Genomic DNA, 230,686 nt, shown 5'->3' with positions numbered 1-230,686 from the left:
GGTCAGTCGATAAGTGAATAGCCAATGACAGTAATCATATTAATATGGCCTCTGGTCTACAGGGGCTAAACTTAAAGTATTACTTAAAGACCTTAGAGTTATATTACTTGTTTACACAAGATAATAATAAGAACTTAAAGAAGAACATTAAGAGAACTTAGCGTTATCTACTTCATTAGTTGCTTCAATTTGAAAAAACGTTCAGTGTCTCCACATGAAACCATTCCTATTAATCTCAAAGACATTCTAAGTGTGTATCCTTTGTCCTGCTGGTCTCCCTTCGCTTGGGGACTTTGAGTGGGTCCGTAGGGTTCGGTTTAGGGTGCATATTTAAAAGGTAACCAAGCAATGAATAATAAACATAAACATGCAGGTCATATTATTACTATTGAAGGCCACAGCTTTAAGTCTAATGAGTCTGGCATGTGGAACCTTACAGAAATATGGAAAATCCTCGGATTACCAAACAATAAGCTACCCTCTCAGTGGCGCGGCAAGGTAACAAAGAGGCTCGCCGACATGCAAAAAATGCACGTCGAGAAGATTGGTATTGAAAGCATAACCTACGCAGACAAACAGGCAACCCTCAAGTATGCCGGATGGGTCTCTGAAGATTTCGAGGACATGGTCTATGCGGCCTTTGAGGCTATCCTTGAGATGCCTGAAGTTGCCACGGTCGTTGCTAATAAGATGGTCGAACTTGGCTATCACGCTGAAGCTGAGCTATTGGAACGTCATAAGGACGACTACAGGGAAGCTATGCAGACCCTTAACAAGATTGGTAAATGTGTTGACGGTAGGAAACCTGAGCGCATCTACAGGGCCGTGCTTAACGGTCACCTGACGAAATCCCAAGGGTTATCCATGATTTCTCGCAGCAGCGTCTGGTATGCCCGAACACTGAATCTATGATAGCTATCGATCTCCATAGATATGAGCGATCAATTTCATGTTACCGATCGAGACAAACGATCAACACAAAGGCTGCAATCAGGCTATCCTACCCTCAGTCTCTGAATGGATTACTTTAGGAAAATCATTATGGTAAGAGGTATGGGGTCGTTCATTGTTATGGCTGCGCTACTATTGGCTATGGGATGTATGGCTGGTTATATATACGGTGGTATCTCGTGGTCTACCTATTACGCAGTTGGTCGGGCTGTTAAGGCGTTTTGGTGGGCCGCCGGAATATTGTTCATTGCCGGCATAGTGTATCGCATTGTTTTCAATAGGCTGTCAGGTATGTGCGGTATCCTTTTATTTGTAGCCATTGCTGTAGCTCTGGTGCTGACAGGTTTTCATTATGCGGTTGGCGGCAGTGCTTGGTGGCGGTGAGTGATGCTTACAGCCTTTTTCTAAAATCTCCCACAAAAATCTGAGCGTCTATCTAATAGTTTACTCTCTCGTATTGTCCCCGTAGCCTTCCTTGATTTTGCCCTGAAACGAGGGAGGCTACCCCTTGAAGTTGAAACATTGAGACCCTTCCAGATGTTCTAACCTTTGTTCTATTCTTTTTGTGGGAATATTACATGTATCCGGCCTTGACCAAAGATCACTCAACGTGTAACCATAACTGTAACCATAAGGATTCATCATCTTTTAAGAAACAAATGGTTAACGGTGAGTTGTCTTCGATACTTCGATTCCCTTCGCCCGCTCCATGACACTTCATACTTAAAACTCTCCAGTTTACTGAATCCAAAGGGAAATAGCTTAAAGCCTCCTTGCTGAGTTCCTTACTGTAACCGACGGTATAACCCTCATAGGGTTAGTGAGAAGTCTTGCTTTATTCATATATGGAAATTCAAATATAATTTGACACTGTACGGTTACAGCGAGATATTGCGAAACAATAGCCGGGGGGACTTATGCCACAATTATCATCTCTACAACTCTTCAAAAACCTCTCCGATGAAACCCGCTTGGGCATTGTGTTGCTGCTCAGAGAGATGGGAGAGCTGTGCGTGTGCGATCTCTGTACGGCGCTGGAACAGTCACAGCCCAAGATCTCCCGCCATCTGGCAATGCTCCGGGAAAGTGGACTATTGCTGGATCGCAAACAGGGCAAGTGGGTTCACTACCGTTTATCCCCGCATATTCCTTCCTGGGCCGCTCAGGTGATTGAGCAGGCCTGGTTAAGCCAACAGGACGACGTACAGGCCATCGCCCGTAAGCTGGCATCAGCAAACTGCTCTGGCAGTGGTAAGGCTGTTTGTATCTAAAAAATTTGCCTGTACATATATGTTTTTACGGATGTGAGGTGTTAAAGATGAAAACGTTAACCGTGTTTGATCCTGCGATGTGCTGCAGTACCGGCGTTTGTGGTTCAGATGTTGATCAAGTTCTGGTTGATTTCTCTGCGGATGTGCAGTGGCTGAAAGGACGTGGCGTACAGGTTGAACGTTACAACCTGGCGCAGCAGCCCATGAGCTTTGTTCAGAACGAGAAAGCGAAAGCATTCCTCGAAGCATCTGGAGCAGAAGGGCTTCCGCTGCTGCTGTTGGACGGCGAAACGGTGATGGCAGGGCGATACCCAAAACGCGCTGAGCTGGCTCGCTGGTTCGGCATTCCGCTGGAGAAGGTTGGGTTAGCGCCCACCAGCTGCTGTGGTGGTAATACTTCCTGTTGCTGAGTATGTCAGGAGGACATATGAAATTCTTACAGAACATCCCGCCTTACCTGTTTTATACCGGTAAGGGAGGTGTAGGAAAAACGTCCATTTCCTGCGCGACGGCTATCCGCCTTGCCGAACAGGGGAAGCGGGTTTTGCTGGTCAGTACCGATCCGGCTTCCAATGTCGGCCAGGTATTCGATCAGGCTATCGGTAATACCATTCGCCCAGTGACAGCAGTTCCTGGACTTTCCGCTCTGGAGATCGACCCGCAGGAAGCCGCCCAACAATACCGCGCCAGAATCGTTGATCCTATCAAAGGTCTTCTGCCTGATGACGTTGTTAACAGTATCAGCGAGCAGCTTTCAGGAGCCTGTACCACTGAGATTGCGGCGTTCGATGAGTTTACTGGCTTACTGACCGACGCTTCTCTGCTGACCCGCTTTGATCACATCATTTTTGATACAGCGCCGACGGGCCACACGATTCGCCTTCTCCAGCTTCCCGGTGCCTGGAGTAGCTTCATTGAAAGTAATCCAGATGGTGCTTCCTGTCTTGGCCCAATGGCCGGTCTGGAAAAGCAGCGTGAGCAGTATGCTCATGCAGTAGAGGCGTTATCCGATCCTGAACGTACCCGCCTGGTTCTGGTTGCACGACTGCAAAAATCTACGCTGCAGGAAGTCGCCCGCACCCATGAAGAACTGGCTGCAATTGGCCTGAAAAACCAGTATCTGGTGATTAATGGTGTGCTGCCTAAAGCCGAAGCTGAACATGACGCCCTTGCCGCTGCGATATGGCAACGTGAGCAGGAGGCACTGGCAAATCTTCCTGCCGGTTTATCTGAGCTACCGACAGATACCCTATTACTACAGCCAGTCAATATGGTTGGTGTTTCAGCATTGAAGGGACTGCTGGATACCCGTTCTGAGGCATTACCGCTCCCGGTAACGAACGTCCTGTACACGCCTGAAAACTTATCGCTCTCTGGCCTGGTCGATGATATCGCTCGCAGTGAACACGGCCTGATTATGCTGATGGGCAAAGGTGGCGTAGGGAAAACCACGATGGCTGCTGCCATCGCCGTCAGGCTGGCAGACATGGGATTTGACGTGCATCTCACGACCTCTGATCCTGCTGCGCACCTGAGTACAACGCTGAACGGCAGCCTCAAAAACCTGCAGGTCAGCCGCATCAACCCTCACGATGAAACCGAACGCTATCGCCAGCATGTTCTTGAGACGAAGGGAAGAGATCTGGACGAAGCAGGGAAACGGCTACTGGAAGAGGATTTACGCTCTCCCTGTACTGAAGAAATTGCCGTGTTTCAGGCCTTCTCCCGCGTGATTCGTGAAGCGGGTAAGCGCTTTGTTGTTATGGATACCGCCCCTACCGGACACACGCTGTTACTGCTGGATGCGACCGGGGCTTACCACCGAGAGATTGCCAAAAAAATGGGGAGTAAAGGTCATTTTACTACCCCCATGATGCAGCTTCAGGACCCGGATAGAACCAAAGTTCTGCTGGTTACGCTTCCTGAAACCACACCGGTGCTGGAAGCGGCAAACCTGCAGTCTGACCTTGAAAGAGCGGGGATTCATCCGTGGGGCTGGATTATCAATAACAGCCTTTCCATTGCGGATACGCGTTCTCCGTTGCTTTGCCAGCGCGCCCGGCAGGAACTGCCTCAGATTGAGGCTGTTAAGAATCAGCACGCTGACCGTATAGCGCTCGTTCCGGTATTGGCGTCAGAGCCCGCCGGTATTGAAAAGCTCAGAAAGCTGATGAGTTAATTTTTTTGCATATACAGGGCGGCAAAGTCGCCCTGTCAGGAGGATGTATGTTACTGGCAGGCGTTATTTTTGTCCTGACCATTGTTTTGGTTATCTGGCAGCCTAAGGGTTTAGGGATCGGCTGGAGCGCGACGCTGGGCGCAGGACTGGCTTTGATTTCTGGCGTTGTGCATGTAAGCGATATTCCGGTGGTGTGGAATATCGTCTGGAACGCGACGGCAACCTTTATTGCCGTAATTATTATCAGCCTGCTGCTCGATGAATCTGGTTTTTTCGAATGGGCGGCACTGCATGTTTCACGTTGGGGTAATGGTCATGGCCGTTTGCTCTTTACTTATATCGTCCTGCTCGGCGCAGCGGTGGCGGCACTGTTTGCCAACGATGGCGCGGCACTGATTCTGACGCCGATAGTCATTGCCATGCTGCTTGCATTAGGGTTCAGTAAAGGTACGACACTGGCATTCGTCATGGCTGCCGGGTTTATTGCCGATACTGCCAGCCTGCCGCTTATCGTGTCGAACCTGGTGAATATCGTCTCGGCGGACTTCTTTGGTCTGGGCTTCACTGAATATGCATCGGTGATGGTGTCGGTGGATATTGCCGCCATTGTTGCCACGTTGGTGATGCTGCATCTGTTCTTCCGCAAAGATATTCCACCGACTTATGACCTGGCTCTTCTGAAAGCACCGGCAAAGGCGATTAAAGATCTGGCAACCTTCAGAACCGGCTGGATAGTTTTAATTCTTCTGCTGGTTGGGTTCTTTGTCCTCGAGCCACTCGGGATTCCCGTTAGCGCAATTGCTGCAGTTGGGGCGGTAATACTGTTTACTGTGGCGAAACGAGGCCATGCCATTAACACCGGCAAAGTGCTGCGCGGTGCGCCATGGCAGATCGTCATCTTCTCACTGGGGATGTACCTGGTGGTCTACGGTCTGCGCAACGCCGGACTAACCGAATACCTTTCAGGTGTGCTGAACGTACTGGCGGATAAAGGACTCTGGGTCGCGACGCTGGGGACTGGCTTCCTGACAGCAATCCTGTCTTCCATTATGAACAACATGCCTACGGTGCTGGTTGGCGCGCTCTCTATCGAGGGAAGCACTGCCACCGGCGTTATTAAAGAGGCGATGATCTACGCTAACGTGATTGGCTGCGATCTGGGGCCGAAAATTACACCTATTGGTAGCCTTGCAACGCTGCTCTGGCTGCATGTACTTTCACAGAAGAATATGACCATCACGTGGGGATACTATTTCCGCACCGGGATTATTATGACTCTGCCTGTGCTGTTTGTAACGCTGGCGGCGCTGGCGCTACGTCTCTCTTTCACTTTGTAATGAGATACTGATATGAGCAACATCACCATATATCACAACCCGGCCTGCGGTACGTCGCGTAACACGCTTGAGATGATCCGCAACAGCGGTAATGAACCGACCGTTATTCATTACCTTGAAACTCCACCGTCTCGCGATGAGCTGGTCAAACTCATTGCGGATATGGGCATTTCCGTCCGGGCTTTGCTGCGTAAAAACGTCGAGCCTTATGAAGAACTGGGGCTTGCCGAAGATAAGTTTACTGACAACCAGATAATAGACTTTATGTTGCAGCATCCGATCCTGATTAACCGTCCGATTGTGGTGACGCCACTGGGAACTAAACTGTGTCGTCCTTCCGAGGTGGTTCTGGATATCCTTCCAGATGCTCAGAAAGCGGCTTTCGCTAAGGAAGATGGTGAGAAAGTCGTTGATGAAACAGGTAAGCGATTGAAATAAAGATGAAGGGGGGCAGATGCTCCCTTATTCCTGCCTCAGAGCATAAGACCCGAATCTTCTGGCAGAGCACTATTCCTTCACCAAGTTTCATTTGCAGCAAAACAGTGTCAAGCCTGTGGCCATGTTTGAAACCATCCGGAGGTTCGGTTTCGAAGCGACCTGTACCATGCAGGACATGGGGCCGTAGCCCCATCTATTAGCCTGCCAATTTTGCTGGCAGAGCCGTAACTCATATTCTCAGACGGTCTGATTCAGATGTTGCTGGCGTAGTTTTAACAAACGAAAAACCAGTATCATGACGATAATTCCTGCCACCATCGCCAGAAAATGGAAAGCTATCCTGCCACCAGCCTGAAAATAGAACCAGCGGGCCAGCTCTACTGAGGTCGCCATAAAACTTAATGCAATAATGTTAATGGTTGCTGATACGGTGCCTTTAGGCAGGGAATGAGAAAAAAGTGCAAAACGGAACAGGACGGGATACAGCATTCCTGTCCCGAGGGCATAAATACTGGTTCCCATCACCGACCATAACCAGACATGCGGCCAACCCAGATTACCAAGCAGAAGGATACACAGCCCGCTTAGCTGAACTGGAACGGTACGCCAGATAAAGCGCGGTGAAGTGGGGTCTTTGATAAAATTCGCGACGATGATGCTGGCAATAATCACCCCGCCAAATACAGGTACCTGAGTCCAGGCATACATACCGGGTGACATCCCGCCATCCTCAATCAGGATCACCGGAGAGAGCGCGACCCAGGTAATCATCGGCAGGTTACCGAATGACAGGGCCAGGGCACCCGTCAGTACCACCGGATGTCTGAAGGCGCTGATAAAATCGGATAATACATCTCCAGGATGAAACCCCTGGCCCTGACGTTTGACTGTCTCCGGCATTTTAATCATCAACATGACCCAGGCCATCAGACTCATCCCTCCGATGATCGCAAATAACAGCTTCCAGTGCATAAAGGACATCAGAGCTGCTCCAGCCAGTGGGCCGATGACAGGCGCAAGCAATACGATTGAGGTCAGCGCCGCCATGATACGGATGGAGTCCTTTTCATCAAAGGCCTCCTGTATTGACACATAACCAACGGTGGAGATGAAGCAAATACTGGTTCCCTGTATAAAACGGGCAATAAAATATTGCTCGATCGTGGTGACAAACATCATGCCCAGACAGGCCAGGGCAAAGATCATTGCACCAGTGAGCAGGACGGGACGGCGACCAATCCGGTCAGAGAGAGGACCGAGGAGCCACTGGAGCGCCAGACCTCCGGCCATATAAAGACTGACAGAGGCAGGCGCGAGAGTGATATCAGCCTGAAGCTCACGGATGATGTGGATGATGCCCGGCTGGATGAGATCCGTGGTCAGATAGGCTGAAAAATCGTAGATGACCATCGCCAGTGGAAATAATAGAACGCTGCCATACCTGTTAAGGCGTCCCGTAAATGGCTTCATAAACGGGTTCTCCGTTTTTTATAATCCCTTGATTTTAATCAACTCAGATCGTGCAGTTCTTTATCCATCGCAGGAGTCAGTCTGAGATCAAGAAATTCTACCTCCAACCCCTGGCGCTGAGGTGTACAACACATGACGCCCGTTCTTACTGGGCCCATGGGAAAATAACATAAGCGAAGTAATGGCCAGTGTTGTCCATCTGACGAGTACTGCAATCGTAACGCATCTTTCTTACGGGTCAGACGCAGCCAGAATTCCTTCGGATCCCCGGGAAAGAGTCCTGTAGCCCAGTCGGAATATCCCTGCGTGAGTACACTCCCGATTGCAGGTGCTCCATCGTTAAATTCGATGCCAGCTTTGAGCCAGTGCTGTTCGTCAGAGAGAATCATAATTCCGGCCTGGTCATAGAGTGTGGTGAAGTCTGCGCGGATCCTGACCTGAAAAGTAAAATCATCTGTTACGTCAGTGGCGTAGATATGACCTGAAAAACGCTCAAACCCGTACCAGGTATGACGCCAGAAATCGGTGTGATCATCAGTGATTACCGACAGGGTATTATTCCCGTAGTGCCATTTAGCGGGCTCATTGATCCATTCAAACTTGCAACTCATCATTATTCTCCTGTCATCCGGAATGCAGCATAACGATAGTTTAAAATGTCAGTTCCATCTCAAACTGGCATAACGGTTCAGCCTGATAACCCGCCGCAGTAAATAATGGTGCCAGCATTTCTGGCATAGATACATCAGCATTGTTTTGCCAGTCCCTGGCTCCGGTACTCGGGCAGCACACCAAATTCGGTCAGACGCGCTTTGTCCATTCTGTGGGTTACGATGGCTATTGCCACCGGGTTATCATTGATCAGCCAGACAAACGAGTCTTTAGCTGATACCGGAATAACGGTCATAGATAAAGCTCTACATTGCGGTTTTCGGGAGCTACAGGGGGAAAATATGCTCCCTGTTTTCTCAGACAGTGAAGCTGATTTCTACAGAGCGGGCACTGCGATCGCCCTCACCATGGTAAACAGCTTCAATATTGTTACCGTCCGGATCCAGAACAAAAGCGGCATAGTATCCGGGATGGTAGGTTCGTTCGGCGGGGGCGCCGTTATCACGTCCGCCATGATTTAGCGCTGCGCGGTAAAATGCGTCCACCGATTCACGGTCTGTGGCCTGAAAGGCCAGATGGTGCCGTCCTGTAGGCACCCCTCCAGGCCCCGAACTTTTTACCGATGAAATGACCAGTTCGTCAGCCCAGATATAATCGTCATCTGTGATAACCAGGGGGATCTTAAGTTCCGCCAGCACAGCAGTGTAAAATGCTTTGCTTGCGTCAAAGTTGTTTACCACGAGCTGGATATGGTCGATAAGTCTGCCACGATGAAGCGTATAGTTTTCCACGGCTCATTTCCTTATTCACACTCTGTCAGTCAGGCCTGTATCTGTGAAATTGAACAAAGGTACAACCCTACGTATAACTTATATTGCTGAAAAAATACGTTAATATTTGTGCTCTGTACCCGACAGGTATCAGAAAATCATTCCAGATTGAGTCTTTGGACAGGAATTACTATTCTGCTATTCGCTTAAGAGCAGGCTCTCAATTGCCAGTTGTAAAATAAATAGCAGAGATGAGATGAGAGCAAGCCATTTTAGGGGGCGCAGTTTACGTTCAGGTATAGAGAGCGTATGGAGTATGGCATGACGCTTCATTTTATTGAGTGGCATGCCACCTCCTTGAAAAAGAGCCGCCTGCGCAGGCGGCTAAGCAATGAAAACAAGAGTTATTCCACAAACCAGGTCACTGTGAGCAAGGCCAGTTGTCATGGGGCTAACATAACGGTTGGGACGGTAGGAAAAAAGGCCACGGGTGGCCAAAAGTTTTCCATTTCGAGTCGACAGCTTCCTCCAGGAGTGCTGTTCGTTTGTTAGCCAGAACAGCTTAACGGATAAAAGCAGTATCTCCATGTTAAATGAGTGGTTGTTTAGCGTTTATTTAAACAATGCCGATCAAATAATACGTACTCAAATAATAAACCGAGCAGGACTATCCAGTCCTGCTAATTGACATGCGTTCATGAGAACTGGAGAAATAATTCCTTCTGATGTGCCACAATGCAATCACACCCCGGTCAGGGGATTCCCGGGTTTAAGTAGCGTGATTAACCGGCACTGTATCTGAAAGTTATCACTTAACGAATAACGGCGTTCTTTTTTCAGCGTACTGAAGAACGATTTGACCACCGCATTATCCCAGCAGTTACTACGTCGGCTCATACTGGAGGCCAGGTTATTGGCCCAACAGAACCGCCGCCAGTCGCCACTGTCGTACTGGCTGCCCTGGTCTGAGTGCACGATACCTCGTCGTCAGGTTTATGTCGCCAGACTGCAATCAGCAGCGCATCCAGTGCCAGCGAGTGGTTCACTTGCTTAATTATGCCTGATACATTGCATTGACAGCTCCGTCTGTAACGTTACACTAAACCGTTGTAGTTGATAATTCCTGAGAAGATGGCGATGCCGGGTATGAGTGTCTTCCGCCATTCATCGATTGCCGCAAAGGAGATGTATGGCGAATATTCGTGATGTCGCAAAGCATGCTGGCGTTTCCGTCAGTACGGTATCCAATGTGCTCAACGGTCGGACCGATCAAATGCGGGCTGAAACCCTGGCGCGTATCCAGCAGAGCATGCAGACGCTGAATTACTTTCCAAACCGGGTGGCTCAACAGCTCAAGACCGGACAGGCCAAAATGATTGGTCTGCTGGTGCCGTCCATTGTGAATCCCAGCTTTGCTGCCCTGGCCCGTGAAGTCGATCTGGCCGCCAAAAAGCGCCAACTGCGGGTGCTGATTGGAAATACCTACCGACAAATTGAAGAAGAAGAAGCCTTTCTGGACGACATGTTTTCCCACGGCGTCCGCGGGATTATCGTTGCCGCCTGCGATATTGAAAAAGCGCATTTTGCGCAAGCGGCAGAGCAGGGCATGGTGATGGTGAACTATGATGGCCGTATGCCTGTGCGTGCTCAGTCGGGTCATTTTGCGCTGGACAGTGTATCAATGGATAACATTGAGGCCGGGCGAATGGCAACAGAACACCTGATTGCACAGGGGTGCCGTCGCCTCGCGTTTGCCACGGTGGAAGGGATGACCCCCAGCCGTGCGCACAAAATTGAGGGCTTTCTCCGCGCGGTGCAAGACCACGGGCTTTATCGGGAAGGGATGATCGTTGAAGGCCAGGCCATGGCGGCCTATGGCGACACAGAAATGACAGAACTCGGGCGGGCGCTGGCGTTAAAAATCAGCCAGCAGCCGGTGTTCCCGGATGGTATTGTCGCGATCAACGATGCGTTGGGCATTGGGCTGATGGCTGGTCTGCATCAGGCCGGGATCCATGTGCCGGAACAGATCTCTATTGTGGGCATCGACAATATTCCGCTCTCCGGACTGGTTTTCCCTGGCCTGACGTCCATCATGCCGCCGCTTCGGGAGATGGCAGAAGTGATGGTGGAGCGGTTGATCGAGCGGACTGAAAATCCGGCCATTCCGCCAGCGGAGTTTCTGTTCCCTCCGTTGCTGGTTTCCCGACAATCGGTACAGTAGCGGCGAGGCACGAGAAGAACGATACGTTCTTCTCGCTCTGTCATACCAGCGTTGGGGCTACGGTCAGCAGAATATTGGCGAAGCGGCGGGTTTCGCCGGAGGCGATGACCAGGAGCGTGTCAGACGATTTGGCCAGCGAATAAAACGCGTTACGTTCAACATGTTCAACCTCGATCGCCTCAGAAAGCATGCCACGGTATTCACGCTCGACCGTATTATCAAAATCCGCCGGGCTTGCCATTAACGTGGCTTTTTCCACATTAATATAGCCAAGGATTTTCTCCAGAATGACGACACTCCCGATCATCCCTGGAGTGAAATTAAGCCAGATAATCCGTGCCTGCGCAGAAGTATTGGTTAGAAAAGAGTAATTGGCATCGGTGATTAAAATATTCGCCTTGTGTCCGCACTGTGCCAGCGCCTGTAATAAATCAGGATGAATAATATCTGACTTGATCATATGTCATACCTTTTAAAACTGGCGGGCATTATCGCCCGCCGCATTTTTATGCCCGGTAAATACCGCCGTTAATATCGATGGTGGCACCGGAAACGAAGCCATCATATTCAGAAGCGAGGAAACAGATGACCCTTGCCACATCTTCCGGGGTGCCCGCGCGTCCCAGAGGAATGGCCTGGATTGTCTGGTCGGCAGAGGCCTGTGTGGTATGCTGATTATGAAAACGCGTGCCGAGAATCAGTCCCGGCGCAACGGCATTGACGCGGATGCCGTGTTCACCGAGCTCCGCGGCAAGCGAGCGAGTCCAGGTTAGCACCGCGCCTTTGGTGGTGGAGTAGACCAGAGAACCCGCATGGCCGCCAGAGCGCCCGGCCAGGGAGGCCAGGTTAACAATACTGGCGCCGTCTGGCGCGGCCTTCAACCACGGTAATGCCTGCTGAGTGACATTCAGCATCGTCGTCATATTGACGTCGATCACCGTGCGCCAGAAATGTGGCTCAATCTCACCCAGCCATTTGCGGGCAATAATGCCGCCAACGTTATTGATCAGAATATCGATACCGCCGAGGAATTCCGCTGCCTGTGCCACACAGCGGGCTGCGTCTTCTTCATCGGTTAAATCGGCGAAACCACAGGCCGCGCGACAGCCTTGCTGTTCGGCGAGCGCCATTAATTCCCGTGGGCCTTCTTCGCCACTGAAATAATGAATATAAATATCGCATCCCGCCTCAATCAGTTTTTTCGCGCTCTCTTTACCAATGCCTTGTTCTGCACCTGTAATAAACGCTTTTTTACCCGTTAATAATCCCATTTCATACTCCCATTATTCATATTTAAACGGCATCAGGTAATGACGTGACATCGTTTTACCGTTTTTTGTGCGTGGATATCCCTGCCACCTGAGCGTGGCAAATACAGGACTTCATTATCAGTAGCCGGCCAGTCCGGGCAGCCAGGTGGTTAATGGTGGCGCCATGGCGACAATAATGATGCCGACAAAAACCACCGCCAGATATTTCGCCATCGGTTTGATGACGTGCTTCATCTCCACGCCACAAATGGCGCAGGTGGTATACAGACCCAGGCCGATCGGCGGTGAGAACAGACCAAAGCCCATCGCCATGATCATCACAATGCCAAAGTGCAGCGGGTTAAAGCCAAGCTGAATGGCTATTGGCACCAGAATCGGGGCGAAAATGATCAGCGCAGGCGCACCTTCGAGAACCGCGCCAAAGATGATCAGAATAACAATGGTCAATATCAGGAACAGCCAGGCCCCTTGCTCCATGCCAATGCCAACCAGCAGTTCCGCGATCTGTTGTGGGATCATTTGAATGGTCAGGGCATAAGAAAGGCTGGTCGCACAGGCCACGATGAACAGCAGGACGCCGGACATTGCCGCAATATCAACGAACATTTTCACTGTGGCTTTCAGCGTCAGCTCACCAAACGCCAGGCGACCCACCACAATGGCGTAGATCACTGCGAAGGCGGAAATTTCCGTGGAGGTGGCGATCCCCATCATGACCCCGCGGCCAATCATGAAGATCATGACCAGGCCGACAGCGGCACCGAGGTAAAGCTGAGTCCGCGGGCGTAATACCGGATAGGCTTCGCTGACGTTAATTTTCCCGCCGAAACGGTTGGCGGCGACCATTAACAGCACCAACAGGCAAGCTGCAGGGATGAGGCCTGCGATAAACAATGCGCCGATGGAAATATTGGCGACAAAGCCCATCACGATCAGGTTCACGCAGGGTGGAATGGTTTCCGCCATTACCGCGGAGGCGGCAAATACCCCGGCGGCTTCTTCGCTGTCCTGCTTCGCGCGACGTACCGCAGGCATTAACACTCCGCCGACGGCGGCCACATCCGCCAGTTTGGAACCGGAGATGCCTGAGAAAAAGGCCATCGACAGTACGGTGGTCATGTTCAGACCGCCGCGAAAGCGTCCCATACCACGCACAATCAGTTCGACCAGACGCGTGGACATGCCGTTGATTTCCATTGCCGCTCCGGCGAGCAAGAAGAACGGAATCGCCAACAGAACAAAGTGGTCAACGCCCGCCGCTACCTGCTGTGAGAAAAAGACAAACGGCAGGGAAGGGTCGCAGATAAAAAAGACCATTGCCGACATGCCGAGCGTGAAGGCGATTGGCACACCGGCCAGAATGCCAAGCACGAAGCAAATCAGCATCAGGCCCGCCGCCGCGCTGGCTGGATCGGCCATCAGCGACAGTTTCAGATAACCCAGCGCCGCCAGCACAATGATCCCTGCGCCGCTAAGCAACACCACTTTTGTGCGTTCATGCAGCGCATGTTCCAGCGCAGCCACCATCATCACCACGGAACCGATTAATACCGGAATCACGTAAATGGTCTGCGGCAGGCCCGTCTCGGTGGTTTGCAGTCGCGCGGCCTGCACCAGATCATAACTGGAAACGACCAGTCCAACGGAGACCAGAAACAGGATCCAGCGGCTGGCATGAACAACGTAAGGGCGAACGCTTTCAGGCAGGAAGCGTAAGAACAGATCGACGCCAATGTGTCCGCCTCGGCCGGTTGAGGTGGCGACGCCAAAAAAGACCAGCGCAATCATCAACGCTCGCGCCACTTCTTCCGCCCAGTGGATCGGTGAATGCAGGGCGTAGCGCCAGATCACCGAAGCAAATACCACCAGCACGTTGATAAACAGCACCAGCGCTCCGGCCCAGGACGTTAACGTGGTCAGAAATCGACTCAGCCGCCCCAACAGCGTCAACAAAGACTTTTCATCCTTTGTTTTCATCGGGATATCAGCCATGATGAACTCCTTTCATGGTTTGTGTGGGCAACATCGCCGACCCGCTAAACGCCACAGGCCGACGATGCTCGGCTTATGGTTTGTCGCTCGGCGCGGCGGCGCTGATCTCGTCCACCATCGGTTTCAGATCCGGGTATTTATCCAGGAAGGCTTTCCAGACAGGCTGTACGGCCTGTGCGAAGAACGCGCGATCGGTTTCCCGGAAAGTGACGCCTTTCGCCTCCAGGTTTTTAATCGCTTCCAGTTCTTTCTGGCTGGCCTGCTGGCGTTCGTATTCCGTGGCCTCTTTCGCTGCGGCCAGCACGTCGGCACGTAATGACTCTGGGATCTGCTCGAAGCTCTTCTTGTTCATGGCAATCATCAGCGGGTTATAGCTATGGCGGGTCAGCGTGCCATTTTTGATGATTTCATAATATTTGCTGGCATAGATGGTGGGCGCATCATGCTCGACGCCATCGATCACGCCCATTTGCAGGCTGGAATAGACTTCTCCGCCCGGCATGGGAATGGCCACCGCCCCCATGTGATTCAGCGTGGCGATAAAGTTAGGCACCGGCAGTACGCGGATTTTCAGATTCTTTAAATCCTCCGGCTTTTCAATTGCCTTTTTGGTGTACACGTTGCGCGCGCCAAGGTTATAGCCATAGCCCAGCACCATTACGTTTGCTTTATCCATCATCAGTTTAGAAAGCTGCTCACCGGCTTTGCCGTCCAGCGCTTTCCCGACCTGGTCATAGTCTTTAAACAGATACCCCAGATCCAGCACACCGACTTCCGGCACCAGCGTGGCCCAGATTGAGGTCCCTGAAATCATCATGTTAATGGCGCCGATACGGACCTGCTGTGTTGCATCGGCTTCTTTTCCCAGCATGGCGTTGGCAAAGTAATTAAGCTTAATCTGTCCTTTTAACTTCTCGTTTTTATTAAGGTTTTCCTGGAAGCGGTTGAACCAAATATAGTGCGCAGAGGAGTCATCTCCTGGCAGAGACGAGTAAACACGAAAATTGATGGCTGCCTGTGCTGAAGTGCTCAGCACACTGCCTGCAATCAGGGCGCTACTGAGGCAAGCGAGTGCCAGAAAACGTCTGGCTGAACGAAACGGGGTTGTTTTCATCATGATTATCCTTTCTCACAGTGTAGAGGTCGTGATAACGCCATCTGGCAAGGTGGACGCAGCCAGCTGGTTTAACGAAAAAGTCGCTGATTCTGTTTTCTGTAACGTTTTAGTGTAACGTTACAGACGCTATCCGACTCACTGTGCAAATGCAATATGCTTCCTTTCATCAAGATGAGTGATATGTGAATTTTGTGGCGGGTATCGCTAATTTCCGGGCGCGTGTTACAAAACCGAAACGGGGTGTTCGCTGTTTAGTCACTGTTTAGTGAGGCAGGCTACAGAAACCGGTACGTCGTTGGTGCCCGGGAGCGCAGACAGCAGTCTGTGTAAACCGATTCGCGTCTGTCAGGTGATAACTTTTACGCATAGCTGCTTAGAAAATGGCATTTTTTACATAAGCATCAAGGTGATAGTGTCAATTGAAATGACAGAGAAAGCACGGTGCAGATGATGAAACATACCATTGGGATTCTGGGCGGCATGGGGCCCGCAGCAACGGCGGACATGCTGGAAAAATTTGTTGAATTGCGCAGCGCCAACTGCGATCAGCAACATATCCCGCTCATCGTTAGCTCAATCCCGGACATTCCCGATCGTACAGCCTGTCTGCTTTCTGGCGGCCCCTCTCCCTTGCACTATCTGGAGCGTTATCTGCATATGCTGGAAGATGCAGGGGCTGAGTGTATCGTCATACCCTGTAACACCGCACACTACTGGTTTGATGATTTACGGGCAGTGGCAAAGGCGGAAATGATCAGCATTCTGGATGCCACGCTGAGTGAAATTCCTCCCGGCGTGACTCGCGTCGGCCTGCTGGCAACAAACGCCACGCTTGCGACAGGGTTATACCAGAAAAAAATGACTGCGCAGGGGCTCTCACTGATTCAGCCGGAAGAGGCGGGGCAGGCGCAGGTGATGCAGGCAATTTACGCATTGAAAAGCGGAGATAAAGCCACCGCGCAAAGGTTGCTGTTTCCACAAATTGAGCGACTGATTTCCCATGGCGCGCAGATCATTATTATGGGCTGCACTGAGATCCCGTTAATTGTGGCCGGGCATGAGAGCAATTTTGGGTGCCGGTTTATTGACTCAACCGCGTCTCTGGTACACGCCGCCATTCGCTGGTATGAGTCATGGCCAGATACGCAGATGGATGAGCCTGTGCAGCAGGTTGCCTGCGTTTAAATTGCGCTCAGGGGACAGTATGCAGATGGTGCAGTTCTTTCCAGAACCGCTCCGCCAGGGGCGTCATCCGCGTATCCATCCGGTAAGCATAAGCCTGAATAGGAATAATCAGCTCGTCCTGGTTCAGCACAATGAGCTGTCGATTACGAATCTCCTGACGAATCGCATACTCCGGGAGCCAGGCGATTCCACAACCGTCCAGCGCAACCTGCTTAAGCAATTCACTCATCGAAGAGACAAAAAATGTACTGAAACTCAGCTCGGTATAGCGGGTTAACGTTCGGTTGATAAGCCGCCCCATATAGGAGTTCTGGCTATAGTTGAGCAACGGGAACGCGGGTTGGTCGAGTGTGTATCGCGGTTTTCCGTTTTCATCGCTTGCACAGACGGGAAACAGTTGTGACTCAAACAAGTGAATATTGGCAAACGGTGGCTGGAGCAGGTTTTCGTCATAATAAGAGAAGATAAAGTCGCTTTGCCCCTCCCGCAACATATCGACCGCCTGATCGACATCGATCGCCTCAACCGACCAGGTAAACTGGGTTGGCATCTGGCTGACGATACCGGGTAACAGCCCCAGTGAAAGGGAGTGCGCAGCGGCAATCTTAATTTTACGCAGTGTGAAATCGCTGCCGCCACGGAGTTCAGCCAGGTTACTTTCCAGCTGTTGTAGCAGATGACGTATCTGAGAGTGAAAGATTTTGCCCTGTTCGGAGAGTTGCAGCGGCGAGACCTGACGATTGAACAATTCAACCCCGACCGCGTTTTCCAGGGCGCGAATACGACGGCTGAAGGCGGGTTGCGAGACATTACGAATAATCGCGGCCTGGGAGAAGTTTCGACACTTTTCCAGCGTCAGAAAGTCATAAAGCCATTTCGTTTCAATGTTATACAAACCTGCACCACTCACATCCATTTATCATCACCTGTCAGCCGTCTGTCTGCGCCATTTTACGGGCATTCACACGGCTGACAACCGATTGCGCTTACTCGAAAGTACCCTTCACGCAGGCTTTCCCGTCAACCACCATGCGTTTGCCGTGAGCATAAACCTGCTCAATACACAATTCCGGCGTCATCACCAGCAGGTCGGCATCCTTACCGGGGGCGATTTCGCCTTTAGTGGACAGGTTAAGAAAGGTAGCCACACTGGTCGTCAACGGACGCAGTGCGTCGGTCAGGGTAAATCCGTAATCGTTGATTAGCGATTGCACGGTTTCAAGCAAGCTCTCGAAGCCCGCCACGCCAATTCCGGTGAGTTTTCCGGCATCATCAAACAACGGCTGACTACCATTACCATCAGAACTGACCGTTATCCGGGCAAGCGGTACACCGGCTTTGACTGCGCGAGCAACCCCCTCAGCCGGTGCAACCGGATCGGGGATACCGCTGGTGATGTCGATGGTGCCGCCCTTGAGCGCAAAGGCCAGTGCTTCTTCGAACAACGCCTCATTGCGGTTTACGTGGGTGGGAAGCAGCTTACTCATCGGCACATCGCTATTTTCGAGAATGTCGTACAGCGGTTTGAGCCCCTTTTTACTGTCGCCCATATGGAACACGCTGACACCCGGTTTGCCGCCCAGCAGGCCACCCACACGAGATTCTGCTGCCATGTTTGCCAGTTGATAATCGCCAGGCGCGGCAGAGCGGTGGTCAGAGACGGCGCATTTTACGCCGATAACGCGATCGATCAGCGCCACATCTTTTTCGACGGAACCGGTGATCGTCGGTGAAGGGACATGATAAGCGCCGGTTAGCATCCAGGCGGTGATCCCTTCTTCATTCAGCGCTCGGGTTTTCGCCAGCAGTGATTCCGGATGACGGGTTACGGAGTCGGTGCCGAGCAAACCAATGACGGTTGTGACCCCGGCTTCGGTCAGTCTGCTCAGTCTGACTTCTGGTGTTCGGGTCGTGGGGCCCGCTTCACCACCGCCGCCAATCAGGTGTACATGCTGATCGATAAAGCCAGGACACAGGATCCGTCCCTGGAGATTGATAACCTTACAATCCGGCACAATGTGAGGCGATATATCGCGTGCAACGGCAATAATCTTGCCGTTGGCGAGAAACACGTCGCAAATCCCCTGATCTTCAGGGGTATAAAGGTGCGCACCTTGCAGTAACGTAAATTCTGCGAAGGATAAATCAGGCATGATAATTCCCTTTTTAAACAATAAGCTGCATAACCCAGATCGACAGTAATGCGTTGATGGCACATACCGCAATGATGTGGGGGTAATATTTGGCGTTCACTTCGGCGGTACCGAGGCAGCGACCCACGTTTTGTACCGGGTTACCCATCAGGTATATCGCCGGGAGCAGAACCGTGACGTCGTGACCATTTAATGCTCCTGCAGTGAGCAAACTGGCGGAAACGCCTACCGCGCCGCCCATACTCATCAGCGACGCTAACAGCACGGTGGCGGCTTCACCAGGAAGTCCCCAAAGTGCCATGACGGGCTGACAAATGTGTCCAACCCAGTCAAGTAAACCGGTGATTTTCAGCGCCTGAATAATGACGAACGCCATCACCACGTTTGGCAGCAGGTTAGTGGTGGCAATTGTAAAGCCGCGGCGGGCACCGTCGATAAACATGTCCATGACATTTTTGCGAACCTGAGTGGTCATGCTTGTGCTCCTTGCGTTGGGTTACGGCGTTCTTCAAAGTTGATCCAGATACGTAGCAGGTTGGCGCCGACAAATTTAAACACCAGAATCACGGCCAGCGGGACGATAACAGACGTTCCCAGAAACGCGAAGACGGCAACGCCAGAGGAAAAATAGTTGGTAATAATCGCGCTGCCGCTGGTCTGGTATGCGGCAAAAATGACTTTATCGCGCTCGGTGATTTCACCATCCTGCGCCAGTTCTTTCGTCATACCTGCAGCCGCATCGGTATTTTGTAAGTTAGCGATAAGCGCCAGCGAGCAGATGCCCGGAATGCCCAACAGCGGCTTCAGGATCGGCGTCATCAGTTGTTGCGCCGCACGCAATCCGCCAAGACCGTCGGTGATAGAAATAATGCCCAGTGACAAAATGACTGACGGCGCAAGTTCGAGCGCGAAAAGAAAACCATCTTTTGCGCCCGTACCGCCCGCGCCCCGGAAGGTGACGGTCGTTTGTGCCGCGCCATTCGCGATCTGGCCAAACGAACCGTTCAGCACGCTAAAATCAAAAACACGCCACCAACCTTCCGTTCCGGAAAATACGCCGGAAAAGAAAATGATGGTCAGAAAAAATGCCAGATATCCCTTAAGTCCGACCTTTTCTGTTGCAAGCGGCAGCGCCGCCTGTTCCCCTTGTTGCGCCATAGCGAACCCCGTTATTTTTTTGATAATGTGTGTTTGTTGCGACAGGCCAGAAGTGGCCCGAACTCAATGACCTTACCAGCCATAGGGATATGGGGAAAATGCCAGAATGTTTCGCGCTATGCGTTTCTTGCATAGGGTGACAGAAATATCAGGATTAAAACGACCCGCCAATTTCTGCCTCGTTTTAACATTGCCAGATAATTTCTTTTCCATTTTTGTAAGGATAGTGGATTCAACGGCATGGTTTTAAACATTCAGAACATCGCTTCATGATGTGCAATAGCCTCAGTCATCACGATCGCATATGAGTGAGTATCCAGTGAAATATATACAGCCAGGGTGGGGGAAGTGATGAGAACAGTGAAGTACTCCGCACGACAAAGGTTAATGTAGAGGGTAATCTACCGTATCGTTTACGCTATTATTAATGACATAGCGTGTTTAGAACATCACGATCTTTGGGGGAATTATGAGTGGAATGCGTTCCCGCACGGCAATTATCGTGGACGACCATCCTCTGGCGCGTATGGCTATTCGTGGTGTACTGGAGAAAGATCGCGTTACGGTTCTCGGAGAGTATGAGGACGGGGCGATTGCGCTGAAGAGTTTGCTAAAAACGACTGCGGATATTGTGGTTATTGACGTTGAGATCCCCGGCGTCAATGGGGTAGAGCTGGTGGAGAAACTCAGAGCGAATCACTATCACGGCGTGTTAGTGGTCGTCTCAGCGAAAAACGATCGTTACTTCAGCAAGCGCTGTGCACAGGCGGGAGCGAACGCGTTTATCAGTAAAAAGCAGAACATGGATAATATCCTGGCGGCCATTAATGCCGCACAGAATGGGTATACCTATTTTCCATTTTTCTCCGAAGAAGCCTCCGAAATCCTCACCGATGCGCAGCGTCTGGAATCCCTTTCGACACAAGAGATGAAAGTTATGGGGCATGTGCTTAACGGTCTGGACAATTCGCAAATTGGTGAGGCGATGCATATTAGTGGTAAAACCGTCAGTACTTATAAAACGCGGCTCATGGAAAAACTCGGCTGTAAATCATTAATCGAACTGCTCTCGTTTGCTCATCAGAATAAGCTGACATGATGATAAATAAATGGCTGATGGCGGTGCTCATTATTTTATCCATCGGCGGGCGTGCTGTTTACGCACAACTAAGACTTCCCGTTGAGCTGGAACTATCAGGATTCAATTATATATCGCCTGTACCGGTTTATTTGAGTGAGGATGACAAACGCTGGTTGCAGCAAAAAAAAAGTCTCAGAGTCGCCGTTTATGAGCCCGTTCAGCCGCCGCTTGTTATGACAACGCTGACTGGACGTTATCGGGGAATGAATGCTGATTATCTGGCATTGATTCAACATTCCCTTAATACACGAATAAGTGTGATGGCGTATCCGGATCAGGCTGACGCTGTTGAGGCGTTAAAAAAGGGAGAGGTCGATATGGTATTGACCGGGCTGGAGAGTCAATCCTGGCGTGAAGCAAGTGTTCAGGTTTCTCTGCCACTGATTCATTCCTGGCCCAATTTAGTCACCTCTCTTGGCAACGTTATGGCGCCATTGCAGAGCGCACAACGTACGGGGGTAGCGATTGTTAATCACTATCCAGATGTCGATTTTATCCGCCAGTCCTTTCCCGATGCCGAGATCGATAACTATGGCAGTTACCAGGAAGCGCTGAATTCTGTTAATAATGGGCGCAATGCCTGGTTTTTCGGCGATTCACTCACGACCAGCACCTGGCTTTCCCAGGAGTTCAGTCTTGCGCTGACAACGGTGAAGTATTGGCCTGCGCCACAGAGAAAGAGCTACTTTTTATTTTTGCCCGCACAGCAACGGCTGCGGGAAATTGTGAACAATACCCTTAGCGCAATTGATGAAAACATCCATGGGCAAATTGCCCAGTCGATGATTGATAAAGGCAATCTCTCCTTCCTGATTGAACCTCTGGACCTGACGCCACGCGAAAAGCAGTGGTTAAATAATCACAAAACACTCCGTGTGATTATCAATCCCTGGTTTGCTCCTTACACGATGGTTGATGGAAGCCAGCAAACGCGGGGTATTGTTGGCGATGTCCTTAATTTGATTGGCTTACAAACGGGGATTCAGTTTGAGACGGTGGTCGTCAAATCGAATAAAGAGATGGTCGCAGAGATGAAGAAAGGTAACTGGCATATTGTGCAGGCAGCTACCTATGATCTCAGCCGAGAAGATTATCTCTCTTTTACGCATCCATTTATCACTACACAGTTCGTGGCCGTGATCAGAAAAGAGGAAAGTAAAGAGCATGCGCTGCGGCCCGGTAACCATGTTGCAATCAGCGCCGATCACACTTTACTGGCCACACTGAAGGCGAAATATTCAGGCATTGTGTGGGAAGAGGTGGAAAATTCCAGCGTGGCATTGAATCTGGTCGCAACAGGAAAAGTGGATGCCGCCATTTCGAATCAGCTGACCGCGCGTTATCTGAGCGAGCATTACTATCCCGATCAGCTTTCCTGGATACCGCTTACCGGAGAAGAACCCGCGGCAATCAGTTTCGCGGTGCCCCGCTCTGAGCCGGAGTTACGGCAAATTCTGGATAAAGCGTTAGATGATATTCCGCAAAAAGAGGTCCTGCAGATCGTCAGTAAATGGATTCGTCTGCCGGATGTCAAAATAGATACCTGGGAATTATATAACAGGCCTTTTTATCTGGTGGCTACCTTAGCGTCGTTACTGGTACTCAGCACCTTGTTATGGGCAGTCTATCTGGTGCGGGAAGTTCGTATCAGAAAACGTTCTCAACGCTTACTGCAAGAGGAACGAAACCGGGCTCTCAGGGCCAATGAAGAGAAGCGGGAATTTCTTTCTCACATGAGCCATGAGATACGAACCCCGGTAAGTGCCATTATGGGATTTCTTGAACTCCTGCAATTTTCTCCTGCGAAGTTTAGCCCGGAAGATAAAGCATCAGTGGACCAGGCGGCCCAGGCCTCACGTTCGTTATTAAAACTTATTGGCGTGATCCTCGATCTGGAGAAGATCGAATCGGGCTTATTAGAGACCGTTCCCCAGTGGAAATATCCGGACAGCCTGATACAAGACAACATTGCATTATTCAGCGCGCTGGCGGCGCAAAAAGGGATCGCGCTACGTTACGATTCTCGTTTAGAGGCACGCGAGGCGATGCGACTGGATCCCCAATTACTGGGGCAGGTTCTCACCAATATTATCGGTAACGCGGTGAAATTTACCGAACGTGGTGATGTGCGAATTTTTGCGGTCAAGCATGAGCAAACGCTGGTGATCTCGGTGCGTGATTCTGGGCCGGGAATGAGCGAAGAAGAACAACGTCGTTTATTCACCGCCTTTAGCCAGGGAATAGCGGGAGAACATCACCGCGGTTCGGGGCTCGGATTAGCCATTAGTCGGGGATTAATGAGGCAAATGGGAGGGACAATCGAACTGCAAAGTGAGGTGAATCGGGGGACGACCGTTACGTTGAGCCTGCCAGTCCAGACGTCGTTTGATATCACGCCTACCGTTGCGGACGTTGACGCGCCTCTGCCAGTATTGCAAGGAACAACACTCCGGGTATTAATCGCGGATGACCTTCCTTTCAGCCGATTACTTTTGAAACGTCAGCTTATGACGCTGGGTATCATCGCTGATGAAGCCGACAATGGCGAGATTGCATTGCATTATCTTCAGCAAGGAAATTATGACTTGTTGATTACCGATCTCAATATGCCGGTTATGGATGGTATTGAGCTTGCCCGCCAGGTCAGAAAAAGTAATACGACGCTTGTCATCTGGGGGCTCACGGCAACGGCGCAGGAGCACGAGCGCGAACGTTGTCTGTCGGCGGGCATGAATGCTTGTCTTTTCAAACCCATCACGTTGTCACAACTCTCTCATTTACTCTCCGGCGTCAGTGATACCCACGACACGGCATTTGATCTCGAAAGACTGGCGATGCTGGCGCAAGGGAATCGGGCATTGATGCTTCGCGCATTAAAAGATGCGCAGGAAGAAAATCGCTGTGATTTAACGGCGGCTTATAACGCCAGTGAGTCTGGTGATTATCGTCTGGTTAAACATCATATTCATCGCATTAACGGGACTGCTCAGTTATTGGGGGTTGAGACTTTAATGAAGGCTTCACAGTCTCTGGAGGATAAACTCCCGGACGCAATGACTGTCACCGAACTGCCTGCTGAGCTTGAGTATATCCAGACATTACTGGACGAGCTGGAGCAGGCAATCGAGAAATTCACACCTTAATTTCCCTTCCTACACGTGTAGGTGGTGCCTGACAGAATAATAAGGCACCGCTGATGTTGCTCCTGTGTTAACCAGGTAAAATAAGCCCTGTTCCGACAGAATAAAATTAGTTAATTAAACCTGGTATATTTCCTAAGAAAAATCCATGTTTTGGTTTATTACAAGTTTCAACTATCAAACCTGCCTGAATCATTAAACTAAACCTATCCATATAGCTAGTGTTTAATTCTGTTTTTTGTTGCATATTCTGGGTTTTTGTTTTGATAAAAATAGCCACGTGTGGATCGTTGTTCTTTTGAAAGTAAAAAGTTAGTAGAAACGATCGTTTTTATGTTTTCTTACGAAATCCACGACTTTTGTGATGTCATGCTGAATTATTTTCTGTAAATTTTACAGCGAAACATGTGGCGACTTACAGACGTTAAAACAGCAAGCAGGAAGTGTCGAAAAGGGAAGTTCTATGAAATTGTCAGACTCCGTTTTTTCTGATGATTATTTTTTTATTGTCGGCATAAGTGCGTTGTTAACGCCGGAGTTAATTGATGAAAATTACACTATAGTCGATGTCGATGAGTCGCTCCTTCAACGGAGTACAGAGTATTTGTTTCCTGGCAGGAAGATCATTGCATTTATCACCAATGATCTCGACTACTACGCGTTATGCCATTTGAGAGATATAACTTTCATTGATAAGAGACGCCGGATAAATGAAATCCTCTCATGTCTGTTTGTCAATGACTCCAGGTATGCTTATCGGGTGAAATACACGCTTTCATTCCGGGAAAGTGAAGTTCTTGATTGTATACAAAAAGGAATGGAGGCGAATGAGATTGGTGAGTTATTGGGCATGTCGATGAAGACATTCTATGCACACCGTCGCAGTCTGATATTTAAACTTCAACTCGGTAATCGTGTATCTCTGTATCGAAATATCGCGCGAATAAGAATGTGCAAACCCTGTGTTCATGAGCCTGACCTTACATAAATTGTTGCGTTAATGTCGGGAAACGAGAATATGCAGAGGAGGTGAGTGCAGAAATAATTGTTTTTAACATCAACGCTTTTAATTAAATATTAACTTAACTATCAGGATTTTACGATATGAAAAAATTAGCACTGATTTCTGCGATTTTATCGCTGTCTGCTCTACAGGCGACATATGCAGCCGATGGCGTAATTAACTTTAACGGAACCATTACGGGAACGGCGTGTGTGGTGGATCCTTCCGCGATTTCACAACCCGTTGAGCTTGGAACCGTTTCAACGGCGGCATTTTCTGGTGGAAGTGGTGCAACAGCAGCCGCTAAGCGCTTCAACATTGTGCTGAAATCCTGTCCGGCAAGTGTAACCAGCGCCAGTGTTCGATTTGACGGTACCACCAATACGACTAACCCTTCGATTCTGGCGTTGACCACAGGTCAGACTGCGACAAATGTTGGCGTCGCTATTTATGAACAGGACAGCGCGACATTGATCCCGGTCGGTACTTCTTCGGCTAGCGTGGCATTGCAGGAAGACATCGACAATACGTTGACCTATTTCGCGAAATATATGGCCACAGGCGTTGTCGGAGCAGGGTCGGCCAAGTCGTCAACCTCTTTCACCGTAACTTATCAGTAAAAGCAGGGCCACTCGTGGCCCTGAGTAATTAAGCAGGAATTCTCATGTTTCAGCAATTATATAACACGGTTGCTATAGGGATGATATTTATCTCAACAGCGGCAATTAGTGGTGTTGAAATAGGCGGTACTCGTCTTATTTATAATGGTAATGCCAGTCAGGCTGCAATCAGTGTTAAAAATCCGGACAATAAACCGTATTTAATTCAGTCATGGGTGAGTAAAAGTGAAAATGGTGATGAGAGTGGTAGCGAATTCACTACTACACCACCTTTGTTTAAATTAAATCCAAATGCGCAGAACTCTGTTCGCGTCATGTTGGCTGAAAATAACTTACCAACCGACAGAGAAAGCGTTTACTGGCTGAATATCAAAGCGATTCCCTCATCCTCACCGGATGCGAAAAATGAATTGTTGATCGCGGTAAAAAGCAAAATGAAGCTGTTTTATCGTCCTACCGGGTTAAAAGGCGATCCGTCATTGGCATACCAGCAGTTAATTTTTTCACGTGAGGGTGGGAAATTAACTGTAAATAATCCAACGCCTTATAGCGTGTCGCTCAATGAAATAAAGGTGAACGGCAAGACGATCACTAAGCCTCCAATGGTATTACCATTTCAAACCGTCACGCTACCGCTATCGGGGATAAACGGCGGTGACGTATCGTGGCGTGCGATTAATGATTTTGGAGGCGTCACGACTGAACAAAAAGTTAAAATGTAGGTTAAATGCTTATGCTCCAGCTCAATACGGTTTCAGGTTTTGCAACGTTAACGAAATTATCAGTCATGGTCTATCTGTTTACACAAGCATCAACCGTGTTGGCTGAGGATTATTTTTCACCCGATCTCATTGAAACCCGAGGGAATATTCCACGTGATATTGATATCTCCCGTTTCAGCAAAACTGACGGACAGGTTCCCGGTATTTATCACATTGATGTCTATCTGAACGGAAGTTATATCGAATCTCGTGATATCAGCTTTCTGGGTAAAGAGAGTGAATTGGCACCATCCTTAACCTACGCCGATTTCGTGAAATGGGGTGTGAAGCGTAACGCACAGCCTGACTGGATGAGTATGGAGGATTCCGCGACCATCGATAATATTGGTGCGTTACTCCCCGGGAGCCAACTCAATTTTCAGTTTGATGGGATGCGTCTGGATATTTCGGTGCCGCAAGAATATATGCAGCGCGATCCACGCGGCTCCGTTGCACCGGAACAGTGGGACGATGGACTGAATATGCTGTTCCTGAATTATAACTTCTCTGCTGCCAACAGCCATGGCAAGGGAGATTCGCGTAATGACAGCTATCTAAACCTGCGTAGTGGGATTAACGTCGGTCCCTGGCGGTTGCGTAATTACTCGACATATAACAATAACGAAGGGGACGGGCGCTGGAATACCCTCAGCACGTCACTGGAGCGTGATATTAAAGTGCTGAAAAGCCAGTTCAGTATGGGGGATGGTTATACGCAGTCTGGTGTATTCGACAGTGTTCACTTCCGTGGCGCGCAAATTTATTCGGATGACACCATGTTGCCGGAAAGCGTTCGGGGGTTTGCGCCTGTAGTCCGTGGCATTGCGCAAAGTAACGCACAAGTCACCATTCGTCAGGGCGGGAATATTATCTGGCAGTCTTATGTTCCGCCAGGCCCGTTTGTGATTGATGATCTCTATCCTACTGCTGCCAGCGGTGATCTTACCGTGGTTGTGCGTGAGGCAGATGGTTCGGTGCATCAGTTTATTCAGCCATTTTCGGCTGTGCCGATCATGCAGCGTGAGGGCCAGTTTAAATATGCTCTGGCAGTGGGAAAATATCGTGCATCAAACAGTACAGATAAAGAACCGGATTTTCTTCAGACCACAATGAGCTACGGGTTGCCGTGGGACACCACAATATATGGCGGCACGCTGGCGTCGAGAGATTACCAGGCCGGGGCTATTGGTATCGGCAAAGGATTGGGCGATTTCGGTTCGTTCTCTTTTGACACTACCTTTGCTCATACGCAGATGCCAGGCAAAACGGAAAGTGGTATCTCGCTTCGCGCGCAGTATGCCAAAGATTTTTCATCAACGGGCACCTCGCTGAGTCTGATGGGATATCGGTATTCCTCTTCCGGCTTTCATGATTTTCAGGAAGCGAATGGTGATGTCAATAAATACCGGATGGCGAGCGATAACGTTCTGGAAGGCAATGACTGGCGTTATCAGCGTAACAAACGCAGTAAGGCACAGGTGACATTGAACCAGCAGCTTGGCGATTTCGGGAATATCAACCTTTCGGCCTGGCACCAGGACTATTGGGGCGGTGATACCGAGCGTAACGTCAGTCTGGGTTACAACACCAGTATTAACAATATTAATTATGGCCTGAACTATAGCTATTCCCGTGGTCCCTGGCACAACGACAACGATCATATCGTCTCTTTTACGATGCAGATTCCGTTCTCACGTTTCTTGCCAAACAGTTGGATGACGCTATCGGCAAACGCGAATAAAAAAGGCGACGCCACTTCACAGGTTGGGCTGTCCGGTACCGCGCTGGAAGACAACAATCTGAACTGGAACGTACAGCAGGGATACAACAGTAAGGGTGCAGATGTGACGGGCAGTGCGTCGGCGAATTATAAGGGCCGGCATGGTGAATATCAGCTTGGTTATAACTATTCTCGCGATAATCGTCAGGTCTCGGTTGGCGCAATGGGGGGACTGGTGGTTCATCCGTATGGCGTCTCCGCGACTCAACCTCTTGGCGAGACAATGGCGTTGGTGAAGGCCGAGAATGCCGCTGATGTGAAAGTGGCGAATAACAGCGGCATTTACACAGACAGTAAAGGTTTTGCCGTTGTGCCGTACGTTGCGCCATATCGACAGAACAGTCTGACGCTAAATACCGACAGGTTGAACAACAATACGGATGTGTTGAATGACACGCAGACCGTCGTACCAACAAAAGGCGCGCTGACGCTGGCCGATTTCCCGACCGTTACCGGCTACCGAATCCTGCTGCAATTGACGGGCAAAACGATTCCGTTTGGGGCGACGGCCACAATTAACCATCGCGACAATACACCAGAAGGGATTGTTGACGATCGTCAGCGAGTCTGGTTTAGCGGCGCACCGGAAAAAGGCTCCGTGGTGGTGAACTGGGCTGGGGAAAGTTGTCTGGCACATTATCAGATTGCGCAGGCTTCTGACAAAACGCATAACGTCACCGCAGAGTGCAGGTAAGTGGAGAGTAAGATGAATCGAATTATAGTGAGTTTATTGTGGGTAGCTCTGGGACTGTTTTCACGGACTACGCTGGCGTGGGATTGTTCGACGGTCACGCCATCAACAACCTTATCGCCGCAGAATATCACTATCTCCAGGGATCTGCCGGTGGGGGCCGTTATTGGTACGCAGATGATGACGCCGACAGTGAATGCGTTCAGTTGTTTTGATTCAGCGGACGGGGTTATTTCCAATCAAACATTTGGCGTAAAGGCGATAGGTACCTTCGATTCGATGGTCAATGGGGTACGGGTCTATAAAACCAACGTTGACGGTATTGGCTATGCGATTTCCGGCTCGACGGCAAAGTGTGCCGGAGGGAATGCCGCCGTAACGGGGGCGAATACGATTCGGGGCGATATTAACACCGCCAGGCTTTGTCAAAATACCACGGGAATGATAAGTCCCGGATTGAATGGTTCGGTCACGGTGACATTTTATAAAACGGCGACGGAGACCGGTTCTGGTACGATATCGGCAAGAATGGTGGGGTCGTTGATATTGCTGAATAACTCGCTGCTCTGGCAATCCCCAGAAGCCGCAGTCAATATCAATGCGTTCACGGTGACCACGCCAGCCTGCAAACTGACCACGGCATCCATCCCTGTCGATATGAAAGAGGTTGATAAAAACGCCTTTAATGGCAAAGGAACGACGCCGGGAGAGACATATACCCAGTCATTCAATTTGCCGATGACCTGCAATGCCGGAACCGCCGTCAGCGTCAGGATGGAAGGCGATATTAATGACGCAACGAAAGGCGTCATCAATACGACCAGCGGGAGTAACGCCGCCACAGGGGTCGGGATCCAACTGCTTTATAACAACCAGCCAATGAGGTTGGGCTCCGATGTGGCGGCTGGGACATCGAGCACAGGGGGCGGTTTCACGGTCCCGCTTAAGGCGCGTTACTACCAGACGGGCGATCACATCACCACAGGGACGGCTAATGGCGTACTGTCTTTTACGATGACATACCAGTAGTTGCCGAATAACTAACATATGGATGAATAGCAGAACAGATTAACCTCAACCTGTTCTGCTGTTCATCACGACATATTTAATACGGTTACGTTGGTGATGTCGTGGGGGATAGAGAAAGCCGCCAACGGCAGGTCTGTTCTGTCTGCGCCATTACAAAATCATCTGTGCCAGTAAAAAGCCAAATGGTACCGAGAAGATAATCGATAAACATCCCGGCAGGAAGAAGGGGTGATTAACGATCTTTGAGCCATTCCAGCGCGAACTGAGAAATGAACCCGTATCATCAGTGGCTATCGCAAACGCGGTTGTCGGGTAAATATTCGTGATATAAAGTGCGCTGACCGCGACAAAACTGGCTAATATTGCCTCCGGGCTAATTCCGATGGAGGCGGCGATAGGCATCAGCAATGCGCTGGTTGCCCCCTGGCTAAACAGCATGGCGCTGGTACAGAAAAATACCGCCGCCAGTAAGAACGGCCAGGCGCGTAATATGTCGCTGGCTTCCATTTTAATCTCATCGATATGGGCACCGATCAGCGTGCTGCTCAGCCAGACAATCCCTAATACCACCACCAGTGATTCCGCGCCGGATTTAAATATCGGTGAGTTCTTCAGCTCTTTCATGTCCAGCTTGCAGGTGAAAATAATGATCGTGGACACGACAAACATCGTAATAATGATTAAGTCGCGGGAATTAATGGTATGCCCAATCAGGGATTTAAACAGCAGCATACAGACCACGAAGACCACTCCCACCAGGAATATGGCGACTGAGGATTTTGCTCCGGCGGGAATAGGGCGGCTGGCCTGTTTATTCAGCACAATTTTATTTTCCTGCATGATTTTTTGACACACAGGATCGTCGGCCAGTTTGGCACCTTGTCTGCTGGCAATGAACGCCGCGATCAGCATGGCAAATAACGCGGTGGGCAGGATAATCAGCATTGCATCGCCGAAGCTCACGCCCATCACCTCAACGGTGCCGTACATAATCGCCGTGGCGGCAGAGATCGGGGAGGCGGTAATCCCGAGTTGCGAAGCCACAACCGCAGAGCTTAACGGCTGGCTGGGTCGGATACCGTTGTCTTTCGCCACTTCCTGAATCACGTTCATCACCGACATGGCGGTATAACCTGTACCGGACAGTACCGTCAGAATAAACGTTACGGTGGGGGCAAGAATATTAAGATAGCCGGGATTATGGCGCAGTAATTTTTCGGTCAGGGTGACGAGATAATCCATTCCGCCGGCCTGTTGCATGGCTGAGAGCGCCACAATGGTAGACAGAATAATCAGCATCACGTCGACAGGTGGAGAACCTGCCGGAACGCCAAAAATAAATACCGAAATCGCTAATCCGATCCCGCCGGCAAACCCGACGCCAATTCCGCCCCAGCGGGCGGCAAGCATGATGGTTCCCAGTAATAAAACGACATGTAATATCACCAATTAATTAACCTGCTCTTTGTTATATTTTATTTATCGGCAACGAGAGGGCGAGGTAATGAATAGGGAATATTCATTACCTGCAGTTAACGCTTATTTCTCGATAACAGATGATTACGACATATTCATTTCTGTTTGATAACGTTTAATCGCTGCCGTACTCTTTTGCGGATCGGTCATATTCATCGGATCAAGCAGATAATCCGCCTGTTCCGGTGTCAGCAGTTTTTCTGCCAGCACGACCTGCTTTACGCTGCACTGCTGTTGATACGCGGTTTTTGCAATTCGCGATCCTACCTGATAGCCAAACAGGGTTGCCACGACGGTGGCCAGCGCCGTACTTTCCTCTGCGTAGCGAGCACTCACTTCTTCATTTATCGCGATATCTTTCAGACATTTATCGATGAACAGCGGTATCCCCCGACTCAGTAACGAGCAGGATTCGAAGAGCGCCTTTAGCAACACCGGTTCCCACACGTTCAGGTCAAGCTCGCCGCCCTCAACCGCCATGGTTACCGTGACGTCATTACCGATAACCTGATACGCAATTTGATTCATCAGTTCGGGCATGACCGGGTTAATTTTGCCCGGCATGATGGACGAACCCGGTTGCACGGCAGGGACAATAATTTCATTAAAACCGGCGCGCGGCCCTGAACCCTGAATACGAAAATCGGTCGCCATTTTAGAGAGAAAGGCGGCGATTTTCTTGAGCTGTGCGGAGAATTCAATATAGAAGTCACCGTGTTGCAGACCATCGAAAAAATCCGCTTCCGGGCGATATGGCTCGCCAGTGAGGGTCTCCAGCCATTGATACACCGCCGGAAGATATCCCTCATGGGTGGACAACCCCGTACCAATCGCCGTCGCTCCCAGGGGTAAATACAGCGCCTCCTCGTTGACCTCGGCCAGTTTTTCCCTAAGCCGGTTGACCTGTGTGCGATAGGCGCCAAACTGTTGGCCAAACGTCATTGGCACCGCATCCTGTAAGCAGGTGCGGCCTAATTTCACTTTGTCGGCAAACTCACGGCTTTTATCCGCCAGTACGGCTTCCAGTTTTTCCAGTTGCACCAGCAAATGCTTGATATTCATGCGACTGGTCATTTTCATCGCCGCAGGAATGACGTCGTTGGTCGACTGTCCCATATTAACGTGCGTATTTGGGTGAATCGCATCATATCCCCGTACGCCGGTGAGCAGTTCATTCGCGCGGTTAGCCACCACTTCATTCATGTTCATATTGGTCGAGGTGCCGCCGCCGCCCTGAAAAATATCAATCGGGAAATGGGCGTCAAAATCGCCGTTCATCACCTCCTGCGACGCCGTCACGATGACGGCGGCTTTCTGCTGATCCAACGCGCCAATTTGCGCGTTGGCCTGAGCAGCCGCCTGTTTTATCGCGGCGATTGACCACAGGAAATGCGGAATGTCCCCGGCCGTTTTCCCCGAAACTGAAAAATTCAGTACCGCCCGTTGCGTTTGAATACCGTAGTAGGCTTCCTCCGGCACCATTAACGTTCCTAATAGATCCTTTTCTTCACGCATCGTTATGTCTCTTCCTGTATTAAGGTGTATCGCTACCTTAATTGGCTGGCAGTACAGATAATTTGAAGTGGCTCAAAGAAAAAAAAGCATTGAAAAGATAAATACTCATTATTAAAAAATGTAATAGTAGAGGCGGTAATGAAGGATATTAACTTCGATTTTAAGCAGTTACAGGCGTTTTTAGCAGTCATTGAGACGGGGTCATTTACCGCTGCGGCAAAGAAACTCAACCTGACTCAATCCTCGATTTCTCAGCAGATCGCGAATCTGGAAAATGGCTTAAAGACTGAAGTGATTAACCGTTCACAGCGACCCATTCAGATGACGATAGCCGGGCAGGCGCTGTACCCGCTGGGAAAAAAGATTATCGATAGCGGTGTTTATCTGCAGGAACATATAAACGCGATCAGTCACGGGCATATTTCACATTTGAAAATCGGCTTTGTGGATTCGATCGGTAAATCTATCGGCCTGGATATCCTGACCTTTCTACAACCGCAGGTGAAACATATTTTTCAGGTTACCGGTACAGCATCGGGGCTGCTTTCCGCGCTGAATAAGGGCAGCATTAACCTGGCCATCACGATGCTGCATACCGAGATGCCGCCTAATGTCAGAATGTACCCGCTGATTGAAGAGGAGTTTCTGTGCGTTTGTCCCAAAGCCTGGCCGGAAACGCGGCTGGAAGAGTTGTGTAAAAACAGGGACTACATCGCCTATACCCGCAATACGCCGACCGGCATCCAGACGCTCAACTGGCTGAAATGGAATAACCTGTCTCCGTCTATCCAGTTTGAAATGGATAATGCTGATGACATTCTGAAATTAATTTCCTGCGGCTACGGATGGACGCTGACCACGCCGCTGTTTATTACCACACTTCCCGCCTTTACTGACTCGCTGAAGATCATCCGGATCAACAATCGCAAAGAACGCCGCAAAATTGTCCTGCTCTGTAAGGATGATGAACTGTCTGAGTTCTATAAAAACCTGGCGATTGAGGTCCAGTCAATACTGGAAACGAAACTGGAACAGGGGTTCTACAGTAAGCTCAATGCGGATGTGCCGTCATGATCCCTAACCAGGCATGATTCGGTCTTCAGCGAAGTATTGCCCGGTACTTACCGCTAAAGTAGCGGAAATGCTAACCCAGGAGATTGTTATGATAGCGGTGATTTTTGAAGCGGATGCAGTACCGACTCAGCAGGAGCGATATTTACAGCTTGCCGCTGAACTCAGGAACGAACTTGTTAATATTGAGGGCTTCATTTCGATTGAGCGTTTCAAAAGCCTGAGTACGGAAGGGAAGATTTTATCGCTTTCCTGGTGGGAGAGTGAAGACGCCGTCGCGGTGTGGAAGAGCAACATGAAACACCGGGCAGCGCAAAGGGAAGGCCGGGAGTCGATATTCTCTTTTTACCGCATCCGCGTTGCGCACGTTCTGCGAGATTATTCATCGGAATGATAAAATTCGACCATCTTACGGAAGTGTAACTTCCGCTGATCTCACGCAATCTTTGCAAACAGGACTATTTTCTTACAAGAGAGAAATAAGGATGGAGGTAGAGGGACAGAAAGAGAAAATGGCGCGTGATGTAAAAGGATGTGATCGAGCGAGGAACAGCATTGAGCTTAATAGTTAACTCAACCTTAAATATTACCCCTTGAAAATACAAGGGGCAATATAATAAGGTAAAATATTTGATATTTGTCGTGTTTTAATAGTTTTTTATTGATTAAGTGCTTATTGCATTCTGTACCCGGGAGTCTAAATGTTAGATAATCTCGGGTGGATTTATCCCTGGTGTTACGTTGGTCTTTGACCGCCTGACTAGTATGTGCCGCGAGCGCTATTAGTCAGGTATTTTTTAAGTATAAGGAAGACCCGACCTGAAAAAAAGCTGTCCTAAAAGACAGGGGATAATAATTTCGGAATGTTATTATCAGGAATGAATAAATGAACTCTTTTGTTGAGTTTTTTTTGCTTGATCGCGATGAGTTGCCGTCAGGTTTTGCCACTGAACTCTACCGCCTGAGAAACCGAACATTTCGTGAGCGGCTCAACTGGAAAGTAGAATGTACTGATGGCCTGGAAAAGGATCAATTTGATAACGAAAACACGACTTACCTGTTAGGGATGCATGAGGGAGAAATCCTGTGCGGCGCCCGATTTATCGATGCCACGCAACCGACGATGATCAGCGAAATATTCCATGAGTACTTCGATAATATTACGCTCCCTACGGATATTCCCTGCTGTGAAGTGAGCCGCCTGTTTTTAGATAAAGAGAGACGTGATTGCGGAAACCTTCGTGGGATGCCCGCCAGTAAGGCACTGTTTCTGGCAATGATTGTCTATTGCATGAAGAAACAGTATCGGGGCATGTTCGCCGTTGCCAGTCGCGGTATGTATGCCATTTTCCGTCATGCGAACTGGAAAATTGACGTGATTCAGAAAGGACTTTCTGAGAAAGGTGAAACTATCTACTATATTTTTATGCCGGCAAGTGAAAGCGCAATTGAGAGCATCATCAGCAAAGATAAGGCCAGCCACTGGCTCCGCGAGATACTTCAACAACTTCGCCGTCTGTAATCCCGCACGGAGTTCAGTTATCCAGTAATCTGAGCTCCATTCCAAGTTTTACCGCATGCCTGGCGTTGTTTACGCCCAGCTTTTTCATTGCATTGCTCATATGAAATTTCACGGTTCGCTCTGCAATTGACAATATAACCGAGACTTCGGCATAGGTTTTACCCGCACTGACCCACTTCAAAATTTGTCGTTCGCGCGGTGACAAAAAAACGTTCTTTTTCTGATGCACTTTACTGTAAAGATTAAGGGTCTTTTGATGTAACTGAATGAGAAAATGCATGAAGTGCGCGCGGCAGGCTTCCATCTCTATCCCCGAATCCTTCTGGCTGATGATGGATAATACGACAAGATTATTCAGATAGTCATGCAGGGGAAACGTCTGACCCTGATAAATATTGTGTTCAGAACTTTCACTGAAAATGCGCGTCAGGTTATAACCGTTCGCCAGCAGCACCTTGTTCTCCCAGAAAAAATCTTCAACACTGCTTAAAGCCCTAATAATAACAGGGTCAATAAACTGGTATTTTCTTTCAAGATAGATGTTAAACCACTCAGGATTATTATTGATAATCTGCATTTGCGAGGGATCTTTCTTGTTCATAATCGCATATGCGTAGATCGTATTTTTGTAGTCCTTAATGAACGCATTCAGTTCATTCTGGATTAACGCATTGATCCCTTCATCGTTGTAATACATATCCTTCACGCCAGTTGCTGCCTCTGAGATGAGTGTTTGAAAGAGTATAGCCTGCCTCGTTACCTGACAAAATGGACTTACCCCACAACAGTCGATATTTCCTGTCCTTATGTCAAATTGTGTATAAAAACGCCAGGACTGAGGTTCATGGCATGACCGTCAAGTTGGCCCCGAAGGTTTGTTGAGCCGGGCGGCACAATCGGATGCCAGACATCACGAACAGAGGAGCGTAAAGACAGAGTGTGGGCCAATGTCAGGCCATTGCGCCACCCGTACTGTCGGTGGCGGAAATTGAACCAGGGTCACAAATATGAATATTGTCCAGCGGCGCGTTTAATCAATGCCGGTTACGGCTGCGGAATAAAAACTGAATAATTACAAAATATTATTTACCCACGCGATGCGCAGGCGCGGGGGATTATAGGTTTTTACTATAGGTTCAGGATGCAAACAATTGTCGTCCCGAGTCTCTCTTTTTTAACAATAAGGAGGCCATACAAAATACAAGGACAATAAAATGGAACGTCTGATGGTCTCTGACAAACTCTGCTACGCGATGGGGGGCGGATTTGCCTCCAACCTCAGTTTTTACGCGATGCTGGTTTTCTTTATTACCTATGCTTCTGATGTCTATGGTGTGAATCCGGCCACGGTGGGCGCCATCACGCTTGCCGCACGGGGGATTGATGCGTTTATCGATCCGGTGATGGGCGCGATGGGTGACAGAACCCGGACGCGACTGGGTAAATACCGCTTCTGGATAATCACATCAGCACCGGTACTGGGTTTTACAACCTGGATGGTTTTTGCCTCTCCGGATTTCTCCGCGACGGGCAGGGTGGTTTATATCGCCTGCGTTTATATGCTCTACTCCCTTGTCTCTACTGTGTCGAATATCCCGTACCACTCATTAACGGCCTACATTACAGACAAGGTCAATGAACGCAGTAATATTGTGTTATTCAAGCAATTTACCGGGATTATCGCCCAGTTTATCGTCAGCGCGGGCGGCATTTATATTTTATCTGCATTCAGCCAGTCCCGGGATGCGACGGGCAATGTGGTGGTTGATTTTCATAGCTATCACTACCTCGGCATTTTATTTGGGGTCGTGACCACGCTGGGATTCTGGATTTGCGCTTACGGCGCCCGTAGACAGGATAACTGGCAACGTATTGTGCACGATGAAAAGGGATTACAGACCGACCCGGCGGGTGAACAGCAGAATATTGTGGTGGCCGTTTTCAAACAGCTGTCGCTGGCTTTTCGTAGTCGTTCACTGGGATGCCTGGCGTTGGCCTCTTCGGCGAACACGCTGTCCTTAGCGATTACCGCCGGGGTGACCGTTCAGTTTTATACGTGGGTTCTCCACAATACAAAGCTGGTTGCGACGGGAGCATTACTGAATATGCTGTTTGGCGCATCAATATATCTGCTGGTTAAGTGGTTAGTATCTCGCTATGGAAATAAAACGGCATTTGTGATCATCTGTTTTATTGCCATGGTTCCCTCGCTGATACTCTGGCTCACCTTCTCGCCTGAAAATGTCACCTTTACTTTGATACTTCTCGCCTGCGTGATGGCGTTTTGTCAGGGCGGGTCGCTGATTACCTGGATGATGGTCACTGATTGCGCGGATGAATTACGTTGGAAAACGAAAAAGAATGCCGCCGGAATTGCCTCCTCCACATTAACGTTCTCCAACAAATTTGGTTCTGCGCTGGGTGCCTTTGTGCTGGGCGGCGTCCTTGATCTTATTGGTTATCTACCCGGCGCGCAGGCGCAAACGGCGGGAACATTACATGGATTGCTTATTTTGATGGTCCTGACGCCGGTTTGCGGGCAACTCCTGTCACTGTTTTCGATGATTTTTTATACCCTGAACAAAAAAAATCATCAGGCGATCTGCATGAAACTGCTCGGGGATGGAGAGTAATATGAAAGTTGTTATGCTGATGTTTGATACCCTGCGTCGTAATAAGCTCCCGGCTTATCAGGCCGACGCATTTCCTCTGCCTAATTTTAAACGACTGGAGGGGAAAACCGTTCGTTTTGATAATTTCTATGTTGGCTCAATGCCCTGCATGCCAGCCCGACGCGATTTGCATACCGGACGGCTGAATTTCCTGCATCGCAGTTGGGGGCCGCTGGAACCCTTTGATGACTCTATTTTTGAAATCATTAAAAAGCACGGCGTCTATTGCCATTTAATTACCGACCATCAGCACTACTGGGAAGATGGCGGGGCGACCTACCATAATCGCTACAGCAGTTATGAGTTTATGCGCGGGCAGGAGGGGGATCTCTGGAAAGCGAAGATTGGCTTCGACGGCGCCCGTGAACTGGATTCATGGAAAAACGCCGAACCGCTGCGCCGTAATATGATCGAGCACGATCAGATTAACCGCAGTTATATTCGTGAAGAGAAAGATTTCCCGCAGGCGCGCTGTTATCAGGCCGGGCTGGCTTTCCTGGCGGAAAACTATCAGCAGGATAACTGGTTATTGCAAATAGAGAGTTTTGATCCGCATGAGCCCTTTTATGTGCCGGATCGCTTCAAGCGCATGGTCGATCCTGAACTGGTCAATAACCCTGACGACTGGCCGGAATACAGTTCGACAGAGAGGATCAATAATCCGCAGAAAGTGGTGAACGGTGAAAAGCATTATCAGGCGCTGATGTTGATGTGCGATGAATATCTTGGCCAGGTGCTGGACTTTTTCGACGCACATCATCTGTGGCAGGACACAATGCTTATTGTGAATACCGACCACGGTTTTATGTTTGGTGAAAAAGAGTGGTCGGGGAAAAGCGTTATGCCGGTGTATAACGAGATTGCGCATGTCCCCTTCTTTATTTGGGATCCCAGAAGTCGACGGGCTGGCGAGTCGCGAACCCAACTGGCGCAGATGCACGATCTGGCGGTGACGTTGCTGGAGGCGTTTGGCATTGAGAAAACGCACAACATGACAGGCAAGGCATTGTCTCCGGTCATAGCGCGACAAATGCCGATTAAATCAGAGGCTATTTTTGGCTATTTCGGCGCGCATGTGTCGATCACCGATGGTCGCTATGTCTATATGAGAGGGAGCCAGTCGCCGGAAAATACCCCGCTATACGAGTACACGCTGATGCCGATGCGCATGCGCAGGATGTTTAATCTCGCTGAATTGCAGGAAGCCACTCTGCATCCTGGTTTTGTCTTCACCCGTGAGACACCGGTGCTGAAAATCCCGGGTTCCGCCGGTTTTTACAGTTCTTATGCGCACGGCAATTTGCTGTTCGATTTAGCTCACGATGCGAAGCAGGAGCATCCGCTCTGCGATCCTGAACGTGAAGCGCTGTTTATCCGCAAACTGTCGCAGGCAATGCGTGAGGCGCAGGCTCCGGAAGATGAATGGCGGCGTCTGGGGATCCCCGTCGACGACGCGCGTATTGACGCGGAGTTCGTGCGACAGGAACATGAAATGCGCAAACGGGTGATGCAGCAGTATTTAGGCTCTCTTGCCTGCCTTGATATGCATCCGGATACCCGGGCATTGCTCCTTGAGATAGCGGCCTGCCCCGGAGGGGATAAATTCCTTCAGGATCTGGCAACGATCTCCGGGCAGCGCAGCATCACCAAGCAGGCGGTGAAAGCGCTGTATGACAGCGGTGATTATGAGTCGGCACTATACGGACTGTTCAATAAACCCTACTGAGTCTGCATGCCTCACTCATCCGGGAGCCCGATTTTGCCGGGGCTCCCGTCTATTTTCATCGCTACGCATCAGGCAGGCATTATCAATCCCGGAAACCGTGGTGAGGCGAATGTATTTACACAAATTAATTTTTCAGTTCAAAGTGCTGGTGGATAAAAAGACCTTTACCTCGGCGGCGGAAAGTCTGTTTATCTCTCAACCGACCCTAACCCAAAATATGCAACGACTCGAGTCGGAGCTTGGGATCCCTTTGTTGTTCCGTGAGGGGAAAAAGATTTCCTTAACGGTTTATGGCGAAAGCCTGTATCAGCATGCCTGCCTGCTGGATCGCAATTACCAGCAGGCTTTACTCAGTATTGATGCGATAAAGCATAGCCACAGACAGCAACTGGTGATCGAGTGCGGGCACGCGTGGAGTCATGGCGTCTTATTTCATCTGATGAAGGACTATGTGAGGCTGTATCCGCAAATCCGGATGGTGATCAAAAACAGTAATACAGCACTGGGGCAACAGCATTTACTGAAAGGCGAATGCGATCTTGCGTTAGGGGCGATACCCGCTGCGGAAAACAGAATTGCGGCAATAAATTACCTTCCCATCTTCACGACCCGGTTTGTCCTGTATTGCGCGAGCGATCATCCGCTTGCGTATGTGCCGCAGATTAGCGAAGCGCAGCTTAATCACTGTGAGTGGGTCATTCTTAAGCATGAATCGGAAAACGAAGAGTTTAACGATCCTTTGCTTTGTCCTATTTCGCCAGAAAAGGTCAGATTTGAAGTCTGTTCGGTATCGAATGCTATTGCGCTGGCGAAACAGACGCAATGCATTCTGGCGCTTTCCATACATCTGGAAGCCGAAGCGCGTCACCGTGGTCTGCGTCGCCTCAATCTGGCGAAGAACATTCCCTCTTTTGATACCGGCATCATGTACATAGACGATGTGCTGAAGTATGACCATAAGAAAAAATTTATTGAGACCATCATTTCGTCAAAAAGCATGTTTGATCAGAATGATATGTAGCGGTCCACAAACCGTTCAAGCATATTCCCGCCTACCGGCGGGGAGATGAGATATCCCTGAAAGCGATCGATACCTAATGCTTTCAATATCGTAAATTTCTCTTCACTGTCGACCCCTTCGGCAACGCAGCGACTACCGGTCAGCATACAGTAATAGTTCAGGCTTTTTATCAGCGCCAGCGCGTGTGGATCGCGTTGCATCTCATTGATAATACACATATCCAGCTTATATTCGTTAAACTGGATCTGCCTGACCGGAAACATCACGCTACCTTGTGAGAAACAGTCATCGAGCATAATCCGAAAGCCGAGCCGTTTTAATTTGTCGATGTTCGCGGCGGTTTTTCCCCTTTGACTGAACTCGATGGTCTCAGCAAATTCCAGCACCAGTCTGTCCGTTTGCTGTGGCGACACCAGTTGCTGTTTCGCCGCTTCCAGCATTCGTGGAAGGCATTCATGGCTGGCGAGGGCGGCAGGGATATTAAGTGAGAAATAAAACTCCCCGGGATGCTGGTTGATTTTCTGTATCGCTTCCTGCAAAACAAATGCGGTCAGCACCTGCCAGGCGTATTCAGCACGTATTTGTGGCAAAAATGCGCCGGGTTGCAGGACCGTACCCTCGCGCCGCCAGCGTGAGAGTATTTCCATCCCTTGTAAACGGTGGTGGCTATCCACAATCGGTTGAAACACCGGAAAGAGTTGCCGGCAACGGATGGCATGGACGAATTCACGTTCGAAGGCGGATAACGCATCGCTACCGCTTCTGTTCAGCCGCGTTTCTGGGTTGCCGGGAAAGTGTGTCGCCAGTTGCGGGAAATGTTCCGCCATCTTTTTAAGTCCTGAAGTTCTCTGATTATAAAGGGTTTTTTGGCTTATGCCTCGCTGTTGCGCCCGTTCAGGGATGTTGTATCCGTGCAGCAAATCCACAATGGCGTTGAGCTCTGGTTTGCTGAGGCCGATTGTCGGCTTGCCATAAATCAACGTCTGGTTATCTGCGCATTGGCCCAAAGGAGGGACATCCTGCAACCCGTGCCCGCGCAATAGCGCGGCAATGCAGCGTGTCGGTAAATCCGAGGCGACGGCCCGGATTTCCGTCAGTAGACGGCGACGCGTCACAAGATGCTCCAGCGTGTGCCACAACCAACGGTCAGGACAGCGGCTGAGGATAAGCATCGGCAGGGGGACAGCGGCCTGTTCCAGCAGAAGCGCCGCCTGCTGCAACGTGGTGAGCAGCCAAAGGGGATCGTCAGGAAGAAACACCACGATCCGGCGTGCTGACGCCAGTGCAGGAAGCGTTGAGATATCCAGCGACGGTGAGTTAAACAGCACCAGACGCTGGCGGTCTGGCGTCATCATCCTCGCGAGACCTTCGGCGGCACAGGGGCAGGGGGACAAAATGTAGTCCATCCCCGGCTTTCCCACATCACTGATAAACAAACGTCACCCCAATGATTGACTGAACATTGCCTGCCGTCACTTGTCCGCTGGTTCGTGCGTAGTTGGCCGTTAAGCCGAGGCTCACGGCAGAGGTGCCGACCGTGCCTAATGACACGGTGCTGTTGGCGGGGACGATGGTACCGTTGCGCGTGAGCTGAACACCGATGCCCTTCGCGGGCGAAGACGACGCGGTATTGGTAAAGATCGAATTGGCGGAATCTGCGGTGGTGCCGGAGAGGTAATACGTCAGATTTTGGCTCTGCGCGCAGTAGACCGTCAGCGGAACGGGGGCGGAGCCCGGATAGTCCGGCAGCGTAACCGTGACGTTGCGGGAGGAGACATCGCAGCCGCCAGTCGGAATGACCACACTATTGTTCGCATAAATGCTCCAGACGAACTGAAAGTCATCGCTGTTTTTGTTGTTGGTCTGGCGGAGAATGAGTTTAGCAATAAGCGTTCCTGCACTGATTGCGACGCCGCCCGCAGAGCTGATTGGCGTCAGATACAGGACGGTCGGCCACGGCTTATCGACTCTCGAGTCATAGATCATCCGTGCGGTTTCGCTGGTGGTCGGAAACGGGTAGCTGGAGCCGTTGTATCTTACGGAGCCGGAAAAACTCGATAACACGCCGCCGTAAGCGGACCCCTGCTGAAGGGTGACATAGTCAGTGATGGTTTCGGGATAATCGTTATGACAAAAAATATGCGTTGAGAGGTCGACCACCAGGTTTTGCCCGACGTTAACCGCAGGCGAGAGATCAACGTAGACGTTCGCGCTACCACCGCCAATGGGAATGGTCGCGCCGCTGGCGGTTTTGCACGCAAAGGACCAGGCATTGATTGACCAGCCCATCAGCAACAGTGTCGTCAACAGGGTTACGACTCTTTTCATCAACATACTCTCCTGGTCATGCATAGGTATAGGTCACGTTAATCACCGCCTGGATCGTGCCCTGGGTTGCGCCGCCGTTGACCGATAACGCCCTGACCTGCAAAGGAAAACGGGCGGATTGCGAGGCGTCATCCACCACCACTGATTTTGTCGCGCCGGTGTTCAGTCTGTTACCGCTGTCATCCTGGAGTTCAAGCTGGATATTTCCGGCAGTCCCCTGGTTTTTGTAGTAGCCCGTGCTGTCGGCGGTACCGCTGAAGCTGGCGGTGACGCGCGAGGTGCCCACCGGACAATTGCTTAGCTCAAGCGCCACGCTGTGCCACGCGGAGGAGGAACCGGCATTGACCAGACTGAAGGTGTAGAGATCGCCCAGTTCGACGGTGGCAGTGGTGGTCGACACCGTGCACGGTTTGGCGACCACTTTCCCGTTCACGGTAATGGTCACGTCAGCCGCCTGCACAACAGCAGAAGCGGCAAGGATGACTGTCAGTAGCCACCGGGGTTGAAACCATTTCATCAAAGCCTCCGCTTACTGAAATTCAAGAGTGAACGTCGCTGTTGCATTGACGTGTCCCGGCGTGACGGGGAGCTGCGTTGCCATCAGGCGGGCATAAAAGTTAAGCGTATTGGTCTGACCGGGCGTCAGGGTCGTCCACGGAAGGGTGGCGGACCCGGCATTCAGCGGCAGTGTCGTTTGCTGGCCGTTGAGGATCTCGATTCCCATCCCTGCCGCCGCCGATGTTCCGCTGTCGAGTTTCAATAAGCGGGTGTTATCGTTGTCGGCAATACCGATAAAACCGACTTTTACCGCCGTGACCGACGTGCCGCAGGGAGAAAGCACAATACGAAACGGGACGACAGGCGTGGTGGCGCCGATATGGCTGAACTGTTTAGCGGCGTTATCCAGCAAATCGACGGTAAAATCTTTCGATTCGCCCGCCACGGCGCAGGCGTTATCCCTGACATATCCGCTGATCGTGATTGTGCTGTCGGCGGCGAACGCACTGGCGCTGACCAGCGAGAAGATGGCACCCAGCAGATAAAGACGTTTGTTCATCATCTTGTCCTTAGCGGCATTGCGCCGTGAGCTGGCTGAGCAACTGTTGTTGGTTTTCTGCGGATAAGCGGTACTCCGCCACACAGCTGGCGTTTGCGCCGTCACCCCATTTCACCCGAACCTTGCCTGCCAGCGGCATACCGCTCAGATAAACCTGACCGTTATCGGCGACGATGCTGCTGCTTTGGCTGCTGTCGGCGGTTACCATTGCGCCGAATGGCACCGGCTTGCCGTTATGGATGAGCGTCATCAGCAGTTTCATCCCGACGTGGGCGTTAAATTCCGCCCGGACGATCGCGCCGTGCGTGGGGACGACGTTGACCACTGCCTCATCCAGATCAACGTTATCGGCGAGCGTATTGGTATCCAGCGCCACCCGGTTTTCCCGGTACTCGGTGGCGTAAGGCAGCACCGCATAGCCACGCCAGTCAGTGCGTACTCCGGTCTGGTTTTCCACTTTCGCGCCCTCAGCGCCGGGAGCCTTAATCAGCACAACCGTGTCATTGAGTGGTTGACTCAGCGTGACGCCATTAGCATGTGCCAGCACGCCGCCGCTCATCCCGTAATAGAACTGTTTGAGTCCGTCGCTACGGCTGTAACCGACGTTGGCATTGCCAGAACCGCCGCGATAGTTCAGCGTGGCATAGCCAGTGCTGCTGCTGTTACCTTCACCACCGCCCGCATAGCCGGTTTGCACGCTGTAGCTGAGGTTATTGTCTTCCAGCACGGTGCCATACAGCCCCGCCAGGTTGGTCATTCGACCGTTGAGGTCATTCGACATGCTGTAGCTGGCGCTGGCGTGTCGCCAGACGGACTGACTGTCCGAGCGCAGCCAGTGGCTGAAAGGAATATTGACGTTAATAGCCAGCATCTGGTCGCGACCATCCTGCCAGGCGTTTTTGGTCAGGCTGTAGCTCAGCGTCCAGTTGATATCGCCGATGGCGGTATTCAGACCGGCCTGCAATTGTTCATCAGCGCTGTCGGTGCCCCAGTAAGTCTGGTGGCTTCCGCTCAGATAGAGCGTGGCGGTGCGGCCTAACTGCTGGGTCAGGCTCACCTGCACTTTGCCGCGCTTGTTATAGGCGAGGTTGTAGTAGTCCGTGAATTTCGGCTGAACCTGTATCACGCCATCCTGCGTTTCGACGTCATGGCCGCTCATCCGACGGTAAGTGGTATCGGCAAAGCTAAAATATCCGCGTGTGGAGTAGCGATAGCCCACCAGTTGGATATTCGTGCCAACGTCGCTGAGTGATTTGTTATAGAGGAAACGCACCGATTGTCCCTGATGTTTGCTGTCATCGGGCAGAGTGGCATTGGCCTGAGTGATGTCCACCGACAGCGCCCCCAGCACCCCCATGTTTTTCCCCACCCCCAGATTGAAGGCGCGGTAGCGGTCTGCCAGTTGTGTACCGCCGTACAAGGTCCAGCCAGCCGGGAGGCCGTGGAGTATGGTGCTCTGAAAAAAGGTCGGTTCTTCCTGCTGATCGTTACCGCTACGGTACTCTCCGGCGGTGACGGCATAGCGGGTATGGCCTTCACGTTGCAATACCGGGACTGAGGAGTAAGGAACGGTGAAGTTCTGGCTGCTCCCGTCGGCTTCCTTGATGGTAACCTGCAGATCGCCGCCGTTACCCGCGGCATACAGGTCGCTAATGCTGAAGGGGCCAGGCGGTACCGTGCTGTGATAGATCTCATAGCCATTCTGTTTGATGGAGACCTGTGCCGTCCCGCGCGCAATCCCATGGATCACCGGGGCAAAGCCTTTCTGGCTGTCCGGCAGCATATTGTCATCAGATGCGAGTTGCGCGCCGCGGAAGTTAATGCCGTCAAAGACATCGCCGTTGGTATAGCTGTCGCCGAGTGTCAGGCGTGAGCGCAACGGCGTGATGTCTCTTTCCAGCCAGGTATTAACGTGCTGCCATTTGTTTTCATTGCTCGAGGCACTCCCGCCGCTGCTGTAGCTCCAGGTGGTATTGTCGCGCAGACGCCACGCGCCCAGATTAAGGCCACTTTGCAGGTTTAAGTAGGCGTAGTTGCTGCTGCCACCGACGTCGTTCTGGACATTGTTGCCGGTGAAGTTGTAATTCAGTAACCCGGCGGTAATCCCATGATCCCAGCGTTCCGGCGGGATATAACCGCGAGCCTGATTTCCCATAAAGGCCTGAGGAATCGTCAAATGCAACCGCTGCTGACCCACATCTAAACGGGTGGTAGCGTCAGGGATCATTTCCGTTAACGGGACACAGGCATCCGCTGCCAACACGTTCATTCCACTGACGGCAGCGGTGTTCAGCCCCATTGCGGCGAGCTGTTCACGCGTCAGGCACGGGGTCAGTTCGCGGTGGTTGTCGCTGGCATGAAAAGTGACGTCGCGGGTGGTCATAAACCCCTCGTTCAGATAAATATCGACGCGATACGTGCCGGGGGGGAGCTCATGTCCCTTTTCAAAACCGGAAAGATCCGCGACGGCAGCCGGATCGTCCGCCAGAAAGCGCGGGTTAAAATAGAGTTCTGCCTGCGCGGAAAATGTGTGTGAGGCAAGCAAAAAGGCAAAGGGGATCTGCGCCATTGCGCCTGACAAAAGTGGTGCATAACGCCGCCTGTGGACGAGTCCAGGTTTCAGATATGACATAGTCCCTCCGGTTCAAAATCGCCCGGCTGTCAGTTCTTTTTTTATTCAGGGATCACGCGGATTCCCTGTTCGTTATCGCAGTGCGCCTTTCATGCGCGGCGTGAGTGCGCCATAGTCATTAATGGTTTTATAAGTAATCTCGCTGCCCGCATCGGCTGGCAACTTCACGCGGGCTTCGCCCAGGGGAGGCACAAGGGCATTTTCCAGTACCCGGGTGCCGGCATTGAGTTCGGTCACCGTCAGGTAGTACGGCGTTGGGTTGATCAATGTGAGCGTGCCTGCGCTGCGGCGGAAAGTGAGTTTTTCTGCGGCCTGATCTGGCGGCAGCGCGAGACCGGCTGGACGGTAATACAGCTTGATACGGCTGATAATGGCCAGTTGCAGGGTGTTATCGCTGAGCCTGGATTTGTCCATCGACGGAATGGCTTTGACGTTCATCCAGAACAGACTCTCGCGGTCCTGTGGTAACTGATTGTTGGTTGCATCAAGGATGCGTAAGGTGTTCTCCTTTTTTCCCTGCATGGCAAACAGCGGTGGTGTGACCACAAAACGTCCGTCTTTGACGCCCTCGGCGTTTTCTACCCAGGACTGGATCAGATACGTGCTGCTGTCATCATTATTGGTGACCGCCAGTTGCACCTGTTTTTGACCCGCCGGATAAATCACCCGCGTTGCCCCCAGCGCAACGCCAGCTTCAGCCGGTGTGAATAATCCCATGACGGCTATCATCAGCATCCCGCCCAGCAGGTTGCGCATCATGGTGCGTGTTTTTTTCATGTTTATCCTTGCTGTATTCACCGTCGTTTCCTGTATTTGCTATCTCTGCGGGGTTGTTACTGGTAGGTCAAAGAGAACCAGGCTTGTGCATTCGCGACCCCACCGGTGACCTGACGTCCGGTAGAACGGTATTTCGCAACGAAATGCAGTGTGGTTGGCCCGGAGTAAAGCCGTGCCCAGCTCGTCGGTGGGCCGTTAAGTGGGAGTTGGCTACCCTCTTTATCAAATAACGCTATCCCAATACCGCTGGCGATCCCCGGACCTTCTCCTACGGAGAGAACGTCAGGGTTTTTACCATCCGCGACGCCATGAAATGCCACGCCGACGCGTTGACTTACGGCGGTACTGCACTCCTGAAGGTGAATATCGAAAGAAACAGGGTTGATATCCTCCCCTGGCGCATGAAATCGATTGCTGCTGATCTGCCCCATTTGCACGGTCATCTGGCGATCGCCAGCTTCAACGCGGCAAGATTCGGCAATAATGACCCCCTGGAAACGCATGTTTCCGCCAGGTAACGTCACGTTCCACTTGTTGCCGGCCAGCGCGCAGGCGGGAAGTAAAAGCATCAGCAGACCTGATTTCATCCTTTGCATCGTTATCACCTCAGTCCCATTGCGGATAACAGGCCTTCCTGGCCCCAGGTGCATCCTTGCGTGATGAATTACTCGTATTGAACTTTGAAGGTGGCGTCTGCGTTAGCGGTACCGGCAGTTGCGGCGCCCGTGGCGTAGTAACGTGCCTGGAACGGGATGATATTCGTGCCATCGTTCAGGGTTGTTGCTGCGCTAAAGGTTGCGCCGTCCAGCGCCAGTGGGGTGCCTTTGTTGTCGAGGATCTGGACGCCAACGTTAGTGGCGCTACCGGCAGCAGAGCCCTGCAGTGCCAGTACGGTGTTGTTGGTGGTATCAACGGCCGTGCCAGAAAACGCGACAGAGGCTTTGGTTGACACGCTGGTATCACAATCATCAAGCTGAATGTTGAAACCGACCGCAGAACTGGTGCTGCCCGCAGTAGCCAGTTTTGCCGAACGAACCTGACCAAGCTGAACGGTTTGTTCGACTGAACCGGCGTCGACGGCGCAGGCTGCGTTAACGACTTCTCCTTTAAAATGCACTGTACCGCCGTTTACCGTGGTGGTATCGGCCAGAGCCGCCGCGGAGGTCAGGGACAGGGCTGACATAGCAACGATAGCCAGTGTTTTAATTTTCATGCTGTTTTCCTTTAAACAATGTCGATATCACGAACCGAAATGGCCAGTCGTTGTGCCTTCCAGGCATTCCATATTTCAGCCGAATGGGGCGACTGCCGGTTCTGCACAGTTTTTACCCAATGAATGAGTCAATTGGGGCCATTTTGACTCGTTGGTATAAACGGCTTTAAATGGCATATTATTTCTTTCTTATTGGTTTTTTGTTTCTTATGGTTGCAATTTTTTGACATAAAAAACTGAAAAATAGTTTTATGTAGATGACTGAAATGGTGCAGGAGTCAGGTGGAGAAATGGTGAAAGCGCGTAAACGGCGGTGGTAAATGTGAAAAAATGTTGGAGGTAATACTATTCTAATCAATGAGATAAAGAGTGTTTATCGATAATTCCTAACTTGTTAGTTGCAAAGCTTTACTAATTCTTTTTATGATATAAACAGTTTGGCCCCAATTGACCTGTTCAGGTAAAGACTTTCCTTTTTATATCAATCCGTTAGCTTATTTCTTTTTCTCCTGCGAAATGACCTCTAACAGGCTGCTTCTCTCCCATAATCCGGCGAAACGTGCGGCGTTGCTGGCGGTATAACGGACGGTATGGCGAATATTTCGATGGCCAAGATAATCCTGAATCAGTCGCGTATCGGCCCCCCGTTCGGCAAGTTCATAACCGCAGGCGTGACGGAGCATATGGGGGTGAGTATGGGTAACGGTTCCAGCATCAACCCCCGCAGCCCGAATAATGCGATATGCCTGCTGGCGAGAAAGCGGTGTCCCCCGGCGGGAGATAAACACGGCGTCAGTGCGGCCTGCGCCTCTCCAGCCTGCGCGTTCCTGACTCCAGCGTTCAACGGCCTCACGCTCATCAAAACGCAGTGGATGAATGGTGGAAAACCCGTTTTTCAGTCGACGGACATTGATTCGTCCCTCGTTGAGATCGAGGTCGCGATAATGCAAATCGAGGAGTTCACTGATGCGCATGCCGTGACGGAACGCCAGCAAAATAAGACAATAATCTCGCTCTCCGGTTGCGCCATGTCGGGCAGCCTGCATCATGGCTTGTACTTCTTTGCCAGTAAGATAACGACGTCGATTCACAATGCATTACTCCTGAAATATGTTTCTGTTAATGAACACCTGTAGAAAACATCATGCGATTAAAAAATAATCCACGATGTTAAAGGCATATTATATTTGAGGGATTAATCACCGTTGGTGATTACATCACTTTTACATACGTAGCTATTATTACCACGTGATAAGTCTTATTTTTATTGATTTTATCAGGTGCGACAATAGCGGCTGTTGTAGACAAAGTCAGGTGTATAAATTTAAACGAAAAATAGTTACAGAGGGTGAGAAGGTGGCGAAGGTTTGTTTGACGAAAAGGTCATGTTGAAAAAAGTATCCTGATTCATTACATGGATATAATAAAACTGTTTAATTCTGCTGCAAATAAGGATGGAAGTGAACAATAAGCATAATAAATATATGGTTAAATATTATTAATGCTTTGTTTATCGTGGTTTTAACACCATCCATGGTGTTGTATCTGTCACAGTGAAATAGCATTATGCTGTTTGAGTTTAGCGTCATCCCAGATACCGTAAAATCGACCAGCGTTACTGGCGGTGTACCAGACGGTATGGCGAATGTTACGGTGTCCCAGGTAATCCTGGATGAGACGGGTGTCGATCCCCATATTGGCTAATGCAAAACCGCATGAGTGACGAAGCATATGCGGATGAATTTCAAGCGGGAGCCCAGCGTGATCGCCCGAGGCTGAAATGATTTGATAAAACTGTTGGCGAGAAAGAGGGTTTCCTTTTCTTGATAAAAATAACCACTCACTGTTGGCATGAGGATAGTCAGTTCGTATAGTCAGCCAGTTTTTTAACGCCTGAATTTCTTCTCTTAATAATGGATGTGTTGTCGAAAACCCTTTTTTCAGGCGGTGAATGTAAATACATCGAGATTTAATATCAATATCTGATATTTGCAGGCGACAGATTTCACTGGCACGAAATCCATGAATAAAACACAATAAGGTCAGACAGTAATTGCGGGCAGCGTGTGGTCCCGTGTTTGCTGCTTTGAGAAGTGACTCTATTTCATTTTGAGTCAGGAAATTCCTCTTCTTATTATCGGCGTTATTTTTCATTAGGTTCCCTTTTGATTGCAGGTGCGCAAGCGTTCTGCTGATTTCCATTAATCCAATGGTCTTATCCGGTTTTAACTCATGATTTATTTGTACTGCACGGTAGGCGCTAATCGTATGCAACGTTGCTTCGCTACAGAAGGACGTGAGCGGATAATGAAAATGGCTGTATGTTGTTTCGTCATAACGTCGTGACATTATCGACTGGGTGCCTCCTCTGGTCTTGTGTTTTTGCTTATCTTACTGAATCAATAAACGTTATTGCTGTTCTACGATCGAGCCCATTCCGGAATACCCCGAATGATGAGCAAAAGGCTTTGCTAAGGACGAAAAACGACATGGCAACCTCGCTAGCATTCACTGTAGAACTACAACAATGAGTAAACAATACTGCAAAAAACACGGTGAGAATAGCAATAATAAGTCATATAACCGCTTTAGAGGCGGGGGCTGGTATTTAGCCGTGAGCAGATTGATTCCCGTTAACCCGCAGAAATTGCATTAGTACGGGTATATTTGGCGGATGAGGGCGTGTGGCTGAAATTAGCCTGTCTTTAAGTGATGAAATGTTTTGCGACAAATAAAATGCGAGCGAGGGAATAATAACGCCTGAAACTACTCTTATTCATCTAAGGCGTTTATGCGTATCGTTCTGGTAATTACTGGAAATCACCTGGTCAGTACTTTCATCTGGCCGATCTCACATAGTGTATTGAGCCCCTTTGCATTATGCTGTTTCGACATTGAGTGAATGAAGATTTACGGATTAAGTAATTCCCAAAGGAAATTATATGAAGTCTATCGGTATTTTTTGCGGTTCATCTGAAGGCCATTCTTCGGTTTATATGCAGGCCGCGCGCGAAGCCGGAACCTATCTGGCTCAGGCCGGGCTGGGCATTGTTTATGGCGGTGGCCGGGTCGGATTGATGGGGGCCGTGGCGGATTCCGCCCTGCAACACGGCGGGCACGTGACGGGGGTGATGCCCGTGTCTTTGGTTGAACGTGAAATTGCGCATACCGGGCTGACTGATTTGCAGGTCGTTGAGAACATGCACCAGCGTAAAGATCGCATGGCGGCATTGTCTTCTGCTTTCATCGCCTTACCCGGCGGGGCAGGCACGTTGGAAGAGATTTTTGAGCAGTGGACGTGGGGACAATTAGGCATCCACCACAAGCCCTGTGCGTTTTATAACATGAACAATTTTTATCAACCGCTGCAGGTCATGGTACAGAAAATGGCCGATGAAGGTTTTATGAAGCAGAGCTACGTGGATATGCTGTTTTTCTCCGATTCGTTGCCGGAAATTGTTGAATATTTTTCGACATATACGCCGCCGACCTCCAAGTGGACCGTGACCCAGAAATAAGACGACTCATTGTGCTCCTGAAGAGCAGAGGATGACACCTGTCACTAACATGCCCCCGCCCAGGCTATGGCCTTCCGGGGGCATTTTTACGCCGGATTCATATCGATGGTTAAAAGGGCACCTTCCCCCCCCCCAGGAATATTCTTAATTTCACTTAGGCCAGATGCCCGTCGGGCAAAAAAAAAGCCCAGAAAATGATCTCTTTTCTCTCTATATGTTGCCATTATGTTTATTTTAACCGTTGCCCCAGGGGATGTTGATACAGTTAATAAAAAAATGGTCGCGAATATTAATGTAGACTTTTATCTTACGGTGTTGCAGAAAATTCAGTGGTATTGCAATTGGTAACATAGAAAAATATTATTTTAATCACGGCTAACATGGCAACGATGCAAGTTTTTATTAAAAGGCCATGTTTTGTCTTTGCCGCATTACCACAGCAAGTAAAGCCTCGTATTATCACGACGGGATTGTGAATATTATCAGCAGGAGCATGCGAAGGGAGAAACGCCAGAACAATTTTTGTATTGGCGAAAGTAAACATTAATAATACGTTTAAATGAGCGAAATAATGAAGAGTCAAATTCGTATAGCCGCGTTTCTGGTCAGCGCAATGGCGTCTGGTGTCGCGCTGTCAGCGGTTTCTGGGGTGCAGGGGACCGGTGGTACAGTGGAATTTTCCGGTGAGATTGTCGACAGTTCCTGTAATGTCACTACGGGGTCAAAACATCCCACCGTGGATTTAGGTCGATGGGCAAAAACCTTTTTTACCGGTACAGGGGTGGAAACCACGAAAACGCCTTTTACCATCAGCGTAGATAATTGTCCGGCGTCGGTGAAAACGGTGGCCGTGTTATTTACGGGGGTGACAGATGCGAATAATCCCGCACTGCTGGCATTGAATTCCAACTCCATCGCAACAGGTGTCGGTATCAAATTATATAACGCCGGTAGCGCGCCTACGCCAATTACGCTGGGCTCAGTGTCTGCCGCTGCGAATGTGGTATCAAATAAAGCCGACCTGAAATTTATGGCCGATTATGTTTCCACGACCACGAATGTGACAGCGGGCAGCGCTAACGGCACTGCTGACTTCCTGATGGTATACAACTGATCGACACTCTGAGCAGGCTTCCGGTCTGCTCAACGCTTTTTTCTTCTTTTCCTGATGGTCACACTTCATGAAACAGTTTATCGCCGCAATGACGGCATCGTTAATTCTGCTGAGCGCTACTGCGCAGGCAGGCATTGTCATGGGTGGAACCCGTGTTGTTTATCAGGAAGGGAAGCGCGAAGCCACCATGACGGTGACGAATGCCGACACGCAGACGCCGTATCTGGTGCAATCATGGGTGGAAAACGCGAACGCAGAGGATAAGCGGGCAGTGCCGTTCGTGGTCACGCCGCCGCTGTTTCGTCTTGAGCCGGAACAGCAAAACGTCCTGCGTATTACGTTTACGGGGGGCGCATTGCCTGCCGATCGGGAGTCCATGTTCTGGCTGAACATTAAAAGTATCGCCCCGACGCAAAAAGAGGACGCCAATAAACTGCAGATTAACGTGAAGTCTCGCTTCAAACTTTTTTATCGCCCGCAGGGGCTGAAAGGCGAGGCAAAAGACGCCTGGACGCAGTTGACCTTTACCGTGCAGGGAAACCAACTGGTGGCGAACAACCCGACGCCGTATCACATCTCCTTGTTCTCCCTGACCGTGGGCGGCAAAGCGCTTGCCGAGCCGGGGATGATCGCCCCGCTGAGCACGCGTCGCTGGACGATCAACGGCAGCGGCCCGGTGACATGGCGGGCAATCAATGATTTTGGCGGCGTGACCGACTCCGCGCAACAGTGATGTCAGGCAACCTTCCCGTGAAAAAGAGAACCGTCCTGTTATCGGCGGACAGCGCGACGCTGCTGCTGACGATCATCCCTGGCGTTTTACTGCTGTTTTGCGATCAGCGTCAGGCGTGGGCGGATGACTATTTTGATCCTGCCGCGCTGGAATTACGCGATCCGCAACAGAAACTGGCGGACCTGCGCTATTTTGCCAAAGCGGGCGGACAGCAGCCCGGAACGTACCCGGTCAGTGTCTGGCTCAACGAACAGGAGGTCGCACAGCAGAATGTGACGTTTGTCGAGGAGAATGGGCAACTGAAACCGGTGCTCACCCCTTCGCAACTGGCGGAATACGGGGTTAACGTTAGCGCGTTTACCGCCTTCAGTCAGTTGCCTGATGGAGGCACTTTCACCGATATCGAACGCTACATTCACGATGCCCGCAGCCAGTTTGATTTCTCCACTCAGCGTCTGAACCTGAGCATTCCACAGGCGGCGATGAACGTGCAAAGCCACGGTTATGTCGATCCCGCGCGTTGGGATGACGGCATTCCGGCCGCCTTCGTCGATTACACTTTTTCCGGCTCGCAGACCCGGCAGTCAACGGATGACGGGCGTTCCAGTTATCTGAACCTGCGCAGTGGCGTTAACCTCGGCGCATGGCGCCTGCGTAACATCTCGTCGATGCAGTACGATAAAACCCGACGCTGGGACTCGCAAAGTACTTACCTGCAGCGCGATATTGTCTCACTGAAAAGTCAGCTGCGGATGGGGGATACTTACACCCGTGGCGACGTCTTTGACAGCGTGCAATTTCGCGGTGTGCAGCTGATGTCTGATGACGAAATGCAACCGGACAGCATGAACGGCTTTGCTCCGATTGTGCGCGGCGTGGCGCACAGTAATGCGAAAGTAACCATCGCGCAGCACGGCTATGTGATTTATGAAACCTACGTGTCGCCGGGGGCATTTGCCATTCAGGATCTCTATCCCACCGCCCAGAGCGGCGACCTGGAGGTCACTGTTAAAGAGAGCGATGGTTCTGAGCGGCGCTGGACACAGCCGTTTGCTGCGGTTCCATTTATGCTGCGTGAAGGACGCGCCAGATTCAGCCTAAGCGCCGGGCGCTACCACTCGACCTCGCAACGCAGTCGTTCGCCGACGTTTATGCAGGGAACGCTTTTTTATGGTCTGCCCGCTGAGTTCACCTTCTATGGCGGTTCGCAGCTGGCTGAAGATTATCATGCCGTCGCGGCAGGGCTGGGGCGTGGTTTTGGCCTGCTGGGCGCGCTGGGGTTGGATACGACCTGGGCGGCGACCACGACGCCTTCAGGTAAGCGTTATACCGGTCATTCGCTGCGCGCGCAGTACCAGAAAAGCGTTGCGCAAACGGGGACCTCGTTCAGTCTGGCCAGCTATCGTTACTCTTCCAGCGGATATTACGATTTTAGCGAAGCCGCGATGCTGGAAAGCCGCTACGGTCAGACATGGAGCAAACGCAGTCGCGAAGAGATTTCCGTTAATCAGGCGCTGGGAGGGGTGGGTACGCTTTCGCTGTCAGCGTATTCGCAGGACTACTGGCATAACGCGGATCGCGATCAAACCCTGCACGCCGGATTTTACAGTACCTGGAAGCGTGTTGCCTGGAGCGTCGGCTATTTCTACACCAAAACGACAGGACACAGCGCGCCGGATCGCTCATGGTCATTGAACGTCACGCTGCCGCTGGGCGGCGCGTGGTCAGACAGCACCGTAAGCTACAACACCTCTTCCGATAATCACGGCTACACCTCGCAACAGGTGGGGATATACGGTGCGCTGCCGCAGAACCAAAACCTCTACTATTCGGTACAGCAGGGGATTGCAAATCAGGGGCAGGGTAGCAACAGCAGCGCATCGCTGGACTATCACGGTGGATATGGGACGACGCAACTGGGGTATCGCCGCGATCGCGACAGTAGCCAGATGACCTGGGGGGCGTCTGGCGCTCTGGTGGTACATCCGCACGGCATCACGCTCGGACAGAACGTCGGTGACAGCTTCGCCATTGTTCGCGCGCCGGGCGCGGCGAACGTCGCGATTCAGAACGCAAACAATGTTCATACCGACTGGCGTGGTTATGCCGTGGTGCCCACGCTTACGCCCTATCACAAAAACGTGATCGCGCTGGATGCCCAAACGTTACCGGATGATGCGGATGTCGAGTTGCAGGGGGCGACGGTGATCCCTGGCGGCGGCGCAGTGGTGGAAGCACATTACCAGACGCATATCGGCAACCGCGTACTGTTCACGCTTCGCCGCAATCAGGATGTGGTGCCTTTTGGTGCCAGCGCCCGGCTGGTCGGTGATGGCGGTACCGCCAGCGCGATGGTGGCCGAACGCGGGCAGGTCTACCTGAGCGGGGTGCCGACGGCAGGCACTCTTGCGGTGAAATGGGACGACGCGGGCGTGAGCCGCCAGTGCGTACTGCATTTCCGGATAGCGGATGCACAGGACCGGAACCCGGTGAAAGAGGTGGCGGGACAATGTTTATGAATCATGAGGAACTGACGATGTCAGGGGTTTTTCGTCTTATTTGCGGGTTAATGCTGCTGGTAGCGAGCCTGTTTAGCCAGTACGTTCAGGCCGAAACCTGTCAGGGTAATACCGGACAAATGACCCTGAACTTTCAAAACATCAAATATCTGCCGACGCTGCGGGTCAATACTCAGATGAGCAGTATTATGCCGGTGAACGGTGGGGGGATTCGCTTTACCTGCGATCGGCAAGGGACGACATCGTCGTGGAAAAAAATCGTCTATCAGCAGATGAATACCCAGGGTGGGCAGATAATTGACGGACATGCGGTGTTCAATTCGGCCTTGCCCGGGATCGGCTACTCACTCAGTTTCCAGTGCGACGGGGGGCCGATCCATTTCCTGGAGTCAGTGGGCAGTCGGTCGGTTACGGTTTGCGACAGCACAGAGAGCCCGTCAATGCTGACGCAACGGGAAGTGGAGGTGAAAGCGTGGGTGACCTTCTATAAAACCGCTGATATTCAACTGGTAAGTAATAATCATGCTTTCGCCAACACGCTGGCAAATGTCGGGAACCTGTCGATGACGTACCCGAATGCGGGGGGAAATGGCGATCAGGTCAGCAGGCCGGTGATTCTCGATCTTGCGGCGATGAACGTGGACATCGGCAGTCGCGGTAGCTGTAGCGTCACCCGCGCCAGTATTTTTGTCGATCTGGGCAAAGCGAACCGGAGCGATTTCAAAGGCCCGGGTACCTCTGGCGGTTCGGCGGTGCCGTTTAGCATCCCTGTGTATTGCGCTACGCCCACGGATATCCGTATTGGTTTCTTCGCGACCCCGGCGACGACCGGGGCGACGGATACGCTGGATATTACGCACTTTCCCGGTGGTGCGGACGGCGTCGGGATCCGGATCCGCTATGGCGATAATGGCGGTAACGGGCCGGTAAAGGGAACATCGGTGACGCTGAATGAGCCCGCAAATCTGCCAGTGGTACAGAAAGTTCCCGCTTCCAGCGCCGCAACGGCAGTGCCGGTCAATTTTATGGCACAGATGGTGCAGACAGGATCGACGGTCACCGCGGGACGGGCAAATGGCACTGCCACCTTTGTGCTGGAATATAACTAAGAAGCCATAAAAGCGTGCGGTAAGGGGTGAAAAATATTTACGTAGTGAATATAAAAACGTAGTTTCTTTATGGCTACCCAGGCGCCCGACGTGGGCAAGAACGGCAAGGAAGCAGGAGAACGGATGAAATTTATCGCCACCATTACCGGGCAACACATCGATTACGGTGATATTCGACCGGAGCATATTGTGATTGAAGATATTGCGGTCGCCCTTTCGCACCTCTGTCGCTTTGCCGGACATGTGCCTGAATTTTACAGTGTCGCCCAACACGGGGTTCTGTGCAGCCAGTTAACGCCACCTGAGTTCGCGCTTGAAGCGCTGCTGCACGATGCCGCTGAGGCCTATTGTCTGGATCTTCCCTCACCGTTAAAGCGCTTGCTTCCCGCGTACAAAGAGATTGAAGCGCGGCTGGATAACGCTATTCGTCAGCGTTTCGATCTTCCTCTCACCCCGAGCAAGGTGATTAAACAGGTGGACCTGATGATGCTGGCAACCGAGCGGCGCGATCTCAATCTGGATCCCGGTAATGACTGGCCGATGCTGGCAGGGGTCTCGCCCACGACGCGGTTGACCGTCACCCCACTGATGCCACGAGAGGCGCGCGCGCTTTTTTTATCCCGCTTTCAGGAACTGACAACCGGTTAAAGATGGTATGCCGTCACGGTTCGGCGCGTGCCGGTCAGTGAATCGAACACCTCGACATCTGACGCCAGAATCGGCATGCCTGACGCGCGGAGTCGCTGAATATCGGCGGCAATACGCTGGATCCCCAGCCAGAACAGCCCATCCAGGGCGTTAACCTGCAAACCACTCTCCAGTGCCAGGCGAAGCCGTTCCTCGGGATGCTTTGTCTGACTGGCAACCTGCTGATAGGGCGCCGTGGTAATGGTTTCCTCATCCATACGGCGGATACGCGACGACAGACGATAGCGAAAGGCATCGGGGACGCGACTGAGATCGGCATTGATGCTGTAAACCTGGCCACGGCGTTTATCATTAATCAGCACATTTTTCTGGGTGAGGGCAAATTCTTTCCGCAGCTTGTCGATCAGTTGCGGAGTACGGGTGAGGAGCAAACGGAAGGGCAGTTCAAAGCTGGTTACGTAATCGACATTAAGCAGCGCAATACGCAGTCGTTCTTCAACACCGGCATTCTCTTGTTGGCACTCCGCCAGAACCTCTTTCCATTGGCTGGCAATGCGCGGCGACTCGTTGATTTCAGTGAAATGATATTTTTCAATCAGGTAATCGATACGCCTGGTCATTTTTTTCCATCCCATCCGCCCGTTCGCTAATGGCACAACATAACATAGAGAAAGAGACAGAATACAGAGACAAACGAATAATTGTCTACTTAAGAATGTTTAAGAAATTTAATTAAAATGCACATTATCAATAAGTTATAAATGTCACACCAGTTAAGACTATTTAATTGTATTATTCGTAAGCTTATCAATATAATTTTTTACATGTCTCGCTAAAGCTGGATATAGAAGAACGGAAACGACCTGTGAGTTAAATTATTAATACGGAAATAAAGCGATGGCGATATATATTATAAGTAATGATAACTATTTGCAGGAGGGTATTGTCTTATTGGCAAAAGAGGCCAACCTGGAAATCGTGAAAGAAACCATGCCTCATTTACCTGTTGAAAGACTCACATTCGACGATACCGTGATTTTGCATCTTAATTTGTTCAACAAATGTTGTGCTAAAGAAATCTCCAGACTCAACAAAAAATGTAAGTTGCTGGTTATACTGGACTCAGAGCGGAGTGCATTGGTCCTGGATGCCGATGTGATTGTCAGCGCACAGCAGTCTCTGCTATCGCTGATGATGATCATTACGCGTCTGGTCGGTATGGAAAAACGCCAGGCTATCAGGAATCATGTTCTCAATCGTGTTGAAAAAAGGATTATTTGTGAATCGCTGTTGGGTAAAGATATTAACCTGATTGCCGAATCATTGGCGCTACCGCCGAAACGGGTATACACCTATCGCAACCTTGCGTGTAAGAAATTAGGTGGGCACCGGGTTCACGATCTACTGCTGATCAAAGAGAATTTACTCGAAGAGAGTATGTTTCTTTAAAACGCGTCAGCCCTGTTGAGCACAGAGCTGACGGTTTTCTCCCGTTTATCGGGCGCAATAGAGCAGGGGACGTTTCCCGATGGTGAACAGGAACCCGTGAACGCCCTGATTGAGAATGGAGTAACTCACATCTTTATCGGGGTAGACGTAAAAATCAGGCAGAATATCGGCTAACAGATCATCCGGCAACGTTTCGATAATTTCGAACTTGTTGATTCTGCTTGAGTGTAAGTGATACGAATCCTGATTTTCTGTCCAGTTATAGGCCACATCTCGTCTGATGCGCCCTTTCAGTTTGTTATCTTCAATATAGGTTCCGCTGACGGCCACGATGCCGTTCTGGTTTTTCAGCGAATACATGTAGTTCAGCGTGATATTTGCGCGGGCGTTTTTATGAAACACCACCAGCGACATCGAACATTCCTGTTTATCGTAATGTTTTGACATTAAAAAATTGTATAACGCGCTGATGAGCACACCCGCGAGTAAAAATATGGCACTCATCGTTATGACTGTTCTTTTACTCACTTCCTACTCCACGAAAAGAGAGTGTAATACAACCTGGAATGGCTGATTTCAGGTAGTTCTGGCGGCAGACAAGAACCGCTAAGCCTGGCGACGTTTGTGATAGCGGGAAGTACACCCAGGGGTACTTTTCGCAATCGAGTCCAGAACCCAGAATCAGCGCCTTAAAGTGTGCAAAGCTGTTTTTGTTATCGTGGCTGTCATCTTTGGTGTAGAAGCGACAGCCTTTGTCCTGCTCGACGAAGGTGTAATCAGCGAAGAATGGCTTCGTATCGCTAAAGTGCCAGAAATAGTTCATGCCGATAGCGCCAATAAAAAATGCCGCTACCATGGCGAGAATGCCAACGAAGAGCGGCAATCTGCTGCTCTTACTTACCGTCATCGCACGGGCAGGAGGGGCGATTTCTTCTGGCGTAAGCGCGGGATCCGCCTCAGTGCGGTACTCCACATCCAGTTCATCTTCACCCTGCAGAGAATCAGGGGCCACTTCAGCCTCCTGAACCGCAGCAACGCGAGTAATTTTAACGCTTTTGTCGATTTGGAAACCTTTGCGCGGGACTGTGGCGACGAGGATCCGGTCAGTCTCGCCAACGGCGCGTAAGCCTCGACGGACAATAGAAATATTTTGGTAAAGGGTGTTGGCAGGCACCAGCATGCCTTCATCTTCCCATACCTTTTTAAAAAATTCCTGCTGAGTGACGACGTCCGGTGAAGCGTCAAGCAGCAAAAGCAGACAACGACTGGCAGGCGTTGTCAAAACCACGTTAATTTCTGGGTTAGTGACAGAAATTAACTTTTTACTGTCTGGTCTGAATTCAATATTATCGTTAATAATCCAGTACATATGGGTTCACGGTGTTCGAAAGTTATAAACAGTAGAGACTTAATTGTAGAAAATTCTGAACATACTATTACGTATAGTATAAATGAGTTCAGTAAGTCGTTTAATTTATGAAACTAATGTTTTTGTTCTGAAGTTTCACATAAGTGCATATAAAACAAAGCAATTTATTAACAAGGTCGGTGGATTCTGCCGCAATGAATAATCAGCTACTGTAATCATTTAAACATCCCAATGCCGCATTCCGGAGAAATTATGGCCTGATTATCAACAAAGTGGCGTTGAAATCTGTTTCAACGTCGTGATTTAAGATTCGGTATCAGACAGGTATACTTTTCTGTAACTCACTATTTTTAATGAGTATTCTTGAATAAAAACAGATTTTTTTAATGAGTCATTTGAAAGATTTATTATGCCGACCTGATGTTAAATAGTCAATTAGAGCGAATAACCTTAAATATCATTAAATGCATAATATAAAATCTTAAATGCCACTATAATTGGTTTTTTATGCTTAAACATAAGGAACAGATGAGTATTTACTCATCTAACATTAAAGTGGTGGCGGGTGATATTCACGCGCTATGCTTAAGGGATAAACAAAAAATGAGGCAATGTCATGGATAAGCAACTTGAGGATGCGGGTTATCGCGTCTATACCGGTGAGAAAATCGATGTCTACTTCAATACAGCAATTTGTCAGCACTCTGGGAATTGTGTACGCGGTAGCGCCAGACTTTTCAATCTGAAACGTAAGCCGTGGATTATGCCTGATGAAGTGGATGTCTCAACGGTGATCAACGTTATCGATACTTGCCCAAGCGGGGCGCTACAATATCGTCGTAAATAAGCGAGGGGAAAATGGAAATACTGGAAGGTCACAATAAATTCTATGTCAATAATGATCAGGGGAATCAGGTCGCTGAAATTGTTTTTGTTCCAACCGGTGAGCATTTAAGCATTATTGAGCATACCGATGTCGATGCCAGCCTGAAAGGTCAGGGGGTGGGAAAACAGCTGGTGGCGAAAGTCGTGGAGAAAATGCGCCGCGAAAAACGCAAAGTTATTCCTCTTTGCCCGTTTGCCAAACACGAGTTTGATAAAACTCGCGAGTATGACGATATTCGGGCCTGAAATATGCCGGGCAAGGCGCGTAAGCCGTCCGCTACGGGAGACGCGAGACGGCTTTATTGTAATGCCACAGGGTACCCTGGTCGTTAATGATGTCATAGCGGACCGATGAACATGGTGCTCCTTGTCCCTGTAGCGGGACCGATACCGTCGTCAGCGGCGCAATCATGATGCCGCTTGCACTGCCGGACTCACAGCTTATTCCGGCCAGCGTGATATGCCACGGGGTGGGGTTGGTTAACTGCAACTGATTTTGCGCCCCGGCGTATATCACGTGCAACTTCTCCGCATCGCTTTCCTTAAGCGCACCGACGCCTTTCGGGCGAATGAACACCTTCATACGGATGCGTAACGGCAGAACCACTTTCTGCGCCACCTGGGCGTCGGTCTGCGTCATGGGCGGGATCTGATACACGTTCAGCCAGTAAAGCGCTTCGCGATCGCGCGGCAGTACCGAGGTGTCGGTCAGTTGCAGCGTAATGCTGCGCAGTTCGCCGGGCTGCATTTTAAATACCGGCGGTAGTACGATGACGGGCGTCGTCTCCTCATTGGGCTGGCTCGAGGGATTACCCGTATCGGTCCAGACCTGAACCAGGGCTGGCTGCTGCGGGGAATTGATCAGCGCCAGCGAAGCGCTTTTGTCACCAGCATTAAAAATTACCCGGGTCACTTCGCTATTCACCACCGCATGAGCGGAGAACGGCAGAACGTTCAACAGCAACGCGCTACTGAAAACTAACCACCACCTGAAGTTGTGCATAAACCGATCCTGCTGTTATGGCTTCGCCTGGAATGGCTTCCAGCGAGGCGGTGAATTCCCCGTTATACAATTCGGTCGAACCGCTTGTTGAAGTTTTACTGGTTAAATCGGCATAGCCGTACCATCCTCCAGCGTTGCCCGTGGCGGTTGACGTCAGATTTGGCAGCAGGTTGATAGCGCTACCGCCCAGTTTTTCGCTGTAGATGCGAATGCCCACGCCGGACGCCACGCCGCTGACGCCATAGTGGTTATCGAGCAGCCAGGTCCAGGCTCCCGATCCGGTCTTAAGCCCTAACTGATTTGCCGCATTCGCCGCCGTCTGATTATTCACCAGAAAACCCATCGCCACGTTCGCTTTGCTGGTTGTCGAGACCGCGGTGCCGGAAATCGCGCCGGTTTCGCATTCGACGGTAATATTAAACGGGGTCTGCGCTGTGCCGCCGCCGCTCAGCTCACCGACGCTGATCGGCGGCAGACGAACAATAGCGGGATAGTCATCGATTCGACAGGCGGCGCCGCGCACAAAGTAACTCTGGCTGGTGAGCGTCCAGCCGCCAGGCCACTGCATGGCGCCCCAGCCGTCGTAGTTGGTTCTGCTGTCAGCACCGTCAAACAGCCCGGAGCTCATGCCGCCGCCGTGGAAGGCGATATAGCCAGCCGGCCCGGCGTAGGTATAACCATAGCGGTTTGAACCGTTCACCCCTTTTGATGCGTCATCAACCCGAAACAGCTCAACGAAAACATCGCTGAAGGCGCTGCCCGGGATGTAAATGTAGGTCCCGTCATTGAACATCTCGCTTTCAGGGATGAGGCGTGTTTGCCAGTAGCGCGAATAGTATTGCCCGGTTTTCAGGTTCGTCAGTCTGAGCGCCACGTTTTTGACGTAGGTGTAGTAAGCGCCTTCAATCCCGGCAACCGCTTCTCTGCCGCCCCAGGCATCATCGCCGTTGGTGGCGTAATACTCATACACCTTGCCGATTTCGGCGACGTCGCAGCGAAAATAGATCTGATTGGCGTTGACGCCCTGGGTGCGACCATTAGGCACAAAGCTGGCCGTCGAACTGGCGAGCAGTGTGCCTTCCGTTTGAAATCCGGTGCCGCTGCTTAAGGTGATAACGCCAGGCAACCCCAGTTTGCCTTTTACTTCGCTATCGCCAACGCCTCCCCAGCTGGCGCCGATGTAACCGGCATCTTTCGCTGTCTGAGACAGATCGTTGGCAGAGGTTACCCTTTTACAGGCAGACCATGCCGGCTGTGCCAGTACGACGCCAACTAACAGCAGCGGGAAAAAAGAGGATAATTTCATCAGCCATCACTCCTGGCGGCAAGGTAGCGTAAGTTGGTACAGCGGCGCGTCGCGCGTCGTTGGCAATTGATACCAGACCTGGCACTGCTGGGCGGCGGTTTTACCCCACTTAACGAACAGCACGCCGGACTGAGCGGCGAGTCGGGCGTAGATTTGCCCACCCTGGCCCATGATGCCCACGGCTTCGCCATTGCTGTCCGTGACGTCCGCGCCCATCGGTGGCTGGCTGCTATCGGGCAGAGTGGTGTTAATCAACGTTGCTTTCCCGTGAGTGGTCTTGAACGTTACGCGAGAAATTGCGCCCGCATAGGGGACCAGCCGCTTGCTGCCGCCCTGAAGTTCGACGTCATCGGCCATATTCTGGCTGTCGAGACTAATGGTGTTATAGCGGTAGGGCGTTAATGACGGGAGGATCGCGTAGCCGAAACGGTCCACCGTCGCGCCCTGCCCATTACGAATCTCGGCTCCGCGTGCACCGGGAGCCTCCACCAGTGCGAAGGTGTCGCTGGTATACGGACCGGCGGTAATCCCACCGCGATGGGCGACCAGCGTACCGGACATCCCCAGTCCATACTGCTGATAACTGTCGCCCCGGGAGGCATAAGCGCGGAAGGCGCCGACGGAAGTGCGATGTTCAACATTTCCGCCCCAGGTCGAGCTGTCGCCACTGTCGTTGTTGTGCTCAATGCCGCTGTAGAGCGCCCACGAGGTAGAACTCTTTTCACCCGTCGTCCCGCTCATCCCGACCGTGGCCGTCCGGCTGTCGCGACTGCGGTTCATGTCGAGGTTGATTTGCGAGCGACTGGAACCAAAGTCGAATGGAATCGAAATCCCCAGCGATACGGTGTTTTCCGTATATTTGCGCTAATTTTCGTTATCAAAATCGCGATCGTTGACGCTGCTGAAGTAGCGGCTGGAGTAGGTACTCCGCTGGCGTGCGGCGCTGATATTGAAGCTGATGTCACGCCAGCTATTACTGTAACCGAGCTGCAACTGGGTGATGCGTGAGGCGTTGTTATAGTAATCCGAGGTGCTGCCGGTAAAGCTCAGCATGCCCCAGTCGCCCATCGGCTGGCTGACGGTCGCCGAGAAGTTGTTCCGCTGATTGAGCGTATCAGAGTAGTAGAGGGTGCCGTTTTTCTCCTGGCGACGTACGCCGAGTACGTCCTGCAGATCGCGATAGCCGCTGGTGGAATAGCGATAGGCCGCGAGGACCAGGTTGGTGCCGGTGGTGAAGGTTTTACTGTAGCTTGCCTCGATGCGCCAGCCTTGTTGTTTTTCGTTATTTTCTACATGAGCGCTGGAAAAAACCGTGTTCAAACCGAATGCGCCGACGGAGGTTGCCAGCACGCCGCCGGCGAGGAAGGCCTGATAATTATCTGCCAGTCGTGAACCCATGTTGGCCGTCAGCACGTTGCTCATCCCGCGCTGCAGTACACCTTCAATAAACTTATTTTCTACGCTGTAGTACTGACGAACGTAGCCCATCGCCAGTTCATAATTCCAGTTACCGGGACGAATCGAGTCCGGTACGGCGGAATAGGGGACGGTGAAGCGCGAAACTTGTCCGTTTGCTTCAACGACATCCACCGTCAGATCGCCCTGGCCGCGGGTGTTGTACAGATCGTTAATCACGAAGGCGCCGGGCGCGACGGTAGTTTCGTAAATCACTTTTCCCTGCTGGCGTACAACCACACGGGCCGTCGTGGTGGCGACGCCGCGCACTTCCGGGGCATAGCCTCGTTTACCCTGTGGCCACATGCGTTGGTCAGTGCTGAGCTTGACGCCATTGAATGAGAGATTGCCAAACAGACTGCTGTTGGTGTAGTTGTCGCCGAAGGCAATGATGCTGTCCAGTTGCGGCAAAGGCCGTTGTACCGAGGTGGCAACCGCATTGTATTTATAGTGTCTTCCCGTCTGATTGTCATCGGCGTAGCGCAGGTTGCCCTGATGGCGAACCTGCCACAGGCCAAGGTTGAAGCCAGCATTGATGTTGCTCCACAGATAGTCATAGCGCAGATGGCTGTCTGTGTTTTCGGTGTGGTAAAAGTTGGTATTGTGGCGCAGAAACAGCGCGGTTTCCCCGGCGTCCCATTCGGAGACCGGGATGAATCCTCGTGGCGAATGTAACAGCCCCGCCTGGGGAACCACCATGTTCAGGCGCAGCGAGCTTAAATCCACCTCCCAGTTGATTTTCGGGCCCAGAGCGTCGATCGGCAGACAGATGTTAGGGGTTACATTTTGCGTCGTACGTATGGCGCTGAGGGCAATCAGTTCCGGTGACAGGCAGGGTTGCACATCAGTTTTGTCGCCTTTGGGTTTGACCAGGGCGATCGATGCCTGGCGACGAATCAACTGGTTGTTAAGATATACGTCGAGCACATAGTCGCCTGTCGGAAGGGCGTTGTCCCGCTGATTAAAACGATCCAGATCCAGTGACTTACCAAAATCAGAACCCTGCAAAAGCGCCGGGTCAAAGTAGTATTCTGCGCAGGCCGTCGCCGGAACTAACGCAAGGCCGATCAGGGGCGCGACGACGGTGTTACAGCGGATAGTCGGCACTGATGCGTGCTCCCTGATCGTTGATCAAGGTAATGCGTACGCGCTGCGCGTCAGCGGTTCGCGGAAAGTGAAACGTTTCGCTGGCAAAAGGCGAGATCATGTCATTTTTGGGGTGCTGGATTTGCGACGACCCGCCAGGTTGCAGGGCCGCGACCGTAACGAAATAAGGCTGATTGTTCTTAATACTTATCGCCAGTTCTTTATTTCCGTTAATCCGTTTGACCTGCAGATTCTCCAGCATTTTTTGCGGATCGCCGACCAGTCCTGCCGGGCGATAAAAAAGTTTGACCCGATTGCGCAACATAATCAGCAGGCTATTTTGTTTTTCGGTTTGGCTCGCTGATTGTCCTGCATTGGCGGGAGGAATTTGCATGAAATTAAAATAGACCAGTGACTCCCGGTCCTGTGGTAATTTTTTTCCTTGAGTGTAAACAATACGAATGATTTGTCCTTCGCCTGGCTGAATGCGAAATGCCGGAGGCGTGGCAATAAACGGAACCTGCGCAGACTTTTCCGGGCCATCGGCCATATTACCGTTATCGAACCAGCTCTGGACAACATAAGGAATGGCATCTTTATTTTTTAGATGCACATCAGTCGATTTCACCGCACCATTATAAATGATACGCGTTCCTGTCATCGTAATACTGGCATTGGCATGGCTACAGCATGCGACTAAAAAAAGAAACAGGCAGCCTGAAATAAGCGTGCGATGACGATGAGAGGTTCGCATAGTATTTTCCCTGAATGTGGATGGCGGGAGTACATTCCCGCCAGAACGACGTTTACTGATAAGAAACGGCGTATTGCAGTGAAGCCAGTACTGTACCGGTCGTGGCCGCGCCGGCGCTGTAATACTGGGCTTTATAGGTCGCGCTCGCTGAGGTCTGGTTAGCCGCGAGAGAGAGGTCGCCGGTGCCGGTAAAGGCGCTGCGGAAATCAATTTCGGCATCACTGGTATCGAGAATTTGGATCTCTACATTCGTCGCAGAACCTGTGCTGCCAAGGTTTCCGGTAGCAGAACTGATGTTGTTACCCACGAAGACCGTCGAGATCTGCACGCCAGAAGACGAGCCGGTACAGTTGCTCACACCGACATCAAATGTCGTTGCGCCAGCCACCTGATTGGCATTCAGTTCGGTAGCCGTCACGGTCGGCAGTAATACCACCGGAGAAGCATCAGAGCCGTTTACCGATATTGAACAGGTCTCATCACTCACTTCGCCCATAAACGTAATGGTATTGTCAGAGGCCAGTGCATTCGTGGAAAAAAGCGCAGAAGCCATCAGCGCCGAAAGGAAGGCACGATTTAAGGTCATAATATAAAACTCCATTTTTTATCAGTCGTGTTGATTTACCCTGTGAGTCAGGGTTCTTCCATGCGCAGGGACATTTATCGTGATGGCTCTGTGCGGGAATGAAGACAAAATAAAATTATTGGTAATTTTCTTAAGGGTGAGTTTTTTTGTGCTGAGAATATCTTCAACACCATGATTTTATTCTCGTAGCGAGATTCATTTCACCCGAATGAATAAATTAATTTGTCTGTGAGAATATTAGCCGGAAAATTCCTGGAGAGGAAAATCGTTTAAAACGAACAGATGGAATACCGGTGATAGGTTGGGGCTATTGAAATCTGGAAATAGATCGGCGGTAACTTCTTTAGGAATTTTAGATTATTAGATGATTAATATTGAAGTGTTGAGCCGGACGTAAAGCGTATTACGACTTAATTGATTGCCAGGTTAAGATAATTCACATTTAATGTATAAGGAAAAATGAATGATTAACCGTGCTAACCATTTTTATGATGCTATGCTGGGATAAGAATTTTATGTGATTACCTGTCTTCTTTTGGAAGCTAAGTAAGATGGGTTCCAATAATTGCGGGTTGTTTGACATCAAAAAATGGGGAAAAAATTTTTGCTCTGTAATTGATATTGAGATGCTTTCCTCATTTTCATCGCAATAAACAGGAAGAACCAGCCCTGAAAATGGTCACTGACAAGGGATTTTCAGCCCAACGTGGTGTGCCTTATGGTGATGCAAGGAAATATTTATCGAGCAAATAGTTGTAACTCGCAACTAAATGGATGGTTTTTTGGAAAGGGAAGTGAGCACAGCGGCAGGCGCTGTGCGTCAGAAATATGTGTTCAGGAGGTGTGAACAATCCCCATGTAGCCATGAATTCCCATATACAGACCGACCAGACCGATCAGCAGGCTGGAAAAATAAGGCGCTTTTCTTGCCAGTGCATTGAATCCACTCCAGCGTTTAGCGACCTGATGGACGCTGACTGCTGCGCCCACGCCGACGGCCACCAGCGTAATCGCCAGCCCCAGGCTAAAGCAGAGCACCATTGTTGCGCCGAGCGTGAAGGCCTTTAACTGGATACAAATCAGCAGTACGGTAATCGCGGCTGGACAGGGGATCAGTCCGCCGGTCAGACCGAACAATAAGATTTGCCCATTGGTCACCTCTTTGTCGTGAAAGCGGCGTTGAATATCGCTGGCATGCGCGCGTTCATGGGCATCCTGATATGCTTTCGCCCCCTCAGTCAGTCCCGCCAGATCGCAGTGGTCATGATGATGGTCGTGATCGTGGTGTTCGTGGTGGTCATGATGATCGTGATGCGCATGATCATGGTGGTCATGGTGGTCATGGTGGTCATGGTGGTCATGGTGGTGATCATGCTGCGTGGCGGTGAGCCAGTTTCGCTCACCCTGCCATGTCCGCCAGAACATCCAGGTTGCGGTGCCCAGAATAATAAACGCGGAAATCAGTTGCAGCCAGGGCTCCACAGATTCTGCGGTAAACGCCCGACTGATGTACATGCCACCGAGGGCGATCAGCCAGACCACGGCGGTATGGGAGAGCGTTGCCGCCAGTCCCAGCATCACCGCCTGCTTAATGGTTCCATTAATGGCGATGATAAATGCTGCCATCATCGTTTTCGAGTGACCGGGTTCCAGTCCATGCAGCACGCCGAGAAGAATCGCGCTGGGAATGAAAAACCACGCGTTACCTTGCTGAAAAAGTGTTGAAAATTCACCCATGATAATGATTCTTAGTTGCTTGTCTTTGCCCGATTCTACTCCCCCCCAGTACTAAATACTACCCCCCAGTAGAGACGTAATGCTATAATTCACCACGTTTTATGTTAAGGAGGTGTTGCGATGTCACACACAATCCGGGATAAACAGAAGCTTAAAGCCCGAACCAGCAAAATTCAGGGGCAGGTGGTTGCGCTGAAAAAAATGCTCGATGAACCCCATGAGTGCGCCGCTGTGTTGCAACAGATCGCCGCAATACGCGGAGCCGTGAATGGTTTAATGCGAGAAGTGATTAAAGGGCATCTGACCGAGCATATCGTCCATCAGAGTGATGAAGAGAAGCGGGAAGAAGATCTGGACGTGGTACTGAAAGTTCTGGACTCCTATATAAAATAGTCGGGAACGCTGTCCCGACTCGGTGTCTTAGCAATACACGACCGCCTGATTCCGTTGGGCAATATAGCGCTCAACGTGCTTATAGCCACTGATCGATTCCAGTGCATGCAGCAGGCAGCAAACCGCCCGGGCATTCGTCCGATCGGCTTCGTCTTCACTATGACTTTGCAACGCCTCTTCACACAACCTGCGAACAGCAGGCGGGAAGGCGAGTTTTTGCAGAGAGCACTCCAGCTCACCGAAAGCTATCTCAGCACGGGCCGTAAACAGTGATAACAGTACTGCACTCAGCGCGCGCGTTTCTTCTTCGTAGTATCCCACTTTATAATCCTTGTCCATTTCGTTCCCTGTTGTCGGACTCATCTGCGTCTTTGCAAATGCACTGCTGTACCATCCATCTCTTTGAGCAACAGCGGATAAGACGACTTATCGCCAGAAACCGCATGAGAGTGAATAAACAACGAATTGATTCGTCCACCCATTCTTTTTTCAATTCGTTGCTTGTAGGCGTAGATGCTGCGGATATCCATGTTCAACAGTTGAGCGATCTGGTGCGGATTACTGCCTGCAACCATGTGGCCCAGAATGGTGAACTCCATCTGCGTCAACGTATTCCCCTTGGTGAACGACAAATGCCGTCCGATAAACACCTGCCTGATCTTCTCATTGGCGACATCCAGTCCGTCATCATGGTAAATGATAGCGGAAACAGCAGGATGATTTTTGCGCCAGTAGTTGGCGAGCGACTGCATGTTGCGATCGCTGATCAAAATAATGCCCATGCGGGTGCTTGCGAGATATTCTATCCACTCTTTATCCAAAAACAGGCGTAAAAAGCTAATAGAGAAATCCACAAAAATATAACCACTAAGTCTGGCGTTGTGATTGTGATTTAAAATACCTTCAATGACCCCTTTATTAAAATAAATGCTTTCTTCTGGCCACATGCAAAAACAGGCATTGGCGCAATACTGTAAGCGGGGTGATTTTTCGGGCATTATTTTACAATGCAAGGTACAACTGCTGCATGTCAAATTCTTTAATTTAACGTCCAGCCCCATATTGAGAGCCTCCCTATCCGTAGATGATTTCATAATTTCATCCGTTTTAAAACATGTCAATACTCTACAAAATGCAACTTTGATAGAGAGGAAATCCGAAATTTTATTTATTGCTATTATTCTTAATCACGAATTTTTTAAGGGGTTTACCTCTGTATCAATTCAGGTTTCTGGCGGGGTCATTGTTCCGTTGAGGAAGCATGAAAAAAAGCCTCCAGGAATTTTGTAACAACCACCAGGAAAATCTATATTGCAAAAATGTTTAAGTTTTATCGCTAAATGGCATTAATGGCAAAAAGTTGATCTTATGTTAAATTCTCTGAAAAAATTGTAACAATGCTATTGTCTTTTATTAAGTAATGCTATTTATCTGTTTGTCCGCTTTTTAAACGTGAAACTATAATAATGAGTGCTGAGTGATAACGCACCTAAAATGGTCTTAATTAAGAACACCTGATCTTTTTCAGATTGAAATGTATTGATTTATAAGAATTTTTGTTTGTAGGTTATGAGCGCCCAGACATATCTATTATATATTTAGTGATCTCTGTATAAGATTTTTGTAGCATGACATTCATCATGTAAATGCGAGAACGCACACAGTGTTTGAGAAGTACACACACACTACAGTATACACAATTAATAACCTGGTTGACTTTCACCCGGGTGACAGAAGTCTGACGAATAAAAATACCCAAAAAACTGTCATTCTTCAAAACCCTGCGAGTTTCATCCTTTTATATCTCCTTACAAATTGTGGGGTTGTTATTCCGCAAGCCCAGCTCGTAAAGATTGGTTGGGGTGATAAAAACACTATCACCTCTGTCAATACGTTATATCAGACGGTGCTCATGCTCAGAAATGCATTATCGGAGGTTGGGTTGCCGCGCGACCTGATTAGAACCGTTGCCCGGCGGGGTATGATGATCACCGCAGAGATTCAACGTACGGAGACGGAATCGGTTGAAAATGTGGAAGAGAGCGAGAGCACGGAGGAGCCTGTATGGCCTGCTCTGACAGCGGTAGCGCTTAAATTACGGCCTTCAAGAACAACGCTAAAGATGGGGGCTATTTTACTGTCGGCATTGCTGATCGGTGTCAGCGTTTCTTTTGGCTTTTTATATCCGACGGCCGAATCGCTGTTCTCTTCCTATGCCATTGTTGACTCTGTCTCCTTTTCATCCTGTACCCTGTTAATGAAAAGCAAAAGTACCTTTAATACTCGCTATACGGTATTCCTGACGAGACACCCGGATATCTGTCAGAATCATAACTATGTCTATCTCTCAGGAATGAGCAGCGCGAAAAATATTGCGGCAATTGCTTGTCAGTTGGATATAAGGGAACATCCTCTAACAAAATGTACGACCTGGTATTCAATTAATGATAAAAACTAAAATAGTTATCTTCATTGTATTAGTGGTAATAGTAACCCTGGCCGGTGTGGGGTTCTGGTATGCACATAAAAGCAAAAATAATATTGATTGCGAGGGGCGTGTGGTATGGGAAATTAATAATGAGGAGTTTCGGGGGGATGTAGCCTATCAAATGCAAAATAATCAGGGGATCGTCACCATTACCGGTGATTTGCATACGCCGCAAAATAAAAAGTTTAAAATTAGCCGGATTGTGTATTTCACCTATTATAAGGTTCGTGACAACTATATTATCAGCACCAATAACCTCGTGCGGTTTCCGAGCGACAATTTAGAGGTGAACAAAGGATACCGTTCGTTGCCTGCGCTTTATCTCACTGAGCGCGCTTCTTTCTCGCTATCGATTAAACGCTATCGGGAAGGGTGGGCCTTTACGACGGTTGGCGCCCCCTCGTTATTATGCCGTAGTAGTGAGTAAACGGCCCGGACGAGCCGTTTACGCCAGTATTAGCCAAGGAACATCACGGACACGCACAGCAGGCCGACAATCAGGGTGACCAGATTGCCGAACGAGCGGTGCGGTTTTAACGCCGGGATCAGGTATGTCGACAGGGTCGGCATAATGAACAAAATCATGGCAATGAGCGGCCCGCTGATGGCGTAAATCATCGAGATCGCATTCGGATTGATGCAGCAGATAATAAAGGTGATGGTCGATACCATCATGATCGACAGGGCGCGGTTAAAGGCCCGGCTTTTCTTCACCCCAACCTGTTGCAGACCGGTTTTGACCACCTCGGTTGCCCCTTCGATGACGCCAAAGTAGGTGCCGAGAAAGGATTTCGACATCGCCACCACGGCGACGATGATACCTGAAATCGAGAGCCACGCCGGGGCGGCAGGCATCATGGATAAGGCCGAAAGAATGGTGACACCTTCATTTTTAGCGGCTTCGATGTACGATGTCGGAATCGACAGCAGGCAGCTAAAGACGAAGAACAGCACGCTTAAGCAGATGATAAGATACGCTACCTTCATGATTTTTTTGCATTTACCCATGGCCAGCTCACCATATTTCTCACGTCTGTCGATGGCAAACGTAGAGATAATAGGCGTATGGCTAAAAGCAAAAACCATCACCGGAATTGATATCCATACCTGATGCAGCGTGTGCTGATCGAACGCCATTTGTCCGGTAAGCAAAGAGGGTTGCCAACTGCCGGTCAGATATAGCGAGAGAAACAGGAAGTAAGCGATCAGCGGGAACACCAAAAAGCCCATCACTCGTATGGTGGCATGGCGGCCCATCAGGAAAATCAGGTTCAGGATCAATACCACGCCAAGGCTGACTCCCATGCGGATGCCGAGGCTAATCTCAAGATAGCGGGCGAGCTGTTCTGTCAGGGAGTTGGTGATGGCGACGGCATAAATCAGAACCACCACGAAAAAGGCAATAAAGTACAGCGTGGTAATCAGGCTGCCGATCTTCTTACCGTAATAGTGCGTCACTGCACCGGTGATCCCTTCTCCCGCAGAGGTTTTCGACGAGAGAATGAACTGACATAACGCTTTATGCGGCCAGTATGTGAGAGGCCAGGCGACCAGAGCGGTGACAAACAGGACAATCGCGCCCGCGGAGCCAAGCTGGATGGGGAGAAACAGGGTTCCTGCGCCCACGGCAGTTCCATATAACGCAAAGCTCCAGAGCGTCTCTTCTTTTGACCAAATTTTCGACATTTCTTGAACGTATCAACTATAAAATAAACAAAAAGAAGCGCAATTTACCATAAATGAGCGGGTGGGCGTGAGGACTGAACGGGAGAAGGGGGGCAACAGGTCTTGCCGGAACCGCGTGGATTCCGGCAAAAGTGTGAGTTATCAGGCAGTCACGCGCGGTTCGCGACGCTTCACGACGCGTACGCGCAACGTGTCATAAGCCCAGTTATAGAACATGGTGTAGGGCAGGAAGAACAGGAAGAAGCCGATCTCCAGCGTAAAGGCCTGTATCAGGCTAACGTTCAGTACATACGCCACGATACTCACGCCGATGACGATAAAGCCGCTTTCAAACCCCAGCGCGTGAAACGCGCGCACTTTCGCTGTTCGTTTCACCAGATGTGAAGGCCAGAAACGGTCAAACAGCGCGTTGTAGATGATGTTCCAGATCATCGCCGTGGTCGCCAGCAGGATCGTCAGTCCGCCCATTTCCAGCACCGATCGTTGCATCAACCAGGCCGTGGTGGGAGCCAGGATCGCCGTAGCGATCCCTTCAAAACAGACGGCGTGAAAGACACGCTCCAGTAATGAACGACGTTGAACTGCATTGTGTTGCATAACTTACCTTTCTTGAAAACGCCCGGATAACGGAATAGGGGGAATTTTATCGTTTTATGTGATATCTAAAAGATAGTATCCATCGATAAAGTAGATAGTTCATGCGTTACTCACCTGAAGCCTTAACCGCATTTGTCGAGACCGTTTCCTGTGGCTCTTTCTCGGCGGCGGCACGCAGACTGCGGAAAAGTCAGTCCACCATTAGCACGGCGATCGCTCACCTTGAAGCCGATCTTGGCGTTTCGCTTTTTGACCGCTCTTCGCGTCAGCCGGTGCTAACGGAAGAAGGCAAGAAAGTACTTGGTTACGTTCAGGCGATTCTGTCGGCCAGCGAACGTCTCGATGAGGTGGCGCTTTCGCTGGCTGGCGAAACCGAAGCGCGTCTGACGTTTGTGCTCTCCGACACGTTACACCCCGACGTGCTGGAGGAACTGATGGTGCAGTTTGATCGCCAGTTTCCACATACCGAATTTGAATGTCTGATTGGTGAGGATGTGGACGTTATCGATCTGCTGCAAAAAGAGCGGGCGCAGGTTGGTTTGATTGAAGCCAGAGACCACTATCCCACCGATATCGGTGCGACGCGCTTGCCGATGCAAACGTGGATGGGACTTTACGTTGCCGCGTCCCATCCGCTGGCGAAAGAGAAGAAACTGCAATGGGATCAACTGCATACCTGGCGTGAATTGCGCCTTAACACCTATATCGACCATGGTGCCCAGCTTGCCCGCGGCCCGGTCTGGTCTGCGCCGAACTATTTGTTGTTGTTGAGTATGGCGGTACAGGGGTTTGGCTGGTGCGCGCTTCCGTGTGCACTGGTGGAGGAGTTCGCGGCGGAAAAACCGCTGGTGCAACTGGCTGTCCCGGGATGGCCGAAAGCGATCGCCATCGATCTGCTCTGGAACAAAAAATCCCCGCCCGGTGTGGCAGGGAGTTGGCTGAGATACCATTTACAGCAAGGCAGTGTCCCGGGCTGAGAGGCGTGATAACGATTTCCTTTGTGATAAAACTCACCTTTCTTAAACAATCAGGATAACTATTTTTAACAATCCTCTACTATTGCGGTGTTATTTTGCGCTGAGGTCGTAATGAAAGAGGTGGTGATCGTCGGGGCGTTGCGTACGCCAATTGGTTGTTTTCAGGGGACGCTGGCGCGTCATTCTGCCGTTGAACTGGGCAGTATGGTGGTCAAAGCGTTGATTGAAGGCAGCGGCGTGAATGCGCATGCCGTTGATGAAGTGATCCTCGGACAGGTGTTGACGGCGGGGGCGGGACAAAACCCGGCGCGTCAGTCAGCGATCAAAGGGGGATTACCGAACACGGTTTCTGCGATCACCATTAACGACGTCTGCGGCTCGGGGCTGAAAGCGCTGCATCTTGCCACGCAGGCGATCCAGTGCGGTGAAGCGGATATTGTGATTGCCGGTGGGCAAGAGAACATGAGCCGTGCGCCACATGTACTCACCGACAGCCGAACCGGCGCGCAACTGGGCAACAGCCAGCTCGTCGACAGCCTGGTACACGACGGCCTGTGGGATGCCTTCAATGATTACCATATGGGTGTGACCGCAGAGAATCTGGCGCGTGAATATGGCATCAGCCGGGAACTGCAGGATGCGTATGCGCTCAGTTCACAGCAAAAGGCACGCGCGGCCATCGATGCTGGTCGCTTTAAAGCGGAAATCGTCCCGGTCACCACCCAGCGTAATGGGCAAACCGTGATCATTGATACCGATGAGCAGCCGCGTACGGATGCCAGCGCAGAAGGCCTGGCGCGTCTGGATCCGGCGTTTGAACTGCAGGGGTCGGTAACCGCCGGCAATGCCTCTTCTATAAATGATGGCGCGGCAGCGGTAATGATGATGAGCGAGTCCAAAGCGCTGGAGTTGAACCTGCCTGTGCTGGCGCGCATCCGCGCCTTTGCCAGCGTCGGCGTGGATCCTGCGTTGATGGGGATCGCCCCTGTGTATGCCACTCGCCGTTGTCTGGAGCGGGTCGGCTGGCAACTGGCCGATGTGGATCTCATTGAAGCAAATGAGGCGTTTGCCGCCCAGGCGCTTTCGGTTGGCAAAATGCTGGAATGGGACGAGCGACGGGTGAACGTCAACGGCGGCGCGATTGCCCTTGGCCACCCGATTGGCGCTTCCGGCTGTCGTATTCTGGTTTCTCTGGTTCACGAAATGGTCAAACGTAATGCCCGCAAAGGTCTGGCAACGCTGTGCATTGGCGGCGGGCAAGGCGTGGCGTTAGCCATTGAGCGCGATTAACGACTCTTTTTTCTCCTCTTCACTCCCCCCGTTATGCCGCACGATAATCGTGGCGGCATGGCTGCGTTTTGTTTCTCCTTCCTTCTGATTTTCGCGTTAAGCGAATGAACTGACAGCCGTTTACCCGCAAGTCAGGGCGTCGAAAACTCAGGGGTAACGCCTATTTCCTTGTTTTTCTATACCATTTTCCTCCTGCTCTTAATCACGGAATGAATCGATCGTGATCGGAATTACACTTTTGATAATAAGATGCAGAAAAAGTGAAACGATGTTTTATTTGTAATTGAAAACGGATCCCCGGAAGACTATCATGGGTGCATAACGTAAAACGGAACAGCGTTTCGCTCTCCGTTGAGGGATTCCCGCTCAGTACATCACTGGAGGTAAATGTGGACGTAAGACAAAGTATTCACAGCGCGCACGCCAAAACACTGGATACCCAGGGGCTACGCAAGGAGTTTTTGGTTGAGAAAGTGTTCGTGGCTGACGAATACACGATGGTTTACAGCCACATTGACCGCATCATCGTCGGTGGCATTATGCCGGTGGCAAAAACGGTCTCCGTTGGCGGTGAAGTCGGTAAACAGCTTGGCGTAACCTATTTTCTGGAACGTCGAGAACTGGGTGTGATCAACATCGGCGGCGCGGGCACTATCACCGTCGATGGTCAATGCTATGAGATCGGCCACCGCGATGCGCTGTATGTTGGCAAAGGGGCGAAAGAAGTGGTTTTCGCCAGCGTCGATAGCGCAACGCCAGCCAAGTTCTATTATAACTGCGCACCGGCGCATACCACGTATCCCACCAAAAAAGTGACGCCTGCTGATGTCGCGCCTGTGACATTAGGTGACAATCTCACCAGCAACCGTCGCACCATCAATAAATATTTCGTGCCGGATGTACTGGAAACCTGCCAACTGAGTATGGGCCTTACCGAACTGGCACCGGGCAACCTGTGGAACACCATGCCGTGCCACACCCATGAACGCCGTATGGAAGTGTACTTCTATTTCAATATGGAAGAAGACACCTGTGTCTTCCATATGATGGGGCAGCCTCAGGAAACGCGTCATATCGTTATGCATAACGAGCAGGCCGTCATTTCGCCAAGCTGGTCGATCCATTCCGGGGTGGGCACCAAAGCCTATACCTTCATCTGGGGCATGGTCGGTGAAAACCAGGTCTTTGATGATATGGACCACGTTGCGGTGAAAGATCTGCGTTAGTCGCGGGCGCTCATAACGCCTGTCCGTGACAGGTATGAAAAACTAAGGATTTACAATGATTTTGAATGCATTCTCTCTCGAAGGTAAAGTCGCTGTCGTGACCGGTTGTGATACCGGTCTGGGCCAGGGCATGGCGCTCGGTCTGGCGGAAGCGGGCTGCGATATCGTCGGGATTAACATCGTTGAACCGACCGAAACCATTGAGCGTGTGACCGCTCTGGGCCGTCGTTTTTTGAGTCTGACCGCCGATCTGCGACAGATCGACGCGATCCCGGCACTGCTGGAGCGTGCGGTTGCTGAGTTCGGCCATATCGATATTCTGGTCAACAACGCGGGTCTGATCCGCCGCGAAGACGCGATCAATTTCAGCGAAAAAGACTGGGATGACGTGATGAACCTGAACATCAAGAGCGTGTTCTTTATGTCTCAGGCGGCGGCCAAACACTTCATCGCACAGGGTAACGGCGGCAAAATCATCAATATCGCCTCCATGCTCTCCTTCCAGGGCGGTATCCGCGTCCCGTCTTACACGGCTTCCAAAAGTGGCGTAATGGGGGTGACCCGTCTGATGGCGAACGAGTGGGCGAAGCACAACATCAACGTCAACGCGATCGCACCGGGTTACATGGCGACCAACAATACCCAGCAACTGCGCGCCGATGAGCAGCGTAGCGCTGAAATCCTCGACCGTATCCCGGCAGGACGTTGGGGTCTGCCGAGCGATCTGATGGGGCCGGTGGTCTTCCTGGCCTCCAGCGCATCTGATTACATCAACGGCTATACCGTGGCGGTTGACGGTGGCTGGCTGGCACGTTAATTCGCGCCCGCTTGCTGACAAAACCCTGCCTTCGCGCAGGGTTTTTTTATTGATGAAATCAGGCGTTGAGAAAATCTTCGCGAACCGGCGTAAAGGTATCCAGCAGTGTTCCCGGCTTCAGGCAGACACAGCCGTGAACAATATTTGGCTGCTTATACAACGTATCCCCCGCGCGTACCACCTGCTTCTCGTCACCGATAGTAAATTCAAATTCACCGGATAACACGTAGGTCAGTTGTTCATGTGGATGGTGATGCAGCGGGCCAATCGCCCCTTGCTCAAAGTTAACCTCGACAGCCATCAGTTTGCCGTTATGCGCGAGGATACGGCGAGTGACGCCATTACCCAGATCGTCAAGCGTCGTCTCGTTATGGAAAACAAACATGTGGGATCCTATTGTTTGAAACAATGTTTCATTAAAGCTAACTCAGGTGCGTGGCAAAGAAAATGGGAGATCAAATGAACTGGAAACTTGATCACAAGTTTGCTTCACTGCTGTAAATCACTGATGAAGGAGCAGGTAATGAAGACGATCGGCTTGTTGGGCGGGATGAGTTGGGAATCGACCATCCCGTACTACCGGTTAATTAACGAAGGGATCAAACAACAACTGGGTGGGCTTCATTCTGCGAGTCTGCTGTTGCACAGCGTTGACTTCCACGAGATCGAAGCGTGCCAGAGTCGCGGTGAGTGGGATAAAGCCGGAGACATTCTTGCGCAGGCCGCGATCGGGCTGCAGCAGGCGGGGGCGGAAGGGATCGTCTTATGTACCAACACGATGCACAAAGTGGCGGAGGCCATTGAATCGCGCTGCTCGCTGCCTTTTTTACACATTGCTGATGCGACCGGGCGCGTCATCTCCGCGCAGGGAATGCGCCGGGTTGCGCTGTTGGGAACGCGTTACACGATGGAGCAGGATTTTTATCGCGGCCGCCTGGAACAACAGTTTGCCATTGAGTGCCTGATACCCGATGCGGATGCGCGGGCGACGATCAACCAGGTCATCTTTGATGAGCTTTGCCTCGGACAGTTTACCGAAGCGTCACGTCAGTACTATGTGGAAGTGATTGAAGCCCTGGCGGCACAGGGGGCTGAGGGCGTCATTTTTGGCTGCACGGAGATTGGTCTGTTGGTGCCGGTGGAGCGTAGCCCGATCCCGGTGTTTGACACCGCCGCGATTCATGCCGCAGACGCCGTGACGTTTATGCTGTCGTAACCGGCCCGAGGATCTGCTCCAGCGCTGTCACCAGGAGGTGATGGCGGGTTTGCAGATGATGGCTGAAGGCCTCGACCAGCGCGGAGGCGGGTCGGTGGATGGGACGCACAAGGCTGACGGTAAACGGCACGGAAATACTGAAACGGCGCACCACCACGCCACTCGCCGCATAATCCAGAGCGGTGAACGGGTTTACCACCGAAAGACCGGCTCCGGCGCGCACCATGGCGCACACTGACGCCGCGCTGTGAGTCTCCACCACCATCCGCCGTTTAACGTCGTGCTCATTAAACAGGGTGTCCAGTAGTTGCCGATAACTGTCCGTGCGCGACAGGCTGATGTAGTTCTCCCCCTGAAAATCCTGCGGCGTTAATACTGACTTTTCCGCCAGCGGATGCCCCGGCGGCAGCACGCAGACTTCATCAAGCGAGAAGAGCTCCGTACGTTCAGTACCGGCAGGCGTGTGCAGTGTTTCCGTCAACCCCAGATCGTGGCGCTGGGCAGAAAGCCACTCTTCAAGCAGGGGTGACTCCTGCGGGACAATATTCAGGCTGACGTCCGGATAGCGGGCGAGAAACGGCTGAATCAACGTGGGCAGCAGCGACTGCGAAAAGACCGGCAGGCAGACTATCGACAGTTCCCCCTGGCGAAACTCCCGCAGGCTTTCCGCTGCGCTGACGATCCTGTCCAGCCCGTACCAGGATCGCTGGACTTCTTCGAACAGACGCAACCCCTGAACCGTCGGATGCAGGCGACCGCGCGTACGTTCGAACAACGTTAATCCCAGCACTTTTTCAAAGCGCGCCAGTTCACGGCTGACGGTGGGCTGTGACGTATGCAGCAACCGCGCGGCTTCGGTCAGGTTTCCGGCGGTCATGACCGCATGAAAGATTTCAATATGACGTAAGTTAACGGCAGCCATCATCACCTCGCAGGATTAAAGCCATATCATTTTTGCATAGAGTCGGTATAAAACGATATTTTTTATTCTCTTCGTACTGTGGCGTAATCATAAAAAACGTCATGTCCGGAGCCTGTTATGCCTCATTCACTGTATTGCACCGATACCGATCTCACCGCAGAAAACCTGCTCAGGTTGCCAGCCGAATTTGGTTGCCCGGTCTGGGTTTACGACGCGCAGATCATCCGTCGTCAGATTGCGGCACTGCAACAGTTTGATGTGGTGCGCTTCGCGCAGAAGGCCTGTTCCAATATTCATATTCTGCGCTTAATGCGTGAACAGGGCGTTAAAGTGGATTCCGTATCGTTAGGCGAAATTGAGCGTGCGCTGGCGGCGGGATATGATCCGCAAACGCATCCGGATGACATCGTATTTACTGCCGATGTGATTGATAACGCCACCCTGGCCCGCGTCAGCGAATTACGCATTCCGGTCAACGCCGGTTCCGTTGATATGCTCGATCAGCTTGGACAGGTCTCTCCGGGCCATCGCGTCTGGCTGCGCATTAATCCGGGCTTTGGTCACGGCCACAGCCAGAAAACCAATACCGGCGGCGAAAACAGCAAACACGGTATCTGGCATACCGATTTGCCGCAGGCGCTGGCGGTGATGCAGCGCCATCAACTGAATCTGGTGGGTATCCACATGCATATAGGTTCAGGTGTTGACTATGGTCATCTGGAGCAAGTGTGCGGCGCGATGGTGCGTCAGGTGGTGGATTTCGGCCAGGATTTGGAGGCGATCTCCGCCGGCGGCGGTCTGTCGATCCCTTATCACGACGACGAAGAGGCGGTGGATACCCGGCATTACTTTGGTCTTTGGAATGCCGCGCGCGAGCAGATCGCCCGTCATCTGGGGCATCACGTAAAGCTGGAAATTGAGCCAGGACGTTTTCTCGTCGCTCAGTCAGGCGTGCTGGTCACTCAGGTACGCAGCGTGAAGCAGATGGGCAGTCGTCATTTTGTGCTGGTGGATGCGGGCTTTAACGATCTGATGCGCCCGGCAATGTATGGCAGTTATCACCATATTACCGCGCTGGCGGCGGATGGTCGTTCACTGGAGAACGCGCCGCGGGTCGACACGGTCGTCGCAGGACCGCTGTGTGAATCCGGCGACGTCTTTACCCAGCAGGAGGGCGGCAAGGTGGAAACCCGCGCGCTGCCAGCGGTGGTGCCGGGCGATTATCTGGTGTTGCATGATACCGGTGCCTACGGCGCCTCAATGTCGTCGAACTACAATAGCCGTCCGCTGCTGCCGGAAGTGTTATTTGACAACGGTCAGGCGCGACTGATTCGCCGTCGCCAGACCATTGAAGAGCTGTTGGCGCTGGAAGTGTTTTGATTTCTTGTCGGGCGGCGGCTTATCCGATCTGCGGAGTTACCGTCGTCTGCAGGCCTGATAAGCGAAGCGCCATCAGGCCTTGCATCGCGCAGATAGCGTTACGATTTATGCCTTAAAATACGGCCCGGTGGTGACCGAATCACGCAACACCAGTGTGCCGGTAAAGGGCGGGATCGGTTCAATTTCTTCGCCATTGACCATGCGGATCGCCTGATCGATGGCTGTGGTGATCATCGTGTCGATGGGGAGATAAACCGTCGACAATCCCGGTTCAAGCCATTTTGCACTCGGCGCATCGTCAAACCCAAACAGCGACACATCCTGCGGAATGTTAAGCCCGGCCTGGTGCAGGGCTTTCGACGCACCCAGCGCCATGTCGTCGTTACAGGCAAACAGGGCGCTGAACGTTACCCCTTCCTGCAACAGTTCATTACAGGCGTCATAGCCGCGCGTCATGCTGGAATCACCATATTTCACCTTCGCCGGATCCCAGTCGATACCGTTTTTTTCCAGTGCCTTGCGATAGCCCATCAGACGCGACTTCCCGGTCGGGGTGTGTCCCGGTACGGTAATACAGGCTATCTCGCGATGTCCTTGCGAAATCAGGTAATCCACCGCCTGAAATGCCGCGTCTTCCTGTTCAAAAAAGATGGCGCGTTCGCGGGCCAGGCTGACATCGCGGTTAATGATAATCAACGGCATCGTGATCGAATCCGCCAGCGCGAGGATCGCTTTTTCGCTCATGTAACGGGTGTAGAGAATGATGGCGTCGCACTGTCGATCGGCCAGCATCTGCACCGCTTCTTGTTCGCGCTCCGGCGTATCGTGACCATCGGTCACAATCAACTGCTTGCCGTGAGATTCAGTCTGCCGCGAGGCCTGCTGTAGCAGGCGGCCAAAGTAGAAGCCATCAAAGGTCGACACAACCAGCCCAATGCTGTTGCTGGTTCGGTTCGCCAGCGAGCGGGCCAGAAAGTTCGGACGATAATCCAGCGCCTGCATCGCCTTAAACACTTTCTGACGCGTACTTTCTTTGACCTGACCGGTGCCGTTCAGCACACGAGAAACGGTGGCTTTCGAGACACCGGCACGACGGGAAACATCCAGCATTGTTATCATGACGCGATCCTGATTACTCGTTTGATGACGCATTGCCCGGCTCCGCTGGCGTCGTCACGGAATGGCGACGGACCAGGGTAGGGCTGAAAACATGGGTGACATCCGGTAGCGGGCGCTTTTCCGCCAGCGCGAGCGCCAGTTCTGCGGCCTGTGTCGCCATTGTCACGACAGGATAACGCACGGTGGTCAGGCGCGGACGAACGTAGCGCGAAACCAGCACGTCATCAAAGCCTATCAGCGAGATCTCTGCCGGGACGTCCACACCATTATCATTTAGCACGCCCATCGCGCCAGCGGCCATGGAGTCGTTATAACAGGCCACCGCGGTGAAGTTTCTGCCGCGGCCTAACAGTTCGGTCATCGCCTGCTCACCGCCGCTTTCGTCCGGTTCGCCAAACGTCACAAGGCGATCGTTGACCGGGAGATGGCTCTCTTCCAGAGCATCGTAATAGCCTTTGAGACGATCTTCCGCATCCGAAATAGAGTGATTCGAGCAAAGGTAGCCAATGCGCGTGTGGCCCTGTTGGATCAGATGACGGGTCGCCAGCCAGGCGCCGTAGCGGTCATCCAGCGCCACACAGCGCTGTTCAAAACCGGGCAGGATCCGGTTGATTAGCACCATGCCGGGCATTTGCTTCATTAATGATGCCAGGTCGGCATCCGGGATCATCTTGGCGTGAACGACGAGCGCCGCGCAGCGGTGACGAATAAGCTGCTCGATTGCCTGACGCTCTTTTTTTTCATTATGGTAGCCGTTGCCAATCAGTAAAAAATTGCCGGTGTTATAGGAGACCTGCTCGACGGCTTTCACCATCGCGCCGAAAAAAGGGTCAGAAACATCGCCAACCACCAGACCAATCGTTTCGGTGGACTGCTGCGCGAGCGCGCGCGCATTCGCATTGGGATGGTAGCTGAGCGACTCCATCGCACTGGCCACCGCCAGGCGCGACGCCTCGCTGGCTTTGGGGGAATCATTGATGACGCGGGAAACGGTGGCGACTGATACACCAGCCAGTCGGGCTACATCCTTTATGGTCGCCATGACAGTACCTATTGTGGGTAAACGCTTACATTCTGTCAGTGTTACGGAAAACGGCTGCTGGTTCAAGCAGATTGCCTGTTGCGACGCGGCAAATGTGAGCAAAATCCTTGGAATTACGCCAAAAATCGAATGATGCAAACCATTAGTTACACTTTGCGAAGGGCTGTTGCGATTGTTCGCTGGCGACGCTTCCTGGCAGCTTGATAAAGTTGAGATCCCAGAGGTATTGATAGGTGAAGTCAACTTTCGGGTTGAGCACACGAATTACACCAACCTGCGCAGTCGCGCAGGTTTTTTTTTACTGTTTCGGCAATCTGTAACAGTAAGCGAGAATTTACACAACTGGTTGCATTTCCCTTCATTCCTTTGCGTTTTCTCGCTGGCGAAGCGGTCATGCACAGACCACAATCAAGATCCCAGAGGTATTGATTGGTGAGATTATTCGGTACGCTCTTCGTACCTTGTCTCTTGCACCAACCTGCGCGGATGCGCAGGTTTTTTTTCGCCCCGAGTTTACTGTCGCTCCTGTTGCCTTGTTCGTGTAATCTGCCACCATTATTTTACCGAATCGTGCGCAAAGGGAGTTGAAATGTTATTTAGCTTTTTCCGTAACCTGTGCCGCGTGCTCTATCGGGTACGCGTGACGGGGGATATGCAGGCGTTGCGGGGAGAACGCGTCTTAATCACCCCCAACCATGTCTCGTTTATCGACGGCATTCTGCTGGCGCTATTTCTACCGGTACGTCCGGTGTTTGCGGTTTACACCTCGATTAGTCAACAGTGGTACATGCGCTGGTTAACCTCGCTGATCGATTTTGTGCCGCTCGACCCAACGAAGCCGATGGCGATTAAACATCTGGTTCGACTGATTGAGCAGGGTCGCCCGGTGGTGATTTTCCCGGAGGGGCGCATTTCGGTGAGCGGCTCGCTGATGAAAATCTACGACGGCGCCGGGTTTGTCGCCGCGAAATCTGGCGCGACGCTGGTACCGGTACGGATTGAAGGTGCAGAACTCACCCATTTCAGCCGCCTGAAAGGGCTGGTGAAACGCCGCTTCTTCCCGCGGATCCACCTGCATGTTTTACCACCCACTCATCTGCCTATGCCCGATGCGCCGCGCGCGCGCGATCGCCGTAAAATCGCCGGTGAAATGCTGCATCAGAAAATGATGGAAGCACGGATGGCGGTGCGTCCGCGCGAAACGCTGTATGAATCGCTGCTGGCGGCGATGTACCGTTATGGCGCGGGCAAGCACTGTATCGAAGACATCAACTTCAAGCCGGACAGCTACCGACAGTTGCTCACTAAGACGCTTTTTGTCGGGCGTATTCTGGAAAAATACAGCGCGGAAGGCGAAAAAATTGGCCTGATGCTGCCCAATGCCGCGATCAGCGCGGCGGTGATTTTCGGCGCGGTGTCTCGCCGTCGTATCCCGGCAATGATGAACTACACGGCGGGCGTCAAAGGGCTGACTAGCGCTATCACCGCTGCGGAAATCAAAACCATTTTTACCTCCCGCCAGTTCCTGGATAAAGGCAAACTCTGGCACCTGCCGGAGCAACTGACGCAGGTTCGCTGGGTCTATCTGGAAGATCTCAAAGCTGATGTGACCACGGCGGACAAACTGTGGATCTTTGCGCACCTGCTGATGCCGCATCGGGCGCAGGTCAAGCAGCAGCCGGAAGAGGCGGCGGTGATCCTCTTTACCTCGGGTTCCGAAGGTCATCCCAAGGGGGGGGTGCATAGCCACAAGAGCCTGCTGGCTAACGTCGAGCAGATTAAAACCATTGCTGACTTCACCGCCAATGACCGTTTTATGTCGGCACTGCCGCTGTTTCACTCGTTCGGTCTGACGGTAGGGCTTTTTACGCCGCTGCTCACCGGCGCTGACGTGTTCCTCTATCCCAGCCCGCTGCATTACCGCATTGTGCCGGAACTGGTTTATGACCGGAACTGCACGGTGCTGTTCGGTACCTCCACGTTCCTCGGCAACTATGCGCGTTTTGCCAATCCGTATGATTTCTATCGTCTGCGCTATGTGGTGGCGGGAGCGGAGAAACTCCAGGAGAGTACAAAACAGCTCTGGCAGGATAAGTTTGGTCTGCGGATTCTCGAAGGCTATGGCGTAACGGAGTGTGCGCCCGTGGTTTCGATTAACGTCCCGATGGCGGCGAAGCCTGGTACCGTTGGGCGGATCCTGCCCGGCATGGACGCGCGTCTGCTGGCGATCCCGGGTATTGAAGAGGGCGGTCGTTTGCAGTTGAAAGGGCCAAACATCATGAACGGTTATCTGCGCGTGGAAAAACCGGGCGTACTGGAGGTGCCGGTGGCGGAAAACGCCGCCGGGGAACTGGAGCGCGGCTGGTATGACACCGGCGATATCGTGCGCTTTGATGAGCAAGGATTCGTGCAAATTCAGGGACGCGCCAAACGCTTTGCGAAAATTGCCGGTGAAATGGTCTCTCTGGAGATGGTTGAGCAACTGGCGCTCGGCGTGTCGCCGGAAAAAATGCACGCGACGGCGATCAAGAGCGATGTCAGCAAAGGCGAAGCGCTGGTGCTCTTTACCACCGATAGCGAGCTGACGCGTGATGTATTACAGCAGTATGCCCGTGCGCACGGCGTGCCAGAACTGGCGGTGCCGCGCGATATCCGTTACCTGAAGCAACTCCCGTTACTCGGCAGCGGTAAGCCGGATTTCGTGATGCTGAAAAGTTGGGTTGATGATCCGGAAAAACAAAATGCCTGAGTCAGTACATACCAATACCTCTGTCTGGTCGAAAGGAATGATGTCGGTTATCGCGGCGCAGTTTCTCTCTGCGTTTGGCGATAACGCCCTGTTGTTTGCCACGCTGGCGCTGCTGAAGGAACAGTTCTATCCGGACTGGAGTCAGCCGATTCTGCAAATGGTGTTTGTGGGCGCGTACATCCTGTTTGCGCCGTTTGTGGGGCAGATCGCTGACAGCTTTGCCAAAGGCCGGGTGATGATGTTCGCCAACGGCCTGAAACTGCTGGGGGCGGCAACGATCTGTTTTGGCTTCAATCCGTTTATCGGCTATACGCTGGTGGGGATTGGCGCGGCGGCTTACTCGCCGGCCAAATTCGGCATTCTGGGGGAACTGACGACCGGCGATAAGCTGGTGAAAGCGAACGGCCTGATGGAAGCATCCACGATTGCGGCGATCCTGCTTGGCTCGGTGGCGGGCGGCGTGCTGGCCGACTGGCATGTTATTGCCGCGCTGGTTGTCTGTGCGCTGGCCTACGCCGGTGCGGTAGTGGCGAACCTGTCTATTCCCAAACTGGCTGCCGCTCGTCCTGGGCAGTCCTGGCATCTGATGAAAATGACTCGCAGTTTCTTCTGCGCCTGCGTTTCACTGTGGCGCAACGGCGAAACGCGTTTCTCGCTGGTGGGCACCAGTCTGTTCTGGGGGGCGGGAGTCACGCTGCGTTTTCTGCTGGTCCTGTGGGTACCGGTGGCGTTAGGCATTACCGATAACGCCACGCCAACCTACCTGAACGCGATGGTCGCGATCGGTATTGTGGCCGGGGCCGGAGCTGCTGCCAGACTGGTCACGCTGGATACCGTGGTGCGTTGTATGCCTGCAGGGATCCTGATTGGCGTCGTGGTGCTGATTTTCTCTCTGCAACACGCGCTGTTGCCTGCCTATGCGCTACTGATGCTGATCGGTGTGCTGGGCGGTTTCTTTGTCGTGCCGCTGAATGCATTGTTGCAGGAGCGCGGTAAAAAGAGCGTCGGGGCGGGTAATGCGATCGCGGTACAGAACCTCGGTGAGAACAGCGCGATGCTGTTGATGCTGGGGCTCTACTCGCTGGCGGTGTGGGTAGGAATTCCGGTTGTCGCCGTGGGTATCGGTTTTGGCGGTCTGTTTGCGCTGGCAATAGCGGCGCTGTGGATCTGGCAGCGCCGCCAGGCATAATCAACGCGCCGGAATTCCTCCGGCGCGCTTCTGTTACGGTGCAGGATAGGTGTAAACCTGATGCACCGCTTCAATCTCTGCCAACACCTCTTCGCTTAATTCGAGATGCAGACTCTCGACGTTGGTTTTCAGCTGTTCCATGGTGGTGGCGCCCAGCAGTGTACTGGCAACAAACGGTTGACGACGAACGAATGCCAGCGCCATCTGCGCCGGATCAAGGTTATGCCGTCTGGCGATATCGACATACGCCGCCACGGCTTTTTGCGTCTGCTCGCCGCTGTAGCGGGTAAAGCGGCTAAACAGTGTATTGCGCGCACCGGCAGGTTTCGCGCCATTCAGGTATTTACCGGTCAGCGTGCCAAATCCCAGGCAGGAATAGGCCAGCAGTTCGACGCCTTCATACTGGCTCACTTCCGCCAGCCCCACTTCAAAGCTGCGGTTGACCAGGCTGTAAGGGTTCTGGATGGTGACAATGCGCGGCAGATCATGCTTATCCGCCAGATGCAGATAACGCATCACGCCAAAGGCCGTTTCATTCGAGACGCCAATGTAGCGGATTTTGCCCGCCCGCTGGAACTCGGCCAGCGCATCCAGCGTATCCAGTAGCGACACCACCGGTGCGGCGTCGCTCCAGCTATAGCCGAGTTTGCCAAAACAGTTGGTAGGGCGCTGCGGCCAGTGAACCTGGTAAAGGTCCAGATAATCGGTTTGCAGACGTTTCAGGCTGTCGTGCAGCGCTTCACGAATGTTTTTACGATCCAGTGCCTGATTCGGGCGAATACTGTTGTCATTATTGCGCGACGGGCCGCTCACTTTGGAGGCGACAATCAGCTTTTCTCGATTGCCATATTTGGCCAGCCAGTTTCCGACGTAAGTTTCGGTAAGCCCCTGGGTTTCCGGGCGTGGCGGGACCGGGTACATTTCGGCCACGTCGATCAGGTTAATGCCGTTGGCGACGGCATAGTTGAGCTGTGCATGTGCGTCGGCTTCGCTATTTTGTTCACCAAACGTCATTGTGCCCAGCCCCAGTGTACTGACTTCAAGCGAGCTGTGGGGTATACGGTGATATTGCATAGCCGTTTCCTTTTTATAATCACGACATAAGGATTATAAAAATGGCTGAGGGAAGGGAAAAAGGGAAGAAAAATTGTTAAGGCCAGCAACGCGGCTGACCTCAATCTTCAACGTTCAATGATTTGAGAAACGTCGTCGCGGTTAATTTGCATGGCGTTGCCCTGCTGGTCGTGGTAGCTCACCAGACCGGTATCGTCATCAATTTCGGGTTTCCCGTCGGTCAGGATCATCCGACCATCTTTGGTCGCCATGACATAATTGCTGCTACAACCGGAAACAGCAAAAGCCAGTCCTACTGCGGAAATTATCACTGCCCATTTTTTCATCCATTTATCCTCACGTGGCCTGCGTCTGATAACAGTCTAGTAATAACCTGAAGTTGTGGGCAGGAAAAGCAGGAAAATCTTAATCTGAGAGGAGAAAAGGGGAGAGGTTCGCTCCCCGCAGGGAGCGAAAAGGACAATTACAGCGGGTTCTTTTTGTTTCGCAACAAGTTCAGGCTCTCAACCGCAATCGAGAAGAACATGGCGAAATAGATGTAACCCTTCGGCACGTGAACGTCGAAGCTTTCCAGGATCAGGGTGAAGCCCACCAGTATCAGAAACGACAGCGCCAGCATCTTCACGGACGGGTGCCTGTCGACAAACTCGCCTATAGGACGCGCCGCAAACATCATTACGCCAACGGCAATTACCACCGCCGCCATCATGATGAACAGATGATCGGACAAGCCAACCGCCGTGATCACCGAGTCCAGACTGAAGATAATGTCGAGCAGCATGATCTGCACGATGGCCCCCAGAAAGGAGCTGACGCGCATGTTCACCCCTTCTTCTTCACCTTCAATGGATTCGTGGATCTCCTTACTCGCTTTCCAGATCAGGAACAATCCGCCGAGCAGAAGGATCAGGTCGCGGGCGGAAATGGCTTCACCAAACACCTCGAACAGCGGATTGGTCAGCCGGGTCACCCAGGCGATGGAGGCCAGCAGCGCCAGTCGCATGATCATCGCCGCTGCGAGACCGAGACGACGGGCGTGCGCACGTTGCGCAGTCGGGAGTTTTGCAACCACCAGTGAGAGGAAAATAATATTATCGATCCCAAGCACGATCTCCAGCAGCGTCAGCGTACCGAGCGCAAGCCAGGCGTTAGGATCGGTTATCCATGCAAATAACATTGAACAAAGTCCTGCCAAAAAAAGAAACGCTAATTATATGCTTCCCGGACACAAGGCGAAAGTCTAACGCTGCTGTAACAAAAAGTGGCGTTCCAGCAGGGCGCGCGTGAAGTTCTTTTTCAGGTAAAAACCACGCGGCAACGTCAGTATTGGCTCGCCCTGGGCGCCGATCGCCTCGGTGAGCGCTTTGGCGTTTGCCGCCTTCGGTCGTAGTTGTAAAAATTCGCCATGGCGGGCAGTGATACGTTCAACCTGACCGAGCACAATCATGTCCATTAATTCTTCCCAGTCGAGCCGTAACTGACGGTCTTCTTCTTCATCAGGGCTCCACAGTACTGGCGATCCCACCCGCCGCTGCGCGAGGGGAATGCTGCGTTCGCCTTCTACCGGGATCCACAGTACCCGCTTCAGTTTGTGTCGTACGTGACTGGTTTCCCACGTCACGCCGCTGTTTCCGGTCAGCGGTGCAACGCAGACAAAGGTGGTTTCAAGCGGCCGGCCGAGGCTATCCACAGGAATGGTTTTCAATTCGACGCCTAATGCGGCGAAATCCTGTTCAGGCTTACTTCCGGCGCTGGCCCCCAACCAGAGTTCCAGTAATACGCCGATCCAGCCTTTGTCCCGCTTGAGATCTTTCGGCGCAACAATACCTGCCATCGCCGCCAGTTCGCCCAGCGAATAGCCCGAAAGCTGCTGCGCTTGCTGGAGCAGAAGGGCTTCAGATTCCGGTGGAAAGCGTAAAGGATGGAGTCCGGACATGGCGTTACACCTTAGGTGAAAAAATGAACAAGGATTTTATACCGTGAGAAAGAAGTTTATCGTTTTCCACATGTCATATTCAATGTCATGATTTATATTGGTTTTTAGTTTCTGACGTCACGTATTGCGCAACATAAGAATAGGTTTTCCATTTCTGGTCACTGAATTTAAACAGGATCTTACACCATGTTATCCACAGAAAGATGGGATAACTGTGAAAAACCCCGACTACTGTTTCCATTTACAGCCTTGACGTGCGACAAAAATCGAATTTTCACACAATTTGTGTTTAACTTATTGGCACAATCTGTGGATAAAGTCGGCGCTGTTCGATCTTTCATCAGCCTGAGGATCGTCAGTGTGATGGCTATCACCTTTTTGCCTGGTTATCGCTAAAACGAGCCAGTAACCCCATGAATAAAAGAAAATATTTTTTTCACCCTCTTGTCCGTTTATTCAGACTGTTCCGGGTTTTCCCGGAGTAATTCCGTACTTCTTCACAACTCTATCCACAGAAAAGGTGAATAAAATCGCCCGAATGGGTGAGTGTCTGTTTATAACTTTGTCATTAACTGTGAGTTATTCAATTGTTATTAGATGCACACCGCCGTAACTCAGTGGTTTACCGTCTGTCAGGAGTGTGAAACAATCATTCTCATATAAGGTTTATGTTGAGGTAGTCCGGTGATTGATGACGATGGCTACCGCCCAAATGTAGGTATCGTAATTTGTAATCGTCAGGGGCAAGTGATGTGGGCCCGGCGGTTTGGTCAGCACTCCTGGCAGTTCCCACAGGGTGGGATAAATCCAGGAGAATCAGCAGAACAGGCGATGTACCGGGAACTGTTTGAAGAAGTAGGGTTAAGCCGTAAAGATGTGCGAATCCTTGCCTCTACTCGCAACTGGTTGCGTTACAAGTTACCGAAACGTTTGGTGCGTTGGGATACAAAGCCGGTGTGTATCGGCCAGAAACAAAAGTGGTTTCTTTTGCAGTTGATGAGCGGGGACGCGGAAATCAATATGCAAACCAGCAGCACTCCTGAGTTTGACGGCTGGCGTTGGGTAAGTTACTGGTATCCGGTCCGGCAAGTGGTTTCATTTAAACGCGATGTCTACCGCAGGGTGATGAAAGAGTTCGCAAGTGTTGTGATGGCGCTTCAGGAAGCGACGCCAAAACCGCAAAATACACCTGCTTATCGACGTAAAAGAGGTTAAGCCACGCAAATTATGCTCACCCGCCTGCGCGAAATAGTCGAAAAGGTGGCCAGTGCTCCGCGTCTTAATGAAGCGCTGAATATTCTGGTTACTGACATCTGTCTTGCGATGGATACAGAGGTCTGCTCGGTTTATCTGGCCGATCATGACCGGCGTTGTTATTACCTCATGGCGACGCGGGGGCTTAAAAAACCGCGCGGTCGTACTGTCGCACTCGCATTTGATGAAGGTATCGTCGGCCTGGTTGGCAGGCTGGCGGAACCTATTAACCTCGCTGATGCGCAAAAACACCCCAGTTTTAAATACATCCCCTCGGTAAAAGAAGAACGCTTCCGTGCCTTCCTCGGGGTGCCGATCATTCAGCGTCGTCAACTGCTGGGCGTCCTCGTTGTACAGCAGCGCGAACTGCGCCAGTACGATGAAAGCGAAGAATCTTTCCTGGTGACACTTGCCACGCAGATGGCAGCGATTCTGTCACAATCTCAGCTTACTGCCCTGTTCGGCCAGTATCGCCAGACGCGAATTCGTGCGCTACCGGCGGCGCCGGGCGTGGCGATTGCCGAAGGCTGGCAGGATGCGACGCTACCGCTGATGGAGCAGGTGTATCAGGCCTCGACGCTGGATCCCGCTCTGGAGCGTGAGCGCCTGACCGGCGCGCTGGAAGAGGCGGCAAATGAGTTTCGCCGTTACAGCAAGCGGTTTGCCGCTGGGGCGCAGAAAGAGACCGCCGCGATATTCGATCTCTATTCGCACCTGCTTTCCGATGCCCGCCTGCGACGCGAGCTGTTTGCCGAAGTGGATAAAGGGTCTGTGGCCGAATGGGCGGTCAAAACGATCATCGAAAAGTTTGCCGAACAGTTTGCCGCGCTGAGCGACAACTATCTCAAAGAGCGTGCAGGCGACCTGCGTGCGCTGGGCCAACGCCTGCTGTTCCATCTCGATGATTCCATACAAGGGCCAAATGCCTGGCCAGAACGCTTCGTGCTGGTGGCTGATGAACTCTCGGCCACCACGCTGGCGGAACTGCCGCAGGACCGGCTGGCGGGCGTTGTTGTCCGCGACGGGGCGGCCAACTCCCATGCTGCGATCATGGTCCGTGCCATGGGGATTCCCACCGTGATGGGCGCCGATATTCAGCCATCGGTGCTGCACCGGCGTACGTTGGTGGTGGATGGCTACCGCGGTGAGCTGCTGGTCGATCCTGAACCGGTATTGATCCAGGAATATCAGCGGCTTATCAGCGAAGAGAACGAGCTCAGCCGACTGGCGGAAGATGACGTCAATTTACCCGCACAGCTGAAAAGCGGTGAGCGGATCAAAGTAATGCTGAACGCGGGACTCAGCCCGGAACATGAAGAAAAGCTGGGCAGTCGTATCGACGGCATTGGCCTGTATCGCACCGAAATTCCCTTCATGCTGCAAAGCGGTTTCCCTTCGGAAGAAGAGCAGGTGGCGCAGTACCAGGGCATGTTGCAGATGTTTAATGACAAGCCGGTGACGTTACGAACGCTGGACGTTGGCGCGGACAAACAGCTGCCGTACATGCCAATCAGCGAGGAGAATCCCTGCCTGGGCTGGCGAGGCATTCGCATTACGCTCGATCAGCCGGAAATCTTCCTTGTCCAGGTGCGGGCGATGCTGCGCGCCAATGCGGCGACGGGCAACCTGAGTATTCTGCTGCCGATGGTAACCAGTATCGATGAGGTGGATGAAGCGCGCCGCCTGATTGAACGTGCGGGCCGCGAAGTGGAAGAGATGATTGGGTACGCGATCCCGAAACCGCGTATCGGCATCATGCTGGAAGTACCGTCGATGGTCTTTATGCTGCCGAATCTGGCGAGTCGTATCGATTTTGTCTCCGTCGGGACTAACGATCTGACCCAGTACGTGCTGGCGGTGGATCGTAACAATACGCGCGTTGCCAGCATTTATGACAGTTTGCATCCAGGAATGCTACGCGCGCTGTCGATGATTGCGCAGGAAGCTGAGCGTAGCGATATCGACCTGCGCGTGTGTGGCGAAATGGCGGGCGATCCGATGTGTGTCACCATCCTGATTGGACTGGGTTTTCGCCATCTTTCAATGAACGGTCGTTCTGTGGCGCGCGTAAAATACCTGCTGCGTCGCATTGATTACGAAGAGGCAAAAATCCTTGCCCAACGCAGCCTTGAGGCACAACTGGCAACGGAAGTGCGCCATCAGGTGGCAGCGTTTATGGAGCGTCGCGGCATGGGCGGCCTGATTCGAGGGGGGTTGTAAAAGCGCTATACAGATCTTTTACATCTTCCCGACAGCCTCACAGAACCTCGTATGCTATCATTCGCTCCTTTGGAGCGCCTGTAAGTAGTGGGTGCGCATATCGCTTGCTGAATTTTTTCAGCGAAATAACAAGAACTTGTGGTGACAGATGACCAGTAGCTATCTGCATTTTCCGGAATTCGATCCGGTCATTTTCTCAATTGGACCCGTCGCACTTCACTGGTACGGTTTAATGTATCTGGTCGGCTTTATTTTCGCGATGTGGCTGGCGACGCGCCGAGCCAACCGTCCGGGCAGTGGCTGGACCAAAAATGAAGTCGAAAACTTACTTTATGCAGGTTTCCTCGGGGTCTTCCTCGGGGGGCGTATTGGCTATGTACTGTTCTATAACTTCCCGCTGTTCCTGGATAATCCGCTGTACCTGTTCCGCGTCTGGGACGGAGGTATGTCCTTCCACGGTGGGCTGATTGGTGTGATTCTGGTGATGATTATCTTCGCCAAACGCACGAAGCGCAGTTTCTTCCAGGTCTCTGATTTTATTGCGCCGCTGATCCCCTTTGGGCTGGGGGCCGGGCGTCTGGGCAACTTTATCAATGGCGAACTGTGGGGCCGTGTCGACCCGAATTTCTCTTACGCCATGCTGTTTCCCGGGTCGCGCACTGAAGACATTCTGCTGCTGCAAACCAACCCGCAATGGCAATCTATTTTTGATACCTACGGCTCTTTACCGCGCCATGCGTCTCAGCTCTATGAGATGGCGCTGGAAGGCGTAGTGCTGTTTATCATTCTTAACCTGTTTATTCGTAAACCGCGTCCGATGGGGTCAGTCTCCGGGCTGTTTTTGATTGGTTACGGCGCGTTTCGTATCATTGTTGAATTCTTCCGTCAGCCGGATCAGCAGTTCACCGGTGAATGGGTACAGTACATCAGCATGGGACAGATCCTCTCGATTCCGATGATTGTCGCTGGTGTGATCATGATGGTTTGGGCCTATCGCCGTCGCCCACAGCAACACGTTTCCTGAGGAACCATGAAACAGTATTTAGAACTGATGCAAAAAGTGCTGGATGAAGGCACACAGAAAAACGACCGTACCGGAACCGGAACGCTTTCCATTTTTGGTCATCAGATGCGTTTTAACCTGCAGGAAGGATTCCCGCTGGTGACGACAAAACGTTGCCACTTGCGCTCCATCATCCACGAGCTGCTGTGGTTTCTGCAAGGTGACACCAACGTGGCCTATCTGCACGACAATAACGTCACCATCTGGGACGAATGGGCGGATGAAAACGGCAACCTGGGCCCGGTGTATGGCAAACAGTGGCGCGCCTGGCCAACGCCGGACGGTCGCCACATTGATCAGATCACGACGGTACTGAACCAGTTGAAAAATGATCCTGATTCGCGCCGTATTATCGTTTCGGCGTGGAACGTCGGCGAACTGGACAAAATGGCGCTGGCACCATGCCACGCGTTCTTCCAGTTCTATGTCGCGGATGGCAAACTCTCTTGCCAGCTGTATCAGCGCTCCTGCGATGTGTTCCTCGGCCTGCCGTTTAACATCGCCAGCTATGCGTTGCTGGTGCATATGATGGCGCAGCAGTGCGATCTGGAGGTCGGCGATTTCGTCTGGACCGGTGGTGACACGCATCTGTACAGCAACCACATGGAGCAGACGCATCTGCAACTGACTCGCGAACCGCGCGCACTGCCGAAACTGGTGATTAAACGTAAACCTGATTCCCTCTTCGACTATCGCTTCGAAGATTTTGAAATCGAGGGTTACGACCCGCATCCGGGGATAAAAGCGCCGGTTGCTATCTGACGGCTTTATCCTGTCATAACCGACGCCTTTGCGCGTCGGTTTTTTTTACCCAAATTTTGGTTTTTCGGCGCAGGTTCCTGAAATGATGCAACCTGCTGTAACAGAGTAAATTTCTTTCGTAACGCGCCGAAAAACCTGAATTCTCGCCTCGTGTTAACCTCCCGACGCGTCATACTGCCGTCATGAATACACAGCAGGGCTATACGCTCATCGAAACGCTGGTCGCGATGCTTATTATTATCAGCCTGAGTGCAACAGGACTCTATGGTTGGCAGCAGTGGCAGCAACAGCAACATCTCTGGCAGACCGCCTGTCAGTTGCGCGATTTCTTGCTGCAGCTACGGGAAGATGCCAACTGGCATAACCGCGATCACATCATTACCGCCATCAGGGAGGACGCGTCATGGTGTCTTGTCAGTTCGACAGCCTCACGAAATACCTGTACGCCGCGCTCGGCGCTCGTTTTTGTGCCGCTCTGGCACGATGTCGAGCTCGTCGGGATTACGGCTTCACTGACGTTTTATGGTCAGCGCAATACCGCGTGGCCGGGGAATATCCGTCTGAAAAATGCGACAGGCGAATGGCGGGTAGTGGTTTCACCGTGGGGACGGATCCGCTTGTGCGAGCGCGACGATACCCAGGGTTGTCGGTGAGTGAACGCGGTTTCTCTCTGCTTGAGGTGCTGATTGCAATGGCGATCAGCAGCGTACTGTTGCTGGGAGCCGCCCGTTTTTTACCGGCATTACAGCGCGATATTTTGCAGCAGACCCGCAGACTCGCGCTGGAGGATGACATGTGGCAGCGGGTGTACACCATTGCGAAACACCTCCAACGCGCAGGATATTGCCACGGTAGCTGTAGTGGTGATGGAGTAAACATTACCAACGCGGGACAGTGTGTCATCGTTCAGTGGGACGCCAATGCGAATGGCATCTGGGAAAGCGAGCCGGTAAAGGAAGCTGAACAAACCGGGTTTCGCCTGAATGATAACGTGCTGGAGACGCAGCGCGGCGCGAAAACGTGCAGTGGAAAAGGATGGGATAAAATGACCGATCCTGACGTCGTACACATTACGGCATTTGACGTTGTGCCTCAGGATATCGCGGGCTTTACGCCCGAATTGACCATACATCTGCGCGGCATTAGCCGGAGGGATCCGCAAACCGTGGTCGATGCACGCTACAGCGTTACCGGGTTTAATTTATGAACCGCGAACGGGGCGTCTCCTCTCTGGCGCTGGTTCTGCTGCTGTTGGTCCTCGGCAGCTTACTGCTGCAGGGCGTTAACCAGCAGCAGAGCAGTTTTGCTTCACGGGTGACGATAGAAAGTCAGGCTCTGCAACGCCAGGCTGTCGTACAGTCAGCCATGGAGTGGGGCAGGATGCAGCCATGGTCGATAAGCTCGGATAAACCGTGTCGGTACTACGGGGAGGCCAATGTCCCCGTCTGCCTGCGCAGACTCGCCAACAATCGCGTTTTGCTTATTGCCAGCTATCAGGGAACCTCCCTATGGCGAGAAGGCGAGCAACAGGAGGAAAACGTCGTCTTTTCTCTTCATGGCTGGAGCGATTTCTGTCCGCTACGGGAGGTCGCGCTATGCCAGTTCCCCTGAGCCGCCAGTGCGGATTTAGCCTGCCAGAGGTGATACTGGCAATGGTTCTTATGGTGATGGTGGTGACGGCGCTTTCCGGATACCAGCGCGCGCTAATGAACGGTTTTTTCATCAGGAGCCAGTACCTGCAACTCTGGCGTCAGGGCTGGCAGCAGACGCAACTGCGTTCGTTTTCGCCACCTGTTAACTGGCAGGTTAACCGGATGCAGACAACGCAGGCGGGATGTGTCAGCATCAGCGTTACGCTATCTTCACCTCAGGGCAGGCAGGGGAAAATGACGCGCCTGCACTGCCCAAACCGTTAGTTGCCAGGAGTCTCTATGTTAAGGGTCTACCACTCAAATCGTCTGGATGTGCTGGAAGCATTGATGGAGTTCATCGTCGAGCGCGAGCGGCTGGACGATCCTTTTGAGCCGGAAATGATTCTGGTACAGAGTACCGGGATGGCGCAGTGGCTACAGATGACCCTTTCGCAGAAATTTGGTATCGCCGCCAACATAGAATTCCCACTCCCGGCAAGTTTTATCTGGGAAATGTTCGTCCGCGTACTGCCGGAGATCCCCAAAGAGAGCGCTTTCAGCAAACAAAGCATGAGCTGGAAGTTGATGACGCTGCTCCCGCAACTGCTGGATCATGATGATTTCGCGTTACTACGCCACTATCTGACGGACGATACGGATAAACGTAAGTTGTTTCAGTTGTCGTCGCGCGCGGCGGATCTTTTCGATCAGTATCTGGTGTACCGACCGGAATGGCTAACCCAGTGGGAAGCGGGGCGAATGGTCGACGGGTTAGGAGAGGCGCAAAGCTGGCAGGCGCCGCTATGGAAAGCGTTGGTGGAATATACCGATGCGCTGGGACAACCGCGCTGGCATCGTGCCAATCTCTATCAACGGTTTATCCAGACCCTCGAAAAGGCTGAACGCTGCCCACTAGGACTTCCTTCTCGTGTGTTTATCTGCGGGATCTCCGCGCTGCCACCGGTATACCTACAGGCACTGCAGGCGCTCGGTAAACATATCGAGATTCATCTGCTCTTCACCAATCCCTGCCGCTACTACTGGGGCGATATTAAAGATCCGGCGTATCTGGCAAAACTGCTGGCACGTCAGCGGCGACACAGTTTTGAAGACCGTCATTTACCGCTGTTTCGTGACAATGCGAATGCCGAAAGTTTGTTTAACGGCGATGGCGAACAGGATGTCGGTAACCCGATGTTGGCCTCGTGGGGGAAACTGGGGCGCGACTATATTTATCTGCTCTCCGAACTGGAAAACAGCCAGGAGCTGGATGCGTTTGTCGACATTACGCCGGATAACCTGCTGCATAACATCCAGGCCGATATCCTTGAGCTGGAAAACCGCGCAGTGGCGGGCGTGAGTCTGGAAGAGTATTCCCGCAGTGACAATAAGCGACGCCTTGATCCAAACGACACCAGCGTCACCTTCCATGTCTGTCATAGCCCCCAGCGTGAAGTCGAAGTCCTCCACGATCGTCTTCTGGCAATGCTGGAGGCAGACCCAACGCTCACCCCGCGTGACATCATCGTGATGGTGGCGGATATCGACAGCTATAGCCCGTTTATTCAGGCCGTCTTTGGCAGCGCCCCTGCGGAGCGTTATCTACCTTATGCGATTTCCGATCGTCGGGCGCGTCAGTCACACCCGGTGTTGCAGGCCTTCATCAGCCTGCTGTCATTGCCTGACAGCCGTTTTGTTTCTGAGGACGTGCTGGCGCTGCTGGATGTCCCGGTGCTGGCGGCACGCTTCAATATCAGCGAAGAAGGATTGCGTTACTTGCGGTTGTGGGTCAATGAATCGGGCATTCGCTGGGGTATTGATGACGACAACGTGCGCGAACTGGAACTTCCGACAACGGGACAGCATACGTGGCAGTTTGGCCTGACGCGCATGCTGCTGGGCTATGCCATGGAAAGTGCGCAGGGTGAGTGGCAGTCCGTTCTGCCTTACGATGAGTCCTGTGGACTCATCGCCGAACTGGTAGGGCATCTGGCGTCGTTACTGATGCAGCTTAATCTCTGGCGTCGTGGCCTGGCACAGGAACGTCCACTGGAAGAGTGGCTGCCAGTGTGCCGCGAGATGCTCAACGATTTCTTCCTTCCTGACGCTGAAACCGAGGCGGCCATGACGCTGATTGAGCAGCAGTGGCAGGCGATCATCGCCGAAGGTATAGAGGCTAAGTATGGTGATGCGGTTCCGCTATCCCTGTTGCGCGATGAACTGGCGAAGCGGTTGGATCAGGAGCGAATTAGTCAGCGCTTTTTAGCCGGGCCGGTAAACATCTGTACGCTGATGCCGATGCGCTCCATTCCTTTCAAAGTGGTCTGTCTGCTGGGTATGAACGACGGTGTTTATCCGCGCCAGCTTGCGCCGCTCGGTTTTGATCTCATGAGCCAGAAACCAATGCGTGGGGATCGCAGTCGTCGTGATGATGATCGTTATCTGTTCCTTGAAGCCTTAATTTCTGCCCAGCAGTCGCTTTACATCAGCTATATCGGGCGCTCGATCCAGGATAACAGCGAACGGTTTCCTTCCGTGCTGGTGCAGGAGCTGCTCGATTACATCGGACAAAGCCACTACCTGCCGGGTGACGACGCGTTAACCAGCGATGAGAGCGAGAAACGAGTGAAAGCGCATATCGCCCGCCTGCATACCCGTATGCCGTTCGATGCGCAAAACTTCCTGCCCGGTGAACAGCAGAGCTACGCCAGCGAATGGCTACCGGCGGCAAGCCGTCGTGGAGAAGCCCATAGCGATTTTGTGCAGCCGTTAGCCTTTGATATGCCAGAGACGCTGAGTCTGGAAACGCTGCAGCGCTTCTGGGCGCATCCGGTGCGGGCGTTTTTCCAGCAGCGTCTGCAGGTTAATTTCCGCTCCGAAGAGCGTGAGATCCCGGACACCGAACCGTTTACCCTGGAAGGGCTGACCCGTTATCAGCTCAACCAGCAGTTACTGAATACGCTGGTTGAACAGGATGATGCCGAACGTCTGTTCCGTCGCTTCCGTGCGGCGGGGGATCTGCCGTATGGGGCCTATGGCGATATCCTCTGGGAAGCTCAGCATCAGGAAATGCAGACGCTGGCGGACAGGATCGTGGCTTGTCGTCAGCCGAGCCAAAGCCTGGAGGTTGATCTGCACTGCAATGGCGTACAGTTGACGGGCTGGCTGCCGCAGGTGCAAGAAGATGGTCTGTTGCGCTGGCGGCCTTCGTTAATCAGCATTTCACAAGGCGTGCAACTTTGGCTCGAACACCTTGTCTATTGTGCCTGCGGAGGAAAAGGTGAAAGCCGGCTGTTTTTGCGAAAAGACGGAGAGTGGCGCTTCCCACCGCTGGAGCAAGAGCAGGCATTGGGGTATCTGGCGCAACTGATTGACGGATATCGCGAAGGGATGTCCACACCGCTGCTGGTGCTACCGGAAAGCGGCGGCGCGTGGATAAAAACCTGTTATGACGCGGCAAATGATGCCATGTTAGATGACGATGATACGCGTCAAAAAGCCCGCGTGAAGTTTATGCAGGCTTACGAAGGCAACATGGTTGTGCGTGGCGAAGGCGAGGATATCTGGTATCAGCGCCTGTGGCGACAACTGGACTCTGAAACCTTTGAGGCCATTATTTTGCAGTCACAACGTTACCTGCTTCCGCTTTTCAGATTTAATCAGTCGTGATGGTTGTATAAAAATTGCGCAATTTTGATGCTTCCTTTATGATGCGTTGCCCTGCTCAGAGAAGCATCCAATGTGTCTTTGCGCAGAAAGAAAGTTAATGATGAGGTTCTTGAATGCCCCGCAGCACCTGGTTCAAAGCGTTACTGTTGTTGGTCGCCTTTTGGGCGCCTTTAAGTCAGGCAGATACCGGTTGGCAGCCCATTGCGGAAACCATCCGTAAAAGCGACAAAGATACCCGCCAGTATCAGGCCGTCCGTCTCGATAATGGTTTGGTGGTATTACTGGTATCCGACCCGCAGGCGGTGAAATCGCTTTCTGCGCTGGTGGTGCCCGTGGGGTCTCTGGAAGATCCCGATGCGCATCAGGGGCTGGCACATTATCTTGAACACATGTGTCTGATGGGATCGAAAAAGTACCCACAGGCCGATAGCCTTGCGGAATACCTCAAATTGCATGGCGGCAGCCACAATGCCAGCACTGCGCCGTACCGCACGGCGTTCTATCTGGAAGTGGAAAACGACGCGCTTACTGGTGCCGTTGACCGCCTGGCCGATGCCATTGCTGAACCGTTACTGGATAAAAAATATGCCGAGCGTGAGCGCAATGCAGTAAACGCTGAGCTGACGATGGCGCGTACCCGTGACGGGATGCGAATGGCGCAGGTGAGCGCGGAAACCATCAACCCGGCTCACCCCGGTTCACGTTTTTCCGGCGGCAACCTGGAAACCTTAAGCGACAAACCGGGTAATCCGGTGCAACAGGCGTTGCGCGATTTTCACAGCAAGTATTACTCCGCCAATTTGATGAAAGCGGTTATCTACAGCAATAAGCCGTTGCCGGAACTGGCAAAGATTGCTGCGGAGACCTTTGGGCGAGTGCCCAACAAGAATATCGAAAAGCCGGAAATTACCGTTCCGGTCGTCACTGATGCGCAGAAGGGCGTTATCATCCATTACGTACCTGCGCTGCCGCGTAAAGTGCTGCGCGTTGAGTTCCGAATCGACAACAACAGCGCGCAGTTTCGCAGTAAAACCGATGAACTGATCACCTATCTGATCGGTAACCGTAGCCCGGGTACGCTTTCTGACTGGCTGCAAAAACAAGGGCTGGTGGAAGGTATTCGCGCGGACTCCGATCCGGTAGTCAACGGCAACAGCGGTGTGTTAGCCATTTCCGCTACCCTGACCGACAAAGGGCTGGCGAACCGCGAAGAAGTGGTTGCGGCTATTTTCAGCTATCTCAATCTGTTACGCGAAAAGGGCGTCGATAAACGCTACTTTGACGAGCTGTCGCATGTGCTTGATCTGGACTTCCGTTACCCGTCGATCACCCGTGATATGGATTACGTCGAATGGCTGGCGGATACCATGATCCGCGTGCCGGTGGCGCATACTCTGGACGCAGTGAACATTGCTGATCAATACGATGCGAAAGCCATTCAGGCGCGTCTGGAGATGATGACGCCGCAAAATGCGCGAATCTGGTACATCAGCCCAAAAGAACCGCACAACAAGACCGCTTACTTTGTTGATGCTCCTTATCAGGTCAATAAAATCAGCGAGCAGACGTTCAGCGACTGGCAGACGAAAGCGCAGGAGATAGCCCTGTCTCTGCCGGAACTGAACCCTTACATTCCTGACGATTTCACGCTGATCAAGCCGGAAAAGAAATACGACCGTCCGGCGCTGATTGTCGATGAGCCTAATTTGCGCGTGGTATACACCCCGAGCCAGTATTTCGCCAGCGAACCGAAAGCGGACGTGAGCGTCATTCTGCGTAATCCGCAGGCGATGGACAGCGCCAGAAACCAGGTCATGTTTGCGCTGAACGATTATCTGGCGGGAATTGCGCTCGATCAGTTAAGTAACCAGGCGGCGGTGGGCGGCATCGGTTTCTCAACCAACGCCAACAATGGCTTAATGCTCAATGCTGACGGCTATACGCAGCGTCTGCCGCAACTTTTCCAGGCATTGCTTGCAGGTTATTTCAGCTATACCGCAACTGAAGAGCAGCTTGAGCAGGCGAAATCCTGGTATAGCCAGATGATGGATTCTGCCGAAAAGGGGAAAGCCTACGAGCAGGCAATTATGCCGGTGCAGATGATCTCTCAGGTGCCTTATTTCTCCCGTGACGAACGGCGTGCACTGCTGCCGTCGATCACCCTGAAAGAGGTGATGGCCTACCGTGAAGCATTGAAAACGGGCGCTCGTCCGGAGTTTCTGGCGGTTGGCAACATGAGCGAAGCGCAGGTCACGACGATGGCGCGGGATATCCAGAAACAGCTGGGGGCGAACGGTTCCGAATGGTGTCGCAACAAAGATGTGCTGGTGGATAAGAAGCAGTCTGTCATTTTTGAAAAAGCGGGCAGCAGTACCGACTCTGCGCTGGCGGCAGTCTTTGTCCCTGCCGGTTATGACGAGTATGCCAGCTCGGCCTACAGCGCCATGCTGGGCCAGATTGTCCAGCCGTGGTTCTACAATCAACTGCGAACGGAAGAGCAGTTAGGGTATGCGGTGTTTGCCTTCCCGATGAGCGTCGGACGCCAGTGGGGAATGGGTTTCCTGCTGCAAAGCAGCGATAAACAGCCGCCGTATCTCTGGGAACGCTACAAGGCGTTTTTCCCCACGGCGGAAGCAAAACTGCGGGCCATGAAACCGGAAGAGTTCGCCCAGATTAAACAGGCGATCGTCGCGCAGATGTTGCAGGCACCGCAAACGCTGGGCGAAGAAGCGTCGAAATTAAGCAAAGATTTCGATCGCGGCAATATGCGTTTCGATTCACGTGATAAAATTGTGGCTCAGATAAAACAGCTGACGCCGCAAAAGCTTGCTGATTTCTTCCATCAGGCGGTGGTCGAGCCGCAAGGCATGGCGGTACTGTCGCAGATTTCCGGCGGCCAAAACGGGAAGCCGCACTATGTGCACCCGGAAGGCTGGAAAGTGTGGGACAACGTCAGCGCGTTGCAGCAAACTTTGCCCCTGGTGAGAGAACAGAATGAATGATGTCGCCGAGTCCCTTGATCCCCTGCGCTTGCCCCTCACGGGCGAGCGCCTGATTGAAGCCTCTGCGGGCACCGGCAAAACCTTTACTATCGCGGCGCTCTATCTGCGCCTGCTCCTCGGGCTCGGCGGGTCTTCCGCCTTTCCCCGTCCCCTGACCGTTGAAGAACTGCTGGTGGTAACCTTTACTGAGGCCGCCACCGAAGAGTTGCGCGGGCGTATCCGCAGTAATATTCATGAGCTGCGTATCGCCTGCCTGCGCGAATCGACTGACAACCCCCTTTATGCCCGTCTGCTGGATGAAATCGACGATAAAAAGCAGGCGGCGCAGTGGCTGCTGCTCGCCGAAAGACAGATGGATGAGGCGGCGGTATTCACCATCCACGGTTTTTGTCAGCGCATGCTGAGCCTGAATGCCTTCGAATCCGGCATGTTATTTGAACAACAGCTGATCGAGGATGAATCGCTGCTGCGTTATCAGGCCTGTGCGGACTTCTGGCGCCGTCACTGTTACCCCCTGCCGCGTGAAATTGCCCAGGTGGTGTTTGAAACGTGGAAAGGGCCGCAGGCGCTGCTGGCGGATATTAACCGTTACCTGCAAGGGGAAGCGCCGGTTATCAAAGCGCCACCGCCGGATGACGAAACGCTGGCGTCCCGTCATCAGCAGATCGTGCAGCGAATCAATGCGCTTAAGCAACAATGGTGTGATGCGGTGGGTGAACTTGAGGGATTGATGGAAGCCTCAGGCATCGACCGGCGTAAATTTAACCGTGGCAACCAGGGCAAATGGATTGAGAAGATCAGCGCCTGGGCGCAGTCCGCAACGCAAAGCTACCAGTTGCCAGAGGCACTGGAGAAATTCTCTCAGCGTTTCCTTGAGGACAGAACCAAAGAAGGCGGCGTTGTGCCGCAGCATCCGCTGTTTGTCGCGATTGATGAATTACTGGCGGAACCGCTGACGCTCAGAGATCTGATGATCACCCGCGCGCTGGTGGAGATCCGTGAAACGGTGGCGAAAGAAAAACGCCGCCGGGGTGAGCTGGGGTTTGACGATATGCTCAGCCGACTGGATAGCGCGCTGCGCAGTGAAAGCGGCGATGCGCTGGCGGCGGCGATCCGTACCCGCTTCCCGGTAGCAATGATCGATGAGTTCCAGGATACCGATCCGCAGCAATACCGTATTTTCCGCCGCATCTGGCAGCATCAGCCAGACACCGCGCTGCTACTGATTGGCGACCCGAAGCAGGCGATTTATGCGTTTCGCGGCGCGGATATTTTTACCTATATGAAGGCCCGCAGTGAGGTCAGCGCGCACTATACCCTCGACACCAACTGGCGTTCCGCGCCAGGCATGGTGAACAGCGTCAACAGGCTGTTCGGCCTGATGGATGACGCCTTCATGTTCCGCGAGATCCCGTTCCAGCCGGTGAAATACGCTGAAAAAAACCAGTCGCTGCGTTTTGAATTTTACGGCGAAACTCAGCCCGCAATGACGATGTGGTTGATGGAAGGAGAAAGCTGCGGAATAGGCGATTATCAAAGCTATATGGCGCAGGTGTGTGCTGCGCAGATCCGCGACTGGCTGAAGGCCGGGTTGCGCGGAGAGGCGATGCTTATCAGCGGTCACGACGCGCGTCCGGTGAGCGCGGCGGATATCAGCGTGTTGGTGCGTAGCCGCCAGGAAGCGGCGCTGGTACGCGATGCCCTGACACAACTGGCGATTCCGTCCGTCTATCTTTCCAACCGCGACAGCGTGTTTGAAACGCTGGAAGCGCAGGAGATGCTCTGGCTATTACAGGCGGTGATGGCGCCGGAAAAAGAAAATACGCTACGCAGCGCGCTGGCGGCCTCAATGATGGGGTTGAACGCGCGCGATATTGACATGCTCAATGGCAATGAAAACGCCTGGGATCGGGTGGTTGACGAGTTTGTCGGCTACCGTCAAATCTGGCAAAAACGTGGCGTGATGCCGATGCTGCGTGCGCTGATGTCAGCGCGACAGATTGCGGAGAACCTGCTGGCAACGGCGGGAGGTGAGCGTCGCCTGACCGATATTTTGCACATCAGTGAGCTATTGCAGGAGGCCGCTTCGCAACTGGAAAGCGAGCATGCGCTGGTGCGCTGGCTCTCGCAGCATATTCTTGAGCCTGACAGCAATGCTTCCAGCCAGCAAATGCGTCTGGAAAGCGACAGCCATCTGGTGCAGATCGTCACCATCCACAAGTCAAAAGGGCTGGAGTATCCGCTGGTCTGGCTGCCGTTTATCACGAATTTCCGCGTTCAGGATCAGGCGTTTTATCACGACCGCAACTCGTTTGAAGCAGTTCTGGATCTGAGCGAGGCGGACGAAAGCGTGGCGCTGGCGGAAGCCGAAAGGCTGGCGGAAGATTTGCGTTTACTGTACGTGGCGCTGACGCGTTCAGTCTGGCACTGCAGTCTGGGCGTCGCACCTCTGGTTCGTCGTCGGGGCGATAAAAAGGGCGATACCGATGTGCATCAGAGCGCGCTGGGGCGTCTGCTGCAAAAAGGCGAACCGATGGATGCCGCCGGGCTACGCTCGGCGATAGACGCAGTTTGCGATGAGAACATCGTCTGTCGTATCCCGGACGCGGTCAGTATGGAGCCGTTGCCTGGCACCGTTGCGAGCGAGGCGTCTCTGAATGCCCGACGGGTACAACGAACGCCGGGCGACAACTGGCGGGTGACCAGCTATTCCGGCCTGCAACAGCGTGGTCACGGCATTGCACAGGATCTGATGCCGCGACTGGATATCGATGCGACAGGCGTGGGTGAAGTGGTTGAGGAGCCGGAACTGACGCCGCACCAGTTCCCACGCGGCGCATCGCCAGGAACATTTTTACACAGCCTGTTTGAAGATCTCGATTTTACCCAGCCGGTTGAGGCTGCCTGGGTGCAGGAAAAACTGGAGCTTGGTGGCTACGATGCCGACTGGGAACCGGTCATCACCGCGTGGGTGACGGCGATTCTCCATGCGCCACTCAATGAGACTGGCGTCAGTCTGAGCCAGCTTTCTGCGCGTGAAAAACAGGTCGAGATGGAGTTTTATCTGCCCATTAGCCAACCGCTTATTGCGGAAAACCTGGATGCGCTGATCCGCCAGTTTGACCCGCTCTCGGCGGGCTGTCCGCCACTGGAGTTCACCCAGGTTCGCGGGATGCTGAAGGGCTTTATCGATCTGGTATTTCGTCACAACGGGCGCTATTACCTGCTGGATTACAAATCGAACTGGCTGGGAGAAAACAGCGCCGCTTACACCCCAGAGGCGATGGCGGCGGCCATGCAGGCGCATCGCTATGATTTGCAGTATCAGCTCTATACCCTCGCGCTGCACCGGTATCTGCGCCATCGCATCGCAGATTACGACTACGAGCGCCATTTTGGCGGCGTGATTTATCTGTTCCTGCGCGGCGTGGACAGCAAACAGCCGCAGCAGGGGATTTACACCACACGCCCGGCGGGTGAGTTGATTACCCGGATGGACGAGATGTTTGCCGGGGTGGCGCTGGAGGAGGCATCATGACGCTACAGAAGCGATTACTTGAGGCCGTAGGGCAGAAGCAACTGCGCCCGCTGGATGTGCAATTCGCGCTGGCGGTGACCGGCGAACATGAACCTGCCGTGACGCTGGCAGCGGCGTTACTCAGCCGGGATGCCGGAGAAGGGCACGTCTGTTTACCGCTTTCTCAACTGGCGCTGAACGCGGATAATCCCCCTTTCTATTCTTCATGCCTTAGCGACATTGGCGAACCCGAGAACTGGGAAGAATGCCTGCTCGCTTCCGACGCCGTCAGTCATGGAGAGCGGCCATCGCCGATGGTCCTTTATGGCGACCGTTTGTATCTGAACCGGATGTGGTGCAACGAACGTACAGTTGCTCATTTCTTTAGCGAGGTGAATCGACCCATTGAGGTGGATGAAACCTTGCTGACGCAAACGCTGGAAGCGCTGTTCCCGACGACAAACGAAATCAACTGGCAAAAAGTCGCCGCGGCGGTCGCGCTGACCCGCCGTATTTCGGTGATTTCAGGCGGGCCGGGAACGGGGAAAACAACCACCGTGGCCAGGCTGTTGGCGGCGCTGATCCAGATGGCGGAAGGCGAGCGTTGCCGTATTCGCCTGGCGGCGCCGACGGGTAAAGCAGCGGCGCGTTTGACGGAGTCCTTAGGCAAGGCGCTGCGTCAGTTGCCGCTGACGGATGAACAAAAGAAACGCATCCCGGATGATGCCAGCACTCTGCACCGGTTGCTGGGCGCGCAACCCGGCAGTCAGCGTTTACGCCATCACGCGGGCAACCCGCTACATCTGGATGTGCTGGTGGTGGATGAGGCGTCAATGATCGACCTGCCGATGATGTCGCGCTTGATCGACGCATTGCCGTCGCACGGGCGTATCATTTTCCTTGGCGATCGCGATCAGCTTGCTTCGGTCGAGGCGGGGGCGGTGCTGGGGGATATCTGTGCCTGGGTGAATGCGGGCTATACCCCTGAACGGGCACAGCAACTGGCTCGCCTGACGGGGATGCCCGTTCCGGCAGGTGCTGGAGAAGACGCCGCCACGCTACGGGACAGCCTCTGTCTGCTGCAAAAGAGCTACCGTTTTGGCAGCGATTCCGGCATCGGGCAACTGGCGGCGGCGATTAACCGTGGCGATAAGGCGGCGATAAACGACATTTTCCTGCAAGGCTTCAGCGATATCGATAAACGGACGCTGGAGAGCAGTGAAGATTACACCGCCATGCTTGAAAACGCACTGGCAGGTTATGGACACTATCTGCAACTGCTTCAGGCGCGCGCGGAGCCTGCATTAATCATTCAGGCATTCAATGAGTTCCAACTGCTGTGCGCGCTGCGCGAAGGGCCGTTTGGCGTGAGCGGACTGAATGAACGTATCGAACTGGCTATGCAGCAAAAGCGCAAAATTCATCGCCTGCCACATTCCCGCTGGTATGAAGGACGGCCAGTGATGATTGCCCGTAACGACAGCGCGCTGGGCTTGTTTAACGGCGATATCGGTGTGGCGCTCGATCGTGGGCAAGGATTAAGGGTCTGGTTTGCGATGCCGGATGGCAGTATTAAGTCTGTGCAGCCCAGCCGCCTGCCGGAGCATGAAACGACCTGGGCAATGACGGTGCACAAATCTCAGGGCTCGGAGTTCGATCATGCTGCGCTGGTGTTACCCACGCAGCGCGCGCCGGTGGTGACACGGGAACTGGTGTATACCGCCGTGACCCGCGCACGTCGCCGCCTGTCGTTATATGCCGATGAACGCATACTTGGCAGTGCGATTGCCACCCGAACCGAACGACGCAGTGGGCTGTCGACGTTGTTTAAATGAGAGGTTGCCGGATAAGCCATTTGCGTCGCTATCCGGCAATGCGATAACCGCTACCCCAGATCCGCCATCAGGACTTTGGATTTCCGCTGATAGTTGTACATCTCTTTTTTACTTTCCGGCAGCAGGTCGATATCCACCGGCGTGAAGCCGCGTTCCTGGAACCAGTGAATGCTGCGGGTCGTCAGGACGAACAGCTTGCTTAGGCCAATCTGCTTCGCCTGGGCGGCGATCCGCTCCAGTAGCACTTCTCCCCTTGAAGAACTGCGGTAGTCCGGATGGACAGCCACGCAGGCCATTTCGCCGATTTTTTCTTCCGGGAAGGGGTACAGTGCGGCACAGGCGATGGTCATATTATCGCGCTGGATAATGGTGAACTTGTCGATCTCCATTTCCAGTTGTTCGCGTGAACGACGCACCAGAATGCCCTGCTGTTCCAGCGGGCGGATCAGCTCCAGGATCCCGCCGATGTCGTTAATGGTGGCGCGGCGGATCTGCTCGGCGCTTTCCATCACAATTTGTGTCCCGATACCGTCGCGCGAAAACAGCTCCTGCAACAACGCGCCATCTTCCTGATAGCTGATCAAGTGACACCGACGGACGCCGCTGCGACAGGCTTTCACCGCGCCACGCAGAAAGCGTACGGTACCCGAGTTGTAATCGCCTTTTTCTTCCTGTGCTTCTACGCGCGCCTGGGCCTCGTTCGGGAACAGTTCGGAGACGATATCACCGTCGTCGTTGGTCACCCCTTGCGAAGAACAGAACCCGATCATCTTTTCGGCTTTCAGTTTGATCGCCAGTTGTGTGGCGATCTCTTCTGAAGTCAGGTTAAAGCTTTCGCCAGTGACAGACACCGCAACGGGGCCCATCAGCACAATGGCGCCGCTGTCCAGTTGACGATGGATCGCCTCTTCATCGATGCGACGGATACGTCCGCTGTGGCAGTAATCTACGCCGTCATCGACGCCCAGCGGCTGCGCAATGATAAAGTTGCCGCTGACCACGTTGATATGCGCCCCCTGTAGCGGCGTATTGTTCAGGCTCATCGACAGGCGAGCGGTGATATCCAGTTGCAACGTTCCCGCCGCCTGCTTTACCAGCTCCAGCGTTTTGGCGTCGGTGACGCGGGTATTTTTGTGATACATCGGCTCATGGTGATGAGTGGCGAGGTTGGCGTCAATTTGCGGACGCGCGCCATAAACCACGACCAGGCGAATGCCGAGGCTGTGAAGAAGCCCAATGTCATTGACGATGCTGGAAAAGTTTTCATGCTCAATGGCTTCGCCGCCGAGCATAATGACAAACGTTTTTCCCCGATGGGTATTGATATAGGGAACAGAATGGCGGAATCCCTGTACCAGTTCGGTTCTACGCTCCTTCACCACGGCATATCCTCATTGCATGATTATTCGTAATTAGTGTATTTTTATTCTGTTTTTCCGCCGCGCGCAAGTGCAAATTTTGACCCTGACAAAGTTTTTTCTCAGTAATACCGTGAATACAATAAGAATGTTTACCCTTTTATAGATGACAGATTATGCGTCATTCGTTAAAGTTTCCGGTCAATTTAGACGTTTACTATCTCATCACCAATACGTTTTATTTTGCTCGGGAGAAGCATGTCAGGATCCAATCCACCTATTAGCCGCCGTCGTTTACTGCAAGGGGCGGGCGCCATGTGGCTATTGAGCGTCAGTCAGGTCGGTCTGGCTGCGGTCAGTCAGGTCATTGCGGTTCGTATTTGGCCAGCATCCAGTTACACCCGTGTGACGGTGGAATCGAATCAACAGCTGAAGTACAAGCAGTTTGCGCTGAGCAATCCTGAACGCGTGGTGGTGGATATTGAAGGTGTGAACCTGAATTCCGTGCTGAAAGGCATGGCGGCGCAAATTCGCCCCGACGATCCTTACATTAAGTCGGCACGCGTGGGACAGTTCGATCCGCAGACCGTGCGCATGGTGTTCGAACTGAAGCAAAACGTGAAACCACAGCTGTTCGCGCTGGCGCCGGTGGCGGGTTTTAAAGAGCGTCTGGTTATGGATCTCTATCCGGCCAATGCGCAGGATATGCAGGATCCGCTGCTGGCGCTGCTGGAAGATTACAACAAAGGCGATCTTGATAAGCAGGTACCGCCCGCGCAGAGTGGGCCTCAGCCGGGCAAAGCGGGGCGCGATCGCCCGATCGTGATCATGCTCGATCCGGGGCATGGCGGTGAGGATTCTGGTGCTGTCGGTAAATACAAGACGCGTGAGAAAGATGTCGTGTTGCAGATTGCCCGTCGGTTGCGTGCCTTAATCGAGAAAGAAGGCAATATGAAGGTCTATATGACGCGAAATGAAGATATTTTCATTCCGCTCAAGGTGCGCGTGGCGAAGGCCCAGAAGCAGCGTGCGGATCTGTTCGTCTCGATTCATGCGGATGCGTTCACCAGTCGGCAACCCAGCGGTTCATCCGTGTTTGCGCTGTCGACCAAAGGGGCGACCAGTACGGCGGCGAAATATCTGGCGCAAACGCAGAACGCCTCGGATTTGATCGGCGGCGTGAGCAAAAGCGGCGACCGCTACGTCGACCACACCATGTTCGATATGGTGCAATCGCTGACCATCGCCGACAGCCTGAAGTTTGGTAAAGCGGTGCTCAACAAACTCGGCAGGATTAACAATCTGCATAAAAATCAGGTGGAACAGGCCGGGTTTGCGGTGCTGAAAGCGCCGGATATCCCGTCGATTCTCGTTGAAACGGCGTTTATCAGTAACATCGAAGAAGAGCGAAAGCTGAAAACAGCCACCTTCCAGCAGGAAGTGGCAGAGTCGATTCTGGCTGGGATCAAAGCGTACTTCGCCGATGGGGCGACGCTGGCGAGAAGGGGATAATAAAAAAGCGCTGAAAAGCGCTTTTTTTACGAACCGCAGATACAAAAAAACACCCGTTAAGGTGTTTAGTATTGGTTGCGGGGGCCGGATTTGAACCGACGACCTTCGGGTTATGAGCCCGACGAGCTACCAGGCTGCTCCACCCCGCGTCCGTCTTCCTGCTTCGCATTTTTAAACTGCTTTGCAGAATTAGATACTGCATCAAAATTTGATTGGTTGCGGGGGCCGGATTTGAACCGACGACCTTCGGGTTATGAGCCCGACGAGCTACCAGGCTGCTCCACCCCGCGTCCGCCATTCTGCTGCGCATTTTAAGCTGTTTCGCAGAAGCATGTACTGCATCAAATTTTAATTGGTTGCGGGGGCCGGATTTGAACCGACGACCTTCGGGTTATGAGCCCGACGAGCTACCAGGCTGCTCCACCCCGCGTCCGTGGATGCGCACTATACTCTGCTAACATTTTCATGCAACCCTTTTTTCACCTGGATCACGGTTTCGGGATGAAAATGAACAAAAACAAGGCATTTCAGTTTAAATAATGTGCAAAATTTGCGTCTGGGCAGCGGTGCTCGTTTCATTAGCGGGCCGGGTTTGTTATCTTCATGACGCATGATTTACAGCTAAAAGAAGAGAACAATGAAAGGACGTTGGGTAAGTTACCTTCTCATGGGCGCGGTGGTTGCAATGCTGGCTGCCTGTTCCTCTAAACCAACCGATCGCGGACAGCAGTATAAAGACGGGAAGTTTACCCAGCCTTTCTCACTGGTGAACCAGCCGGATGCCATCGGCGCACCGATCAACGCCGGCGATTTTGCCGAGCAGGTCAATCAGATCCGCAGTGCTTCTCCGCGTCTGTACGGCAATCAAAGCAACGTTTATAACGCGGTGCAGGACTGGCTGCGCTCTGGCGGCGATACGCGCACCATGCGCCAGTTTGGTCTCGACGCCTGGCAGATGGAAGGTGCCGATAACTACGGCAACGTGCAGTTTACCGGTTACTACACGCCGGTGATTCAGGCGCGCCATACGCGTCAGGGCGAATTCCAGTACCCAATCTATCGCATGCCGCCGAAACGGGGACGCTTGCCGTCTCGCGCGGAGATTTACGCGGGCGCACTGAGCGAGAACTACATTCTGGCGTACAGCAACTCTCTGATGGATAACTTCATCATGGACGTGCAGGGTAGCGGCTATATCGATTTTGGCGACGGCTCCCCGTTGAACTTCTTCAGCTATGCCGGGAAAAACGGGCATGCCTATCGCAGCATCGGCAAAGTACTGATCGATCGAGGCGAAGTGAAGAAAGAAGATATGTCGATGCAGGCGATTCGCCACTGGGGCGAAACCCACAGCGAAGCAGAAGTGCGTGAGCTGCTGGAGCAGAATCCGTCATTCGTCTTCTTTAAACCGCAATCTTTTGCCCCGGTGAAAGGTGCCAGTGCTGTACCGCTGATTGGTCGCGCGTCGGTGGCGTCTGACCGCAGTATTATTCCGGCAGGCACCACGCTGCTCGCCGAAGTCCCGCTGCTGGACAACAACGGGAAATTTAACGGGCAGTATGAACTGCGCCTGATGGTGGCGCTGGATGTCGGCGGGGCAATTAAAGGCCAGCACTTTGACATTTACCAGGGCATCGGGCCAGACGCCGGACACCGCGCAGGCTGGTACAATCACTATGGTCGCGTGTGGGTGCTGAAGAGCGCACCGGGCGCAGGTAACGTGTTCAGCGGCTAGTTGTCGGATGGCGCTTCGCTTATCCGTCTACATCATCGGGTAGGCCTGATAAGGCGCAGCCGCCATCAGGCAGTCATACCGTTCGATATTAATGAATTTGAGGTGTTATGTCTGTGGTTATCAGTGATGCCTGGCGTCAGCGTTTTGGCGGCACCGCGCGTCTGTATGGTGAAAAAGCCCTGCAATTGTTTGCCGACGCGCATATCTGCGTGGTTGGGATCGGCGGCGTCGGTTCCTGGGCGGCAGAAGCTCTGGCGCGAACCGGGATTGGCGCGATTACGCTCATCGATATGGATGACGTGTGCGTGACCAACACCAACCGCCAGATCCATGCTCTGCGCGACACTGTTGGGCTGGCGAAAGCCGAGGTGATGGCTGAGCGTATCCGCCAGATTAACCCCGAGTGCCGGGTGACGGTAGTCGATGATTTTGTGACGCCGGATAGCGTCGCAGAATACATGAGCGCAGGCTTTAGCTATGTGATTGACGCGATTGACAGCGTGCGGCCAAAAGCGGCGCTGATTGCGTACTGTCGGCGCAATAAGATCCCGCTGGTGACCACCGGCGGCGCGGGTGGGCAGATCGATCCGACGCAGATTCAGGTTGTTGACCTGGCGAAAACGATTCAGGATCCGCTGGCGGCGAAACTGCGCGAACGACTGAAAAGCGATTTTGGCGTCGTGAAAAACAGCAAAGGCAAACTCGGCGTCGACTGCGTGTTTTCAACGGAAGCGCTGGTGTATCCGCAGTCTGATGGCAGTGTGTGCGCCACGAAGGCGACGGCGGAAGGACCCAAACGAATGGACTGTGCGTCGGGGTTCGGTGCGGCAACGATGGTTACCGCCACGTTCGGTTTTGTAGCAGTATCCCATGCGTTAAAAAAGATGATGGCAAAAGCGGCGCGTCAGGGCTGAGATTCTCTTGCGCGGGGCAATGCGTCGCAGGCCGGATAAGACGAGCCTGCGTCGTCATCCGGCAGCGTGAGCCGCTTCGACGATCGCTTCATTGAGTGCCTCCAGCCCCTGACTGCGCGACGCGCTGAGCTGAGTGCGTAATCCCAGTTCATCAAACAAGGCCAGCGGCGAATGGGCCAGCAGTTCCGCTGCGGTTTTCCCTTCTGCGGCGGTCAGTAATACCGCCAGCAGTCCGCGCACGATGCGACCTTCACTGTCGCCGAAAAAGTGTAAAGTGCCCTTTTCAGAGCGCGTATATCCCAGCCAGACGCGATTTTCGCAGCCCGCGATCTCTTTAGCCTGCGCTTTGAGATCGTCGGGCAGTGCCGGCAGCTGTTTACCGAGCAAAATCAGCTGTCGATATTTGTCTTCCCACTGGGTCAGCGGGATAAAGGTATGACGCAACGTCTCTTCGGTTACGGTTGTGCCAAACGGGTGTCCGGCAAACATTGGGCTAGTCATTAATCCACCAGTATTTCCAGGGCGCGATCAACGGCGTTGATCAACGCATCCACATCACTTTGGGTATTATACGGTGCGAATGAGGCACGTAGCGTACCCGAGACGCCAAGTTCAGCCAGCAGCGGCTGCGCGCAGTGCTGACCGGCACGTAGCGCAATACCATATTCCGCCAGCAGGGTGACCATATCGCTATGATGAACACCAGCAAAATCAAAGGCCAGCAGACTGGAGTCCTGACAGCGAAATGAGCGAAATCCCGGACGCTGGGCCAGCGCCTCTTCCGCCAGTGTAGCCAGCCCCCGACTCCAGCTTTCCGCCTGGGCGATATCAACATCGGCTAGCCATTCCAGCGCGGCGCTCATGCCAATCACGCCAGCGACGTTAGGGGTACCTGCTTCGAGCTTCCACGGTGCGGCCAGGGTAGTGAAGCCCTCGAAACTGACGTCGTTGATCATCTTACCGCCACCGAGCCATGGCGACATGGCCTCCAGCAGCGCCGGTTTGCCGTAAAGCACGCCGATACCGGTTGGACCGTACAGCTTATGGCCTGAGAAGGCGTAGAAATCGATGTCGAGCGCCTGGACATCCACCGGGAAATGGACGGCTCCCTGCGCGCCATCCACCATCACTACCATGCCCGCGGCATGGGCGAGGGTAATGGCACGGGCTAAGTCCGGGCAGCCGCCGGTCACGTTCGACATCTGCCCCAGCGCGAGAATTCGGCTGCGCGGGGTGATGATTGTCTGCAGACGTTCAACGTCAGGCAGGTGCTGGGCATTGAGCGGCAGCTTGACCACTTTCGCCCCAGTTTGCTCTGCGAGCATCAGCCACGGCACGAGATTCGCGTGATGCTCCGCGACGCTGACGATGATTTCATCGCCCGGTTGCAGGCGAGGGCGGGCATAACTCTGCGCCACCATATTGATGGCCTCCGTGGTGCCCCGGGTCCAGACGATGGTTTTGTCATCTGGCGCATTCAGCAAACGCGCCACTTTTTCCCGTGCGGCCTCATAGCGCGCGGTCAGGCGCTGGGCTTCGGCGAACTGGCTGCGATGGACGTTGCCAGCGCTCAGGCTATAGAACTGCCGGGTCGCCTCGATGACGGCCTGCGGTTTAAGGGCCGTCGCGGCGCTATCCAGATAGACGCCCGCGTCAGCGAGTGCCGGAAATTGCGCGCGAAACTGCGCGGGATTGAAAGCGTTCATGGTATTCCTCGGTTCAGTAATCCGATCGTGGCGCAAATTGGTCGTTGATTCAAGAAGTGTACGGTCACCAGGAATCTTCTGGATGTTGTGGCGAAATCAGACCAGTAGCTTATGCTGAATTATGTTAGGCAAATCTTTTTGCCTGTTACGGAGTACGTTTTTAATAGCATAAACAGCTTTAAGGAGAAGAAGATGAAAAAGACTGCCGCAATTATTTCCGCATGTATGCTGACTTTTGCCCTGAGCGCCTGTTCCGGTCCGAACTACGTGATGCACACCAATGACGGGCGTAGCATCGTTGCGGACGGTAAGCCGAAAACCGATGATGAAACCGGGATGATTTCGTACAAGGACGCTAATGGCAACAAACAGCAGATCAATCGTACCGATGTGAAAGAGATGGTCGAGTTGGATCAGTAGTCGGTAGAGAGTAGGTAAAAAAAAGCACCGCAAATTGGCGGTGCTACATTAATCACTATGGACAGACAGGGTAAATGTACAGGAAGTGAAAAAGGGTAGCGTTGCTACCGTGGTCTGAATCGCAGACCAATTGCAAACACAACAACACAACATCACAACCGTAAGCCAAAAGCCCACCAGAACACGCATTCCGATAAAACTTTTCGTTCCGGCTCAGGAAGTGCCGCCACTATAGGTATTTGCTGGTAGTTCCTCAACGGACAAATTATAATGGCTCAGATTAAAAAAACTAATAGGTTACACAGTGTAGCTTAATTGTTAAATTCTTTTAACATCAAAGTTTAAAAGCCATGTCAAAACGACTTCCACCTCTGAACGCATTACGTGTTTTTGATGCCGCCGCACGGCATCTGAGCTTCACCCGCGCAGCAGAAGAGCTTTTTGTGACGCAGGCCGCAGTAAGCCACCAAATCAAGTCACTTGAGGATTTTTTGGGGCTTAAGCTGTTTCGCCGACGCAACCGTTCTCTTCTTCTTACTGAAGAAGGACAGAGCTACTTTCTCGACATAAAAGAGATTTTTTCGCAATTAACCGAAGCGACGCGTAAACTTCAGGCGCGAAGTGCAAAGGGGGCGTTGACGGTCAGTTTATTGCCCAGTTTTGCGATTCAGTGGCTGGTGCCCCGACTCTCTAGCTTTAACTCAGCTTATCCGGGAATTGACGTCAGAATCCAGGCCGTGGACCGTCAGGAAGACAAACTGGCGGACGATGTTGACGTGGCGATTTTTTATGGTCGCGGTAACTGGCCTGGACTGCGCGTAGAGAAATTGTACGCCGAATATCTGTTGCCGGTGTGTTCGCCGTTGCTGTTGACGGGCGATAAGCCCCTGAAATCGCCAGAGGATTTGGCTTCGCATACTTTGCTACATGATGCCTCACGTCGTGACTGGCAAACTTACACGCGACAGCTAGGGTTAAATCACATCAACGTTCAGCAGGGCCCTATCTTTAGCCACAGCGCGATGGTGCTGCAGGCCGCTATCCACGGACAGGGCGTAGCGCTGGCGAATAACGTGATGGCGCAGTCAGAAATTGAAGCGGGGCGACTGGTCTGCCCGTTTAATGATGTACTGGTCAGTAAAAACGCATTTTATCTGGTTTGTCATGACAGTCAGGCAGAACTGGGTAAAATAGCCGCCTTCCGTCAGTGGATACTGGCGAAAGCGGCCACGGAACAAGAGAAATTCCGCTTTCGTTACGAACAATAACTTACGTAGGGTATTACCATGACCAGCCGTTTTATGCTGATTTTTGCCGCTATCAGCGGCTTTATTTATGTCGCTCTGGGGGCTTTCGGTGCGCATGTCCTGAGCAAAACCCTCGGTGTGGTTGAAATGAGCTGGATCCAGACCGGCCTGCAATATCAGGCGTTTCATACGCTGGCGATATTCGGGCTGTCGGTTGCGATGCAACGCCGGATCAGCATCTGGTTTTACTGGAGTAGCGTTTTCCTCGCGCTAGGAACGGTGCTGTTTAGCGGCAGCCTGTATTGCCTGGCACTGTCTCATCTGCGCCTGTGGGCGTTTGTTACCCCTGTCGGCGGCCTCAGCTTCCTGGCAGGTTGGGTGCTGATGTTAATCGGCGCTATCCGTTTGAAGCGTAAGGGCGTAGTTCATGAATAAGGTTGTGTTGTTGTGTCGCCCGGGCTTTGAAAAAGAGTGTGCCGCAGAAATCACCGATAAAGCAGGGCGTCGGGAGTATTTCGGTTTTGCCCGCGTCAAAGAAAATGCGGGCTATGTCATCTATGAATGCTATCAGGCCGAAGACGCCGAAAAAATTATCAGCGAGCTGCCATTCAGTTCGCTGATTTTTGCACGCCAGTGGTTTGTGGTCGGCGAGTTGCTCCAGCACTTGCCGCCGGAAGATCGCATTACGCCGATTGTCGGCATGTTGCAGGGCGTGGTGGAAAAGGGTGGCGATCTGCGCGTGGAAGTGGCGGATACGAACGAAAGTAAAGAGCTGATGAAGTTCTGTCGCAAATTCACGGTGCCGCTGCGAGCCGCCCTGCGCGAGGCTGGCGTGCTGACGAATTATGAGACGCCGAAGCGCCCGGTGGTGCACGTCTTTTTTATCGCGCCAGGCTGCTGCTATACCGGTTACTCGTATGCCAGTAATAACTCGCCGTACTATATGGGCATTCCGCGCCTGAAGTTCCCGGCCGATGCGCCCAGCCGCTCGACGCTGAAGCTGGAAGAAGCGTTGCACGTGTTTATTCCGCAAGATGAGTGGGATGAGCGTCTGGCAAACGGGATGTACGCGGTGGATTTAGGTGCCTGCCCCGGCGGCTGGACCTATCAACTGGTCAAACGCAATATGTGGGTGTATTCGGTCGATAACGGCCCGATGGCGCAAAGTCTGATGGATACCGGACAGGTTACCTGGCTGCGCGAAGACGGCTTTAAGTATCGCCCCAACCGCAACAACATCTCGTGGATGGTGTGCGATATGGTTGAGAAGCCGGCGAAAGTGGCGGCGTTGATGGCGCAGTGGTTGGTCAACGGCTGGTGCCGGGAAACTATCTTTAACCTCAAGTTGCCAATGAAAAAACGCTACGAAGAGGTCTCGCAGAATCTGGCCTATCTCCAGGCGCAGCTTGATGAGCATGGTGTGAATGCGCAAATTCAGGCGCGGCAGTTGTACCACGACCGTGAAGAAGTGACGGTGCACGTGCGTCGCCTGTGGGCCGCCGTAGGCGGACGTCGCGACGAGCGCTAGCTCGCGCCGTTGCAGATCTGATGCACTGATGTTCATCAGGTCTGCAACCCATTCCCGTTAGTGGTTATGACTGCGGCGTGTCCGACACAATATGCGTTACGTCGTCCAGATGACCGAGTCGGGCTTCTCCGGAACGATTGAATTTGCTTTTGTCGATCAGCAATAACGACTGTGACGCGCGTTTCAGCAGGACTGATTTGAAATCCGCGTTGAAGGTGCTGGAATCCCACAGTGCGCTGTGGCGGTCGATCCCTTCGCAGGAAAAAATGAACAGATCGATATCAAGAAATTTGAGTTGTGAAATGAGTGCGGGGTTGACGTAGCAGCCGTGTTTGCGCTCCAGCCGGCCACCAGAACTGATGAGCTGAAGTTGTTGGCGTTTGCCGAGCTCCTGACAAATCGGCTGGCTGTTGGTGAAAACCTGTATATTGATATCCGGTAGTTGCCGCGCCAGATACCAGCAGGTGGAGCTGGCATCCAGCGCAATCACCATCCCTTCTTCAATCCAGCTCAGCGCCTTTCGGGCAATATCGGCTTTGTGCGCGTAATGGCTCTTCAGCCGTATATGGAAGGGATCGCCACTGTCCGGGTTTTCCCGCGCGATCCCTTTAACGCGCCCGTGGTTGCGCAGAACCTTCCCTTGTTCCTGTAGTTCACTGAGATCGCGGCGGATCGTCTCTTTACTGACGTTGAGCTGAACGGCCAGTGCTTCGGTGGTCAGGCTTTTATGCTGACTGAGCAGATCCACAATCGTCTGCTGGCGTGCCGCTTTCATCTCTTCTCACCTCTCAATCAAATGCCCTGACCGCGATTGAGATTACGGGGTTACCCCTTTTTTTAAAAGAATATTCCCGTACTTTGCGCACTCTCCGGTGATAACAATGGCAAAGGCCTTTTGTGCACGGGCGTAGAAGGCGAAACGATCGATTCGCGCGATCTCCGGGCATGGCGCCTGTAGGGAAAGCGCTTCGCGATAGCGTGTTTCAACGTGCGGGTCGAGGGTATCGCCCTCGACGGCAGCCATCATCACCAGCGGTGGTGCATAGCTGTCGAGTTCAAACAGCGGGATCACGGCTCGCAGTAAGTCGCTGACGCTGAGACCGTCCGCACGGATCACCTGCGGTCCCATGCTGTGCGCCGGGAAGTGCGCGTCTGAGAAAATAATCTCATCGCCGTGTCCCATTTGCGCCAGTACTTTAAGTAACTCCGGCGAAATGAGGGGAGAAATCGTTTTAAGCATGCGAGATTCCTTTACAGTTTTTCGGGATAGAAATAACGGTACTGGTAGCGCACTTGTTCTCTGGCCTGTTGTGGACTGGAAAACGCACCGATACCGTACCAGCCGTACATCGCCGCGCCGGCAACGGTGGTTTCAGCGTCATCCAGCACTTTGATGGGGATCTCCAGGGTGTTGGCCTTAATCTGATTCCATAGCGTATTGCGACTCCCACCGCCGACCAGCAGCAGTTCTGTGGCGTTGAACTGGCCAATTTTTTCCAGCGTATGCAGGTTATGTCGCAACTGGTCCGTTAATCCTTCCAGCGCCGCGCGATAGAAATGACCGCGGGTGGTATTCAGGGTGACGCCACGCCAGCCTGCATCCGCAGAGGAGAGCAGCTCGCACTGCATCCGCACGCCATCGGCCCCGGCGGGAACCGCTTGCGCTTCCGCAATCAAGGTTTGCCACGGGGTTTCGGGTGTCCACAGCAGCTTGCGCACCCATTCAAGGATGCCGGAGGCAAGCCATTGCATCCCCGGATTGTAAAGCCCCGGCTGGCTGTCCAGTTCACAGGTTGAACCGGCATGACTGCTCAGTAACGCTGTATTGACTCTTGCGCTACGCACCATCAGGATTTCCCACGTGCCGGAAGAGAGAACTGGCTCATCTTGCCCCGCACCAGCGCCAAACAGCGCGAACTGGGTATCGTGTCCGGCAGAGATCACGGGAATTCCCGGTGGGAGACCGAGCATCGTTGCCATTGCGGGCCGCAACGAACCTACCAGTTCACCGGCTTCCACGAGTCGCGGGAAGAGCCGTCTCGGCAACCCTGCGGCCTGCAAGATATCGGCGCTGAAATCCCGCTGCTGAATATCCAGCATTTGGCTGGTGCCCGCCATGGTGATGTCAGTGGTGAATTCGCCGGTCAGGCGATGAGTAATGAGTGAGGAGATAAACAGCCAGGCGTGGGCTTGATCCAGCCGTTGCGGGTGATTTTCTTTAAGCCAAATCAGCTTATATAAGGTGTTGAAGCTGAATGCGCCGACGCCGGAAAGCGTCTGCAACTGACGCGGCGGCATAAAGCGGCTGATATTTTCCATTATCGCGGCAGTGCGCGGGCATTTCCAACTGATGATTGGGTAGAGCAATTCGCCGTTTTCATCGACCAGCGCGCCGTCAACGCCAAAGGTGGTGACGGTGATAGCGCGGATCTGAAAGGCCGAAAGTTCAGCCGACAGTGTCCGGCAGCACTGTGCGAAACGTTGCAGGATGGCGTCCAGCGACCACTGATGCCAGGCGGTGTTTTCCGTGGCTACCTCGCTGGCATTAGCAACCGCCGCACGAGCAACGATGTGTCCCTGACGATCTACGGCAATGGCCCGCACGTTGGTCGCGCCACAGTCGAGAACCAGGATGATTTCATTTTTCATAATGACTCCCGTTGCCGGATGGTGCTGTGCTTATCCGGTCCACGAGTCATTCCCCGTAGACCAGATAAGATGTGCCAGCGTCGCCATCAGGCAGTTGCGCGATCCTTAACGTTTATACAGTGGCCCGTAGTTCTGACAGGCGCGGTAGTCCTGGCCTTCTGTATCCATCCCGTGTGCGGCCCAGGCGGAAGGGCGGTAAATTTTCGCCTCTTCCACATTGTGCATGCAGACTGGAATGCGCAGCATCGCGGCGAGGGTGATGAAGTCTGCGCCGACGTGGCCGACGGTCAGCACGCCGTGGTTTGCCCCCCAGTTCGCCATCACGGAATAGACGTCGGAGAACGGTCCTTTGCCGGTAAGACGTGGCGCAAACCAGGTGGTAGGCCAACTGGAGTCGGTGCGTTTGTCGAGGGTGTCATGGACCTCTTTTGGTAGCTCGACGCTCCAGCCTTCCGCAATTTGCAGCACGGGTCCCAGGCCGTTGATGATGTTCACGCGGGTCATAGTGAACGGCACGCCGCCTTCGGTCAGGAAGCGTGATGAATAACCGCCGCCGCGAAAATATTCATGGATTGCCGGACACCACTCGGTTGCTGCGAGGCAGGCGTCAGCCTCCTGCTGCGAGATCTCCCAGTGTGGTTTCATCGTCGGTTTTCCTTCGCTGTCACGCTGTTTACAGGTGCCATCCAGCGCGGCGGAACCGGAGTTAATCAGATGGATAATGCCGTGTTCTGCCCGTCCGGTCAGCGGCTGACCGGTCACGCGTTCAACCGCTTCTGGCGACCAGTAGGTACGCACATCGGCAAAGACCTGCGCGGTGCCGGTCAACTGATGTCCCAGCAGCATGGTCACGCCGTTCAGGCTGTCGTTTTCGGTGGCGACAACAAACGGTTCGCGCACACCGTTCCAGTCAAAAGAACTATTCAGTAGCGCTTCGGCGGTATCACCGTTGGGATATTGATCGGTCCAGTGGCGCTGTCCCTGGAAGCCTGCGGCAATCGCGTTATAACCGAGTGACTCCTCCACGCGTCCCATCTCCGCGAGCTTAGGATTTCCTTGCATCATGTCGCGAATGCACATCGCCATCAGCAGGCTTTCCCGCAGGATGGCCCGGCTCTGTTCGGCGTTGCGTTGATATTGCTTCGCGTTTTTATCTTCACCGTAGCGGAAGTGTTTATCCGCCCACGCCAACGCCATTTCCAGCTCGGCTTCGTCATAGATTTTTTGATCGATGCGGCGGCGCAGTTCGGTCATATCGACGGACTGGACCTTCATCCCCAGCCAGGACTCAAAGAAATGATGATCGACGATGGAACCGGCGATCCCCATCGACACCCCGCCCAGCGAGAGGTAGCTTTTTCCCTTCATGCTGGCGACGGCGAGCCCTGCCCGGGCGAATCGCAGCAGTTTTTCCTCAACGTCGGCAGGTATCGATGTATCTCCGGCATCCTGTACATCCTGGCCGTAGATAGAGAACGCAGGGATCCCTTTTTGGCTATGCGCTGCCAGCGCGGCAGCCAGGTAGACCGCGCCCGGACGTTCGGTACCGTTAAAGCCCCAGATGGCTTTCGGGCGCAGGGGATCCATATCGATGGTTTCACTACCGTAGCACCAGCACGGTGTTACGGTGATTGTCAGGCCGACGTTTTGACTGCTGAACTTTTCCTCACAGGCGGCAGATTCTGCCATTCCGGCAATACAGGTGTCGGCAATAACGCAGTCAACCGGGGTGCCACAGGCGTAGCGCAGTTTTTCTGTCAGCAGGGTGGCAGTGGCCTTTGCCATATTCATCGTCTGTGCTTCCAGAGATTCACGAACGCCCATTCGGCGTCCATCAATAACCGGACGAATACCAATTTTCGGCAGGCTGATCTTCTTCATTCGGGGTTCCTCATTTCACGTATAGGCGTGCTGCTCAGGTGGATGACAGGGCATCACCGCAACAGTCGGCTGAAACAGGTAAATTTGCTAACTCGAGTTAGCTTAGGTATTGGCGTGTTTTTTACACAACTTTTTTCTGATGGGATTGTGAGGGGCTTCACGAGAAGTGGTTAAAATTCGATCTGCATCAAATAATTAAATGACAGTCAAATTTAGTAAAATATTTAAAATCAGATGCTTATAAATAAATGTCTGTGCGGTATCACAGTTTTAACCCAAATGATTTGGCTATTTTTGGTGGCTAAAATAGCTTTAAAGGGCAATTCGCTAACTCGAGTTAGCAATATCTGGCAACATATCGACGTGACGTAAACGTGTTTTCAGGAAGTATTCACATTCATGGTGACGCTCGCTCCCTGAGAATGCACTTCGCCTGATTCACTGCCTGCAGTTTCTGATTATTGAGGAAAGCAGCAATGTCCGAAACATTTTTACAGATGAATCATATTACCAAACGCTTTCCCGGCGTATTAGCGTTGAGTAATGTGAACTTTACTCTTCGCAAGGGCGAAGTGCATGCGCTATTAGGTGAAAATGGTGCAGGCAAATCCACGCTGATGAAAATTTTGTCCGGTGTTTATCAACCGGATGAAGGGGATATTATATTTGAGGGGAAGCCTGTGTCATTCAGCGATCCGCTCAGCGCGCAGAATGCCGGGATTACCATTATTCATCAGGAATTTAATCTCTTTCCTGAATTAACCGTGGAAGAGAATATCTTTATCGGCAGAGAGTTTTGTAAAAATAACCGTTGGCGGCTGGATGAAAAACAGCAGCGACAGGCGGCAACCGAGATTTTGCAGAAATTAAACCTGAATATTTCGCCAGAAACGTTGGTGTCAGACCTGACCGTGGCGCAACAGCAGATGGTGGAGATCGCGAAAGCGATATCCGTCAATGCCAAAATCCTGATTATGGACGAACCCACCGCGGCGCTGACGGAAACAGAAATAGAAAGCTTATTCCAGGTGACCCGCCTGCTTAAAGCGCAGGGGACCGGGATTGTCTACATCTCGCATCGCCTGGAAGAGTTAGCGCTGATTGCCGATCGAGCGACGGTTATGCGCGACGGTCAATACATTGATACCGTTGATTATGAAACCGTGAAGATCAGTGAGCTGATTGCGATGATGGTCGGGCGCGAACTGGGGAATATCTATCCTCGCCGGGAAGCGCGGACGCATCAGGAACCGGTGCTGGAGGTTAACGGCCTCACGCGCAAAGGCGTGCTCAATAACATCGACTTTACGTTGAACCGGGGCGAGATACTGGGTTTTGCCGGGTTGATGGGCGCCGGGCGTACGGAGCTGGCGCGCGCCATTTTTGGCGCCGACCCCATCGACAGTGGAACCATTAAGTTGAACGGTAAGACCATTGTGATAAAGGGGATTTCTGACGCCATTGCGCAAGGCATTAGCTATTTAACCGAAGACCGTAAAAAAGAGGGACTGGCGCTTAATCTGTCCGTTGAGCGCAATATTATGTTGGGAAATTACCCTGAATATGCCGACCGTTTTGGGCACGTTGATTCGAAACGCTGCCAGCAAACGAGTGAAGAGCAGGTCAGGACGCTCAGAATCAAAACGCCACACCTTGAACAGGCGGCCCTGAATTTGAGTGGGGGAAATCAGCAAAAAATTATTATTGCCCGTTGGGTGTGCAAAGATACCGATATTCTTATTTTTGATGAACCTACCCGTGGAATTGATGTCGGCGCTAAGCTGGAAATCTATGAATTAATGAATCGCCTCGTGGCAAAAGGGAAATCGATCATTATGATTTCTTCGGAATTACCGGAGGTGCTGGGTATGTGCGATCGTATCTTAGTTATGCGCAGTGGTCGTATTACCGGAGAATTAACTGCTGATAACGCCACACAAGAAAAAATCATGCAATATGCGACGTTAGAGGATTAAATCATGACCATCTCTGTAACCTCTTCAGACAGCAATAATAAGAAAATAAAAATTAATAAAGAACTTTTAATGCGCCTTGCACCGCTTTTTAGTTTGATTATCCTGGTTGTCTTTTTCAGTTTCAGTTCGCCGTTTTTCTTTAATACCGAAAATATTATGACAATTGCGCTGCAAACGTCGGTTATCGGCATTATGGCCATTGGCGTAACGTTTGTGATTATCACCGCAGGGATCGACCTCTCTTTAGGATCGGTGGTGGCGTTTTCCGGCGTTGCGGTCGGCATCTGCGCGACGCTCGGATTGCCGTTGCCGGTCTGTATTTTGGCAGGCGTGCTGGCCGGAGGGTTGTGTGGCTACGTGAATGGTCTGCTGGTGACCAAAATGACGATTCCCCCGTTCATCGCCACGCTGGGTCTGATGATGTCCGTTCGGGGAATGAACATGGTGATGACGGATGGGCGCGCTATTTATTTCGCCGATTATCCCACCTTCAAATTGCTGGCGCAGGGGCGTTTATTCGATGTGCTGCCGTATCCCGTGTTTTATCTGGTGATTGTGGCGCTGGTCGCCGGCTACATCCTCAAGAAAACGGTAATTGGTCGCTATGTCTATGCCGTGGGCAGTAATGAAGTGGCGGCGCACCTTTCCGGGATCAACGTTCAGCGCGTCAAAATCTTTGTCTATGCCTTCTGCGGCCTGCTGACCGGCATTGCCGGGGTGATTCTGGCCTCGCGTCTAAACTCCGGTCAGCCAACGGTCGGCGTCGGTTATGAACTGGAAGCCATTGCCGCAGTCGTGATCGGCGGCACCAGTCTGATGGGCGGAATTGGCACTATCGGCGGTACCATCATCGGTGCATTCATTATGAGCGTATTGAAAAACGGCCTGAACCTGATGGGGGTCTCTCAGTTCTGGCAAATGGTTGCGATGGGCATTGTGGTCGTCGCCGCTGTCTACCTCGATACGTTACGCAAAAAGATTCGTTGATTTACGCTCCCGGCAGTCACGGGGAACACTGACCCTGACGTTAAGGGTGACACACTCACAACGGAGTACAACAATGAAAACCAGGCATTTTGTCTATGCGTTATCCCTGCTGGCGTGCATCACTTCCAGTGCGCTAGCGAAAGATTTGAACCTTCCGGTCATCAGTAAAGGCTTCCAGCATGAATTCTGGCAAACCGTGAAAATGGGGACGGAAGCAGCAGCGAAAGAGTTGGGCGATAAAACCAGCTATGTCGGACCTGCGGACGAAACTCAGATTGCGGAACAAATTCAGCTGGTTGAAAACGCCATGGCGCAAAAGCCGAACGGTCTGCTGCTGGCGGCGCTGGATGCCAATGCGCTTGCTCCTCTGGTGGAAACGGCGAATTCGCGTGGTATTAAGGTTGTCACCTTTGACTCCGGCGTAAACTCGGATATTCCGGTTAGCTTCGTGGCGACCAATAACCGCAAAGCTGGCGCTGAAGCGGCGGACGCGCTGGCGGCGCAAGTGAATAATAAAGGTAAAGTCGGCATTATCGCTCATGTCGCCGGGACGTCGTCAGCGATTGAACGCTCGGAAGGGTTCATTGCCCGCATGAAGGAAAAGTATCCGAATATCAAGGTGCTGCCCGTGCAGTACAGTGATGGCGATCCACAAAAAGCGATGGATAAGACCATTGATATGATTCAGGCCAACCCCGATCTGGCCGGGATTTATGGCACCAATGAAGGCTCAACGCTGGGCGTCGCCAACGCTATCGACAGTCAGAATCTGAAAGGGAAAGTGAAAGTCATTGGTTTTGACAGTACCGAAGCGATTATTCACTTCCTGAACACCGGGGTGATCCAGGGCTTTGTCGTCCAGGATGCTTATCAGATTGGTTACCAGGGGATTAAAACCTTGAATGCGGCACTGTCCGGGCAAACGGTCGCGAAAGAGATCGATATCCCGGTGAAATTTGTGAGCGCCCAGAACATCAATACGCCGGAAATAGACAAGTTGTTACATCCTTTCGGTAAGAAATAAACCGGCAGGGGGCGGTATCTTCGCCCCCCGCTTACCAGGTGAGATCAACGGCGTGCGCTTAACCGACTGATGCGGTAAGACAAAAGTGTAAAATGCTTTTATGATTGTCAATTGACGCTTGGACGGTGACTGGGGCACATACATGGCTAAAACAGTAGAACAGATAGCCAGCGACCTGAATTTATCGGTGACAACCGTGAGACTGGTGCTAAACGGAAAAGCTGAACAGTATCGAATCAGCCTCAAAACGCAAACGCGTATTAATGAATATGTTGAGCGATATGGTTATGTGATTAACCATTCCGCCCGCAGCCTGAAGCTGAATAAAACGGATACGCTTGGCCTGATTGTTCCCAATATTTCTAACGTCTTCTTTGCCACATTGGCAGAGAAACTCGAGCAGCGCTGCCGCCGATCCGGTTATCAGCTGATGATTAGCTGTACTTATGATGATGTCGATTACGAAAACAAAATCACCAAGGCTTTAATTGCCCGTAATGTGGACGGTCTTTTTATTGTCCCGTCAACGTTAGAAAACCAGCAGCATCATTTACGTCAGGTGAGAAAACCGATGGTATTGCTGGACCGTGATTTTAAATACACGGATAACGCGCTGGTGGAAAGTCACAATATTTCAGGCGGTGAACATTTAACCCAAAGTTTGCTGGATGCTGAAAAGTTACCGGTCTGGTTTCTGGTGGGCGATACCGGTTTGCCCAGTATCAGCGACCGTCTGACGGGTTACCTGAATGCGCTCAGTAAAAAAGGTATTCATCATCGTGACTGGGTGCGCGAAGGGCCGGTGAACACCCCGGAAGGGGGATACCAGATCATGCAGGCTTTGATCGACGAAGCAGGATGTCCGCAGGCGTTTATCGCCTCGTCATTACCGGTGCTGGAAGGGGCAGTAAGAGCCATTCGTGACCGTTTTGGCGTTATTCCGCCCGAGATCAATATCGGTACGTTTGACGAACACCCGATGCTGGGATTCTTGTCCAATAACGTGTGGTCAATGCAGCAGGATGAGAACGCCTGGGCGGAAAAAGCGTTCACAATGATGCTCAACGCCATCGAAGATCGCCCTGTTCATGAGACGGTAAAAGTTGAAATGAAATTAATTAAGCGCTTAAGACAAAAATAATACGCGCGACAAAAAGAGTGTTATCAGTCATTGAACCGAGTACCCCGGAGAACTGAGATGGAAAGAACTCGTTTATCTCGAGAAATTATTGAAACCTGTCTTGAAATGACGCGCCTGGGATTAAACCAGGGGACGGCGGGAAATGTGAGCGCGCGTTATCAGGACGGTATGTTGATTACCCCGAGCGGCATTCCTTATGAACGTATGACCGAACAGATGATTGTCTACGTGGATAACGACGGCAAATACGAAGAGGGGAAATTACCGTCCAGCGAATGGCGCTTTCATCTGGCGGCTTATCAGACTCGCCCGGAAGCGAATGCTGTTGTGCATAACCACGCCATTCATTGTACCGCAGTGTCTATTCTCAACAGGCCGATCCCGGCCATCCACTATATGATTGCGGCGGCGGGAGGGAATTCCATTCCCTGCGCGCCCTACGCCACTTTTGGCACTCGCGAACTCTCAGAACATGTGGTCGTGGCGCTGAAAAATCGCAAAGCCACGCTGCTGCAACACCACGGTTTAATTGCCTGCGAGGAGAACCTGCAAAAGGCACTGTGGCTGGCGCACGAGGTGGAAGTGTTGGCGCAACTCTATATGAAGACGCTGGCGGTGATGGATCCGGTGCCGGTGTTATCCGATGAAGAAATCGCCGTAGTGCTCGAGAAGTTTAAAACCTACGGATTACGTATCGAAGAATAAGCGGTGCAGAGTCGTCGTGGTTTGTGTGCCGGGTCGGACGGTCTGCGCCATCCGGCCCGCAATGCTATCGTGCCAGACGCAACTGTTGCAGGTTTCCGTCAAGCTGCAAATCGGTTTGCAACCGTGCGATATCACGGCATAAGAATGCCATCTCCCGGTGAGCCTCCAGCTTCTTACGCCATTTTACCGGCACTTCATCCAGATGTGCGTAGAGACCTTCCAGCGTCTGAAACTGCACCAACAGTTGGGTGGCGCTTTTCGGGCCAATACCGGCGACGCCGGGTACTTTTGAACTGCTGATCCCCGCCAGTCCCCAGTAATCCGGCAACTGCTGCGGTTGAACGCCAAACTCTTTTTCAATGAACGGCGCATCCAGCCAGCGTTTCTGAAAGTAATCGCGAATGCGTAACGTCGGAGAGAGCAACTGGCAATAGCCTTTGTCAGTCGACACGATAGTCGCCTGGTGGCCCGCTTGTGTGACTTTTACCGCCAGGGTTGCCGCCAAATCATCGGCTTCATTGCCGCTCGACACCCAACACGCGACGCCACGCTGTTCAAAGGCCGTGCGCAGGGCGGGCATTTCATTGTGCAGTTCATCCGGCATCGGTGGACGACCGGCTTTGTAGTCCGGAAGACGCTGGTGACGCCATCCACTGTTACGCGCTTCATCATCAAACACCGCCACGGCGTGGGTGGGCTGGCTGTGGACAATCAGCTGGTCAAGCGCGTGCAGACAGGTCTCCACACAGGGCGAACCCTGAACGGCATGGATCCGGCGAATTAAATTGAGTGCATCGACGATGAGCAGATGGACAGCCACGGTGTTCTCCCTTACCAGTCAGCGTGTAGGGTAACATTCAGGACGGAAGCAGGCTATTGCAGGAGGCTAAAACGGGAAGAGGCCTCGCAAAATGAGGCCTCTGAGTGCACGATTAATCGCAGGTGACAATCTTCATGGCCAGGCCGCCGCGAGAGGTTTCGCGGTACTTGGCGTTCATGTCTTTACCGGTTTCGTACATGGTTTCGATGACTTTATCGAGACAAACGCGAGGTTCGCTGGTACGGCGCAGGGCCATACGTGCTGCGTTGACCGCCTTGACGGATGCAATGGCGTTACGCTCAATGCACGGTACCTGAACCTGTCCTGCAACTGGATCGCAGGTCAGACCGAGGTTGTGTTCCATACCGATTTCCGCAGCAATACACACCTGCATCGGACTGCCGCCCAGCAGTTCTGCCAGACCGGCCGCCGCCATCGAGCAGGCCACACCGACTTCGCCCTGACAGCCCACTTCCGCGCCGGAAATGGAGGCATTCATCTTGTACAGTGAGCCAATCGCACTGGCGACCAGCATGTAGCGAGCCAGCGAGTTAGCGTTCACTTCGCGGATGAATTTGTCGTAGTAGGCGAGCACGGCTGGCACGATACCACAGGCGCCGTTCGTCGGTGCAGTAACCACGCGTCCGCCAGCGGCGTTCTCTTCGTTTACCGCCAGAGCGAACATGTTGATCCAGTCAACGACCGCCATCGGATCGGTGGTGGTTTTGTCGCTGCTCACCAGCATACGACGCAGCGCTGCCGCACGGCGGGGAACGCGCAGTTTTCCAGGCAGAACGCCCTCGGTGGTGATGCCGCGCTCAATGCCGCTGCGCATTACCTCCCAGACGTTAGCAAAGTGCTGTTCCAGCTCTTCTTTGCTGTGTAATGCCAGTTCGTTTTGCATCATCAGACCGGAAAGGGAAAGTCCGGTTTCCTGACAGTGTTTTTGCAAATCGGCAGCCGATTTGTACGGATACGGTACGTTGACCGGTGCACTGTTCGGTAAACCGAAATGTTCTTCATCAACGATGAAACCACCGCCAATGGAGTAATAAGTCTGGCTGTAGAGGACGTTATCGCCCGCCAGCGCGGTAATGCGCATCCCGTTCTCGTGCAGAGACAGGTTATCGGCATGGAAATTCATGCACTTATCAACCGGGAATTCAACTTCATGCTGACCGTTCGCCAGCAGCAGTCGCCCGTGGGTGTTCACATCCTGGATGAAGCCCGGGATGGCGTCGATGTCGACGGTATCCGGCAGATTTCCCGCCAGACCCATGATAATCGCGATATCGGTATGGTGGCCTTTACCCGTCAGCGACAGGGAGCCATACACATCCACCACCACGCGGGTGACATCCGTCAGAATATGGCGGGCAATCAGATCATCCGTGAATTGTTTGCCAGCTTTCATTGGTCCAACGGTGTGTGAACTGGAAGGGCCAATGCCGATTTTGAAAATATCGAATACGCTAATCATAGGGCATCCATTGCGGTTATATCAGGGAGGAAGCGCCGCCCGAAAGCGGCGCTAAACAACTTAGCTGAACAGGGAGTAGAAAATCGCGGAGATAGCAATCAGACCCATCACGACAACAAACACGTTGCTGATGTGACCGCTGTATTTACGCATTGCCGGTACTTTCTGGATTGCGTACATCGGCATCAGGAACAGGATCATCGCGATGATTGGACCACCCAGGGTTTCAATCATACCGAGGATGCTCGGGTTCAGGGTGGCGACAATCCAGGTTGTTACCAGCATGAACAGCGCAGTGATGCGGTTCAGTTTGTTGATTTCGATAGACTTGCCTTTACCACGCAGAGATTTGATAACCATCCCGTTGAAACCTTCACGCGCGCCCAGGTAGTGGCCGAGGAAGGATTTGGTGATAGCAATCATTGCGATGATCGGTGCCATCCAGGCGATGATCGGCGCATTAAAGTGGTTTGCCAGGTAAGACAGAATCGAGATGTTCTGCTCTTTCGCTGCCGCCAGATCCGCCGGAGTCAGACTCAGTACGCAACTGAAGACAAAGAACATCACCGTCAGCACCATCATGATGTGAGCGAATGCCAGAATCTTCGAGCATTTTTTCTCTGCCGCGTCGCCGTATTCTTCACGCTTCGCTACCGCGAAAGAAGAGATAATCGGAGAGTGGTTGAAAGAGAACACCATCACCGGAATCGCCAGCCACAGGGTCATCCACAGACCGTTGCCAGTCGTAGCCGCAGAATCAAAGGACAGGGTTTCCAGCGCAGCACCGCTCCACTGTGGGATCAGGTACAGTGCCAGCAGCATCAGTGCAGCGACAAACGGGAACACCAGGATGCTCATTGCCTTCACGATCATCTGCTCACCGAAGCGAACGATAGTCATCATCCCGACAATCAGGATCAGCGACAGGATCGCACGCGGTGGCGGGGTGATGGATAACTGGTGAGTCAGGAAGCTCTCAACCGTGTTGGTGATCGCGACACTATAGACCAACAGAATCGGGTAAATCGCGAAGAAGTACAGCAGGGTAATCAGTTTACCCGCGCCGATACCAAAGTGCTCTTCAACTACTTCTGTGATGTCTTCACCCGGATTTTTGCCGGACAGCACAAAGCGAGTCAGACCACGGTGGGCGAAGAAGGTCATCGGGAAGGCGAGGATTGCCATGATGATCAGTGGGATCATCCCACCGACACCTGCGTTGATTGGCAGGAACAATACGCCCGCACCGATAGCCGTGCCATAAAGGCCCAGCATCCACATGGTATCGGTCTTGCGCCATGCGCTTCGTGATTCAGTCGAAGCAATTGTGCTGGTTTGAATGGTTTCCATCTATTTCTCCTGGAGGAAGCTAAAAATCAGGAAAATGTTCCTGACCGTAAAACGAAATTCTTGCAGCGACGATTTTTATAAAATTTTTAACCGTAGTAATTTGCGGGCAGAAAGATACATTTAACTAATGAATCTATCAGTGATCGCGATCTCAAATGCAATAATCCACTTCTAATGTGGATATTTTTGGATCATTGGTCTGTTAAAAAAACATCACAGCGAATTTACGCGTGCGAAGGCTAGCATTAACAACATATTGACAGAAAGGATTGCCAGACAGATGCGGAGGTTACGTTGTAAAAAGCGATCTTTATAGTGGTTTGTTGTGACTAATTTAAATTCTGGATGATAAAACGCGGTTGCATTAGCGAGGTAATCGTTTGCGCAGCGATATTTTTTGTATGATGTATTAGCAGGCTTAATAAAGTGAACGTGTTATCTCATTGGTAATTAGAGAAAAACCGGAAGGGCTATTCGCCGCTCCCGGTCCATGAAACGCTTTTCGCGTCAGGCGCAAATTTCGTAGCAGGGGATATAGGCGGTGCCTGGCAGCTTCATACGGTGCTGCGCAACAAAACCTTGCAGGAGATCGTCCATGCGACGCATCATTTTACTGTCGCCGTGGATTTTGTATGGCCCAAACTCTTCAATGGCGCGGATACCCACTTCCTTAACGTTACCCGCTACAATGCCGGAGAAGGCGCGACGCAGGTCTGCCGCCAGTACCTCAACCGGTTGGTCAGGGTACAGCTTCAGGTTGGCCATGTTCTCGTGGGACGGTTCGAACGGCATTTGCAGATCCGGCGTGATACGAATCGACCAGTTGAAGCTGTAGGCATCACCGGTATCACGACGGTTCTCTTTCACCAGCGGCATCGCTTTTTTCATCAGGCGCGCCACTTCTGCTGCGTCATCAATGATAATGCGGTAATGCGTGCGCGCGGCTTCTCCCAGCGTATGCACGATGAACTCATCCAGCACGCGGAAGTAATCAGCGCTCTCTTTCGGGCCGGTGAGGATGAGCGGTAGAACCTGATCTTTGTTCGCCGGATTCATCAGGATCCCCAACAGATACAGTAACTCTTCCGCTGTACCGACACCGCCCGGGAAGATGATAATGCCGTGGGCGATACGCACGAAGGCTTCCAGACGTTTTTCAATATCCGGCATAATGATCAGTTCGTTAACCAGCGGGTTCGGTGGTTCAGCGGCGATAATCGACGGCTCAGTCATCCCAATAAAACGGCTGTCTTTATAACGCTGTTGCGCATGGCCCACCGCGGCACCTTTCATCGGCGCTTCCATTGCGCCAGGCCCGCAACCGGTACAGATGTTCAGCTCGCGCAGACCTAACTGTGTCCCGACGCGTCGGGCGTACAGGTATTCGTTTTCATTAATCGAGTGGCCGCCCCAGCAAACCACCATGTTTGGCGCTTCGCCCACGTGCAGCGCTCTGGCATTACGCAAAATAGAGAACACCAGGTTAGTAATGTGCACGGAGCTTTCGAGATCCAGATGCTGGAAACGGCCCGCGTTATGAATCTGCCCGTTAACAAACAGAATATCGCGCAGCACGGCAAACAAGTTCGCCTGCAGTGCGCGGATGATACGGCCGTCGACGAAGGCATCTTCTGGCGGGTTGATCAGTTCCAGCTTCACGCCGCGTTCTCGACGCAGCACGTTAATGTCGAAACTTTCAAAGCGGGACAGCAGCTCTTTGCTGTTGTCAGTCAGACTGCCGGAGTTTAAAACGGCAAGCGAACAGTTACGAAACAGTTGATACAGGTCGCTGCTGGCCGTGCGTTTAAGCATATCGACTTCCAGCTGCGACAACATGTCCATTGAGCCAAGCGGGCTAATATGTGTAATCAAGTAAACTCCTTATGGGACGCAAAACGTCATTCCCTGTAGAGTACAATAGCCCTGGCTTATGACCTTTCACAACCTTACGCGTGGAATCCGACCCGCAAAATTGTGAAATAATTCACTGTCGAACTAATCTGCCGGTTGCCGGAACGAAGTCGGTGTTGCTCCGCCATGGGTTAATATCCAGACCACCACGGCGCGTATAGCGTGCATAAACGCTCAGTTTTTCCGGCTGACAGAAGCGTAGCAGGTCGTTGAAAATGCGTTCTACGCACTGCTCGTGAAACTCGTTATGATGGCGGAAAGAGATCAGATAACGGAGTAGTTTTTCGCGATCGATCTTGCGTCCGCGATACTGAATTTGTATGGAGCCCCAGTCCGGCTGATGGGTGATCAGACAGTTTGATTTCAACAGATGACTCACCAGCGTCTCTTCTACCACTTTTTCACCGCTGGTGGCGGACTGCAGATAATCGGTAGTGAACTGGTAGTTATCGATGTCAATGTCCTGATCATCAATGCAGGTGCCGTGAAAATGCGCGACCGGCTGTCCTTCCAGCTCATCGAGACGGTATAGCGCAACGGTCACTTTCCCTTCAGCACAGGCGCGCAAATCGTTTTCCAGCGTCTGTTGTACCGCTTCCCAGGAGTCAAACCGCGTCTGGTTAAAACTGTTCAGATACAGCTTAAAGCTTTTGGATTCAATCAGATTGAGGCTGGTGTAATCCAGTTCCACCTGACCCACCGCCACCTGTGGTAATCCCCTGGCATTCAGCCATGACAGTTCATACAGCGTCCAGATATCGGCACCGTGAAACGGCAGGCTGTCAGCTTTTAGACCCAGCGGGTCGCGATTCAGACTGCGAGGCACGCCCTGTAACAGGCTGGGGTCGTAAATATCCCGGTAATCCGTTGATTTACCGAGCGTCAGGCCATCAAGAGCCTGATGGTTTTCATAAGAAGACATGTTTCACCGTCATAAACCAGATACACTAGGCGCCAAGTGTATCCTGGCTTTTATGAAGAGAGAAACCGGTGGACGAACAGACAGCTTTAGCCCTGAAGGATTTTACGGCGCGTTACTGTGACGCATGGCATGCAAAAAACGGCAGTTGGCCGATGAGCGAAGAACTGTATGGCGTGCCTTCTCCCTGCATTATCTCGACTACCCGTGATGCTGTGTACTGGCAACCGCAGCCGTTTGAAGGTGAACAGAATGTAAACGCGGTTGAACGCGCCTTCGATATTGTGGTACAACCTGCGCTTCACGCATTTTATACCACGCAGTTTGCCGGGGATATGCGCGCGCAGTCAGGCAGCGAAACGCTGACGCTGTTGCAAACCTGGAGCGTGGATGATTTCAGACGGGTTCAGGAGAACCTGATTGGTCATCTGGTGACGCAGAAACGTTTGAAACTGTCGCCGACCCTTTTTATTGCCACACTGGACAATGAACTGGAGGTCATTTCGCTCTGCAATCTGTCGGGGGAAGTGATCAAAGAAACGCTGGGAACCCGTAATCGTTCCGTCCTGGCCCCTTCTCTTGCGGATTTCCTTACGCACCTTAATCCTCTTCTGTAATCCATTTCACTCATGAATATGTGAGAGATCTCTTACAAGCCCTGTAGGAGATCGCCAGGTAGTAAATGAAGATATCACGAAGTAAAAATGGCTAATAACCTAATAAATCATCGAGTTAATGATTTTATGTCAACTTTCATATGAAATTTTCCTTAAGGCATTGCCTGTAAGCATCTTGTAAGACGGCGTGAAAAAGGCGATTCTATGTACGTCGACAGGGAGTCGCACAACGAAGTGAACATCAGGATGATGACACTTCAGCAGGACACACCAGGACGGTGTTACAGGGAAAGGCTTCAGGATGAAGTGAAGAGGATAACGCGGGAATGCGTTAAAGGACACCTCCAGGAAGGAGAACGAGAGCCGGTCAGGATAGTCGGTGGGTCAGGATGGCCAGGATGCTTCAGGATGAAGTAATCACATCGGGGTGGTGTGAGCAGGATGCAAAATGTTCAGGATGAACAACAGGTCGCAAGACCAGAGGAAAAGTTGTCACGGATGAGCAGGGAGCACAAAAAGTAGCTGGAATGCTGCGAAACGAACCGGGAGCACTGTTTTTACAGTGCTCCCTTTTTTTGCTTCTCATTTTACTGGTGGTATCCTTCGCGCCAGATTTTTCATCATTGAGGTGACTTTCATGACGACTCATGACCGTGTGCGTCAGCAGCTTCATGCACTTGAAGCGTTGCTGCGTGAGCATCAACACTGGCGGATGGATGAACCCGAAGCCCACCTGTTTACCAGCACCCAACCGTTTTGTATGGATACGATGGAACCCATTGAGTGGCTGCAATGGGTCCTTATCCCCCGCATGCATGCGCTACTGGACAGTGCGCAACCGCTGCCCGAGGCGTTTGCCGTCGCACCTTATTACGAAATGGCGCTGACCGCCGATCATCCGCAGCGCGAAATCCTGCTGGAGGCGTTGCAGGCGCTGGATGCGCTTTTTGCGCAAGATAAACCCTGATGCTGGAAATTCTGTATCAGGATGAATGGCTGGTTGCGGTCAACAAGCCTTCCGGCTGGCTGGTGCACCGCAGCTGGCTGGATCGAGACGAAAAAGTGGTGGTGATGCAGACCGTGCGTGACCAGATTGGTCAGCATGTGTTTACCGCGCATCGCCTCGACAGACCAACATCCGGCGTCCTGCTGATGGGCTTATCCAGTGAAGCCGGACGCCGTCTCGCGCAGCAGTTTGAGCAACACCAGATCCAAAAGCGCTATCACGCCATTGTCCGTGGTTGGTTAATGGAAGAGGCGGTACTCGATTATCCGCTGGTGGAGGAACTGGATAAAATCGCCGACAAGTTTGCCCGCGAAAACAAAGACCCACAGCCTGCGGTAACTCATTACCGTGGCCTCGCCACCGTTGAAATGCCCGTGGCAACCGGGCGTTATCCGACGACTCGTTACGGACTGGTGGAACTGGATCCGCAAACGGGACGCAAGCATCAGCTCAGACGTCATCTGGCGCACCTGCGCCATCCGATTATTGGCGACAGCAAGCATGGCGATTTGCGGCAGAACCGCAGTGCAGCGGAACATTTTGGCTGCAACCGACTGATGCTGCATGCCAGCCAGCTTTCGCTGACTCATCCGTTTACCGGTGAACCGTTGACGATTCATGCCGGGCTGGATACGGTCTGGATGCAGGCGCTATCACAGTTTGGCTGGCAGGGACTTCTCCCTGATAATGAAAGGGTTGAGTTAAGTGAGCCAGCAGGTCAGGATGAACGCATACGTTCTTCATTCAGGGAGTAATTAAGCATGGCGGAAATCGGGATTTTTGTCGGGACAATGTATGGTAACGCGCTACTGGTGGCCGAAGAGGCCGAAGCGATCCTGACGGCCCAGGGGCACAATGCGACTGTTTTTGAAGATCCTGAACTGACGGACTGGCAGAAATATCAGGATAAAATCGCGCTGGTGGTCACCTCTACGACCGGGCAGGGCGATTTACCTGACAGTATTGTGCCGTTGTTTCAGGGAATCAAAGACCAACTGGGTTTCCAGCCAAATCTGCGTTACGGCGTGATTGCGTTAGGCGACAGCAGCTACGTCAATTTCTGTAATGGCGGTAAACAGTTTGATGCCCTGTTACAGGAGCAAAGCGCGCAGCGCGTGGGGGAAATGTTGTTGATTGATGCCAGTGAGCACCCGGAGCCCGAAAGCGAATCCAATCCCTGGGTTGAACATTGGGGCACACTCTTATCCTGAGAGTGAACCCTCCCCCTACCGGGAGGGGCTCTCTTATGGTGCCAGGCACGGGAACAACCTGATGCTATGCTACCCATACTGAATCGAGTTAGCCTCGGGCAAACGCCCCTAAATACCCTCAACATAGAAGGGTTTTTAGGGGCGTTTTCATAGGGTCAAGCGACCTGTTTCACACTCCTGCCTTTTCCACGTAAGTCCCACGCGATTTCCGTTACAGGTTTTCAATTCCGTGAAGTCGCTTCCATCACCCTGGGCTTTTGCCATAAACATAAGTGATACATCACCTAAATGTTGGGTTCTTGCACGGTGAGCAAGAACCGGGTGCTTTTTATACTTCTCCTGCCAGTTATAAAAAATGCAGTTAGCAAGGCGAACGACCTAATAAAAGCTGCAATAAAAAACACGAAACGTCACCTCTGATCCCCTACCAGTTGTGCTGTTCAGAGTGAGCGTGACTAACGCGAAAATTCAGGAGTGCAACAATGAGTTCATTAAGTCAGGCTGCGAGCGGTGCGGAAAAACGCACCAACGCCCGCTACTGGATAGTGGTGATGTTGTTTATCGTCACCTCCTTCAACTATGGCGACCGCGCCACCTTATCCATTGCCGGTTCGGAGATGGCCAAAGATATTGGTCTGGATCCGGTCGGTATGGGTTACGTTTTCTCTGCGTTCTCATGGGCCTACGTTATCGGGCAGATCCCGGGCGGCTGGCTGCTGGACCGTTTTGGTTCCAAACGCGTTTACTTCTGGTCCATCTTCATTTGGTCCATGTTTACCCTGTTACAGGGCTTCGTCGATATCTTCAGCGGATTCGGCATTATCGTCGCGCTGTTTACCTTGCGCTTCCTCGTCGGTCTGGCGGAAGCGCCGTCCTTCCCCGGCAACAGTCGCATCGTCGCGGCCTGGTTCCCGGCACAGGAGAGGGGAACGGCGGTCGCAATCTTTAACTCTGCGCAGTACTTTGCCACCGTTATTTTTGCCCCAATCATGGGCTGGCTGACGCACGAAGTGGGTTGGTCGCATGTGTTCTTCTTTATGGGCGGCCTTGGGATTGTCATCAGCTTTATCTGGCTGAAAGTGATCCACGAGCCAAACCAGCATCCGGGCGTGAACAAGAAAGAGCTGGAATACATAGCAGAAGGCGGTGCGCTGATCAACATGGATCAGAAAGACACCAAAGCCAAAGTGCCGCTTAGCGTGAAATGGGGACAGGTCAAGCAGTTGCTGGGTTCCCGCATGATGATCGGTGTGTATATCGGTCAGTACTGTATTAACGCGCTGACCTACTTCTTTATCACCTGGTTCCCGGTTTATCTGGTACAGGCTCGCGGTATGTCGATCCTGAAAGCGGGCTTTGTGGCCTCGGTTCCTGCGGTGTGCGGATTTATCGGCGGGGTGCTGGGCGGCATTATCTCCGACTGGCTGATGCGTCGGACCGGCTCACTGAACATTGCGCGTAAAACGCCTATCGTGATGGGGATGTTGTTGTCGATGGTGATGGTGTTCTGTAACTACGTCAACGTCGAGTGGATGATCATCGGTTTCATGGCGCTGGCGTTCTTTGGTAAGGGTATCGGTGCCTTGGGCTGGGCGGTGATGGCTGATACAGCGCCGAAAGAGATCAGTGGCCTGAGCGGGGGTCTGTTCAACATGTTCGGCAACATCTCTGGCATCGTGACACCCATTGCCATTGGCTACATCGTTGGCACGACCGGCTCCTTCAACGGTGCGCTGATTTATGTGGGCGTGCATGCGTTGATCGCGGTACTGAGCTACCTGGTGCTGGTGGGGGATATTAAACGTATCGAACTGAAACCGGTCGCAGGACAACTATCATGACGACACAATCCAGCCCCGTTATCACGGACATGAAGGTCATTCCGGTCGCCGGACATGACAGTATGCTCCTCAACATTGGCGGTGCGCATAACGCGTATTTTACCCGCAATATCGTGGTACTAACCGATAACGCCGGGAACACCGGCGTCGGTGAAGCGCCGGGCGGAGAGGTTATCTACCAGACGCTGGTTGATGCCATTCCGATGGTGCTCGGTCAGGAAGTGGCCCGACTGAATAAAGTGGTCCAGCAGGTCCACAAAGGCAATCAGGCCGCTGACTTTGATACTTTTGGCAAAGGTGCCTGGACATTCGAACTGCGTGTCAATGCGGTGGCCGCGCTGGAAGCCGCGCTGCTTGATCTGCTGGGCAAGGCGCTCAACGTGCCGGTCTGCGAACTGTTAGGGCCAGGCAAGCAGCGTGATGCAGTGACCGTGCTCGGTTATCTTTTCTACGTGGGCGACAGAACCAAAACCGATCTGCCTTATCTGGAGACCACACCGGGCAACCACGACTGGTATCACCTGCGCCATCAGGAAGCACTCAACAGCGATGCCGTGGTGCGTCTGGCGGAAGCCTCGCAGGATCGCTACGGTTTTAAAGATTTCAAACTCAAAGGCGGCGTGCTGCCAGGTGAGCAAGAGATCGATACCGCTCGCGCGCTGAAAAAGCGATTCCCGGATGCGCGTATTACCGTTGATCCCAACGGTGCCTGGCTGCTTGAAGAGGCGATCACGCTGTGCAAAGGGTTGAACGATGTGCTCACTTACGCAGAAGATCCGTGTGGCGCCGAGCAGGGCTTTTCCGGGCGCGAAGTGATGGCCGAATTCCGTCGCGCCACGGGATTGCCGGTGGCGACGAACATGATCGCCACTAACTGGCGCGAAATGGGCCATGCGGTAATGCTGAATGCCGTTGATATCCCGCTTGCCGATCCGCATTTCTGGACGCTTTCCGGTGCGGTACGTGTGGCACAGTTGTGCGACGACTGGGGGCTGACCTGGGGCTGCCACTCTAACAACCACTTCGATATTTCACTGGCGATGTTTACCCACGTTGGCGCGGCAGCGCCGGGTAAACCGACCGCCATCGACACGCACTGGATCTGGCAGGAGGGCGATTGCCGCCTGACGAAAAATCCTCTTGAGATTAAAAACGGAAAAATTGCTGTCCCTCACGCGCCTGGACTGGGTGTTGAACTGGACTGGGATCAGGTGCAGAAGGCGCATGACGCTTACAAAAAACTGCCAGGCGGTGCGCGAAATGACGCCGGTCCGATGCAGTACCTGATCCCCGGCTGGACTTTTGACCGTAAACGTCCCGTTTTCGGCCGTCACTGACTTGTATAAGGACTCAACAATGAACGCACAATTTACTACTCCTGTTGTAACGGCAATGCAGGTTATTCCGGTTGCGGGCCACGACAGTATGCTGATGAACCTGAGCGGAGCACATGCCCCGTTCTTCACGCGTAATATTGTGATTATCAAAGATAATTCCGGTCATACTGGCGTGGGTGAAATCCCCGGTGGCGAAAAAATCCGTAAGACGCTGGAAGACGCGATCCCGCTGGTGGTGGGTAAACAGCTTGGTGAGTACAAAAACGTGCTGAATGCGGTGCGCAATACTTTTGCCGATCGTGACTCAGGCGGCCGCGGTCTGCAAACGTTTGACCTGCGTACCACCATCCACGTGGTCACCGGCATTGAAGCTGCGCTGCTGGATCTGCTGGGACAACATCTGGGCGTAAACGTGGCGTCTTTGCTGGGGGACGGTCAACAGCGTAGCGAAGTAGAAATGCTCGGCTATCTGTTCTTCGTCGGTAACCGCAAAGCCACACCGCTGCCGTATCAGAGCCAACCGGATGAGCAATGCGACTGGTATCGTCTGCGTCATGAAGAAGCGATGACACCCGATGCGGTCGTCCGTCTGGCAGAAGCGGCGTATGAAAAATACGGTTTCAATGACTTCAAACTGAAAGGCGGCGTGCTGGCTGGGGAAGAAGAGGCGGAGTCGATTGTGGCGCTGGCAAAACGCTTCCCACAGGCGCGCGTCACACTGGATCCTAACGGTGCCTGGTCACTGAATGAAGCGATCAAAATCGGTAAATACCTGAAAGGTTCGCTGGCCTACGCGGAAGATCCGTGTGGTGCTGAGCAGGGCTTCTCGGGTCGTGAGGTGATGGCGGAGTTCCGTCGCGCCACCGGTCTGCCGACCGCGACCAATATGATCGCCACCGACTGGCGTCAGATGGGCCATACGCTGTCATTACAGTCGGTGGATATCCCGCTGGCTGACCCGCACTTCTGGACGATGCAGGGTTCTGTGCGCGTCGCGCAGATGTGCCATGAGTTCGGTCTGACCTGGGGTTCACACTCCAATAACCACTTTGACATTTCGTTGGCGATGTTTACCCATGTGGCTGCGGCGGCGCCGGGCAAGATCACGGCGATCGACACTCACTGGATCTGGCAGGAAGGCAACCAGCGTCTGACCAAAGCGCCGTTTGAAATTAAAGGCGGTATGGTGCAGGTACCGGCGAAACCGGGTCTGGGCGTTGAACTGGATATGGACCAGGTAATGAAAGCTCACGAGCTGTATCAGAAGCATGGTCTGGGCGCGCGTGATGACGCGATGGGGATGCAGTATCTGATCCCGAACTGGACGTTCGATAACAAACGTCCATGCATGGTTCGTTAAGATGTCGACCGGTCCCAAAAGGACCGGTTATTTTTTATTGGTAAACCGGGTGTATGCTTAGCTGAGTCAACATGCGTAAGGACGGCTTATGAAAATAGTGATCGCACCGGACTCGTATAAGGAAAGTTTGAGTGCTCTCGAGGTGGCGAACGCCATTGAGCAAGGTTTTCGTGAAATCTGGCCCGATGCGGATTACGTAAAACTTCCGGTTGCTGATGGCGGTGAAGGAACAGTTGAAGCCATGGTGGCGGCGACGGCGGGACGCATTGTTGATGTCGACGTCACGGGTCCGCTGGGGAAAACCGTCACCGCGTTTTTCGGCTTATCCGGCGACGAGCGCACGGCTTTCATTGAGATGGCGGCAGCCAGCGGCCTGGAGCAGGTGCCTGTCGCGTTACGCGATCCATTAAAGACAACCTCCTGGGGAACCGGGGAGTTGATTCGTCATGCGCTGGATGCTGGCGTAGATCATATTATTATCGGGCTCGGCGGCAGTGCGACCAACGACGGCGGTGCGGGCATGGTGCAGGCGTTGGGGGCAAAATTGCTCGATGCCCGGCAGAATGAAATTGGTAAGGGCGGAGCAGCGCTCGATGCGCTTACACGGATCGATATCAGCCAGTTGGATCCGCGTCTTGCCGCATGCCGTATTGAAGTCGCGTGTGATGTGACTAACCCGCTGACTGGTAAAGAGGGGGCGTCAGCGGTGTTTGGCCCACAGAAAGGGGCGACGGTAGAGACGATCGATCGTCTGGATACGGCACTGGTGCATTATGCGCAGATTATCGCCCGCGATCTGGAGGTGGATGTCCTTGAACTGGCTGGCGGTGGTGCGGCAGGCGGTATGGGCGCGGCGCTGTATGCGTTTTGCGGTGCGCAACTGCGACGCGGAATTGAGATAGTCACCGATGCGCTACAACTGGATGCGTGCGTTGCGGATGCCGATCTGGTGGTGACCGGCGAAGGGCGCATGGATAGCCAGACGATCCACGGTAAAGTTCCGGTAGGAGTGGCGAAGGTGGCAAAGCGCTACCACAAACCGGTGATCGGTATTGCCGGCAGCCTGACGGCCGATGTCGGCATCGTCCATGAACATGGGCTGGATGCCGTCTTTAGCGTGATTTATACCATCTGTACGCTGGACGATGCGTTGAAGAACGCCGCAGAGAACGTGCGCATGACCGCGCGCAACGTCGCGGCGACGCTCAAAATGGGACAGACGCTACGCTGATCGACAGGCCGGATGGCGCGCTGCCTGTCCGGCCTACAATAGCCATTTTCGCGCTTCACGCGCCACGTTATCCATCTCGTCCAGCAGTTCCAGAAACTCGGGTTCCAGATCTTCTTCTGGCGTCCCTTCGCGTAACTGGCTTTCCAGCAACTGACACAAATTCTTCATGCGCGGTACGCCGCTATAACCGCAACTGCCATGCAGCTTATGAATCAAATCGATTAATCCTTGTGGATTTTCCCCTACCAACTGCTCTTCGATTTTATTACGCACTTCCGGCAGAAAATCGATCAGCATTTGCAGCATATCGCGTGCCAGATCGGGTTTTCCGGCGGCCTGTCGTAGCGCCAGTTGCCAGTCCAGCGTGGCATTTGGGTTGAAAACCGGTTCGATCGGTTCAGCGCTAAGCCGGCGTGTCGGAACACTTGCGCCAGGTTTGTAGCGTTGCAGCAGATTAAACAACTTCTCTTCTTCGATCGGTTTTGCCAGATAGTCATTCATTCCGGCACTCAGCAATTTCTCTTTCTGGCCTGCCATCGCGTGCGCGGTGACGGCGATCACCGGGGTTTGCTGTTGATGAGGAAGCTGGTGGATCAGTTCGCAAGCCCGAATGCCATCCATGTCCGGCATCTGAATATCCATCAGGATCAGATCAAACTGCATCTGCTTCGCGCGATCGACCGCCTGTTGGCCGCTATCACACAGCTCAACATGTTGAACCAGATCGTCCAGCAGTGCGCCAATCAGCTTCAGGTTGGCTGGATTATCATCAACCGCCATAACCGTCATGGCAATTTTGCTTTCGTCTGAGACCAGCGCGCTTTCGGGGTGATTCTGACGACACAAATCCACCAGCGCGGGCAGCAGACGCGTGGAGGTCAGGGGTTTTAGCAGACAACTTGCCACACCGTCCTGTTTGAGTTTCTCGGCGTTCACCTGAGCGTGGCACGGCAGCGCCAGCATCAGGAATTCGGTCATTTTGGTTGCCTGAATCAGCCGCTCGTGCTGCATTGTCAGCGGCTCTTTGAAGGTGACGGCAACGCCAAGCAGCATAAAGTCGTAGTGCTCAACGGCCAGTGCGGAAAACGTTGGGCTATAAATCACCTCCAGCGGCGTTTCGCTAAGAATATCCAGCGTACACTGCGCGGCGGCGGCATTTGGCTCGATGTAGGCAATACGTTTACCCACCAGGCAGGTGGTCGCCGGGCCATCCTTAATCACATTCGGATTCAGATCGAGATTGATGTGGAACCAGAAGGTTGAGCCGCGATTCGGCTGGCTGTGGAAGGAGATATCGCCGCCCATCTCGTTAACCAGCTTCTGCGTGATCACCAGCCCCAGTCCGGTACCGCCGTGGCGACGGGAAATACTGGCATCGGCCTGACGGAAAGCCTGGAACAGGCGTGACTGGTCGCGCTCGGGGATACCGATGCCGGTATCGCGGATCTGCACTTCGATCTGCACTTTGGTGTTACTCAGCGAACGCTTTTCCACCAGAATGTCGATGTTGCCGCTCTCGGTGAATTTAATCGCGTTACCGACCAGATTAGTGATGACCTGCTGCAAACGCAGCGGGTCGCCAATCACGTTATCCGGTACGTCATTCTTAATATTGAGCGTCAGCTCCAGCCCTTTGTCGTGCGATGAATGTGCCAGCAGCGTCACCACTTCATCGAGCGTATTGCGCAGGGCAAAGGGAATGCTTTCGAGAATAAGTTTACCCGCTTCCAGCTTAGAGAAATCGAGAACGTCGTTGATGATTGCCAGCAGGTTATTTGCCGAACGCTCGATGGTATTCAGGTGGTCGCGCTGGGTGGTATTCAGCTCGGTTTTCAGCGTCAGGCGCGTAAAGCCGATCACGCCGTTCAGCGGGGTGCGCAGCTCATGGGACATGTTGGCCAAAAATTCAGACTTGATGCGCGCGGCTTCCTGCGCACGCTTTTTCGCGAGATCCAGCTCGACGTTTTGGATCTCCATCTGCTCGAGCGTTTCACGCAAATCGGAGGTCGCCTGATCGATATTGTGCTGCATCTCTTCGTGATAGGCTGCGAGCGACATGGCCATTGAGTTAATGCCGTTTTTCAACACATCCAGCTCGCCGAGCATAAAGCCCTCCACGCGGCTGTCGAGTTGCCCCCGGCGGATGCGGTCAACCGTATTGACCATGTTGCGAATCGGCCCTGTCACATCGCGCATCAGACGCCAGCCAAAGATCAGCGCAATGCCGATACAAAACAGCATCATGACGGAAGAAATGAAGATTTCTTTATACTGTTGTAAGCGGACCGACTTGAGATCGAGTTCAAGCGCCACATATCCCAACATATTACCCGCGTTTTTCGCATCAGTGGCCGGGGATTCGTCAAGCGAATAGCTTTCTGAAATGATCGGCGTGCGCAGGATTAAAATATCGCCCTGACCCTCAACGCTCAGTCGGCGCGGAAACGGTGAGCCCGGAGGCAGTTGCATTTCCGACGGATTGAGATTGAAATTCGAGGTGACGAAGAGGTGATTGTTCTCGTCGTAGACCGAAATCGCCCGCACAATCTCTGAGTGGCGGCGATGCAAAACGCTAATGAGCTGGCCGATGGATTCGCGGTTTTGCAGGTTCATACCGTATTCGGTAGAGACCGCGAGAGGCTCGATGATACTGGCACCGGCATCTTCCAGTTGACGCTGCAAGTCGTGGTAGCGATGCACAACGAAAAAGATACTAAGCAGTAAACCGATAAGCACGGTCGGGGCCAGGATCAGAATCATCATGCGAGCGCGCAGGCTGTAGTTGGTCATGGAGTTCCGTTATGGGACAATTAGGGTCACACTGTTAAATTGAGAATATTCTCGTCGATGGCGCAATTCTACTCTGCAAAACGGCGCGTGACGACGCGCCAGATCATAACCGTTACCGTCAATGACCTCGATTCTTTTGGTCAGGGCGTTGCGCGACACAATGGAAAGACGTTGTTTATCCCCGGATTGTTGCCGCATGAAAGTGCGGACGTGGCGATCACCGAAGATAAAAAACAGTACGCGAAAGCTCAGGTTAAGCGCCGTTTGAATGATAGCCCGGATCGCGTCACGCCGCGCTGTCCGCACTTTGGCATTTGCGGCGGCTGTCAGCAACAGCACGCGAGTATCGAACTGCAGCAGCGCAGTAAAAGCGCCGCGCTGTCACGCCTGATGAATAACGATGTCACCGAGGTGATCGCCGATGCGCCGTGGGGCTATCGCCGTCGCGCACGTTTAAGTCTCAACTTCCAACCCAAGACCCAGCAGTTCCAGATGGGATTTCGCAAGTCAGCGTCCAGTGACATCGTTGATGTCAGACAGTGCCCCATTCTGGTGCCCCAACTTGAAGCATTACTGCCCGATCTCAGGGCATGCCTTGGCAGCCTGCAGGGAATTCGCCATCTGGGACATGTTGAACTGGTGCAGGCAGACAGCGGTACGCTGATGATTCTGCGCCATACCGCGCCGTTAAGTCGCGCGGATAACGAAAAACTGGAACGCTTTTCGCATTCAAAGGGACTGTCTCTGTATCTGGCACCGCAAAGCGAGATACTGGAAACGGTTTCTGGTCAGACGCCCTGGTATGAATCAAACGGGCTACGCTTAAACTTCAGTCCGCGTGATTTTATTCAGGTCAATGCAGGGGTGAACCAGAAAATGGTGGCCAGCGCGCTGGAATGGCTGGACGTACAGCCTGGCGATCGCGTGCTGGATCTCTTCTGCGGGATGGGCAATTTCACACTCCCGTTGGCAACCCGGGCGGCAAGCGTTGTCGGGGTGGAAGGCGTGCCTGCGCTGGTGGAAAAAGGGCGCGAAAATGCACAACAAAATGGATTACACAATGTGACATTCTTTCATGAAAATCTTGAAGAGGATGTTACCCGACAGCCGTGGGCCAAAAACGGTTTTGATAAAATCTTGCTCGACCCTGCGCGCGCAGGGGCTGCGGGCGTGATGCAACATATTATAAAATTGCAGCCTGGCCGCGTTGTTTATGTATCCTGTAATCCTGCCACGCTGGCGCGGGATAGTGAGGCGTTATTACGCGCAGGATATCAAATACAACGGCTGGCGATGCTTGACATGTTCCCCCACACGGGACACCTGGAATCGATGGTATTGTTTGAGCATTCATAATGAATCACGACTTGTCGACTTCGACAGGTCACGTCCCTTAAGGAGAGGACAATGGTTGCGGTAAGAAGTGCGCATCTAAACAAAGCTGGGGAATTTGACCCGAAAAAGTGGATCGAAAGTCTTGGGATCACCAGCCAGCAGTCATGTGAACGCTTAGCCGAAACCTGGGCGTATTGCCTGCAACAGACACAGGGGCATCCGGATGCGGAACTGCTGCTGTGGCGTGGCGTGGAGATGGTGGAAATCCTCTCGACACTCAGTATGGATATCGACACGCTGCGGGCAGCGCTGCTGTTCCCTCTGGCAGATGCCAATGTCGTTAGCGAAGATACCCTGCAGGAAAGCGTAGGTAAGTCTATCGTCAATCTGATTCATGGCGTGCGTGACATGGCGGCCATTCGCCAGTTGAAAGCGACCCATACCGATTCCGTCTCCTCCGAGCAGGTCGACAACGTGCGGCGCATGCTGCTGGCGATGGTCGACGATTTCCGCTGTGTGGTCATCAAACTTGCTGAACGAATCGCCCATCTGCGCGAGGTGAAAGACGCGCCGGAAGATGAGCGCGTGTTGGCGGCAAAAGAGTGCACTAACATCTATGCGCCGCTGGCGAACCGATTAGGTATCGGTCAGCTGAAATGGGAGCTGGAAGATTATTGCTTCCGCTATCTGCATCCTGCCGAGTACAAACGCATTGCCAAACTGCTGCATGAACGGCGTATCGATCGTGAGCACTACATTGAAGAGTTCGTGAGTCATTTGCGCTCAGAGATGAAAACGGAAGGCGTAAAGGCGGAAGTGTATGGACGCCCGAAACACATCTACAGCATCTGGCGAAAAATGCAGAAAAAGCATCTGGCATTTGATGAGCTGTTTGACGTGCGCGCCGTGCGTATCGTCGCCGAGCGCTTGCAGGACTGCTACGCCGCGCTGGGCATTGTCCACACGCACTATCGCCATCTGCCGGATGAGTTTGACGACTATGTCGCCAACCCGAAACCGAATGGCTATCAGTCGATTCACACCGTGGTGTTGGGGCCCGGCGGCAAAACGGTAGAGATCCAGATTCGTACTAAACAAATGCACGAGGACGCTGAGCTGGGCGTCGCCGCGCACTGGAAGTATAAAGAAGGCGCAGCCGCAGGCGGGGCGCGTTCCGGCCATGAGGACCGCATTGCCTGGCTGCGTAAGCTGATCGCCTGGCAGGAAGAGATGGCGGACTCTGGCGAAATGCTCGACGAAGTGCGCAGTCAGGTGTTTGACGATCGGGTCTACGTCTTTACACCGAAAGGCGATGTTGTGGATCTGCCCGCGGGCTCTACGCCGCTCGACTTTGCGTATCACATTCATAGTGATGTGGGGCACCGTTGTATTGGGGCGAAAATCGGTGGGCGCATCGTGCCGTTTACCTATCAGTTGCAGATGGGCGATCAGATCGAAATCATCACCCAGAAACAGCCGAACCCGAGCCGCGACTGGCTGAATCCGAATCTGGGCTATGTGACGACCAGCCGTGGGCGCTCGAAAATCCACGCCTGGTTCCGTAAACAGGACCGCGATAAGAACATCCTTGCCGGACGGCAGATTCTGGATGACGAGCTGTCGCATTTAGGGATCAGCCTGAAAGAAGCGGAAAAGCATCTGCTGCCGCGCTACAACTTCAACGAGCTGGAGGAACTGCTGGCGGCGATTGGCGGGGGCGATATCCGTCTGAACCAGATGGTGAACTTCCTGCAATCGCAGTTCAACAAACCGAGCGCCGCCGAAGAAGACGCCGCCGCGCTGAAACAGCTTCAGCAGAAAACGCATGCGCCGCAGAACCGGCGTAAAGACGATGGGCGTGTTGTTGTGGAAGGCGTAGGTAATTTGATGCATCACATTGCCCGTTGCTGCCAGCCGATTCCAGGCGATGAGATTGTTGGGTTTATTACCCAGGGCCGCGGGATTTCCGTCCATCGGGCGGACTGTGAGCAACTGGTCGAACTGCGTGCGCATGCGCCGGAACGCCTTGTGGACGCCGTGTGGGGTGAAAGCTATTCGGCGGGATACTCGCTGGTAGTGCGCGTACAGGCCAACGATCGCAGCGGTTTATTGCGTGATATCACGACGATTCTGGCGAACGAGAAGGTCAATGTGCTCGGCGTTGCCAGTCGTAGCGATACCAAACAACAGCTTGCTACTATCGATATGACAATTGAAATCTACAACCTGCAGGTGCTGGGACGCGTGCTCAGCAAGCTGAATCAGGTACCTGATGTGATTGACGCGCGTCGTTTGCACGGCAATTAATTTTACTTTCCAGGCCCGGTGGCGCCTCGCTTATCGGGCCTGTGTTTTCAGGATGTTCCAATGACCCAAATTGACCGCCTGCTTGGCATCATGCAACGCCTGCGCGACCCGAAAACCGGCTGTCCGTGGGATAACGAACAGACTTTCGTCACGCTCGCCCCTTACACCCTTGAAGAAACCTACGAAGTGCTCGACGCGATTTCCCGTGAGGATTTTGACGATCTGCGCGGTGAGCTGGGCGATCTACTGTTTCAGGTCGTGTTTTACGCCCAAATAGCCCAGGAAGAAGGGCGCTTTGATTTCAATGATATTTGTGCCGCCATCAGTGACAAACTCGAGCGTCGCCACCCGCACGTTTTTGCGGATGCCCAGGCCAACAACAGCACTGAAGTGCTGGCCCGCTGGGAACAAATCAAAACCGGCGAACGGGCGCAAAAAGCGCAGCATTCTGCCCTCGATGATATTCCGCGCAGTTTACCAGCGCTAATGCGGGCGCAGAAAATCCAGAAGCGCTGTTCGAATGTCGGTTTTGACTGGACGACGCTGGGACCAGTGGTCGATAAGGTGTATGAAGAGATCGACGAGGTCATGCACGAGGCCCGGCAGGTCGTTGTCGACCAGGCTAAACTGGAAGAGGAAATGGGCGATTTGCTGTTTGCCACCGTCAATATGGCCCGTCATTTAGGCACCAAAGCGGAGACCGCTCTGCAAAAAGCCAACGAAAAGTTCGAGCGGCGTTTTCGTGAGGTCGAACGGATTGTGGCGGCGCGCGGCCTGGAAATGACCGGTGTTGACCTGGAAACGATGGAAGAAGTCTGGCAACAGGTAAAACGGCAGGAAATTGATCTCTAAGGGAATTGCGCGGTCAAGGGCGTTTTGTGTGATTTTTTAAATAACAAGCGCTTGATTTGCGTCAAAAACATTTACTTCAAAGAGGCTATTTTCTCTTCCCGTTATGTTGATGAGACACCGTGTATACTGCTTCTTCGAGTTATTCGAGTCGCAACACGGCGGCGACTGAAAGAATCCCCAGAAACATAGAAATGCTATGTGACTGGGGTGAGTGAAGGAAGCCAACACCGGTGCGGCTTGAAGAACGAAGGAGAGGGGATAATGAAAGTTTGTGGCGTACGTCATGTTCGGGTATACTACTTTCCCGTCCTGGTTATTCCATCGTTTCACCCTAACTTCTCAGGTTCAGCATGACAACGAACTATATTTTTGTGACCGGCGGGGTCGTATCCTCTCTGGGTAAAGGCATTGCCGCAGCCTCCCTCGCAGCCATTCTTGAAGCCCGTGGCCTCAACGTGACCATCATGAAACTGGATCCGTATATCAACGTCGATCCAGGCACCATGAGCCCAATCCAACACGGGGAAGTGTTCGTTACTGAAGACGGCGCTGAAACCGACCTGGACCTGGGTCACTACGAGCGTTTCATTCGCACCAAAATGAGCCGCCGCAACAACTTCACCACGGGTCGTATTTACTCTGACGTTCTGCGCAAAGAGCGCCGTGGCGACTATCTGGGCGCGACCGTACAGGTTATCCCGCACATCACCAATGCTATCAAAGAACGCGTGCTGGAAGGCGGCGAAGGCCATGACGTTGTGCTGGTCGAAATCGGCGGTACCGTTGGTGATATCGAATCTCTGCCGTTCCTTGAAGCGATTCGCCAGATGGCCGTTGAAATTGGCCGTGAACACACACTGTTTATGCATCTGACGCTGGTTCCGTACATGGCAGCGGCAGGTGAAGTGAAAACAAAACCGACGCAGCACTCTGTAAAAGAGCTGCTCTCTATCGGTATCCAGCCAGATATCCTGATTTGCCGCTCTGACCGCGCTGTCCCGGCAAACGAACGTGCGAAAATTGCATTGTTCTGTAACGTTCCGGAAAAAGCGGTGATTTCTCTGAAAGATGTCGATTCCATCTATAAAATTCCAGGCATGTTGAAATCACAGGGCCTGGACGATTATATTTGTAAACGATTCAGCTTAGAGTGTCCGGAAGCTAACCTGGCCGAATGGGAACAGGTAATTTACGAAGAAGCGAACCCGGCAGGCGAAGTCACGATTGGGATGGTTGGCAAGTACATTGAACTGCCGGATGCCTATAAATCCGTGATTGAAGCGCTGAAACACGGCGGTCTGAAAAATCGCGTGACCGTCAACATCAAGCTGATTGATTCGCAGGATGTTGAAACGCGCGGTGTCGAAATCCTGAAAGATTTGGACGCTATCCTGATCCCTGGCGGCTTCGGCTACCGTGGCGTAGAAGGCAAGATCGCGACTGCACGCTATGCGCGTGAGAACAATATTCCTTATCTGGGCATTTGCCTGGGTATGCAGGTTGCGTTGATTGAGTTTGCGCGTAATGTCGCCGGTATGGACAACGCCAACTCGACGGAATTTGTGCCAGACTGTAAGTACCCGGTTGTGGCGCTGATTACCGAATGGCGTGACGAAGACGGTAACGTTGAAGTCCGTACCGAGAAGAGCGATCTGGGTGGCACCATGCGTCTTGGCGCGCAGCAGTGTCAGCTTGGCGACGATAGTCTGGTCCGTCAGTTGTACGGCACGCCGACTATTGTTGAACGTCATCGCCATCGTTACGAAGTCAACAATATGCTGTTGAAACAGATTGAAGCTGCGGGTCTGCGTGTTGCAGGCCGTTCCGGTGATGATCAGTTGGTCGAGATCATTGAGGTACCGAATCATCCGTGGTTCGTGGCCTGTCAGTTCCATCCGGAATTTACTTCCACGCCACGTGATGGACATCCGCTGTTTGCTGGCTTTGTGAAAGCCGCCAGCGAGCATCAGAAGCGTCAGGCGAAGTAAGAAGTAAAAAAAGTTAGAACGGCAACGCGTACCAAAGGTACGCGTTGTTTGTCTGGAGTTTTAGTTTAACTTGTACTGAGGAAAACCTAATGTCCAAAATCGTTAAAGTCATCGGTCGTGAAATCATCGACTCCCGTGGTAACCCGACTGTTGAAGCCGAAGTACACCTGGAAGGTGGTTTCGTCGGTATGGCAGCAGCTCCGTCAGGTGCTTCTACAGGCTCCCGCGAAGCGCTGGAACTGCGCGATGGCGACAAAGCCCGCTTCATGGGTAAAGGCGTACTGAAAGCTGTTGGCGCGGTTAACGGCCCGATCGCTCAGGCTATCCTTGGCAAAGATGCCAAAGATCAGGCTGGCATCGACAAGATCATGATCGATCTGGACGGTACTGAAAACAAATCCAACTTCGGCGCGAACGCCATCCTGGCTGTGTCTCTGGCTAACGCCAAAGCTGCTGCTGCTGCTAAAGGCATGCCGCTGTACGAGCACATCGCTGAGCTGAATGGTACTCCGGGCAAATACTCCATGCCGGTTCCGATGATGAACATCATCAACGGTGGTGAGCACGCTGACAACAACGTCGACATCCAGGAATTCATGATTCAGCCAGTTGGCGCGAAAACCCTGAAAGAAGCCGTACGTATGGGTTCTGAAGTGTTCCACAACCTGGCTAAAGTGCTGAAAGCGAAAGGCATGAACACTGCTGTGGGTGACGAAGGTGGCTATGCGCCGAACCTGGGCTCCAACGCTGAAGCGCTGGCTGTCATTGCTGAAGCGGTTAAAGCTGCTGGCTACGAGCTGGGCAAAGACATCACTCTGGCGATGGACTGCGCAGCATCTGAATTCTACAAAGACGGTAAATACGTTCTGGCTGGCGAAGGCAACAAAGCGTTCACCTCTGAAGAATTCACTCACTTCCTGGAAGACCTGACCAAACAGTATCCGATCGTTTCTATCGAAGACGGTCTGGACGAGTCTGACTGGGATGGTTTTGCATACCAGACCAAAGTATTGGGCGACAAAATCCAGCTGGTTGGTGACGACCTGTTCGTAACCAACACCAAGATCCTGAAAGAAGGTATCGAAAAAGGCATCGTTAACTCCATCCTGATCAAATTCAACCAGATCGGTTCTCTGACCGAAACGCTGGCTGCAATCAAGATGGCGAAAGACGCTGGCTACACAGCTGTGATCTCTCACCGTTCCGGTGAAACTGAAGATGCTACCATCGCTGACCTGGCTGTGGGTACTGCTGCAGGCCAGATCAAAACGGGTTCTATGAGCCGTTCTGACCGCGTTGCTAAATACAACCAGCTGATTCGTATCGAAGAAGCGCTGGGTGAAAAAGCACCGTACAACGGTCGTAAAGAGATCAAAGGTCAGTAATTTATTACTGTCGCTTTACACTCTAAGAAACCCGCTTCGGCGGGTTTTTTTATGTCTTTAAAGCAGTAGCGGTAGGGTCGCGCTGGCTGTTTTCTGGCTTACATCGCTGTACTTTTCATCCAGTGCGATTAGCGATGTAGTGAGCAGTTCTATCAACAGCATCACACCCACCTTGGCGTTTAGCGCGCCGGCACTCAACGGACCTTCTGGTTTGGCTGCGACCAGTTGAATATCACTAAGCGATGCTAACGGGCTGCGCGGCGTATTACTCAGCGCCACTACGCGCACACCTTGTTTACGCGCTAGCTTTACAACATGCAGCAGATCGCGCGTGGAGCCTGAACTGGAAATTGCCACTACGAGCGTGTTTTTACTAAGCGTTGTGGCGTTCATGGCAGCACGGTGCATATCGCTGAACAATTGTGCGGGTTTACCCAGACGCAGGAGTTTGTAATGTAAATACTCCCCCAGAATGGCACTGGCTGCTACGCCATAAATCTGCACTGACTGAGCCTGATGTAGTGCAAGCGCGGCGGCTTCCAGTAAGGTCCTGTCGAGTAATTTTGCTGTGTCCTGCAGCGCCTGGACGGATTCATTGACCACATTGTCAATCTCATCGCCGCTGTGCTCGACAGACTGTCCTTGTCGGAGATCGAGTGCCAGCGCCATTTTGAATTCGTTATAGCCCTTACACCCTAGCGTTCGACACAGACGTGTGACGCTAGCCTCGCTGGTGCCGCTTTCACGCGCCAGTTCGGTAATCGTCAGGTAAACCACTTTTGCCGGATCGCTGAGTACAAACTCGCCTAGCTTCTGTTGTGTTCGGCTGTATCCATCAACACTCTGCCGCAATCTCAGCAGCAGGTTTTCATTTTCAGACATGCAAAATCCTTAATGCGTTTATCTGTTGATAGTGTGGCGGAAAGCAGGGGAGAGATGCCAGACATTTTAAAAAAGTATGATCGGCTTCCTGGATTTTGATGATAATTTTCATTTATAAAAATTAATATGGTAAAAATTTTCATCAATAATCGAGGAGATGAAAAAATGATGCATATGTTTAGCGGCGCCTCATCCGGGGGATGGTTTGAAAAAGCGCAGCGGTTTGGCAAATCCTTCATGCTGCCGATTGCGGTATTGCCCGCAGCAGGGCTGTTGTTAGGGATTGGTGGCGCGTTGTCCAATCCAAACACATTGACGGCTTATCCGTTTTTAGATGTCGACTGGCTGCAGGCCATCTTCACGATCATGACCAGCGCAGGTTCCATTGTGTTTGCCAATCTGTCGGTACTCTTTGCGGTCGGTGTCGCCGTGGGGCTGGCGAAAACAGATAAAGGCACTGCTGGACTTGCAGCATTGCTGGCATTTTTGGTGATGAACGCCACCATCAATGCCTTATTGACGCTCAACGGAACGCTGGCGCAAGAGAACCCCGGTGCTGTTGGCCAGGGGATGACGCTTGGTATTCAGACGCTGGAAACGGGCGTGTTTGGTGGTGTGGTGATGGGTCTTGTCACCTGCGCGTTGCATAGCCGTTTCAATAAAGTCTCACTACCTCAGTTCCTCGGTTTTTTTAGCGGTTCGCGTTTTGTACCGATTATCAGCTCCCTTGCCGCGATTGTAGTGGGTGCGGTTATGACGGTGGTGTGGCCGCATTTCCAGAAACTCATTTTTGGACTGGGCGGTCTGGTGGATGCGACGGGCTATCTGGGTACGCTATTGTACGGCTTCATCCTGCGTATGCTTGGCCCACTGGGTTTACACCATATCTTTTATTTGCCGTTCTGGACGACGGCGCTGGGCGGCAGCGAAATCGTCAACGGCCAGTTGGTGGAAGGTACGCAGCGGATTTTCTTTGCCCAACTTGCCGATCCGAATACGCAGCAGTTCTATGCGGGTACCGCACGCTTTATGTCCGGTCGCTTTATCACCATGATGTTTGGTCTGCTTGGCGCATGTCTGGCGATGTACCACACCGCAAAGCCGGAGAACAGAAAGGTTGTCGCCGGACTGCTTCTGTCGGCCGCCCTGACCTCTTTCCTGACGGGAATCACTGAACCTATTGAGTTCTCCTTCCTGTTTGTCGCGCCCATTCTATATGTCATTCACGCCTTCTTCGATGGTCTGGCGTTTATGATCGCCCATATTTTACATATCACGATTGGGCAAACCTTTTCAGGTGGACTTATCGATTTCCTCCTCTTCGGCGTGTTACAGGGAGAAGCTAAAACCAACTGGATGTATGTCCCCATGGTGGGAATACCGTGGTTCTTCCTCTACTACTTCACTTTCCGCTATTTGATAACCCGCTTTGGCTGGCTAACGCCAGGCCGTGAGAACGCAACCCCGGTTGAATCCGGCTTGTCTCAAAGTGAACGCGCAGTGGCAGTCATCGCTGGGCTGGGAGGCAAAGAGAATTTGGAAGAGGTGGACTGTTGCGCCACGCGCTTACGCGTGACGGTGAAAGAGAGCAGCAAAGTAGATGAAGCGGCGCTGAAAGCGACCGGAGCCCGTGGCGTGATTATTCGCGGCAACGGTGTTCAGGTGATTTATGGCCCGCATGTCACCATCATTAAAAACGAAGTCGAAGAGATGTTATCGTAATGAAAACTGTACTGGATCCCCTGAAAGGTAAATTAATCGTCTCCTGTCAGGCGCTGGAAAATGAGCCTCTGCACAGTCCGTTTATTATGTCTCGTATGGCGCTGGCGGCAGCACAAGGCGGTGCGGCAGGTATCCGTGCGAACAGCGTGGTGGACATTCGTGCTATCAAAGAGTGCGTCTCCCTGCCGGTGATTGGGATAATCAAACGCGATTACCCTGGCAGTGAGGTGTTTATCACGGCCACTCTCCAGGAAGTGGATGAGCTGATGACCGTTGAGCCGGAAATTATTGCTCTGGATGCCACTGCGCGGCCGCGCCCCGGTGGGCAGACGCTGGAAGAGTTGGTCACGCAGATCCGTGCTCGCTACCCGTCCGTACTACTGATGGCGGATATAGCCACCGTAGACGAGGCAGTGACAGCCGAGCGTCTGGGTTTTGACTGTGTGGGCACTACGCTTTACGGCTATACCGCAGAAACCGCCGGGCATGTGCTGGTGGAAAATGACTGCGGATTCTTACGTGAAGTGTTGGCTGCGGTCAGCGTTCCGGTCGTGGCGGAAGGGAACGTCGATACCCCGGAACGGGCCGCACGCTGCCTGGCATTGGGCGCTCACACTGTGGTGGTTGGCGGGGCAATCACTCGTCCGCAACAGATAACGGCACGCTTTATCGCGGCGATCGCCTCGTAAAGCACCGATGGGGCATGATACTTTGGTGGGGATCTGCGATAATTATCGTTTATCCCCATATTGAGAGCGCTATGCAGTACCCGATTAACGAGATGTTCCAGACCCTGCAAGGTGAGGGTTACTTTACCGGCGTCCCCGCCATTTTTATTCGTTTACAGGGATGCCCGGTTGGCTGTGCCTGGTGCGATACCAAACACACCTGGGATAAGCTTGAGGATCGGGAAGTCTCCCTGTACAGCATCCTGGCGAAAACCAAAGAGAGTGATAAATGGGGCGCGGCAAGCAGTGAAGATCTGCTGGCGGTGATTGGCCGACAAGGTTACACCGCGCGTCATGTGGTGATCACCGGCGGTGAACCGTGTATTCATGACCTGATACCCCTCACTGATTTGCTGGAAAAGAACGGTTTTAGCTGCCAGATAGAAACCAGCGGTACACACGAAGTGCGCTGCACGCCAAATACCTGGGTGACCGTTTCTCCGAAGGTGAACATGCGCGGTGGTTATGACGTTCTGTCTCAGGCGCTGGAACGCGCGAATGAGATTAAACATCCGGTCGGGCGCGTGCGTGACATTGAAGCGCTGGACGAACTGCTCGCCACGCTGAGCGACGACAAACCGCGGGTGATTGCGCTGCAACCTATCAGCCAGAAAGAGGATGCCACACGCCTGTGCATTGATACCTGTATCGCGCGCAACTGGCGCCTGTCGATGCAGACGCACAAGTATCTGAATATTGCCTGATAAAAAGCCCGGTGCGTTAGTGGACTGCACCCCAAAAGTTGGACACTCAACTGAGTAAGGTGCAGTTTTTTATGGCAAAGCCAAAATATTCCCCTGAAACAAAACTGGCTGTGGTTAATCATTATTTGTCCGGAAAAGACGGAGAAGAGCGTACAGCCGACCGTTTTGGTGTTGAAAGAACTTCCGTCCGTCGCTGGGTCAGGGCGTGGCAACTCCACGGTATGGAAGGGCTGTCAGGGAAAAATAAACATCATTCAGCTGAATTTAAACTCGTCGTCGTCCGGGCGGTTATCCGTGACCACCTGACGATGCGTGAAGCAGCTGCCCGGTTTAATCTCTCTGCAGAAACGCTTGTCCGACACTGGGTCTGCGTGTACAACGATGCCGGAGCGGAAGGACTGCTAAACATTCAACGCGGGCGGCCTGGAAAAATGACAAAACAAAAAATCCCCCCATCCCCTACAGATAAAGAACTGGAAAAACTCTCCCCCGAAGAACTCCGGGCTGAACTCCGTTACCTGCGGGCAGAGAATGCCTATCTAAAAAAGTTGAAGGCCTTGGTTCAGAGCGAAAAAAACGGCAGCAAGCCCTGATAATCAGTGAACTGAGGCATAAGCACGCTCTGCGAGACCTCCTGCGCGCGGCAGGCATGTCCCGCAGTACATGGTATTACAATATGAATGCCCTGAAGCAGGTGGACAGGCATGCCGGGCTGAAAGATAAAATCCGTGAGATATACGCCTGGCACAAAGGCCGTTATGGCTACCGCAGGATCACGCTTTCGCTGAGAAAGCAGGGTCTGCTGGTGAACCATAAAACCGTGCAGCGGCTGATGACAGAGCTGTCGCTCCGGTCTCTGATAAGGGCGAAGAAATACCGCTCATGGAAGGGGGAAACAGGCAAGGCAGCCCCCAATATCCTGAGCAGGAACTTCAGTGCATCAAAAGCCAATGAAAAATGGGTTACGGATGTTACAGAGTTCTCGCTGCAGGGTAAAAAGCTGTACCTGTCGCCGGTACTCGATCTTTTTAACCGGGAAATAATCTCCTACAGCCTGTCGGAAAGGCCGGTGATGGAGATGGTTAATACCATGCTGCGGGATGCGTTCTTAAAGCTCGGACCAGACGACGCCCCCTTGCTGCACACAGATCAGGGCTGGCAATATCGGATGGCAGGCTATCAGGCAAAGTTAAAGGCGCAGGGCATGACGCAAAGTATGTCCCGAAAAGGAAACTGTCTGGATAATGCCGTGATGGAAAACTTCTTCGGGACGCTGAAATCGGAGTGTTTTTACCTGAGTCAGTTCAGCAATATCAGCGAACTGAGGAAGGCGATAGAGGATTATATCCGTTACTACAACAACGAGCGGATAAGCCTGAAACTAAAAGGCCTGAGTCCGGTAGAGTACCGGGCCCAGGCTCTGAAGGCCGCTTAATATAAACTGTCCAGATTTATGAGGTCAGTCCATTAGCTTACCGGGCTTTTCTGTTAACCGGATAAGAGGCGTTACGTCGCTATCCGGCAAGACGAAATACTCACTCGCCGCGATAGACACAGCCCGCCGTACAGGTCTCTTTCACCATCACCGCGCTCAGCAGAGGAACTGCCGGTTTGACCTGATCCCAAATCCATTTCGCCAGTACTTCGCTGGTCGGGTTTTCGAGACCGGGAATATCGTTCAGGTAGTAATGATCAAGCCTGTCATACGTCGGCTTAAATGCGGCTTTTAACTCGGCAAAATCCATGATCCAACCGGTATGCGGGCAGACTTCACCGGTAATTTCAAGACGCACCATAAATGAGTGACCATGCAGGCGGCCACATTTATGCCCTTCCGGTACGTGTGGCAGGCGGTGAGCGGCTTCGAAGGTGAAATCTTTAAACAAGGTGGTGGACATTATTGACTCTCAAGAATGCAAAAAACGCCGTAGGGTACCGTAAAGTACAATTTTTAGCATTAGTTAAAAGGGCGCTGAGCAGCAGAATGCCACATATTGATGGCAAATATTAAATAATTATTTATATATCATGTGGTTATTTAATCGTTTTTGTCGTTAATAACTATAGCTAAAACAGGTTAGTTCATTTGGTTATTTGTTATTTCCATCCCTTCTTTAATTGTTACTATCACCGCCGTTACCCTTATCTTCAGTTTGGGTTTTATTGCTTAAATCCGCTTTGCTTACTGGAACATAACGACGCATGACGATACAGGCCCCACCTTCCGCTTTGCTTCCGCTGAACCCGGAGCAGCTGGCACGCCTCCAGGCGGCCACCACCGATCTTACGCCCACGCAGCTTGCATGGGTTTCTGGCTATTTCTGGGGTACGCTGAATCAGCAACCTGGCGCAGCCGTTGCAACACCCGCTCCCGTGGCGGAAATGCCGGGCATCACGCTAATCTCTGCATCACAAACGGGCAATGCGCGTCGTGTGGCGGAAGCGTTGCGTGATGATCTGTTGGCAGCAAAACTCAGCGTCACGCTGGTTAACGCAGGCGACTACAAATTCAAACAAATCGCCAATGAAAAGTTGCTGGTTATCGTCACGTCTACGCAGGGAGAAGGCGAACCCCCGGAAGAAGCGGTCGCGCTGCATAAGTTCCTGTTCTCTAAAAAAGCGCCCAAGCTCGAAAACACCGCCTTTGCCATTTTTGGTCTGGGTGACACGTCATATGAATTTTTCTGCCAGTCGGGCAAAGATTTTGACAGCAAGCTGGCGGAACTCGGCGGTGAGCGTTTGTTGGATCGCGTTGACGCCGATGTGGAATACCAGGCCGCCGCCGCCGAATGGCGTGCTCGTGTGGTTGAGGTGTTGAAATCACGAGCGCCGTTTGCGACACCGGCTCAGGCGGTTGCCAGCGGAGCGGTAAATGAGATCCACACCAGCCCGTATACCAAAGAAGCGCCGCTGAGCGCCACGTTGTCCGTAAATCAAAAAATCACCGGACGCGATTCAGAGAAAGATGTTCGCCATATTGAAATCGATCTCGGTGATTCGGGTCTGCGCTACCAGCCTGGCGATGCGCTGGGTGTCTGGTATCAAAACGATCCGGCGCTGGTGAAAGAAATCGTAGAACTGGTCTGGCTGAAAGGCGATGAGCCCGTTACGGTCAATGGCAAATCTCTCCCGCTGTCCGAAGCGCTACAGTGGCATGTTGAACTGACCGTAAATACCGCCAATATCGTTGAAAACTATGCCACCTTAACGCGCAGTGAATCGTTGTTGCCGCTGGTCGGCGATAAGGCACAGTTGCAGCATTACGCCACCACGACGCCTGTTGTCGATATGCTGCGCTTCTCGCCCGCACAACTGGATGCACAAGCGTTAGTCGATCTGTTGCGTCCGTTAACGCCGCGTCTGTACTCCATTGCGTCTTCACAGGCCGAAGTGGAGAGCGAAGTGCACATCACCGTGGGGGCGGTGCGTTATGAAGTGGAAGGCCGCGCGCGTGCCGGTGGCGCATCCAGCTTCCTCGCCGATCGCGTCGAAGAAGAGGGCGAAGTGCGTGTGTTCATCGAACATAACGATAACTTCCGTCTGCCGACGAATCCTGAAACCCCGGTGATCATGATTGGTCCGGGGACAGGCATCGCGCCGTTCCGCGCTTTCATGCAGCAGCGCGCTGCCGAGGGAGCATCAGGCAAGAACTGGCTGTTCTTTGGCAACCCGCACTTTACCGAAGATTTCCTCTACCAGGTGGAATGGCAGCGTTACGTCAAAGAAGGCGTACTGAGCCGCATCGATCTCGCCTGGTCACGAGACCAAAAAGAAAAAGTCTACGTACAAGACAAACTGCGCGAACAGGGTGCAGAACTGTGGCGCTGGATTAATGACGGTGCCCACATTTATGTCTGCGGCGACGCCAATCGCATGGCGAAAGACGTTGAGCAGGCATTGCTGGACGTGATTGCTGAATTCGGCGCGATGGACGCGGAGTCAGCGGATGAATTTTTAAGTGAGCTGCGCGTTGAGCGCCGTTATCAGCGAGATGTCTACTAATGAGCGAAAAACATCCAGGGCCCCTGGTGGTCGAAGGTAAACTGGCAGACGCCGAGCGCATGAAGCTGGAAAGCAACTATCTGCGCGGCACCATTGCTGAAGATTTAAATGACGGTCTCACCGGCGGTTTTAAAGGTGACAACTTCCTGCTGATCCGTTTTCACGGGATGTACCAGCAGGATGACCGCGATATCCGCGCCGAGCGTGCCGAGCAGAAGCTGGAGCCGCGTCACGCGATGTTACTTCGCTGCCGTCTGCCGGGGGGCGTTATCACCACCAAACAGTGGCAGGCGATTGATAAATTTGCCGCCGAGAACACGATTTACGGCAGCATTCGCCTGACCAACCGTCAGACGTTTCAGTTTCACGGGATTCTGAAGAAGAACGTGAAGCCGGTGCACCAGATGCTGCACTCCGTGGGGCTGGACGCGCTGGCGACAGCCAATGATATGAACCGTAACGTGCTGTGCACCTCGAACCCGTATGAGTCCGAGCTGCATGCCGAAGCCTACGAGTGGGCAAAGAAGATCTCCGAGCACCTGCTGCCGCGCACGCGCGCTTATGCGGAGATTTGGCTCGATCAGGAAAAAGTCGCGACCACGGACGAGGAGCCGATCCTCGGTCAGACTTATCTGCCGCGTAAGTTTAAAACCACGGTCGTGATCCCACCGCAGAACGACATCGACCTGCACGCCAACGACATGAACTTCGTGGCGATTGCTGAAAACGGCAAGCTGATTGGCTTTAACCTGCTGGTGGGCGGCGGTCTTTCTATCGAGCACGGTAACAAGAAAACCTATGCCCGTACGGCCAGCGAATTTGGCTATCTGCCGCTCGAGCATACGCTGGCAGTGGCGGAGGCGGTGGTCACCACCCAGCGCGACTGGGGAAACCGTACCGATCGTAAAAATGCGAAAACCAAATACACGCTGGAACGCGTTGGGGTTGAGACGTTCAAAGCGGAAGTGGAACGTCGTGCAGGCATTAAATTTGAGCCGATTCGTCCGTATGAATTCACCGGGCGCGGCGATCGGATTGGCTGGGTGAAAGGCATCGACAATAAATGGCATCTGACGCTGTTTATCGAAAATGGCCGTATTCTCGATTATCCGGGACGTCCGCTGAAAACGGGCCTGCTGGAGATTTCGAAAATCCATAAAGGCGAGTTCCGTATTACTGCGAACCAGAATCTGATCATCGCTGGCGTACCGGAAAGCCAGAAAGCGAAGATAGAGAAGATCGCGCAAGAGAGCGGTCTGATGAACACCGTGACGCCACAGCGTGAAAACTCCATGGCCTGCGTGTCGTTCCCGACCTGTCCGCTGGCGATGGCGGAGGCCGAACGTTTCCTGCCGACGTTTATCGACAAGATTGATGGCCTGATGGCGAAGCATAACGTGAGCGATGAACACATCGTTATGCGTGTAACAGGCTGCCCGAACGGCTGCGGTCGCGCGATGCTGGCGGAAGTCGGTCTGGTCGGGAAAGCGCCTGGCCGCTATAACCTGCATCTCGGCGGTAACCGAATCGGCACGCGTATCCCGCGGATGTTTAAAGAGAATATCACCGAACCAGAAATTCTCGACTCGCTGGACGAACTGATTGGGCGCTGGGCGAAAGAGCGCGAAGCGGGTGAAGGCTTCGGCGACTTTACGGTGCGTGCGGGCATTATTCGCCCGGTGCTCGATCCCGCACGGGATTTCTGGGAATAACCCATCCTTTGCCGGGCAAACGCAGTGCCACCCGGCAAAACAGGCAAACGAGGTTCTTATGTCCGTACTCGATCTAAACGCGCTTAATGCATTGCCGAAGGTAGAGCGTGTGATGGCGCTGGCTGAAACCAACAGCCAACTGGAAAAACGTGATGCTGAGGGGCGTGTGGCGTGGGCGCTGGAGAATTTGCCTGGCGAATACGTCCTCTCATCAAGCTTTGGGATTCAGGCGGCAGTCAGCCTGCATTTGGTCAATCAGATCCGCCCGGATATCCCGGTGATCCTGACCGATACCGGCTATCTGTTCCCGGAAACTTACCAGTTTATTGATGAGTTAACGGACAAACTCAGGTTGAACCTGAAGGTCTACCGGGCGAATGAAAGCCCCGCCTGGCAGGAAGCGCGCTACGGTAAGCTGTGGGAGCAGGGCGTTGAAGGCATTGAGAAATACAATGAGATCAACAAAGTCGAACCGATGAACCGGGCGTTGCAGGAACTGAACGCGCAAACCTGGTTTGCGGGACTGCGGCGCGAACAGTCCGGCAGCCGTGCGCATCTGCCCGTGCTGGCTATCCAGCGTGGGGTCTTTAAAGTGCTGCCGATTATCGACTGGGATAACCGCACGGTTTATCAATACCTGCAAAAGCATGGGCTGAAATACCATCCGCTGTGGGATCAGGGCTATCTTTCCGTCGGCGATACGCACACCACGCGGAAATGGGAACCCGGCATGGCAGAAGAAGAGACCCGCTTCTTTGGCCTGAAGCGCGAGTGCGGGCTGCACGAAGGGTGAAACAACCCCCCTTCAGCGGTCCGACAGTATGGCCAGATAAGGGCATTGCCTTATCCGGCCTTATGATTAGCTCGCTTTCGCTAATTCTTTTACGAGCGGCAGCATAATGCGCATTACGTCGCGGTTGCGATGTTCAATGCGTCCGGGCAGGGCTTTATCAATGTGTTGTTGATTATCCAGACGTACATCGTGCCAGCTATTTCCTGTCGGGAAAGAGGCGGTTTTGGCGCGCTGTTGGTAACCATCTTTCTTGCCAAGATTCCAGTTCGTTGCCTCAACGGATAGCACCGAAATTCCCGCTTTATCGAAAACCTCTGCGTCATTGCAGCAACCGGTGCCTTTGGGATAGTCCTTATTCAGGCCTGGATTAGTGGTGGCGGTAATGCCATGATGACGCGCAATCGCTAATGCCCGGTCGCGGGTTAATTTACGCACCGCTTCCGGCGTGCTCTGCCCGCTATTAAAATACAGTTTGTCGCCGACGATCAGGTTATCGAGATTAATCACCAGCAGCGTGTTTTTCTTCTCCGCCGCGCTCATGCGCTTCAGCAGGTTTTCAGCCCCCAGTTTTCCCTCTTCCTCGCCGCTGGTGGCAATAAAGCGAATACCGTATTCCGTCGGCACATCTTTCAGGCGTTCTGCCAGTTCGAGCATAACGCCCAGACCAGCGGCGTTGTCATCCACCCCTTGCAGAGTGAGCCCGCCAAGATTCGCGTCAGTGTCGGCATCACTTTGCGGCGCGTAGGTATCCAGGTGCGCCATGATAATAATCTGCTGCGGGGCTTTGCCTTCGTGGGCGGCAATAACGGTACTGCCGGTGACGTTATGCCAGTTTTTGCGGTTATTTTTGGCGGTATAAATATAGCGACTGTTGAACGTGCGGATATCACTGCGATAGCCCATCTGCTCAAACTGCTGGCGTAAATAGTCGGCAGATAACATTTCTGCCGGCGAGCCGGTCATCCTTCCCGGGAAAACGGTCGCAATATGACGGGTCTGCATTGTTGCAAATTCGCCCGGTTTTGGCGATGACGCCTGAGCGGGGACAATAAAGCATACGCCGAGCGCCAGGAGGGCGGAAAGACGGCGCGTTGCGGAAAACATAGTGAATCCTTAATAGCCAGCGGGGGAGCCCTGAATACAAAGCAAAAATTTTAACCCATCTAGTATGAAACGGTGACTTCGCTAAAACAATTTCATTTGCTCTTAAATGCCCGAATTCCGGTGGGTTAAGCACTTTTTGATATTTGCTTTGCCAGATCGTTATTCCTTTGAGGAACTACTCATTCCAATTCGTAATTTCATTCGTTCTCTTGCGCTCCCTATAGTCGGGTTATCTGACGCGCTCGACATTCGCGGTATTGTAAAGGAACGGTTATGGACCAAAAACGACTCACCCACCTGCGACAGCTGGAGGCCGAAAGCATCCACATCATTCGCGAGGTGGCAGCAGAATTTTCGAACCCGGTAATGCTGTACTCCATCGGTAAAGATTCCAGCGTCATGCTGCATCTTGCCCGTAAGGCGTTCTACCCGGGATCGCTGCCGTTCCCGCTGCTGCATGTCGATACCGGCTGGAAGTTCCGCGAGATGTATGAATTCCGCGATCGTACTGCCAAAGCGTACGGCTGCGAGCTGCTGGTACATAAAAATCCGGAAGGTGTGGCGATGGGTATCAATCCCTTTGTCCACGGCAGCGCCAAACACACTGACATTATGAAAACCGAAGGGTTGAAGCAGGCGCTGAACAAATACGGTTTTGATGCCGCCTTTGGCGGTGCGCGCCGCGATGAAGAAAAATCGCGGGCGAAAGAGCGCATTTACTCCTTCCGCGACCGCTTTCATCGCTGGGACCCGAAAAACCAGCGTCCTGAACTGTGGCACAACTACAACGGGCAGATTAACAAAGGCGAAAGTATCCGCGTCTTCCCCCTGTCCAACTGGACGGAACAGGATATCTGGCAGTACATCTGGCTGGAAAACATCGAGATCGTCCCGCTGTATCTGGCGGCGGAGCGCCCGGTGCTGGAGCGCGACGGCATGTTGATGATGATTGATGACGATCGCATCGACCTCCAGCCTGGCGAAATGATCAAAAAACGGATGGTGCGTTTCCGTACTCTCGGCTGCTGGCCGCTGACCGGCGCCGTCGAGTCAAACGCACAAACGCTGCCGGAAATTATTGAAGAGATGCTGGTCTCGACCACCAGTGAACGTCAGGGCCGCGTGATTGACCGCGACCAGGCGGGCTCTATGGAGCTGAAGAAACGTCAGGGGTATTTCTAAGGAGCCGCCATGAACACCACACTTGCCCAACAAATCGCTAATGAAGGCGGCGTCGAAGCCTGGATGGTTGCCCAACAACATAAAAGTCTGCTGCGCTTTTTAACCTGCGGTAGCGTGGATGACGGCAAAAGCACCCTGATCGGTCGCCTGTTGCACGACACGCGGCAGATTTATGAGGATCAGCTTTCATCGTTGCATAACGACAGCAAACGTCACGGTACGCAGGGTGAAAAACTGGATCTGGCGTTGCTGGTGGATGGGCTGCAGGCCGAGCGTGAGCAGGGGATTACCATCGACGTGGCGTATCGTTATTTCTCCACTGAGAAGCGCAAATTTATCATTGCCGATACCCCTGGGCATGAGCAATATACCCGCAATATGGCGACCGGCGCGTCTACCTGCGATCTGGCGATCCTGCTGATCGACGCCCGTAAAGGCGTGCTGGATCAGACCCGTCGTCACAGCTTTATTTCAACACTGCTGGGGATCAAACACCTGGTGGTGGCGATCAACAAAATGGATCTGGTCGATTACAGCGAAGAAACCTTTGCGCGTATTCGTGAAGATTATCTGACCTTTGCCGAACAGTTGCCGGGGAATCTGGATATCCGCTTTGTCCCGCTCTCCGCGCTGGAGGGTGACAACGTCGCCTCCCAGAGCGTCAGCATGCCGTGGTACAGCGGCCCGACCTTACTTGAAGTGCTGGAGACAGTTGAGATCCAGCGCGTGGTCGACAGTCAGCCAATGCGCTTCCCGGTGCAGTACGTAAACCGTCCAAATCTCGATTTCCGCGGTTATTCCGGCACGCTGGCTTCCGGGCGCGTCAAGGTAGGGCAGCGCGTGAAGGTGCTGCCGTCCGGTGTGGAATCCAGCGTGGCGCGGATCGTCACCTTTGATGGCGATCTGGACGAAGCCTTTGCCGGAGAAGCCATTACCCTCGTCCTGAAAGACGAGATTGATATCAGCCGCGGCGATCTGCTGCTGGCGGCGGAGGAGAGTTTACCTGCCGTACAGAGCGCCGCCGTTGACGTGGTCTGGATGGCGGAACAGCCACTGGCACCGGGGCAGAGTTACGAAATCAAAATCGCTGGTAAAAAGACCCGTGCGCGCGTTGATCATGTTCAGTATCAGGTAGATATCAACAATCTGACGCAGCGTGAGGTAGACACTCTGCCGCTGAACGGTATTGGTCTGGTGAATCTGACCTTTGATGAGCCGCTGGTGCTGGATACCTATCAGCAAAACCCGGTGACCGGCGGGCTGATCTTTATCGATCGTCTGAGCAATGTCACCGTCGGTGCCGGTATGGTCCGCGAACCGATTGTGCAGGAGACCGCTACGCCATCAGAATTCAGCGCCTTTGAGCTGGAACTGAATGCGCTGGTACGTCGTCACTTCCCGCACTGGGGTGCTCGCGATCTGCTGGGAGGAAAATAATGGCGCTGCATGACGAAAACGTCGTCTGGCATGCTCATCCCGTCACGCCGCAACAGCGTGAGCAACACCACGGTCATCGTGGTGTTGTGCTGTGGTTTACCGGGCTTTCCGGGTCCGGTAAGTCGACCGTCGCCGGGGCGCTGGAAGAGGCGCTGCATCAACTGGGCGTCAGTACCTATTTGCTGGATGGCGATAACGTTCGCCACGGCCTGTGTAGCGATCTGGGGTTCAGTGATACCGACCGGAAAGAGAACATCCGTCGCGTGGGCGAAGTCGCAAACCTGATGGTGGATGCGGGATTGGTGGTACTGACGGCGTTTATTTCTCCGCACCGTGCAGAGCGGCAAATGGTGCGCGAACGCGTCGGTGAGGGGCGCTTTATTGAAGTGTTCGTGGATACGCCACTGGAAATCTGTGAAGCCCGCGATCCAAAAGGATTATACAAAAAAGCGCGGGCTGGCGAATTGCGCAACTTCACCGGAATTGATTCCGTTTACGAAGCGCCTGAATCGCCAGAGGTTCATCTCAATGGCGAACAATTAGTAACAAATTTGGTCGCCCAATTATTAGACCTGCTCAGACAGAGCGATATTATCAGATCCTGAGACACCTGACCGCTGTGTACGGTCAGTCAAGGTTACAGGATTCACTATGCGCAATAGCCAGAACATCACACTCACAACGACAGACGCGTTTGCTACTGATGACGAAACCACCTGGTCGCTGCCGGGCGCGGTGGTGGGCTTCGCGTCATGGCTGTTGGCGTTGGGGATCCCCTTTCTGGTGTATGGCCCTAACACGTTGTTTTTCTTTATCTACACCTGGCCTTTCTTCCTGGCGTTGATGCCCGTTGCGGTGGTTGTGGGTATCGCGCTGCATTCCCTGCTCAACGGCAAATTGCGCTACAGCATTGTTGCAACGCTGCTGACCGTTTGCGCAATGTTCGGCGCACTGTTTATGTGGTTGCTGGGCTAAAGCGCGACGGCTGTCCATAATTCAAACCGTAACTAACAATGAGATGATGTTCTCAGGGTTCTGGGTATACGTTATAAAGGGCAATTGTGGTACATTTGCCCGCGTTGTTGCGGCTTTCCCGTCTGCAAACGTCGTGTCGTTTGCGGAAGTATGGGAGGATGATGCCGTTTTTCAGGGGGCAGGATGGGTAAACTAACGCTGCTGTTGCTGGCTTTACTGGTCTGGCTACAGTATTCACTGTGGTTCGGTAAGAACGGCATACATGATTACAGTCGCGTCAATGATGACGTGGCGGCGCAGCAGGCGACGAACGCCAAACTTAAAGCACGTAACGATCAGTTGTTTGCCGAAATTGACGATCTCAATGGCGGTCAGGAGGCTATCGAGGAGCGTGCACGCAACGAACTCAGCATGACTAAGCCGGGCGAAACGTTTTATCGCCTGGTGCCCGACGCGTCTAAACGCGCGCAAACTGCGGGGCAAAATACTCGTTAAACCAGCCCAGGAAATCACATGGCAGCCACTTTATTGGATGTTTGCGCCGTGGTGCCGGCGGCCGGATTTGGCCGCCGTATGCAAACGGAATGTCCGAAGCAATATCTCTCGATCGGCAATAAAACCATTCTCGAACACTCGGTCTTTGCGCTGCTGGCGCATCCCCGGGTGACCCGCGTGATCATCGCGATAAGCCCTGGCGACAGCCGCTTTGCCCAGCTCCCTCTGGCGCAGCATCCGCAAATTACCGTCGTGGACGGGGGAAATGAACGTGCAGACTCTGTGCTGGCCGGATTGCAGGCCGCCGGAGACGCCGAATGGGTGCTGGTGCATGATGCGGCGCGTCCCTGCTTACATCAGAATGATTTAGCACGTCTGCTGGCGCTTAGCGAAACCAGTCGCACTGGCGGGATCCTTGCCGCACCGGTGCGCGACACGATGAAACGCGCAGAGCCGGGCAAAACCGCCATCGCCCATACGGTCGAACGTAACGATTTATGGCACGCGCTGACGCCGCAATTTTTCCCTCGCGAGCTGCTGCATGACTGCCTGACACGCGCACTGAATGAAGGGGCGACGATCACCGATGAAGCCTCGGCGCTGGAATATTGTGGCTTCCATCCACAGCTTGTTGAAGGACGGGCTGATAATATCAAAGTAACCCGTCCGGAAGATTTAGCGCTGGCTGAATTTTACCTGACCCAAATAATTCACCAGGAGAAAGCATAATGCGAATCGGACACGGTTTTGACGTACACGCCTTTGGCGGGGAAGGCCCCATTATCGTTGGTGGTGTGCGTATTCCCTATGAAAAGGGGCTGCTGGCGCATTCTGATGGCGATGTTGCGCTGCATGCGCTCACCGACGCGCTGCTTGGCGCGGCGGCACTGGGTGACATTGGCAAGCTGTTTCCGGATACCGATCCGGCGTTTAAAGGCGCAGACAGCCGTGAGCTGTTGCGTGAAGCCTGGCGTCGGATCCAGGCAAAAGGTTACACCCTGGGCAACGTCGATGTGACCATTATTGCTCAGGCGCCGAAGATGCTGCCGCACATCCCGCAAATGCGTGTGTTTATTGCTGAAGACCTCGGTTGTCACATGGATGATGTGAACGTGAAGGCCACCACCACGGAAAAACTCGGTTTTACCGGGCGTGGGGAAGGGATTGCCTGCGAAGCGGTGGCGTTACTCATTAAGGCCGCGAAATGACAGAGTTTGAAAATCTCACGTATCTCCACGGTAAGCCGCAAGGCTTCGGTCTGCTGAAAGCCAGTCCGGAAGATTTTGTGGTGGTCGAAGATTTAGGTTTCGAACCCGATGGCGAAGGTGAACACATTCTGGTGCGTATTCTTAAAAACGGCTGCAACACCCGTTTTGTGGCTGACGCGCTGGCGAAGTTTCTGAAAATTCATGCCCGTGAAGTGAGTTTTGCCGGGCAAAAGGATAAGCATGCGGTCACCGAACAGTGGCTGTGCGCGCGTGTACCAGGCAAAGAGATGCCCAACCTGAGCGCTTTCCAGCTTGAAGGCTGCAAGGTGCTGGAATATGCGCGTCACAAACGCAAGCTACGTTTAGGCGCGCTGAAAGGCAATGCGTTCACGCTGGTGCTACGGGAAATCAGTCATCGTGATGAAGTGGAATCCCGTCTGCAAGCGATAAACGCTGGCGGCGTACCGAACTATTTCGGCGCTCAGCGTTTTGGTATCGGCGGCAGCAATCTGCAAGGTGCGCTGCGCTGGGCGCAAAGCGATGCACCGGTCAGGGATCGCAATAAACGCAGTTTTTGGTTGTCGGCGGCCCGCAGTGCGTTGTTTAATCAAATTGTCAGCGAGCGTCTGAAAAAAACAGACTTTAATCAAGTTGTTGACGGCGATGCGCTACAATTAGCGGGACGCGGAAGCTGGTTTGTCGCCACGCAAGAAGAATGGGCGGAATTACAGCATCGTGTCGATGAAAAAGAACTGATGGTGACGGCTTCGCTTCCCGGCAGCGGCGAGTGGGGAACCCAGCGGGATGCGCTGGCGTTCGAACAGTCCGCGATTGCCGAGGAGACCGCGTTGCAGTCGCTGCTGCTGCGTGAAAAAGTTGAGGCGTCGCGAAGAGCGATGCTGCTCTATCCGCAGCAATTAAGCTGGAACTGGTGGGATGATGTCACCGTCGAGTTACGTTTTTGGCTGCCGGCGGGGAGCTTCGCCACCAGCGTTGTGAGGGAACTGATCAACACAATGGGTGATTATGCGCATATTGCTGAGTAACGATGATGGGGTCCACGCGCCCGGTATACAAACGCTGGCGAAAGCCCTGCGGGAGTTTGCTGATGTACAGGTCGTCGCCCCGGATCGGAACCGCAGTGGTGCGTCAAATTCGCTGACGCTTGAATCCTCTCTCCGGACGTTTACTTTCGAGAACGGCGATATCGCCGTGCAGATGGGCACACCCACTGACTGCGTATACTTGGGCGTCAATGCACTCATGCGCCCGCGTCCGGACATCGTGGTCTCGGGAATTAATGCCGGCCCCAACCTGGGGGATGACGTTATCTATTCCGGCACCGTCGCGGCAGCAATGGAAGGGCGACATCTTGGCTTTCCGGCGCTTGCCGTGTCGTTAGACGGGCACCAGCATTATGAGACCGCAGCGGCCATCACCTGTCGGATCTTACGCGGCCTGCGGCGTGAACCGCTGCGTACCGGGCGGATCCTCAATATCAACGTGCCCGATTTACCGTTGGAGCAGATCAAAGGCATTCGCGTGACGCGTTGCGGCAGTCGTCATCCCGCAGACAAAGTGATCCCACAGGAAGATCCGCGCGGCAACACGCTGTACTGGATTGGCCCACCGGGCGACAAATGCGACGCCGGGCCTGATACCGATTTTGCGGCAGTGGACGACGGTTACGTGTCCATTACGCCGTTGCATGTAGATTTAACCGCGCACAGCGCGCATGATGTGGTTTCCGACTGGTTAGAGAGCGTGGGAGTTGGCACGCAATGGTAAGCAGACGCGTACAAACGCTTCTTGATCAACTGCGCGCACAGGGGATTCGCGATGAGCAGGTGCTTAATGCCCTGGCCGCGGTGCCGCGTGAGAAATTTATTGATGAAGCGTTTGAACATAAAGCCTGGGACAATATCGCGTTGCCGATAGGTCAGGGGCAGACGATTTCGCAGCCGTACATGGTGGCGCGAATGACCGAACTCCTCGAACTGACGCCGCAGTCGCGTGTGCTGGAAATTGGCACGGGTTCCGGGTATCAGACGGCGATACTGGCGCACCTGGTGCAGCAGGTTTGTTCCGTCGAACGTATTAAAAGTTTGCAATGGCAGGCGCGTCGCCGTCTGAAACAACTCGATTTACACAATGTTTCAACTCGTCACGGTGATGGTTGGCAAGGCTGGCAGGCACGCGCGCCATTTGACGCTATTATTGTGACGGCAGCACCGCCGGAAATCCCGACCGCGTTGATGACGCAACTGGATGAAGGTGGCATTCTCGTCTTGCCCGTGGGTGACGAGCATCAGTTTCTGAAACGGGTGCGTCGTCGGGGCGGCGAATTTATTATCGACACCGTGGAGGCGGTACGTTTTGTTCCCTTAGTTAAAGGGGAACTCGCGTAAAAAGCGGTTCCGAATACCTGGAATTTTCCTGGAGTTTTTGGAACTGGTCAGCGTATCGTGGTCACATTTTCCAGTGCCCATTTGCTGTCTGCACGATTATACGTCACTGGTTGTTAACCAATTTTTCCTGGGGGATAAATGAGCGCGGGAAGCCCAAAATTCACCGTTAGCCGCATTGCGGCACTGTCACTGGTTTCGCTATGGCTGGCGGGTTGTTCAAATTCATCGAATCCACCGGCGCCGGTAAGCTCAGTCAATGGTAATGCTCCGACGAATAACAGTTCTGGCATGCTGATTACGCCGCCGCCGAAGATGGGGACGACGACGTCCGCTCCGCAGACACCGCAAATTCAACCGGTGCAACGTCCGACGACACAACCGACGCATGTTCAGCCCGTCGCCGAGCAACCCGTGCAGATGGAAAACGGACGTATTGTCTACAATCGCCAGTATGGGAATATTCCGAAAGGTAGCTACAGCGGTGGCAGTACGTACACCGTTAAAAAAGGCGATACGCTTTTTTATATCGCCTGGATCACCGGGAACGATTTTCGTGACCTGGCGCAACGCAACAACGTTCAGGCCCCGTATGCTCTGAATGTCGGACAAACGCTGCAGGTGGGTAACGCATCGGGTGCGCCAATTACCGGCGGTAATGCGATAACTCAGGCCGACGCGGCAGAGCAAGGAGTTGTGACCAGACCTGCACAAAATTCCGCCATCGCTGTTGCGTCGAAACCGACAATTACGTATTCTGAGGATTCAGGTGAACAAAGTGCTAACAAAATGTTGCCGAACAACAAGCCTGCTGGGACTGTGGTCACAGCACCTGTAACGGCTCCAGCAGCTAGCGCAAGCAGTTCGTCTACCAGTTCGCCAATCTCCACATGGCGCTGGCCGACTGACGGCAAAGTGATCGAGAACTTTGGGGCTTCCGAGGGGGGCAATAAAGGGATCGACATTGCAGGCAGTAAGGGACAGGCTATTATCGCGACCGCCGATGGGCGCGTGGTCTATGCCGGTAACGCACTGCGCGGTTACGGTAATCTTATTATCATCAAACACAACGATGATTACCTGAGTGCCTACGCTCATAACGATACAATGCTGGTCCGGGAACAACAAGAAGTGAAGGCAGGACAAAAAATAGCGACGATGGGTAGCACCGGAACCAGTTCTACACGTTTGCATTTTGAAATTCGTTACAAGGGGAAATCCGTAAACCCGCTGCGTTATTTACCGCAGCGATAAAGCGACGGAACCAGGCTGACACTTGCTAGTTCCGTCAAGGGATCACGGGTAGGAGCCACCTTATGAGTCAGAATACGCTGAAAGTTCATGATTTAAATGAAGACGCGGAGTTTGATGAGAACGGAGTTGAGGTTTTTGACGAAAAAGCCTTAGTTGAAGAGGAACCCAGTGATAACGATTTGGCTGAAGAAGAGCTGTTATCGCAGGGGGCCACACAGCGTGTGTTGGACGCGACTCAGCTTTACCTTGGTGAGATTGGTTATTCGCCACTGTTAACGGCCGAAGAAGAAGTGTATTTTGCGCGTCGCGCACTGCGTGGAGATGTCGCCTCACGCCGTCGGATGATTGAAAGTAACCTGCGTCTGGTGGTGAAAATTGCCCGCCGTTATGGCAATCGTGGTCTGGCGTTGCTGGATCTGATTGAAGAGGGCAATCTGGGGCTTATCCGTGCCGTTGAGAAGTTTGACCCGGAACGTGGGTTCCGCTTCTCCACATACGCAACCTGGTGGATTCGCCAGACGATTGAACGGGCTATCATGAACCAAACCCGTACCATTCGACTGCCGATCCACATCGTTAAAGAGCTGAACGTTTATCTGCGTACCGCGCGTGAGTTGTCCCATAAACTGGACCACGAACCGAGCGCGGAAGAAATTGCAGAACAGCTGGATAAACCGGTTGATGACGTTAGCCGTATGCTTCGTCTAAACGAGCGCATTACCTCGGTAGACACCCCGTTGGGGGGCGATTCCGAAAAAGCGTTGCTGGATATCCTGGCCGATGAGAAAGAGAACGGTCCGGAAGACACCACGCAAGATGATGATATGAAACAGAGCATCGTCAAATGGCTGTTCGAACTGAACGCCAAACAGCGTGAAGTGCTGGCACGTCGTTTCGGTCTGCTGGGTTATGAAGCTGCAACACTGGAAGATGTGGGCCGCGAAATCGGTCTGACTCGTGAACGTGTTCGTCAGATTCAGGTTGAAGGCCTTCGCCGTCTGCGTGAAATTCTGCAGACTCAAGGGCTGAATATCGAAGCGCTCTTCCGCGAGTAAGCACCGTTCTAACAAGAAAGGCCAGCCTCTTTGAGGCTGGCCTTCTTCTTTCTGGCTGACTACGCTGTGTTTTTGCGGGTGAAGGCAGACGGGAGCATTTTCATGCTTACTCAGGTTTGTTAATCAGGCATCATTTTCTTGATTAGCAGGGCGAATTGCGCGCGTTCTTCGTCATTCAACCGTCCCAGAAACTCCTCATCCACCCGATTTCCCAACGGCATGCTTACCTTCAGCAAGGCTTCTCCTTCAGGGGTCAGATAAACGAAGCGGCGACGTTTATCCAGCGGATCGTTTTCACGCCTCACCAGCCCACGTTTTTCCATTCGGCTTAGCATTTCTGCCAGCGTCGCTTTGGTACTGACGGCGGCCTCCATCAGATTAACCTGTTCAATGCCGGGACATTCCGCAATGGCACGCATCACCGCGTACTGTGGTTTAGTCAGATCCGGCAACGCATGCTGCCAACGCGCCGTATGTTGTTGGAACAGCTGGCGTAACAGGTGAAACGCTTTATTCCGTAACTCCATGAAAACTCCAGGCTAAAAATCATGTCTCCTATCATAACGGGTAACACCGCGTTTTTTAACGAGGAAATCTTAAGCAATACGTGCGGAAAAAAACGGGCGCTATTGTCGTCGCTGTTTTACAGGGGTAATTTATATTAAATGTTCGTATACGAACAATTTGTGGAGTGATGAATGAGACTGATTGTGGGGATGACCGGGGCAACGGGAGCGCCGCTGGGTGTAGCACTGTTGCAGGCGCTGCGGAAGATGCCGGATGTGGAAACGCATCTGGTGATGTCGAAATGGGCCAAAACCACCATTGAACTGGAAACGCCATACCGTGCGCGCGATGTTGCCGGACTGGCCGATTTTTGCCACAGCCCGGCGGATCAGGCGGCGACCATCTCGTCAGGTTCGTTTCGTACCGACGGCATGATCGTTATTCCTTGCAGCATGAAAACCCTGGCTGGAATACGCGCAGGTTACGCCGACGGTCTGGTGGGACGCGCTGCCGACGTGGTGCTGAAAGAAGGGCGCAAGTTGGTGCTGGTGCCGCGTGAAATGCCGCTCAGTACGGTGCATCTCGAAAACATGCTCGCGCTTTCACGCATGGGCGTGGCGATGGTGCCGCCCATGCCTGCGTTCTATAACCATCCACAGTCCGTTGATGATATTACGCAACACATCGTGGCCCGCGTACTGGACCAGTTTGCGCTGGAGCACCCGCATGCGCGTCGCTGGCAGGGATTAGCGCAGGCACAGAATTTTTCACAGGAGAATGAATAATGGCATTTGATGATTTGCGCAGCTTTTTGCAGGCGCTCGACGACCAGGGACAATTGCTGAAAATCAGTGAAGAGGTGAACGCGGAGCCGGATCTGGCCGCGGCTGCCAACGCCACTGGCCGTATTGGCGACGGCGCACCGGCGCTATGGTTCGATAATATTCGTGGTTTTACCGACGCGCGTGTGGCGATGAACACCATCGGCTCCTGGCAAAATCATGCCATTTCATTGGGCTTACCGCCGAATACGCCAGTGAAAAAGCAGATAGATGAGTTTATTCGTCGCTGGGATAAGTTCCCGGTCACCCCGGAACGCCGCGCGAATCCGGCATGGGCGGAAAACAGTGTCGATGGCGAAGCGATTAACCTGTTCGATATTCTGCCGCTGTTTCGCCTGAACGACGGCGATGGCGGATTTTACCTGGATAAAGCCTGCGTAGTCTCCCGCGATCCGCTCGACCCGGACAACTTCGGCAAGCAGAACGTCGGTATCTACCGGATGGAAGTGAAGGGCAAGCGTAAGCTGGGCCTACAACCGGTACCGATGCATGATATCGCGCTGCATCTGCATAAGGCGGAAGAGCGCGGCGAGGATCTGCCGATCGCCATCACCCTGGGTAACGATCCGATCATCACGCTGATGGGGGCGACACCGCTGAAGTACGATCAGTCCGAATATGAAATGGCAGGGGCGCTGCGCGAAAGCCCGTATCCCATCGCTACTGCGCCGTTGACCGGGTTTGATGTGCCGTGGGGATCGGAGGTGATCCTGGAAGGGGTGATTGAAAGCCGCAAACGTGAAATTGAAGGCCCGTTTGGCGAGTTTACCGGCCACTATTCCGGTGGTCGCAATATGACGGTTGTGCGTATTGATAAGGTGTCGTATCGCAGTAAACCGATTTTTGAATCCCTTTATCTCGGTATGCCGTGGACAGAAATCGACTATTTGATGGGGCCGGCCACCTGCGTTCCGCTGTATCAGCAACTAAAAGCGGAGTTCCCGGAAGTGCAGGCGGTTAACGCCATGTATACCCACGGCCTGCTGGCGATTATCTCGACCAAAAAACGCTACGGCGGTTTTGCGCGAGCGGTGGGATTGCGTGCGATGACCACGCCACACGGGCTGGGTTACGTGAAGATGGTAATTATGGTGGATGAAGATGTCGATCCGTTTAACCTGCCGCAGGTGATGTGGGCGCTGTCGTCGAAAGTCAACCCGGCGGGGGATCTGGTTCAGCTACCGAATATGTCAGTACTGGAACTGGATCCGGGCTCAAGTCCGGCGGGGATCACCGATAAGCTGATTATCGACGCCACCACGCCCGTTGCGCCGGATAACCGTGGTCACTATAGCCAGCCGGTGTGCGATCTCCCGGAAACCAAAGCCTGGGCTGAAAAGCTGACTGCCATGCTGGCCAACCGTAGATAAGGAGCCTCAGATGATTTGCCCACGTTGTGCTGATGAACATATTGAAGTGATGGCGACCTCGCCAGTGAAAGGCGTCTGGACGGTGTATCAGTGCCAACATTGCCTGTACACCTGGCGTGATACGGAGCCGCTACGTCGTACCAGCCGCGAACACTACCCGCAGGCGTTTCGTATGACGCAGAAAGATATCGATGAGGCGCCAATGGTACCCACTATTCCGCCGCTGCTGACAGAAGATAAGCGCTGACGGAGTGCCGGATGGCGGCTGAGGCCTTATCCGACCTGGGAAAAGTACCGTTAATATGTGGCCCGATACGCAAAGTGGACTGCACCCCAAAAGTTGGACACTCAACTGAGTAAGGTGCAGTTTTTTATGGCAAAGCCAAAATATTCCCCTGAAACAAAACTGGCTGTGGTTAATCATTATTTGTCCGGAAAAGACGGAGAAGAGCGTACAGCCGACCGTTTTGGTGTTGAAAGAACTTCCGTCCGTCGCTGGGTCAGGGCGTGGCAACTCCACGGTATGGAAGGGCTGTCAGGGAAAAATAAACATCATTCAGCTGAATTTAAACTCGTCGTCGTCCGGGCGGTTATCCGTGACCACCTGACGATGCGTGAAGCAGCTGCCCGGTTTAATCTCTCTGCAGAAACGCTTGTCCGACACTGGGTCTGCGTGTACAACGATGCCGGAGCGGAAGGACTGCTAAACATTCAACGCGGGCGGCCTGGAAAAATGACAAAACAAAAAATCCCCCCATCCCCTACAGATAAAGAACTGGAAAAACTCTCCCCCGAAGAACTCCGGGCTGAACTCCGTTACCTGCGGGCAGAGAATGCCTATCTAAAAAAGTTGAAGGCCTTGGTTCAGAGCGAAAAAAACGGCAGCAAGCCCTGATAATCAGTGAACTGAGGCATAAGCACGCTCTGCGAGACCTCCTGCGCGCGGCAGGCATGTCCCGCAGTACATGGTATTACAATATGAATGCCCTGAAGCAGGTGGACAGGCATGCCGGGCTGAAAGATAAAATCCGTGAGATATACGCCTGGCACAAAGGCCGTTATGGCTACCGCAGGATCACGCTTTCGCTGAGAAAGCAGGGTCTGCTGGTGAACCATAAAACCGTGCAGCGGCTGATGACAGAGCTGTCGCTCCGGTCTCTGATAAGGGCGAAGAAATACCGCTCATGGAAGGGGGAAACAGGCAAGGCAGCCCCCAATATCCTGAGCAGGAACTTCAGTGCATCAAAAGCCAATGAAAAATGGGTTACGGATGTTACAGAGTTCTCGCTGCAGGGTAAAAAGCTGTACCTGTCGCCGGTACTCGATCTTTTTAACCGGGAAATAATCTCCTACAGCCTGTCGGAAAGGCCGGTGATGGAGATGGTTAATACCATGCTGCGGGATGCGTTCTTAAAGCTCGGACCAGACGACGCCCCCTTGCTGCACACAGATCAGGGCTGGCAATATCGGATGGCAGGCTATCAGGCAAAGTTAAAGGCGCAGGGCATGACGCAAAGTATGTCCCGAAAAGGAAACTGTCTGGATAATGCCGTGATGGAAAACTTCTTCGGGACGCTGAAATCGGAGTGTTTTTACCTGAGTCAGTTCAGCAATATCAGCGAACTGAGGAAGGCGATAGAGGATTATATCCGTTACTACAACAACGAGCGGATAAGCCTGAAACTAAAAGGCCTGAGTCCGGTAGAGTACCGGGCCCAGGCTCTGAAGGCCGCTTAATATAAACTGTCCAGATTTATGGGGTCAGTCCAAAAGCGGCATCGGGCCTTTTTCTTACACCAGACTCTTCAGCCGATAGATCCACTCCAGCGCCTGACGGGGCGTTAGCGAATCCGGGTCGAGATTTTCCAGTGCTTCAACGGCAGGAGAGGTCTCTTCGGGAACGGACAGCAGCGACATCTGGGTGCCATCCACCTGTGTTGCCGCCGCGTTGGGTGAAATGCTCTCCAGTTCGCGCAGTTTCTGTCGCGCACGTTTGATCACCTCTTTCGGAACGCCCGCCAGCGCTGCGACCGCCAGGCCGTAGCTCTTACTGGCCGCACCGTCCTGCACGCTATGCATAAAGGCAATGGTATCGCCGTGCTCTAACGCGTCGAGATGGACGTTGGCAACGCCTTCCATTTTTTCCGGCAACTGTGTCAGCTCGAAGTAGTGCGTCGCGAACAGCGTCAGCGCTTTGATCTTATTCGCCAGATTTTCCGCACATGCCCACGCCAGCGACAGGCCATCGTAAGTGGATGTCCCGCGGCCAATCTCATCCATTAGCACCAGGCTGTTCTCAGTGGCGTTGTGCAGAATGTTGGCCGTTTCGGTCATCTCTACCATGAAGGTGGAGCGCCCGGAGGCCAGATCGTCCGCTGCACCTACACGGGTAAAGATACGATCGACAGGACCAATCTCCACCTTCTGCGCCGGTACGTAGCTGCCAATATAGGCCAGCAGGGCAATCAGCGCGGTCTGGCGCATGTAGGTACTTTTACCGCCCATGTTTGGTCCGGTAATGATCAGCATTCTGCGCTGTGGTGAGAGGTCGAGCGGGTTGGCGATAAACGGCTCATTCAGGACCTGTTCCACCACCGGATGGCGGCCCTCGGTAATACGAATACCCGGTTTATCGCTGAAGGTTGGGCAGGTGTAGTTCAGCGTGTACGCGCGTTCGGCCAGATTCACCAGTACATCGAGTTCCGCCAGTGCACTGGCGCTCTGTTGTAGATCCGCCAGATGCGGTAGCAGCAGGTCGAACAGTTCGTCATAGAGCTGTTTTTCCAGCGCCAGCGCCTTGCCCTTGGAGGTCAGAACCTTATCTTCGTACTCTTTGAGTTCCGGAATGATGTAGCGCTCGGCGTTTTTCAGCGTCTGGCGACGGACGTAGTTGATTGGTGCGAGGTGGCTCTGCCCACGGCTAATCTGGATGTAATAACCGTGCACCGCGTTAAAGCCGACTTTCAGCGTGTCCAGCCCGGTACGCTCGCGCTCACGGATTTCCAGCCTGTCGAGATAGTCGGTCGCACCGTCTGCCAGGGCGCGCCACTCATCAAGCTCTTCGTTGTAGCCCGGCGCAATAACACCACCATCACGAACGAGAACCGAGGGAGCGTCAACGACCGCACGTTCCAGCAGTTCCCGCAGTTCGGCGAATTCGCCCATTTTCTCGCGCAGCATTTGTACAGGGGCGCTGTCCACCGATTCCAGTTGCGCACGCAGTTCCGGCAGTTGCTGGAAAGCGTGGCGCATGCGAGCGAGATCGCGCGGACGCGCGGTACGCAGTGCCAGACGCGCAAGAATACGTTCCAGATCGCCCACCTGGCGCAGCACGGGCTGCAGTTCACTGGTTGCATCCTGTAATGAACCAATGGTTTGCTGACGTTCTGTCAGGATTTTCGTATCACGTACCGGCATATGCAGCCAGCGTTTGAGCATACGGCTGCCCATCGGCGTCACGGTGCAGTCGAGCACGGCGGCCAGCGTGTTCTCCATGCCCCCGGCCAGATTCTGGGTGATCTCCAGATTGCGGCGCGTCGCGGCATCCATGATGATGCTGTCCTGCTGCCGCTCCATGGTGATAGAGCGAATATGCGGCAGGGAAGTGCGCTGGGTATCCTTGACGTACTGCAACAGGCAGCCAGCGGCGCAAAGTCCGCGCGGCGCGTTTTCAACGCCAAAGCCAATTAGATCGCGGGTACCAAACTGCAAATTCAACTGCTGACGTGCAGTATCAATTTCAAATTCCCACAGCGGGCGACGACGTAATCCTCGACGACCTTCAATCAGAGCCATCTCCGCGAAATCTTCGGCGTACAGCAGTTCCGCCGGGTTGGTCCGTTGCAGTTCGGCGGCCATTGTTTCGCGATCGGCGGGTTCGCTCAGACGAAAACGCCCGGAGCTGATGTCCAGCGTGGCATAACCGTAGCCTTTACTGTCCTGCCAGATGGCGGCGAGCAAATTGTCCTGGCGCTCCTGTAGCAGGGCTTCATCACTGATGGTGCCCGGCGTGACAATACGCACGACTTTACGCTCAACCGGCCCTTTACTGGTGGCCGGGTCGCCAATTTGCTCGCAAATGGCGACGGATTCACCCTGATTGACCAGCTTGGCGAGGTAGTTTTCGACCGCATGATGGGGAATACCCGCCATCGGGATGGGCTCGCCCGCAGACGCACCGCGCTTCGTCAGCGAAATGTCGAGCAACTGCGACGCCCGTTTTGCGTCGTCGTAAAAGAGTTCGTAAAAGTCGCCCATGCGATAGAAAAGCAGAATCTCCGGGTGTTGGGCCTTCAGCTTGAGATACTGCTGCATCATTGGGGTGTGGGCGTCGAGATTATCGATTGTACTCATGGAGTTGTGTCCAGTCCCTGAATGTAAATGGGTTGCGATACTTTTCGTTTTCGTTGTTATCACATAAGGGACACATGATAGCGGAGATACGCATTTCAGGGAAAGTCAGGATCGCCGACTTCTCGATCCTTCTTCCGTTTCAAAATTTTACACCGATTGTTGTTGTCGCAATTCCGAATGTCGGTCGCGTAATGCGGCAAAAACAAACGCCGCGATAAAGAGAATGGTGAACAGCACGACGATCGTGGGAGCGGGTGCGCTGTCGAGGAAGAATGACAGATACACGCCTAAAAATGAGGTAACCACCGACAGACCCGTTGCCAGCAACAGCGCGCGGGCAAAGCGTCGGGTGAGGAGAACGGCAATCGCGCCTGGGGCGATCAACAAGGAGATCGACAGAATGATCCCCACCGATTTCAGCGTCGCGACGATGGTCAACGCAATCATGCACAGCAGTCCGTAATGCAGCAAAGTCGTGTTAAGGCCGCAGGCTTTCGCCTGATGCGGATCGAAGGCGTGCAGCAGCAAATCTTTCCACTTGAATGCAATGATCAGGACGATACCCAGCACAATGAAGGCCGTTTGCCCAATATCGCTCAGCGAAATCCCTAGCATGTCGCCGAACAGAATATGATCGAGGTGAACCTCTGACTGGATAGAGACATAGAGCACCAGTCCGGCGCCAAACATGCCGGAGAAGACGATCCCCATGATGGTGTCGCGTTTGATGCGGCTGTTGTCATCAAGATATCCAGTTGCGACTGCGCAGAACAGCCCAGCAATAAACGCGCCAATAGCCAGTGGAATACCGACGATATAAGCCAGCACAATTCCCGGAAAAACCGCATGACTCATGGCATCGCCCATGAGCGCCCAGCCTTTGAGCACCAGAAATACCGACAGTAACGCACAGGGAATCGCCACAAGAGCGGAGACGGCCAGCGCGTTGACCATAAAGTCGAACTGAAAGGGTTCCAGCAGAGTGCTCAGAAACATGATGACTCCTTACGTCGTGCGCGACGGCGGTTCGCCAGCAGGCCGTGTTTGGGGGCAAAAACGAACGCCAGCAGGAATAATACGGTTTGTAGCACCACAATGATCCCGCCGGTCGCCCCGTCCAGCCAGTAGCTGAGCCAGGCGCCGAAAAAACTGGTCACACTGCCGATCGCAACGGCGATCATAAGAAGGCGTGGAAAGCGGTCAGTCAGCAGCCAGGCGGTGGCACCGGGCGTCACGACCAGGCAGATCACCAGAAATGCCCCCACGGTTTGCAGCGCGGCGACGGTGGACACCGATAACAGAGTGAAAAACAGCAGCTTCAGACGGGCCGGGTGCAGGCCAATGGAGCGGGCGTGGTTTTCATCGAAAAAAGTGACCATCAGATCCTTCCACTTCAGCAGCAGGATGAGCAGGGAAACCGTGCCGATAATCGCCAGTTGCACAATGTCTTCCGGCGCGATGGCCAGTACGTTGCCGAGAATGATGGTCTGAATATTCACCGACATCGGGTTGAGCGACACCATAAACAGCCCGATGCCAAAGAATGACGAGAAGATCAGGCCAATAATGGCATCTTCTTTAAGCCGTGAGCGCTGGTTCAGAAAAAGCATACTGCCTGCTGCCAGGCCACCGGAGAGAAAGGCACCGAGAGAGAAGGGCAAGCCGAGCATGTAGGCACCGGCAACGCCTGGCACGATGGAGTGCGACAGCGCATCGCCAATCAACGACCAGCCTTTAAGCATTAAATAGCAGGAGAGAAAGGCGCACAGTCCGCCAACCATCGCCGATACCCACATCGCGTTGAGCATGTACTGATAACCAAAGGGTTCTGTCAGCCAGTTCATGATGACTCTCCGCAGCCTGCCGCTCGTCGGGAGATAAACGGGCGTTCGTCGTCGGTAATGATGTGTTCTTCGCCGCCGCTGAGCGCGACGTGACGCAGGACGCCGCTGAACGCCAGTTCAAGGTTGTCGGCGGTAAAAGTGGTTTCGGTCGGGCCGCTCGCCAGCACGGTGCCTTTGATCATCACCGTATAATCACAGAATTCGGTGACTGACCCGAGATTGTGGGTGGAGACCAGCATCGTGCGCCCCTCATCGCGCAACTCGCGTAGCAGCGCAATAATGCGCGCTTCGGTTTTGACATCGACGCCGGTGAAAGGCTCATCCAGCAGAATGACCTGACCGTCCTGGGCAATGGCCCTGGCGAGGAAGACGCGTTTTTTCTGCCCGCCAGAAAGCTCGCCAATCTGCCGGTGGCGGTATTCCAGCATATCCACCCGCGCCAGCGCAGCGTCAACACTGGCATGATCCTGAGCCTTCGGACGACGTAGCCAGCCCATATGTCCGTAGCGGCCCATCATCACGACGTCTTCCACCAGCACCGGAAATGACCAGTCAACCTCTTCGGACTGTGGGACGTAGGCAATCAGATTCTGCTTCAGCGCGTGATTCACCGGCTGTTGCAGGATGGAAATGTCGCCGTCGGCCAGGCGGACAAAACCCATCAGTGCTTTGAACAACGTTGATTTTCCCGACCCGTTGACTCCTACCAGCGCGGCAATCGAACCGCCCGGTACCTGAAAGGTGGCATCGCGTAGTGCGGTATGACCATTGCGATACGTCACCGTCACCTGATTCACGGTAATCGCAGATTGACTCATTTCTGACTCCTCAAACCGTCATTGATACCACTGACGATGGTCTCGGTGGTAACGCGTAGCAGATCGAGATAGGTGGGAACGGGGCCATCGGCGGCGCTCAGGGAATCGACATACAGCACGCCGCCGTAATGTGCGCCGGATTCCCGCGCGACCTGACGGGCCGGTTTATCTGATACGGTGCTTTCGCTGAATACGGTGGGGATCTGATGCGCTCTGATCGCATCGATCACTTTACGTACCTGTTTGGGCGTTCCCTGCTGATCGGCGTTGATCGGCCAGAGATAAAGCTCTTGCAGATCGTTATCGCGGGCAAGATAAGAGAACGCTCCTTCGCTGGTGACCAGCCAGCGTTTATCGGCAGGGATTTTTGCCAGCGCGGCATGGAGAGGGGCCAGCGTCTGGTGAATTTGCGCTTTATAACGTTCGGCATTTTTCTGGTAAATCGCGGCGCTATCCGGATCGTATTTCGTCAGCGCGTCGCGAATATTGTCGACGTAGATCATCGCGTTTTCCGCCGACATCCAGGCGTGAGGGTTGGGTTTCCCGTTATACGGTCCTTCGCTGATGCCCATGGGTTTCACCCCGTCAGACACCGTCACTTCCGGCACACCCGACAAATTCTGGTAGAAGCGGGCAAACCACAGCTCCAGATTCAGACCGTTAGAGAGGATCAATTGCGCCCCCTGCGCTCGCTTAATGTCGCCCGGAGTGGGTTGATACTCATGAATTTCCGCGCCGGGTTTGGTGATCGAACTGACATTGGCCGCCTCACCCGCCACGTTTTGCGCCATGTCCGCAATGATCGTGAAGGTGGTAACGACATTGAGCTTCTCTTTGGCATAAGCCGGTGACAGCATGCAGATGGCCAGTACAGCCGCCAGCAGAGACGAGGTCAGACGGGAGAGGTGCGACATAGTATCCCTCATAAAAAAGTGGTTAATTATTCATCGAATATAGCCTTTGCTATGTTATATAGCACAAGGCATGTATAAAGATAGTGTTAAATGAAAATAATTCTTATTTGAGGTGTGGTGGGGGAGTGTCACCTTTGGGTGATAGTGTTGCGAGAATTTAAGTTGTAGAATAAATACACCTTAATGTAGTGGAGGGCGCATCATGTCCGGCAAGCGCATTGCTCGCGAAAAACTGACGATTAAAAAAATGATCGCGCTGTACGAGAGCCAGTGTCCGCAGGCATCTGATGAGCCGGAACACTACGACGCGCTGTTTGCCTATGCGCAAAAACGTCTGGATAAGTGCGTCTTTGGCGAGGATAAACCGGCCTGTAAACAGTGTCCCGTACACTGTTATCAGCCAGCGAAGCGTGAAGAGATGAAGCAGATTATGCGCTGGGCGGGGCCGAGAATGCTCTGGCGTCATCCCATCCTGACCGTTCGTCATCTCATCGACGATAAACGTCCCGTGCCGGAACTGCCGGAAAAATACTCGCGTAAGAAGTGAAGCGAAATGCCGGATGGCGGCTTCGCCTTAATCCGGCCTACGGATAATTGCCCACCCGACATCCAGCAACGCGTGCCTCAAACCAGCGCGTCTTTATCAATACCTAAACGCTTCATGCGTGAAAGCAGCGTGGTACGCTTAAGACCCAGCCGCTGAGCTGCGCCTTTCGGGCCTGCAACCACACCATTGGTCTCTTTCAGCACCCGCAGGATGAGCTGATACTCGTCTTCCCCTTCCTGGGCGACTTCGGTCGCGACGGGTGGTTCACCAGGTGAGAGCATGCCGATATCCGGCAGCGAGAGTTGCAGCACGCTTCCTCGCGTCAGCAGAACGGCGCGCTCCACCACGTTCTCCAGTTCGCGCACATTACCCGGCCATTCCATATTGCTGAGGATGCGCAGGGTTTCCGCCGGGATACTGTCGATGTTACGCCCCAGGCGGCGAGCGATTTTAAAGGTGAATGCTTTCACCAGCAGGGGGATATCTTCCGGGCGTTCGCGCAGCGGCGGAAGTCGGATCGGAAAAACGTTGAGGCGGTAGTAGAGATCGCTACGAAACTCGCGATCCTCGACCATTTTTTTCAAGTCACGGTTGGTGGCGGCGATCAGACGCACGTCGGTCTGGATCAGCTTATTGCTGCCCAGACGCTCAAATTCCTGTTCCTGTAAGACGCGCAAAAGCTTAGGCTGTAATTCTAGCGGCATGTCGCCCACTTCATCCAGGAACAAAGAACTTTTATCCGCCAGCTCAAAGCGGCCAATGCGCTGCGCACTGGCACCGGTGAAGGCGCCGCGTTCGTGACCGAACAGGTCACTTTCCAGCAGGCCAGCGGGCATGGCGGCGCAGTTCATCTTCACCATCCGGCGTGCGTTACGCCCACTCAGATTGTGGATTGCGCGGGCAATCAGCTCTTTCCCGGTGCCGGTTTCACCGAGGATCAGCACAGTGCTGTCGCTCTGGGCCACCATCTCGACCTGCTTGAGCACGCTGTACATCGCATCGCTGCGCCCGATGATTTCACCAAACTCGCTGTCGACATTGTTGAGCTGTTCGGTAAGCGCCAGGTTTTCATCCACCAGCCGCTCTTTCAGCCGATGGATTTCCTGATAGGCGAGGGCGTTGTCCACGGCGATGGCGACGCGCCCGGCAATCTGGCGCAGCAGGTTCAGGTTGGCGGTGGTAAACACTTTTTCTTCACACTGCGCCAGCTTGAGTACGCCGAGCATGGTGTTGCCCGACATCAGCGGTAGCAGGCACAGCGTCTGAATCTGGTTGCCCCACGTATCGAACAGCATGCGTTCATAGGGGGCCAGCGCGTCCCGTTCGTTCAGGTTTATCAGCAGCATCTCTTTGCTTTTAAACACCCGTTCCGTCAGAGTGCCAGCTTCATCGACTTCGCTTTGTTCGTGTGCGGGATGATTTTCATCGAGGTAGTGAGTGGAGTAAATGCTGAGCTTATTTTTACGGTGGCTACGCAGGACAATGCTGATGTCGTCGATGTTGAAATAGTGATGGATCTCTTTGGCGACTTCACTTACCAGCTCATCCATGTCGAGCCGGGAGAGTACGGCGTTAGTGATGGCGACCAGAATACGAAAGTTGTCGCGTTCGCGGCACAAGAGATCGTAATCGACGTTGTTTGTGACCCTGCACTGAATTTGCTCTGCCACCACGCCGACAATCTGGGTGAAGGTTTGCAGACGCTCGTACTCTTTTTCGCTCCAGGGGCGATCGTCGTTGCGGATAAATTCGCAGCCGCCAAAAATGCGGCCATCCGCCGCCAGCGGCAGCAGGCAGTAGTGGCCGAATGGCGGGTAAAGGCCGCCAGCAGCCAGTTGCGGCCAGGTTTCTGAAAACTCGTGATAATTGCAGTGCAGGGCATCGGGGCGAGAGAGAATACGGCGGATCGGGCCGTGGGCCAGCACGGTTTCATCTTCGTAGATGACGGGTTTGCCGTTATCGCGCGTGGCGTACCAGGACGCCCGCTGTGTCTGCGCTTGCCACAACACAATCGCCGCGCTGTCGGCAAGCGCCGAGCGCTTTACCAGTTGCGAAAGCGCCTCGCTTAGCGATTGCAGGTCGGGCTGCTGTAACAATGTGCGAGTGATGTCGAACAATCCTTGCTGCCCGAGATCGCTCATCGGTGTATACGACATATTGCTTTTCCAGGAAAGTACCGCTGCGCGGTGCAAAAAAAGAAATTAAATTATAGGTATAGACACTCGACTTCCGCTGGGTGTCGACAAAAAACGCCTTATCCGGCCTACGGTTCGAACAGTTTGTGTGAGTTGAATAACGGCGAAAACGCCTTATTCGACCAACGGTTCAACCGATTGTGTAGGCTGGATAAGGCGACGCCGCCATCCGGCATAATGACGGACTTAACAGATCCGCGGCAGCGGTTCTGCATGCGGTAAATCCAGCGTGCGCTTCACGCCGTAAAGACCGGCCAGACGCACACCTTTACGTTCGACCACTTCGCCAATCAGTGCCGCATCGCGCCCCAACGGATGGGCATGCAACGCCGCCAGCACCTGCCCGGCCGCCTGACGTTCAACGGCAATGACCAGCTTGCCTTCGTTTGCGAAGTTAAGCGCATCCAGACCCAGCAGTTCACATACTCCACGAACGGCAGGTTTCACGGGAAGTGCGGATTCGGACAGCTCAATGCCAAAACCGCAGGCGGCGGCAAACTCATGGGCGACCGCGTTCACGCCGCCACGCGTCGCGTCGCGCAGGGCTTTCACGCCGGGGATATCGCGCAACGACTGAATTAGCGGCGTTAATACCGCGCAGTCGCTGACCAGTTCGCCATCCAGCCCTAACTGTTCACGCAGATTAAGAATAGTGGCGCCGTGATCGCCCAGCGTACCGCTGACCAGCAGCACGTCGCCCGCTGCCAGGGTTTGTGCACCCCAGTGAATATTGGCTGGAATCGCCCCCATGCCTGCGGTGTTGATGAACAATTTGTCCGCTGCGCCACGTTGAACAACTTTTGTATCGCCGGTCACGATCGCGATATTGGCCTCACGCGCGGTGGCGGCCATGCTGTTTACCACGCTTTTCAGCGTCTCCATCGGCAGTCCTTCTTCGAGGATAAAGCCGCAGGAGAGATAGCGTGGAATTGCGCCGCTGACGGCGACGTCATTGGCGGTACCGCAGATCGCCAGCTTGCCGATGTTGCCGCCGGGGAAAAACAGTGGGTCAATGACGTAGCTGTCGGTGGAGAATGCCAGCCGATCGCCTTCAGCGACCAGTTGCGCCAGTTCAAGCCGCGCCTGATCTTCCTGCTCCGCCAGCCACGGGTTAGCGAAGGCTTCCATAAACAGACTGTTAATCAGTTGCTGCATGGCCTGACCGCCGCTACCGTGGGCGAGTTGTACGCTCTTCATGCTTCACACTCCTGCTGACGATACTGATACCAGGCGGCGCATGCGCCTTCTGAAGAGACCATCAGTGCGCCGAAGGCGGTCTCTGGATTACAGGTCTTGCCAAACAACGGGCACTGATGCGGTTTACATTTCCCGGTCAGCACGTCGCCGCAGCGGGCGCGCGGGTCGTCGTAAACCTGCTGAGGTGCCGGTCGGAAATGCGCTTCGGCATCAAAACGCTGATAGTCAGGCGTCAGATGCACGCCGGAGGATTCAATCACCCCCAGGCCGCGCCACTCGCTGTCGCCGGTGACGCAAAATACGTCGGCAATAGCCTGTTGCGCCAACAGGTTGCCGGCGTCTGGCACCACGCGGCGATACTGGTTTTCGACCTGGCTGTGGGCCGCTATTTTCTGCTCAACCAGCATCACGACGCCTTGCAGTAGATCAAGGGGTTCGAATCCAGCGACCACCAGCGGACGATGAAACTCACTGGCAATAAAATGATAGGCGTCGGTACCGATCACCATACTGACGTGACCTGGAGCGAGAAACGCGTCGATGCCGTTATCGGGCTGTTCCAGCAGGCTGCGCAGGGTCGGAATGAGCGTGATGTGCTGACAGAAGAAGTAAAAATTCTGCACGTCGCGCAGTTTTGCCTGTTGCAGGGTAATGGCGGTGGTCGGCATGGTCGTTTCAAAGCCGAGGCCGAAAAACACGACTTTACGCGTTGGGTTTTCCTGCGCCAGTTTGAGCGCATCCATCGGCGAGTAGACAATGCGAATGTCCGCACCGCGCGCTTTCGCCTGCAACAGCGAACCTTGTTTCCCCGGCACGCGCATGGCGTCGCCAAAGGTACAGAAAATCACCTCCGGATGGCTGGCAATTTCAATGCAACTGTCGATACGTCCCATCGGCAGTACGCAGACCGGACAACCCGGGCCGTGGATAAACTCCACGTTATCAGGGAGCAACTGGTCGAGACCAAATTTGAAGATCGCATGCGTATGGCCGCCGCAGACTTCCATAATGCGCAGCGGACGTTCGGCGGTATACGGCAGATGCGCGGCACGTTCACGCAGGTGTTCAATCAGTTGCATCACCTGTTCCGGCGCGCGGTATTCGTCAACAAAACGCATTATTTTTCCTCGCCATACAGCAAAGCGCCGACATCCGGCTCAACATCAAACATGTTCTGGAGCGCATCGAGCGTGTCGCGCGCTTCGGCTTCGTTAATCACGCTCATGGCAAAACCGACGTGGACCAGTACCCACTGGCCCAGACGAGGTTCGCCGTGCTCATCACAACTGCCGACCAGCGTCAGATCGACGTCGCGCTGAATGCCGCAAACGTCGACTTTCGCCAGGTTACCTTCGATAGTGCGGATTTGGCCGGGAACGCCTATGCACATCGCTGTGCCTCCAGCCAGTTCAGCCACTGATCCATTCCTTCGCCGCTGGTGGCGGAAATCAGGATGATCTCGATATCCGGATTAACTTCCCTGGCACTGGCAATGCACTTCTCAACGTCGAAATTCAGGTACGGTAGCAGATCGACTTTGTTGAGCAGCATCAGCGAGGCGGCGGCGAACATATGCGGGTATTTCAGCGGCTTGTCTTCGCCTTCGGTGACAGAAAGCACCGCCACTTTATGGCGTTCGCCGAGATCAAAACTCGCCGGGCAGACGAGGTTACCGACGTTTTCGATAAATAGAATGCCGTGGTCTTCCAGCGGCAGACGCGGCGCGGCATCGGCAATCATCTGCGCATCGAGGTGACAGCCTTTGCCGGTGTTGACCTGAATGGCCGGAGTGCCCGTGGCGCGAATGCGTGCGGCGTCGTTGACCGTCTGCTGGTCGCCTTCAATGACGGCGCACGGGACGCTGTCTTTCAGCTTCATCAGCGTTTCGGTAAGCAGAGTGGTTTTACCGGATCCTGGGCTGGAGACGAGGTTGAGCACCAACTGTTGGCGCGCGGCGAAGCGGGCGCGGTTGCGCTCGGCCAGACGGTTGTTTTTATCCAGCACGTCGATTTCTACTTCCAGCATACGCCGCTGGCTCATGCCTGGCGCGTGGGTGCCGGCTTCACCGTGACCGTAGTGCAGATCGCCTTCTTCCGTCTGGCTCGGGGTGAATTCGGACGTTTTTATGCCGGTAATATTCAGCGCCGGGCGAGCTGCCGGGGCAAAAGGCGCGCTGCGAAACGCGGAATGAGGGTTATGCTCATCACCCTCTATATAAAGGTTGCCTTCAGCGCAACCGCATGTTGTACACATCGCTCACTCCTGATCTATTTCTATTCGTCGAATCTGTAATCCGTCATCGGCCACGATTTGCAGCGTGTCGCTATTGCATTGCGGGCAACGGCGTACGCGTTGGGTCAGTAAGGTGACGTATTGCTGACAGGATTCACACCAGCATTCGGCTTCTTGTTCCTCGAGGTGCAGTTTACAACCTTCCGCAACGGTGCCACGGCATACCAGATCAAAACAAAAGGAGAGAGCGCTGGTTTCTACGCAAGAAAATGCGCCAATTTTGAGCCAGACCCCAGTTATCCGTTTTGCGCCGTGCGCGACGGCCTGTTGTTCGATCAATTCCAGTGCCCGCTGGCAAAGGGTAATTTCGTGCATAGTGCCTCCCGATATGATGGGCAGTGATAAGCAATAACTATGCCAGCCTGAAAGTTGGGGGCATTTGTCGATGACGATGATGACGAAATGACATGTCATTCGGGCGTCGACAGCCGTCTTTTATTATTAAATTCATGAAAAAACAAATGGTTAAAAACTGGCATGGAAAATGCTTATGGCAGGCTATCTCTGTTAAACGGGTAACCTGACATGACTATTTGGGAAATAAGCGAAAAAGCCGATTACATCGCGCAGCGGCATCGTCGCCTACAGGACCAGTGGCATATTTACTGCAATTCGCTGGTTCAGGGGATCACCCTGTCGAAAGCGCGTCTGCACCATGCGATGAGCTGCGCGCCGGATAAAGATCTCTGTTTCGTACTGTTCGAACACTTTCGCATCACCGTCACGATGGCGGAAGGCTTCAACAGCCACACCATTGAGTATTACGTCGAAACAAAAGATGGCGAAGATAAGCAACTGATTGCACAGGCGCAATTGAGCATTGATGGCAAAGTGGACGAGCGGGTCAGCAACCGTGAGCGTGAGCAGGTGCTGGAACACTATCTCGATAAAATCGCCAGCGTTTATGACCGACTGTATGCCGCTGTTGAAAGCGGGTCGCCGATCAATCTGAGCCAACTGGTGGCGAGACAAAATCCGGCGGCCTGACCCCAGCGTTTTACGTCGTGACGTCGTCTCATGGGTTGTCACGACGCTTTAAGGGACAGACGTGTCGAACAGTGTCGAAAATGACATTTCATCGGCATGTTTTCGTCAAAAATGACTATCACCTGAGGAATGCCTGGTGAATCGTTTTGTAATTGCTGACTCCACGCTCTGTATCGGCTGCCACACCTGCGAGGCCGCCTGTTCAGAGACGCATCGCCAGCACGGCCTACAGTCTATGCCGCGCCTGAAAGTGATGCTGAATGAAAAAGAATCTGCGCCGCAGCTTTGCCACCACTGTGAAGATGCCCCTTGCGCCACCGTGTGTCCGGTTAACGCCATTAACCGGGTGGATGGCGCCGTACAGCTTAATGAAAGCCTGTGCGTGAGCTGCAAACTGTGCGGCATTGCCTGTCCGTTTGGCGCGATCGAATTTTCCGGCAGCCGTCCGCTGCATATCCCGGCCAACGCCAATACGCCTAAAGCACCACCAGCGCCACCGGCACCGGCTCGCGTCAGTACGCTGCTGGACTGGGTTCCGGGCGTGCGTGCCATCGCGGTGAAATGCGATCTGTGCAGTTTCGATGAACAAGGCCCGGCCTGCGTACGGATGTGTCCGACGAAAGCTCTGCATCTGGTGAACAACATGGACATCGCCCGCGCCAGTAAACGGAAACGTGAGCTGACTTTCAATACTGACTTCGGCGATCTCTCCTTGTTTCAGCAGGCTCAGAGTGGGGAGGCAAAATGAGCGCAATTTCACTGATCATCAGCGGTGTGGCCTGGTTTGCCGCCGCCGCCGTCCTGGCATTTCTGTTCTCTTTTCATAAAGCGCTTAGCGGCTGGGTTGCTGGCGTGGGCGGCGCGGTGGGGTGCTTGTGTACTGCCGCGGCGGGTTTCTCCGTGCTCATCAACGCTGTCGCGGTGCGCGGCGTGATGCCGTTTATCGGTCACAGCGTGCAAATCACCCCACTGAATGCCATCTGGCTGATTACGCTGGGGCTGTGCGGACTGTTTGTCAGTTTGTACAACATCGACTGGCATCGCCATCCGCAGGTCAGGGCCAACGGTCTGCTGGTGAATCTGCTGATGGCGGCGGCGGTGTGCGCAGTTGCCGCCAGCAATCTCGGCACGCTGGTGGTGATGGCGGAAATCATGGCGCTGTGTGCGGTGTTCCTGACCGGATGCAGCAAAGAAGGCAAGCTGTGGTTTGCGCTGGGGCGTCTCGGTACGTTGCTGCTGGCGATCGCCTGTTATCTGGTGTGGCAGCGCTATGGCACCCTTGAGTTGCGTCTCCTCGATCTGCGCACTCAGGAACTGCCGCTGGGCGCTGACATCTGGCTGCTTGGCGTGGCGGGCTTTGGTCTGCTGGCCGGGATTATTCCGCTGCACGGATGGGTGCCGCAGGCTCACGCGAACGCCAGCGCTCCAGCGGCGGCCCTGTTCTCCACCGTGGTGATGAAGGTCGGTCTACTGGGCATTCTCTCGTTATCGCTGATTGGCGGTAATGCGCCGTTGTGGTGGGGTGTGTTACTGCTGGTTCTCGGCATGATCACCGCGTTTGTCGGCGGTCTGTATGCGTTGATGGAGCACAATATTCAGCGCCTGCTGGCGTATCACACGCTGGAAAACATCGGCATTATCCTGCTCGGTCTCGGCGCAGGCGTGACCGGGATTGCTCTCAAACAACCGACGCTGATTGCGCTGGGCCTGACCGGTGGTCTCTATCACCTGGTGAACCACAGCCTGTTCAAAAGCGTGCTGTTTCTTGGCGCGGGCAGCATCTGGTTTCGTACCGGACATCGCGATATCGAAAAACTGGGCGGCATCGGTAAACGCATGCCGGTCATTTCCATTGCGATGCTGGTGGGGCTGATGGCGATGGCTGCACTGCCGCCGCTGAACGGATTTGCTGGCGAGTGGGTGATCTACCAGTCCTTCTTCAAACTGGGCAACAGCGGCGCGTTTATTGGTCGTCTGCTGGGGCCACTACTGGCGGTCGGACTGGCGATTACCGGTGCGCTGGCGGTGATGTGTATGGCGAAAGTGTATGGCGTGACGTTTCTCGGCGCGCCGCGCACGAAAGAGGCGGAAAACGCCTGCTGTGCGCCTCTCCTGATGGGCATCAGCGTCGTGGCGCTGGCGATTTGTTGCGTACTCGGCGGGGTTGCCGCGCCGTGGCTGTTGCCGCTGCTGGCGACTGCCGTACCGTTGCCGCTGGAAACAGCCAATACCACCGTATCGCAACCCATGATCACGCTGTTGCTGATTGCCTGTCCGCTGCTGCCATTCATCATCATGGCGATGTTCAAAGGCAACCGTCTGCCATCGCGTTCTCGCGGGACGGCATGGGTCTGCGGTTACGATCACGAGCAGTCGATGGTCATTACCGCGCACGGTTTCGCGATGCCAGTGAAGGAAGCCTTTGCACCGGTTCTCAAACTGCGTAAGTGGCTCAATCCGGTAGCGTGGGTTCCGGGTTGGCAAAGCGCGGCGGTACCGGTGCTGTTCCGCCGCCTGGCACTGATCGAACTGGCCGTGCTGGTGGTGATTGTGGTTTCACGAGGAGCCTGAGAATGAGTGTTTTATATCCGTTAATTCAGGCGCTGGTGTTATTTGCCGCTGCGCCGCTGCTATCCGGCGTGACCCGCGTGGCGCGTGCCCGTCTGCACAATCGCCGCGGTCCTGGTGTATTGCAGGAGTATCGCGACCTGCTCAAACTGCTGGGCCGTCAGAGCGTCGCGCCAGCGGATGTTGGCTGGGTCTTTCGTCTGACGCCGTTTGTGATGGTGGGCGTTATGCTGACCATCGCTACCGCGCTGCCGGTGGTAACCGTGGGTTCACCGCTGCCGCAACTGGGCGATTTGATCACGTTGATTTATCTGTTCGCTATTGCCCGTTTCTTCTTTTCTATCGCGGGACTTGATACCGGCAGCCCGTTCACGGCGATCGGTGCCAGTCGTGAAGCGATGCTCGGCGTGCTGGTGGAGCCGATCCTGCTGCTGGGACTGTGGGTCGCTGCGCAGGTTGCGGGTTCCACCCATATCAGCAATATCACCGATACGATCTATCACTGGCCAGCAGCCCGCAGCATTCCGCTGATTTTGGCACTGTGCGCCTGTGCTTTCGCCACGTTTATCGAAATGGGCAAACTGCCGTTCGATTTGGCGGAAGCGGAGCAGGAATTGCAGGAAGGGCCGCTGACCGAATACAGCGGCAGCGGTTTTGCGGTGCTGAAGTGGGGCATTAGCCTGAAACAGTTGGTAGTACTGCAAATGTTTGTCGGCGTGTTCCTGCCGTGGGGACAGATGGAAACGTTCAGCGCAGGTGGACTGTTGCTGGCGCTGGTGATCGCCATCATCAAGCTGCTTGTCGGCGTACTGGTGATTGCCCTGTTTGAAAACAGCATGGCGCGTCTGCGTTTTTGCGCCACCTCACGCGTGACCTGGGCCGGTTTTGGGTTTGCGTTTTTAGCGTTCGTCTCCTTGCTGGTGGCGTGATTTAAGAGAGTTTGAGCATGTCTGAAGAAAAAGTTGGTCAACAATACCTTGCCGCACTGCACCAGGCGTTTCCTGGCGTGGTGCTGGACGAAGCCTGGCAGACCCGGGATCAGCTGACCATCACCGTGAAGGTCAACTATCTGCCGGAAGTGGTCGAATTCCTTTACTACAAGCAGGGCGGATGGCTCTCGGTGCTGTTTGGCAATGATGAACGCCAGCTGTGTGGTCATTACGCGGTGTACTACGTGCTGTCGATGGAGCAGGGTACCAAATGCTGGATCACGGTACGTGTTGAAGTTGATGCCAATAAGCTGGAATTCCCGTCCGTCACGCCGCGCGTGCCGGCTGCCGTCTGGGGCGAGCGCGAAGTGCGCGACATGTACGGTCTGATCCCGGTCGGTCTGCCGGACGAACGCCGTCTGGTGCTGCCGGATGACTGGCCGGACGAACTCTATCCGTTGCGTAAAGACAGCATGGATTATCGTCAGCGCCCGGCACCGACCACCGATGCGGAAACCTACGAGTTCATCAATGAACTGGGTGACAAGAAAAATAATGTGGTGCCGATTGGCCCGCTGCACGTCACTTCGGATGAACCGGGACACTTCCGCCTGTTTGTTGATGGCGAAAATATTATCGACGCTGATTACCGCCTGTTCTATGTCCATCGCGGCATGGAAAAACTGGCGGAAACCCGGATGGGCTACAACGAAGTCACCTTCCTGTCGGATCGCGTTTGCGGGATCTGCGGCTTCGCCCACAGCACCGCGTATACCACCTCCGTTGAAAACGCGATGGGCATCGTGGTGCCGGAACGCGCGCAGATGATCCGCGCCATTCTGCTGGAGGTGGAGCGTCTGCACTCCCATCTGCTGAACCTCGGTCTGGCCTGTCACTTCACCGGTTTTGACTCCGGTTTTATGCAGTTCTTCCGCGTACGCGAAACCTCCATGAAGATGGCGGAGATCCTGACCGGGGCGCGTAAGACTTACGGTCTGAACCTGATCGGCGGGATTCGTCGCGATCTGCTGAAAGAGGACATGATCCAGACCCGTCAACTGGCGCAGCAGATGCGTCGCGACGTGCAGGAACTGGTGGATATGCTGCTCAGTACGCCGAACATGGAACAGCGCACCGTGGGAATTGGTCGTCTGGATCCAGAGATTGCGCGTGATTTCAGTAACGTTGGGCCGATGGTTCGCGCCAGCGGTCACGCTCGTGACACCCGCGCCGATCACCCGTTTGTCGGTTACGGTCTGCTGCCGATGACGGTTCACAGCGAACAGGGCTGCGATGTGATCTCGCGTCTGAAAGTGCGTATCAACGAAGTGTACACCGCACTGAATATGATCGACTTCGGTCTGGACAACCTGCCCGGCGGTCCACTGATGGTGGAAGGCTTCACCTACATTCCGCATCGCTTTGCGCTGGGCTTTTCCGAAGCACCACGCGGTGACGATATTCACTGGAGCATGACCGGCGACAACCAGAAGCTGTATCGCTGGCGCTGTCGTGCGGCGACTTACGCTAACTGGCCGACCCTGCGTTACATGCTGCGCGGCAACACCGTTTCTGATGCACCGCTGATTATCGGTAGCCTTGACCCTTGCTACTCCTGTACTGACCGCATGACCGTGGTGGATGTGCGTAAGAAGAAGAGCAAAGTCGTGCCATACAAAGAACTTGAGCGCTACAGCATTGAGCGTAAAAACTCGCCGCTGAAATAAGGAATCGCCATGTTTACCTTTATCAAAAAAGTCATCAAAACCGGCGCGCCGACTTCGTCTTATCCGCTGGAGCCGATTGCGGTTGATAAAAACTTCCGCGGTAAGCCGGAGCACAATCCGCAGCAGTGCATTGGCTGCGCGGCCTGCGTGAATGCCTGCCCGTCAAATGCGTTGACGGTGGAAACGGATCTGGCCAGCGGCGAACTGGCCTGGCAGTTCAACCTCGGGCGCTGCATTTTCTGCGCCCGCTGCGAAGAAGTGTGCCCGACGGCGGCGATCAAGCTTTCGCAGGAGTATGAACTGGCGGTGTGGAAGAAAGAGGATTTCCTCCAGCAGTCCCGTTTTGCGCTGTGCAACTGCCGCGTATGCCATCGTCCTTTCGCTGTTCAGAAAGAGATTGATTACGCCATTGCGCTGCTTAAGCACAACGGCGACAGCCGCGCGGAGCATCACCGCGAAAGCTTTGAGACCTGCCCGGACTGCAAACGTCAGAAGTGCCTGGTGCCGTCCGACCGAATTGAACTGACTCGCCATATGAAAGAGGCCAGCTGATGAGCCATTTATTAGGTCCGCGTGACGCAAACGGTATTCCGGTACCGATGACGGTGGATGAGTCCATCGCCAGCATGAAGGCGTCATTACTGAAAAACATCAAGCGTTCAGCCTATGTTTACCGCGTGGACTGCGGCGGCTGTAACGGCTGTGAAATTGAAATTTTCGCGACCTTATCACCATTGTTTGACGCCGAACGCTTCGGTATCAAAGTCGTACCGTCGCCGCGTCATGCGGACATACTGCTATTCACCGGCGCGGTTACCCGTGCGATGCGCTCCCCGGCGCTGCGTGCCTGGCAGTCTGCGCCCGATCCGAAAATCTGCATCTCTTACGGCGCCTGCGGCAACAGCGGCGGTATCTTCCATGACTTGTACTGCGTCTGGGGCGGCACTGACAAAATTGTGCCGGTGGATGTGTATATTCCAGGATGCCCGCCGACGCCTGCGGCAACGCTGTACGGTTTTGCGATGGCGCTGGGCCTGCTGGAGCAGAAAATTCATGCTCGTGCACCGGGAGAACTGGACGATCAGCCAGCGGAAATCCTGCATCCGGACATGGTGCAGCCGCTGCGTGTGAAGGTCGATCGCGAGGCGCGTCGACTGGCCGGTTATCGCTATGGGCGTCAGATTGCGGATGATTACCTGCGTCAACTCGGCCAGGGTGAACATCAGGTGGCGCGCTGGCTGGAAGCGGAAAGCGATCCGCGTTTGACCGAGATCGTCACCCGCCTGAATCAAGTAGTCGAAGAGGCGCGTATCCGATGAGTGAAACGGTGGTGTTCAGTCAACTGAGCCGTAAGTTTATTGATGAGAACGATGCGGCGCCCGCCGAGGCGCAGCAGGTTGTCTATTACAGCCTGGCGATTGGTCACCATCTTGGGATCATCGACTGCCTGGAAGCCGCGCTGACCTGCCCGTGGGAGGCGTATCTGACGTGGATTGCCACGCTGGAAGAGGGCAGCGAGGCCCGTCGGAAGATGGAAGGTGTGCCGAAGTATGGCGAGATCGTCATCGATTTTAATCATGTGCAAATGCTGGCGCACGCGTTTGATCGTGCGCTCGCGGTACAGACCCCGGAGCAGCAGGCATGGAGCAAACAGATGCTCAGCATGTTGCACGATATTCATCAGGAGAGCGCGATTTACCTGATGGTAAGGAGACACCGTGACTGACGTTTTATTGTGTGTTGGCAACAGCATGATGGGGGATGACGGCGCGGGTCCGCTGCTGGCAGAAAAATGCGCGGCGCAGGCGAAAGGTCACTGGGTGGTCATTGACGGAGGCAGTGCGCCGGAAAATGACATCGTGGCCATTCGCGAACTGCGCCCGGATCGTCTGCTGATCGTGGACGCCACCGACATGGGGTTGAATCCCGGCGAGATCCGCATTGTCGATCCTGACGATATCGCCGAGATGTTCATGATGACGACCCACAATATGCCGCTGAATTATCTGGTTGATCAGCTTAAAGAAGACGTCGGCGAGGTGATCTTCCTCGGGATTCAGCCGGATATCGTCGGGTTCTATTATCCTATGACTCAACCCATTAAGGATGCCGTCGACACCGTTTACCAGCGTCTCGACGGCTGGGAGGGCCACGGCGGCTTTGCGGAATTAGCGGCGTCGTGACATTCATGCCGGATGACGCTCTGACCTCATCCGGCCTGTTCCTCTCTCACCTGTTCGATCACTAATTTCCCCTGCATTACCGCCACATTGACAAGGGTGCCGGTCGGAAAACCCGCCTGTTCCAGCCAGTCGCCATTAATGGTTAACGACGCATGCCGGCTATAGCGGCGCGTGTTGCCGGTTTTTGGATCTTCATGGCGCTTTCTGACATAGCTCACCTTTAAACGACGAAACGGCCTGATGATAGCGATTTCAGGACTGCCAGCCTCAATAGTCATAAACGATTCCTTGTTGCCCGCGAGTAGATGAAAATACCTGTATAAAATGCCAGTAAAAAAGGGAAGGGGCAAACCGAAAACTGGAAGGGAGATAGCGGAAACGAAATGCAAATGATGTAACGAGGGAAGGGAGGGGCGGACAGCGCGAGCGCCATCCGCCATCCTGTTTACGCCAGATCCTGGCCGTTGCTGGCGATCACTTTTTTGTACCACCAGAACGATTTTTTACGCGTTCGCGCAAGCGTACCGTTACCGGCATCATCGCGGTCGACATAGACGAACCCGTACCGTTTGCTCATCTCACCCGTCGACGCGGCCACCAGATCAATACAGCCCCAGGTGGTGTAACCCATCAGCGGCACGCCGTCTTCAATGGCGTCAGCCATCGCACGGATGTGTTCGCGCAAATAGCTAATACGATAATCGTCATTAATGTGGCCATCGGCATCGATTTCATCTTTTGCCCCGAGACCGTTTTCCACCAGGAACAGCGGTTTCTGGTAGCGGTCGTACATCATATTCATCGTGATGCGCAGTCCAAGCGGGTCGATCCCCCAGCCCCAGTCGCTGACCTGGATGTACGGGTTGCGCATTGACTTCACCACGTTCGCGGCACTGCTGTTCTTTGTGTTCATCTCAGCCGACGCGCAGCGCGACGTGTAATAGCTGAAAGAGACAAAATCGACGGTGTTTTTCAGGATTGCATCATCTGCCGGGGCTTTCTCAATCACCACACCTTTTTCACGAAACACACGGGCAGAGTAAGCTGGATATGCGCCGCGCGCCTGTACGTCAATGAAGAACAGGTTTTCACGATCTTTTTCCAGCGCTGTCCAGACATCTTCCGGTTTGCAGGAGTACGGATAAAAATTGCCGCCCGCCAGCATGCAGCCCACCTGGTTCTGCGGGTTGATCTCATGGGCGATTTTCGTCGCCAGCGCGCTGGCAATCAGCTCATGGTGCGCGGCTTGATATTTCACCTGATCCTGATTTTCCCCCTCTTCAAACACCAACCCCGCGCCGGAGAACGGGCTGTGCAGCATGATGTTGATTTCATTGAAGGTCAGCCAGTATTTCACCAGCCCGTTAAAAGCTTCAAAACAGGTACGCGCATAGCGGGTGAAAAACTCCACCATCTTGCGATTACGCCAGGAGCCGTATTCGGTAACCAGGTGCATGGGCACGTCGAAGTGGCACAGCGTCACCAGCGGTTCAATACCGTACTTTTTGCACTCGGCAAACACCGCGCGATAGAAGGCAATGCCTTCCTCGTTAGGCGTCAGTTCGTCGCCGTTGGGATAAATACGGCTCCAGGCAATCGAGGTGCGAAAGACGGTGAAGCCCATTTCCGCCATCAGGGCGATATCGTCCTTATAGCGATGGTAAAAATCGATCGCCTGATGGCTGGGATAAAATTCATCATTCCGCAGCTGGAAACGTTTCTCCTGTCCCAGTTTGACCGGCATGCGATGCTCGCCGTGCGGGATCATATCGACAGTGGTCAGCCCTTTGCCGCCCTCCCGGTATGCGCCTTCAGCCTGGTTGGCGGCCAGTGCGCCGCCCCATAAAAATCCTTGCGGAAATACAGCCATAATAACCTCAGTGAATAACAGTCAGACGCTGGCGCCTTTTACCGTAGACGGTTGTGCAGCCTGGTTTTTGCGTGCCTGTGCGGCCGCGTCTTCGACGGGGATATCTTCAAAGCCCAGCAGCAGCGTCAGGACAAATGACAACACCACCGCCAGCGCCATGACGCCAAATACCCAGACAATAGTCATGGGATTCGCCGGATCGAAGAACTGAACGCTGGTAAACAGGCCCGGCGCCGCCATTGAGTGGCTGGCGAGTCCAGCCATCCCGGCGACCGCGCCACAGATAAAGCCGCTGATCAGGCTGGCAATCAGTGGCCGTTTCAGGCGCACCGCCACACCGTAGAGCGCGGGTTCCGAAATTCCGGCCATGATGGCCGAGGCCGCCGCTGCCAGCGCAGTCTGGCGCAGTTCCGGGTTTTTCGTTTTCCAGGCTACCGCCAGCGAGGAACCGCCGAGCGACAGGTTGGCGCCAATTTCGGACGGCATGACCATCCCTTCTTTACCCGTTTCGGCAATGGTCTGAATGATGGTTGGCGTAAAGACACGGTGCATCCCGGTCATTACCAATAGCGGCCACAGCGCGCCCATGATGGCAACAGACAGCCAGCCGAGATAACCGTGAATGGTATAGACCAGCGCGGAAATCGCGCTACCAATCCAGATGCCAATCGGCCCAATCAGGACGATAGCCAGCGGCGCGGCGATCAGCACGATCAGCATAGGCTTGAGGAAGTTTTTGGTGACCGCGGGCGTAATGCGATCCACCCAGCGTTCGATGTACGACAGACACCAGGTCATCACCAGCGCCGGAATAACCGTATAGGTGTATTTCACCGCGGTGACCGGGATCAGGGCGAATTCAACGTGCTCACCCTGTGCCGCTTTCGTCATCAGGTCGATAAAGCTTGGATGCACCAGCACCCCGGCAATGGCGATCGCCAGCGACATGTTGGTTTTAAATTTAATCGCCGCCGAGGCCGCCACCATTAACGGCAGGAAGAAGAAGGCGCCATCGCCGATCACGGTCAGGATCGTTAACGTGGAGGAGCCTTTTTCCAGCACGCCGGTCATTTCAAGGATCATTGCCAACAGTTTGAGCATCGATCCGCCGATAATCGCCGGGATCAGCGGCGACATGGTACCGATTAGCGCATCAAGGATCCCCGCGCCAATGCGTCTGAGCGTCAGCTTGGGTTTGCCAACGGGCTCGGCGGGTTGCATATCGCCCGGCAACAGGTTGACGACCTCACGATACGCCTGGGAGACGGTATTGCCGATAATCACCTGGCACTGGTTGTCGCTGCGAACGACGCCGAGTACACCGCTGAGGGTTTTGAGCGTGGCACTGTCGACCAGCGTGTCATCTTTCACAACGAAACGCAGACGCGTCATGCAGTGTGTCACTGCGGTGATATTGTCGACGCCGCCCAGAGCCGTCACCACGGAGCGCGCCAGCGCTGCATAATTCTTGGACATAGGATTTTTATCCTGTTTTATCAGTAGGGTACGTTTTATTTTTGCCGCACATTCGCCTGAGCGATCGTCGGTGATGAAACGCTGATGAGAAACCGGTTCCACAAAATCATGAATAGTTTATTTAAGTTTGGCAATATTTAATTTTATTCATTTTCGTGAAATGTGATTCATGTCACTCGCGGTTTTCTGGGGTGATTTAGCATCGGGGACAACCACGCGGCAGTGAAGTACACTGCATCTCATTGCGAGAAAAGGAAGAAAACTTATGACGACGATGCTGGAGGTAGCGCAGCGGGCCGGGGTGTCGAAGGCGACGGTCTCCAGGGTGCTTTCAGGGAATGGCTACGTCAGCCAGGAGACGAAGGATCGTGTATTTCAGGCGATTGAGGAGAGCGGCTATCGGCCTAACCTGCTGGCGCGTAGCCTTGCGGCGAAAACCAGTCAGACGCTGGGGCTGGTGGTGACTAACACCCTCTACCACGGCGTCTATTTTAGCGAATTGCTGTTTCATACCGCGCGGATGGCGGAAGATCAGGGGCGTCAGCTTCTGCTTGCCGATGGCAAACACAGCGCGGAGGAGGAACGCCAGGCGATCCAGTATCTGCTGGATTTGCGCTGCGACGCGATCATGATCTACCCGCGTTTTCTCAGCGTGGATGAGATCGATAAAATAATCGACAGCCATTCGCAGCCGATTATGGTGCTTAACCGCCGGTTACGGAAAAACAGTAGCCACTGCGTCTGGTGCGATCAAAAGCAGACCAGTTTTAACGCTGTGGCGGAACTGATTAGCGCAGGCCATCAGCAGATTGCCTTTATCACCGGTTCGATGGACTCACCCACCGGGGTTGAACGCCTGTCGGGTTACAAAGAGGCACTGACCCGACATGGCATCGCCGTTAATGACGACCTGATCGTCAAAGGCAAATGGACGCCGGCCTGCGGTGCAGCAGGGGTGGACGTGCTGCTTTCTCGCGACGTGACGTTCAGCGCGCTGGTGGCCAGCAATGACGACATGGCGATTGGGGCCATCAAACAGTTGCATGACAAAGGGGTCGCCGTGCCATCGCAGGTGTCGGTGATTGGTTTTGACGATATCGCGATGGCGCCCTACACCATACCGGCGCTTTCCAGCGTCAAAATTCCGGTGACGGAGATGATTCAGGAGACCATTGGCCGACTCATTTTCATGCTGGACGGCGGGGCGTTTACGCCACCGAAAAGCTTCACCGGCACGTTGATTCGCCGAGATTCCGTTATGTCGTTGGCGGCGCAGTAACATTGTCACCCGTCATCGTCATTCGTGACGATGACACCATAACGGTCACCCTCTGTTTTTAAATATCGTTAAATTACAGCAAGATAAAAACTGGCATGATTTGTGAATGTTTCGGCACATTATCTGTCATTGCTGGAGAATTTGATGAACCGTTTCATCATTGCAGACGCCAATAAGTGCATTGGTTGCCGTACCTGTGAAGTGGCCTGCGTGGTCTCCCATCAGGAAAACCAGGACTGCGCGTCACTGACCCCTGAAACCTTTTTACCCCGTATTCATGTAATCAAAGGTGTGAATGTCTCGACGGCGACGCTGTGCCGCCAGTGCGAGGACGCGCCGTGTGCGAACGTCTGTCCGAACGGTGCCATCAGCCGTGATAAAGGTTTTGTTCATGTCATGCAGGAACGTTGCATTGGCTGCAAAACCTGCGTGGTGGCCTGTCCATATGGTGCAATGGAAGTCGTGGTGCGTCCGGTTGTGCGTAATAGCGGTGCCGGCCTGAACGTACGGGCAGAAAAAGCGGAAGCTAACAAGTGCGATCTCTGTTATCACCGCGATGCCGGTCCGGCCTGTATGGAAGCCTGTCCGACGCATGCCCTGATTTGCGTTGACCGTAATAAGCTCGAGCAACTCAGCGCGGAAAAGCGTCGTCGTGCGGCGCTGGATTCTTCCGCTTCTTTGCTTTTCTGATTCCTGCCGCAAATATCACTCAGGAAACGCGCTGGCATCAAGGGAATTCCCGGAAATTTTCGTAAAATACCTTTCCGGGAATGATGATGGCGAGAATGACTCAATGGCAACAAATACCCCCTCTGGCATACAGCTCCGTATTCGCGGCAAAGTTCAGGGCGTCGGCTTTCGTCCTTTCGTCTGGCAACTGGCGCAGCAGCTTCAGTTGCATGGTGATGTGTGTAACGACGGCGATGGCGTGGTGGTTCGATTGCTGGAAGATCCCGCGCTGTTTATCCGTGAACTGCATGCCCATTGTCCGCCATTGGCGCGTATCGACAGCGTAGAAAGTGAACCTTTTCGCTGGGCGCAGCCGCCCGCGGAGTTCAGCATTCGCCAGAGTGCGGGCGGCACGATGAACACCCAGATTGTGCCCGATGCCGCGACGTGCCCGGAATGTCTTGCCGAAATGAATACGCCCGGAGAGCGGCGTTATCGCTATCCCTTCATCAACTGCACCCATTGCGGCCCGCGTTTTACCATTATCCGGGCGATGCCCTACGATCGTCCGTTTACCGTGATGGCGTCATTTCCGCTCTGCCCGCAATGCGACAGCGAGTATCGCGATCCCAGTGACCGACGTTTTCACGCCCAGCCGGTGGCGTGCCCGGCGTGTGGTCCGCATCTGCGCTGGCTGAGCGGCGGATACCAGGCGGAAAAAGAGGCGGCATTACAGGCTGCGGTTGAAATGCTACAGACCGGAGGTATTGTTGCCGTTAAGGGGATCGGCGGATTTCATCTGGCCTGCGATGCGGGAAACAGCGATGCCGTGGCGCGGCTTCGTGCGCGTAAGCGCCGTCCTGCAAAGCCGCTGGCAGTCATGCTGCCGGATGCGTCGGGCTTGTCGGATGCGGCGACCCGACTGCTGAAAACGCCCGCCGCTCCGATTGTGCTGGTGGATAAGCAACATGTTTCCTCGCTGTGTGACGGTATTGCCCCAGGGCTTGCGGAGGTTGGCGTGATGTTGCCCGCCAATCCACTTCAGCACCTGTTGCTCCAGGCACTGAAGCGCCCGCTGGTAATGACCTCCGGCAATCTTAGCGGTAAACCGCCGGCCATCAGCAACGAACAGGCAATTGAGGATTTGCAGGATATTGCCGAGGGTTTCCTGTTACACAATCGCGACATCGTGCAGCGCATGGACGATTCCGTGGTACGTGAAAGCGGTGAAATGCTGCGTCGCTCGCGGGGATATGTCCCGGACGCGCTGGCGTTGCCGCCGGGATTTCATCATATACCACCGATACTCTGTCTGGGGGCGGATCTGAAAAACACCTTCTGCCTGGTTCGCGGTGAGCAGGCGGTGATCAGCCAGCATCTTGGCGATCTCAGCGACGATGGGATCCAACATCAGTGGCGTGACGCACTGCGGTTAATCCAGACTATCTATGACTTCACGCCACAGTGCCTTGTTCGCGATGCCCATCTGGGGTATGTCTCCAGCCAGTGGGCCAGTGAGATGAACCTGCCAACGGAGATCGTGTTGCATCATCATGCTCATGCCGCAGCCTGTCTGGCCGAGCACGGCTGGCCGCTGGACGGTGGCGATGTTATCGCCCTGACGCTGGACGGCATTGGAATGGGTGACGCGGGCGCGCTGTGGGGAGGAGAGTGTCTGCGGGTGAACTACCGTGAGTGTGAACATCTTGGTGGATTGCCCGCCGTGGCGCTTGCCGGTGGCGATCTCGCCGCGAAGCAGCCCTGGCGTAACCTGTTAGCGCAGTGTTTGCGCTTTGTGCCGGACTGGCAGCGCTATCCGGAAACGCGATACTTACAGCGACAGAACTGGAACGTGCTGGCGCGAGCGATTGAGCGTGGGATTAACGCACCGCTGGCCTCGTCCTGCGGGCGTCTGTTCGATGCGGTTGCCGCAGCACTGAACTGCGCGCCAGAATCGCTCAGTTATGAAGGGGAAGCCGCCTGCACACTAGAGGCGCTGGCGTCGCAATGCGCGGGGGTTAAGCATCCGGTCACGCTTCCCTTGACGGGGAATCAACTGGATCTGGCAACCTTCTGGTCGCAGTGGCTGAACTGGCAGGCAACGCCCGCTGAACGCGCATGGGCTTTCCACGATGTGCTGGCACAAGGGTTTGCCGCGATGCTGCGCGAGCAGGCCACGGCACGCGGTATCAACACGCTGGTGTTCAGCGGTGGGGTGATGCACAACCGGTTACTGTCGGCTCGCCTGGCTTATTATCTGGCGGATTTCACGCTGTTGTTCCCGCAGCAGTTACCAGCCGGTGACGGTGGACTGTCGCTGGGACAGGGGGTGATTGCTGCGGCGCGTGGGATGGCGGAAGCATAAAAAAGCCCCGGGCAGGCGGGGCGAAACGACAAGCAATATCGCACTTCCGTGTGCATGAGGTTAATCAATCAGTGGCGATAGCGCCGGATGGCGACGCAGAGCGTCTTATCCGGCCTGCCGAGGCAACGTTTTCAGCAGGGCGAAAGCCTCCTTCATTCTGTCTTCACTTACCACGAAGGCGCAGAGCTGTCCTTCACCGTTCATCCCTTTGGCTACCATGCCGTCAGATTCTGCGGCAATGTGCCAGTTCAGATCGCGACGCTGGGTTTCCCCTGCCAGATGCAGCGGCAGTTCTGGCGTTTTGATTTTGACTAACATGGCAGGCAGCTTCAGCGGCGCGTTGCCGCCGAGCAGATTTTTCGCCAGGTACATCGCACTGAGCTGAATAGGCTGCAGGAATGGTAGCACCTGACCGTTGATCTCCGCGCAGTCGCCGAGGGCATAAATATCCGGGTGGCTGGTTTGCAGGTAGCTGTCGACACAAACGCCGCGGTTGAGGGTTAAACCGGCGCGACGCGCCAGCGCCGTTTCCGGGCGCAGACCCGTGGCGGCAATCACCACATCGACGTGAATGCTGCGCTCGCGATCGAACGTTGCACGAATACCGGATGCGGTTTTCTCCAGCCCTTGTAACTGTGATTTCAGCAACAGGTGTACGCCCATATCGGTAAGACGATGCTGTAAGCGACTGCTCACTTCCGGCGGCATCAGCGAAGCAAGCAGGCTGGCTGCGTTATCTATCAGCGTGACCGCTTTACCTGCGCGGCAGAAATCCATCGCCAGTTCGGTTCCAATCAACCCGCCGCCGACAATCAGCACCCGTTGGGCATCGCGTAGCTGTGTTTCGCAGGCACGGTACTCCTGCTGGCTGTTCAATGTGAGCATTAACTCACGTCCTGCTATCGGTGGAACAAAGGCCGCAGCGCCCGTAGCCAGCACCAGTTTGTCGTACTGCCACTGCTTGTCCTGGCTTTTTACCACGTGGGCATCGGCATCAATGTCGGTGACCCAGGTGTGGGGAAAGAGACGCAGAGCAAACTGTTCAGCAAACTCTCCCGCCGACTGACGGGTGAGGTCGTCGGCGTGCTGCGCCTGGCTTATCACATGACTGAGATCGGGTTTGTTATACTCATCCATGCTGTCAGCCGCAATCAGAGTTAACGGGACATCCGCGTCCTGCTTGCGAATGTTTTTGACTAACTGGCGGGCAGCAAAGCCCGAACCAATGATGACAATTCCCCGGCTCATTTTGCCTCCGTTGCCAGCACGTCGAAGACATCTTTGCCTAATGAACATTCCGGACAGAGGAAGTTGTCCGGCACATCGCTCCACGGCGTACCTGGCGCGACATCCTGCAACGGTTCACCTTTTGCCGGATCGTAAATCCACTGGCACACGCTGCACTGCATGCTCGGACCGAGGTCGGCTGCTGCGGCGGCGCAGGCGCATGCTTCTTCTTTGGTTGTCGCTTTCACTGTCGCGTCCGGCAACGGCGCGAGCGCCCATTGACGCGCGATTTCACGACCGTGCTGGCGGCACAGTTCCTGCGCATTCAGGTCCGGGCGCCATTTGGCCTTCAGGCTCAGCGACATTTCAAAACCGGCATCCTGTAAACGGGTGGATAAGCGGTCGACCGCTCCGCCACTCCAGCCGTGGGAACCAAAAGCGCTGGCGCGTTTGTTACGAAAACGCAGACCGGTCATCTCCTCCACCAGACCGGCGATTTTCGGCATCATCACATTGTTCATCGTGGAGGTGCCGACCAGCACACCTTTAGAGCGGAAAACGTTGGTCAGGATTTCGTTTTTATCGCTGCGGGCGACGTTAAAAATTTTCACTGCCACGTTCGGGTCGACTTCGTTAATTCCCTGCGCAATCGCATCCGCCATCATGCGGGTGTTATTGGACATGGTGTCGTAGAAAATTGTGATGCGATCTTCCTGATAATCCGCCGCCCATTTCAGATACAGCTCAACAATCTGGGTCGGATTATCGCGCCAGACCACGCCGTGGGAGGTGGCAATCATATCGACCGGCAGGTTGAAGCCGAGGATTTCGGTAATTTTTGGCGTCACCAGACGACTGAACGGGGTCAGGATATTGGCGTAGTAACGCTGGCACTGTTCGAACAGCTCGGTCTGATCCACTTCATCGTTAAACAGACGTTCGTCGCAGTAGTGCTGACCGAAAGCGTCGTTACTGAACAGGACGGCATCGCCGGTCATGTAGGTCATCATGCTGTCCGGCCAGTGCAGCATCGGCGTTTCCACGAAGATCAACTGTTTGCCGTTACCAATATCCAGCGTGTCGCCGGTTTTCACGACGTTAAAATTCCACTCCGGATGGTGATGATGACCGGTAATTGAGTCAATCGCGTTGGCGGTGCAGTAGATAGGGGTATCCGGGATCTGCGTCATCAGCTCGGTCAGCGCCCCGGCGTGATCTTCTTCCGCATGGTTGATAATGATGTAATCGATGTCTGCGAGGTCGATTTCATTACGCAGGTTCTGCACAAACTCACGGCTGAATTTATGATCGACGGTATCGATCAGGACATTTTTTTCTTCACGGATGAGATAGCTGTTGTAGCTGCTGCCGCGCAGCGTTTTGTATTCGGTTCCGTGGAAATCACGCACTTCCCAGTCACGTTGGCCAACCCAATGGATATTATTTTTAACCAGAATAGACATAGCAACCTCAATTCATTTAGCGTTGTTCAAATAAGTTGTTTCGCTTATTGCAGGTCGCGTGCCAATTTTTTATCTATTTGATTTTTATTGATTTAAAATTTTATACTCATTAGATGGTAGTCAAAAAGACTATTCATAACACAGTCAATATGACAGTATGGATTGTCAAAATGACAGTGAGGACAGCATGAGTTTTTCTGTTGATGTTCTGGCGGGGATCGCCATTGAATTACAGCGCGGAGTGGGCCATCAGGATCGTTTTCAGCGTCTGATTACTACGCTGCGCCAGGTGCTGGAATGCGATGCTTCTGCGTTGCTGCGTTATGAGGCGCGCCAGTTTATCCCGCTGGCGATTGATGGTCTTGCACGTGATGTGCTCGGCAGGCGTTTTACCCTCGAAGGGCATCCCCGACTGGAGGCCATCGCCCGCGCCGGAGACGTGGTGCGCTTTCCGGCAGACAGCGATTTGCCTGACCCGTATGACGGATTGATCCCGGGGCAGGAGAGTCTGAAAGTGCATGCCTGTATTGGGTTGCCGCTTTTTGCCGGGCAGAACCTGATCGGCGCGCTGACCCTCGATGGCATGGCGCCGGATCAGTTTGATGTTTTCAGCGATGAGGAGTTACGGCTCATCGCCGCGCTGACCGCCGGCGCATTGAGCAACGCGCTGCTGATTGAACAACTGGAAAGCCAGAATATGTTGCCGGGGTCGAGTACCGATTTCGAACAGATAAAAGAGACGCAGATGATTGGTCTCTCGCCGAACATGATGCAGTTGAAAAAAGAGATCGAGATTGTGGCAGGCTCCGATCTTAACGTGTTAATCAGCGGCGAAACTGGTACCGGGAAAGAACTGGTGGCGAAGGCGATTCACGAAGGTTCACCTCGCGCGGTCAACCCGTTGGTCTACCTGAACTGCGCCGCGCTGCCGGAAAGCGTGGCGGAGAGCGAACTGTTTGGTCATGTGAAAGGGGCATTCACCGGGGCCATCAGCAACCGTAGCGGCAAATTTGAAATGGCCGATAACGGCACGTTATTCCTCGATGAAATTGGTGAACTGTCGCTGGCTCTGCAAGCCAAACTGCTGCGCGTATTGCAGTATGGCGATATTCAGCGCGTCGGCGATGACCGCAGCCTGCGCGTGGATGTGCGCGTGCTGGCGGCAACGAATCGCGATCTGCGTGAAGAGGTGCTGGCGGGACGTTTTCGTGCCGATCTGTTTCATCGTCTGAGCGTGTTTCCGCTTTTGGTTCCCCCGCTACGGGAGCGCGGGGAAGATGTGGTGTTGCTGGCGGGTTATTTTTGCGAGCAGTGTCGATTACGACTGGGGCTTTCCCGCGTGGTGCTCAGTCCTGGGGCGCGTAGCCATCTGCTGAATTACGGCTGGCCGGGTAACGTGCGTGAACTGGAACATGCGATTCATCGGGCGGTAGTGCTGGCGCGCGCGACCCGATCCGGAGACGAAGTGGTACTGGAAGCGAAGCATTTCGCGTTGCAGGAGGAGGCCATGACGCCGCAGCCGGAAGTGACAGCGGATTTACCGCGCAATCACAATCTGCGTGATGCGACGGAGGCGTTCCAGCGGGAAATGATTCGCCAGGCGCTGGCGCAAAATAATCACAACTGGGCGGCCAGCGCCCGGGCACTTGAAACGGATGTCGCCAACCTGCACCGGCTGGCGAAGCGTCTGGGGCTGAAGGATTAGAGTATCCCGGCCTGATAGAAATCCTGCAGGTTGATGGCGCCGGTGAGCTTACCGGTTTCATCCACCACCGGCGCGGCGGTAATTTTGCGTTTCATCAGGATCTCTTTGGCATCAATCGCCCGGCTTTCTGACTGCAAGGTGATGCCGTTGTGGGTCATCGCTTCACTGACCGGCGTGGTGAGCGCGCCGCCGCCAACCAGCCAGCGACGCAGGTCGCCGTCGGTAAAGACGCCTTTCACCTGCATCTGGTCGTCGCAAACGGCGACCAGACCCAGACCGGTACGGCTTAATTCCAGCATCGCGTCCATCACGCTGGTGGCAAGTTGAACCTGCGGGACAGCATCGTCACGGCGCATCAGGTGATGCACTTTATTAAGCAAACGCGCGCCCAACGCACCGGCCGGATGCGAGCGGGCAAAATCTTCTTCATTGAAGCCGCGTGCCTGCATAACCGCCATCGCCAGCGCGTCGCCCATCATCAGGGTATTGACGGTGCTGGAGGTCGGCGCCAGGTGCATCGGGCAGGCTTCGCGCTCAACGGAGATATCCAGAACAGCCTTCGCCGCCAGACCCAGCGGTGAATTGGGTTTGCCGGTCATTGCCAGCAGGGCGATGGATTTATCTTCCAGACGCGGGATGATGAGATCCAGCTCTTTTGCGCCGCCGGAATAGGAGATAAACAACATCACGTCACGGCTTTCGAGCATCCCCAGATCGCCATGCAGCGCTTCGGCAGGATGAACAAAAAAGGCCGGGGTGCCGGTACTGGCGAGCGTCGCGGCGATTTTCTTACCAATATGGCCCGATTTGCCGATACCTGAGACAATCACTTTGCCTTCACAGTGGATAATGGTATTGGCGGCGCGGATAAAATCATCGCCCAGACGTTCCGGTAGACGGCTTGCTTCCTGTAATTCCAGCATTAACGTCTGACGGCCCGCGTTCAGTAGTGCATCACTCATTGGTTTCTCCGGTTATGATCACTTCAATCCCTTTTTCTTCCAGCGCCTGACGAAATGCGGGATCAATACCCGCGTCGGTAATCAGTTTGTCGACGCTTTCCAGACTGCACACAACATTCGGACTCTTGCGGCCAAACTTTGATGAGTCCGCCATCAGAATGACTTCGCGAGCGGCGTTACACATCGCTTTGCTGACGGTGTAAACCTCATTAAAGGTGGTCACGCCGGCACTGAGATCAATACCGTCGGTGCCCATGAAGAGTTTATCAAAACTGAACTGCTCAAAGGCGTTTTCGGCCAGTTGTCCGTGAAATGAGGCCGATTTTTTACGAAATGTTCCGCCAGGCATCAGGATGGTTTGTTCGTTGTCTAACTCGGACAGCGCGTTGACAATGTGCAGGCTGTTGGTCATGACGGTGATATTGCTAAAGCGGGTAAGCATCGGCACCATTTGTAGCACGGTACTCCCGGCATCCAGAATGATGGAGTCGCCATCATGGATAAAGCGGACCGCAGCTTCAGCAATACGCTCTTTCTTATGCGTATTGATCAGCGTTTTGTGATCGATAGGCGGATCGGACTCATCTTTATTTAACATCACGCCGCCATAGGTGCGAATGACGGTACCGGCATTTTCCAGAACGACAAGATCTTTGCGAATGGTCGTGCCCGTGGTGTCAAAGTACTGGGCCAGTTCTTCCACAGAGCTTTTACCCTGTTTTTGCAGATGCTCCAGAATGGCGGCCTGACGCTGACGAGGTTTCATAGGCGAAATAACCCTGAATTAAATTTGCGAAATGATAATTTCGCAAGCTAATAGCATTCACAACGAAATTACCCATGTTTCAGATTAAGCGCCAATGATAGTGCATTCTGCGATAGCGGATCATGGGGAAAGATCACATCAGGCTGTAATTCATTAAGATGTTTGCCCTGAATGTCGGCGATTTTTCCTGGTCTGGCGAATACGGTGAGACCTTTCATAAACAACGTATCGGTGACTCGCTGATTGTCATCGACAGCGACGGCGACCACGACGCGCGGTTTAAAACGTCCTCCTGAACGCCCTACGCCGACACGTCCCTGTTGGCAAAGCCGGTCAAATGCATTGTTAAAGCGCGATATTTGCCAGTATCCCAGCGCCAGTTGTGCACACCAGGCAATGACGGCGACAGTAACGAGTGCGGATACCATATGTTGCTCCTTTTATTTTGCCAGACGGCGGTTTTACTTTATCCGGCCTGCGGGTAGGCCCGGTAAGCGTATCGCCACCGGGCGATACCCATTAAAACATTACTTGTCCACCGGTAACGTTGATTGACTGCCCGGTGCAGTACGACGCTTTCGGGCTGGCATAGAATAACAGCATGTTCAGCACATCCTGATAGTCGCAGCCGCGCTTCAGCGGAACCTTATCAATGTAATACTGCTCCACTTCGTCTGGCTTGATACCCAGCTTGGTGGCGTACTGCGGCAGCAACGACTGGAACATCGGTGACTTTAACAGGTTGCCGAGCATCAGCGAATGCACGGTAATGCCATATTCCGCCAGATCCAGCGCCAGCGACTGCGTTAACCCCACGCCGCCAAACTTCGCCGCGCTATAGCCGGAATTGTGCTTGCTGCCCACTTTACCGGATTTGGAGTTGATCTGAATAATACGTCCCTGAATACCATCGCGGATCATCAGACGGGAGAATTCACGTGCGCAGAGGAAGTAGCCGACCAGATTCACCTGCAGCGAGCGGTCAAAATCACCGAGCTGGAAATCACTGATAAATGCTGCTTTCGCAATCCCGGCGCTGTAAACCAGCAGATCCACGCGGCCAAAGATTTCATCCACACCGCGAGAGAGTGCGAGCACGCTCTGTTCGCTGGTGGCGTCGGCGCCGAAACCGTAGGCCATGCCTTCGCCAAATTCTGCGTTAATCTCCTGTGCAACGTTTGCGGCTTTATCACTCTGAATATCTACCACCGCAACGCGATACCCTTCTGCTGCAAGCCCACGGCTGAGGAACGCCCCCAGGGTCTGTCCTCCACCAATGACAACGGCAACCTGATTCATTTTTCTCTCCTTAAGCGACAAACTTCAAAATACAGCCCGGTGCGATATCGTCCGGTACAGGCCCCGCGACATGCACGGTGCCGGGAAATTCCGCTTCGCTCAGCCCATCGAAGCGCAGGGTGATATGCCCCAGTTCACGTAAATTCTGCTCGGCCACACTGCCAACGGCAGTGACCGGATAACGATGCTGACCCAGTTCGAACTGGGCGCCGGGCTGCAGCGGGCCGTTCAGTTCGCCATGACAATGGATAAAGCAAAACTCCTCGATATCCGCAGGCGCGCCTTCACGAAAGGTAATCAGCATCTGGTCGCAGAGCGCATCCGGTGCGCTCTGGCCGATACGGGTGATGGTGGTCTGATAAATAACGGTCATGTCGACACCTCTTATTGATAGATAAAGCCGGAAACAAACCAGGCGATGAGAACGGTGGGCGCACCCGTCAGGAAGCGGCTCACCAGTACCGACGGCACGCCGACGCGAACGGTGTCCTGGCGGGCTTCTGCCAGCGACAGACCGACCGGAATAAAGTCACAGGATGCCTGGGCGTTAATGGCAAACAGGGCGGGCAGCGCCAGATGCGGCGGGATGTTGCCCAGGCCAATTTGCACGCCGATCAGAACGCCGATAACCTGCGCAATGACCGCACCTGGGCCGAGGAACGGCGACAGCAGCGGGAACGAACAGATCAGCGCCAGCGTCACCAGACCCAACGGATGGCTGGCAAGCGGCGCCAGGCCATGGGCGATCCAGTCACCCAGACCCGAGGCCATGATGATGCCGATCAGTGCCGAGACGAATGCCATAAACGGCAGAATGGTTTTCAGAACCGTATCGATGGTGTCGCGACCGGACTGGAACAGCACGGCCACCGCCGATCCCATCCCCATGCCGACTTTTGCTAACAGGCCATCGCTCTGTTCGGTGATTTTTTTGCTGCTGTCGTAATCACGCCCGGCGGTAGCGCTTGCCGGTTGTGATTGCGGCTGCGGTGCAGCAGACGCGTCGCTGATGACGGTGATGTTGTCTTCCCTGACGCCAGAGACATAAATGTCTTCAACAATATACTGGGCCAGCGGGCCGGATTTCCCGGTTGAGTGAATGTTCACGGTCGGAATACGGCGTTTAGGATAGATGCCACAACGCAGCGTCCCGCCACAGTCAATGATGGCAACGCCAATTTCGTCTTCAGGCGGTTCTCCCTCTTTAAAGCCATCGACAGCCTGCCAGCCGGTTAACTGCGCCAGTTTGTCGACAATCGCCGGGCGAGTGCCTGCGGTGATATAGACAATTTTCTTTCCGGCGGTCACGTCCAGCTCTAACGGGCCACCCCAGCCGCCAGTTCCTCGTTCAATTCGAATACGCGTCATGATGCTGCTCCTGCAAGGTGGACTTTCTGCTCAAGTTGGATACCCATCTTTTTCTCAAAGATGGCGGTTGTGAGGTCTGTGACCCAGCCACGAAAGAAGTTGGTGACCACTCCGACCAGCAGATAGCTCACGGCCAGTGGCCCGAGCGGGAGACCTAACGTGGTCAGGCCGCTGGCAATGCCGAGGTAAACGAACAGTTCGCCAGGGTTGATATGCGGGAACAGGCCGTTCATTGAGTGACAGTTGTAAGAGGCGGCTGCGTAATAGCTGGGCTTGTATTTCTCTGGCATGAAGCGGCCCAGACTCAGGGTCATGGGGTTACAAAACACAAACGTGCCAATAAAAGGCAAAATCAGGTAGCGGGACAACGGATTCCCGGCGCAGCGCTGGGCGAAGCGTTCGATTCGCTGCTGGCCGATAAAGTTGATCAGCGCATTCATGATGACCAGCAGGCTGATCAGCAGTGGAAGAATGCCGGTGACCATCCCGGTAAACACCTCTCCACCTTTCTGGAACAGCCCGATGAACCACTCTGCTCCATGTGTAATGGTTTCGATCATTATTCTCTCCTGTAGGGATTTTTAGTTATCTTGCGAATGGGTGACTTATTTTAATCAGATTGAAAGGAATAAAAGTGTTATTTTGATCTCAAAATGAAAGTAAAATATTTTAAATTGAAAGTTTTTATGGAAAGGAAAGAATGTACTGACGATCAAACGAGGGGAAGTGATACGTAAATTGTGTGACGGAGTGCGTCTGGTGCTTCCTTGTATGACGGGGGATGCTTTACCATACTTCTCTCTGGCTGAATCTGTTTAATGGATGTCTCATGTTCAAGCGTCGTTATGTAGCATTACTTCCCCTGTTTGTGTTACTTGCTGCCTGTAGTAGCAAACCGAAACCTCAAGAGCCTCAAACGACAACGGGCACGCCTTCCGGCGGCTTCCTGCTTGAGCCCCAGCACAACGTTATGCAGATGGGGGGCGACTTTGCCAATAACCCGAATGCGCAGCAGTTCATCGATAAGATGGTGAACAAGCACGGTTTTAATCGTCAGCAGTTGCAGGAGATCCTGTCACAGGCGAAGCGCCTGGATTACGTTTTGCGTCTGATGGACAGGCAGGCGCCGACCACGCAGCCGCCGGCCGGACCTAACGGCGCATGGCTACGCTATCGCAAACAGTTCATTACCCCGGATAACGTGCAAAACGGCGTGGCATTCTGGAATCAGTATGAAGATGCGCTCAACCGTGCCTGGCAGGTTTACGGCGTTCCGCCGGAGATCATCGTGGGCATTATTGGCGTGGAAACCCGCTGGGGCCGTGTGATGGGAAAAACGCGCATTCTGGACGCGCTGGCGACGCTGTCGTTTAACTACCCACGTCGTGCGGAGTACTTCTCCGGCGAGCTGGAGACGTTCCTGCTGATGGCGCGTAACGAACAGGATGACCCGTTAGATTTGAAAGGATCCTTTGCTGGCGCGATGGGTTACGGACAGTTCATGCCGTCGTCCTATAAAGAGTACGCGGTAGATTTCAACGGCGACGGCCACATCAACCTGTGGGATCCGGTCGATGCTATCGGTAGCGTGGCGAATTACTTCAAAGCGCACGGTTGGGTGAAGGGCGACGCGGTGGCGGTGATGGCGAACGGTCAGGCGCCGGGACTGGCGAATGGCTTTAAAACGCAGTACAGCCTTTCTCAACTGGCGGCCGCCGGACTCACGCCGCAACAACCGCTGGGCAACCATCAGCAGGTGAGCCTGCTGCGCCTGGATATTGGTACCGGCTACCAGTACTGGTACGGTTTGCCGAACTTCTATGCTATTACCCGCTACAACCACAGCACCCATTACGCGATGGCGGTGTGGCAGTTAGGTCAGGCAGTGGCGCTGGCGCGCGTGCAATAATGGTTTTTACCCAGGGTTGCTTCGGCTTCCCTGGGCCTCACTCGTTTTTTCGGAATCCCCCTCGTAAAATTGTTACCTCATCCCCATCTCCGTTGGGAAAGTGTTATCTTGTCCGGCATATTTTTTAACTGACAGAGGCTGATATGACTGACAGTGAACTGATGCAGTTAAGTGAACAGGTCGGGCTGGCGCTGAAAGCGCGTGGTGCGACGGTGACTACCGCAGAGTCCTGCACCGGCGGTTGGGTGGCGAAAGCCATTACCGATATTGCTGGCAGCTCCGCCTGGTTTGAGCGCGGTTTTGTCACCTACAGTAACGAAGCAAAATCGCAGATGATCGGCGTGCGGGAAGAGACGCTGGCGCAGCATGGCGCGGTCAGTGAACCGGTGGTGGTTGAGATGGCGATTGGCGCACTGAAAGCGGCACGTGCCGATTTTGCGGTTTCCATCAGCGGGATCGCCGGGCCGGATGGCGGCAGCGAAGAGAAACCGGTCGGCACCGTCTGGTTTGCCTTCGCCAGCGTGCGCGGAGAAGGGATTACCCGTCGGGAATGCTTTCACGGCGACCGTGAGGCGGTGCGTCGGCAAGCCACGGTTTATGCGCTGCAAACCCTGTGGCAACAATTTCTACAAAATACTTGATACTGTATGACCATACAGTATAATTGCGACAACAGTACAGAATCACTATCCGGTTTCAGCCGGCATGACAGGAGTAATTAATGGCTATCGACGAAAACAAACAGAAAGCGTTGGCGGCAGCGCTGGGCCAGATCGAAAAGCAATTCGGTAAAGGCTCCATCATGCGCCTGGGTGAAGACCGTTCTATGGATGTGGAAACGATCTCCACAGGTTCGCTTTCACTGGATATCGCGCTGGGCGCAGGCGGCCTGCCGATGGGCCGCATCGTCGAAATCTACGGGCCGGAATCATCCGGTAAAACCACGCTGACGCTGCAGGTGATTGCCGCGGCGCAGCGCGAAGGTAAAACCTGTGCGTTTATCGATGCAGAACACGCGCTGGACCCGATCTATGCACGTAAGCTGGGCGTTGATATCGACAATCTGCTCTGTTCTCAGCCGGACACCGGTGAACAGGCGCTGGAAATCTGTGATGCGCTGGCGCGTTCTGGCGCTGTCGACGTTATCGTTGTCGACTCCGTAGCGGCACTGACGCCGAAAGCGGAAATCGAAGGCGAAATCGGTGACTCTCACATGGGCCTCGCGGCGCGTATGATGAGCCAGGCGATGCGTAAACTGGCCGGTAACCTGAAGCAGTCCAACACGCTGCTGATCTTCATCAACCAGATCCGTATGAAAATTGGTGTGATGTTCGGTAACCCGGAAACCACGACCGGTGGTAACGCACTGAAATTCTACGCTTCTGTTCGTCTGGATATCCGTCGTATTGGCGCGGTGAAAGAGGGCGATAACGTGGTGGGCAGCGAAACCCGCGTGAAGGTGGTGAAAAACAAAATTGCGGCACCGTTTAAACAGGCTGAATTCCAGATCCTTTACGGTGAAGGCATCAACTTCTATGGCGAACTGGTTGACCTGGGCGTGAAAGAGAAGCTGATCGAGAAAGCGGGCGCCTGGTACAGCTACAACGGCGAGAAAATTGGTCAGGGTAAAGCGAATGCAACCACCTGGCTGAAAGACAACCCGGCGACTGCGAAGGAAATTGAGAAGAAAGTTCGCGAAATGCTGCTCAATAACCAGGATGCCAAACCTGACTTCGCTGTTGATGACGGTGAAGGCGTTGCGGAAACCAACGAAGATTTTTAATCGTCAGGTGTCGTCCGTCCGGATAACGCAACACTGCCATCCGGCAAAAAGTTGAATTACACTCAAGGGCTGCATTGATGCAGCCCTTTTTGCATTTCTGATTTCGAAGGTTGTTATGAGTGAACCCACACCGCGCCGACCCGCGTATTCCCGGCTGTTAGATCGCGCAGTACGTATCCTCGCGGTTCGTGACCACAGCGAACAAGAGTTGCGACGTAAACTTGCCGCCCCGGTGATGGGGAAAAATGGACCGGAAGAGATTGATGCGACGGCGGAAGATTATGAACGAGTGATTGCCTGGTGTTACGAGCATCAGTATCTCGATGACGACCGGTTTATCGCCCGCTTTATCGCTAGCCGCAGCCGTAAAGGCTATGGCCCGGCGCGCATTCGCCAGGAGTTGAATCAAAAGGGCATTGCCCGTGAATCGACGGAAAAAGCGATGCGGGAATGTGAGATTGACTGGAGCGTCCTCGCACGCGATCAGGCCTGCCGTAAGTATGGTGAACCGCTGCCTGGCGCATTTTCAGAAAAGGTTAAGATACAGCGATTTTTGCTCTATCGTGGATATCTGATGGAGGATATCCAGGAAATATGGCGAAATTTTGACGATTGAGCGCATACGGGATTTTACTTCCCCGTAAAGAAAACTTATCTTATTCCCACTTTTCAGTTGCCGGCGGCCCAGTCAATCAAGAGTTGTTGCTGGTAATGATTTTTCGTTAGCAAGATTTCAGGATAATTATGAGCAAGAGCACCGCTGAGATCCGTCAGGCGTTTCTCGACTTTTTCCATAGTAAGGGACATCAGGTAGTTGCCAGCAGCTCCCTGGTTCCAAACAATGACCCCACTTTGTTGTTTACCAACGCCGGGATGAACCAGTTCAAGGACGTTTTCCTTGGGCTCGACAAGCGTAATTATTCCCGCGCAACCACATCTCAACGCTGCGTGCGGGCGGGTGGTAAGCACAACGATCTGGAAAACGTTGGTTACACTGCACGTCACCATACCTTCTTCGAAATGCTGGGTAACTTCAGCTTCGGCGACTATTTCAAGCATGATGCAATCCAGTACGCATGGGAATTGCTGACCGGTGAAAACTGGTTTGCCCTGCCGAAAGAGCGTCTGTGGGTGACCGTCTACGAAACAGACGATGAAGCCTATGAAATTTGGGAAAAAGAAGTCGGTATTCCTCGCGAGCGTATTATCCGCATCGGTGATAACAAAGGTGCGGCTTATGCGTCCGACAACTTCTGGCAGATGGGCGACACCGGTCCTTGCGGTCCGTGCACCGAAATTTTCTACGATCATGGCGATCACATCTGGGGCGGCCCTCCGGGAAGCCCGGAAGAGGACGGCGATCGCTACATTGAGATCTGGAACATCGTCTTTATGCAGTTCAACCGTCAGGCTGACGGTACGATGGAGCCGCTGCCTAAGCCTTCCGTGGATACCGGTATGGGTCTGGAACGTATTGCGGCTGTGCTGCAACACGTCAACTCCAACTACGAAATTGACCTGTTCCGTACGCTGATTGAAGCAGTAGCGAAAGTGACCGGTGCAACCGATCTGAGCAACAAGTCACTGCGCGTGATTGCGGATCACATTCGTTCCTGTGCGTTCCTGATTGCCGACGGCGTGGTTCCGTCGAACGAAAACCGTGGCTATGTTTTGCGTCGTATCATTCGTCGTGCGGTACGTCATGGCAACATGCTGGGCGCGAAAGAGACCTTCTTCTATAAACTGGTGGGTCCACTGATTGACGTCATGGGATCGGCGGGCGAAGAACTGAAGCGTCAGCAGGCTCAGGTTGAGCAAGTTCTGAAAACCGAAGAAGAGCAGTTTGCCCGTACGCTCGAGCGTGGCCTGGCGCTGCTGGACGAAGAACTGGCGAAACTGTCCGGCGATACGCTGGACGGCGAAACAGCATTCCGTCTGTACGATACCTACGGTTTCCCGGTTGATCTGACGGCTGACGTGTGCCGTGAGCGCAACATCAAAGTGGATGAAGCCGGTTTTGAAGCCGCCATGGAAGAGCAGCGTCGTCGCGCGCGCGAAGCCAGCGGTTTCGGTGCGGACTATAACGCGATGATTCGCGTGGATAGCGCCTCTGAATTTAAAGGCTACGACCATCTGGAACTGAACGGTAAAGTGACCGCGCTGTTTGTTGATGGTAAAGCGGTTGATGCGATCAGTGTCGGTCAGGAAGCCGTTGTCGTACTGGATCAAACCCCATTCTATGCGGAATCCGGTGGTCAGGTTGGCGATAAAGGTGAACTGAAAGGCGCGGGCTTTGCGTTTGCCGTAAGTGACACGCAAAAATATGGTCAGGCAATTGGCCACCTCGGCAAGCTGTCTGCGGGCTCTCTGAAAGTGGGCGATGCGGTCCAGGCTGATGTGGATGAGGCGCGTCGTGCGCGTATTCGTCTGAATCACTCCGCAACGCACCTGATGCACGCGGCGTTGCGCCAGATTCTGGGCAAGCACGTGGCGCAGAAAGGGTCGCTGGTTAACGACAAAATGCTGCGCTTCGATTTCTCGCATAATGAAGCAATGAAGCCGGCGGAAATCCGGGCGGTTGAAGATCTGGTGAACGCGCAGATTCGTCGTAACCTGCCGGTTGAAACCCACGTGATGGATCTGGAAGCGGCGAAAGCAAAAGGCGCAATGGCGCTGTTCGGCGAGAAATATGACGAACGCGTTCGCGTGCTGAGCATGGGTGATTTCTCTACCGAACTGTGCGGCGGGACGCACGCCAGCCGTACCGGTGACATCGGCCTGTTCCGTATTGTCTCTGAGTCCGGAACCGCCGCCGGGGTTCGTCGCATTGAAGCGGTAACCGGTGAGGGCGCCATTGCGACTGTGCATGCAGAAAGCGATCGCTTAGCCGATATTGCACATCTGTTGAAGGGCGATAGCCAGAATCTGGGCGACAAAGTGCGTTCAGTGCTGGAACGTACTCGTCAGCTTGAGAAAGAGCTTCAGCAGTTGAAAGAACATGCTGCGGCGCAGGAAAGTGCGAATCTTTCCAGCAAAGCGGTTGATATCAATGGCGTTAAGCTGTTGGTGAGTGAGCTTGCGGGTGTTGAGCCGAAAATGTTGCGCACCATGGTTGATGATCTGAAAAATCAACTGGGGTCGACAATTATCGTGCTGGCAACGGCAGCGGAAGGTAAGGTTTCTCTGATTGCTGGTGTGTCTAAGGACGTGACCGACCGTGTCAAAGCAGGGGAACTGGTAGGTATGGTCGCTCAGCAGGTGGGCGGTAAGGGTGGTGGTCGTCCGGACATGGCGCAAGCCGGTGGTACGGATGCTTCTGCTCTGCCTGCGGCGTTAGCCAGTGTGCAAGCCTGGGTCAGCGCAAAATTGTAATAACTATAAGCGTTAGCCGATGCCGCGGATAAGCATTCCGCGGCGTTTGCATCAACGTTGTCGACAACGATAAAGTCAGGTTGAAGTTGTGTATATCGGCTAAACTTAGGTTTAACAGAATGTGATGCCGTGACTGCTTACATGTAATGTGTTTGTCATCGCTTACTTTTTGGCGTTATATGATGGATAATGCCGGGATACAGAGAGACCCGACTCTTTTAATCTTTCAAGGAGCAAAGAATGCTGATTCTGACTCGTCGAGTTGGTGAGACCCTCATGATTGGAGATGAGGTCACCGTGACAGTTTTAGGGGTGAAGGGCAACCAGGTACGCATCGGCGTAAACGCCCCGAAAGAAGTATCTGTCCATCGTGAAGAGATCTACCAGCGTATCCAGGCTGAAAAATCCCAGCAGTCCAGTTACTAAGGTTTCCGCGTCTCACCTGACCGGGTGAGGCGCAACCTGACATCGTCGCAATATCCCACTCTGTTTCGTTTTTCTGTGACTCTTTTTCCAGTTTCGCCTGGCGCTACTGCATCCGTATGTCTTTTCCATTGAGGTAGTCCGTTGCCCAGAGTCCAATTTATCTGTTGATAAAACACTCTTTTTGCCGTTTTTGCAGACTAATTGAACGTGAAGTGTGCAAACGATAAAAGCTCAGGAAAAATTGTTTGACTTATAAGTCCCAGAAAGTAATATGTGCGCCACGCAGCGACGATGAGCAGAAACAAGTTCTTCGAAGCACTCGTAAGAGGCGTGTGGTGAGGTGGCCGAGAGGCTGAAGGCGCTCCCCTGCTAAGGGAGTATGCGGTCAAAAGCTGCATCCGGGGTTCGAATCCCCGCCTCACCGCCATTTGCATCCGTAGCTCAGCTGGATAGAGTACTCGGCTACGAACCGAGCGGTCGGAGGTTCGAATCCTCCCGGATGCACCATCTCTTACTTGATACGGCTTTAGTAGCGGTATCAAAATCTGCAGTAAAGTAAGTTTCCCGATGCATCCGTAGCTCAGCTGGATAGAGTACTCGGCTACGAACCGAGCGGTCGGAGGTTCGAATCCTCCCGGATGCACCATCTCTTACTTGATACCGCTTTTGTGCAGTATCAATATCGGCAGTAAAATAAGTTTTCCGATGCATCCGTAGCTCAGCTGGATAGAGTACTCGGCTACGAACCGAGCGGTCGGAGGTTCGAATCCTCCCGGATGCACCATCTTCTCCCGAATAACAGCGAGTTTGTTGTTTCATGGTCTGCGAGAGCATCGTAAGCACCAGGGGGATAACGTTGCGTCAGCAACAGCCCGAAGGTCGAGGCTTCGCCGAGTCATCCTCCCGGATGCACCATCTCTTATTTGATACCGCTTTTGTGCAGTATCAGTATCAGCAGTAAAATAAGTTTCCCGATGCATCCGTAGCTCAGCTGGATAGAGTACTCGGCTACGAACCGAGCGGTCGGAGGTTCGAATCCTCCCGGATGCACCATCTTCTCCCGGATAACAGCCAGTTTGTTGTTTCATGGTCTGCGAGAGTATCGCGAGTACCAGGGGGGATAGCGTTGCGCCAGCAACGGCCCGAAGGGCGAGGCTTCGCCGAGTCATCTTCCCGGATGCACCATTTTTTTCTTTTCCTTACTCCTTTGCATTCATCTCCTGAACAATCCTCAGCATCGTCGTCAGCGACAAAATCCAGCAATTACGATAAAGTAACGTCTGTTTATTTGCCGGTGAGAGCGCTATGTACGAACGTTATGCGGGTCTGATTTTCGATATGGATGGTACCCTTCTGGATACTGAACCGACGCACCGTAAGGCGTGGGTTGAAGTATTAGGTCGTTACGGTATGCATTTTGATCTTCAGGCGATGATTGCCCTTAACGGCTCAGCCACATGGCGTATTGCTCAGTCCATTATTGAGTTGAATCATGCGGATCTCGATCCTCACGCGTTAGCCCGTGAAAAAACCGACGCGGTAAAAATCATGCTCCTCGACAGCGTCGAGCCGTTGCCGCTGGTTGAGGTGGTAAAAGCGTGGCATGGTCGTCGCCCGATGTCCGTCGGAACCGGCAGTGAAAGCGCAGTAGCGGAAGCGCTGCTG

The 230,686-nt window shown here is 53.3% G+C and carries 209 protein-coding genes, 8 tRNA genes and 2 pseudogenes (1 of these 219 only partly in view); 127 read left to right on the top strand and 92 right to left on the bottom strand.

The features are described from left to right. The first annotated feature begins 348 nt into the window (after positions 1-348). The 6 genes from HVX64_RS19035 (at position 349) to arsC (ending at position 6,176) form a co-directional block, all read left to right on the top strand. On the top strand, positions 349-912 hold the full coding sequence (locus tag HVX64_RS19035) for a hypothetical protein (RefSeq protein ID WP_181825113.1): 564 nt from the start codon (positions 349-351) through the stop codon (positions 910-912). A 956-nt stretch (positions 913-1,868) separates the two neighbouring features. Then, a complete protein-coding gene (gene arsR, locus HVX64_RS19030) occupies positions 1,869-2,222 on the top strand; it encodes an As(III)-sensing metalloregulatory transcriptional repressor ArsR (RefSeq protein WP_042999394.1) in 354 nt (117 codons plus the stop codon). A 47-nt stretch (positions 2,223-2,269) separates the two neighbouring features. Beyond that, positions 2,270-2,632, top strand: coding sequence for an arsenite efflux transporter metallochaperone ArsD (gene arsD / locus HVX64_RS19025; RefSeq protein WP_000855179.1), 363 nt, complete (start codon positions 2,270-2,272; stop codon positions 2,630-2,632). Between the two features lie 17 nt (positions 2,633-2,649). Continuing rightward, on the top strand, positions 2,650-4,401 hold the full coding sequence (gene arsA, locus HVX64_RS19020; RefSeq protein WP_181825112.1) for an arsenite efflux transporter ATPase subunit ArsA: 1,752 nt from the start codon (positions 2,650-2,652) through the stop codon (positions 4,399-4,401). Between the two features lie 47 nt (positions 4,402-4,448). Continuing rightward, the gene (arsB, locus tag HVX64_RS19015; protein WP_044254064.1) at positions 4,449-5,738 is read left to right on the top strand and encodes an arsenite efflux transporter membrane subunit ArsB; all 1,290 of its coding nucleotides are present in this window, start codon (positions 4,449-4,451) and stop codon (positions 5,736-5,738) included. Positions 5,739-5,750: 12 nt separating this feature from the next. Further along, a complete protein-coding gene (gene arsC / locus HVX64_RS19010; protein ID WP_042999397.1) occupies positions 5,751-6,176 on the top strand; it encodes a glutaredoxin-dependent arsenate reductase in 426 nt (141 codons plus the stop codon). 237 nt (positions 6,177-6,413) lie between these two features. Here the strand turns inward: arsC and HVX64_RS19005 are convergent, their stop codons facing one another. The 5 genes and pseudogenes from HVX64_RS19005 to HVX64_RS18985 all read right to left on the bottom strand — a co-directional run. Continuing rightward, positions 6,414-7,646 (bottom strand): multidrug efflux MFS transporter MdtM, encoded by a 1,233-nt coding sequence (locus tag HVX64_RS19005; RefSeq protein ID WP_044254067.1) that lies wholly within the window; start codon positions 7,644-7,646, stop codon positions 6,414-6,416. A 38-nt stretch (positions 7,647-7,684) separates the two neighbouring features. After that, a complete protein-coding gene (locus HVX64_RS19000; protein ID WP_044254070.1) occupies positions 7,685-8,257 on the bottom strand; it encodes a DUF1349 domain-containing protein in 573 nt (190 codons plus the stop codon). Positions 8,258-8,391: 134 nt separating this feature from the next. Then, on the bottom strand, positions 8,392-8,553 hold the full coding sequence (locus HVX64_RS18995; protein ID WP_228530463.1) for a GNAT family N-acetyltransferase: 162 nt from the start codon (positions 8,551-8,553) through the stop codon (positions 8,392-8,394). Between the two features lie 61 nt (positions 8,554-8,614). Further along, positions 8,615-9,049 carry a VOC family protein gene (locus HVX64_RS18990; RefSeq protein ID WP_044254073.1) on the bottom strand — a complete coding sequence of 145 codons (435 nt, stop codon included), beginning with the start codon at positions 9,047-9,049 and terminating at the stop codon, positions 8,615-8,617. Between the two features lie 804 nt (positions 9,050-9,853). Continuing rightward, positions 9,854-10,074: pseudogene (locus tag HVX64_RS18985) on the bottom strand (DDE-type integrase/transposase/recombinase); the annotation flags it as partial. A gap of 143 nt (positions 10,075-10,217) precedes the next feature. Between HVX64_RS18985 and HVX64_RS18980 the strand changes: the two are divergent. Beyond that, the gene (locus HVX64_RS18980) at positions 10,218-11,252 is read left to right on the top strand and encodes a LacI family DNA-binding transcriptional regulator (protein ID WP_044254076.1); all 1,035 of its coding nucleotides are present in this window, start codon (positions 10,218-10,220) and stop codon (positions 11,250-11,252) included. A gap of 40 nt (positions 11,253-11,292) precedes the next feature. On the opposite strand, the gene HVX64_RS18975 is transcribed toward HVX64_RS18980, so the two are convergent. The 4 genes from HVX64_RS18975 to HVX64_RS18960 all read right to left on the bottom strand — a co-directional run bounded on the left by HVX64_RS18975 (position 11,293) and on the right by HVX64_RS18960 (position 15,632). Beyond that, positions 11,293-11,712, bottom strand: a complete 420-nt coding sequence (locus tag HVX64_RS18975; protein ID WP_044254078.1) for an RbsD/FucU family protein — start codon at positions 11,710-11,712, stop codon at positions 11,293-11,295. Positions 11,713-11,758: 46 nt separating this feature from the next. Beyond that, positions 11,759-12,523, bottom strand: a complete 765-nt coding sequence (locus HVX64_RS18970; protein ID WP_044254081.1) for an SDR family NAD(P)-dependent oxidoreductase — start codon at positions 12,521-12,523, stop codon at positions 11,759-11,761. A gap of 117 nt (positions 12,524-12,640) precedes the next feature. Further along, positions 12,641-14,515 (bottom strand): TRAP transporter large permease subunit, encoded by a 1,875-nt coding sequence (locus HVX64_RS18965; protein WP_052443876.1) that lies wholly within the window; start codon positions 14,513-14,515, stop codon positions 12,641-12,643. A 73-nt stretch (positions 14,516-14,588) separates the two neighbouring features. Then, the gene (locus HVX64_RS18960) at positions 14,589-15,632 is read right to left on the bottom strand and encodes a TRAP transporter substrate-binding protein (protein WP_051642301.1); all 1,044 of its coding nucleotides are present in this window, start codon (positions 15,630-15,632) and stop codon (positions 14,589-14,591) included. A 450-nt stretch (positions 15,633-16,082) separates the two neighbouring features. Between HVX64_RS18960 and HVX64_RS18955 the strand changes: the two genes are divergently transcribed. Beyond that, positions 16,083-16,817, top strand: a complete 735-nt coding sequence (locus HVX64_RS18955; RefSeq protein ID WP_042999407.1) for an amino acid racemase — start codon at positions 16,083-16,085, stop codon at positions 16,815-16,817. Between the two features lie 7 nt (positions 16,818-16,824). Here the strand turns inward: HVX64_RS18955 and hypT are convergent, their stop codons facing one another. The 4 genes from hypT to HVX64_RS18935 all read right to left on the bottom strand — a co-directional run bounded on the left by hypT (position 16,825) and on the right by HVX64_RS18935 (position 20,128). Continuing rightward, the gene (gene hypT, locus HVX64_RS18950; protein ID WP_042999408.1) at positions 16,825-17,733 is read right to left on the bottom strand and encodes a hypochlorite stress DNA-binding transcriptional regulator HypT; all 909 of its coding nucleotides are present in this window, start codon (positions 17,731-17,733) and stop codon (positions 16,825-16,827) included. A 70-nt stretch (positions 17,734-17,803) separates the two neighbouring features. Next, complete coding sequence (gene iadA / locus HVX64_RS18945; protein ID WP_044254084.1) at positions 17,804-18,970, bottom strand: beta-aspartyl-peptidase; 1,167 nt, start codon at positions 18,968-18,970, stop codon at positions 17,804-17,806. Between the two features lie 13 nt (positions 18,971-18,983). Next, entirely contained in the window at positions 18,984-19,445 is a 462-nt protein-coding gene (locus tag HVX64_RS18940) for a YjiG family protein (RefSeq protein WP_042999410.1), read from the bottom strand. Beyond that, complete coding sequence (locus tag HVX64_RS18935; protein WP_042999411.1) at positions 19,442-20,128, bottom strand: nucleoside recognition domain-containing protein; 687 nt, start codon at positions 20,126-20,128, stop codon at positions 19,442-19,444. The genes HVX64_RS18940 and HVX64_RS18935 overlap by 4 nt, the downstream gene beginning before the upstream one ends. A 469-nt stretch (positions 20,129-20,597) precedes the next feature. On the opposite strand from HVX64_RS18935, the gene evgA reads away from it, so the two are divergent. Both evgA and HVX64_RS18925 read left to right on the top strand, forming a co-directional pair. After that, a complete protein-coding gene (gene evgA, locus HVX64_RS18930; protein ID WP_042999412.1) occupies positions 20,598-21,227 on the top strand; it encodes an acid-sensing system DNA-binding response regulator EvgA in 630 nt (209 codons plus the stop codon). After that, on the top strand, positions 21,224-24,412 hold the full coding sequence (locus tag HVX64_RS18925) for a transporter substrate-binding domain-containing protein (protein ID WP_249418885.1): 3,189 nt from the start codon (positions 21,224-21,226) through the stop codon (positions 24,410-24,412). Before evgA ends, HVX64_RS18925 begins: the two co-directional genes overlap by 4 nt. Before the next feature lie 106 nt (positions 24,413-24,518). Here the strand turns inward: HVX64_RS18925 and HVX64_RS18920 are convergent, their stop codons facing one another. Then, positions 24,519-24,689: a hypothetical protein gene (locus tag HVX64_RS18920; protein WP_156135233.1), complete on the bottom strand. Its 171-nt coding sequence runs from the start codon at positions 24,687-24,689 to the stop codon at positions 24,519-24,521. A 183-nt stretch (positions 24,690-24,872) separates the two neighbouring features. On the opposite strand from HVX64_RS18920, the gene HVX64_RS18915 reads away from it, so the two are divergent. The 5 genes from HVX64_RS18915 to HVX64_RS18895 all read left to right on the top strand — a co-directional run bounded on the left by HVX64_RS18915 (position 24,873) and on the right by HVX64_RS18895 (position 30,293). Then, the gene (locus tag HVX64_RS18915) at positions 24,873-25,397 is read left to right on the top strand and encodes a LuxR C-terminal-related transcriptional regulator (protein ID WP_044254092.1); all 525 of its coding nucleotides are present in this window, start codon (positions 24,873-24,875) and stop codon (positions 25,395-25,397) included. A gap of 116 nt (positions 25,398-25,513) precedes the next feature. Further along, on the top strand, positions 25,514-26,032 hold the full coding sequence (locus HVX64_RS18910) for a fimbrial protein (RefSeq protein ID WP_042999413.1): 519 nt from the start codon (positions 25,514-25,516) through the stop codon (positions 26,030-26,032). A 44-nt stretch (positions 26,033-26,076) separates the two neighbouring features. Beyond that, positions 26,077-26,754, top strand: coding sequence for a molecular chaperone (locus tag HVX64_RS18905; RefSeq protein ID WP_042999414.1), 678 nt, complete (start codon positions 26,077-26,079; stop codon positions 26,752-26,754). A 5-nt stretch (positions 26,755-26,759) separates the two neighbouring features. Beyond that, positions 26,760-29,267, top strand: coding sequence for a fimbria/pilus outer membrane usher protein (locus tag HVX64_RS18900; RefSeq protein WP_233622319.1), 2,508 nt, complete (start codon positions 26,760-26,762; stop codon positions 29,265-29,267). 12 nt (positions 29,268-29,279) lie between these two features. Continuing rightward, on the top strand, positions 29,280-30,293 hold the full coding sequence (locus HVX64_RS18895) for a fimbrial protein (protein WP_044254094.1): 1,014 nt from the start codon (positions 29,280-29,282) through the stop codon (positions 30,291-30,293). 150 nt (positions 30,294-30,443) lie between these two features. Here the strand turns inward: HVX64_RS18895 and HVX64_RS18890 are convergent, their stop codons facing one another. Further along, on the bottom strand, positions 30,444-31,739 hold the full coding sequence (locus HVX64_RS18890; protein ID WP_228530485.1) for an anaerobic C4-dicarboxylate transporter: 1,296 nt from the start codon (positions 31,737-31,739) through the stop codon (positions 30,444-30,446). A gap of 114 nt (positions 31,740-31,853) precedes the next feature. Next, complete coding sequence (locus HVX64_RS18885) at positions 31,854-33,284, bottom strand: aspartate ammonia-lyase (RefSeq protein ID WP_042999417.1); 1,431 nt, start codon at positions 33,282-33,284, stop codon at positions 31,854-31,856. Between the two features lie 138 nt (positions 33,285-33,422). Between HVX64_RS18885 and HVX64_RS18880 the strand changes: the two genes are divergently transcribed. The 3 genes from HVX64_RS18880 to HVX64_RS18870 all read left to right on the top strand — a co-directional run bounded on the left by HVX64_RS18880 (position 33,423) and on the right by HVX64_RS18870 (position 35,877). After that, positions 33,423-34,358, top strand: coding sequence for a LysR family transcriptional regulator (locus HVX64_RS18880; RefSeq protein WP_044254101.1), 936 nt, complete (start codon positions 33,423-33,425; stop codon positions 34,356-34,358). An 88-nt stretch (positions 34,359-34,446) separates the two neighbouring features. Continuing rightward, entirely contained in the window at positions 34,447-34,749 is a 303-nt protein-coding gene (locus HVX64_RS18875) for an antibiotic biosynthesis monooxygenase (protein ID WP_044254104.1), read from the top strand. Positions 34,750-35,241: 492 nt separating this feature from the next. Then, positions 35,242-35,877, top strand: coding sequence for an acyl-homoserine-lactone synthase (locus HVX64_RS18870; protein ID WP_042999420.1), 636 nt, complete (start codon positions 35,242-35,244; stop codon positions 35,875-35,877). Between the two features lie 13 nt (positions 35,878-35,890). On the opposite strand, the gene HVX64_RS18865 is transcribed toward HVX64_RS18870, so the two are convergent. Next, positions 35,891-36,574 (bottom strand): LuxR family transcriptional regulator, encoded by a 684-nt coding sequence (locus tag HVX64_RS18865; protein WP_192926969.1) that lies wholly within the window; start codon positions 36,572-36,574, stop codon positions 35,891-35,893. Between the two features lie 517 nt (positions 36,575-37,091). Here HVX64_RS18865 and HVX64_RS18860 point away from each other — a divergent pair. The 3 genes from HVX64_RS18860 (at position 37,092) to HVX64_RS18850 (ending at position 41,296) form a co-directional block, all read left to right on the top strand. Beyond that, positions 37,092-38,510 (top strand): glycoside-pentoside-hexuronide (GPH):cation symporter, encoded by a 1,419-nt coding sequence (locus HVX64_RS18860; protein WP_044254107.1) that lies wholly within the window; start codon positions 37,092-37,094, stop codon positions 38,508-38,510. A gap of 1 nt (position 38,511) precedes the next feature. Next, positions 38,512-40,275, top strand: a complete 1,764-nt coding sequence (locus HVX64_RS18855) for a sulfatase (protein ID WP_044254109.1) — start codon at positions 38,512-38,514, stop codon at positions 40,273-40,275. A gap of 109 nt (positions 40,276-40,384) precedes the next feature. Next, positions 40,385-41,296 carry a LysR family transcriptional regulator gene (locus tag HVX64_RS18850; RefSeq protein ID WP_042999425.1) on the top strand — a complete coding sequence of 304 codons (912 nt, stop codon included), beginning with the start codon at positions 40,385-40,387 and terminating at the stop codon, positions 41,294-41,296. Here HVX64_RS18850 and HVX64_RS18845 read toward each other — a convergent pair. The 10 genes from HVX64_RS18845 to HVX64_RS18800 form a co-directional block, all read right to left on the bottom strand. Next, positions 41,281-42,702, bottom strand: a complete 1,422-nt coding sequence (locus HVX64_RS18845; protein WP_044254113.1) for an EAL domain-containing protein — start codon at positions 42,700-42,702, stop codon at positions 41,281-41,283. The genes HVX64_RS18850 and HVX64_RS18845 overlap by 16 nt on opposite strands. 16 nt (positions 42,703-42,718) lie before the next feature. After that, a complete protein-coding gene (locus HVX64_RS18840) occupies positions 42,719-43,624 on the bottom strand; it encodes a fimbrial protein (protein WP_181826273.1) in 906 nt (301 codons plus the stop codon). Positions 43,625-43,640: 16 nt separating this feature from the next. Continuing rightward, positions 43,641-44,141 (bottom strand): fimbrial protein, encoded by a 501-nt coding sequence (locus HVX64_RS18835; RefSeq protein ID WP_044254116.1) that lies wholly within the window; start codon positions 44,139-44,141, stop codon positions 43,641-43,643. A gap of 12 nt (positions 44,142-44,153) precedes the next feature. Continuing rightward, the gene (locus tag HVX64_RS18830; protein ID WP_042999429.1) at positions 44,154-44,681 is read right to left on the bottom strand and encodes a fimbrial protein; all 528 of its coding nucleotides are present in this window, start codon (positions 44,679-44,681) and stop codon (positions 44,154-44,156) included. 10 nt (positions 44,682-44,691) lie between these two features. Continuing rightward, positions 44,692-47,250, bottom strand: a complete 2,559-nt coding sequence (locus tag HVX64_RS18825; protein ID WP_231622274.1) for a fimbrial biogenesis usher protein — start codon at positions 47,248-47,250, stop codon at positions 44,692-44,694. A 135-nt stretch (positions 47,251-47,385) separates the two neighbouring features. After that, complete coding sequence (locus HVX64_RS18820) at positions 47,386-48,111, bottom strand: fimbria/pilus periplasmic chaperone (RefSeq protein WP_051642306.1); 726 nt, start codon at positions 48,109-48,111, stop codon at positions 47,386-47,388. 35 nt (positions 48,112-48,146) lie between these two features. Then, the gene (locus tag HVX64_RS18815; RefSeq protein ID WP_042999432.1) at positions 48,147-48,686 is read right to left on the bottom strand and encodes a fimbrial protein; all 540 of its coding nucleotides are present in this window, start codon (positions 48,684-48,686) and stop codon (positions 48,147-48,149) included. A 68-nt stretch (positions 48,687-48,754) separates the two neighbouring features. Beyond that, positions 48,755-49,303 carry a type 1 fimbrial major subunit FimA gene (gene fimA / locus HVX64_RS18810; RefSeq protein WP_042999433.1) on the bottom strand — a complete coding sequence of 183 codons (549 nt, stop codon included), beginning with the start codon at positions 49,301-49,303 and terminating at the stop codon, positions 48,755-48,757. A gap of 494 nt (positions 49,304-49,797) precedes the next feature. Beyond that, complete coding sequence (locus HVX64_RS18805; RefSeq protein ID WP_042999434.1) at positions 49,798-50,394, bottom strand: tyrosine-type DNA invertase; 597 nt, start codon at positions 50,392-50,394, stop codon at positions 49,798-49,800. Positions 50,395-50,851: 457 nt separating this feature from the next. After that, entirely contained in the window at positions 50,852-51,457 is a 606-nt protein-coding gene (locus HVX64_RS18800) for a tyrosine-type DNA invertase (protein ID WP_042999435.1), read from the bottom strand. A 788-nt stretch (positions 51,458-52,245) separates the two neighbouring features. Here HVX64_RS18800 and HVX64_RS18795 point away from each other — a divergent pair. From HVX64_RS18795 to HVX64_RS18770, 6 genes are all read left to right on the top strand, one after another. Continuing rightward, positions 52,246-52,821: a TIGR00730 family Rossman fold protein gene (locus tag HVX64_RS18795; protein ID WP_044254122.1), complete on the top strand. Its 576-nt coding sequence runs from the start codon at positions 52,246-52,248 to the stop codon at positions 52,819-52,821. Positions 52,822-53,392: 571 nt separating this feature from the next. Continuing rightward, positions 53,393-53,935: a fimbrial protein gene (locus tag HVX64_RS18790; RefSeq protein ID WP_044254125.1), complete on the top strand. Its 543-nt coding sequence runs from the start codon at positions 53,393-53,395 to the stop codon at positions 53,933-53,935. A gap of 67 nt (positions 53,936-54,002) precedes the next feature. Further along, the gene (locus tag HVX64_RS18785) at positions 54,003-54,668 is read left to right on the top strand and encodes a molecular chaperone (RefSeq protein ID WP_044254128.1); all 666 of its coding nucleotides are present in this window, start codon (positions 54,003-54,005) and stop codon (positions 54,666-54,668) included. 59 nt (positions 54,669-54,727) lie between these two features. Then, positions 54,728-57,187 (top strand): fimbria/pilus outer membrane usher protein, encoded by a 2,460-nt coding sequence (locus HVX64_RS18780; protein WP_231622275.1) that lies wholly within the window; start codon positions 54,728-54,730, stop codon positions 57,185-57,187. A 17-nt stretch (positions 57,188-57,204) separates the two neighbouring features. Beyond that, positions 57,205-58,296: a fimbrial protein gene (locus HVX64_RS18775; RefSeq protein ID WP_125340055.1), complete on the top strand. Its 1,092-nt coding sequence runs from the start codon at positions 57,205-57,207 to the stop codon at positions 58,294-58,296. A gap of 123 nt (positions 58,297-58,419) precedes the next feature. Beyond that, a complete protein-coding gene (locus tag HVX64_RS18770) occupies positions 58,420-58,944 on the top strand; it encodes a hypothetical protein (RefSeq protein ID WP_044254135.1) in 525 nt (174 codons plus the stop codon). On the opposite strand, the gene HVX64_RS18765 is transcribed toward HVX64_RS18770, so the two are convergent. Then, positions 58,941-59,564: a hypothetical protein gene (locus HVX64_RS18765; protein ID WP_042999441.1), complete on the bottom strand. Its 624-nt coding sequence runs from the start codon at positions 59,562-59,564 to the stop codon at positions 58,941-58,943. The two genes, HVX64_RS18770 and HVX64_RS18765, sit on opposite strands and share 4 nt — an antisense overlap. Before the next feature lie 277 nt (positions 59,565-59,841). On the opposite strand from HVX64_RS18765, the gene HVX64_RS18760 reads away from it, so the two are divergent. Next, a complete protein-coding gene (locus tag HVX64_RS18760; RefSeq protein ID WP_042999442.1) occupies positions 59,842-60,393 on the top strand; it encodes a hypothetical protein in 552 nt (183 codons plus the stop codon). A gap of 45 nt (positions 60,394-60,438) precedes the next feature. On the opposite strand, the gene HVX64_RS18755 is transcribed toward HVX64_RS18760, so the two are convergent. Together HVX64_RS18755 and HVX64_RS18750 are read right to left on the bottom strand one after the other, a co-directional pair. Then, the gene (locus HVX64_RS18755) at positions 60,439-60,807 is read right to left on the bottom strand and encodes a hypothetical protein (RefSeq protein WP_224267557.1); all 369 of its coding nucleotides are present in this window, start codon (positions 60,805-60,807) and stop codon (positions 60,439-60,441) included. Between the two features lie 106 nt (positions 60,808-60,913). After that, positions 60,914-61,762, bottom strand: coding sequence for a transcriptional regulator (locus HVX64_RS18750; protein ID WP_044254141.1), 849 nt, complete (start codon positions 61,760-61,762; stop codon positions 60,914-60,916). Between the two features lie 616 nt (positions 61,763-62,378). Here HVX64_RS18750 and yjdI point away from each other — a divergent pair. Both yjdI and HVX64_RS18740 read left to right on the top strand, forming a co-directional pair. Beyond that, positions 62,379-62,609: a 4Fe-4S mono-cluster protein YjdI gene (gene yjdI / locus HVX64_RS18745; RefSeq protein WP_042999445.1), complete on the top strand. Its 231-nt coding sequence runs from the start codon at positions 62,379-62,381 to the stop codon at positions 62,607-62,609. An 11-nt stretch (positions 62,610-62,620) separates the two neighbouring features. Further along, on the top strand, positions 62,621-62,893 hold the full coding sequence (locus tag HVX64_RS18740) for a GNAT family N-acetyltransferase (RefSeq protein WP_042999446.1): 273 nt from the start codon (positions 62,621-62,623) through the stop codon (positions 62,891-62,893). 31 nt (positions 62,894-62,924) lie between these two features. Here HVX64_RS18740 and HVX64_RS18735 read toward each other — a convergent pair whose 3' ends face one another. From HVX64_RS18735 to HVX64_RS18710, 7 genes and pseudogenes are all read right to left on the bottom strand, one after another. Then, on the bottom strand, positions 62,925-63,650 hold the full coding sequence (locus HVX64_RS18735; RefSeq protein WP_044254144.1) for a fimbria/pilus periplasmic chaperone: 726 nt from the start codon (positions 63,648-63,650) through the stop codon (positions 62,925-62,927). Next, positions 63,616-64,956, bottom strand: coding sequence for a fimbrial usher protein StbD (gene stbD, locus HVX64_RS18730; RefSeq protein ID WP_042999447.1), 1,341 nt, complete (start codon positions 64,954-64,956; stop codon positions 63,616-63,618). The genes HVX64_RS18735 and stbD overlap by 35 nt, the downstream gene beginning before the upstream one ends. Before the next feature lie 6 nt (positions 64,957-64,962). Continuing rightward, entirely contained in the window at positions 64,963-65,172 is a 210-nt protein-coding gene (locus HVX64_RS24175) for a FimD/PapC C-terminal domain-containing protein (RefSeq protein WP_249418905.1), read from the bottom strand. Positions 65,173-65,295: 123 nt separating this feature from the next. After that, positions 65,296-67,518 (bottom strand): annotated as a pseudogene (locus HVX64_RS18725) (fimbrial outer membrane usher protein); the annotation flags it as partial. Then, on the bottom strand, positions 67,499-68,251 hold the full coding sequence (locus HVX64_RS18720) for a fimbria/pilus periplasmic chaperone (protein ID WP_044254150.1): 753 nt from the start codon (positions 68,249-68,251) through the stop codon (positions 67,499-67,501). The pseudogene HVX64_RS18725 and the gene HVX64_RS18720, both read right to left, overlap by 20 nt. 52 nt (positions 68,252-68,303) lie before the next feature. Then, positions 68,304-68,837: a fimbrial protein gene (locus HVX64_RS18715; RefSeq protein WP_043001829.1), complete on the bottom strand. Its 534-nt coding sequence runs from the start codon at positions 68,835-68,837 to the stop codon at positions 68,304-68,306. 834 nt (positions 68,838-69,671) lie between these two features. Beyond that, positions 69,672-70,574 carry a nickel/cobalt efflux protein RcnA gene (locus HVX64_RS18710; RefSeq protein WP_181825111.1) on the bottom strand — a complete coding sequence of 301 codons (903 nt, stop codon included), beginning with the start codon at positions 70,572-70,574 and terminating at the stop codon, positions 69,672-69,674. A gap of 120 nt (positions 70,575-70,694) precedes the next feature. Between HVX64_RS18710 and rcnR the strand changes: the two genes are divergently transcribed. After that, the gene (rcnR, locus tag HVX64_RS18705) at positions 70,695-70,967 is read left to right on the top strand and encodes a Ni(II)/Co(II)-binding transcriptional repressor RcnR (RefSeq protein WP_042999451.1); all 273 of its coding nucleotides are present in this window, start codon (positions 70,695-70,697) and stop codon (positions 70,965-70,967) included. Positions 70,968-70,994: 27 nt separating this feature from the next. On the opposite strand, the gene HVX64_RS18700 is transcribed toward rcnR, so the two are convergent. Next, a complete protein-coding gene (locus HVX64_RS18700) occupies positions 70,995-71,306 on the bottom strand; it encodes a hypothetical protein (RefSeq protein ID WP_042999452.1) in 312 nt (103 codons plus the stop codon). A 20-nt stretch (positions 71,307-71,326) separates the two neighbouring features. Beyond that, entirely contained in the window at positions 71,327-72,028 is a 702-nt protein-coding gene (locus HVX64_RS18695) for a hypothetical protein (RefSeq protein ID WP_043001830.1), read from the bottom strand. Positions 72,029-72,630: 602 nt separating this feature from the next. Between HVX64_RS18695 and HVX64_RS18690 the strand changes: the two genes are divergently transcribed. Then, entirely contained in the window at positions 72,631-73,425 is a 795-nt protein-coding gene (locus tag HVX64_RS18690) for a winged helix-turn-helix domain-containing protein (protein WP_044254157.1), read from the top strand. Then, a complete protein-coding gene (locus tag HVX64_RS18685; RefSeq protein ID WP_044254160.1) occupies positions 73,412-73,882 on the top strand; it encodes a hypothetical protein in 471 nt (156 codons plus the stop codon). Before HVX64_RS18690 ends, HVX64_RS18685 begins: the two co-directional genes overlap by 14 nt. A gap of 29 nt (positions 73,883-73,911) precedes the next feature. Here the strand turns inward: HVX64_RS18685 and HVX64_RS18680 are convergent, their stop codons facing one another. After that, positions 73,912-75,141, bottom strand: a complete 1,230-nt coding sequence (locus tag HVX64_RS18680; protein ID WP_044254163.1) for an amino acid permease — start codon at positions 75,139-75,141, stop codon at positions 73,912-73,914. 141 nt (positions 75,142-75,282) lie between these two features. Further along, positions 75,283-75,738, bottom strand: a complete 456-nt coding sequence (locus tag HVX64_RS18675) for a multidrug/biocide efflux PACE transporter (RefSeq protein WP_042999456.1) — start codon at positions 75,736-75,738, stop codon at positions 75,283-75,285. 101 nt (positions 75,739-75,839) lie between these two features. Between HVX64_RS18675 and HVX64_RS18670 the strand changes: the two genes are divergently transcribed. From HVX64_RS18670 to kduD, 4 genes are all read left to right on the top strand, one after another. Next, positions 75,840-76,715: a LysR family transcriptional regulator gene (locus HVX64_RS18670; RefSeq protein WP_044254164.1), complete on the top strand. Its 876-nt coding sequence runs from the start codon at positions 75,840-75,842 to the stop codon at positions 76,713-76,715. 111 nt (positions 76,716-76,826) lie between these two features. Beyond that, positions 76,827-78,005 (top strand): acetyl-CoA C-acetyltransferase, encoded by a 1,179-nt coding sequence (locus HVX64_RS18665; RefSeq protein ID WP_042999458.1) that lies wholly within the window; start codon positions 76,827-76,829, stop codon positions 78,003-78,005. Between the two features lie 389 nt (positions 78,006-78,394). Next, the gene (gene kduI, locus HVX64_RS18660; RefSeq protein ID WP_042288966.1) at positions 78,395-79,231 is read left to right on the top strand and encodes a 5-dehydro-4-deoxy-D-glucuronate isomerase; all 837 of its coding nucleotides are present in this window, start codon (positions 78,395-78,397) and stop codon (positions 79,229-79,231) included. Positions 79,232-79,286: 55 nt separating this feature from the next. Then, complete coding sequence (gene kduD, locus HVX64_RS18655; protein ID WP_044254168.1) at positions 79,287-80,048, top strand: 2-dehydro-3-deoxy-D-gluconate 5-dehydrogenase KduD; 762 nt, start codon at positions 79,287-79,289, stop codon at positions 80,046-80,048. Between the two features lie 58 nt (positions 80,049-80,106). On the opposite strand, the gene HVX64_RS18650 is transcribed toward kduD, so the two are convergent. Continuing rightward, complete coding sequence (locus HVX64_RS18650) at positions 80,107-80,433, bottom strand: cupin domain-containing protein (RefSeq protein ID WP_042999460.1); 327 nt, start codon at positions 80,431-80,433, stop codon at positions 80,107-80,109. A 138-nt stretch (positions 80,434-80,571) separates the two neighbouring features. On the opposite strand from HVX64_RS18650, the gene HVX64_RS18645 reads away from it, so the two are divergent. Next, entirely contained in the window at positions 80,572-81,264 is a 693-nt protein-coding gene (locus tag HVX64_RS18645) for an aspartate/glutamate racemase (protein WP_044254171.1), read from the top strand. Here HVX64_RS18645 and HVX64_RS18640 read toward each other — a convergent pair. Continuing rightward, positions 81,251-82,186, bottom strand: a complete 936-nt coding sequence (locus tag HVX64_RS18640) for a LysR family transcriptional regulator (protein ID WP_042999462.1) — start codon at positions 82,184-82,186, stop codon at positions 81,251-81,253. The genes HVX64_RS18645 and HVX64_RS18640 overlap by 14 nt on opposite strands. Positions 82,187-82,303: 117 nt before the next feature. On the opposite strand from HVX64_RS18640, the gene lysA reads away from it, so the two are divergent. Next, positions 82,304-83,566 carry a diaminopimelate decarboxylase gene (gene lysA / locus HVX64_RS18635; protein WP_044254173.1) on the top strand — a complete coding sequence of 421 codons (1,263 nt, stop codon included), beginning with the start codon at positions 82,304-82,306 and terminating at the stop codon, positions 83,564-83,566. 105 nt (positions 83,567-83,671) lie between these two features. Here lysA and HVX64_RS18630 read toward each other — a convergent pair whose 3' ends face one another. After that, positions 83,672-84,685, bottom strand: coding sequence for a LacI family DNA-binding transcriptional regulator (locus HVX64_RS18630; protein WP_044254291.1), 1,014 nt, complete (start codon positions 84,683-84,685; stop codon positions 83,672-83,674). A gap of 13 nt (positions 84,686-84,698) precedes the next feature. Then, the gene (gene galR / locus HVX64_RS18625) at positions 84,699-85,727 is read right to left on the bottom strand and encodes an HTH-type transcriptional regulator GalR (protein WP_042999464.1); all 1,029 of its coding nucleotides are present in this window, start codon (positions 85,725-85,727) and stop codon (positions 84,699-84,701) included. A 589-nt stretch (positions 85,728-86,316) separates the two neighbouring features. Between galR and aas the strand changes: the two genes are divergently transcribed. Beyond that, positions 86,317-88,476 (top strand): bifunctional acyl-ACP--phospholipid O-acyltransferase/long-chain-fatty-acid--ACP ligase, encoded by a 2,160-nt coding sequence (aas, locus tag HVX64_RS18620; RefSeq protein WP_181825110.1) that lies wholly within the window; start codon positions 86,317-86,319, stop codon positions 88,474-88,476. Further along, entirely contained in the window at positions 88,469-89,665 is a 1,197-nt protein-coding gene (gene lplT / locus HVX64_RS18615) for a lysophospholipid transporter LplT (RefSeq protein WP_181825109.1), read from the top strand. The genes aas and lplT overlap by 8 nt, the downstream gene beginning before the upstream one ends. A 33-nt stretch (positions 89,666-89,698) precedes the next feature. Here the strand turns inward: lplT and HVX64_RS18610 are convergent, their stop codons facing one another. The 4 genes from HVX64_RS18610 to mutH all read right to left on the bottom strand — a co-directional run bounded on the left by HVX64_RS18610 (position 89,699) and on the right by mutH (position 92,675). Continuing rightward, positions 89,699-90,739 carry an NADP(H)-dependent aldo-keto reductase gene (locus HVX64_RS18610; RefSeq protein WP_042999467.1) on the bottom strand — a complete coding sequence of 347 codons (1,041 nt, stop codon included), beginning with the start codon at positions 90,737-90,739 and terminating at the stop codon, positions 89,699-89,701. A gap of 107 nt (positions 90,740-90,846) precedes the next feature. Beyond that, positions 90,847-91,065 (bottom strand): lipoprotein YgdR, encoded by a 219-nt coding sequence (ygdR, locus tag HVX64_RS18605; protein ID WP_181825108.1) that lies wholly within the window; start codon positions 91,063-91,065, stop codon positions 90,847-90,849. Positions 91,066-91,202: 137 nt separating this feature from the next. Next, complete coding sequence (locus HVX64_RS18600; RefSeq protein ID WP_042999468.1) at positions 91,203-91,916, bottom strand: TerC family protein; 714 nt, start codon at positions 91,914-91,916, stop codon at positions 91,203-91,205. A 63-nt stretch (positions 91,917-91,979) separates the two neighbouring features. Further along, positions 91,980-92,675: a DNA mismatch repair endonuclease MutH gene (gene mutH, locus HVX64_RS18595; protein WP_044254180.1), complete on the bottom strand. Its 696-nt coding sequence runs from the start codon at positions 92,673-92,675 to the stop codon at positions 91,980-91,982. Positions 92,676-93,359: 684 nt separating this feature from the next. Between mutH and rppH the strand changes: the two genes are divergently transcribed. The 12 genes from rppH to recD all read left to right on the top strand — a co-directional run bounded on the left by rppH (position 93,360) and on the right by recD (position 111,628). Next, on the top strand, positions 93,360-93,890 hold the full coding sequence (gene rppH, locus HVX64_RS18590) for an RNA pyrophosphohydrolase (RefSeq protein ID WP_042999471.1): 531 nt from the start codon (positions 93,360-93,362) through the stop codon (positions 93,888-93,890). Between the two features lie 12 nt (positions 93,891-93,902). After that, complete coding sequence (ptsP, locus tag HVX64_RS18585) at positions 93,903-96,149, top strand: phosphoenolpyruvate--protein phosphotransferase (protein WP_044254183.1); 2,247 nt, start codon at positions 93,903-93,905, stop codon at positions 96,147-96,149. Positions 96,150-96,297: 148 nt separating this feature from the next. Next, positions 96,298-97,173, top strand: a complete 876-nt coding sequence (gene lgt / locus HVX64_RS18580; protein ID WP_042322421.1) for a prolipoprotein diacylglyceryl transferase — start codon at positions 96,298-96,300, stop codon at positions 97,171-97,173. Positions 97,174-97,179: 6 nt separating this feature from the next. Then, a complete protein-coding gene (gene thyA / locus HVX64_RS18575; protein WP_042999473.1) occupies positions 97,180-97,974 on the top strand; it encodes a thymidylate synthase in 795 nt (264 codons plus the stop codon). 182 nt (positions 97,975-98,156) lie between these two features. Continuing rightward, complete coding sequence (locus tag HVX64_RS18570) at positions 98,157-98,627, top strand: prepilin peptidase-dependent protein (RefSeq protein WP_044254186.1); 471 nt, start codon at positions 98,157-98,159, stop codon at positions 98,625-98,627. Continuing rightward, complete coding sequence (locus HVX64_RS18565) at positions 98,618-99,181, top strand: prepilin peptidase-dependent protein (protein ID WP_044254190.1); 564 nt, start codon at positions 98,618-98,620, stop codon at positions 99,179-99,181. The genes HVX64_RS18570 and HVX64_RS18565 overlap by 10 nt, the downstream gene beginning before the upstream one ends. Continuing rightward, positions 99,178-99,585, top strand: a complete 408-nt coding sequence (locus HVX64_RS18560) for a DUF2509 family protein (RefSeq protein ID WP_044254193.1) — start codon at positions 99,178-99,180, stop codon at positions 99,583-99,585. Before HVX64_RS18565 ends, HVX64_RS18560 begins: the two co-directional genes overlap by 4 nt. Further along, positions 99,570-99,890, top strand: coding sequence for a prepilin-type N-terminal cleavage/methylation domain-containing protein (locus HVX64_RS18555; RefSeq protein ID WP_044254196.1), 321 nt, complete (start codon positions 99,570-99,572; stop codon positions 99,888-99,890). The genes HVX64_RS18560 and HVX64_RS18555 overlap by 16 nt, the downstream gene beginning before the upstream one ends. Positions 99,891-99,905: 15 nt before the next feature. Continuing rightward, positions 99,906-103,274, top strand: coding sequence for an exodeoxyribonuclease V subunit gamma (gene recC / locus HVX64_RS18550; RefSeq protein WP_044254199.1), 3,369 nt, complete (start codon positions 99,906-99,908; stop codon positions 103,272-103,274). A gap of 113 nt (positions 103,275-103,387) precedes the next feature. Then, positions 103,388-106,276 (top strand): pitrilysin, encoded by a 2,889-nt coding sequence (gene ptrA, locus HVX64_RS18545; protein WP_044254201.1) that lies wholly within the window; start codon positions 103,388-103,390, stop codon positions 106,274-106,276. After that, positions 106,269-109,814, top strand: a complete 3,546-nt coding sequence (recB, locus tag HVX64_RS18540; protein ID WP_044254203.1) for an exodeoxyribonuclease V subunit beta — start codon at positions 106,269-106,271, stop codon at positions 109,812-109,814. The genes ptrA and recB overlap by 8 nt, the downstream gene beginning before the upstream one ends. Further along, positions 109,811-111,628, top strand: coding sequence for an exodeoxyribonuclease V subunit alpha (gene recD, locus HVX64_RS18535; RefSeq protein WP_044254207.1), 1,818 nt, complete (start codon positions 109,811-109,813; stop codon positions 111,626-111,628). Before recB ends, recD begins: the two co-directional genes overlap by 4 nt. Positions 111,629-111,678: 50 nt before the next feature. Here the strand turns inward: recD and argA are convergent, their stop codons facing one another. Next, positions 111,679-113,010 (bottom strand): amino-acid N-acetyltransferase, encoded by a 1,332-nt coding sequence (gene argA / locus HVX64_RS18530; protein ID WP_042999482.1) that lies wholly within the window; start codon positions 113,008-113,010, stop codon positions 111,679-111,681. A 234-nt stretch (positions 113,011-113,244) separates the two neighbouring features. Between argA and amiC the strand changes: the two genes are divergently transcribed. Then, positions 113,245-114,498: an N-acetylmuramoyl-L-alanine amidase AmiC gene (amiC, locus tag HVX64_RS18525; protein WP_042999483.1), complete on the top strand. Its 1,254-nt coding sequence runs from the start codon at positions 113,245-113,247 to the stop codon at positions 114,496-114,498. Between the two features lie 72 nt (positions 114,499-114,570). Here the strand turns inward: amiC and HVX64_RS18520 are convergent. From HVX64_RS18520 to HVX64_RS18510, 3 genes are all read right to left on the bottom strand, one after another. Then, positions 114,571-114,647 (bottom strand) — tRNA-Met (locus tag HVX64_RS18520). Positions 114,648-114,711: 64 nt separating this feature from the next. Continuing rightward, a tRNA-Met gene (locus HVX64_RS18515) sits at positions 114,712-114,788 on the bottom strand. 63 nt (positions 114,789-114,851) lie between these two features. Further along, a tRNA-Met gene (locus HVX64_RS18510) sits at positions 114,852-114,928 on the bottom strand. Between the two features lie 207 nt (positions 114,929-115,135). On the opposite strand from HVX64_RS18510, the gene mltA reads away from it, so the two are divergent. Both mltA and tcdA read left to right on the top strand, forming a co-directional pair. Further along, positions 115,136-116,233, top strand: a complete 1,098-nt coding sequence (gene mltA / locus HVX64_RS18505; protein ID WP_042999484.1) for a murein transglycosylase A — start codon at positions 115,136-115,138, stop codon at positions 116,231-116,233. 107 nt (positions 116,234-116,340) lie between these two features. After that, positions 116,341-117,147, top strand: a complete 807-nt coding sequence (gene tcdA, locus HVX64_RS18500) for a tRNA cyclic N6-threonylcarbamoyladenosine(37) synthase TcdA (protein ID WP_044254213.1) — start codon at positions 116,341-116,343, stop codon at positions 117,145-117,147. Positions 117,148-117,201: 54 nt separating this feature from the next. On the opposite strand, the gene csdE is transcribed toward tcdA, so the two are convergent. Together csdE and csdA are read right to left on the bottom strand one after the other, a co-directional pair. Next, positions 117,202-117,648, bottom strand: a complete 447-nt coding sequence (gene csdE / locus HVX64_RS18495; protein WP_042999486.1) for a cysteine desulfurase sulfur acceptor subunit CsdE — start codon at positions 117,646-117,648, stop codon at positions 117,202-117,204. Beyond that, on the bottom strand, positions 117,648-118,853 hold the full coding sequence (gene csdA / locus HVX64_RS18490) for a cysteine desulfurase CsdA (RefSeq protein ID WP_044254217.1): 1,206 nt from the start codon (positions 118,851-118,853) through the stop codon (positions 117,648-117,650). The genes csdE and csdA overlap by 1 nt, the downstream gene beginning before the upstream one ends. Positions 118,854-119,045: 192 nt before the next feature. Between csdA and HVX64_RS18485 the strand changes: the two genes are divergently transcribed. The 4 genes from HVX64_RS18485 (at position 119,046) to rlmM (ending at position 122,048) form a co-directional block, all read left to right on the top strand. Continuing rightward, positions 119,046-119,273 carry a YgdI/YgdR family lipoprotein gene (locus HVX64_RS18485; RefSeq protein ID WP_042322452.1) on the top strand — a complete coding sequence of 76 codons (228 nt, stop codon included), beginning with the start codon at positions 119,046-119,048 and terminating at the stop codon, positions 119,271-119,273. A 350-nt stretch (positions 119,274-119,623) separates the two neighbouring features. Then, positions 119,624-120,541: a glycine cleavage system transcriptional regulator GcvA gene (gene gcvA / locus HVX64_RS18480; protein ID WP_042999488.1), complete on the top strand. Its 918-nt coding sequence runs from the start codon at positions 119,624-119,626 to the stop codon at positions 120,539-120,541. Positions 120,542-120,559: 18 nt separating this feature from the next. After that, positions 120,560-120,955, top strand: a complete 396-nt coding sequence (locus tag HVX64_RS18475) for a DUF423 domain-containing protein (protein WP_181825107.1) — start codon at positions 120,560-120,562, stop codon at positions 120,953-120,955. Then, a complete protein-coding gene (rlmM, locus tag HVX64_RS18470) occupies positions 120,948-122,048 on the top strand; it encodes a 23S rRNA (cytidine(2498)-2'-O)-methyltransferase RlmM (protein ID WP_042999490.1) in 1,101 nt (366 codons plus the stop codon). Before HVX64_RS18475 ends, rlmM begins: the two co-directional genes overlap by 8 nt. A gap of 64 nt (positions 122,049-122,112) precedes the next feature. Here rlmM and fucR read toward each other — a convergent pair whose 3' ends face one another. The 4 genes from fucR to fucI form a co-directional block, all read right to left on the bottom strand. Next, on the bottom strand, positions 122,113-122,823 hold the full coding sequence (gene fucR / locus HVX64_RS18465; protein ID WP_044254220.1) for an L-fucose operon activator: 711 nt from the start codon (positions 122,821-122,823) through the stop codon (positions 122,113-122,115). Between the two features lie 42 nt (positions 122,824-122,865). Continuing rightward, a complete protein-coding gene (fucU, locus tag HVX64_RS18460) occupies positions 122,866-123,288 on the bottom strand; it encodes an L-fucose mutarotase (RefSeq protein WP_042999492.1) in 423 nt (140 codons plus the stop codon). 11 nt (positions 123,289-123,299) lie between these two features. Next, positions 123,300-124,697, bottom strand: a complete 1,398-nt coding sequence (fucK, locus tag HVX64_RS18455) for an L-fuculokinase (protein ID WP_044254224.1) — start codon at positions 124,695-124,697, stop codon at positions 123,300-123,302. A gap of 105 nt (positions 124,698-124,802) precedes the next feature. Next, on the bottom strand, positions 124,803-126,578 hold the full coding sequence (gene fucI, locus HVX64_RS18450) for an L-fucose isomerase (RefSeq protein WP_044254227.1): 1,776 nt from the start codon (positions 126,576-126,578) through the stop codon (positions 124,803-124,805). 476 nt (positions 126,579-127,054) lie between these two features. Here fucI and HVX64_RS18445 point away from each other — a divergent pair, with 476 nt between their 5' ends. From HVX64_RS18445 to fucA, 5 genes are all read left to right on the top strand, one after another. Continuing rightward, entirely contained in the window at positions 127,055-128,554 is a 1,500-nt protein-coding gene (locus HVX64_RS18445; RefSeq protein ID WP_042999495.1) for a sugar ABC transporter ATP-binding protein, read from the top strand. Positions 128,555-128,557: 3 nt separating this feature from the next. Then, positions 128,558-129,541, top strand: coding sequence for an ABC transporter permease (locus HVX64_RS18440; RefSeq protein ID WP_044254230.1), 984 nt, complete (start codon positions 128,558-128,560; stop codon positions 129,539-129,541). Positions 129,542-129,614: 73 nt separating this feature from the next. Further along, positions 129,615-130,565: an ABC transporter substrate-binding protein gene (locus HVX64_RS18435; protein ID WP_044254233.1), complete on the top strand. Its 951-nt coding sequence runs from the start codon at positions 129,615-129,617 to the stop codon at positions 130,563-130,565. 142 nt (positions 130,566-130,707) lie between these two features. Beyond that, positions 130,708-131,706, top strand: a complete 999-nt coding sequence (locus tag HVX64_RS18430; protein WP_042999498.1) for a LacI family DNA-binding transcriptional regulator — start codon at positions 130,708-130,710, stop codon at positions 131,704-131,706. A 57-nt stretch (positions 131,707-131,763) separates the two neighbouring features. Beyond that, the gene (gene fucA, locus HVX64_RS18425) at positions 131,764-132,411 is read left to right on the top strand and encodes an L-fuculose-phosphate aldolase (RefSeq protein WP_044264281.1); all 648 of its coding nucleotides are present in this window, start codon (positions 131,764-131,766) and stop codon (positions 132,409-132,411) included. A gap of 64 nt (positions 132,412-132,475) precedes the next feature. Here fucA and xni read toward each other — a convergent pair whose 3' ends face one another. The 5 genes from xni to queF all read right to left on the bottom strand — a co-directional run bounded on the left by xni (position 132,476) and on the right by queF (position 138,894). Beyond that, positions 132,476-133,231: a flap endonuclease Xni gene (xni, locus tag HVX64_RS18420; protein ID WP_044254239.1), complete on the bottom strand. Its 756-nt coding sequence runs from the start codon at positions 133,229-133,231 to the stop codon at positions 132,476-132,478. A 112-nt stretch (positions 133,232-133,343) separates the two neighbouring features. Beyond that, positions 133,344-134,711, bottom strand: coding sequence for an L-serine ammonia-lyase II (gene sdaB, locus HVX64_RS18415; RefSeq protein WP_042999501.1), 1,368 nt, complete (start codon positions 134,709-134,711; stop codon positions 133,344-133,346). A 60-nt stretch (positions 134,712-134,771) separates the two neighbouring features. Next, a complete protein-coding gene (gene sdaC / locus HVX64_RS18410; protein ID WP_042999502.1) occupies positions 134,772-136,061 on the bottom strand; it encodes an HAAAP family serine/threonine permease SdaC in 1,290 nt (429 codons plus the stop codon). 507 nt (positions 136,062-136,568) lie between these two features. Next, the gene (ppnN, locus tag HVX64_RS18405) at positions 136,569-137,933 is read right to left on the bottom strand and encodes a nucleotide 5'-monophosphate nucleosidase PpnN (RefSeq protein ID WP_044254241.1); all 1,365 of its coding nucleotides are present in this window, start codon (positions 137,931-137,933) and stop codon (positions 136,569-136,571) included. A gap of 112 nt (positions 137,934-138,045) precedes the next feature. Further along, complete coding sequence (gene queF / locus HVX64_RS18400) at positions 138,046-138,894, bottom strand: NADPH-dependent 7-cyano-7-deazaguanine reductase QueF (protein ID WP_044254245.1); 849 nt, start codon at positions 138,892-138,894, stop codon at positions 138,046-138,048. A gap of 68 nt (positions 138,895-138,962) precedes the next feature. Here queF and syd point away from each other — a divergent pair, with 68 nt between their 5' ends. From syd to HVX64_RS18360, 8 genes are all read left to right on the top strand, one after another. Continuing rightward, complete coding sequence (syd, locus tag HVX64_RS18395) at positions 138,963-139,508, top strand: SecY-interacting protein (protein ID WP_044254248.1); 546 nt, start codon at positions 138,963-138,965, stop codon at positions 139,506-139,508. A gap of 637 nt (positions 139,509-140,145) precedes the next feature. After that, positions 140,146-140,475: a YqcC family protein gene (locus HVX64_RS18390; RefSeq protein ID WP_044254251.1), complete on the top strand. Its 330-nt coding sequence runs from the start codon at positions 140,146-140,148 to the stop codon at positions 140,473-140,475. Beyond that, positions 140,475-141,269, top strand: coding sequence for a tRNA pseudouridine(65) synthase TruC (truC, locus tag HVX64_RS18385; RefSeq protein WP_181825106.1), 795 nt, complete (start codon positions 140,475-140,477; stop codon positions 141,267-141,269). The genes HVX64_RS18390 and truC overlap by 1 nt, the downstream gene beginning before the upstream one ends. Before the next feature lie 6 nt (positions 141,270-141,275). Further along, positions 141,276-141,725 carry a flavodoxin gene (locus HVX64_RS18380; RefSeq protein WP_042999508.1) on the top strand — a complete coding sequence of 150 codons (450 nt, stop codon included), beginning with the start codon at positions 141,276-141,278 and terminating at the stop codon, positions 141,723-141,725. 482 nt (positions 141,726-142,207) lie between these two features. After that, the gene (gudP, locus tag HVX64_RS18375; RefSeq protein ID WP_042999509.1) at positions 142,208-143,566 is read left to right on the top strand and encodes a galactarate/glucarate/glycerate transporter GudP; all 1,359 of its coding nucleotides are present in this window, start codon (positions 142,208-142,210) and stop codon (positions 143,564-143,566) included. Further along, positions 143,563-144,903, top strand: a complete 1,341-nt coding sequence (locus HVX64_RS18370) for an enolase C-terminal domain-like protein (RefSeq protein WP_042999510.1) — start codon at positions 143,563-143,565, stop codon at positions 144,901-144,903. The genes gudP and HVX64_RS18370 overlap by 4 nt, the downstream gene beginning before the upstream one ends. A 19-nt stretch (positions 144,904-144,922) precedes the next feature. After that, complete coding sequence (gene gudD / locus HVX64_RS18365) at positions 144,923-146,263, top strand: glucarate dehydratase (protein ID WP_044254254.1); 1,341 nt, start codon at positions 144,923-144,925, stop codon at positions 146,261-146,263. An 88-nt stretch (positions 146,264-146,351) separates the two neighbouring features. Further along, positions 146,352-147,494 (top strand): glycerate kinase, encoded by a 1,143-nt coding sequence (locus tag HVX64_RS18360; protein ID WP_044254257.1) that lies wholly within the window; start codon positions 146,352-146,354, stop codon positions 147,492-147,494. A 33-nt stretch (positions 147,495-147,527) separates the two neighbouring features. Here HVX64_RS18360 and barA read toward each other — a convergent pair whose 3' ends face one another. Next, positions 147,528-150,284 carry a two-component sensor histidine kinase BarA gene (gene barA / locus HVX64_RS18355; RefSeq protein WP_042999513.1) on the bottom strand — a complete coding sequence of 919 codons (2,757 nt, stop codon included), beginning with the start codon at positions 150,282-150,284 and terminating at the stop codon, positions 147,528-147,530. 57 nt (positions 150,285-150,341) lie between these two features. On the opposite strand from barA, the gene rlmD reads away from it, so the two are divergent. The 5 genes from rlmD to eno all read left to right on the top strand — a co-directional run bounded on the left by rlmD (position 150,342) and on the right by eno (position 158,151). Further along, positions 150,342-151,640 (top strand): 23S rRNA (uracil(1939)-C(5))-methyltransferase RlmD, encoded by a 1,299-nt coding sequence (gene rlmD / locus HVX64_RS18350; protein ID WP_044254260.1) that lies wholly within the window; start codon positions 150,342-150,344, stop codon positions 151,638-151,640. A gap of 51 nt (positions 151,641-151,691) precedes the next feature. Beyond that, positions 151,692-153,926: a GTP diphosphokinase gene (relA, locus tag HVX64_RS18345; protein ID WP_042999515.1), complete on the top strand. Its 2,235-nt coding sequence runs from the start codon at positions 151,692-151,694 to the stop codon at positions 153,924-153,926. 60 nt (positions 153,927-153,986) lie between these two features. Then, complete coding sequence (mazG, locus tag HVX64_RS18340; RefSeq protein WP_044254263.1) at positions 153,987-154,778, top strand: nucleoside triphosphate pyrophosphohydrolase; 792 nt, start codon at positions 153,987-153,989, stop codon at positions 154,776-154,778. A gap of 350 nt (positions 154,779-155,128) precedes the next feature. Beyond that, complete coding sequence (gene pyrG / locus HVX64_RS18335; protein ID WP_042999517.1) at positions 155,129-156,766, top strand: CTP synthase (glutamine hydrolyzing); 1,638 nt, start codon at positions 155,129-155,131, stop codon at positions 156,764-156,766. A gap of 89 nt (positions 156,767-156,855) precedes the next feature. Next, positions 156,856-158,151 carry a phosphopyruvate hydratase gene (eno, locus tag HVX64_RS18330; protein WP_042999518.1) on the top strand — a complete coding sequence of 432 codons (1,296 nt, stop codon included), beginning with the start codon at positions 156,856-156,858 and terminating at the stop codon, positions 158,149-158,151. A gap of 57 nt (positions 158,152-158,208) precedes the next feature. On the opposite strand, the gene HVX64_RS18325 is transcribed toward eno, so the two are convergent. Further along, the gene (locus tag HVX64_RS18325; RefSeq protein ID WP_044254266.1) at positions 158,209-159,033 is read right to left on the bottom strand and encodes a MurR/RpiR family transcriptional regulator; all 825 of its coding nucleotides are present in this window, start codon (positions 159,031-159,033) and stop codon (positions 158,209-158,211) included. A 165-nt stretch (positions 159,034-159,198) separates the two neighbouring features. Between HVX64_RS18325 and HVX64_RS18320 the strand changes: the two genes are divergently transcribed. The 4 genes from HVX64_RS18320 (at position 159,199) to HVX64_RS18305 (ending at position 163,622) form a co-directional block, all read left to right on the top strand. After that, positions 159,199-160,755: a maltose/glucose-specific PTS transporter subunit IIC gene (locus HVX64_RS18320; RefSeq protein ID WP_044254294.1), complete on the top strand. Its 1,557-nt coding sequence runs from the start codon at positions 159,199-159,201 to the stop codon at positions 160,753-160,755. Next, entirely contained in the window at positions 160,755-161,444 is a 690-nt protein-coding gene (locus tag HVX64_RS18315) for an N-acetylmannosamine-6-phosphate 2-epimerase (protein ID WP_042999520.1), read from the top strand. The genes HVX64_RS18320 and HVX64_RS18315 overlap by 1 nt, the downstream gene beginning before the upstream one ends. Before the next feature lie 71 nt (positions 161,445-161,515). Then, positions 161,516-162,187, top strand: coding sequence for a 7-carboxy-7-deazaguanine synthase QueE (queE, locus tag HVX64_RS18310; protein WP_044254268.1), 672 nt, complete (start codon positions 161,516-161,518; stop codon positions 162,185-162,187). 71 nt (positions 162,188-162,258) lie between these two features. Continuing rightward, positions 162,259-163,622, top strand: a protein-coding gene (locus HVX64_RS18305) for an IS3 family transposase (RefSeq protein ID WP_249033498.1) whose coding sequence is annotated in 2 segments (ribosomal slippage) — positions 162,259-162,763 and positions 162,763-163,622 — 1,365 coding nt in all. Because the reading frame shifts where the segments join, the coding sequence is not laid out codon by codon here. A gap of 100 nt (positions 163,623-163,722) precedes the next feature. Here HVX64_RS18305 and queD read toward each other — a convergent pair. After that, positions 163,723-164,085 carry a 6-carboxytetrahydropterin synthase QueD gene (gene queD, locus HVX64_RS18300; RefSeq protein WP_044254982.1) on the bottom strand — a complete coding sequence of 121 codons (363 nt, stop codon included), beginning with the start codon at positions 164,083-164,085 and terminating at the stop codon, positions 163,723-163,725. Between the two features lie 304 nt (positions 164,086-164,389). Between queD and cysJ the strand changes: the two genes are divergently transcribed. From cysJ to cysH, 3 genes are read left to right on the top strand one after another with little or no spacing between them, the layout of a single operon-like run. Continuing rightward, positions 164,390-166,189 (top strand): NADPH-dependent assimilatory sulfite reductase flavoprotein subunit, encoded by a 1,800-nt coding sequence (cysJ, locus tag HVX64_RS18295; RefSeq protein WP_044254985.1) that lies wholly within the window; start codon positions 164,390-164,392, stop codon positions 166,187-166,189. Next, entirely contained in the window at positions 166,189-167,901 is a 1,713-nt protein-coding gene (gene cysI / locus HVX64_RS18290; RefSeq protein WP_044254988.1) for an assimilatory sulfite reductase (NADPH) hemoprotein subunit, read from the top strand. Before cysJ ends, cysI begins: the two co-directional genes overlap by 1 nt. A gap of 58 nt (positions 167,902-167,959) precedes the next feature. Beyond that, the gene (cysH, locus tag HVX64_RS18285) at positions 167,960-168,694 is read left to right on the top strand and encodes a phosphoadenosine phosphosulfate reductase (RefSeq protein WP_044255000.1); all 735 of its coding nucleotides are present in this window, start codon (positions 167,960-167,962) and stop codon (positions 168,692-168,694) included. 66 nt (positions 168,695-168,760) lie between these two features. Here cysH and HVX64_RS18280 read toward each other — a convergent pair whose 3' ends face one another. Then, positions 168,761-169,798, bottom strand: coding sequence for an aminopeptidase (locus HVX64_RS18280; RefSeq protein ID WP_042999535.1), 1,038 nt, complete (start codon positions 169,796-169,798; stop codon positions 168,761-168,763). 273 nt (positions 169,799-170,071) lie between these two features. Here HVX64_RS18280 and cysD point away from each other — a divergent pair, with 273 nt between their 5' ends. The 12 genes from cysD to rpoS all read left to right on the top strand — a co-directional run bounded on the left by cysD (position 170,072) and on the right by rpoS (position 179,809). Then, positions 170,072-170,980 carry a sulfate adenylyltransferase subunit CysD gene (gene cysD / locus HVX64_RS18275; RefSeq protein ID WP_042322572.1) on the top strand — a complete coding sequence of 303 codons (909 nt, stop codon included), beginning with the start codon at positions 170,072-170,074 and terminating at the stop codon, positions 170,978-170,980. A gap of 9 nt (positions 170,981-170,989) precedes the next feature. Further along, positions 170,990-172,417 carry a sulfate adenylyltransferase subunit CysN gene (gene cysN / locus HVX64_RS18270; RefSeq protein ID WP_042999536.1) on the top strand — a complete coding sequence of 476 codons (1,428 nt, stop codon included), beginning with the start codon at positions 170,990-170,992 and terminating at the stop codon, positions 172,415-172,417. Then, positions 172,417-173,022 (top strand): adenylyl-sulfate kinase, encoded by a 606-nt coding sequence (cysC, locus tag HVX64_RS18265; RefSeq protein WP_044255004.1) that lies wholly within the window; start codon positions 172,417-172,419, stop codon positions 173,020-173,022. Before cysN ends, cysC begins: the two co-directional genes overlap by 1 nt. Positions 173,023-173,068: 46 nt before the next feature. Beyond that, positions 173,069-173,392, top strand: coding sequence for a DUF3561 family protein (locus HVX64_RS18260; protein WP_042999538.1), 324 nt, complete (start codon positions 173,069-173,071; stop codon positions 173,390-173,392). 183 nt (positions 173,393-173,575) lie between these two features. Continuing rightward, a complete protein-coding gene (ftsB, locus tag HVX64_RS18255; RefSeq protein ID WP_042288707.1) occupies positions 173,576-173,887 on the top strand; it encodes a cell division protein FtsB in 312 nt (103 codons plus the stop codon). Between the two features lie 18 nt (positions 173,888-173,905). Next, the gene (gene ispD, locus HVX64_RS18250) at positions 173,906-174,616 is read left to right on the top strand and encodes a 2-C-methyl-D-erythritol 4-phosphate cytidylyltransferase (RefSeq protein WP_044255010.1); all 711 of its coding nucleotides are present in this window, start codon (positions 173,906-173,908) and stop codon (positions 174,614-174,616) included. Beyond that, complete coding sequence (gene ispF, locus HVX64_RS18245) at positions 174,616-175,095, top strand: 2-C-methyl-D-erythritol 2,4-cyclodiphosphate synthase (RefSeq protein WP_042999540.1); 480 nt, start codon at positions 174,616-174,618, stop codon at positions 175,093-175,095. The genes ispD and ispF overlap by 1 nt, the downstream gene beginning before the upstream one ends. Beyond that, positions 175,092-176,141 carry a tRNA pseudouridine(13) synthase TruD gene (gene truD, locus HVX64_RS18240; protein ID WP_044255015.1) on the top strand — a complete coding sequence of 350 codons (1,050 nt, stop codon included), beginning with the start codon at positions 175,092-175,094 and terminating at the stop codon, positions 176,139-176,141. The genes ispF and truD overlap by 4 nt, the downstream gene beginning before the upstream one ends. After that, positions 176,122-176,883, top strand: coding sequence for a 5'/3'-nucleotidase SurE (surE, locus tag HVX64_RS18235; RefSeq protein WP_044255018.1), 762 nt, complete (start codon positions 176,122-176,124; stop codon positions 176,881-176,883). Before truD ends, surE begins: the two co-directional genes overlap by 20 nt. Further along, positions 176,877-177,503, top strand: a complete 627-nt coding sequence (gene pcm, locus HVX64_RS18230) for a protein-L-isoaspartate O-methyltransferase (protein WP_042999543.1) — start codon at positions 176,877-176,879, stop codon at positions 177,501-177,503. Before surE ends, pcm begins: the two co-directional genes overlap by 7 nt. A 189-nt stretch (positions 177,504-177,692) precedes the next feature. Then, positions 177,693-178,754, top strand: coding sequence for a murein hydrolase activator NlpD (gene nlpD / locus HVX64_RS18225; protein ID WP_346011001.1), 1,062 nt, complete (start codon positions 177,693-177,695; stop codon positions 178,752-178,754). A gap of 62 nt (positions 178,755-178,816) precedes the next feature. Continuing rightward, positions 178,817-179,809, top strand: coding sequence for an RNA polymerase sigma factor RpoS (gene rpoS / locus HVX64_RS18220; RefSeq protein ID WP_000081550.1), 993 nt, complete (start codon positions 178,817-178,819; stop codon positions 179,807-179,809). Between the two features lie 119 nt (positions 179,810-179,928). Here the strand turns inward: rpoS and HVX64_RS18215 are convergent, their stop codons facing one another. Continuing rightward, entirely contained in the window at positions 179,929-180,336 is a 408-nt protein-coding gene (locus HVX64_RS18215) for a MarR family transcriptional regulator (protein ID WP_044255027.1), read from the bottom strand. A 171-nt stretch (positions 180,337-180,507) separates the two neighbouring features. Between HVX64_RS18215 and HVX64_RS18210 the strand changes: the two genes are divergently transcribed. The 4 genes from HVX64_RS18210 (at position 180,508) to HVX64_RS18195 (ending at position 184,265) form a co-directional block, all read left to right on the top strand. Further along, positions 180,508-181,101: a non-oxidative hydroxyarylic acid decarboxylases subunit B gene (locus HVX64_RS18210; RefSeq protein ID WP_044255030.1), complete on the top strand. Its 594-nt coding sequence runs from the start codon at positions 180,508-180,510 to the stop codon at positions 181,099-181,101. Further along, complete coding sequence (locus HVX64_RS18205) at positions 181,101-182,528, top strand: non-oxidative hydroxyarylic acid decarboxylases subunit C (protein ID WP_044255033.1); 1,428 nt, start codon at positions 181,101-181,103, stop codon at positions 182,526-182,528. The genes HVX64_RS18210 and HVX64_RS18205 overlap by 1 nt, the downstream gene beginning before the upstream one ends. 10 nt (positions 182,529-182,538) lie before the next feature. Further along, positions 182,539-182,775: a non-oxidative hydroxyarylic acid decarboxylases subunit D gene (locus HVX64_RS18200; RefSeq protein WP_042999548.1), complete on the top strand. Its 237-nt coding sequence runs from the start codon at positions 182,539-182,541 to the stop codon at positions 182,773-182,775. 126 nt (positions 182,776-182,901) lie between these two features. Then, a protein-coding gene (locus HVX64_RS18195; RefSeq protein ID WP_249033498.1) for an IS3 family transposase occupies positions 182,902-184,265 on the top strand; the annotation gives its coding sequence in 2 pieces (ribosomal slippage) (positions 182,902-183,406 and positions 183,406-184,265; 1,365 coding nt in all). A gap of 54 nt (positions 184,266-184,319) precedes the next feature. Here the strand turns inward: HVX64_RS18195 and mutS are convergent. The 5 genes from mutS to HVX64_RS18170 form a co-directional block, all read right to left on the bottom strand. Continuing rightward, the gene (gene mutS / locus HVX64_RS18190) at positions 184,320-186,881 is read right to left on the bottom strand and encodes a DNA mismatch repair protein MutS (RefSeq protein WP_044255036.1); all 2,562 of its coding nucleotides are present in this window, start codon (positions 186,879-186,881) and stop codon (positions 184,320-184,322) included. Between the two features lie 147 nt (positions 186,882-187,028). Next, entirely contained in the window at positions 187,029-187,877 is an 849-nt protein-coding gene (sitD, locus tag HVX64_RS18185; RefSeq protein ID WP_044255040.1) for an iron/manganese ABC transporter permease subunit SitD, read from the bottom strand. After that, positions 187,868-188,725, bottom strand: a complete 858-nt coding sequence (gene sitC, locus HVX64_RS18180; protein WP_042999577.1) for an iron/manganese ABC transporter permease subunit SitC — start codon at positions 188,723-188,725, stop codon at positions 187,868-187,870. The genes sitD and sitC overlap by 10 nt, the downstream gene beginning before the upstream one ends. Then, on the bottom strand, positions 188,722-189,543 hold the full coding sequence (sitB, locus tag HVX64_RS18175) for an iron/manganese ABC transporter ATP-binding protein SitB (RefSeq protein WP_042999578.1): 822 nt from the start codon (positions 189,541-189,543) through the stop codon (positions 188,722-188,724). The genes sitC and sitB overlap by 4 nt, the downstream gene beginning before the upstream one ends. Then, positions 189,540-190,457 (bottom strand): metal ABC transporter substrate-binding protein, encoded by a 918-nt coding sequence (locus tag HVX64_RS18170; RefSeq protein ID WP_044255044.1) that lies wholly within the window; start codon positions 190,455-190,457, stop codon positions 189,540-189,542. Before HVX64_RS18170 ends, sitB begins: the two co-directional genes overlap by 4 nt. Positions 190,458-190,659: 202 nt before the next feature. On the opposite strand from HVX64_RS18170, the gene HVX64_RS18165 reads away from it, so the two are divergent. After that, a complete protein-coding gene (locus tag HVX64_RS18165; RefSeq protein WP_042999580.1) occupies positions 190,660-191,004 on the top strand; it encodes a nitrous oxide-stimulated promoter family protein in 345 nt (114 codons plus the stop codon). 77 nt (positions 191,005-191,081) lie between these two features. Here HVX64_RS18165 and flhA read toward each other — a convergent pair whose 3' ends face one another. The 6 genes from flhA to hypA form a co-directional block, all read right to left on the bottom strand. Continuing rightward, a complete protein-coding gene (gene flhA / locus HVX64_RS18160; protein WP_044255048.1) occupies positions 191,082-193,160 on the bottom strand; it encodes a formate hydrogenlyase transcriptional activator FlhA in 2,079 nt (692 codons plus the stop codon). A 225-nt stretch (positions 193,161-193,385) separates the two neighbouring features. Further along, positions 193,386-194,396: a hydrogenase maturation carbamoyl dehydratase HypE gene (hypE, locus tag HVX64_RS18155; protein ID WP_044255052.1), complete on the bottom strand. Its 1,011-nt coding sequence runs from the start codon at positions 194,394-194,396 to the stop codon at positions 193,386-193,388. Continuing rightward, complete coding sequence (gene hypD, locus HVX64_RS18150) at positions 194,393-195,514, bottom strand: hydrogenase formation protein HypD (RefSeq protein ID WP_042999583.1); 1,122 nt, start codon at positions 195,512-195,514, stop codon at positions 194,393-194,395. The genes hypE and hypD overlap by 4 nt, the downstream gene beginning before the upstream one ends. Beyond that, entirely contained in the window at positions 195,514-195,786 is a 273-nt protein-coding gene (gene hypC, locus HVX64_RS18145; protein WP_042999584.1) for a hydrogenase 3 maturation protein HypC, read from the bottom strand. Before hypC ends, hypD begins: the two co-directional genes overlap by 1 nt. Then, a complete protein-coding gene (hypB, locus tag HVX64_RS18140; RefSeq protein WP_042999585.1) occupies positions 195,777-196,649 on the bottom strand; it encodes a hydrogenase nickel incorporation protein HypB in 873 nt (290 codons plus the stop codon). The genes hypC and hypB overlap by 10 nt, the downstream gene beginning before the upstream one ends. A gap of 3 nt (positions 196,650-196,652) precedes the next feature. Continuing rightward, positions 196,653-197,003, bottom strand: a complete 351-nt coding sequence (gene hypA / locus HVX64_RS18135) for a hydrogenase maturation nickel metallochaperone HypA (protein ID WP_042322631.1) — start codon at positions 197,001-197,003, stop codon at positions 196,653-196,655. A gap of 210 nt (positions 197,004-197,213) precedes the next feature. Between hypA and hycA the strand changes: the two genes are divergently transcribed. The 9 genes from hycA (at position 197,214) to hycI (ending at position 205,082) form a co-directional block, all read left to right on the top strand. Beyond that, positions 197,214-197,675 (top strand): formate hydrogenlyase regulator HycA, encoded by a 462-nt coding sequence (hycA, locus tag HVX64_RS18130; RefSeq protein WP_042999586.1) that lies wholly within the window; start codon positions 197,214-197,216, stop codon positions 197,673-197,675. A 136-nt stretch (positions 197,676-197,811) separates the two neighbouring features. Beyond that, positions 197,812-198,423 carry a formate hydrogenlyase subunit HycB gene (gene hycB / locus HVX64_RS18125; RefSeq protein WP_042999587.1) on the top strand — a complete coding sequence of 204 codons (612 nt, stop codon included), beginning with the start codon at positions 197,812-197,814 and terminating at the stop codon, positions 198,421-198,423. Then, complete coding sequence (hycC, locus tag HVX64_RS18120) at positions 198,420-200,246, top strand: formate hydrogenlyase subunit 3 (RefSeq protein WP_061069679.1); 1,827 nt, start codon at positions 198,420-198,422, stop codon at positions 200,244-200,246. Before hycB ends, hycC begins: the two co-directional genes overlap by 4 nt. 2 nt (positions 200,247-200,248) lie before the next feature. Continuing rightward, positions 200,249-201,172, top strand: a complete 924-nt coding sequence (locus HVX64_RS18115) for a respiratory chain complex I subunit 1 family protein (protein ID WP_181825104.1) — start codon at positions 200,249-200,251, stop codon at positions 201,170-201,172. A gap of 17 nt (positions 201,173-201,189) precedes the next feature. After that, positions 201,190-202,899 carry a formate hydrogenlyase subunit HycE gene (gene hycE / locus HVX64_RS18110; RefSeq protein WP_042999590.1) on the top strand — a complete coding sequence of 570 codons (1,710 nt, stop codon included), beginning with the start codon at positions 201,190-201,192 and terminating at the stop codon, positions 202,897-202,899. Positions 202,900-202,908: 9 nt separating this feature from the next. Beyond that, positions 202,909-203,451 (top strand): formate hydrogenlyase subunit HycF, encoded by a 543-nt coding sequence (hycF, locus tag HVX64_RS18105; protein WP_044255059.1) that lies wholly within the window; start codon positions 202,909-202,911, stop codon positions 203,449-203,451. After that, positions 203,451-204,218, top strand: a complete 768-nt coding sequence (hycG, locus tag HVX64_RS18100; protein ID WP_044255062.1) for a formate hydrogenlyase subunit HycG — start codon at positions 203,451-203,453, stop codon at positions 204,216-204,218. Before hycF ends, hycG begins: the two co-directional genes overlap by 1 nt. Next, positions 204,215-204,625, top strand: coding sequence for a formate hydrogenlyase maturation HycH family protein (locus HVX64_RS18095; RefSeq protein ID WP_044255065.1), 411 nt, complete (start codon positions 204,215-204,217; stop codon positions 204,623-204,625). Before hycG ends, HVX64_RS18095 begins: the two co-directional genes overlap by 4 nt. Then, on the top strand, positions 204,618-205,082 hold the full coding sequence (gene hycI, locus HVX64_RS18090) for a hydrogenase maturation peptidase HycI (RefSeq protein ID WP_042999594.1): 465 nt from the start codon (positions 204,618-204,620) through the stop codon (positions 205,080-205,082). The genes HVX64_RS18095 and hycI overlap by 8 nt, the downstream gene beginning before the upstream one ends. Before the next feature lie 26 nt (positions 205,083-205,108). Here hycI and HVX64_RS18085 read toward each other — a convergent pair whose 3' ends face one another. The 3 genes from HVX64_RS18085 to ascF all read right to left on the bottom strand — a co-directional run bounded on the left by HVX64_RS18085 (position 205,109) and on the right by ascF (position 208,428). Continuing rightward, positions 205,109-205,360: a SymE family type I addiction module toxin gene (locus HVX64_RS18085; RefSeq protein WP_042999595.1), complete on the bottom strand. Its 252-nt coding sequence runs from the start codon at positions 205,358-205,360 to the stop codon at positions 205,109-205,111. A gap of 167 nt (positions 205,361-205,527) precedes the next feature. Next, a complete protein-coding gene (locus HVX64_RS18080) occupies positions 205,528-206,952 on the bottom strand; it encodes a 6-phospho-beta-glucosidase (RefSeq protein WP_042999596.1) in 1,425 nt (474 codons plus the stop codon). A gap of 21 nt (positions 206,953-206,973) precedes the next feature. Further along, a complete protein-coding gene (gene ascF / locus HVX64_RS18075; protein WP_044255068.1) occupies positions 206,974-208,428 on the bottom strand; it encodes a PTS cellobiose/arbutin/salicin transporter subunit IIBC in 1,455 nt (484 codons plus the stop codon). A 265-nt stretch (positions 208,429-208,693) separates the two neighbouring features. Here ascF and HVX64_RS18070 point away from each other — a divergent pair, with 265 nt between their 5' ends. The 3 genes from HVX64_RS18070 to hypF all read left to right on the top strand — a co-directional run bounded on the left by HVX64_RS18070 (position 208,694) and on the right by hypF (position 212,741). Beyond that, positions 208,694-209,707, top strand: coding sequence for a LacI family DNA-binding transcriptional regulator (locus HVX64_RS18070; RefSeq protein ID WP_044255071.1), 1,014 nt, complete (start codon positions 208,694-208,696; stop codon positions 209,705-209,707). Positions 209,708-209,851: 144 nt separating this feature from the next. Further along, positions 209,852-210,397 carry an electron transport protein HydN gene (gene hydN, locus HVX64_RS18065; RefSeq protein WP_042999599.1) on the top strand — a complete coding sequence of 182 codons (546 nt, stop codon included), beginning with the start codon at positions 209,852-209,854 and terminating at the stop codon, positions 210,395-210,397. Positions 210,398-210,500: 103 nt separating this feature from the next. After that, positions 210,501-212,741 carry a carbamoyltransferase HypF gene (gene hypF, locus HVX64_RS18060; RefSeq protein WP_044255074.1) on the top strand — a complete coding sequence of 747 codons (2,241 nt, stop codon included), beginning with the start codon at positions 210,501-210,503 and terminating at the stop codon, positions 212,739-212,741. Between the two features lie 105 nt (positions 212,742-212,846). On the opposite strand, the gene norW is transcribed toward hypF, so the two are convergent. Together norW and norV are read right to left on the bottom strand one after the other, a co-directional pair. Then, a complete protein-coding gene (gene norW / locus HVX64_RS18055) occupies positions 212,847-213,989 on the bottom strand; it encodes an NADH:flavorubredoxin reductase NorW (RefSeq protein ID WP_044255079.1) in 1,143 nt (380 codons plus the stop codon). Then, positions 213,986-215,431 carry an anaerobic nitric oxide reductase flavorubredoxin gene (norV, locus tag HVX64_RS18050; protein ID WP_044255081.1) on the bottom strand — a complete coding sequence of 482 codons (1,446 nt, stop codon included), beginning with the start codon at positions 215,429-215,431 and terminating at the stop codon, positions 213,986-213,988. Before norV ends, norW begins: the two co-directional genes overlap by 4 nt. A gap of 187 nt (positions 215,432-215,618) precedes the next feature. On the opposite strand from norV, the gene norR reads away from it, so the two are divergent. Beyond that, a complete protein-coding gene (norR, locus tag HVX64_RS18045; protein WP_044255083.1) occupies positions 215,619-217,136 on the top strand; it encodes a nitric oxide reductase transcriptional regulator NorR in 1,518 nt (505 codons plus the stop codon). Here norR and gutQ read toward each other — a convergent pair. The 7 genes from gutQ to srlA form a co-directional block, all read right to left on the bottom strand. Continuing rightward, positions 217,133-218,098, bottom strand: a complete 966-nt coding sequence (gene gutQ / locus HVX64_RS18040) for an arabinose-5-phosphate isomerase GutQ (RefSeq protein WP_042999604.1) — start codon at positions 218,096-218,098, stop codon at positions 217,133-217,135. The two genes, norR and gutQ, sit on opposite strands and share 4 nt — an antisense overlap. Further along, the gene (locus HVX64_RS18035; protein ID WP_042999605.1) at positions 218,091-218,864 is read right to left on the bottom strand and encodes a DNA-binding transcriptional repressor; all 774 of its coding nucleotides are present in this window, start codon (positions 218,862-218,864) and stop codon (positions 218,091-218,093) included. Before HVX64_RS18035 ends, gutQ begins: the two co-directional genes overlap by 8 nt. Before the next feature lie 68 nt (positions 218,865-218,932). Continuing rightward, a complete protein-coding gene (gene gutM, locus HVX64_RS18030; RefSeq protein WP_042999606.1) occupies positions 218,933-219,292 on the bottom strand; it encodes a transcriptional regulator GutM in 360 nt (119 codons plus the stop codon). Positions 219,293-219,383: 91 nt separating this feature from the next. Continuing rightward, positions 219,384-220,163 carry a sorbitol-6-phosphate dehydrogenase gene (gene srlD / locus HVX64_RS18025; RefSeq protein ID WP_042999607.1) on the bottom strand — a complete coding sequence of 260 codons (780 nt, stop codon included), beginning with the start codon at positions 220,161-220,163 and terminating at the stop codon, positions 219,384-219,386. 10 nt (positions 220,164-220,173) lie between these two features. Continuing rightward, complete coding sequence (srlB, locus tag HVX64_RS18020; protein WP_042322676.1) at positions 220,174-220,536, bottom strand: PTS glucitol/sorbitol transporter subunit IIA; 363 nt, start codon at positions 220,534-220,536, stop codon at positions 220,174-220,176. An 11-nt stretch (positions 220,537-220,547) separates the two neighbouring features. Beyond that, positions 220,548-221,531 (bottom strand): PTS glucitol/sorbitol transporter subunit IIB, encoded by a 984-nt coding sequence (locus HVX64_RS18015; protein WP_044255086.1) that lies wholly within the window; start codon positions 221,529-221,531, stop codon positions 220,548-220,550. Beyond that, positions 221,528-222,091: a PTS glucitol/sorbitol transporter subunit IIC gene (srlA, locus tag HVX64_RS18010; RefSeq protein WP_044255088.1), complete on the bottom strand. Its 564-nt coding sequence runs from the start codon at positions 222,089-222,091 to the stop codon at positions 221,528-221,530. The genes HVX64_RS18015 and srlA overlap by 4 nt, the downstream gene beginning before the upstream one ends. A gap of 269 nt (positions 222,092-222,360) precedes the next feature. Here srlA and mltB point away from each other — a divergent pair, with 269 nt between their 5' ends. The 12 genes from mltB to yqaB all read left to right on the top strand — a co-directional run. Beyond that, positions 222,361-223,440 (top strand): lytic murein transglycosylase B, encoded by a 1,080-nt coding sequence (gene mltB, locus HVX64_RS18005; protein WP_042999611.1) that lies wholly within the window; start codon positions 222,361-222,363, stop codon positions 223,438-223,440. Positions 223,441-223,583: 143 nt separating this feature from the next. Beyond that, positions 223,584-224,081 carry a nicotinamide-nucleotide amidase gene (gene pncC, locus HVX64_RS18000; RefSeq protein WP_044255090.1) on the top strand — a complete coding sequence of 166 codons (498 nt, stop codon included), beginning with the start codon at positions 223,584-223,586 and terminating at the stop codon, positions 224,079-224,081. Between the two features lie 80 nt (positions 224,082-224,161). Continuing rightward, on the top strand, positions 224,162-225,223 hold the full coding sequence (recA, locus tag HVX64_RS17995; RefSeq protein ID WP_044255092.1) for a recombinase RecA: 1,062 nt from the start codon (positions 224,162-224,164) through the stop codon (positions 225,221-225,223). Positions 225,224-225,338: 115 nt separating this feature from the next. After that, positions 225,339-225,839 carry a recombination regulator RecX gene (recX, locus tag HVX64_RS17990; protein WP_044255094.1) on the top strand — a complete coding sequence of 167 codons (501 nt, stop codon included), beginning with the start codon at positions 225,339-225,341 and terminating at the stop codon, positions 225,837-225,839. A 128-nt stretch (positions 225,840-225,967) separates the two neighbouring features. Continuing rightward, positions 225,968-228,595, top strand: a complete 2,628-nt coding sequence (gene alaS, locus HVX64_RS17985; protein WP_044255097.1) for an alanine--tRNA ligase — start codon at positions 225,968-225,970, stop codon at positions 228,593-228,595. A 240-nt stretch (positions 228,596-228,835) separates the two neighbouring features. Next, a complete protein-coding gene (gene csrA, locus HVX64_RS17980; RefSeq protein ID WP_000906486.1) occupies positions 228,836-229,021 on the top strand; it encodes a carbon storage regulator CsrA in 186 nt (61 codons plus the stop codon). A 334-nt stretch (positions 229,022-229,355) separates the two neighbouring features. Then, positions 229,356-229,448: transfer RNA gene (locus tag HVX64_RS17975), tRNA-Ser, on the top strand. A gap of 3 nt (positions 229,449-229,451) precedes the next feature. Continuing rightward, positions 229,452-229,528: transfer RNA gene (locus HVX64_RS17970), tRNA-Arg, on the top strand. 62 nt (positions 229,529-229,590) lie between these two features. Further along, positions 229,591-229,667: transfer RNA gene (locus tag HVX64_RS17965), tRNA-Arg, on the top strand. Positions 229,668-229,728: 61 nt separating this feature from the next. After that, a tRNA-Arg gene (locus HVX64_RS17960) sits at positions 229,729-229,805 on the top strand. Between the two features lie 192 nt (positions 229,806-229,997). Further along, positions 229,998-230,074 (top strand) — tRNA-Arg (locus HVX64_RS17955). A 252-nt stretch (positions 230,075-230,326) separates the two neighbouring features. After that, a protein-coding gene (gene yqaB / locus HVX64_RS17950; RefSeq protein WP_042999618.1) for a fructose-1-phosphate/6-phosphogluconate phosphatase crosses the window boundary here: on the top strand, positions 230,327-230,686 show its 5' portion. It continues 207 nt past the right edge of the window; only the first 360 of its 567 coding nucleotides appear in the window; the start codon lies at positions 230,327-230,329; its stop codon lies beyond the right edge, outside the window.

The sequence above is a fragment of the Citrobacter sp. RHB20-C16 genome (genome assembly GCF_013890155.1).
Taxonomy (GTDB): Bacteria; Pseudomonadota; Gammaproteobacteria; order Enterobacterales; family Enterobacteriaceae; genus Citrobacter_A; species Citrobacter_A amalonaticus.
Note: the sequence above shows the minus strand (reverse complement) of the source record. Positions and strands in the feature narration are given on the sequence as shown.

Excerpts from the sequence above, each read along its gene's own strand:
- HVX64_RS19035 (WP_181825113.1), top strand. The coding sequence starts at position 349 with ATGAATAATAAACATAAACATGCAGGTCATATTATTACTATTGAAGGC.
- arsR (WP_042999394.1), top strand. The coding sequence starts at position 1,869 with ATGCCACAATTATCATCTCTACAACTCTTCAAAAACCTCTCCGATGAA.
- arsD (WP_000855179.1), top strand. The coding sequence starts at position 2,270 with ATGAAAACGTTAACCGTGTTTGATCCTGCGATGTGCTGCAGTACCGGC.
- arsA (WP_181825112.1), top strand. The coding sequence starts at position 2,650 with ATGAAATTCTTACAGAACATCCCGCCTTACCTGTTTTATACCGGTAAG.
- arsB (WP_044254064.1), top strand. The coding sequence starts at position 4,449 with ATGTTACTGGCAGGCGTTATTTTTGTCCTGACCATTGTTTTGGTTATC.
- arsC (WP_042999397.1), top strand. The coding sequence starts at position 5,751 with ATGAGCAACATCACCATATATCACAACCCGGCCTGCGGTACGTCGCGT.
- HVX64_RS19005 (WP_044254067.1), bottom strand. The coding sequence starts at position 7,646 with ATGAAGCCATTTACGGGACGCCTTAACAGGTATGGCAGCGTTCTATTA.
- HVX64_RS19000 (WP_044254070.1), bottom strand. The coding sequence starts at position 8,257 with ATGAGTTGCAAGTTTGAATGGATCAATGAGCCCGCTAAATGGCACTAC.
- HVX64_RS18995 (WP_228530463.1), bottom strand. The coding sequence starts at position 8,553 with ATGACCGTTATTCCGGTATCAGCTAAAGACTCGTTTGTCTGGCTGATC.
- HVX64_RS18980 (WP_044254076.1), top strand. The coding sequence starts at position 10,218 with ATGGCGAATATTCGTGATGTCGCAAAGCATGCTGGCGTTTCCGTCAGT.
- HVX64_RS18975 (WP_044254078.1), bottom strand. The coding sequence starts at position 11,712 with ATGATCAAGTCAGATATTATTCATCCTGATTTATTACAGGCGCTGGCA.
- HVX64_RS18970 (WP_044254081.1), bottom strand. The coding sequence starts at position 12,523 with ATGGGATTATTAACGGGTAAAAAAGCGTTTATTACAGGTGCAGAACAA.
- HVX64_RS18965 (WP_052443876.1), bottom strand. The coding sequence starts at position 14,515 with ATGGCTGATATCCCGATGAAAACAAAGGATGAAAAGTCTTTGTTGACG.
- HVX64_RS18960 (WP_051642301.1), bottom strand. The coding sequence starts at position 15,632 with ATGATGAAAACAACCCCGTTTCGTTCAGCCAGACGTTTTCTGGCACTC.
- HVX64_RS18955 (WP_042999407.1), top strand. The coding sequence starts at position 16,083 with ATGAAACATACCATTGGGATTCTGGGCGGCATGGGGCCCGCAGCAACG.
- hypT (WP_042999408.1), bottom strand. The coding sequence starts at position 17,733 with ATGGATGTGAGTGGTGCAGGTTTGTATAACATTGAAACGAAATGGCTT.
- iadA (WP_044254084.1), bottom strand. The coding sequence starts at position 18,970 with ATGCCTGATTTATCCTTCGCAGAATTTACGTTACTGCAAGGTGCGCAC.
- HVX64_RS18940 (WP_042999410.1), bottom strand. The coding sequence starts at position 19,445 with ATGACCACTCAGGTTCGCAAAAATGTCATGGACATGTTTATCGACGGT.
- HVX64_RS18935 (WP_042999411.1), bottom strand. The coding sequence starts at position 20,128 with ATGGCGCAACAAGGGGAACAGGCGGCGCTGCCGCTTGCAACAGAAAAG.
- evgA (WP_042999412.1), top strand. The coding sequence starts at position 20,598 with ATGAGTGGAATGCGTTCCCGCACGGCAATTATCGTGGACGACCATCCT.
- HVX64_RS18925 (WP_249418885.1), top strand. The coding sequence starts at position 21,224 with ATGATGATAAATAAATGGCTGATGGCGGTGCTCATTATTTTATCCATC.
- HVX64_RS18915 (WP_044254092.1), top strand. The coding sequence starts at position 24,873 with ATGAAATTGTCAGACTCCGTTTTTTCTGATGATTATTTTTTTATTGTC.
- HVX64_RS18910 (WP_042999413.1), top strand. The coding sequence starts at position 25,514 with ATGAAAAAATTAGCACTGATTTCTGCGATTTTATCGCTGTCTGCTCTA.
- HVX64_RS18905 (WP_042999414.1), top strand. The coding sequence starts at position 26,077 with ATGTTTCAGCAATTATATAACACGGTTGCTATAGGGATGATATTTATC.
- HVX64_RS18900 (WP_233622319.1), top strand. The coding sequence starts at position 26,760 with ATGCTTATGCTCCAGCTCAATACGGTTTCAGGTTTTGCAACGTTAACG.
- HVX64_RS18895 (WP_044254094.1), top strand. The coding sequence starts at position 29,280 with ATGAATCGAATTATAGTGAGTTTATTGTGGGTAGCTCTGGGACTGTTT.
- HVX64_RS18885 (WP_042999417.1), bottom strand. The coding sequence starts at position 33,284 with ATGCGTGAAGAAAAGGATCTATTAGGAACGTTAATGGTGCCGGAGGAA.
- HVX64_RS18880 (WP_044254101.1), top strand. The coding sequence starts at position 33,423 with ATGAAGGATATTAACTTCGATTTTAAGCAGTTACAGGCGTTTTTAGCA.
- HVX64_RS18875 (WP_044254104.1), top strand. The coding sequence starts at position 34,447 with ATGATAGCGGTGATTTTTGAAGCGGATGCAGTACCGACTCAGCAGGAG.
- HVX64_RS18870 (WP_042999420.1), top strand. The coding sequence starts at position 35,242 with ATGAACTCTTTTGTTGAGTTTTTTTTGCTTGATCGCGATGAGTTGCCG.
- HVX64_RS18865 (WP_192926969.1), bottom strand. The coding sequence starts at position 36,574 with ATGTATTACAACGATGAAGGGATCAATGCGTTAATCCAGAATGAACTG.
- HVX64_RS18860 (WP_044254107.1), top strand. The coding sequence starts at position 37,092 with ATGGAACGTCTGATGGTCTCTGACAAACTCTGCTACGCGATGGGGGGC.
- HVX64_RS18855 (WP_044254109.1), top strand. The coding sequence starts at position 38,512 with ATGAAAGTTGTTATGCTGATGTTTGATACCCTGCGTCGTAATAAGCTC.
- HVX64_RS18850 (WP_042999425.1), top strand. The coding sequence starts at position 40,385 with ATGTATTTACACAAATTAATTTTTCAGTTCAAAGTGCTGGTGGATAAA.
- HVX64_RS18845 (WP_044254113.1), bottom strand. The coding sequence starts at position 42,702 with ATGGACTACATTTTGTCCCCCTGCCCCTGTGCCGCCGAAGGTCTCGCG.
- HVX64_RS18840 (WP_181826273.1), bottom strand. The coding sequence starts at position 43,624 with ATGAAAAGAGTCGTAACCCTGTTGACGACACTGTTGCTGATGGGCTGG.
- HVX64_RS18835 (WP_044254116.1), bottom strand. The coding sequence starts at position 44,141 with ATGAAATGGTTTCAACCCCGGTGGCTACTGACAGTCATCCTTGCCGCT.
- HVX64_RS18830 (WP_042999429.1), bottom strand. The coding sequence starts at position 44,681 with ATGAACAAACGTCTTTATCTGCTGGGTGCCATCTTCTCGCTGGTCAGC.
- HVX64_RS18825 (WP_231622274.1), bottom strand. The coding sequence starts at position 47,250 with ATGGCGCAGATCCCCTTTGCCTTTTTGCTTGCCTCACACACATTTTCC.
- HVX64_RS18815 (WP_042999432.1), bottom strand. The coding sequence starts at position 48,686 with ATGCAAAGGATGAAATCAGGTCTGCTGATGCTTTTACTTCCCGCCTGC.
- fimA (WP_042999433.1), bottom strand. The coding sequence starts at position 49,303 with ATGAAAATTAAAACACTGGCTATCGTTGCTATGTCAGCCCTGTCCCTG.
- HVX64_RS18800 (WP_042999435.1), bottom strand. The coding sequence starts at position 51,457 with ATGAAAAATAACGCCGATAATAAGAAGAGGAATTTCCTGACTCAAAAT.
- HVX64_RS18795 (WP_044254122.1), top strand. The coding sequence starts at position 52,246 with ATGAAGTCTATCGGTATTTTTTGCGGTTCATCTGAAGGCCATTCTTCG.
- HVX64_RS18790 (WP_044254125.1), top strand. The coding sequence starts at position 53,393 with ATGAAGAGTCAAATTCGTATAGCCGCGTTTCTGGTCAGCGCAATGGCG.
- HVX64_RS18785 (WP_044254128.1), top strand. The coding sequence starts at position 54,003 with ATGAAACAGTTTATCGCCGCAATGACGGCATCGTTAATTCTGCTGAGC.
- HVX64_RS18775 (WP_125340055.1), top strand. The coding sequence starts at position 57,205 with ATGTCAGGGGTTTTTCGTCTTATTTGCGGGTTAATGCTGCTGGTAGCG.
- HVX64_RS18770 (WP_044254135.1), top strand. The coding sequence starts at position 58,420 with ATGAAATTTATCGCCACCATTACCGGGCAACACATCGATTACGGTGAT.
- HVX64_RS18765 (WP_042999441.1), bottom strand. The coding sequence starts at position 59,564 with ATGACCAGGCGTATCGATTACCTGATTGAAAAATATCATTTCACTGAA.
- HVX64_RS18760 (WP_042999442.1), top strand. The coding sequence starts at position 59,842 with ATGGCGATATATATTATAAGTAATGATAACTATTTGCAGGAGGGTATT.
- HVX64_RS18755 (WP_224267557.1), bottom strand. The coding sequence starts at position 60,807 with ATGTCGCTGGTGGTGTTTCATAAAAACGCCCGCGCAAATATCACGCTG.
- HVX64_RS18750 (WP_044254141.1), bottom strand. The coding sequence starts at position 61,762 with ATGTACTGGATTATTAACGATAATATTGAATTCAGACCAGACAGTAAA.
- yjdI (WP_042999445.1), top strand. The coding sequence starts at position 62,379 with ATGGATAAGCAACTTGAGGATGCGGGTTATCGCGTCTATACCGGTGAG.
- HVX64_RS18740 (WP_042999446.1), top strand. The coding sequence starts at position 62,621 with ATGGAAATACTGGAAGGTCACAATAAATTCTATGTCAATAATGATCAG.
- HVX64_RS18735 (WP_044254144.1), bottom strand. The coding sequence starts at position 63,650 with ATGCACAACTTCAGGTGGTGGTTAGTTTTCAGTAGCGCGTTGCTGTTG.
- stbD (WP_042999447.1), bottom strand. The coding sequence starts at position 64,956 with ATGAAATTATCCTCTTTTTTCCCGCTGCTGTTAGTTGGCGTCGTACTG.
- HVX64_RS24175 (WP_249418905.1), bottom strand. The coding sequence starts at position 65,172 with ATGGGCGCGGACGTCACGGACAGCAATGGCGAAGCCGTGGGCATCATG.
- HVX64_RS18720 (WP_044254150.1), bottom strand. The coding sequence starts at position 68,251 with ATGCGAACCTCTCATCGTCATCGCACGCTTATTTCAGGCTGCCTGTTT.
- HVX64_RS18715 (WP_043001829.1), bottom strand. The coding sequence starts at position 68,837 with ATGACCTTAAATCGTGCCTTCCTTTCGGCGCTGATGGCTTCTGCGCTT.
- HVX64_RS18710 (WP_181825111.1), bottom strand. The coding sequence starts at position 70,574 with ATGGGTGAATTTTCAACACTTTTTCAGCAAGGTAACGCGTGGTTTTTC.
- rcnR (WP_042999451.1), top strand. The coding sequence starts at position 70,695 with ATGTCACACACAATCCGGGATAAACAGAAGCTTAAAGCCCGAACCAGC.
- HVX64_RS18700 (WP_042999452.1), bottom strand. The coding sequence starts at position 71,306 with ATGGACAAGGATTATAAAGTGGGATACTACGAAGAAGAAACGCGCGCG.
- HVX64_RS18695 (WP_043001830.1), bottom strand. The coding sequence starts at position 72,028 with ATGGGGCTGGACGTTAAATTAAAGAATTTGACATGCAGCAGTTGTACC.
- HVX64_RS18685 (WP_044254160.1), top strand. The coding sequence starts at position 73,412 with ATGATAAAAACTAAAATAGTTATCTTCATTGTATTAGTGGTAATAGTA.
- HVX64_RS18680 (WP_044254163.1), bottom strand. The coding sequence starts at position 75,141 with ATGTCGAAAATTTGGTCAAAAGAAGAGACGCTCTGGAGCTTTGCGTTA.
- HVX64_RS18675 (WP_042999456.1), bottom strand. The coding sequence starts at position 75,738 with ATGCAACACAATGCAGTTCAACGTCGTTCATTACTGGAGCGTGTCTTT.
- HVX64_RS18670 (WP_044254164.1), top strand. The coding sequence starts at position 75,840 with ATGCGTTACTCACCTGAAGCCTTAACCGCATTTGTCGAGACCGTTTCC.
- HVX64_RS18665 (WP_042999458.1), top strand. The coding sequence starts at position 76,827 with ATGAAAGAGGTGGTGATCGTCGGGGCGTTGCGTACGCCAATTGGTTGT.
- kduD (WP_044254168.1), top strand. The coding sequence starts at position 79,287 with ATGATTTTGAATGCATTCTCTCTCGAAGGTAAAGTCGCTGTCGTGACC.
- HVX64_RS18650 (WP_042999460.1), bottom strand. The coding sequence starts at position 80,433 with ATGTTTGTTTTCCATAACGAGACGACGCTTGACGATCTGGGTAATGGC.
- HVX64_RS18645 (WP_044254171.1), top strand. The coding sequence starts at position 80,572 with ATGAAGACGATCGGCTTGTTGGGCGGGATGAGTTGGGAATCGACCATC.
- HVX64_RS18640 (WP_042999462.1), bottom strand. The coding sequence starts at position 82,186 with ATGGCTGCCGTTAACTTACGTCATATTGAAATCTTTCATGCGGTCATG.
- lysA (WP_044254173.1), top strand. The coding sequence starts at position 82,304 with ATGCCTCATTCACTGTATTGCACCGATACCGATCTCACCGCAGAAAAC.
- HVX64_RS18630 (WP_044254291.1), bottom strand. The coding sequence starts at position 84,685 with ATGATAACAATGCTGGATGTTTCCCGTCGTGCCGGTGTCTCGAAAGCC.
- galR (WP_042999464.1), bottom strand. The coding sequence starts at position 85,727 with ATGGCGACCATAAAGGATGTAGCCCGACTGGCTGGTGTATCAGTCGCC.
- aas (WP_181825110.1), top strand. The coding sequence starts at position 86,317 with ATGTTATTTAGCTTTTTCCGTAACCTGTGCCGCGTGCTCTATCGGGTA.
- lplT (WP_181825109.1), top strand. The coding sequence starts at position 88,469 with ATGCCTGAGTCAGTACATACCAATACCTCTGTCTGGTCGAAAGGAATG.
- HVX64_RS18610 (WP_042999467.1), bottom strand. The coding sequence starts at position 90,739 with ATGCAATATCACCGTATACCCCACAGCTCGCTTGAAGTCAGTACACTG.
- ygdR (WP_181825108.1), bottom strand. The coding sequence starts at position 91,065 with ATGAAAAAATGGGCAGTGATAATTTCCGCAGTAGGACTGGCTTTTGCT.
- HVX64_RS18600 (WP_042999468.1), bottom strand. The coding sequence starts at position 91,916 with ATGTTATTTGCATGGATAACCGATCCTAACGCCTGGCTTGCGCTCGGT.
- mutH (WP_044254180.1), bottom strand. The coding sequence starts at position 92,675 with ATGTCCGGACTCCATCCTTTACGCTTTCCACCGGAATCTGAAGCCCTT.
- ptsP (WP_044254183.1), top strand. The coding sequence starts at position 93,903 with ATGCTCACCCGCCTGCGCGAAATAGTCGAAAAGGTGGCCAGTGCTCCG.
- lgt (WP_042322421.1), top strand. The coding sequence starts at position 96,298 with ATGACCAGTAGCTATCTGCATTTTCCGGAATTCGATCCGGTCATTTTC.
- thyA (WP_042999473.1), top strand. The coding sequence starts at position 97,180 with ATGAAACAGTATTTAGAACTGATGCAAAAAGTGCTGGATGAAGGCACA.
- HVX64_RS18570 (WP_044254186.1), top strand. The coding sequence starts at position 98,157 with ATGAATACACAGCAGGGCTATACGCTCATCGAAACGCTGGTCGCGATG.
- HVX64_RS18560 (WP_044254193.1), top strand. The coding sequence starts at position 99,178 with ATGAACCGCGAACGGGGCGTCTCCTCTCTGGCGCTGGTTCTGCTGCTG.
- HVX64_RS18555 (WP_044254196.1), top strand. The coding sequence starts at position 99,570 with ATGCCAGTTCCCCTGAGCCGCCAGTGCGGATTTAGCCTGCCAGAGGTG.
- recC (WP_044254199.1), top strand. The coding sequence starts at position 99,906 with ATGTTAAGGGTCTACCACTCAAATCGTCTGGATGTGCTGGAAGCATTG.
- ptrA (WP_044254201.1), top strand. The coding sequence starts at position 103,388 with ATGCCCCGCAGCACCTGGTTCAAAGCGTTACTGTTGTTGGTCGCCTTT.
- recB (WP_044254203.1), top strand. The coding sequence starts at position 106,269 with ATGAATGATGTCGCCGAGTCCCTTGATCCCCTGCGCTTGCCCCTCACG.
- recD (WP_044254207.1), top strand. The coding sequence starts at position 109,811 with ATGACGCTACAGAAGCGATTACTTGAGGCCGTAGGGCAGAAGCAACTG.
- amiC (WP_042999483.1), top strand. The coding sequence starts at position 113,245 with ATGTCAGGATCCAATCCACCTATTAGCCGCCGTCGTTTACTGCAAGGG.
- mltA (WP_042999484.1), top strand. The coding sequence starts at position 115,136 with ATGAAAGGACGTTGGGTAAGTTACCTTCTCATGGGCGCGGTGGTTGCA.
- tcdA (WP_044254213.1), top strand. The coding sequence starts at position 116,341 with ATGTCTGTGGTTATCAGTGATGCCTGGCGTCAGCGTTTTGGCGGCACC.
- csdE (WP_042999486.1), bottom strand. The coding sequence starts at position 117,648 with ATGACTAGCCCAATGTTTGCCGGACACCCGTTTGGCACAACCGTAACC.
- csdA (WP_044254217.1), bottom strand. The coding sequence starts at position 118,853 with ATGAACGCTTTCAATCCCGCGCAGTTTCGCGCGCAATTTCCGGCACTC.
- HVX64_RS18485 (WP_042322452.1), top strand. The coding sequence starts at position 119,046 with ATGAAAAAGACTGCCGCAATTATTTCCGCATGTATGCTGACTTTTGCC.
- gcvA (WP_042999488.1), top strand. The coding sequence starts at position 119,624 with ATGTCAAAACGACTTCCACCTCTGAACGCATTACGTGTTTTTGATGCC.
- HVX64_RS18475 (WP_181825107.1), top strand. The coding sequence starts at position 120,560 with ATGACCAGCCGTTTTATGCTGATTTTTGCCGCTATCAGCGGCTTTATT.
- rlmM (WP_042999490.1), top strand. The coding sequence starts at position 120,948 with ATGAATAAGGTTGTGTTGTTGTGTCGCCCGGGCTTTGAAAAAGAGTGT.
- fucR (WP_044254220.1), bottom strand. The coding sequence starts at position 122,823 with ATGAAAGCGGCACGCCAGCAGACGATTGTGGATCTGCTCAGTCAGCAT.
- fucU (WP_042999492.1), bottom strand. The coding sequence starts at position 123,288 with ATGCTTAAAACGATTTCTCCCCTCATTTCGCCGGAGTTACTTAAAGTA.
- fucK (WP_044254224.1), bottom strand. The coding sequence starts at position 124,697 with ATGAAAAATGAAATCATCCTGGTTCTCGACTGTGGCGCGACCAACGTG.
- fucI (WP_044254227.1), bottom strand. The coding sequence starts at position 126,578 with ATGAAGAAGATCAGCCTGCCGAAAATTGGTATTCGTCCGGTTATTGAT.
- HVX64_RS18445 (WP_042999495.1), top strand. The coding sequence starts at position 127,055 with ATGTCCGAAACATTTTTACAGATGAATCATATTACCAAACGCTTTCCC.
- HVX64_RS18440 (WP_044254230.1), top strand. The coding sequence starts at position 128,558 with ATGACCATCTCTGTAACCTCTTCAGACAGCAATAATAAGAAAATAAAA.
- HVX64_RS18435 (WP_044254233.1), top strand. The coding sequence starts at position 129,615 with ATGAAAACCAGGCATTTTGTCTATGCGTTATCCCTGCTGGCGTGCATC.
- HVX64_RS18430 (WP_042999498.1), top strand. The coding sequence starts at position 130,708 with ATGGCTAAAACAGTAGAACAGATAGCCAGCGACCTGAATTTATCGGTG.
- fucA (WP_044264281.1), top strand. The coding sequence starts at position 131,764 with ATGGAAAGAACTCGTTTATCTCGAGAAATTATTGAAACCTGTCTTGAA.
- sdaB (WP_042999501.1), bottom strand. The coding sequence starts at position 134,711 with ATGATTAGCGTATTCGATATTTTCAAAATCGGCATTGGCCCTTCCAGT.
- sdaC (WP_042999502.1), bottom strand. The coding sequence starts at position 136,061 with ATGGAAACCATTCAAACCAGCACAATTGCTTCGACTGAATCACGAAGC.
- queF (WP_044254245.1), bottom strand. The coding sequence starts at position 138,894 with ATGTCTTCTTATGAAAACCATCAGGCTCTTGATGGCCTGACGCTCGGT.
- HVX64_RS18390 (WP_044254251.1), top strand. The coding sequence starts at position 140,146 with ATGACGACTCATGACCGTGTGCGTCAGCAGCTTCATGCACTTGAAGCG.
- truC (WP_181825106.1), top strand. The coding sequence starts at position 140,475 with ATGCTGGAAATTCTGTATCAGGATGAATGGCTGGTTGCGGTCAACAAG.
- HVX64_RS18380 (WP_042999508.1), top strand. The coding sequence starts at position 141,276 with ATGGCGGAAATCGGGATTTTTGTCGGGACAATGTATGGTAACGCGCTA.
- gudP (WP_042999509.1), top strand. The coding sequence starts at position 142,208 with ATGAGTTCATTAAGTCAGGCTGCGAGCGGTGCGGAAAAACGCACCAAC.
- HVX64_RS18370 (WP_042999510.1), top strand. The coding sequence starts at position 143,563 with ATGACGACACAATCCAGCCCCGTTATCACGGACATGAAGGTCATTCCG.
- gudD (WP_044254254.1), top strand. The coding sequence starts at position 144,923 with ATGAACGCACAATTTACTACTCCTGTTGTAACGGCAATGCAGGTTATT.
- HVX64_RS18360 (WP_044254257.1), top strand. The coding sequence starts at position 146,352 with ATGAAAATAGTGATCGCACCGGACTCGTATAAGGAAAGTTTGAGTGCT.
- barA (WP_042999513.1), bottom strand. The coding sequence starts at position 150,284 with ATGACCAACTACAGCCTGCGCGCTCGCATGATGATTCTGATCCTGGCC.
- rlmD (WP_044254260.1), top strand. The coding sequence starts at position 150,342 with ATGGCGCAATTCTACTCTGCAAAACGGCGCGTGACGACGCGCCAGATC.
- relA (WP_042999515.1), top strand. The coding sequence starts at position 151,692 with ATGGTTGCGGTAAGAAGTGCGCATCTAAACAAAGCTGGGGAATTTGAC.
- mazG (WP_044254263.1), top strand. The coding sequence starts at position 153,987 with ATGACCCAAATTGACCGCCTGCTTGGCATCATGCAACGCCTGCGCGAC.
- pyrG (WP_042999517.1), top strand. The coding sequence starts at position 155,129 with ATGACAACGAACTATATTTTTGTGACCGGCGGGGTCGTATCCTCTCTG.
- eno (WP_042999518.1), top strand. The coding sequence starts at position 156,856 with ATGTCCAAAATCGTTAAAGTCATCGGTCGTGAAATCATCGACTCCCGT.
- HVX64_RS18325 (WP_044254266.1), bottom strand. The coding sequence starts at position 159,033 with ATGTCTGAAAATGAAAACCTGCTGCTGAGATTGCGGCAGAGTGTTGAT.
- HVX64_RS18320 (WP_044254294.1), top strand. The coding sequence starts at position 159,199 with ATGATGCATATGTTTAGCGGCGCCTCATCCGGGGGATGGTTTGAAAAA.
- HVX64_RS18315 (WP_042999520.1), top strand. The coding sequence starts at position 160,755 with ATGAAAACTGTACTGGATCCCCTGAAAGGTAAATTAATCGTCTCCTGT.
- queE (WP_044254268.1), top strand. The coding sequence starts at position 161,516 with ATGCAGTACCCGATTAACGAGATGTTCCAGACCCTGCAAGGTGAGGGT.
- queD (WP_044254982.1), bottom strand. The coding sequence starts at position 164,085 with ATGTCCACCACCTTGTTTAAAGATTTCACCTTCGAAGCCGCTCACCGC.
- cysJ (WP_044254985.1), top strand. The coding sequence starts at position 164,390 with ATGACGATACAGGCCCCACCTTCCGCTTTGCTTCCGCTGAACCCGGAG.
- cysI (WP_044254988.1), top strand. The coding sequence starts at position 166,189 with ATGAGCGAAAAACATCCAGGGCCCCTGGTGGTCGAAGGTAAACTGGCA.
- cysH (WP_044255000.1), top strand. The coding sequence starts at position 167,960 with ATGTCCGTACTCGATCTAAACGCGCTTAATGCATTGCCGAAGGTAGAG.
- HVX64_RS18280 (WP_042999535.1), bottom strand. The coding sequence starts at position 169,798 with ATGTTTTCCGCAACGCGCCGTCTTTCCGCCCTCCTGGCGCTCGGCGTA.
- cysD (WP_042322572.1), top strand. The coding sequence starts at position 170,072 with ATGGACCAAAAACGACTCACCCACCTGCGACAGCTGGAGGCCGAAAGC.
- cysN (WP_042999536.1), top strand. The coding sequence starts at position 170,990 with ATGAACACCACACTTGCCCAACAAATCGCTAATGAAGGCGGCGTCGAA.
- cysC (WP_044255004.1), top strand. The coding sequence starts at position 172,417 with ATGGCGCTGCATGACGAAAACGTCGTCTGGCATGCTCATCCCGTCACG.
- HVX64_RS18260 (WP_042999538.1), top strand. The coding sequence starts at position 173,069 with ATGCGCAATAGCCAGAACATCACACTCACAACGACAGACGCGTTTGCT.
- ftsB (WP_042288707.1), top strand. The coding sequence starts at position 173,576 with ATGGGTAAACTAACGCTGCTGTTGCTGGCTTTACTGGTCTGGCTACAG.
- ispD (WP_044255010.1), top strand. The coding sequence starts at position 173,906 with ATGGCAGCCACTTTATTGGATGTTTGCGCCGTGGTGCCGGCGGCCGGA.
- ispF (WP_042999540.1), top strand. The coding sequence starts at position 174,616 with ATGCGAATCGGACACGGTTTTGACGTACACGCCTTTGGCGGGGAAGGC.
- truD (WP_044255015.1), top strand. The coding sequence starts at position 175,092 with ATGACAGAGTTTGAAAATCTCACGTATCTCCACGGTAAGCCGCAAGGC.
- surE (WP_044255018.1), top strand. The coding sequence starts at position 176,122 with ATGCGCATATTGCTGAGTAACGATGATGGGGTCCACGCGCCCGGTATA.
- pcm (WP_042999543.1), top strand. The coding sequence starts at position 176,877 with ATGGTAAGCAGACGCGTACAAACGCTTCTTGATCAACTGCGCGCACAG.
- rpoS (WP_000081550.1), top strand. The coding sequence starts at position 178,817 with ATGAGTCAGAATACGCTGAAAGTTCATGATTTAAATGAAGACGCGGAG.
- HVX64_RS18215 (WP_044255027.1), bottom strand. The coding sequence starts at position 180,336 with ATGGAGTTACGGAATAAAGCGTTTCACCTGTTACGCCAGCTGTTCCAA.
- HVX64_RS18210 (WP_044255030.1), top strand. The coding sequence starts at position 180,508 with ATGAGACTGATTGTGGGGATGACCGGGGCAACGGGAGCGCCGCTGGGT.
- HVX64_RS18205 (WP_044255033.1), top strand. The coding sequence starts at position 181,101 with ATGGCATTTGATGATTTGCGCAGCTTTTTGCAGGCGCTCGACGACCAG.
- HVX64_RS18200 (WP_042999548.1), top strand. The coding sequence starts at position 182,539 with ATGATTTGCCCACGTTGTGCTGATGAACATATTGAAGTGATGGCGACC.
- mutS (WP_044255036.1), bottom strand. The coding sequence starts at position 186,881 with ATGAGTACAATCGATAATCTCGACGCCCACACCCCAATGATGCAGCAG.
- sitD (WP_044255040.1), bottom strand. The coding sequence starts at position 187,877 with ATGTTTCTGAGCACTCTGCTGGAACCCTTTCAGTTCGACTTTATGGTC.
- sitC (WP_042999577.1), bottom strand. The coding sequence starts at position 188,725 with ATGAACTGGCTGACAGAACCCTTTGGTTATCAGTACATGCTCAACGCG.
- sitB (WP_042999578.1), bottom strand. The coding sequence starts at position 189,543 with ATGAGTCAATCTGCGATTACCGTGAATCAGGTGACGGTGACGTATCGC.
- HVX64_RS18170 (WP_044255044.1), bottom strand. The coding sequence starts at position 190,457 with ATGTCGCACCTCTCCCGTCTGACCTCGTCTCTGCTGGCGGCTGTACTG.
- HVX64_RS18165 (WP_042999580.1), top strand. The coding sequence starts at position 190,660 with ATGTCCGGCAAGCGCATTGCTCGCGAAAAACTGACGATTAAAAAAATG.
- flhA (WP_044255048.1), bottom strand. The coding sequence starts at position 193,160 with ATGTCGTATACACCGATGAGCGATCTCGGGCAGCAAGGATTGTTCGAC.
- hypE (WP_044255052.1), bottom strand. The coding sequence starts at position 194,396 with ATGAAGAGCGTACAACTCGCCCACGGTAGCGGCGGTCAGGCCATGCAG.
- hypD (WP_042999583.1), bottom strand. The coding sequence starts at position 195,514 with ATGCGTTTTGTTGACGAATACCGCGCGCCGGAACAGGTGATGCAACTG.
- hypC (WP_042999584.1), bottom strand. The coding sequence starts at position 195,786 with ATGTGCATAGGCGTTCCCGGCCAAATCCGCACTATCGAAGGTAACCTG.
- hypB (WP_042999585.1), bottom strand. The coding sequence starts at position 196,649 with ATGTGTACAACATGCGGTTGCGCTGAAGGCAACCTTTATATAGAGGGT.
- hypA (WP_042322631.1), bottom strand. The coding sequence starts at position 197,003 with ATGCACGAAATTACCCTTTGCCAGCGGGCACTGGAATTGATCGAACAA.
- hycA (WP_042999586.1), top strand. The coding sequence starts at position 197,214 with ATGACTATTTGGGAAATAAGCGAAAAAGCCGATTACATCGCGCAGCGG.
- hycC (WP_061069679.1), top strand. The coding sequence starts at position 198,420 with ATGAGCGCAATTTCACTGATCATCAGCGGTGTGGCCTGGTTTGCCGCC.
- HVX64_RS18115 (WP_181825104.1), top strand. The coding sequence starts at position 200,249 with ATGAGTGTTTTATATCCGTTAATTCAGGCGCTGGTGTTATTTGCCGCT.
- hycE (WP_042999590.1), top strand. The coding sequence starts at position 201,190 with ATGTCTGAAGAAAAAGTTGGTCAACAATACCTTGCCGCACTGCACCAG.
- hycF (WP_044255059.1), top strand. The coding sequence starts at position 202,909 with ATGTTTACCTTTATCAAAAAAGTCATCAAAACCGGCGCGCCGACTTCG.
- hycG (WP_044255062.1), top strand. The coding sequence starts at position 203,451 with ATGAGCCATTTATTAGGTCCGCGTGACGCAAACGGTATTCCGGTACCG.
- HVX64_RS18095 (WP_044255065.1), top strand. The coding sequence starts at position 204,215 with ATGAGTGAAACGGTGGTGTTCAGTCAACTGAGCCGTAAGTTTATTGAT.
- HVX64_RS18085 (WP_042999595.1), bottom strand. The coding sequence starts at position 205,360 with ATGACTATTGAGGCTGGCAGTCCTGAAATCGCTATCATCAGGCCGTTT.
- HVX64_RS18080 (WP_042999596.1), bottom strand. The coding sequence starts at position 206,952 with ATGGCTGTATTTCCGCAAGGATTTTTATGGGGCGGCGCACTGGCCGCC.
- ascF (WP_044255068.1), bottom strand. The coding sequence starts at position 208,428 with ATGTCCAAGAATTATGCAGCGCTGGCGCGCTCCGTGGTGACGGCTCTG.
- HVX64_RS18070 (WP_044255071.1), top strand. The coding sequence starts at position 208,694 with ATGACGACGATGCTGGAGGTAGCGCAGCGGGCCGGGGTGTCGAAGGCG.
- hydN (WP_042999599.1), top strand. The coding sequence starts at position 209,852 with ATGAACCGTTTCATCATTGCAGACGCCAATAAGTGCATTGGTTGCCGT.
- hypF (WP_044255074.1), top strand. The coding sequence starts at position 210,501 with ATGGCAACAAATACCCCCTCTGGCATACAGCTCCGTATTCGCGGCAAA.
- norW (WP_044255079.1), bottom strand. The coding sequence starts at position 213,989 with ATGAGCCGGGGAATTGTCATCATTGGTTCGGGCTTTGCTGCCCGCCAG.
- norV (WP_044255081.1), bottom strand. The coding sequence starts at position 215,431 with ATGTCTATTCTGGTTAAAAATAATATCCATTGGGTTGGCCAACGTGAC.
- norR (WP_044255083.1), top strand. The coding sequence starts at position 215,619 with ATGAGTTTTTCTGTTGATGTTCTGGCGGGGATCGCCATTGAATTACAG.
- gutQ (WP_042999604.1), bottom strand. The coding sequence starts at position 218,098 with ATGAGTGATGCACTACTGAACGCGGGCCGTCAGACGTTAATGCTGGAA.
- HVX64_RS18035 (WP_042999605.1), bottom strand. The coding sequence starts at position 218,864 with ATGAAACCTCGTCAGCGTCAGGCCGCCATTCTGGAGCATCTGCAAAAA.
- gutM (WP_042999606.1), bottom strand. The coding sequence starts at position 219,292 with ATGGTATCCGCACTCGTTACTGTCGCCGTCATTGCCTGGTGTGCACAA.
- srlD (WP_042999607.1), bottom strand. The coding sequence starts at position 220,163 with ATGAATCAGGTTGCCGTTGTCATTGGTGGAGGACAGACCCTGGGGGCG.
- srlB (WP_042322676.1), bottom strand. The coding sequence starts at position 220,536 with ATGACCGTTATTTATCAGACCACCATCACCCGTATCGGCCAGAGCGCA.
- HVX64_RS18015 (WP_044255086.1), bottom strand. The coding sequence starts at position 221,531 with ATGACGCGTATTCGAATTGAACGAGGAACTGGCGGCTGGGGTGGCCCG.
- srlA (WP_044255088.1), bottom strand. The coding sequence starts at position 222,091 with ATGATCGAAACCATTACACATGGAGCAGAGTGGTTCATCGGGCTGTTC.
- mltB (WP_042999611.1), top strand. The coding sequence starts at position 222,361 with ATGTTCAAGCGTCGTTATGTAGCATTACTTCCCCTGTTTGTGTTACTT.
- pncC (WP_044255090.1), top strand. The coding sequence starts at position 223,584 with ATGACTGACAGTGAACTGATGCAGTTAAGTGAACAGGTCGGGCTGGCG.
- recA (WP_044255092.1), top strand. The coding sequence starts at position 224,162 with ATGGCTATCGACGAAAACAAACAGAAAGCGTTGGCGGCAGCGCTGGGC.
- recX (WP_044255094.1), top strand. The coding sequence starts at position 225,339 with ATGAGTGAACCCACACCGCGCCGACCCGCGTATTCCCGGCTGTTAGAT.
- alaS (WP_044255097.1), top strand. The coding sequence starts at position 225,968 with ATGAGCAAGAGCACCGCTGAGATCCGTCAGGCGTTTCTCGACTTTTTC.
- csrA (WP_000906486.1), top strand. The coding sequence starts at position 228,836 with ATGCTGATTCTGACTCGTCGAGTTGGTGAGACCCTCATGATTGGAGAT.